Here is a 230,686-nt window from a genome sequence, read left to right as displayed (position 1 = left end):
CATCATCGAGGTTGACCGGGTACGCAAGGTCTTTGAGAAACACGGTGAGCGCTTTCTCAAACGTGTCTTTACCGAGCAAGAGGTGCTCCAGTGTCGCAATAAGCCTGCCCGGTTGGCGGGACGCTTCGCGGCCAAGGAGGCCATCAGTAAGGCTTTGGGAACGGGCCTGCATGGGGTTAAGTGGCGCGAAATGGAGGTCGTCCAGTTGCGTAGCGGGCGTCCAACCGTTCGCCTGCACGGGACAGCCATGCTGCGCGCCCAGCAGCTAGGCTTGAGCGCCTTTGACGTCAGCATCGCCGACCTGGCCCAACTCTCCATCGCCATCGCCGTAGGCCTACAGGCCGATATCGCCCCCTCTGCCAGACAAACTAACCAGCAGGCAGAAGAAGAGTCCTGATTGGTGTGGTGGGTAGTGTGGGACGATGCTACTAATGGAGTGTAAGAAACGTTTCCAAGGATTCATGCCAGATATTGACAAATAGAGATGTCTCTGGTAGAGTTTCGTTAGAAAGAATGTTCTTGTGTGAAACACCAAGCGAGGTTCACCGACACGAAGGACGTGTTGTTGGAATGGAAGGAGGCACCAGGTGCAGTTGGTTGAACGACATCTCATTCGCCAGAATGATGCACGCTTTGCCGTCATTGATCGGGCGGCCTTTGCCTCTAAAAACCTGTACAACCAGGCCAATTACCACGTCCGACAAGCCTTCATTCACGAGGAAACCTATCTTCCCTACGCTGCCATCTTCCATCGCTTGAAACAGCATGAGGCCTATTGTGCCCTCCCGCGCAAAGTCAGTAATGCCATCCTCATTCAACTTCACCACAATTGGGACAGCTTTTTTGCGCGTGATGGAGGCCTATCGCGAAGACCCCTCTGCCTTCACAGGACGCCCCAAGATCCCTGGCTATCAAGACAAGACCAAAGGCCGTTTCCTGCTCATCTACGAGAAAAAAGCCCTGGGCAAGAGGGTATTCAAGCGCACGGGCAAGCTCGTCCCATCAGGACTTCCATTGAGATCGCAACTCAGATCACCTGGGAAGCCATCCGGCAGGTTCGCATCGTTCCACGCGCTGATGGCTACATGGTGGAGGTCGTCTATGAGCAGGAGATCCAACCGGCTGCGGTCAACCCGCAGCTTCGAGCAGCCGTGGATGTGGGTGTCAATGTGCTCGCAGCCATCACCAGCGACAAGCCCGGCTTTGTGCCTCGTCTGGTGAGTGGCAAACCCCTCAAAAGCCTCAATCAGTGCTACGTGCGATCCGTTCAGCCGAAACTTGCTGGATAAGTAAGGGGAAGGCTGGCAAGACATTGATCAATGTCTTGATAACTGATTATCTGACGTGAGGTGCAATTCCTCACCTGTGAAGTGAGCACGGAAAGACGATGCCCTACGGTAGCGACTGGTCCTCAATCCGTAAAGCGGGTATCCAGGAGAGGAAACTGCTAGTCTGAAGCAGACCCATCTCCGAGTCAGGCGGCTATGGTTAGCAGTTCATTCAACAGAATGAATAACGCGAATGTGCAACGGAACCATCGTTAGGTTGAACAAGTCAAACAGGCTGATAGACTTGACCAAAAGGTAAGGTACCAATCTGCGAAACAATGGAGAAAGTGAAAGGGTAGTGTAGTGATACCCTGCCTCACTCACTAGCGTACCCGGTGGATAGCACAAACCTACGGCAGCGCAAAACAGATAATCGGAACGGAGTAACTCGAAGGTACGCTCTCATTGGAGGTCGATACGATGAGCAGGAAACCATCCGCAAGCTGCCTCCGAGAAGGATTGCCTAAAAAGCCAATGCCTGGGGTAATGCCCAGGATATGCTGACGTAGGCACGGTAACATGGAATGAAGAGAAACGAGTAGTATGGTGAAAACGAAGGCACCCAAGATCAAGCTACCACCTGACCCTGAGAGTGAAAGTTGGAACAAGCTGCCCTGGCGCAAGCTCGAGCAGCATGTTTACCGCCTACAAAAGCGCATCTTCAAAGCCGAGAGCCGTGGCAACACAAGAGCAGTCCACAAACTACAGAAACTTCTGATGAAATCCAGAGCGACAAGGCTTTTAGCGGTTCGACGAGTGACCCAAGACAACCAGGGAAAACGCACAGCAGGCATTGACGGAGTAAAATCAGTCAAACCGGCCCAGCGTTTCACTCTGGCTGAACAAATCCACCCCAAGCAATGGTCTCAATACAAACCCCAACCAGTGCGAAGGATCTATATTCCCAAGCCTGGAAAGGATGAGAAAAGACCCTTGGGGATTCCCATCATGCGAGATCGCTCGCACCAGTGCCTCGTAAAGTTCGCTTTAGAGCCACAATGGGAAGCCAAATTTGAACCCAATAGCTTTGGTTTCCGCCCTGGACGTTCCTGTCATGATGCAATTCAAACCATTCACACCAATATCTGCACACAGGCAAAGTATGTCCTGGATGCCGATATTAAAGGAGCATTTGATCATATTGATCATCAGGCACTTCTCGCCAAACTCGACACCTATCCCGCAGTAAGGCTGCTTGTGAAAGCTTGGCTCAAAGCGGGAATCATTGATAATGGCATATTTGACGAGACCCGGAAAGGAACCCCGCAGGGGGGAGTCATCTCACCATTACTTATGAATATCGCGCTTCATGGTATGGAAACGGACTTGATAGCGGCCTACCGGTGGAAGGAGGGACGACCCAAATTTGTCCGCTACGCCGATGATCTGGTGGTTTTCCATCCCAAGCTCGAAGGCGTCGAAAAAGCAAAAGAAATCCTTTCGGAATGGTTACAGCGCATTGGACTAGAACTCAAGCCGAGCAAGACACGGATCACGCACACCTTGATGGAATATCAGGGAAAAAACGGGATTTGATTTCCTTGGTTTCACCATACGCCAGTATCCGATGGGGAAAACACACACCGGAAAGCGGCCTAATGGTCAACCACTTGGCTTCAAGACACTCATCAGACCCAGTAAGGAAGCGATTGCGCACCATGTGAAAGAAACGCATCGTCTGGTAGCAGAGCACCGGAGCATGAAACAGGAAAAGCTCATTAAAGAGTTGAACCCGGTCATTTACGGATGGGCAAACTACTACCGAAGCATCTGTGCAAGAAGGGCATTCAAGCACTGCGACATGGTACTTTTTCGACAATTGGAAAGATGGGCGAATCGCAGGCACCCAAACAAAAATCGACACTGGATTATGCAAAAGTATTGGAAAGTGGATGAAGGAAAGGGATGGATCTTCCGAACCCCCGACCTACAACTACGAAACCACCAACAAACATACATCCGGCGTCATGTAAAAGTGAAAGGAACTGCCAGCCCATATGACGGAAATCTTCTTTACTGGAGCCAGCGACTCAAGAAACACCCGCTTCTTAACGGAGTTAAAGCAAAACTTTTACAGAAGCAAGAGGGAAAATGCCGTTGGTGTGGACTGTACTTCAAAGATGAAGACCTCATAGAGATCGATCACATTACCCCGAAAAGTGAAGGAGGCGGAGAGGAATTGAGCAACAAGTTCGCTCTCCATCGTCATTGCCACGACGAGCGCCACTCGAAAAAGGCCAACGGTACCTACGACAAAGGCCATGTTACTGAGGAGCCGTGTGACGGGAAACTGTCAAGCACGGTTTTGAAGACGAGTAGGAGTGGTGACACTCATGCTTAGTTTTAACAACAAAGAGCGCGCCAAGCAGCAGCAACGCCTCGCGCATGAGAACCGATATACCTCGCGCCAGCTGGATCGTGTGACGACGAAGCGCAATCGCCGTGTGGATGCGTATCTGCACACGGCTAGCCGTCGGATTATTGATCTCTTGGTGGGCGAAGGCATCGGAACGCTGGTGATTGGCAAGAATCCCTTGTGGAAACAGGAGGTGAGCATGGGGCGCAAGAACAATCAGCAGTTTGTGCAGCTTCCCCATGCTCGCTTTCTTGAGCAATTGACCTACAAAGCGCACCTGGTTGGGATCAGGGTCATCCTTCAAGAAGAAAGCTACACCAGCAAGGCCAGCTTTCTGGACGACGACCCCATCCCAACCTATGAGGCCAACGCTGCTGAAAAGCCAGTGTTCTCAGGCAAGCGTGTGGCTCGCAGTTGGTATCGCGCCAGGGATGGACGCCTCCTTCATGCCGACATCAACGGATCGTATAACATCTTACGCAAAAGTAACTCCGACCCTTTGCAAGTGGGGCGAGGAGTAGCGGGAGCCGCAGTTCTCCCCAGACGGCTGGCCGTCTGAACGGATGACTTCTAGGCATAGGTGTCATCATTTTAAGATACTGTAAGGAAATAATCAGACAATGTGCCATCCGAACGAAGCTGCTGGGGCTGCGCTGCTAAAGCACGCGCTTACATATCATAGTACGGAGCATGTCGTTCCATGATATGTAAGCGCGTGCTTTAGTCGTAAGGCTCGGCCTTTTGCCTATCGCTGGAAGAAGAGGTGAAATGCGTAGATGACTATACAGCAAGAAATATTCTCCATCCTTGGTATTAAAGGGCCAGTTTTGCTTGGCGAAGGTTCTGAGAGCCAGACTTATGACTATACTGCGGACAAGGTGGTCAAGATCTATAAAGGACCGGTCGAGCAGGATAACCTGGACCATCTGTGCTCTATCTATACATGGTTGTCCACCCATCATCTCCCTTTCGCGGTGCCAGAAATTTATGCTATTGAGTCACACGAGGGTACAGTCTATCTTATAGAGAAAAAGCTAGCAGGCAGGCCTATTAGCGCGGTTTATGCTCAGCTACAGATGTACGAGAGGCAGCGTCTGCTGTCTAATTATCTTGAGGCTGTAAGACACTTGCAAGGGGTGGTTCTCCCTACACAACCATATGGAAGCATCTTTCATGCCCCAGGACCGTCGCCAGTACCATATCAGAGCTGGAGAAAGTTTCTGCGCGAAACGGCCCCACTTAAATTGCCACAAACACAGGATGATCTGCGCCAGGAGGGTATCGATGTCGCACGTTTGTTAGAGAAGTTTTTCCAGGATATCGAGAATGCACCAGATACTCCCGAGAAAAACTTTGTGCATGGAGACTATTTCTTTGGTAATGTGCTGGTCGACGATGAACTAGAGATCTCCGCAGTACTCGATGTCAGTTGGTGGAGCGTGGTGGGCGATCATCTTATGGATATCGCTGGCGCAGTAATGTTTCTTGACCTCTATGAGTATGTAACGCCTCAAGAGATTGCCTCTCTGACCCAGCAGGCCCTAGCGCTATATGGCCCAGAAATCCTTACCGCGATACGTATATATGGAGTGTATTATAGCCTGCTCCTCTCTGACTGTAAGCTACTCGATCCCGCCGCGTATAGCTGGAGCATCAAGCGTCTGCGCGAGTATATGCAGTAGTTAGAAGCAATGACATCGCCCATGTAGGCAGGATTCCTCGCCACTACGTGGCTCGCGTCGCAGACGCTGAGAACACCTTCTAGAGAGAAGTGACGCAGTTATAAATAACGAAGTGAGGTAGCTATGCGAGCATTACTACAGCGTGTCAGCCAGGCGAGCGTGACAGTTGAGGGAGAGGTAGTGGGTGAGATCGGCGGAGGCTTGCTGATCTTGCTGGGCGTGGGCCAGGGAGATGGCGAGGCCCAGGTCAAGATGCTGGTCGAGAAGATTGTGAATCTAAGGATATTTGGGGATGCCGAGGGGAAGATGAACCGCTCATTATTGGACGTGAAGGGCGAGGCCCTGGTGGTCTCGCAGTTTACGCTCTACGCAGACGCGCGCAAGGGACGGCGCCCGAGCTATACAAATGCCGCGCCGCCCGCAATTGCTGAACCCCTGGTGGAGCGTTTTAAAGAAGGCGTCGTGGGCTATGGCGTGAAGGTGGCGGGTGGCGTCTTTGGTGCGCATATGCAGGTGCAGCTCTGCAATGATGGGCCGGTGACCATCTGGCTGGATAGTGCGGAGCTGTAGGGAGGGCTGCACAAATTCTGACTGCTGTGGAGAATTTATTTGTGAACCTGCATCTTTTTGCTGAGAAAAGACGTGGGCCCCGTAACTTGATTTTGGTGGGGGAAAAAGTGGAAGAGGTTTTCTCAGGTGCCTCTGGATAGTACTACTAGCAGCCTACCTGCTATTTGACAGTGCAAGAAGGGGCCACGTATACTACAAATGCTGAAGTTTTGGCCGATCAAAATACCAGAAGGGATATGCTAGCATGTTGAGGGCATAGAATCGAACCCTCGCGTGTTCTATATAGAAGAGCAAGTTTCTGGGAACGTGTTTCGAGGAGATGGGCATGGAGGGGCGGTCATCATAGTAAGGATGCGCCCCGTATTTTTATGTGCTCTTCTCCCCGAGATATCCGGGGGTCTGTGTACGTGATGCACCAGAGAATGTCCATGCAAGCATGGACCCTACAACGTTTCTGGTGTATCAGGAAGTCCCTCTACAGGGATTTTGGGAAAGAGAGAAGGATCAGAGAGTGCTTACGGACAGCCATACGCATATTGATATGTCCCGCTTTCAGGAGGATCGTGAAGCGGTTATTCAGCGCGCCATCGAGGGTGGCGTGACACGCATGATCGATCCGGGCTGTGACCTGGCATCCAGCCGGGCGGCGCTCCAACTCGCGAAGGAGCATTCAGGTGTGATCTTCGCGGGCGTGGGTGTGCATCCGCACGATGCCCAGACCTATACGCCTGCGGTAGAGGCTGAGCTACGTGAAATGACCAGCGAGCCAGAAGTCGTCGCCATCGGCGAGTTCGGGCTGGACTATTTTCGTATGCTCACCCCTCGTGATATTCAACGCGAGGTTTTCTGTGCCCACCTGGAGCTGGCCCGTCAGTATGACCTGCCCTGTATCATTCATGTGCGCGATTCACATGAGGATGTGGTAGAGCTGTTGCAGGTCCATGGTAAGGGGCTGCGTGGTGTCTTCCACTGTTTCTCTGGAACGGTTAAGCAAGCTGAGGAGTGCCTGACCAGCTTCCCCGGCTTTGTCCTCTCTTTCGCGGGTCCTCTCACCAAACAGGGAAATGAGCTGCCCGAAGTGGCGCGTATGGTTCCCCTGGACCGAGTGATGGTGGAGACGGACAGCCCTTATCTCATTCCCAAGCCAGAGAAAGGGAGGCGTAACGAGCCCCTCTTTGTCAGGCACACGGCGCAGAAACTTGCTGATATTCGCGACATGACGCTTGAGGAAATCGCTCAAATCACCACACAGAACGCTATTCGCCTGTTCTCTCTAGGAGCTATAGATGAAGCTATTTAATACGCTGACCCAATCCATTGACCCCTTTACCCCGCTTAAGCAAGGCCTGGCCACCCTCTATGTATGTGGCGTCACTCCATACGATACAACCCACCTGGGGCATGCCTTTACCTATGTATCCTTTGATACGCTCATTCGGTACCTGGAGGCACAGGGGATCACCGTGCGCTACGTACAGAATGTGACCGACATCGATGACGATGTATTGCGTAAGGCCCGTGAGCTGAATATGGCCTGGGACGAACTGGGACGCCGCGAGACGGCCCGCTTCCTGGGCGACATGGACGCTCTGAACGTACGTCGCCCCGATGTCTACGCACGCGCCACCGATGCCATTCCTGATATCGTCGAGATCGTGCAGGACCTCGTTGAGAAGGGCCTGGCCTATGTGAGCGAGGGTTGCGTCTTCTATAGTGTAAAGCAGGACCCCGACTTCGGCACCCTTGGGCGCGCGATTGGCCTCAATGACTACCAGTCGATGCTCGACGTCGCCAATGAGCGCGGTAACTTCCCCGAGGATAAGCGCAAGCATGATCCCCTGGACTTCGTGCTCTGGCAGGCCCAGGCACCAGGCGAGCCCGCGTGGCCCAGCCCCTGGGGTCCGGGACGTCCCGGCTGGCACATAGAGTGTAGCGCCATGTCGATTCGCCACCTGGGTCAGCAGATCGACATCCATGGCGGCGGCGCCGACCTGGCCTTCCCCCATCACACCTGCGAGATTGCGCAATCCGAACACTACACCGGCAAGAAGCCCTTCAGCCAGTTCTGGATGCACACTGGCATGGTATATCAGGATGGAGAGAAGATGAGCAAATCGCTGGGCAACCTGACGCTGATCAGCAACCTGCTCAAGACCTATTCGCCAGATGTGATCCGCGTGACGCTCCAGAGCCATCACTATCGCCAGCCCTGGGAATGCACACCCGAGGATCTGAGCAAGGCGCAAGAGACGATTGAACTCTTCAAGCAGGTGCGTCGCCTTGTGGGTGAGGAGAGCCATGGCGAAGATGCGCAGGTGCGTGCCCTCTTCCAGCAGGCCATGGAGAACGACCTGGATGCGCCTACAGCCGTCTCGGGACTGCGCGAGGCCGCCCAGACCGTCATCGCCAACCGTGACCTCAACGCTGGCGCGGAGGTCATCCGCCAGGCCCGCGTCCTGGGACTATGCATCTAACACAGAAGAGAACGGGGGAGAGGCTTGCGGCGCAAGCCTCTCCCCCGTTCTCTTCTGTAATTATTCAGGACTTCTCGCCACTACGTGACGAGAAGGGTTAAGGGATGTGGGATGGAAATGCCAAAGGCATTTCCATCCCACATCCCTTAACCCTGCGAAGCGTCGCAGACGCTGAGAACACTCTTGAGCAAGAAACTAAAGTGTTTACTTCATTGTATTCTATATGTCTATTAATGGAATTATGGCCTCAAAGTCATAGGTATAATACATTTCGTGCTCATTATATTTTCATGTGTACGTATACTGAGTTAAAGAAACAACATATGTTGTAGGGTGGAAAGGACGATTTGTTGATGAAAAAGTTGTTTGTTTCTTTGTCTTTTGTACTGGCGAGTGTGGCGCTGGTGGCTGCACTTGCCGTTGCGGTGATTGGCTCGCCGCTGAGTGCTTCAGCCTACTCAAATAACTATTCGTATAGTTTTACCAATCATGCAAAGATCGCGAACAGCTATGCGATGGACACTGGTGACGCGAAGTGGACGCTTACCTCCCGCTCATGTCGCCAGGGATATGCCATGACGGTTACTGTGAGGCGGATGGCCCTGCTGGGGCTTGATCCCGAGGTGCAGAGATTGGTGGTTCCCGAGTGTGGAGGTACCTTCGAGACCCATAGTATGCCTGGCAAGTACTACCTTGTGTTGACCAAGCCCTATGACGGCTTCCTTGTACAGGGGGCAGGCGTGGTACGCAGCCTGAAGAATCAGAAATAGGCAGAGTGGCAAATGATGCGATGGGCCCTGGCAGCCGCAGGCTGCCAGGGCCCATCGCATCATTTATCTTATGTTAGTGGTGGAAGAGGCGGATGCCTGCCATAGCCATGGCGATATCGTATGCGTCGCAGGCCTGGATGACATCTTCGTCGCGCATGGACGCGCCGGGCTGGACGACGTAAGAGACGCCGTAGCGGGCCGCGCAATCGATGCTATCGCGGAAGGGGATATAACCATCGGAACCCAGGGTGACGCCCTTCAGACCTGAAAGCCACTCCTCCTTCTCCTGGGCGGTCAGGCGGGGCGGGACCACATCGAAGAGCTGCTCCCACTCCTTCTCCTCAATGGCGGTCAGGTCGTCGCGCAGATAGGTGTCGACGGCGTTGACCTTTTCCTGGCGCTTGACGCCGGCCTTGAAGGGCAGCGAGAGGGCTGCGGGATGCAGGCGCAGGTACCAGTTCTCGGCCTTGGCAGCCGCGACACGTGTACACATAATGCGCGACTGCCCACCCGCGCCAATGCCAATGGCCTGGCCATCGTATGCGAAGCAGATGGAGTTGGACTGGGTGTACTTGAGGGTGATCAGGGAGAGGACCATGTCGCGCTGCGCGGCCTCGGACAGGTTCTTATTGTGCGTGGGCACATCCTTGAGCATCTCAAAGGTTGGAATGACGTTGTTGCGCTTCTGCTCAAAGGTTATACCGAAGACCTCGCGTGTCTCCATCTCCTCTGGCTCATAGTTGGGGTCAATCTGCAAAACGATATACGAGCCTTTGCGCTTCTTACGTAGGATCTCCAGGGCTTCTGGCTCGAAGCCGGGCGCGATCACGCCATCGGAGACCTCGCGGCTGATGAACTTCGCAGTTGAGACATCGACGATATCGCTCAGCGCGGCGAAGTCGCCATAGGAGGCCTGGCGGTCCGCTCCACGGGCGCGGGCATAGGCCGTCGCGAGCGGCGAGAGCTCCAAGTTCTCAACGGCGTAGGCTTGTTTCAGGTGGTCGTCCAGGGGGACGCCAACGGCGGCACCGGCGGGGCTGACATGCTTAAAGGAGGTCGCGGCAGGCAGGTTGAGGCTACTGCGAAGCTCGCGCACCAGTTGCCAGGAATTGAGTGCGTCGAGCAGGTTGATATATCCAGGTGCGCCGCTGAGTACCTGAAAGGGGAGTGCTCCCTGCTTACTATAGACACGAGCTGGCTTCTGGTGCGGGTTACAGCCATAACGCAGCGTAAGTTCTGTATTCTCCATGAGAAAATGTTCCTCTTCAAGAAAAATAGTAGTCTACTTATCCGAAATCCTGAGCGCGAAGCGCTAGTCACGAGAGTGACGTTGGATTTCGGAATAAGAATAGTATCCCCCAGAGAGGGAAACACTACTGGGTAGTGGGGTGAGTCTCTATTTATCTTACGCTACGAGATAGCAGGAGAGCAAACCTGGGTAAGATTTATCCGCGAAAAGAGGGTGGCGTGACGTTGTTTTTTGTGCGTATTTCATTATGCTTTCGCCTTGTAGTGCCTAGCATTGGGGGGAGAATGTATACCTTAGAAGACGATCATGATACGTCGTCGCGTTTGCAGCAACAAGCGATTCAGCGGGAACTGAAGGCCGCGAAGGATGCGGCCGCGACGACCGGGGATGATCCTCAGCACGAGGAGCGCGATGTGCGTGAGGGACACGATGCCCCAACCCTGGTCAATGCCCCCACGGGACCCCTGACGGGAACCTCCACATCCACCTCAGTACGCGAACAGTTAAGTGATTCTCTGCGCCAGCTAGTGCCACAGGGCAATCGTCGCCTGGCGATTATGGCGCTCTCAATCGCCTGCTTTGCCGTCTTTGTTACGGCCCTAGACGAAACGGTCGTGGTGACGGCGCTCCCACAGGTGATTACGGACCTCAAGTTATCCCTGACACAACTGGATCATGCCTCCTGGATCGTGAGTGCTTACCTGCTTGGTTTTGTCGTGGCTATGCCCCTGATGGGGCGTGTCTCAGACATCTATGGACGCAGGCGCATCTTCCAGATCTGTTTAGCCATTTTTGGTATTGGCTCGTTTCTTTGCGCCATCGCGCCCCTGCTGGGGCAGCGTTTTCCTCTGGGCTTCCTGCAACCACTAGGCATCGATACCTCATCGTCCGGACTCATCTGGCTGATCTCGGCTCGTTTCTTTCAGGCCATCGGTGGTGGCGCGCTGGTCCCGGTGGCTATGGCCATCGCGGGCGATTTCTATACACAGAAGCGCCTGGGCATTGCCCTGGGCATCATCGGCGCAGTCACCGAGATAGGTGGTGCGCTGGGTCCGCTTTATGGCGCACTGGTAGTCGAACATCTCGGCTGGCAGGCCATATTTTATCTGAATATTCCCATTGTGGGAGTCCTGATGGCTGGGACCTGGTTCTGCATTCCCAAAGGAGAGCACCAGCGCGAGGGTGTTGACTGGTTGGGAAGCATTCTGCTTGGGCTGGCCCTGACCTGTCTGAGCCTGGGACTGGCTCAGCAGGGCGCGGAGATGGGAACAGCACATGTCAGCACCGGCGCGGCCCCGCAGAATAATCCCGTCATCCTGACCCTGGCGGTGCTCTTCTTCATCGCCTTTGTGCTGGTTGAGCGCAAGGTGCGCTGGCCGGTAGTCGAACTCTCGCTCTTCAAACGCATTACCTTCAGTGCCTCTACCCTGGTTAGCCTGCTGGTCGGGGCCTCACTGATCATAGCCATGGCCGATATCCCCATCTATGTAGATACGGTTATGCAATTGACGGTCATGGATAGCGGCCTGGCCCTGTTACGTATGACCGCGTTGATTCCCGTGGGGGCGTTGCTGGGTGGGTGGCTGTGTAACTATATTACCTGTCGCTGGACGGCGGTGCTGGGCCTGCTGTTTACCGCGGGCGGTTTCTACCTGATGAGCCGCTGGCCCATCAATGTTAGCTGGACGCAGATCACCACAAGCACGGTCGTGGCAGGCCTGGGCTTTGGCCTGGTCATCTCGCCTATTGGCACCAGCGCCCTGAATGCGGTAAAAAGTAGGCAGGCGGGCATGAGTTCGGCGGTCATCACGGCGCTGCGTATGGTTGGCATGATCCTGGGATTGGCGATCCTGACTTCCTGGGCGCTGGCCGACTTCAATAGTCGTATCAAAGGCTATGCCTCGATCTCGATGAAGGCCACGGCGGGCGATTATATCATCTGGGTGCAAAACTATGCGGTCCATGTGGTGCGCTCGGCACACACGGTCTATACCTCGGTCTTCTTCGCTACGATGTGGCTCTGTCTGCTGGCGATCATTCCCGCTGTTTTCCTCTGGGGAAACCAGGTGCCGGTGGCGGAGCGTGAGCTGGACTTGAGCGCGACTCCTATTCCGGGCAAGAGCATCTTCGCGCAGCCGCGCCAGGTGCTCGCCGTGGGAAGCATTCTCCTGGTGCTGCTGCTGATTGGGAGTGGCATTCTGGCGACCTTTATTGTGGATGGGCCAATGCTGCGGCAGCAGAGCGCCAAACCGTTGTTGCGTTCATTGACCTTGCAGGTTGGACTGGATCAGCAGGCGGTGACCTCGCTGCTAACCTCGCAATTGAAGATCAAGAGCGACACCATCAGCAATATCAGCGTCGCGCCGCTGCCCAACGATGGCCTGCGTCTGAGCCTGCGCCTGAATATCAATACCAACGGGATCAAGCGCAGCATGACGGTCGCGATGGAGGGTCAGCTTGGCCTTGACCAGAAGCAGAACATCCATTTGAAGGTTACCCATCTCAGCCGTGACGGACTGGATGCCGGACCCCAGGCCACGGCCGCCATGCAGGACCCGGTGAACGAGATGTTTACCAACTCGATCATGCCCGCGCTACACGCCCAACTCAAGAGCGTACAGATACGCGCGGTGCATACCACGACCGCGCTAAATTGTAGCAAGGGTACAATGATGCTCGTGATTCAGCTGGAGACACCCGCCGTGGCCGACCTGCCGCATATCGCTACGCCCGCCCCCTATTGTTTCACCGGGCCAATCGATATCAATAAGCTCTCACCTACCCTGACCATCCCATAGTAGCGCGTACGCCAGTAGTGGGCTGCAAGAGAGAAGGCTATATGTTTAAGATACAACAATTGGGGAGGTATGCTCCCTATAGACTGCGCAATGTGGCCCTTGGGCTTCTCATGGTGGGCGTAGTGCTGGTGTTGATTACTCCGGTCTATGCCGCGACACGCACCATGATACAAACGCGTGTGCAACAGGCGTTGCCCTTGAACGCGCATATCTACCTGGCGACCGACGCGCTACGGCCTGTCTTTCAGGAGCGCATCGACGCGCAGGTGCCCTCAACGGTCGCTAGCACGCTTAAAGGCATCACGGATGGGATGCCAGGTGACACGCATGACTGGGCAGCGAAGATGGCAAAGGTCTTGATTCAGCCCTCGGCCACGCTTACAGGCCTCTCGCCGCAGGCAGGGGGAATGGTGACCTCGATGCGTATCAGTCTCTATCCCGGCGATCCCAAACCCATCGACGCCAACCTGCTTGTGCGTTTTACGGTGCTCAACGCCACAACTATTCAGGTCAGCGCCTTCCCGCTTCAGGGAAGCCCAACCCTGGTTAGTGGTCCTCTGACCACCTTGCCCACGCCTCTGGGGCAGCTGCAAAACATTCACACGACCCCGGGCTGTGGCGCGAACGCGTTAGATGTTGGCATGCAGCTCCCGATCAACCTGGACGCGCCAGCGACCACGCAGAACGCAGCCTTTACGCGGGGACAATCTTCGCGCACCACTCTGGCGAGCTGGCAGGAGCCAGCGAGTGCTACAGCGGGGACGCATGCCTATGTCGAGATTCCTGCTAGCTCGCTGAGTACCCTGGGACCTGGCCTGGGCGTGCTCTCCCTTGGTAATGACCTCTTCGCGCGGAATATCCAGCTCTCCGTGAGTGGAAACCAGCTGGTCGCGACCAGCGATATCACGCTGGGAAAATCTTTGAAATTGGCCCAGGCGACCACGACGATTATGCCATTGGCGCAGCAGGGAAAGCTGGCTATTCAGGTGCAGAAGACCACGGTTACAATCTTCTCCATCTTTACCTTTCCTTATGATACCTACAATAGCCAGATTCAGCAGGAGCTAAATAGTAAGCTGGGTAGTGCGCTTGGCGGCAAGTTTACGCTGAACACGGCCAGCATTGGCCCCAATAGTAATGTGCCCTGCGCGGCGGGCGATAGCATGATCCTCTCCGTAACGGCGCCGGGTAGCCTCTTCTAGCCTGGCTTATGGCAAGAGATTATTGGGTTTGGCGGGCGCGTCTGAGAACGAAAGCAGACGTAGCCTGCCCTGGCGCAGCGTAGACCAGAGGGTTGGGGTCACGCCCAGCTCCTGGCGCAAGGCCGTGTGTAGCTCATCCCAGGCCAGGCGTACCTCCTCTTCGCGTGTGCGCAGATTGCCAATAGCGAGGCGGAGCGTATAGCGACCCTTCAAGCGAGTGGGCGAGAGAAAGCAGCGCCCGCTGGCGTTAACGCGATTGAGCACGCGCTCATTCAAATGATCTAGCCGTTCCTCGCTCTGGATGGCCCAGGGGTGTGCGCGAAAGCAAACCACGCTGAGGTGAGTGGGGAAGAGCAGCTCCCAATCACTTGAAACCTCAACCCAATCGGCAAAGAGGCGCGCCAGGCGACAATGTTCAGCGATATTGGCGACGAGACCATCATAACCAAAGTAGCGCAACGTCATCCATAGCTTGAGCGCGGGAAAGCCATGAGGCAGGGAGGCGTCATAGTCCATCAGGTTGATCGCCTGCCCTGAACAGCCCTCGGTGCTTTGCAGGTAGTCGGGGGTCAAGCTAAAGGTAGCGCGCAATGCCTGCGGACGGCGTGTATAGAGGATGCTACAGTGGAAGGGAGTGAAGAGCCACTTATGGGGATTGATCGAGAGGGAGTCGGCCCGCTCGCAACCGCGTAGGAGCCAGCGTTTCTCGGGCATGAGGGCCGCGACCCCGGCGTAGGCGGCATCGACATGGAGCCAGAGACCATAGCGCTCACAGAGATCCGCGATGGACTCCACTGGGTCAACGCTGGTCGTAGAGGTTGTGCCTACAGTGGCCACAACCGCGAAGGGCCACCAGCCCTCGCGTAGGTCCTCGCGGATGGCCTGGTCGAGCGCCTCCACATTTATTCGATAGGCATCATCGGTCTCGATCTTTCGCAAACTCTCCAGTCCAAGACCGAGCAGAATAGCCGCCTTCTCCAGTGATGAGTGGGCCTCCTCGGAGGCATAGAAGCGGAGATGTGGTATCTCTTTGCGGCCCGCGAGTCCCTGCTGGCGTATGTGCAGGCCGGGAACAAACTCGCGCGCCGCCGCGAGAACATTGGCGATAGCGGAGTTGTGATGGATCATGCCAAAGAGGGGTGCGGGCAGGCCAAGCATCTGGCGGAGCCAATCCAGCGTGATTTGCTCCAGTTCGGTCGCGGCAGGAGCTGTTTTCCAGAGCATACGTGAGACATTGAAGGCTCCTTCAAGCATATTAGCCAGTATGCCTGGTCCAGCGCTAGTCACGCCGAAATAGCCCATAAACCTGCCGGAGTTCCACTGGGTCAGGCCGGGAAGAATGACGCGTTCAACATCTGCCAGGATCTGATCCATCTCTTCACCTTGAGAGGGTGGATGGGAAGGGAGCATGTCCTGGATGTCGCCCGGTTTGACCTGAGCTAGAACAGGGCGTGTATGAACGCTCTGGATATAATTAGCGATCCAATCGACGACCTGGTGTCCATAGTGACGCAAAGCTTCAGCGTCCATATCACCCTCGCGGGGTTGGGGCGTGGGTCCTGCTTCTAGAGGTATATGCATTGTTCAACCGCCTCCACATAACAACCAGAGAACAACGTTTACATGGGAATATCCTGGTATTGTATGCCTTCTTTCCACGGAGTAATCATTTGTTGCAATTAATTGTAAGAAAATAGATGGTAATCGTCAATATAGCTCATGCAAAAACATTGATCCATTGCTAAATATATTTTCACTTTGAGTTTCTGTTGCAGATTGAATATGAATAAAAAATCATCTGGAAACTGCTTCGGCTCGTGTAGCGAGCCTTTCGGGTAAGGGAAGGGTGTGCTTCGACATTACAATCTAGACATAATAAATAGTCGATACGTATTGAGTAATTAGCATTTATTCTAGGCAATTGTAAGCACGCCTGTGATGCGTCTTGATGGTTAAATATATGCAAGCCATATTATATAGCTTTGCTACCTGTAAGAAATTTTTATGCGTTATTAATATCTTATTTTTGTATGTAATGTTAGTATATAGTATATCGTTTATATTGCATGTTTCTCTTTGAAAATTGAAGATGTATTGGCAGGTCATCTGCTGCTCGTCATGGAAAGAACCTTATAAAGCTGAGTCGATGTGTGTAGAATGTAGAGGAGTAGGTAGGATATGGATGCCTCAGGAAAACCGTTTAATCCATTTGAGCGTGCGATTGTGCCGTTTGAGAGCCAGCCTCAGGCTAGCGGAATCTATAATACGCAGGAGATCATCGTGCCCGGGGAGCAGAATGAAACTGCTCCAGGCTCTCCCTTTCCTGAGCGGCGCACTCCGGTAACGGAAGAGATGTTCTCGCTTTTCCATGTGCCGCCTGGAGATGGGCTGCCACACCTGGAGCGCTACTCTGCGGCCCCACGCTTTGACCTTGAGACGGCTATCTCTCAGACGCATGTCCCGGCGATGACGCTGCGCTCCTGGGAGCGGCGCTTTGGCATTCCCGCGCCCTGGCATGGGAGCAATAACGCGCGCCTCTATTCAATGCGAGACCTGGCGGCTATCCACTGGCTCAATCGACGTATCAAGCAGAATAACACGAGTGTCTATCTGTCAGTGCAGGAACTGGCGCGCCTGGAGCCGGCGTATAGCAGACACTATAACGCGAATATGCCTGCAGCTCTGCCCAGGCAGCGCAAGTTTTCCGAACTGCATGAATCTTTGCTGCGTGCGATTACCATGATGGATGAGGGGGGCACGGGGCGTATTCTGAATGAGGCCTTTGATACCTATCCAGCGGCCACCGTCTGCCAGCAGGTGCTGCAACCGGTGCTGACGAAGCTTGTTGAATTGCGCCATACCGTCTCACTTCCCCGTACCATCGAACATTTTGCCTCCAAGCTCACACGCGATCAGATTGTACATTTGATTGAGGCGGGCCTGACCCCGCGCGAAGCCCTTCAACGTCTCTCTCACCTGGCTCTCCGTGCTCCGCAGATCTACGCCAGTCAGCAGCGTGCCAGGGAGCATATGGACGCGGTGCCCACGCTGGAGCGTATCGTAGACATCATGCTGGAGGCGATCAGGCAGCTTGACGAGGGACATGTGCAGAGAATTATGGATGAGGCCTTCTTCTACTACCCAGTTGAGGAGGTATGTAGTAACCTGTTTCAGCCAGTACTTTATCGGATTGGTGAGCTATGGGCTTCGCGCCAGATCACGGTAACGGTCGAGCACTTCGCCAGCAATATGATTCGTACGCGCCTGGCCCACCTCTTCCAGACCACGCCCTACCAGCACCAGGGGCCAGCCATCCTGGTTGGCTGTGCGCCGAGGGAAACGCATGAGATCGGTATCCTGATGCTGGCGCTCTTCTGGCGCCGCCAGGGCTTTAATGTCTACTACCTGGGGCAGATGCTGGAGCCTCAGAGCTTGCTGCAAGAGATCCGCCGCCTGCGACCTGGAGTGGTATGTCTATCAGCAACCACGCGACCACGCGCGCGGGACCTGGCAGAGATCGCGCGTGAGATCAATAAGCTAGAGGGGCCTCGCCCCACTGTCTGCTTTGGTGGAGGTGCCTTTATGCAAGACCCCGGCCTGGTAAAAAGTATCAAGGGTGTCTTCCTGGGGCCCGACGCAAACGAAGCCACCCGCCGCCTGCACGAGCTTATCCCCCTTCAGCAGTCGCAGCCAGCGCGCGACGAGGCGCATCATATAATGTAAGGGATTGCGTATGGCGACGTGGCATAGCTATGTCGCCACACACAATCTTATATTATTTACACCTACCAGGCGTCCAGAAGAAAAGTGTTACAATCTTTTTAGTAGTAACATGACGCTGAGGGCTTGTTCTTTTGATAAAGAAGGTAGGTGGTATGACAGCAACGATAACTGAGTGGCAGCATCGAGATATTCTCACCAATGGCATTCGGATGCATTATGTGACGCAGGGTGAGGGTTCATTGATTGTGCTCCTGCATGGTTTTCCTGAGTTCTGGTACTCCTGGCGGCACCAGATCCCTTTTCTGGCGCAACTGGGATATAAGGTGGTGGCGCCTGACCTGCGGGGCTATAACGATACAGATAAGCCGCGCCGAGGCTATGAGATCGCGACCCTGTTGCGTGATATTGAGGGCCTGATCAAGGGCCTGGGCTATGAGCGAGCGATTGTCGTGGGCCATGACTGGGGTGGTGTACTGATGTGGCAGTTTGGTCTGAGGTATCCGCACATGGTTGAGCGCCTGATTGGTCTCAATGCGCCGCCGCCCTGGACCTTCGCGCGTGAGCTACGGACCTGGAAGCAGTTGCGCAAGAGCTGGTATGTCTACGCCTTTCAACTGCCCATCCTGCCAGAGTTGGCCCTTAGCCGCGAAGGGGCCGAGCCTATTGCAAAGATGCTCTATGCCAGCGCCGTGCAGAAGTCGGCCTTTCCAGAGGATGTGTTGGAGCGCTACAAAGAGGCCATGAGCAAGCCGGGCGCACTGACGGCGGCGATTAACTACTATCGCTCGATCTGGCGGCGTTCAAGTATCGGGGCCGTCAGCGGAAACAAAGGGAGAATCGATAAGCCCACACTGCTCATCTGGGGTGAGCAGGACGTAGCCCTGGATATCGCCATGACTTATGGTCTGGAGGAGTGGGTTCCCAACATAGAAGTGCGGCGCATCCCTGATAGCGGCCACTGGGTCCAGCAAGAGAAACCCGACCTCGTCAACGAATGGATAGCCGATTTCCTCAAAAGGGTTTAGAAGAGTGTCTAGTTATAAATAAAAACAGTAGTTGCACTTCGTGCAACTACTGTTTTTATTTATAACTAGACACTCTTCGTATCACCATAGATGATGGCGCGCTTGACCTCTTCGATCAGGTCGGTAACCGGGATGCCGCGTGGGCAGGCATCGGAGCAGTTGAAAATGGTGCGGCAACGCCAGACGCCATCCTTCTTGCCCAGGATATTGAGGCGCTCGGCGGCACCCTCGTCACGGCTATCGAAGATGAAACGGTGCGCGTTGACGATGGCGGCGGGACCGACCCAGTCCTGGTTGCCCCAGATCGAGGGGCAGGAACCGGTGCAGGCGCCACAGAGGATACACTTGGTGCCCTCGTCAAAGCGCGCGCGCTCCTCGGCGGATTGCAGGCGCTCGGTACCAGGTTCGCTGTCGTACGTGATCAGGTAGGGCTTGACCTGTTTGTACTTGTCGAAGAACTGGTCCATGTCGACCACGAGATCTTTAATGACCGGGTAGCCCAGCATTGGCTCGATGGTGACCTTCTTCCCTACGTCGCGCATGAGGACCTTACAGGCCAGGCGGTTGCGACCATTGATGCGCATGGCATCGGAGCCACAGACGCCATGGGCGCAGGAACGGCGATAGGTCAGCGTGCCATCCATCGTCCATTTGATGTTGTTCAGGGCATCCAGCAAGCGGTCGATGGGTTCAACCTCGACGGTAAACTCGTCCCAGTACGGCTTATTGTCGCGCTCCGGGTCGAAGCGCTTTATACGCATTAAGACTTGCATCGCGTTCTCCTCTAGTATTTGCGCTCCTTAGGCTTGAAGATGGGATCATCCACAAGCACGACATCCTTGTAGTCCAGGCGAACGTCGTGCGCCTTCTCGCCCTTGTAGGCCAGGGTATGTTTGAGCCAGTTAGTATCATCGCGCTTGGTATAGTCGAGGCGATAGTGGGCGCCACGGCTCTCTTTACGCGCGATAGCTCCATGGATGGTTGCCTCGGCGCAGTCGAGCAAGAAGCCAAGCTCGATGGCCTCAACCAGCTCGGTATTGAAGCGCTTGCCTTTATCCTGGAGCTGAATTTTCTTGTAGGCATCTTGCAGGCCGTCCAGCGTATCCAGGGCTGAGAGCATGCCCTTCTCCTCGCGCTCGACGAAGACCTTGTCGTTCATCTCGTTCTGCAGGGTCGAGCGGATGCGGGCCGCCGACTCGCCGCCAGAGGACTTGCCTTTATCCAGTAGGCGATCAAGCATATCGCGTGAATAGGCCTCGGGATTCTCTGGCAGGGGGGCGTGATCGTTCTCGGCGATGAAGCGCGCCATGTCTTTACCGGCGCGGCGACCGAAGACGATCAGGTCGACCAGCGAGTTGGTACCCAGGCGGTTGGCGCCGTGAACGGAGACGCAGGCGACCTCGCCAGCGGCATAGAAGCCGGGCATGGGCGTCCACTGTGGATCGATGACGACGCGGCCATCCAGGTCGGTAGGAATACCGCCCATGGCGTAGTGCGCGGTCGGCTGGATAGGCACAGGCTCGGTAATCGGTTCGACACCCAGGTAGTTACGCGCGAAGTCCGTGATATCGGGCAACTTCTCGGCAATAGCCTTGGCGCCCAGGTGGCGTACATCGAGGTAGACATAGTCCTTGCCGTCGATGCCGCGTCCCTCGTTGACCTCCTGTACAATACAGCGCGAGACGATATCGCGCGGAGCCAGGTCCTTCAACGTGGGCATGTAGCGCTCCATGAAGTACTCGCCCTTATCGTTGAGGAGCTTACCACCCTCGCCGCGAGCCGCCTCGGAGAGGAGCACGCCAACTTTATAGATGCCGGTGGGATGGAACTGGTACATCTCCATGTCTTGCAGGGGGATGCCACGGCGATAGGCGATTGACATACCGTCGCCCATGCAGGCGAAGGCATTGCTAGTCACGCGCCAGGCGCGGCCATAGCCGCCGGTCGCGAACATCACCGCCTTGGCGTGGAAGGTATGGATCTCGCCTGAGCGGATCTCCATTGCCACGACGCCGCAGGCTCGGCCCTCGTTGAAGATCAGGTCCAGCACCAGGAACTCGTTGAAGAAGCGCACCTGGTTCTTGATTGAACTCTGGTACATAGTTTGCAGGATCATGTGGCCGGTGCGGTCGGCGGCGTAGCATGAGCGACGCACGGGACCCTCGCCAAAGTTGCGTGTGTGACCACCAAAGCGGCGCTGGTCGATACGGCCATCTGGTGTGCGGTTGAAAGGCAGGCCACGATGCTCAAGCTCGTAGACGGCGTCGATCGCGTCGCGGGCCAGAATCTCGGCCGCGGGCTGGTCTACCAGGTAGTCGCCCCCCTTGACGGTATCGTACATGTGCCACTTCCAGTGGTCCTCTTCCTGGTTACCGAGGGCTGCGGCGACGCCACCCTGGGCGGCACCAGTATGTGAACGCGTGGGGTAGACCTTGGTGAGTACCGCTACGCTAGCGTTTGGCAATTGCATCGCAGCCATCAGACCCGCGCCACCGGCGCCGATAATGATGACATCAAATTTCTGATACATGGTGTATATATCCTCGCTTCAACTTGCTCACAACTTCTTCTCTGTTGCGTGTGCACTGCATTGTCGTAGGGGCCATGCTTGCATGGCCTTGTCCCCGTGAGATCTGCACCCTCAGCGTGGGAGTCCAAGCAAGCTTGGACCCTACAATTTAGCGACAAGCGCTGCGTTTAATGCAGGCAGGCGGGTCCGAGACTGCCCGCGACGGGCTGGAAGGTGATGAGTGTGATCGTGCCCAGCATAAAGAAGGCGAGCAGGAGTACCGCGGCGATGCCTTGTAGAACCAGGCGCGTCCCCGGCGAACGCACATAATCATCGATGACCACGCGCAGACCGTTCACACCGTGTGTCAGGCCAAACGTCAGTAGTAGCCAGTCGAAGAGACGCCAGAAGGGGTTCGCGTAGCGAGCCGCCACAAACGCGTAGGTCGTGCACGAGACATCATTGGTCACATGCATAATAGTAAGATGGATAATGACCAGGAAGATCAGTACCACGCCCGAAATACGGAAGTAATACCAGGAAAAGGTCTCAAAGCCACCGCCAGCTGGACGAGGCCCACCATATAAACGCGACAGCATACATTCTTCTCCTTACAAAAGGGCTTACGTGTCACTTCTACGCGCTACTAATTTTTGACGCTCAGGATGGCTTCGGGGTTAAAGAACCATTTAACGAAGGCCGCTGAGGGGAGTAGCGCGGGCTTTAGCACGAAGTAGGCAAACACGGCGGAGACTATTATCGTCGCGCCCAGGGCCGTGTAGAACAGCGGCTTTTGGAGGCGTGCACCCTTGCGCCAGAAGTCGATCATGATAATACGTACGCCATTAAAAGCGTGATAGAAGACAGCGCCCACGACAGCCAGTGATAGGAAACGCACAATGACATGGTCAAAGAGCAGAATGCCATCGTTATAGACTGTTGGGCCAAAGCTGAGTAGAGAGATATCCACGACGTGGATAAACAGGAAGAGCAGTAGTCCGAGACCTGTCACGCGGTGCAACAGCCAGGACCACATGCCAGATTGACCTTTGTACATTTTTCCCTCACTTCTGGGGCGGGAGAGGAGGGCAGGAGGCACGAGGTTAGATAGTGCTTCGCTCAGCCTCTGGCGCTTGCTCTCGCCCTTTCCGAACATCCAAGCGGGGACCGACGCGTTGGAACGGCAAGAAGAGCTAGCCAATGAGCCCGCGACAGGCATCATCGACGAGGACCGAGAAGATGGGCATAAAAAATAGACCGTTTCTTACACATCACAGTCCTCTATCTACAACCAGGCACCCCGCTGTGCTTTACCAGGCCCTTGGCGAGCCAGGCAAACGTTGTATGTGTATTATACTTCACTCTTGAGGCGCACGCAAACACTTTTTGTAGTTATATGATAGGTCAATGACTCTGGCTGAACTTTCGCGCTTACGGCGCTCAGGGTAAGGAGTGCCTGGGAGAAGTGGAAGCCTTCCTCGACTCGCTGTGTAAGCGCTCGGGGTAAGGATGTGTGTGGAAAACGGCTCTGCCGTTTTCCACACACATCCTTACCCCGAGCGCCGCAGGCGCGAAGGCCTGGAGAGGATATGGTATAGTGCATTCTCAAGAGGAAGCCGCTATGGTATAATGCAGGAACAATCGTTCTTACTCATGTTTCGCCTCTGTTTAGGGGAGGTGCAGGAGGGGACTGCCTCCTGTCGGAGTGTGGGATGTTCCCCACCATTTCCCTCTCCTTTCTATATACCAGGGAAAAGTGCTATGCCTATACGTCAACTTGCGCCCGATGTGGCGGCGAAGATCGCGGCTGGCGAGGTGGTGGAGCGGCCCGCCTCGGTGGTAAAGGAACTTATTGAGAATAGTATTGATGCGGGCGCGACCCAGATTCGCGTCGATCTGATGAATGGTGGCCTGCAACTCATTCGCGTGACCGATAATGGCTGTGGCATCTCACCCGAAGAACTGCCCCTGGCCCTGGAGCGGCATGCGACCAGCAAGGTGGCATCTATCGACGACCTGGAGCAGATTCGCTCGTTGGGTTTTCGCGGCGAGGCGCTGGCGAGTATCGCCGCCGTGGCCGAGGTGACGCTGGTGAGTCGTGCGCGAGGCTCCGAGCAGGGATCACAGGTGAACGCGCAGAGCGGACATATCTCTGATGTCACTCCCGCCGCCTCGCCTGAGGGTACGACGATTACGGTTCGTAACCTCTTTAGCGCCGTTCCAGCGCGCCTCAAGTTTCTGAAGAGTCGTAATACTGAGATCAGCCATTGTCATCACCTGCTGGAGCAGTACGCACTGGCCTATCCCGAGATCCGCTTTACGGTTGCCAGTGAGGGGAAGCAGATCTTCTCGACTCCCGGTGACGGCAAGCTCTTTAGTGTCCTGGTGCAGGTCTATGGTCTACAGATCGCGGAGCAGATGGTGGAGGTGGATGGCGACGATGAGCATGACGCCAGCGATGGCGAATATCCCATCGTTAAGGGCTTTGTGAGCCGCCCCGCCTGCTATAAGAGCACGCGCCAGCATATCTCCTTCTTCGTCAACAGGCGCTGGGTCATGAGCCGTATGCTTACTACGGCAGTGGAGGGAGCCTATCATTCGCTGCTCCTGAGCGGGCGCCATCCCCTGGCGGTCATCAACATCCAGATCGATCCCTCCTTCCTGGATGTGAATGTGCATCCTGCCAAGACCGAGATTCGCTTCTTAAAGGAGCGTCGTGTCTTCGCAGCTATCCTGCGTGCGGCCCGCAAAGCCCTTTTGCAGGAGCCGGAGATGCCGCAGTGGAAGTCGAAGTCTAGCGAGCCACGCGCGAGCAGTCAGCCAGACGCCTATGATCAGGAACCCTCATTCGAGGGCAGGCTGGACCTGGATGAGGAAGCAGTACAGAAAGACGAGCAGGAAGCAAGAGAGGCAGGCAAGCCACAGCAGCGGCAGAGCACGATCCCTGGAGATAGCCCCTGGATTACCTTTACGGAAGAAGAGCATGGGACGAGGCCGCCCGGACACGCACGCCTCTGGCAGAGCCACCTGGGCGTGACTGATAAGGCGAAGGGTTCACGTCTCAAAGCTGTTGACACAACCGTGGAGGTCGAGCGTTCCCCCACGGGAACGCTACACGCGCAGGCCGAGCAGGTAAGCGTCACGCTTGATACTTCTCTCGAAGAGGATGATCCGCTCTCCATGCTACCGCCAGCCGCGCCCGTTGAGAAACGTCCAGAAGCGGGCGGAGACATAGCAGAACAAGAGCCACTGGCCTCCTTTGGTGCCGTGCCGCATGGCATTCCTACGATGGGTATCCAGTTGCCTTCTGCACAGACTGAGGAGCGTACAAGGCTGGTTGTGAGTCCAGTCGCGCCCCAGGCGATTGCAGGAGACGCTCAAGGAGTGGAGCGGCGCCCTGAGCAGGGAGCGCTGCCGGGCCATAGCATCGATCCGAACCAGCCGCGCAAGTTTCCGCGCCTGCGCGTGGTGGGACAGCTCTCACAGAGCTATGTTGTGACCGAGGGGCCAGATGGCATGTATCTTATTGACCAGCACGCGGCGCATGAAAGGATAGTGCTTGAGCGTATGGTCGCGTCCCTCAAATCGCGCGAGACCATCTCGCAGCTCCTGCTTACTCCCATGCACCTCACGCTGGCCCCGGTCGAGATTGAGGCGGTAGAAGAACATGGGGAGCAGCTACGGCGCATCGGCTTCGAGCTGGAGGTAGTTGACGGTAAGACCGTCGAGGTGCGTGCCGTCCCCACGGTCCTGGTCAAGCGCCTGGACAGTGTCTCGCTGCATGCCTTACTGGTCGAGCTTACTGCCGAGGACCAGTTGGGGCATACCGAGACCTGGGAGGAGCGTGCCCTGGCCAACGTCGCCTGTAAGGCCGCCATCAAGCAGAATTACTTCCTGGCTATGAGCGAGATGCGCGAAATGCTGGAGCAGCTAGAGCAGGTCAAGGCCCCCTTCAGCTGTTGCCACGGTCGACCAACCATGGTACACTTCAGTCTCGCAGAATTAGCCCACGAATTTGAGCGCCGATAAATTGTAGGGGCAGAGCTTGCTCGGCCTCCGAGCGCAGCGACTTTCCCACGCCCATGCAGGTGTGAAAGGGAGTGCTTCTAAAGGGCGCACCTACCTTTCGCACCTGTCGGGCTTGGGGCGCACCAGGAACGCGCAGCCGCCCAGCAGAAGGGGGGGCCTGGTAGGTTGTGCCCCTTGTGCCCCCGAATGGGGGTTTAGAAGCACTACCAAGGCCCCCTATGGGTGGCGGGCATCTTGCGCGACGATGTCAGTTCCCCTGTATGGTTGAAACATAGAAGAGTAGCCGCGTACGCAAGTAGCGGGCAAGTAGCGCCCAGGAGATAAAGTAGGATGCTGGTAGAAGTACTCACGGCGGCTGGACGTTGGAACGTTGAACAACCGCTGTTGACCTATCACGTACCCGAGACCCTGGCGGATCAGCTTCGCCGTGGGCAACTGGTCGCCGTTCCCTATGGAGAGCGCCTAGACGAAGGTATTGTCTGGGATCTGCTTGAGGGAGACGAGCTACCAGAGCCTTTGCAGGAAGAGGGAATCGAGCTACGCGACCTGTACAGTATCCTGGATCACAAGGCCGCCCTGCTGTCTCACCAGTTGGAGCTAGCTCGCTGGCTTTCAGAGTACTACGTGACGCCGCTGGCACACGCCGTCTTTGGCATGCTGACGCCGGGTATGTTGCAACGTTCGCGCTTCGTCTTGAAGCTCTCTGAAGAGGCGCTTAAGGACGCAGTCCAGGCCTCCTCACAGGAGACCTCATTGAATCTGCGCGCCCTGCTTGGACTACTCCATAATGATGGCTCCCTCGATGTCGAGCAGCTCAAGAAGATGCTTGGCAAGACGAAGGCGCAGCAACTCTTAAAAGAGATCAAGCAGAGTAAGCTGGTGGTGCGCGAACCTGAGCTGGTCGAAGGAAAGGCGCGTATCAAGCTGCGCCGAAACGTGCGCCTGCTGGTACAGGGCGAGGAGCTACTGACATGGCGTGAGCTGCTGGAAGAGCGTCTGCGCAAGGCTGAGAGCGAAGCGCAGGCACAGAGCGCTTCCCAGGCTACTCCTGTCAGCACATCTCGCAAGGGTATGAGTAAGGCTGAAGCTCCCTTTAACCCCTGGTCAATGTCCGCCGCCGCAAGCGCCACCCTGGCCCCGCCAGTGATGAGCAAAGAGGGCGTCGTCATTCAACGCCAGTTGGCGGCCCTGGACCTCTTGCAGCAGAGTATTAACCGTGGCTCGCCCTGGACCCCCTCGGCGCTCTGTCGCGCCACAGGTCTTACACCCAGGCAGCTCCAGCAGCTTGAAGATCAGCAACTTGTAGTGGTAGAGAACAAAGAGCAGCGACGCGACCCCCTCCAGGGGCGGGCCATCCCCTCCAGCCAGCCGTTGCAGTTGACGGGCGAGCAGGAAGCGGCCCTGCGCGCCATTCTCGAAGCTGTCGAAGAAGGCAAAGAAAACAGCATCCCCAGGCCTATCTTGCTGCATGGCGTCACTGGCAGCGGTAAAACCGAGGTCTATTTGCAGGCCATGGCCTCTGTCATCGCCGAGGGGAAGCGTTGTATTATCCTCGTGCCAGAGATCGCCCTGACGACCCAGGCCGTGCAGCGCGTGGCGGGCCGTTTTCCCGAGCGGGTCGCCATCATCCATAGCGAGCTGAGTGTGGGAGAGCGCTATGATGAGTGGAGACGTATTCGCGCCGGAGAGATCGATGTCGTCATAGGCTCACGCTCGGCGCTCTTCGCGCCCGTTCCCGACCTGGGCTTGATCATCATAGATGAGGAGCACGAGGCGGCATATAAACAGAGTGAGTTCAAGCCAACCTATCACGCGCGCGAGGCCGCTATCAAGCTGGGAGAGATACTCAAAGTGCCTGTGGTCCTGGGTAGTGCCACGCCCGCCGTGGAGTCGTATTATCGCGCGGAGCAGGGGTGTTACCAGCTGGTGGAGCTGAAGGGGCGTATTGGCGCCAACCTGCCGCCTGTGGAGATCGTCGATCTGCGCTCCGAGCTGCGCGCGGGACATACCAGTATCATCAGCCGGCGCCTGCTCGATGAACTGGGCAAGGTGCTGGAGCGGGGACAGCAGGCGATCTTATTTCTTAACCGTCGTGGCGCGGCGAGCTGCGTGCTTTGTCGCGATTGTGGCTTCACGGCCCTCTGTGAGCAGTGCGATATCCCCCTCACCTATCACGCGACCGAACACGTCTTGATGTGCCACTACTGTGGCGCACAGAGCAAGATTCTGCACTTCTGTCCCTCCTGTCGCAGCGCTGAGATCCGTTACTTTGGCCTGGGAACAGAGAAGGTGCAGCGCACCATCCAGAAATATTTTCCCGAGGCGCGCCTGCTGCGCTGGGATCGCGATACCGCGCGCAACCGTCACGCCCATGAAGAGCTGCTCGACCGCTTCGCCAACCGCGAGGCCGATATCCTGATTGGTACGCAGATGATCGCCAAGGGTCTGGACCTACCTGGGGTGACCCTTGTCGGCGTCGTCTCGGCGGATATCGCCCTCAACCTGCCAGACTACGCCTCGCCTGAGCGTGCCTTTATGCTGCTCACCCAGGTCGCGGGCCGCGCCGGTCGCGGCAGTGAAGCGGGCCATGTCATCGTCCAGACCTTTAACCCGGAGCACTTCAGCATTGATGCAGCCTCACGTCACGACTATAACGAGTTCTATCGTATCGAGATCGAGACGCGCCAGCGCTATGGGTATCCCCCCTTTCGCCAGTTCGTCAAATTTACCTATAGTCATAGTAACCGCCATCGCAGCCAGTTAGAAGCCATGAAGCTCTGCGAGAAATTAAAAGGCTGGATACAGCGTCTTAACCTGCCCGAAACTGATATCGTGGGACCCGTTCCCGCGCTTATGGAGCGCATTCGCAACAAGTACCGCTGGCAGATGATTGTGCGTGGCCCCGACCTCTCACGCCTGCTCCGCGTCGTCGAAGCCCCCGACTGGGAGATTGATATCGATCCCATCAGCACCCTCTAGAAGTAAGGGTATGGTGTGTTGTGGGCCTGGCTGCCGCAGGCAGTCAGGCCCACAACACACCATACCCCTTTTGAGGAGAGCGAGATTGCCGATATATTTATAAGCGTAAATTTAAATTTGTTTTGGAGGGGACATGGGGATTGTATTGGGATTGCTGGCGGCACTCTTCTGGGGTAGCGCTGATTTTTTTGTGCGCTTCGCCTCGAAGCGTGTGGGATCGTATCGGACACTATTATTTATGCAGTTCTTTGGCCTGCTGGGTCTGGGCCTCTTTCTGCTGGCAAGTGGGCAATTACAGGCCGTACTGGCGCGGAGTGCGTGGGAGATCTGGCTCTGGGCGTTGCTAGCGGCTAGCTTGAACACCTTAAGCTCGCTGGCGCTCTATCGGGCCTTTGAGATTGGGGTCGTGATGATCGCCTCGCCCATCTCGGCCTGTTATAGCGCGGTCACGGCCTTGCTGGCCTTTGCCTCTGGCGAGCGTATCGGGCTGGTGCCACTGCTCGGAATGGGTGTGGTCCTGCTGGGGGTGACGGTCGTTGCGACCCCCCTGAGCCCGCGGGAACCAGAGGAGCGGGCGGCGCTGGCGCTCAAGCCACGAGGAAAGCTGCCTCCAGGTGTGCTCCTGGCGATCCTGGCATCGATAGGCTATGGCCTCGCCTTCTGGATGCTTGGCTTTAAGGTGACCCCGGCGCTGGGGCCTGTGGTGCCAATCTGGATTTTTCGCCTGTTCGCACCCGTGGTGTTGACGCTGTGCGCACCAATTAGTCGGCAGCGATTGACCTGGCCGCGCGGCTCGGTCTGGTGGCTTCTGGCCGCGATAGGGATACTTGATACTATTGCCTACTTTGCCTATACCTATGGCGTAACGCTAAGTCAGGTCTCGCTGGTGAGTGTGCTATCCTCGCTCTACAGCGCGGTCACGGTCCTGCTGGCCTGGATCTTTATTCGCGAGCGGCTCCAATGGAGCCAGTGGCTGGGCATTGGAGCCATCTTAGCGGGTATCGCCCTGGTAAACTTGTAGAGGCGGACACATATAACTTGCACGAAGCCATGGGTGTGATAAAAGTGTGTTGGTTGCACCTGGAGGAACGAGGTTTTATACTGAGGGGTACGATTGTCGAATATACTCATGGAAGAGAGGACGCGATGATAGACACTCAGGCTATACCGCCGACGTTGCTGACGCAGATTGAGGAGGCGACATGCGCAACTGATTTTACCATGCAGTCCGGTACCCTAACAGGGGCGCTGCTAAGGATGCTTGCGGCGAGTAAGCCAGAAGGAAACTTTCTTGAACTGGGAACCGGTACAGGCATGGGAACCGCCTGGTTGCTTGATGGTATGGATACTGCATCGCGCCTGGTGACTGTGGACAAGAATGAGCGCTACAATGCGATTGCGCGGCGTTTCTTGAGCAGGGATGCACGCGTCACCTTTCACACAGGCGATGGCGAGGCCTTTATTCGTACGCAGCAGGCAGGTACCTTTGATCTTATTTTCGCGGACATGCCGCCAGGAAAGTTTCAGCTTCTGGATGAGACCCTGGCCCTGCTCAGGCCAGGTGGACTCTATATCATCGATGATCTGAGTCCTCTGGAGAGTTGGGAGCCAGCCCATGCGCCAAGAGTCACGGCCCTGATAGCGACTCTGGAGCAGCGCTCGGATCTGCGAATATGTAAGCTGAACTGGTCAACCGGGCTACTCATCGCGACCAGGATCGCTTAGAAGCAAATTATTTTAAGTGTGGTGTGTTGTGGACTACCTGCCTACGGTAGGTAGTCCACAACACACATTCAGGCGAGCGCCGCAGGCGCGAGGAGGACGTCGCTATGCCAGAGCAATTCTCCCTCTTTGGGGGGAGTGACCTCTCTGAGAAGGATACGCGCAAGAAGGCGAGTGGGCCAAAGGCCGCGCCAGCGCAGAGCGAGGAGGGGACGCAGGTGATTGGGGAGCCTCTGGCCTCGCGGATGCGTCCTCGCACCCTGGACGAGCTCCTCGGCCAGGAGCACCTGCTGGGACCCGGAAAGCTCCTGCGGCGAACGATTGAATCCGGACGCGTCACCTCAATGCTATTCTGGGGACCTCCGGGCAGCGGCAAGACCACGCTCTCCGAGGCCATTGCACGCCATGCTGACGCGCGCTTTGTGACTTTGAGTGCCACCTCGGCGGGTGTAGCGGATCTGCGGCGCGTGGTCGACGAGGCCGCCAAACTGCGCCAGTTCTCGCAGCGGCGTACGATTCTCTTCATTGACGAGATTCATCGTTTTAACAAGGCCCAGCAGGATGCTGTGTTGCCACACGTCGAGCGCGGCACCGTGACCCTGATCGGTGCCACAACCGAGAACCCCAGCTTCGAGGTAAATAGCGCGCTCCTCTCGCGCTGTCGCGTCTTTGTGCTCAAGGCTCTGGATGAGGCGCAGATCGTGCGCATCCTCCAGCGGGCGCTGGAGGATAGTGAGCGTGGGCTGGGACAGTATCAGATTACCAGCGACGAGGAGGCCTTGCAGGCCATCGCCATCTTTGCCAGTGGAGACGCGCGCACAGCGTTGAATGTCCTGGAACTGGCGGCGCAAGGCGTCATGAGCGGTGGAGGGACAGATGAGCGCCACATTACTCTCGCGCTGGTCGAGGAGGTCATGCAGCATCGTGCCCTGCTCTATGATAAGAGTGGCGACCAGCACTATGATATGATATCGGCCCTGCATAAGTCTGTACGTGGCTCCGATCCCGATGGAAGCCTCTACTGGCTGGTGCGCATGCTAGAGGCAGGCGAGGACCCGCTCTACATTGCGCGGCGTGTTGTGCGGATGGCGGCTGAGGATATTGGCCTGGCGGACCCGCAGGCGCTCTCGGTCTGCGTCGCGGCCCAGCAGGCCACGCATTTTGTTGGTATGCCGGAAGCAGGCGTGATCCTGGCGGAGGCCGTGGCCTACCTGGCGGCGGCACCGAAAAGCAATGCCGTCTACAACGCGTATAACCAGATCCGCGCCGAGATCATGAATGGTCCCAATGATCCTGTGCCGCTGTGGATTCGCAACGCTCCCACACAGTTGATGAAGAACCTGGACTACGGCAAGGATTATAAATACGCACACGACTTCTACAAGGATATGCAGAGCGACGATCCCGAACGTCCACCCGTGACCAGGCTCCAGGAATATCTCCCCGAGCGACTCGCGGGCCAGCGTTTCTATGAACCGGGTACGCAAGGAAAAGAGGCCAGCATTCATCGTTGGCTGGCGAAGCGTCAAGCCGAAAAAGATACAAAGGAGTGATCTACATGACAGAAGCTAAAGCCCTGGCGTCCTTCTTCAAACGGAACCAGTATCTTATTACCATGCAGGCCAAGGATGTGACGACCGAGGAGAGCCTGTCGCTACCTCCCGCGGGCGGTAATTGTATGAACTGGGTCATCGGACATATCATTGTACACCGCGATATTGCTCTCAGGTCATTGGGAGCGACACCGATCCTGGACGAGCGCGAGACCGAAATCTATAAACGTGAGTCCGAGCCTCTGACCAATCCAGAGCAGGCCCTGCCCCTGGCGACATTGGTCGAGCGCCTGGAAAGCTCGCACCAGCGCTTACAGACCGCACTAGAGCAGAGCACGCCCGAAGCTCTTGCCCATAAGCCCGATCCAGCCGAAAAGCGTACGGTAGGTGAAGGCTTGCGGCTCTTGCAATGGCACGAGACCTACCATGCCGGACAACTGGAGCTGCTCCGCCACATGGCGGGTAAGCACGAGAAGCTGATTTAGAGGAATATATGATAAGAGGTGTGTAGCGTCCACTACACACCTCTTATCATATATTCCTCTAGCGATAGATGAAGTAGCCCGCGATACCAGCCAGGAGTAGGATGATAAACAGGTTGACACGCTTGGTTGCCCCAAGCAGAGCGGCCACGCCTGCGATACACCAGCCCCGCCAGTCGACGCCTGGCTGCTTGATGATTGACCAGACGACGGTGAGCAGGATGCCAACCACGGCGAGCGAGATGCCGCGCATAAAGCCGGGGACCCAGCGCTGACGCTGAATACGTGTGTAGCCTGCTGAGACCAGCAGGACAGGTAGGGCCGTCACCGTAATCGCGACCAGGGCCATAAGTGCGCCTATGATGCCGTAGGTCAGGTAGCCCAGGCTGATGACCCAGAGGCCATTGGGACCGGGACTCAATTGTCCGATGGAGATAGACTCGCCAAAGAAGCTCTCGCGAGCCCAGCCACGAGCCAGCAGGTCCTGGCGCAGGCTCGGAAGATTGCTCAGGCCGCCAGTTGAGAAGAGCGAGGCCTTCAAAAAAAGCAGGAAGTAGATGATGGGATCGATCATGGCTTATTTCTCCTCTCCTTCCGCGCGGCTGGCCTCGGTGGCCTGTTGCAGTGTTGTTGGATTGGCTTTGGTGCGCCAGGGCGTAAAGAAGAGCATAGAGAGCAGAGCGGTACAGAGTAGTACTGGAATGACCGAGACCTCCAGCAGAATAATCGTTGCGGCACAGGCCAGGACCAGGATCGTGCTCACGATCAAGGTTTTTGATCCCTCGGCTTGCGCCTGCTTGAAGAGTGGCTGGGCGAAGCGTAGCCCGACCAGCAGCATCAGTCCCGCCGTCGCGGGAACCACGCCCCGCATCACCGCCTGAACGATGGCATTCCCCTGGATAAGCGTGAAGATCGCCGTCAGCAGGCAGGTGACGGCCGCGCTTGGCACGAGCATGCCCACCAGCGAGACCAGAATGCCGCGTATCCCGCCAAGCTTGCGCCCAATGAGGATGGTGAGCGCTACCAGATTAATCCCTGGCGTAAAAATACATAAATTCCAGTAATGCATGTACTCTTCGATGGTGAGATAATGATATTTATCGATGAAGATGTTTTGAATAAGATAGCTTGTAGAGGAGCCACCACCGAAGGATTGTAAGCCGATCAGGGTCCAGAGGCGCAAGAGTTTCCAGGTAGAGGGACGCAGAGAGGGTGGAAGGGTTGTGGCGAAAGGTGGTGCCTGGGTTTGCATGTTAGGACTTCCTTACCATGAGATGAAAACCGACCAGAGGTGGTCCGCTAACGACGCTGCTAAAGCATGCGTCTACATATGACGGTATCATTATATGTAGACGCGTGCTTTAGCAGCGTCGGGAGACTGGTAGCGGCTAGCGCTCGTTGAGTGGCTTGAAGGCCAGGTCGGTTGGTCCGGTATACTCGGCCTCGGGTCGGATCAGGCGGTTGTTGCCAGCCTGCTCAAGGACGTGAGCGGTCCAGCCACCCACGCGGCTCACAGCGAAGGTAGGCGTGAAGAGGTCGCCGCTGAGGCCGACGGAGGCCATCAGGGCCGCTGAATAGTACTCAACATTGGTGTAGAGGCGGCGGCCTGGCTTGAGTTCTTCCAGAATGGAGATCGCCAGTTTCTCAACACGACGCGTAAAGACGAAACCCTGGGGATCGGCGACGCGAGCCATCTCACGTAGCTCTTCCGCGCGTGGATCGGTGGTTTTGTACACGCGGTGCCCAAAGCCCATCAGCTTCTTGCCAGTCGTGATCGCGTCGCGAATCCAGCTATCGGCGTTCTCGGGAGTGCCGATCTCATGCAGCATATCCTGCACCTTAGAGGGCGCGCCACCATGCAGGGGACCCTTGAGGGCGCCAATCGCGGCCACGATAGAGGATGCGATGTCGGACTCGGTGCTGGCAACGATACGCGCCGTAAAGGTTGAGGCGTTCATACCGTGGTCGGCCAGGAGCACGAGATAGGCATTCAGGCCCCGGACGTGTTCTTCAGAGGGCACCTCGCCTGTCAACAGATAGAGATAGTTCGCGGCATGCCCCAGTTCGGGTTTTGACTCCAGAGGCTCTTGACCATGGCGCAGGCGGTTGAACGCTGCTAGGAAGAGCGGGAAGCGTGCCGTCAGGGCAATGGCCTGATCCACGGTGGGCTGGCCTTTGATGGCAACCGCGCCCCAGGCGGAGACGGCGGTACGCAGAGCGTCCATAGGCTCGGTGCTTGTGGGTAAAGCACGCAGCGTCACCATCACATTCTCGGGGATGGTACGCTCAGCGGCGAAACGCTGCTGAAGGTTGGTCAGTTCTTGCTGGCTTGGCAGGTGTCCAAACCAGAGCAGGTGCACGACCTCCTCAAAAATAGTTGTGCGTGCCAGGTCATGTATATTATAGCCGCGATAGATCAAGCGGCCAGTATTGCCTTCAACCTTGCTTATGGCCGTCGTTGCGGCAACAATACCCTCCAGGCCGCCCTTATTCTTGGGCGCGGAGGCTGTGGTAGCATTTGTAGCCTGGTTAGGACCAGAAATCGGCATTGACATACTGCATATGCTCCTTTGCTGAGTATGTGTAAATGGTTTAGCTCTTTTGTATGTTGTATCATTTACTATGATGAATGTCAATGAAATTGGATTTCTTATGTTATGCTTTGATGTAACTCGATAATAGTCGATTTATGTTGATTGCATTGGTCGGTATGACCCCTCGCGCCTGCGGCGCTCGGGGGTAAGGTGTGTCAGGTGGCGGGCTGGCTCCGCCAACCCGTCACCTGACACACCTTACCTGGAGGGATGGCTGTGATGGGAGGAAAGAAGATAGTGAGGAATCTGACCAGCCCGAGAGGGCGTTAGCGTGGCGCCTCGCGCCTGCGGCACCTGGGGTAAGGTATGGTTCGGTGGCAGGCTCGGCTCTGCCGAGCCTGCCACCGAACCATACCTTACCCCAAGGCGAGCGTAGCGAGCTGAGGCAGGTGCAAAAGCAAATTTTTAGGAAGCTATAGTAGTGTAGTGTAAGTAGATTGACAAAACGTGGAACGATCTTTATCATTGGGAAAAAAGGTGTAGAACGGCCAGATTTTCTGTATGGAAGGAGGGTGTAACTTGATAGAACTGAATGGGGAGAATTACCTGGATGGCAAAGAGGCTTCCCATTTTCTCGGCGTGAAATTATCGACATTGTATACTTATGTTAGCCGCGGGCTCTTGCGTAGTTACCGGCAGGGGATCAAGCGACAGCGGCTCTATAGGCAAGCAGAATTGGAGGCACTGTTGCAGCTTCGTCCGAGCAATGAGGATGTGGCCGAAGACGCGCTGACACCCTTCAATGAGCGGCCCGGGAGTGGCGATAATCTGCCACATGCTGAAGATTGGGTTCCTAACGTATAGATCGATAGACGTAAAAAAAGAGAGTCACTGGACTCTCTTTTTTTATGCCTGACTGCATGCATGTTAGAGGTGCAGGCTGGGAACGGCTGGCAGGGGGCGTGGAGCGCCTGGCTCCGCTGGCTCTTGTTCTCCAGCTGTATTAGATGGGGTAAAGGGTGCGATCAATTCCTGCCAACGCTCTTCTCCGCCTATGTGGTAGACATTGATGCCGCCCACGCGTGCTGGGGGTGGATTGTCATTGACGAAAAGCACGCTGATGGCATGTCCACGCCGCCTCATTTGCGCCAGGCGATCTATTATACGGTCGCCCAGGTTGCTGGTAATGAGAATGATCGTCGAACCATTGGGAAGACGATTGCTCTCGGCTTGCAGGACCTCGTCGATGCTGGCCCCAAAGTAGCCCTGGATACGCGCCAGGGTCTCCATAATGTGCTTGCGCTGCTCTTCGTTACTTGAGGCCGGGAGACGAATACGCCTGCGATTGAGCTGCTGAGCTACTTCGGCCTCCAGGTTGTGTGCTGGCTGCTCCTGTTGACCCGTGGAAGATGAACTTGTGTCGGCTCGCTTCTCATCAGGGATATACATCATAGTGTTCGCGTATAGCCCAACTCCATAGCCATTGTCCAGGCCCCAGGAGGCGATTGATGCTGCCAGGCTGATAGAAAGTTCCTGGAGTTCGGGATGGATAGAGTAGTACACGTCTGGCCGTGTATCGATGTTGAGGAAGACCTCAAGTGTATAGGTCGTCGTGGCGTCGTAGATCTTGCTCTGCATCTGCATACTGCGGGCTGTGGCCTTCCAATGCACGCGGCGCATGCTATCCCCATAACGATATTCGCGTACGCCAATGATGCGCGAGGGATCTTCAAGCAGGCGACGAGGTGCGCGCATATCGCCAAAGGGATGGCGCGCGGGAAGATTAAAGCTCTCCAGGGGCGCGACGAGCGGATAGACCATGACATGTTGCAGGTTATCAAGCTCCTGGTCCTGGGTAATGAAGCCAAAGGCATCGCCACTATGGAGTCTCGTGGGACCAAAGGTATGCACGCCACGCTGGACGCAGCGCAGAGTGTAGTTCCTCGTTACACGCTCATACCAGCGTGGGCTGAAGAGGCATTCTAGCAGGGCGTTATTACTCAGGAGTGCGCTACGTAGCTCTTGCTCGCGCAGTGGTAGAGAGCGTGGCAGGGTATCCTCTACCTCCAGCCAGGGTAGGGGGAGGATCTTGGCGTTCTCCACCGTCACCGACATCGTGACATCCTCGCCAAAGAGCGCGCGTTGCTGGCTAAACTTCCGCTGGTAACGGAGATCAACCAGGCAGTAGTGCGACCAGATATCCGTTGTGATAATGATTAGCAGCAGCAAGATTCCCACAACCACCAGCAATGGCTGCCGGGCAATGATGCCGAGCAAAACCAACACGCCACAGAGGGTGTACCAGATGCCATCGGTAATGCCTTTGCCGCGAATAAAGGCGCGGCCTTGTGGTGAATTGTGCATTATGACTCTACCGGAACCGCGACATTGTGTAAGATCTCTTCTACAATCTGTTCCATGAGCTGTCCATGCAGGCGCGACTGGCTGGTCGCAATCATGCGGTGAGATAGGACCGAAACCGCTACCTGTTTGACGTCGTCGGGAATGACATAATGGCGTCCCTGAATGGCAGCATAGGCCTGGCTCGCCCGGTAGAGCGCCAGCGTGCCACGGGGACTTACGCCCAGTTCAATATTATTGTGGGTGCGCGTCGCCGATACAATTTCGACGATGTAGCTCTCCACACTTGGTTCGACATGGATGCGGCGAATTATTTGCTGGAGCTTGAGCAGCCATTCTGTGCTCAGCACTGGCTTGAGCTCCTCCAGGGGCTGGGCCTCCTTGAAGCGCTGGAGAATCTGGCGCTCCTCCTCTTTGCTTGGATAGTGCAGGCGCAGGCGTAGCAGGAAACGGTCGAGCTGGGCCTCGGGTAGGGGGAACGTTCCCTCAAGCTCAACCGGATTCTGGGTCGCGACAACCATAAAGGGGCGCGGCAGGCGTATGGTTTCGCGCTCAACGCTCACCTGGCGCTCTTCCATTGCCTCCAACAGCGCGGACTGTGTACGCGGCGTCGCGCGGTTAATCTCATCCGCGAGCACGATTTGAGAGAGCAGGGGGCCGGGTCGAAACTCGAACTCGCCCTTTTTTTGATTATAGTAGGTAATGCCAGTGATATCAGAGGGCAGCAGGTCTGGCGTAAACTGGATACGCTGGAAGCTGCAACCGAGGGAGCGGGCGAGGGATTTCGCCAGCATTGTTTTGCCGATGCCTGGAACATCCTCAAAGAGGACATGACCTTCGCAGAGGAGGGCGACCATCAGAAGCTCAACGACTTCTTCCTTGCCGACAATGACTTTACCTACACTTTGGCGAACAACGCGCACGGCCTCTTGAAGCTGTCTAATCTCATCAATTTGCGTCATAGGTCCCCTTAATACATGTTTGTGAATATGCTGATGGCGAAAAAAATACTTGAGATAGAGGTATGGTCTCACGCTTGTTTTAAGCTATATTCTTGACTGTTCTTAACATTATACGCCCAAAGTAAGCGAAAGTTCACACTCGAGCAGATAAATAGAGTATGGTGGCGGGTTGGCGCAGCCAACTCGCCACCATACTCTATTTATCCTACTTATTTCACATTGATCTGGACGGTTACTGGGGCGGACTGAGTAGACTGGCCATTCTGATCGTTGGCGATGATCGTAAGCTGGGCGCTTGTATCCTGGCCACTGATGACGCGGACGTTCCAGCGTAACTGGGTCGTGCCACTATCTCCTACCAGTGCTGTGGCGCCACCGCCGACAAAAGGCGCGGCTTGATAGTGTACCGAGAGGCGAACCGTGGCCCCTGGCTGGCTGGCGACCGTAATCTGGACGCTGCTACCATTGTTGACGGTGCCTGGAGCGTTAATGATCTGGACGCTTAACTGACCAGTGGTGGGCTGGGTTGGATCTGGTGTGGCCGTTGCTTCCTGAGTTGGCTGCTGTGTTGGTGTCGGCGATGGTGATGGTTGCGGCGTGGGAGTCGCGGTCATCTGGGCGCGTGCAGTGGCAGTCGGACTTCCGTGGAGACCTGGTCCCTGGGCCTGATTTGGGGATGGAGAATGCCCTGGACCTTGCGTTAGATAATCACCCAGGACAAGAGAGAAGGCCACGCTTGCGAGCAAGACAAAGGCGATTGAAAGCATAAGGAAGCGATAGGCCGGATCCTTCTGCCAGTAGTAGCCTAACCGGGCCATCGGGCCTCTGGGGGCAGGGGGCACGGGGGTGTAATGCACCACGGGGGCAGGCCCCGCGAGGTTCTGGGGGAGTGGCGCATAGTTGGCGTAGGAGGCAGCGGCTCCCGCAGCGGCCTGTTGCGAGGTTGACTGGTTCTCAGCGACTGTCGCAAGCTCCGGCTCTGCGGGCTGAGCGGGAAGAATAAGCTTATCTTGTGATGGGGTTGGTGAAGGTGGCATCTGTGGAAAATCATTCATGTCGTAAACTCCCTCCTCTCTTCCAGACACTGCCACAGGATATAGGGCATGTAATCATTTCTATTGTCAAGAATGGCCTACATTGAGAACGTTTGAAGGGCTGAAAGGACTTCAGCAACGGACAAAACTCCTAGTTCCTGGGCAGCAATGATCTGTACCGAGCGTCCTAGCGGATGCCAGGTATGTGGGTCACTGGCGATAAAAAGGGCCGTGGTAGGAATACCAAGCAGGGCCGTCAGGTGTGTCACCCCCGAGTCGTTTCCCAGGTAGGCTCGGCAGTGTTGTAGCGCGTGCGCAACCTGGAGGAGCGGCGCGTTCTCCAGCAGCGTAAGCAGGCCAGGGGGCGGCGTGGGTAAGCTGCGCTGTAACGCTTCGAGGCGGTCTGCATCGGCGGGTCCGGAAAGCAGCAACACGGGAATATCGCGTCGCCAGAGCGCCTGTATAACCTCGGCATACCCCTGTATCGACCAGCACTTGTGCGCGCCTCCGCTGCCGGGATGGATGGCGAAGAAGCGCGAAGTGGCCTCTGCCTGAAACATTGTCACAGACGCGAGTGTGAGGTGAGGCTCGGCAGGGAGGGTGAGACCAAGCGTACTGGCAAGATAGGTACTGGTATGCATGCCTGCGTGCTCACCAGGCCGACCTGGAGTCACAACGACGCGTCCCCGGGTTGCGGCGCGTAGATTCTGTGTGATTAAACCATCAGAATCGCGCAACCAGCAGACGACGAGCTGGCAATCCGCTAGTAGCGCCCTCAGCTCTGGATGCTGGATGCCCTGGGGCAAGAAGAGCTGGCCCCAGCAGGTGTCTTCATAATCTAGATAGCTCGTCACCAGGCCGGTCGCGAGCAGGAGAGGCGCGAAGGCGGCCTTTCCCACAAAGGTTACACGCTCAATAGTCTCGTGCTCGTGTAGGGCCTGGATGACCGGGAGGGTCAGGAGCGTATCTCCCAGGGCGCCTGGACGAATAATACAGATATGCATACGTTTCTTGTTAAATCATTTGCGCGCCAACGCTAGGATTTCAAAGACGACTGCCGCGGCCAGGATTGCCAGCGAGGTGTAGATGTTCCAGCTATGCAGGGCGCTCAGAATCAGATTAAAGAGCACGATCAGCGTCAGCAGGATGGCCTGTCGGGCCGCGTGTCGCAGCGTTGCCTGGTAGATGTGCAGCGAAAAGAGACGCGATCCGAGCGCGTACGCCACTGGCGTCAAGGTGCTTGCCAGGGCCAGGGCCAGGAGCGCGAAAAAGCAGATAAAGGCCAGGAAGGTATGCGGCGGCACAAAGCGCGCATAGAGCAGAAGTAGTCCCCAGGCCAGGGGTGCGATCAAGAGTAGCGTCAGCAGTATCGAGCGTCTGGTCACAGCCATGTACCTACCTCATTATATTGAAGCCACGGTTTCCATTGAGGGGCGCCTCATCGCGTCGACGCTGCTCCTGGTTTTCCGGGCTGAAGTACTTCTGCCAGAGATCGGGTGCATCTTTACTCTCGCCACCGTGGGGGGTATGGCGTGTGCGCACGCGACAGATGACGGGAGTGTTGACCGCCGCGCCCGCGACGATAACCTGGCCCTTAGAGAGCGCGGGCAGATTGTCCAGCAGGTCGCGCCCAACGCCCTCGATGGCGGCGCCAACGCTTTTCTGGTCGATCTCGTTGACAATACGCATGATGCACTGGGTCTGGCACTGGCTCAACACGTCGGCATCCAGTTTGCCCGGACGCTGGCTGATCAGGCCTACGCCGATACCAAACTTACGTCCTTCGGCCAGCACCTGCTTGAGAATCGAGGTCGAGACGACCTCCGCGCCGCCTGGCGCGAAGTGATGGGCCTCTTCCAGCAAAACGAAGACCGGGTAAGGGAGGTAGAACTCGCCTGAATGGACCTTGCCGCGCTCGGTATCCATACGCGCCTTATTCAGGCGGCGCAGCAACGTCGCGACGATGACCTGCTGGTCGCGCTCATCGATTTCATTGAGCTGAAGGACGGTACACTGTCCAGGCTTGAAGATCTCACGCAGATCCAGGTGTTGAGTATCATCGAAGGTAAAGCTATGCTCAAATTGCTGCTCAATACGCCAATTAAGTGCGTGGACCGTGCTTGAATCGTCGGCTCCCTCGCTATCATCATCTGTCTTCTGCTTGGAGACGTTCTTGATGGCCTGTTTGAGGTCGGCTACGCCCCAGGGGGTATCGCCCTTGCGCTCGCGTACTTTGCGCATCGCGCGGCTCAGGAGATATTGCTGCTTCTCCGTCATCTCGGGGAGTAGGGCGCGCATATCACCCATGGTCAGCGTCGAGATACGGACCTTGACCTGCTCAGGCTTGTAGACGCGCACGCCGGGGCGATAGCCTTGATGGCGTCCATCTCCTGGCTCGCTAAAATGGGCGACGTTGGCGATCTCGTCGAGGGTGCTATATTCGCCGTGAGGATCGATAATCAGCACGCAGGCCTTATTATGCGGCTGCATCAGCTCTTCGATGACCACACTGGCGAGATAGCTCTTACCCGCGCCCGTGCTGGCAATGATCGCCAGGTGAGTACTGACCACATCTTTGACCGAGAGCACGATGGGAACCGTGCCAGGCGCACGGGTCAACAGTGAGCCAATCGTCGCGGAGCCAAACTGTTTATCTTTCTTGCGGCTCAGGATATCGGCGAGCATCTCGTCGTCGGCCAGGTAGATCTGTTTCCCTGACTGTGGGGGAATCCAGGGATTGATAAACGAGCCGGTTAGGGGATCATAGTAACCCATGATGGCCACATGCAGCTCAAACAGCTCGTTGGTACGCGTATTGTAGCCTACCATGGCCGCCACCTGGGCGGGCGGAATTTCTGGCTCGCCTAGAAAGGTGTCGGGATAGAGCTGGAGCGGGACGCGTTTGATGATACGACCCAGGACGCGCCGTGTGTGCAGGCGGGAACTGCCATCGGCTCCCGGCATTTCTGGCTCAAACAGCTCGTAGTAAACGTATTCGCCGTTTTTGAGCACCTGCTCATCGTCACGCGAGACAAAGGTGTATTCGTGATTGCTCTCACCAGGCCCCTTGGTGATACCGACAGGTTTACGGATAGGCGAGAGCGCGGTAGCGCTTGCAAAAGCATCGAGCATGGTAGAAAGGAACCTCCGTTATCCTGTGGTTTCAACCTTGAGTCGCCAGGCAAAGTTACGCTTAACGATAGAGAGCAGCGCCAGGTTTTGCGGGAAGAGGCGCTCTAACTGGTCAATGATGCGCAGTGTGACCATAGGCAGGAGGCTATTGCGCTGCGAAATAATATGCGGTACGTAGCCCATGTGGAGATAGGCCTGGGACCCGTTGGGATTGCCGGGATCGTTGGGATCACTGAAGAAGTGGAAGGCGCGCACCTCCTCATCGCTCATGGTCTCGATCTCGCTTCCCAGCTCCAGCGAGAGCAGGGGGACACCGTGCATCGTGGAGAGCACATGATTCTCGCCCAGCTCATCGCGCTGCTGCTCCATCATACCCAGAATCATAATATAGATAAGTACCGCTTTTTCAGAGATATAGTCAGGCGAGAAGAGCTCAACCTGGGTCTCATTGGAGAGGCGGGGGCCGAGCGAGCCAAAGGCGGGATTGAGGAGAATCGTGTCGTAGATCACGCCGACCGCGTATGTGGTCGGCTCCAGGTTGCGCCCCAACGCTACGTCAAGCGGGTCCGGCTCATCGCCCTGTCCGGAGCGGACAGCGACACGCACAAAGCGGCCAAAGGCGTAGTCAGCTGGTCCGGGCTCGACTTCGACTTCGCGTGGGCCATATACCTGGCAGACATAGTTAATATGGGAGTCAGATTTCACGATCTTCCCGATAATCATCTTAGAACCTCAAAATACTTCCCGGGTTGCAATAGAAACGCTTGTGAATGTCTCTCTGTGTTTCAGGATGAAGCTTTTAGAACAAATGGTTTGGCGGCATTATAACACAAAGTCGCCTCGTGCGATACAGGCATTTAAGACTTGTGCTATATGCTGCCTGGAGTGGCTTTTTAAGCCATTTAGATCAGTAAAAACAGTGCTGGAAGAAGAAGTCTTTTGCAAATTTTAGCTTACATGGAAACATTATTTAAAATTTGCGTTATCCATAATTGCTATGTTCTAGGTGTGGAACTGGTGGCGTAAAGTTTGGTGATAACGACGTTTTTCTCTGCAAGACCTTGTAAGAACTCTAGAAAGGTGTATTCAAAAAAGGGCGTTTTGCGTTGATGAGGAGAAACATCATATAATGTGACAACTGTTCAGGTAAGTTTCTACATTTGACCGGGCAAAATCATAAGCTGGAGAGGACACGTTATGGCAAGCGAGCAAGCCACTGTAAGTGCCAATCACAGTAAATTACCTGTACGTGAGGCAGAAGTAGAGCAGTATATCGATCGATTTTTAGATACAGTCTGTGATACCAGGCGGCGTGCCATTGTGGAGTTGTTGGCCATTTCTTCTATAGAGGAGGAAACACCTATTCTAGAAATGCGCTCGGGAGATATCGCCAGGGCTATTGGCTTATCGGCGGCGACCACCTCGGAGCACCTGCGCCAGTTAGCACAAACGGGCCTGCTGACCTCGCGCCGCCAGGGAAACACAGTCTACTATAGTTTATGTAACCATAAACTTGTGCAGGCCTTTCGTGATTTGTTAGAAGCCCTCGACACCGATTATCGGAACGCAGGTCCACAATCCTGATAGACAACCTTTTGCCCTGCCGGCCACTTAAGTACGGCAAGCTTATGGGCAGTTATTCCAGGAGTTGTTCAATCGCCTGGAGAAATTCATCCAGATCGATGGGTTTATTCATACCCAGGATTTGGCGATTGGCAAGCTCCTTTTGTGGCAGGCGCGCGCTCATCATAATGGCGGGAACAGTAACGAGTGCTGGCATCGCATGCAGGCGATCATAGAGTTCAATGCCATTCATACGTGGTAAGTGATAATCCAGGATGAAGAGGCTGGGCTTGATACCTTCTATCGTTTTGAGTGCCTCAAAGCCATTCTGCACAAAGACGGCAAAGTATGATGTCTCCTGAGAAATGGCCTGGACGAGGACCTCGCCGATGTTTACATCGTCCTCAACAATAAGAATGGCTTGAAGGCTATTATGGTCTCCTGATAAGTAGTGCTCTAAATCCTTTTGCTGAGCCATAGGTTGCTCCAACTAATCTTTCTTGTCGTATACGTTTTTGACTCTGCAATTTCGGCCACAGACGAAATATGAATTCGCCCTTGACTATACCACGTTTTATCCTTCAAGAACAGAGATAGACATGTGATATCGAGGCTCGCCTTGGTAAGGAATACCTGGTGGTGGGCTGAGCCAGCCCACCACCAGGTATTCCTTACCAAGGCGAGCTTGTGAGTCGAGTAGGAGGATCATGAATGAATTTTGATATACATCCATTGACGCGCGAGGATGTGCAAGAATTGCGAACCTGGCGCTATGAAGAGCCGTACACGATTTACAGCCTGGGCGATGAGTCACTAGAAGCCCTCCAGGCAGAGATGTTAGATCTACGTAGCCCATACTTCGGGGTACGCAACGACGAGGGAGAACTGGTTGGCTTTTTCAATATTGGCACCTCGGCCCTGGTCTGGGACGCGGGCGAGCCAGGGATCTTTCTCGATGCCACACGCCAGGCGAGTGCCCTTGGCCTGGGATTGCGACCTGACCTGACGGGGAGAGGACTGGGGCAGGCCTTTGTCGAGGCTGCTCTGGCGTTTATACGCGAGCAATATGCGCCACAAGAGGTATGGTTGTATGTCCTGGCCTGGAACGAGCGTGCTCTGCGCGTCTATGAGCGCATTGGTTTTCAACGCGTGCGCACCTTCACGCAAGAGAATCGCTATGGCAGGCGCGATTTTGTGGAGATGCGCCGGGATGAGCGACCTTTATGAGTGAGACGATGGGAGGATGGTGAACGTGCTAGAAGAACAGGGGAAGAGCCAGGGATGATTGATGGATATGGCCGCTATAGCGTTATGCCCGACTCAGTATACTGGAAGTGATCAGATACTTATGTCTGTGCTTACTCGTCCCGAAAATATTTCCCTGTGTGAAGGAGAGTCTTATGGCATTTGAGCTTCCACCACTTCCCTACGACTATAAAGCGCTTGAACCCTATATTGATACGCAGACCATGCAACTGCACCATGACAAGCATCACGCGACCTATGTCACTAATTTGAACAACGCCTTGCAAGGTCACGAGTTCGCCAATCTCCCCGTTGACGAGGTGCTGCGCCGCATTAACGAGGTGCCGGAAAGTGCTCGTACAGCCGTGCGCAACAATGGCGGTGGTCATAGCAACCATACGATGTTCTGGCAAATTATGGGACCCAATGCTGGTGGTCAGCCAACAGGTGAGATCGCGAACGCAATCAACGCCAAGTTTGGTTCCTTTGATAACTTTAAGAACGCCTTCAATGACGCGGGCGCCAAGCGTTTTGGCTCTGGCTGGGCGTGGCTGGTGATCGACCGTAACGGAAATCTGGAGGTCATCTCGACCGCCAACCAGGATAGCCCGCTTATGGAGAGCCTCTTCCCGGTGATGGGCAACGACGTCTGGGAACACGCCTATTATCTGAAGTACCAGAATCGCCGCCCCGAGTACCTCAATGCCTGGTGGAATGTGGTGAACTGGAACGAGGTCAATAAGCGCTATGCGCAGGCCCGTGGGGCGAAATAGTTCTCATTTTCTAGAAAAAGCAGCCCATGCCTATGCAGGCATGGGCTGCTTTTTCTAGAAAATGGAAATAGGGGTATGGTGTCTGTTTGCCTGCCTGGCGGAGCCCGCCAGGCAGGCAAACAGACACCATACCCCTAGTATGACCCTGGGCGTTATGTTATCATGAATAAACAGTTATTTTTTTCAGGGAGCAGGTGATGGAGCAGGCGTACGATCTGGCTTTTTTGCATGAGTGGGGGGTACAACAAGAACGTGAGGCGAGGGCCGAGGAGCAGCACCTGCTCCGGCAGGTGAACGAGCTTGTGCGCGAGGCAGATGTCGTCGTGGTGCGCCTGGGGGGGAAGGCGGGTCGCCTGGGCGAGAGCGTTGTGGCGACTGCGCTGCTAGAGGGGATCTTCCAGGCGTTGCAGCACCTGGGGAAAGCTGGCACCGCGGTTGAGGTCATCATAGATGAAGGTGTATCGACCCTCTTTAAAGAGCAGCTCTATCAGCAGGCATACTGGCCCACGATTACCTTCTCTGAGGCCATGTCCGGCGAGGATATATTTACGCGCAGGTTGGAGCGTGCCAGGGGCGTGACGGTCCTGGGCATTGACCTGCATGGCGGTCACGATGGTATGCCTGCGTTAATGGTGCAGGAGGTTGAAGAACATGGGGCTACGCGCAGAATTGCCACGCTTGCCAGGCTTTTTCGCGTGGGCGTACGTAGCTATGCGGGGCATGGGGTTGAGCGGCGCTACGCCGATTTTATCGAGGACCTCTTGCATCTGTCACGTGGAACGTTGCCAGGAGAGCAGGTGCAGCCTTGTATCCGCCTGGGCGCTGCCGATGATGCGCGCTATACTCGCCTGGCACGCAAGCTTCACCTTCAAGATGAGGCGCTACGCATTGTGTGTTTCTTTCAGTCTGTGGTGATTGCCAAGTGTTACTGTCGCTGGGATGAGGTCCTGGAGCGTTTCTCTCGGGAAGTGGCCCGGCGCTCTCCTGGGCAGAAGATAGAGTTTCTCATTCTCTGTGGCCCCGATGAACTCCATCCTGAAGGGCTACGCGTGGCGGATATGCAGGAAGACTTTGGCACATTTCGTGGTATGAACAACAACGCGAATGTGCTGGTCCATGCCACGGAGACGCTGCGCGACCTGGCGCTGCTTACCCGGCATGCGCACATGGTCTTCTCTAACGACACGGGGCCAGGGCATATCGCGGGCGCGCTCCAGATCCCGACAATTACGCCTTACCTGCCGGGTACAATCTATTCCATGGCTATCTGGGCCTCCAGTCCCTGGCACTGGGGCGTCACCCTGGAGCCTAATCCCTTTAGTTATCAACAGGTAGAAGCAGCTATCCTCTGGGATAGAACAACGATTATTGATAGCATTCCGCCCGAGAAGCTGGTCCAGGCGGCGCTACAATAGTTACGTATGGATATGAGGCTCTGGTAAGCGAGAAAAGGCAAGATATCCACATTTAGCGCAGTTTGTCCACAAAAAATGTGGATAACTGGTGCATAAAATGCAAGACTTGTAGCCGTTTAGTCATGTAACGCGAAGATATATACTATGAAGGTGTAGCTGAAGGAGTGGTTACCAGGCATTGTTAGCAGATGTATCTGTGAGATCTCGCACCCTGAGAGCGTAATAGGAGCATCAGCCAAATTATGAGGAAGGGTAGCAGCCCATGAAATCTGTTCCTGAACCCTCTCACGGCGCCAGTCAGACGCGAAGGACACGCGAACGAGGACTTGAGCGCCTGGAAGAGGAGAATGAAAGCGTTGAGGAGCTGAGCCTGGGCGAGCGGTTTGTGCCGTTCGTCTTTGCCGCGATGGAGGCTTGCTGGATATATGCTATAGTTCTGGTGGTTGCGGTAGTAGGTATAGGCGGGCATATACCGTTGTTGCCGCTTTGGGGGCTGTATGTGCCTCTGGCGGTGGGTGTCTGGTTTGCCCAGGCACAGAGCGTTCAGGCTGGCGAGGAGAAATCTGAAGCCTCATTGCTTGAGAATACGCCCGTACGCGTGGGTAGCATGGTGGTCCTGGCCTTGCTGGTGATCTGGGGAAGTGGATACGCGGGGACTTTTCCCCTCTACGCTGTGAATTGGATTCTGGTGGCTCTCAATGATATTTTATTGCTTAAGCCTGAAGGGTTCCACACGGTTTTTGTGCTGGCCATAAGCGCGTTTCTCTTCTGGCGCGGCGTGGTGATTACCAGCCGACGTGTTGAGCCGGGTGATGTGATGAAATCATTGCAGATCGGCCTGGGCGTGATTGTGCTGGCGCTCTTACTTTCTAGCGCTTCAGGTGGCGCGGCGGGTGTTCCTCTCCTGTTCCTGATGATTGTGCTCTTCCTCTCATTTTCGCTCATCGCGCATTCACTGGCGCAGGCCTCGTTCTTACGTCTGAGCCATACGCGTGGGCTGCAAGGAAGTATTGCGGGTCAGGAGCGCTCAATTTTTAGCGTGGTGGGCCTGATCTGCCTGGTGATGATGTTTCTTGGCCTGATCCTGGTCGGATTTGTCAGCACGGCATTTCTGGCTGAGGTCCAGGGCCCCCTGAGTGCGATCTTTGATGTGATTGCAAACATCTTAGCAACCATCGCTGTTGTTCTGGTCTCGCCGTTGTTCTGGTTATTGAATGCGCTGCATCTCCAGACCGGGGCGCCGACATTGAACCAGCACAAAACTCCCCAGCAGCCTCCAACGACGCGTCACGCGCAACCTTCTCCCAGTATTTCGCCCTATGTCTTTACTCTGGATGCATTCCTTATCCTGGCGATTGTCGTCCTGCTAGTGGTACTGGTGTGGTTTATCTGGCGCAGGATCAGTCAGCGCGGGGGAATGGTCACAAGAAGGCGTAAGGCCTTGCGTGATGAGCGTGAGAGCATCTGGTCCTGGGAGCTCTTTGTGCGCCAGGCGCTCTTATTCTTGCGCCAGCTCTGGCGGCGCTTCTTTCCACGCAAGGAGGAGCCTGCGACCGGGGCGGTTCAGGCCAGGGAAGAGATCCAGGGCGAACCCGCTGTGCGTACCATTCGCGAGATTTATCGCGCGCTTCTGCAATGGGCGGACCAGCGTGGTGTGCGGCGCCAGCAGGAGGAGACCCCAGTTGAGTTTGGGCGGCGGCTCTCGACCCGACTGGCAGACGGCGAGCAGGAGCTACAGGTGGTGACCGATGCCTACCTGCTCACGCGCTACGGCGGCTATATCCCCGATGAGCAGATGCTTGGCCAGGTGCAGCAAGAGTGGCAGGTCTTCCGCCAGAAAGCCAACACCGTGTCAGAGGGGTAAAAATAAAAGCAGTGTAGCGTGGCGCGGAACCTGGCCAGGTTCCGCGCCACGCTACACTGCTTTTGGTCACTATGTTCTTAAGTTATGTCAGGGGGCCAGTGGGGAGGGTGATATTGCCGTGCTGAACGTGGTAGATGTGGGCCTTCTGCGCGATCTCAGGCGGGAAGCTCTCAAGGTCGGTCGCGGTAAGCAGCACCTGCTGGTGGCTCAGCACCTCCTGGAGGAGATACTGGCGGCGTACCGCATCCAGCTCGCTAAAGACATCATCGAGCAGCAGCACAGGCTCATCGCCTGTATTGCTGCGCATAAAGGCTAGCTCCGCCAGCTTGGTGGAGAGGGCTGCGGTACGCTGTTGCCCACGCGAGCCATATGAGAGCATATTGACGCCATTAACCAGGAACTCGAGGTCATCGCGGTGGGGCCCGAGGAGGCAGACGCCTTGCATCGTCTCCTTGCGGCGTATGGCCTGTAGCTGTTGCTGGTAGTGTTTTTGGGCCTCAGGCAGAGATAACGACTCATCAACGCTAAAAGAGGGGCGATAGATAATCTCCAGCCGTTCGCGTCCTCCGCTGATGGCTTGCTGTAAGGGATTGGCCAGCTGGTTAATGCTGGTGAGCATGTGGTGGCGCTCATGCATAATCTGGTTGGCGAGCTGAGTAAGCTGGTCATCCAGGTAGTCAATGAGGCGTGGATCCTCTTGATGATCGCGAATGCGTTTGAGCAGGGCCGAGCGCTGGGTGACCACCTTGCGGTAGCGGACAAGCGCCTGGCAGTAGTGGGGGCTGACCTGGCAGAGGGCGCGATCAAAGAAGCGGCGGCGCTCCTCAGGCGAGCCATCAACCAGGTGTAGATCAACGGGCGCGAAGAGCACTACCTTCATCTGCCCAATAATATCTATCGTGCGCCGGGGAACACCATTGAGCTTATAGCGTTTGCGCGGCGTATTGGCGGGGAGATCAAGCCCACGTGAGGTTTGCTGAGATGTGTCATCCTGGGAAAAGGTTGGAGGAGTAGGATCAAAGACGCTGATCTCAATCTGAGCGTCATCCTCATGACGAGAGACGCGTCCTTGCAGATGTGCGACATGATCAGGAGCCTGCCAATTGACTACCTCACGATCACTGGAGGCGTGAAAGGATGTCGCGGTAGCGAGCATACTAACCGCTTCGAGTAGATTCGTCTTCCCCTGGGCGTTCTCTCCACAGAAGAAGAAAAGCCCTGGCCCTAGAGTTAAGTCTAGATGCTTATAGTTGCGAAAGTATTCAAGCGTGAGGTGAGTGAGATACATGCACCTGTCCATGAAGTTATGCTTAGCCGATGAACAGCAATTTTGCCTGCATAGCTGAGGGGCATGGAAGATCATCCAGGCCCCTCACGCATTCGTATCGCGCTCATTGGGAGAGCTGCTACGAGCAGGTTTAGCGATTGGTGCTCATTGGCATGATGATATAGGTGTAGTCGGCGGGACCAACCGGTTTGACGACGCCCGGGCGAGCCGCTGACGTAATTTCGAGCGCGACCTCGGGGGTACCAACGACGCCCAGGACATCCGAGAGATATTTGACATTGAAAATGATCTCTTGTTCGGGTCCATCGACGGCGGCGTTGATGGTGCTGACGTTGCTACCAATATCTTCGGCGGTCGCTTCAATAGTGAGTGTGCCCGTCTCATTGCCGTCCTCGGAGCCGCTATTCACTTTAACGCGCGCGATATTCGAGCTATCGCGTGCAAAGGGGGTGACAGTCTTGACGGCGGCGGAGAACTCCTTGGTCTCGACGACGGCGCGGGTCGTATGTTCTTTCGGGATGATGCCCCGGAAATTGGGGAAGGTACCCTCGATCAAGCGCGAGACCAGGTCGACGTTATCGGTGTGGAAGAGCACCTGGCTACGGTTGGGGGTTACGATCATCTGCACGCTTCCCTCATTGGGCAGGATGCGTGCCAACTCGGTCAGAGTGCGCGCGGGAATCAGAATGGTATCCGCGAGCAAGTCTCCACCAGGCATGGGGGCGGACATAACCGCGAGGCGGAAGGCATCGGCGGCGGCGAAGGTCAGCTTCTCATTGGTCGTCTCCACATGAACGCCAGTGAGCACGGGACGGGTATCGTCGTCGGCGGCAGCAAAGGCCACGTACTCGATCATTTCTTTGAGCTGGTGGGCATCAAGCGCGATAGGGGTCTCGCTTCCCTCGGCGCTCGGGATGAGCGGAAACTCAGAGGGGTCCATACCCTTGATGGTCGCGTTACTGCCCTGACCCTTGATACTCATCGTATGGGACTCATCCGCGACTGAGAGCTCGACCTGGCTTGGGCGCAGGCTGCTGACGAGATCGGAGATGGTCTTGGCGGGAACGGTCGTGGAACCTTCTTCCTGCACCTCGGCATCGATCCAGCAATTGATACCGATCTCCAGGTTGGTGGCCGAGAGCTTCAGGCGACCATGATCGGTAGTAAGTAAAATATTAGCAAGGATGGGGAGTGTGCTACGGCTTGAGACGGCATGACTGACCGTAGAGAGGCCACGACTCAAGTCTTGTTGTTTGCATATAATCTTCACGGACAAATTTCCTCCAGACACAACCAGAACGCATAGAATTTCCAGCTTAGTATAGCCTATTCCATCGGTGAGGACAAGGCGTCATAGCTTGTAGCTCCCCTCCTCCAGGCTGCTGTAATGTGCGTATATGCTCTTTCCCCTATTCTTATTCAAGAGGGAAGAAACGGTTATTATAGTTGTAAGCTAATGTGGCGCATGGCTGTCTCCGGCAGCCATGCGCCACATTAGCTTACAGTTTAAAAGGAGAGGTGGCCCTCTTTCTGGCGGAGGAGGAGAAGCACGAATTGGTAGAGCGCGAAAAGTTCCAGGCCAAAGGGGAGGTAGCCGATATAACCGAGCAGGGGCATTTCGAAAATCTTCCAGAACTCGATATAGGGAATGGTGTAGTACCACTTGGGGAGCGAGAAGTAGTTCCACATCTCCCAGAAGAAGCCACAGATCAGCGTGCCCAGGGGCAGGACGATGAAATGCCAGTCGCCCACCGCCAGGTGAGCCAGCGTTGACTTGCGCCCAAACCAGTTATTAACCGGATCGAGCAGTAATGCCAGGCAGAGCCAGATGAGACCGAAATAGTATTGCGGCCAGAGGATGGGCAGCACGAGGCAGAGCAGTCCCAGGGCTTCAACGCCTAGCAGCAGTGGGAGCGGCAGGCGCGGACCCGTTTGGTCAGCGAGCAGGCGTGGATGAAACGGCTTGAAGCTGCTTAGAAGCTCGGTTGTTTCCATTACAGCGGGGAGGACGGTGCTAAAATTTAAGCTAGCGATCAAGAAATATGCCAGCGGAGTATAGGGCTGATCCAGGCGATAATGCCAGTTCTGCACGAAATTGTTAAACCACTCGAAGATCCACCAGAAGAGGCTGGAGACCAGAAAGAGGAGGGGAAAGCGTTTCCCCATCCTATGGAGTAGCGAGCTTCCTTTGCGCGCACGGTTCAGCGCGTCAAGCGTCAAAATATAGCCCAGCCAGAGCGGAAAGAAGCTATAGCGATAGAATGGCTCCACGCGAAGCCAGGAGCAAGCCCAGGCCATGAAACAGAGAGCCAGGGCAACCTTACCATAAAATGGGAAGCGTCTCATATGCAGGCCTTTTTCTGTCTATGCGATCCCCTGTTGTGTATAGAGTGTCTGAATTTGTTTTACGACTTCTTTCATATTACCATGAATATAGACACCTGGAATATCCTGAGCGATATTGGGATATTCGAGGAAGGCCTGTCCGCCGAAGATAAAGCGCGGTCGAGGCGAGGGCAGCTTCTGAATTTGTTGTGCCAGGGAGAGCAGATCTGGGAGGTGCGAGGGGATGGTCAGGGAGATGCAGACCAGCGCCGGGCATAGCTGTTGTATGGAACCGATTAACCCCTCACTCTCGATGCTCTGGCCCAGGTATGCCACGCGCACATTTTGCAGGCGCAAGACCAGTGCCAGCATCAGAGCGGCAAGCTCATGGGCTTCTCCCGGAGCGCAGCTAATCATGACGAGGGGCATGTGCATTGGACGAGGCGCCATATGGAACAAATTGGTAAGCAGGGCGCGGAAGAAATTGCTGGCGAAGTGTTCAAGGGTGACCGTAATCTTATGATTCTCCCAGAGTTCACCAATTTTCCAGAGCGTAGGTGTAATTAAATCTGCGCACACCTGTTCGACAGGATAGGTAATTAAGAGAGACGTGAGTACCATATGAGCTTCTGTGTCGTCCAGGTTACGGAAAGCGGTCAGCAGGCGCTCCTGGGCAAGGAGCAGAATTTCTTCTGGTAGCTGAGGTAGGGTCTCACGAGGAAAAGGAAGTGGCTCTGGGGCGCTTACTTCCTGTTCAGGAAATTCATCTTGTTGCGCACGTAGTTGCTGCTCCAGTCCACGTGGAAGGGTAAATGCCTGGAGACCAGCGACTGTGAAGACATGAGGGCTGTGGAGGGGTGACGCGGCATCGACTTGTTTGGACGGATGTTGCTTGCGAACCTTGTCCAGGCGCTCAAAAAAGTTAATAGCCTCGCTAATACTCATGCCATTGTCGATGCGCTCTTTTAGCCAGCGCAACAACACCACATCGCGTTCTGAATAGAGGCGATAGTCGTTTTCGGCACGTTTGGGAGTCAGGAAGTGATAGCGTCGCTCCCAGATGCGCAACGTATTAGCGCGGATGCCAGTGATCTGTTCGACCACTTTGGTGTGATAGACCGGCTCGCCTGAATATTTTTCCAGGTCTGGACAAGCGTTAAAGCCCTCATACATAGTTACTTCGTGTCTCCTCCATATGATCAAAGATAGATGTATAGCAAAGAACGGATAATTTTCTCCCTACATTCCTCCTCTATTAGGGACATACTGAGAGACCTATTTCAGGTAGTGTTTAGATTTTTTGCTGGTATGTGAAGCTATTTGGCATAGTATAACACGGTCTTTTCCTAGCAAAAAGGGCTATGCTTTGTTTTAAGACTCGTCGCAGGCGCGAAAAAAGAACTTTTTGAGAGCATAGTGCTTGACACGGGGTGTGACTCAAGTTTTTGCAAAAGGCTTTGGACGGCAAGCCGGAGAACGCTTCCAGGGATGATGGGATGAAGGACGCGAGGTTCCAGCAATCATGGCAGGAGGCTCGGGAGGAAGGAGAGGAACATATGGGGGCACGGGCGCTGGCGTGAGCCGAGTTGGGTTGGGAAGCACTGAAGCCACCTCTTGTCGTTGCGTCGTGCGTTGACGGTGTTGAGAAAGCCGACGTCGACGCTGCTGACTTGCCGTCTGCCACGTTTCCAACCAGCGCTGATTGCACACGCCATTGCGTAAAGCGAGCATGGGATTCACATTGGCTCGCTTCCAGCGCATCCCTGTGCCCTTGAGGCGTGCTTCGACCACCACCTTGTTCGCGCTCTCCACCATCCCTGAGCCAATGGGCCAGCCAGCCTGCTGAAAGGTTGGATACTGCATCAAGGCCTGCCGCTTGCGCAAATATTCCAGATGCTCACGAACGGTGCCCTGTTGCGCTTCGTCCTTAGGCAAGCGCTCGGCCATGCGCAACAAGGGCGAGGGGCCGCGATGTTTGAGCACATGCAGACACCGTTCAAGCATGTGCTCCGGAAAGGTTCGCCCGCCCGCCCCAAGCCCTTCTACCAATTGGCTCAGGTGCTCAGCCGCATGGGGAAAATCCAGGATCCGCACTGCGTCCCCTCGATGAATATCGACCAGGGTTTGCAGCCACTCCGCTCCATCCATCACCGCACCCACCGCTTTGGCCTGGATCACGTGCCGGCGGCGCGTTTCGACTTCTGCCAACTCGGTAAAGTGGGCTGCATCCGTCAGGCGAGAGAAATATGAGAGCTCACCGACGTGGACTTTCTCAGGAGAGGTGGGGCCAGTGGGAACCTCCCCAATGGCCAAGGTGCGAACTTCTGCCCATTCGCCCCCGGTCAAAGGGACCATTGCTCCATCTGCACTGATCACCAGGCAAGAGTCGTTCTCTCGCCCATCGTCTTCTTCTTTCCACGGCTGGTGTGCTTCGGCGGTTTGTTGTTCCTCAACCTGGTGACCAACGTCTTCGCAGAGCCGTCGAGCCGTTTCGGGACTGACATGTACTGCGAGAAGCTCTCGGAGCATGCGACTCGCGTGCCGAAACGGCATCCAACTGCCTAACTGGACGAGATGGCTTTGTTGACGAGGGGCCAAGGTACCAGGAAGTAAGGCCAATTCCTCATCGAGGGGGAAAAAAGCTCTCCCCACAGTGGGGGCACGTTCCATAGGTACGCAGCAGGGTCACGCTCTCTCCCCCATTGCCTTGTACGGTCCGTGCATGTTGGCCTCGTGCTTGCAGTGGTACCTGACACCTGGAGCATCTTGGGGCTTCTTCCCCCATGTCCTTTCCCCAGGCTCGGCTGCTGCTCTCCTGGGCTGCGTCCTGGAGCAGTTGTGCTTCTAACTGCATCATGCGTCGATGCACCTCATCTTCGATTTCCACAAACGTTGCTTTGGGGTGGGCTTTGCGCCATTCTTTGACATCTGTAAGGATCTTTTCGCTCTTGCTCAGCCATTCTTCGCGCTGCATGGCTCCATCTTCCTGCTTCCTCTTGGTGATGCCACGATCTTACCTGCTTTCCTTGTTCCTGTCTATCCCTTTGCAAAAACTTGAGTCACACCCCTTGACACGTGGGTAGCGGCACTGCTATCATATGCTTGCATAGCTGCGCCCACACTATGGGACCGTATACTCAAATCGTCTACGGGTCAGGTTACAAGACCGTGGATTTTTTCGTGTGTTTGCCTGTAGTTGTTGAGACCAGGAATGGTCATTGCCCGCGTATGTCGGTATATCATCGAGTAAGCCTGCGTATCTGGCATTGTTTCCTCGCCGTGTGCCGCTGGGGTGCAGCAAGATAGACGGATGAGTTGTTAGAAGCGGAACTGTGAGGATGGCCTCCATCCACGCCTCCCACGTATCCCTCTCATCACACGCGGGTTTTGTAGTCGCGTCATTCTTAGCCGAGGCTGTTTGGGCGCGACGAAAGTTTTGCAAGGAGAAAATTGAAGAGATGTTTGCCGTAATCAAAAGTGGTGGACGACAGTACAAAGTCACTGTCGGCGATAAGCTCGAAGTGAACCGCCTCCCCCATGAGGATGGGAAGCAGATTGAGATCGGCGAGGTATTGCTGGTCTCCGATGCCGACACTGCTCTCGTGGGTGCGCCTTTTGTTGAGGGCGCGAAGGTCCTGGCCACCGTCGTTGGTCAGAAGCGCGGTGAGAAGCTAATCGTCTTCAAGTACAAGTCCAAGAAACGCTATCGCCATCGCCGTGGTCATCGCCAGGAATTGACTGTTCTGAGCATTGATGACATTATCTCGAAGGGCAAGAGCCTGGTCTCTGGCGAAGAGCCAAAGGCAGAGGCAGCTCCCGCTAAGGCGAAAAAAGAGACCACACCCACTAAGGCGAAAAAAGGGACCGCTCCCGCTGAAGAGGTCAAGAGTGAGACTCAGACCGCTGTTGCGGAGCAGCCCGTTGAGGAGAAAAAGCCTCGTCGCCGTTCAAGCAAGAAGGCTCAAGAAAGCAGCACAGAGGAGTAAAATCTCATGGCACATAAGAAAGGTATGGGTAGCTCGCGCAACGGTCGCGATAGCAAACCTAAGATGCTTGGTGTCAAGCGCTTTGATGGTCAGTTGGTGAGCGCTGGTAGCATTATCGTGCGCCAGCGTGGTACCAAGATTCGCCCCGGCAACAATGTCGGTCTGGGTCGTGATCATACCATCTACGCTCTGATCGATGGTTATGTCAAATTTGGCCACTACTCAAGCGATCGTCGCAATGTCAGCATTGTGACCGAGTTCCCCGATCGCCCCTCCATTGCGGAACTGCTTGGAGAGGTTGAGGAGCCAGTCGCTGCTGAAGCCTAAGCAAAAATAAACACACAAAAAGAGAGAGGCGGATCACATGATTCGCCTCTCTCTTTTTGTAGTCTAGCGTCTACTGACCAGGAGTAGGTGTGGCACCTGCGCTATCGGCAGGAGGCGTGGGCTGAGGGGTGCCATTCCCGGCGTTAGGAGTAGGCGTGGCACCCGCGTTATCGGCTGGGGGTGTAGGTTGAGCGTTACCGTTGGCAGGCGTGGGGGCGGCACCTGCTGTGCTGGTGGGTGCCGCGGGCTGAGTAGGCGCTGCGCCATTCTGCCCACCATTGTTGTTAAGATTGATAGTGGCGCTGATAGTGACGCCGTTGCCGTCAGTCTGTGTCTGGATGGGGCTACTCATATTGAGTAGACTCTGGCAGTTGAGACCACCGTCGGCCCCCCAGGTGGTGTTGAAGCGCTGGGCCATAAAGGTAAAGAGATTGCTAGCCACGTCTGGCATTGGTGAGGCCTTCTGTTGAAGCACATTCATCAGATTTTGCAGGCGTGGCGGTTGGATATTGAGCAGATTGATGCAATACTGTTTGGTGCTTGCGCCCCGATCGGCGTTGAGCACAAACGGCTGATCCACGCCCAGGCGGTAGAGATTGAGTTTGGCCAGGCTGTTTTTCCCGTTATTCAGCACCATGGGGTCGCCCACTGGAATGATGGCCGCAGGTTGAGCCTGTTGCTTGGCTGCCTGTAGCTCGTTGAGCGGCAAGGCGGGAGCCATCTGACCAGGAGCCGCCAGGTCGGGAGCCATCCAGGATGTACAGCCCAGGGCGCCGTCCAGGGCAACTGAGACCAGGCGATTATCGCTGGCGTTAACGAGGGTCTGTGCGCCCTGCAACTGGCCTGCATTGGCCGGGTTCATCTGCGCGGTCTGGCCATTGGCGTTGGCCAGGTACACGCTGGTCACGTTATCGCTCTGATCCTGGTCGACAACAAAGAAGTCGCGCACGGTGGGGCAGGGCTGGCCATCGCTACCCTGGCCGATGGGTGGAACCACAAGTTTGCCCTGCCTGATCGCCTGGTTGGCCGCGCCGAAGAAGGTGGGCGCGTTACAGTAGGCGAACTGGCCAAAGGGATTATTGAACAGGCCATTGACGCACCGTCCCTGGCGCAAGGAGTTTCCCTGGCCCTTGAGAGTCAGGACATCGCCATTATAGCCAAACCAGAGACCCACGATGGCATTCTGGGGTAGCGTCGGTACGGCTGGCGCGACGGCGGGTTGTGTACCCGCATCGACGACCAGGGGATTGTAAATTGAGATCTTGCCTGTAGCCGGGTCAAAAACGGCCCCTTGCACGAAGGCGGCTTGATCCGCGTTGGCCTCGTTACAGGGACCCGCGTTGGGATCGGTGGCTTGTAACTGGTAGGGAGTAGCCAGGCCCTGCGCGCTGAGGGGATTGGCGGGTACAGTAAGGGTACAGTTGGCATTGGCCGCCGCGGCGTGGGTGCCTATGCGCTTCTGACCAAAGAATAGGAAGGCTCCAGCCAGGAGCGTGAGCAGCAAGAGCGCGATACTCACAAAGATCACTGGCCTAAGTCCTGACTTCTTTCGTCTCTGAAGCGGCTCCAGAGGGCCACTTGAACCGGAATCTGGTTGCTTTATGTCGGGTTTTGGAAGTGTTTGCATATTAGCTCCTCTCTTACTTGTCATCCTTCCCCTGTCCGGGCTGTGGACAGTTGATGAGGACGCGACGGGTTTTGTTATCCATAGCGAAGGTACAGGTGACACCGTTGATGGTGGTGGTTCCCTGGCAGCCAGAGATAAGGACACCGTTGACGGAGCAATCCATTGGCATTGTCAGTTTGATGCCCTGGATCGTGGCGTTGATGGTAACGCCATTGGCATCTTGTTTGAGTGTGATCGGCGTGTCAGTATTGAGCAGGCCCTTGCAATTGAGGCCGCCATCGGTCCCCCAGGTAGTATTAAAGCGCTGGGCCAGGAAGGTAAAGAGGTTATTGGCTGCGCCCGTATCGGGAGAGGCCTGGTGAATCGTAAAGCGCGCATCGGTCAGCATGCGCTGGGGGCCTGCCGCGAGCAGACTTGTACAGTAGAGACGTGTACTGGCCTCGTCGGCTCGCTTGATCATCGGCTGATCAACTCCAAGGCGATACAGGTTGAGTTTCTGCATATTGGGCTTATCGTTGTGTAGCACCATAGGATCCCCATTGGGAATAACGGCTACTGGCGCCGCCTGGTCCGCCGCAGCCATCAACTCGTTGAGAGGTAGAGCAGTTGTCATTTGTCCCGGATCGGCCAGGTTGGGCATCACCCAGGGTTTACACCCCAGTGCATTGTCCAGGCCCACTGAGACAAGCCGATTATCGCTGGCATTGGCAATGAGCTGTGCCCCCTGGAGTTTAAGGGCATTGGCCTGGTTCATCTGCGCGACTTTGCCATCATTTGTCGTCAAGTAAGTGGTCGTGACGTTATCGCTCTGATCCTGGTCCACGACTGAGAAGTCGCGTACCGTCGGGCAGGGAAGCCCGTCGCGGCCCCGGCCCAGCGCTGGAACTTTTAGTTTGCCCTGCTTGATAGCCTGGTTTGCTCCCTCGAAGAAGGCGGGCGCGTTACAGTAGGCATACTGACCAAAGGGATCGTCAGGCAGGCCATTAACACACTTGCCTTGCTGGAGGGCATCTCCATTCCCTTTCAGCGTTAAGGTGCCAGCATTAAAGCCAAACCAGAGGCCAACGACCGCGTTTGCGGGGAGTTGTGGCACGACCGGGGCAATGGCTGGTTTATTGCCTTTATCCACTACCAGGGGATCGTAGATAGAAATTTGGCCCGTTGCTGGATCAAAGACTGCGCCTTCGACAAAGGCCGACTGTCCTGCATTGGCTTCGTGGCAGGGACCTTGCTTGGGATCAGTAGCGACAAGTTGATATGGTGTGGCAAGTCCCTTTGCGCTTAAAGGATTTTGTGGCACGATAAGCGCGCAATTAGGATTGTCCCCGGCGGCATGGGAGCCGAGGCGCGGTTGCAACACGAGATAGGTTCCTGCCCCGAGTGTCAGCACGAGACAGAGGACAAGTGTAATAAGTAGCCATGGCGCGATACGCTTAGGTGATGTTGGGCGAGGTAGTGGTCCGCTAGCTGCGGGCTTGTCCTCTCTCGGCTTCGTCTTATGAGACCGGTCAAGTGTTTGCATACGTTTGGTGTGGCCCTTTCTCTCTCTGGTAGCTATCACAATACATGCAGCGGTGTGGCTGCGTTTAGCACTATGCCAGGCAAAGACTCGCGCGACTTGTATCTACAAACGGTCAGACGTATAAGCGTTTGTACAACTTTCAAGGTGGCATGGGTATGACCCTTTGGCGTGGATGGTACCCTCCTTGGATTTTTTGAATGATACGTCTCTATATATCAATTTATGCACCAGTGTAGGCGTGTGCTGGAACAGTTTAAAATAATGTGATGTGTTCTGGCATGTTGCAGAACTCTACTGTTCTGTTAGGGATATTACCATGCTTCTTTTGGTATTCCCTCTACATACAAGGTGTTTTAGTTGTAAAGTACTAAAAGCTGGTTAAGATAAATTTCATGTTTTGCCACTTTTAATGAACGTTTTGAAATGTTATAGTTCTTCTCTGCTGATCCCTGCGAGTAGACTATACTGAGAGAGTGAGATCTAGACGTTTGAATGCGCATCATAAAGCCTGAAAGGATAGCTGGATGAGGGCATTGATAAGCGTAGCAAATCGTGAGGGACTTCCCAGGCTGGCTCAAGAGCTAGAGAGCCTGCATGTCTCTCTCTTCTCCACCAGGGATACATTAAAGGCTCTGCAAGCGGCTGGTGTCACGGCGACGCCAGTAGAGGAGCTAACCGGGTTCCCTGACATTCTTGAGGGGCGTGTCAAGCTGCTTCACCCCGCTTTGTTAGGGGCGGTGCTGGCCCGGCGGGACCGTCCCCGGCACGAAGAAGATTTGCGTGTCCACCACATCGAACCGGTAGATGTCGTGGTGGTAAACTTTCCTCCATTTCTAACTGAGGAGGAGACCCCGCTGGCGGACGCCATGGAGCAGCTAGATATAGGTGGAGAGACACTACTGCGCGCCGCCGCCAGTAATTTTGAGGATGTCCTGGTATTGATACGTCCTGAGGATTATGTGCCTGTGCTTCAGGAATGGCGTGAACAGGGAGAGGTGAGCCTGGAGACGAGACGCAGGCTGGCTGCGATTGCTTTTTACTATCTGGCAAGCTACGACAGCGCGCTTGCAAGCTACTTGCACACCAGCTCAGATGAGCTCTTTCCCAGTATCGTCACTATGTCTGCGCAGCGGGTGCGCAATTTACGCTATGGGGAGAACCCGCATCAGCAGGCGGCTCTCTATCGCTGGCCTTCGTCCCACAAGCCAGGCCATGTCCGGGGAGAAGCTACGCTTGCCAGGGCGGAAATACTCCAGGGAGGCGAGCTATCATACAACAATATGCTGGACCTGGATACTGCTTTGGAGGCGGCACGAGCCTTTACCGTGCCAGCCGTCGCGATCATCAAACATACCAATCCCTGTGGCCTGGCCTGTGGAGATAGCCTGCTTGATGCCTACCAGCAAGCACACGCTGGCGATCCTATTTCGGCCAGCGGAGGGATTGTAGGCTGTAATCGCGAGGTCGATGGGGATACCGCGCACGAACTGAGCCAGCTCTTTTTTGAAGCCGTGCTCGCGCCGGCTTTTAGCCGTGAGGCACGGTCTATCCTGCGCGCGAAGCCGGAGATGCGCCTACTCGCTACGCGCGCCCCCCTGGAGCCACGTAAGCGCGCGACTCATAGCCTGAAACTCGATCACCGGCCAGCGCACCCCTTAGATGTACGCTCAATTAGTGGGGGACTCCTCTTGCAGACGCCGGATTTGTTTGGCGAACAAGAGGTAGAATACACCGTTGTGACTGAGCGCGATCCCAACCTGGAGGAGGTCACTGATTTGATGTTTGCCTGGAAGGCGGTACGCCTGGTGAAATCAAACGCTATTGTGCTAGCCCATAAGCTGGCCTTAATTGGTGTTGGCGCGGGCCAGATGAATCGCCTGGCAAGCGTACAGCTAGCGCTGGAAAAGGCTGGAAGTCGTGCTCGGGGTTCGGTACTTGCCGCCGATGCCTACTTCCCCTTCGCCGACGCGGTGGAGGCTGCGGCCCGTGCGGGTATTACCGCCATTATTCAGCCAGGAGGAGCGGCGCGCGACGACGATGTCATCCAGGCAGCCAACAGCTATGCCATCGCGATGGTCTTTACAGGAAAGAGACACTATCGCCACTAGCAGCTAAAATGTACAGGTCTTTTCCTGTGGCACTCGCTTTGCCAACCCTTTTGGGTAACTGTGCTACTAGCTATGCCAATCCTTCGGTGTAAGGGTGATGTGGCTGGAAAACTGGGCATAGCCAGTTTTCCAGCCACATCACCCTTACACCTTTTGAGCGCCGCAGGCGCGTTAAGAGGGGACTCTTTGGTGGAAACTCAAAAATGTTGATTTATTTTGGCACAACGACTACAATACGAGTACAGTTATCTAGCAATACCTCCTCGAAAGGAGCCGATACGGTGAATAGTCCTATTGAACTGCGCAAGGTCATCTGGGGCGCGGTTTTATCCCTTTTGTGGGTTTTTACCTTTCTCTTCATCAATGGCAACCTGGTCATTGACTGGACGGGGACCGGTAATAGCCTTACACCTTTGAAGCCGCTGGTCATTTTTGTTGGCCTGCTCGTTATCTTCTTCTTTAATCTCTTCTACCGCTCAAGCGCTGAGACAACCAAGCTGAACTGGACAGTGACGCTGACCATGGTCTGGATGTCGATGATCCTCTTCTTCCCATTCCGCACCGATAAGGCGGGTGGCGCGATGGGCTTCTTTGCCCTGATTGGAGGATTGGCTGTAGTGGTACTCTGGGTCCGCTTCTTCTCAGACGAGATTTTTACTTCGCGCTCATAAGGCATGGGGGTATTGGGGCAGGTGGTGTGAGGCCTCCTGGCGGCTGCAAGCTGCCAGGAGGCCTCACACCACCTGCCCCAATACTTTATACATTTCTTTAGCGATAGTAGGCACGCGCGAAGCGGGCTGCCCAGCGGGCGTTATTGATCAGGAGGGCGGTATTGGTTTCGACGCTGGCTCCCCCTGTGGTTTGGGCGACATGCCCAAGGATAAAGGGCGTGGTGGCCGCGCCTTTGACCTCTTGCTCTTGTGCCAGGCGCAGGGCCTCATTAATGGCGGCTTCCAGGGGTTGGGGGTCCATGGCGTATTCTGGAGGGATGGGACAGCCCACGACGATACCCGCGAGACCGCACTCCCACTGCTCACGCGCGACACGTACCATCGCCTCGACCTCGTCAACGCGAAGCGGGAGGCGTATACCGCTTTCACGCACATAAAAGGCGGGCAACTCATCGGTCTGCCAGCCAATGACAGGCACGCCTTGTGTCTCCAGATATTCCATGGTCAGGTTGAGATCCAGAATCGACTTGGCTCCGGCACAGACAACCATGACCGGCGTCTTGCTTAACTCGGTCAGGTCGGCGGAGATATCCATACTATCTGCCGCGCCACGATGAACGCCACCAATGCCACCAGTGGCGAAGAAGCGAATACCTGCCATATTGGCGCAGAACATCGTTCCCGCGACTGTTGTAGCGCCAGGTTGTCCGCTAGCCAGGGTAAAGGCAAGGTCACGTCGACTGACCTTGCGCACGCCTTTGGAGGTCGCAAAAAATTCTAGCTCGTCAGTGCTCAAGCCGATTTTGATCTTGCCATCCAGAAGGCCAATCGTAGCCGGGATCGCGCCCTCCTCGCGAATGGCCTGCTCCATAGCCCTGGCTGTACGCACATTCTCGGGATAAGGAAGTCCATGCGAGATAACGGTCGATTCCAGGGCCACCACGGCCTGCCCGGCCTGGAGTGCCTGGGCAACCTCGGGCGCGAGGACGATCTTCGTGGAAATAGCAGTCATATGATGTGTGTCCTTTAGCTTCTAACTGACGCTGCTGAAGCACGCGTCTACATATAATGATACGATATTTACCGTACCATTATATGTAGACGCGTGCTTCAGCAGCGTCGTGCTCTCCCAGTTGTAGCCACCACCTTATGCTGATTCGTGCTATTACTAGCTACCTGGCGAGTTCAGTTTGAGCCGTCTTAATGCGGAGCTTCAATATGTACCGTTAATTTTGCGCTGACTGCGAGCACATGCTATAGTAGCTGATAGAAAATGGTACACAAATAACGTGCGGCGTAAGCGGTATCAAAGCCTGTTAGTTAGATGGGTTTGCTAGATACTCAAGTGTTGAGGAAAGCTTATTCTGTTGGTAGGCTATTGTATCTGTATAGAGCGCTAAGATACCGAGACTGGCAACCCTTCTATTCTTATGTACGCAGTCTCGATGCTGAAAATAGGGAGTAAAGAATATGGGTTTCGCGAAGAAATTGGCTACAACAACGATGGTTGTAGGCGGCACGCTGGGTGCGTTGGCTATTTATAACAGGTTGATTGAATCCATGGCAGGGGAACTTGATACGGTTCTCACTGGTGAGGAGCGGCGCTATCCCTGGAAGTATGGCGACATGTACTATAGTGTGAAGGGGAATCGCGACGCCAAACCCCTGCTCTTCATCCACGGCTTCGGCCCTGGAGCCTCCTCGTATGAGTGGCGCAAGAATATTGATGCCCTGGCCACAAACTTCCGCGTATATGCAATCGATTTATTAGGCTATGGCCTCTCGGATCGCCCGGATGTGGCATATGATGCCGAAATGTATGCCGACCTGATCCATGACTTTATGCGCGAGGTAATTAATAAGCCCGTGACCGTTGTCGCGCATGGTCAGAGCTGTGCCTTTGTGATCGCTGACGCCTATCGCCGCCCACAGCTCTTTGAGCAACTGATTCTCGTCGAACCTTCCCTCACTATTCTGCAAGAGCATTATCCCAGCCCGCTTGCCAGTGGCTGGCGTGCTCTCTTGCGCCTGCCCATTATCGGCCAGGCATTCTACAATGTTCTGGCCTCGCGCCAGGCTATTCGTGGCTACTATGACCGCCAGGGCTATCACAATCCCGGCCTCATTTCGGATGAACTGGTGGAGTATGTCTACACGAGCGCGCACCAGCCTGGTTCATATGTTGCGGCCTCGGCAGTCTTGAGCCAGGGGCTGGCTATGGATGTTCATGAGCCATTTGCGCGCCTGCAAATGCCTGTCCTGGCTGTCTGGGGACGCGAGGGCGCGCTGCGACCAAGCGAGGCCAGCGGAGCCTTTAAGCGTGTTAATCCCGCAATCGAGGTGCGTATCCTGGATAAGAGTCGCTACCACCTGCAAGATGAGCAAGCGGTCTCCTTTAACAAGCTTGTACGCGAATACGCGACCAGTGCGGCGACCAGCACAGGCAAGAGCATCTGACCCAGTAAGAGACACAAAAGCGCGGGCGGCCTGTACAGGCCGCCCGCGCTTTTGTGTCTCTTACTGGGTAGCTATAATTGGAGAACTTTGAAGCTGGTGATTGCCATGCGCGTATTGTCGCTATGCAGGCCTATCTCTCCTGGGGCGGTCAGCGTGCTATTACTAGCTTGCACAATGGCTTTGCCATCGATAAGCAGGGCGATCTCGCTGTCATGGATCTCGACCCGATACATATGGCTACCCGTAGAGAAGTGATAGCCGACGTTTTTGAGCCGCTTAATGATCCGTCCACCCTCTACGAGGGCGATATACGCGCCAGTATGCACATCTAGTCCACAGATATAGCTGCGCCCGCTATGCAGCCGTACGATGATACCATAACCACCTGATTGCAAGAAGAGGCTATTGCCTTGTTTGCCAGGCTTATTTTGACCACCGTTCTCGCTAGATTGGCCAAATCCTTGGAACGCGATTTCAGTTTCTACGGCGTAGTTGGCAGACTTCGCGTGGAAGGGAGAGAGCGCATTAGCGTTGACTAGGGAACCGTTGCTTGTGAGCTGGCCATCCTGAGCTTCCCAGCCATCAGTGAGTTGCCAGGTATCTTCAGGTCCCCAGGTCGCCTGGTAGAGTGCTCCCCCCGAGGGAACGCTAGTCGTTCCAGGTGTCGTGGTGGTGCTTGCCACTGGTGTTGGCTGGGTGTGGGTAGTGGTTGGCTTGTACAGCGCGAAGCCACCAATGATGACCAGGATCGCGGCCACGCTGACGAGCAGGAAACCGGGTACACGGGAGCGCTGACGAGCTGGCGCTGGCTTGCCCGTCATCCAGGGCTGGCCTGCGTTTTGTTGTGGCAGCGAGGCATAGTTGGAGCTGTAGGGTGGCGTTTGCTGTGGCCCCCTTTGCTGGGTCTGCTGAAATGCTGTCTGCGTTTGAGGCGGAGTCTGAAAGGGCATACCAGGCCGGGAGACCGGGGATGGCATTTGCTCTGTCATATCATTGCTATGCAGGGCGTTGCCTTGCTCGTAGGCGCCTGGGAAAGACTGGCCTGATTGCGTTCCAGGATATTGTGCTGGTAAGCGTAAACGCGCGGAATCCATGGCGGGTAGGGGCGTGCCATGGAGAAAGGGTTGAGCGGCTTGCTCGAAGGCGTGCGCAAAGGTCAGCACATCTGGGTAGCGCTGCTGGGGGTCTTTGGCCAGGGCTATCTCTAACACGCGTGCAAGAGGGAGTGGCATGACCTGGGGATCAAGCTGTGTCATATCGATAGCTGGGGCGTTAAGTTGCTGCGCGCAGACCTCGGAGAAGGACCCCTGAAAGGGGGGGCGCCCCACCAACCACTCGTAGGCGACAATCGCCAGGGCATACTGGTCGCTTGCTGGCACTGGTTTGCCCATCAGTTGCTCAGGTGCCATATAGGTCGCCGTGCCGACAATATCTAGCGAGGTCTGGCGCGAGGTTTGCGCCACCAGGGCAATGCCAAAGTCGCTGAGCAGGACCTCGTCGTTACGATTGAGCAGCATATTCTCGGGTTTGATATCGCGGTGAATCAGGCGCTGATTGTGCGCATACTGGAGCGCGCTCGCGACCTGGCTGAGCAGGGAAAGGAGTATGTTGAGTGGTACACGCGTCCCACGCGGGTAGCGCCGATTGATCGCGCCATTAGTCGCATAGCTCATTACCAGGTAGGGGATGCCGCGCTCAATACCATAATCGAGAATGCGGATAATATGTGGATGCTCAAGTTGCGCGATGACCTGGGCCTCCTTGCGAAAGCCCTCCATATTTTCTGGTGTCAGTGTGAGGCGTAGGACTTTAATCGCAGCCTGGGTCTGAAGATGAATATGTTCGCCAAGGTAAACGTCCGCGAAGCCCCCCTGTCCAAGCAACTTTACCAGGCGATAATTTCCTAATTGTTGTCCCACTAAAGCCCGCTCTACGGGAACTTCGCCGTAATTATTCATTTCCTGCCTTTCGTCACAAAAAAGATAGAAGAAGTATGTTATTGGATGGAGTATGGCAGTGCCATACTCCATCCAATAACAATGCCATCCAAATTCCCCCAGACCACTAAATATAACGTATTAGCTAATATACAGGATACTGTTGGGCAAGACAAGAAAACAGCCGCAAGGTATAGATGAGCATCGCCCATAATCTGTAGAACATTTGCTCATCCCAGGAGGGCGTTTTTGTAGTACAATAAGCAGTATATGCGTAATGAGTTATTATCCTGGTTTGCCCGCGAGGGTCTTCTGCTGACCAGCGTTGCGACGAGTGTCTCTGAGGAGGAGGAGGACGACGAGGTGAAAGTTGTCCTCAAGGCTCCTCCAATCGCGCTGAGTCGGGCGGATAGAGATTTTCGTGAGTGCCCCGATCCAGTTGAATATGGCTATCCTGCTGATTGCCTGGAATACATGCTGCTAGAGGACATGCATCACTTTGTCATGTCCTGGCTGGAGCAGGCCGTTCGTGCGGGAATGGCGCGCTGTTTTGTGTGCAATCGCGTACTGGACATGGGAGAAGAGCGCCCCTGGGACGCTGTGTTCGTCAGCGATCCCTTTTACTGCTGGTTAGTGGCGCATTTTGACTGTAAACGCTATCTTAACCGGGATCTGCGGGGGCGCAACCCGTTTGAAGTGCAGACCGCGCCACCCGAATATCTCGGCTCCTATTTCGACGCCTGACATAGAGAAACAGTGGATAGAGAGAGAAAGAATATGGATAAAGCGCAAGTTGCTTCGATGCTGGAAGAGATTGCCACTCTTCTGGCGCTTAAACCCGAGGCCAGTGTCTTTGAGTTGCGGGCCTACGAAAACGCCGCGCGCGCCCTGGTCAGCGTGGATGGCGACCTGAACCAGCTCGTGGCGGAGAAGAAGCTAAAGGGAACGCCCGGCCTTGGTCCTACCATGATCAAGCGTGTTGAGGAGGCCGTACAGAACGGAAAGATCGCCTTTCTCGACGAACTACGTGCCGAGACGCCAGCCGTCAAGCTGGAAATGATGCGTATCCCCGGCGTGGGGCCAAAGAAGATTAACGCCATCTATGACCAGTTGCATGTCACCACTCTGGCCGAGCTAGAGCAGGCCTGCAAGGATGACAAAGTCGCGAAGATACCCGGCTTTGGTAAGAAGACGCAGGAGAAGATCCTCCAGGGGTTGGCCTTCCTGAAGCAGCACGCCGACCGCTTTCGCTTCGATGTGGCCTTTGCGGAGGCCGAGCGCATTCGCACAGCCCTGGCGACCCTACCCGAGATCGTACGCCTGGAGGTTGCTGGTAGCTTGCGCCGCCGTCGCGAGACCGTCAAAGATATTGACATGGTCGCCAGCGTAGACGACAACGCGCCCGAAGAGGCCCGTGAGAAGATCATGAGTTTCTTTACGACCCAGCCAACGGTCATCTCGATCACCGGCAAGGGAACGACCAAGTCAAGCGTCGTGGTTGCCAGCGGGATCGCCATGGATCTACGCGTCGTGAGCGATAGCCAGTTTCCTTCTACTCTGCATCACTTTACCGGTTCACGTGAGCATCATATTCCTCTGCGAAGGCGTGCGCAGAATATGGGTATGACCATTAACGACTATGGCCTCTTTAAGATCAGCGAGGGTAATGAAGAGCTGGTTCCCTGCCACGAGGAGCGCGATATCTATGCCGCGCTCAAGCTGGATTATATCGCGCCCGAGCTGCGCGAGGATACGGGGGAGATCGACGCGGCCGCGCAACATAAGCTGCCTAAACTGGTGGAGCAGAGCGATATGCGTGGCATTCTGCACGCGCACTCGACCTATAGCGATGGCCAGAAGACGCTGCGCGAGATGGTAGAGGGGTGTATCGAGCGTGGTTACTCCTACCTGGGTATTACTGACCATAGCAAGGCCGCGGCCTACGCGGGTGGGCTTTCTGAGGAGGATGTGCGCCGCCAGTGGGCCGAGATCGACCAGATTAATGCCGAGTTGCAGGGGCGCTTCCGCATCTTGAAGGGCATTGAGTGCGATATCCTCAAAGATGGCGCGCTCGACTTCCCAGATGAGGTCCTTGCGGGCTTTGACTTTGTGATCGCTTCCATTCATAGCAACTTTAACCTCTCGCCGGAAGAGCAGACGCAGCGCATGTTGAAGGCCATTGCCAATCCATATACCTCAATTATTGGTCACCCGACGGGGCGCATTTTACTTGGTAGGGCAGGGTATACATTAGATATGGAGGCTGTGATCGATGCAGCCGCTGAGCAGGGTGTGTGCATAGAGATCAACGCGCACCCCTCTCGCCTTGACCTGGACTGGCGCCTGGTGCGTAAAGCGCGCGAGAAGGGGCTTAAGGTTCCGCTTGGACCAGACGCCCATAGCATTGACGGGCTGGATGATGTGTTTTATGGTCTTGGCATCGCGCGTAAGGGGTGGCTCTCCGCCGACGATGTTCCCAACACCTATGCAACCGAGCAGATCATCGCGTTTTTCCAGGCCCAGCGTAAGCGACGCCTGAGCCAGTAAGCGTTTGCTCGTATCTATCTCAGAGCCTTGTCGTCGTAGGTCGCCGCATCTAAAGTGTACTGCTTATCCGTAATAGGGGTAAGAGCCAGCGCTCTGCGCTACGTATGCAAGGTCTTCCAACGTGGAGATGTGAGGTCGAGAGGGACGCGAGCGCTTGCTGGCGCTTGTATTTCTCTCATCGTTACTTTTGCAAGAACTTCTTTTCCGAAAACCCTGAGCGCTTGTCCCCGAATGGGGGAAGCGCTAGTCACGCAAGCGACGTTGGGTTTCGGAATAAGATCGAAGGAGAATTTGTATGGCGAAACAGATCGAAATGGATGTCGCACCACGCGAGGTTTTTGGGAAAAAGACGAAGAGCCTGCGTCGCCAGGGCCTTATCCCTGGAAATATTGGTGGTCACAAGGCCGATTCGGTGGCGATTCAGTTTGAGGCCAAAGTCTTCAAGCGCTTGCAGCATGAGAACAGGGCGGGAAGTATCTATGCACTCAACCTGCCTGGCAAGGGTGCGGAGACTGTCCTGGTGCATCATGTGGAGCACAATACGGTTTCGGGAGAGATCCAGCACGTGGATTTCTCTCGCGTAAGCATGGATGAGCAGGTGAGCATTAAGGTACCCTTGCACTTTGTGGGCGAGTCCCCCGCGCTCAAGGATACCAAGGGGACGCTCCTGCATATGGACGCGCTTGAGGTCCAGTGTCGCGCCTCTGATATCCTGCCCGCCATCGAGGTGGATCTCTCGCCGTTGAAGACACTTGACGATACAATCTATGCCAGGGACATCAAGCTACCAAAGGGATTTAAGCTTGTCGGTGATCCCGAGGAGTCGGTTGCGAAGGTTGCGCCGCCGAAGGTGGAGCTGCCCGAGGCTGAGGCTGCCGAGGCTGCTGCTGAGGCTGCCCCAGCGGCTGAGAGCGAGTCCACTGCCAGCGAGTAATGCAGGCCTTTCACACTGTAACGACAGGGACGCGGTAAACTACCCTATATGTCTTACCGCGTCCCCCTTTTTGTTACCAGGCTTTCACGCACGTCGTCATTGCTTATAGTCTATGTTAGCGCCCTTGTGTGTAGAAATACTTCGCCCATGGGCGGGCAGGTAGTGTAAGAAACATTAAGACTAGGAGCTACAAGCAAACTATGCGCATCATGCTAGTAACCGATCAATATCCCCCAATGGTGGGTGGTGTTCCCACAGTGACACGTGGACTCGCGGTAGACTTTGTCAATCGCGGTCACCAGGTCTGGGTGGTGGCGCCTAGCTATGGCGCGCGTGATGTGAAGCGCCTCGAACAGGGAGTGCGGGTCTATCGCTTCTCCTCGTTTGAGTGGCCTACCTACGAGGGCTTACGCATTCCCTTCCTCCCCTTTATGCCGATGCGCAATCTCATCAAACGTAGCGATCCCGATATTATCCATATCCACTCGCCCGTGGTGCTGGGAAATATCGCGCAAATTCTCGCGGGCGGCCTGCGCAAGCCCGTCATCGCGACCAATCACTACCTGCCTATTAATATGAGTCGCTCACTCTCGTCCGATCCAATCTTTGGCAAACCCTTTAGCAGCGTGACTTATACGTACCTGGTTAATTTCTGTAATCGCTGTGAGTATGTCACGGCCCCCACACAGACGGCGCTGAACCTATTATATGAGCATGGGCTGCGCGCGCCCGCACGCGCTATCTCCAATGGCATCGACCTGAACCGTTTTCGCCCAGGGGCACCCGATCCCGAGGTGCTTACGCGCTTTGGCCTGCCCACAGATCGCCCGCTGATCATTCATGTCAATCGCTTGAGCGAAGAGAAGCGTATTGATGTGCTGATTCGCGCTACGCAGCATCTGCGTCAGCCCGCGCACATCGTGCTTGTGGGTTCTGGCCCTATGGAGGCGGAGCTACGCGCGCTGGCGGCCAGTTTGCATGTAGAGGACCGTGTGAGCTTCCTGGGTTTTGTGCGTGATGCCGATCTCCTATCGCTGCGTCGCTCAGCAGCACTCTTTGCCATTCCATCCGAGGCTGATCTACAGAGCCTGGCAACGATGGAGGCTATGGCCTGTGGCCTGCCCGTGGTGGCCGCCAATTCGTATGCCTTGCCCGAGCTTGTCCATCAGAATGAGAATGGCTTTCTCTTCCAGCCGGGAAATAGTGAAGAACTGGCACGCGCTATTGATACGATCCTTGAAGATGGAGCCCTGCGTACACGCATGGGGCAGGAGAGCCTGAATATCATTGAGAAGCATGATCGGCTCAATATCCTCGACGAGTGGGAGGACCTCTATCGCCGCCTCTCCATTGAGTTTAAAGAAGATAAAGAACGCAAGCAGCAAATGCGTATACAACGCAAATACAAGGGAGAGCTACCGACCGGGCAACAAAAGGCGCGTTCCCGCCTGCGCCGCACAGGTACGACTGGAGACCTCTCATTTGACTGGAGCGATACAGCGGAGGATACCGACGCGCAGCTTTAGCTACGCCTGAGGGGGGGACCTATGAGACTGAGGGTTAGCGTGTTCTCCAGCGTTTATGCAGCAACCTGGCAATGCCTCGTTCAATGTCCCAGCGGATCTGAATCATGTGATAGGCGAACCAGGCCTGGATGCGATACTGCCAGGGATCTGCTGGCATGGTGGTGCGTCTGCGCTCCTGTTCAGAGATATAGATAGGGATAGGGGCACGTTGCGGAAGGAAAAGGCTTCTAATGGGACACCACATGGATTGTACATCTCTCTCCGAATCTGAGCCTTGCTTGTACATACAAAAACTCCTGGAGCACGCTTACACTAGGGAATCCTACTTACTTTTTGTAGTATAAGGCTCCGAAGGGTTATTTGTCTACCCATATCAGAGTAAAGGGTGAGCGTCATCTTTTTGCAATGGATTTGGGACGACAAACCAACACTCGTTTCCATGGATGATGGGTTGAAGGGCGTGAGGAACCAGGTAAGGTGGCAGCAGGTGCCATTGGACGAGGGGGAGGGGGAAGTGGCTTGGGAGTAGGGGAACGAAAGCGAAGGAGCGAGAGCATCAAGGAAGAGACCATCTGCTCAAGACGAGGTGTCGCTCGCTCGTTGCGACGCTGCTCCCGGTGACGGAGTTGCTCCCGCTCAATCTCTTGCCAGCAGAGATCCCATCGCTCATTACAGACGGCGTTGCGTAAGGTGAGCATGGGATTGACATGACTGGGCTCCCAATGCATACCTGCTCCTTTGAGGCGGGCTTGCACCACCACTTTATTGGCGCTTTCCACCATCCCTGACCCAATCGGCCAGCCTGCGGCTTGAAACTGGGGATACTGCATCAAGGCTTCGCGTTTGAGAAAATAGCCGACCTGTTCACGCACCCCTTCCTGTTGGGCGATCTGAGCTGGTAAACGAGCAAGCAGCCAGATGAGCAAACGGGGACCTCGATGTTTGAGTCGATGGCAGGCACGCTCCAGCAGGTCGTCAGGCAGAACGAGGCCGGCTTGTTGGAGCGCTTGGATGAGCAGATGGAGATGCTCTGCTGCATGAGGAAAATCCAAGATGCGCAACGCTTGGGGACAGTGGAGATCGAGGAAGCCCTGCAACCACTCGGCACCATCAGTGACTGCTCCGATTTCTTGAGCCTGCCGGACCCCTCGCTCTCGCATCTCCACATCAGCCAAGGTCGCAAAGGTCTGAGCATCACACATGCGAGAAAAATAGGAGAGATGACTGACCGTGACCTCTTGTGCTCCAGCCGGACTGGTGGAGGGTTCGACTTCTCCAAAAGCCACCGTTCGAACCTCTGCCCACTGCCCTTTGAGCAAAGGCACATAGGCCCCATCGGCGCTGATGGCTAGGCGCTTGGTAGGCTTGCTCACAGATGGTGACGAGGCGAAAGGTTCCGAGGCCAGAACCGTTTGCACCGCCAGGGCTAAGGCACCTGCCTGCTCACTCTGTCGACGCGCGCTCGCTTCACTGACCTGAACCCCGAGCAGACGTTGCATCATCTCAGCAGCTCGCGCAAAAGGCATCCAGCTCGAAAGATGGACCAGATGCTCGTGTTGCAACGATGTCAAGTTCCTCCCTCTTGGGAGAGCTAACTCCTCATCGAGGGGGAAAAAGCCCTGTCCCACACGTGGGGCAAGTTCCGTACGTTCTGCTGAGCGTGATCTCTTGTCCTCCTGCTCCTTGCAGACGGCGGGGTCGTTTCCCACGGGCTTGCAGTGGGGTGCCACACACGGGACAGGTGGGGCGCTCTTGGGCTGAGGTACCACTCCAGTCACGTTGCGCACTTGCTTGAGCTGCATCTTGAATCACTTGGGCTTCCAGTCGACTCAGGCGCTGATGCACTTCCTGTTCAATCTCACGTAAGGTCACCTTGGGATGGTCTCGCCGCCAGGCTTTGATATCAGTGAGAATCTGTGCGCTGAGTTGTTGCCAGCCTTGATCAGTCTCTTCGCTCATGTTTTTCCCTTCCCCTCTTGAGAATGAACACATCTTCGCAGAAGAGGGGGCTTTTGTCTAGCCCAATTGCAAAAACATGACGCTCACCCCAGAGTAAAGAGTGGGTGCGCGGAAAATGGCCTGGCCGTTTTCCGCGCACCCACTCTTTGCTCTATCTCACTCTCGTTTTCGGGAAGCTGGTAGAGATGCTCCAGGCTCTGGCGGCGCGCTTTCTCGATGCGCCACACCCCATACCAAAAGTGAGCTACCCATGATTTTATCTACTCTTGTGTTACATGAAGTATATCTATATGGCAATAAATAACTATTTTGTTCTTGTGCATCAATATAGTTTATTGACGTTTATCACATATTTTGTTAGACTAATGATTGGTGAAGAGTCGATGAGTTTTCACCAGACGTGCGAGTAATGTCAGGGCATATGTTCGGCCTTAAGGAGAAACAACCAGGCTGGAGGCTACTGGCATCCTGGTAAAACGTCAGCAAAGGATGTTGTTGAGCCGGGTAAGCATAGGTTCTTTCTAAGTGTTCCATGAAAAATTATGTTGCGAGAAGACGTAGAGGAAGCTAGAGATTATGGTTGAGGAAGAGCAGTCCATGCAGTCTACATCATCAACAGGTACCGCGTCGTCCCCCGCTGAGAAGTCTGGTCGCAAGGGCGGCAGTACTGTACGCGCCAAGTATGGTGAGGATTACTATCAGCGCATCGGGAAAAAGGGCGGCACTGTGCTGAAAGAGAAGCGTGGCACAGAATATTATCGTACCATTGCTCAGAAGGGCGGGCGCGCAAATGTTGTCAAGTATGGTCCAGAGCATTTCTCGGCCATGGGCAAGAAGGGCGGCAACGCCACGAAGGAGAGCCAGGGACCTGATTTCTACAGCCGCATTGGCCGCCTCGGTGGAGCAGCCAAGCGCCAGAAAAAGTCTCCTACAGAGTAAAAAGTAATAAAAAATGGAGTATAGGTCAATGGCCTGTACTCCATTTTTTGTTAGCGCAGCTATTCGGCTTTGGCTGTGGCGAGGCGTGCCACGCCTTCGGTAATCGCCTGCGTAACGCCGGTCTCGGCTGTCTCTTTGGCCACGCGAAGCGCGTTCTGGATGGCGCGGGCGTTAGAGCGGCCATGAGAGATAATGGCCGCGCCATTGACGCCTAGTAGGGGAACCCCGCCATACTCGGCATAGTCAAGGCGTTTATAGATCCTCTTCAACCCTGGCTTGAGGACTGCCGCCGCCAGCTTGCTTACAAACGACGAGGTCAGTTCGTCTTTAATCAGGGAGAAGAGGGCTTCACCCACGCCTTCACTGAGCTTGAGAACAACATTGCCAACAAAGCCATCACAGACTACCACATCCGTCGCATTGGCCATGATGTCGCGCCCTTCGATATTGCCAATAAAGTTCAATTGCAGGCGCTCCGCGTTCTGCTTAAGCAACTGGTGTGTCTGCACAACTTGCTGGTTGCCCTTGGTCTCCTCTTCTCCGTTAGCCAGCAGACCCACGCGAGGCCGGTTGACGTGAAAGATACGCTCCATATAGACCGAACCCATCAAGGCAAATTGCTGCAAATACTCAGGCTTGCAATCGGTATTGGCACCCATATCAATGATCAGGCATGGCTTATTTTTGGTTGGGAAGACACCACCCAGGGCCGGGCGTTCCACACCGGGGATACGTTTGAGAGTGAAGAGGGCCGCCGCCATCATCGCGCCACTATTTCCGGCTGAAACCGCGCCAATGGCTTTGCCATCCCGAACTAGTTGTAGCGCGACAGTCATCGAGGCGTTCTTCTTGCTTCTGACAGCTGTCGCGGGATGGTCGTCCATCTCAATCACTTCATCGGTGTGGATGATGGGGAGATCCAGTCCGTTGGTGTCGTGTTTGGTCAGTTCAGCCTGGATAACCTCCTCGCGTCCCACGAGGTATACGCCGATGCCATAGGCGCGGGCAGCCTGAATTGCTCCCAGCACAATCTCGCCGGGAGCATTATCGCCGCCCATTGCGTCCAGGGCTAGGCGCGTGGGCGTATTAGTTGTGGAGACGCTCATGCGGTTTTCTCCTCAGGCTCCCCGATGGTCTGTTTGACCAGCGCAACCAGTTTGTCGAGATCAAACGGTTTGTAGACGATGTGGACGACTCCGGCTTCGCGGAACTCCTGCTCTTCGTTGGCCGCGCCCAGGAAGGCCGTAACCACGATGACTGGAATCTGCTTATCGATGCCCATGGTCATGAGTTTTAGCTCATCACGGCCATCAAGATAAGGCATCATCAGGTCCAGCAGCACCAGGTCAGGCTTGTGCTCCTGAATAGAGTCATAGAAACGCAGGCTCTGCGTGGTCATGAAAGTCTCATAACCCTCGTCTGCTAGCGCTTCTGTAAGCAGGTCTGCGATTGTCGGATCATCATCCATGACCAGAATTTTCTTTGCCATAGTACCAGCATTCCCCTCATTCCAAAACGGCCAGGCCGTACGGGTCTCAATCTCACAACATTTTTTAACAGAGGTCACTCTTGATCTGTTTCTCCACAGTTCTGGTTATCAGTATTTGTCGCTCCTGGTCGTGCAGCCTTTGATAGAGTCGCTGCGTTTTACTCTGTACAGATAAGAGTATTATAGCATCACACTGTACTTTGTTTACGTGGCACGAGGCTTTACAGTAACATTCCCCTGACATTTGACCCGGAAAGAAAGAATGAGAGCTGGTTACTTGACATTTTTGTACTCATGTACTACTGTACAGTCGATGTGTGCCAACCTGGCATGCCCATTCTATCCTTTCTCATCGCTGCTGAAGTAAAACATCTATTGAGAAAAAGGATTTCATGTCATCCAATTCAACATTTTTCTGTGATCGATGTGGTGCTGCCAATCGACCAGAGGCGCGTTTTTGTCGTGCCTGTGGCCAGGCGCTTGGCGGGTTGGACACGACGACCGATACCATTGTAGGTCTTGGGGCGCGTGGTATATCGAGCGCGCACGCCGTACATGGAACCTCAGCCAATACGCTGAACACAAACGTGAATACCACCTTCCAATTGCCCATAGGCAGCTCGACGATTACGGGACTGTTGCAACCTCAACATATGCTCAAGCAGCGGTATATCATCCTGGCAAATGTAGGAAAGGGTGGCTTCGGAGCTGTCTATAAGGCCCTCGATTCGCAGTTTGGTAATCGCCTGGTGGCGGTCAAGGAGATGAGCCAGAATAGCCTGGATGAGAAGGATCGCCAGGCCGCCGCTGATGCCTTCCAGCATGAAGCGATGCTCCTGGCTGGTTTGACACATCCAAATCTGCCGCGTATTTATGAGCAGTTTGCCGACCAGGGGCGTTCTTACCTGGTGATGGACTATATTGAGGGCGAGACTCTTGAGGACCGCCTGAGCCGTCTCAAGGGCACGACGCTACCTATTGAGCAGACGCTTGATATCGCCATCCAGCTCTGTGATGTATTGGAGTATCTGCACTCGCGCACGCCCCCGATTATTTTCCGCGATCTCAAGCCTGCCAATGTGATGCTTACACCTGGTGGACATATCTTCCTGATCGACTTTGGCATCGCGCGCCACTTCAAGCCCGGCAAGGCCAAGGATACGACCGCGCTTGGCTCCTCCGGATATGCTGCGCCGGAACAGTATGGTCGCTCGCAAACCACGGTGCGCGCCGATATCTATAGTCTAGGCGCGACCCTTCATCAGCTCCTGACCGGGCATGATCCTTCAGAAACGCCCTTCCACTTCGCGCCTATTCACCTCCCGGCGCATCCGGCCCTCGCTGGATTGGCCGACCTGGTCATGCATATGGTAAGCGTACCCGTGAATGAGCGCCCGGAATCCGTGGCTGTTGTGCGCGCCTCGCTTCAGCGCATCCAGACGCTATATACGACGGGGGCCGCGCTGACCTCGCCGCCCACCATCTCGACGCGTGTCCCGCCCATGTACCAGGCACCTGCGATGATGCCGCCCATCCCTGCTCAAGCCACGACTACAGGGAAGACTGGCAAGGCGAAAGGCCCAACGCAATACCAGATCGTCAAGCAGCCTAATACGCTCTTTATTTGTACTGGACATACGGGACGCGTGGCTGCTGTGGTCTGGTCGCCCGATGGTAAATGGCTGGCCACGGCCAGTTATGACCGCACCGTGATCGTCTGGGATGCGGCTTCTGGTGATCGTGTCTGGACGTATAAGGGACACTCCGCGCGGGTGAATACCCTGGCCTGGTCCTCCGATAGCAAATATATTGCTTCGGCAGGCGATGATACCACGGTGCAGATCTGGGAGCCTGCGAACGGGCACCTGGTCTATACCTATACCGTGCACAGCCAGCCCGTGAACGCTGTGGCCTGGTCGCCAGGTGGCGAGTATATTGCCTCGGCTGGCAACGATAAACTGGTGCTGGTCTGGCATGCCCAGGAGCATAGTGAACTGTACCGCTATGAAGAGCACAAGGACCAGGTATATGCTGTAGCGTGGTCGCCGGATGGGAAATACCTGGCCTCAGCCGGGAAAGAGAAGAGCATACGCTTCTGGAACCCCTTTGCCGAGCAGAAGAAGCCGCGCACCTTCTGGCAGCGCGTCTCATCCATTTTCTCCGCGGACCTGGAACCCAGCGTTCTGAAGGTGCATAATGAGCGGGTGAATGCCCTGGCCTGGCATCCGAAAGAGTATCTGCTGGCCTCGGCCTCTAGCGACTCCTACGCCTGCATCTGGGATGTCAGCATCGCTTATACGCAGCATACAAAACTGCTGCGGACCGCGGGCGGTAATAGCGCCAAAAATGCTGTGACCTGGGCGCCTGATGGCAAGCACCTGGCTATTGCCAGCAATGATAAGACGGTGCAGGTCTGGAACGTGGCTAAAGAGCGCTGCACCTATACCTACCAGGGGCACCAGGGCTATGTCGCCGCCGTAGCATGGTCGCCAAACGGCGAACGCCTGGCCTCTGCCGGGGTCGACCGCTCCGTGCAGATCTGGCAGGTCGTGTAGGGTCCATGCTGGCATGGATTGCTCCCCAACGTCAGAGTATCGGCCTGCGCACCTCGAAGTCCATGCCAGCATGGACCCTACAAGGCGGTGTAGTCAAAGAAGGATACAGTCAAAATATGTCTGAGAAGCGTTTTCCTCTCTCTCCTGAGCGCCTTGAAGCGCTTATCGCAACCCATCCCACGCCATTTCACCTCTATGATGAGCAGGGGATCCGCGCCGCTGTGCGTCGCATGAAGCGGGCCTTTGCCTGGTCGGAGAGCTTTACCAATTATTTCGCGGTCAAGGCCCTGCCCAATCCCCATATTTTACGTATCCTCAAGGAGGAGGGCCTGGGCGTAGATTGTAGCTCTCTGCCCGAGCTTGTGCTGGCGGAGCGCGTGGGTTTTGCTGGTGAAGAGATTATGTTTACCTCTAACCAGACGCCCGCGAGCGAGTATCGCAAGGCCAGGGAACTGGGAGCGATCATCAACCTGGATGACATCAGCCATATCGCCTATCTCGAAGAGCAGGCAGGCCTTCCCGACTTGCTCAGTTTTCGCTACAATCCAGGGCCATTGCGTGCTGGGAACGCGATTATTGGCGATCCCAAGGAGGCCAAGTATGGGCTGACCTATGATCAGCTCTTTCAAGCGTATGCTAGCGCGAAGGAGAAGGGCGTTAGGCGCTTTGGGCTACATGCCATGCTGGCCTCGAACGAACTCAACGTCGCGTATTTTCTTGAGACTGCACGTATGCTCTTTGACCTGGTCGCGGCCCTTTCGCGCGAGGTTGGCATCACCTTCTCCTTTATCAATATGGGTGGCGGCATTGGCATCCCCTATCGCCCAGAGCAGAGCGCCTTTGACATGGAGACCTTTGGCCAGGAGTTGCAGGCTCTGTACACGCAGAAAATCGTTGCCAATAGCCTGCCCCCCCTGCGTATAGTCATGGAATGCGGCAGGGTGATCACGGGACCGCATGGCTACCTGGTGACCACAGCTATCCACCAGAAAGAGACCTATAAGCGCTATATTGGCCTGGACGCCTGCATGACGAACCTGATGCGGCCCGCGCTGTATGGCGCCTATCACCACATTACTGTTTTGGGGAAAGAGGATCAGCCCGCGAACGAGATGTATGACGTGGTGGGATCGCTCTGCGAAAATTTCGATAAGTTCGCCATTGATAGGAGCCTGCCCGAGATCACACCAGGCGATATCCTGATCATCCACGATACGGGGGCGCACGGTCATGCCATGGGCTTTAACTACAATGGCAAGCTGCGCTCGGCGGAACTCCTCTTGCGCGAGGGCGGCGATATCCAACTCATCCGCCGAGCCGAGACGCTTGACGACTACTTTTGCACCCTCGATTTTCCAGGCTTATAGACTCGTAAACGCATGTTGGACGGTCTGCATAAATTTGCGTTGATTTCATGTGCTATCGTCTCTTACGGGAAATCTTGACTGGCTGAGATAGTTGAGCGACCCTTTTAGTGTATTGTGCAGAAAGGGTCGCTCGCTGTATATTATGCGGGCTCTGAGACCACAGAGGCTCCATTGGGGTCGAGCAGGCTCTTGACCTTCTCTTTGCCCAGGGAGAGCATGAGGGTTGGGATACGCGGGCCGGTGTCTGAACCACAGATCAACGTGTAGATGGCGGCGAAGAAGGCGCGCTGGGCCTGCTTCAACTCGGGCGTGGCGGGCGCGTCTGTGGGCAGTCCACGCACCTGCTTGGGAATGCGATACATCAGGTCGGTCAGGGCATCCAGGTTCCAGGCGCCCTCAAACTCCGCGACCAGGAGGCGGAGTGCCTCTTGCTCGCTTTCCCCAAGTTGCGCGTAGGTCTCAGCATCAAAGCTGGCGCGGATAAAGGTACGCTCGTCTTCGGGCAGGTAGTTGTTGATCCAGTTAGCGGCGCAGGTCAGGCGCGGCTCTAGCTGGGCCGGGGTGAGCGGTTCCTCTTCCTTCAGGCTCTGCGTGGCGATGCGCAACACCTGCTCAAGGTTGCCCTGTGTGACATCCAGGGTCGAGGTGAGCAGCGAGAATGGTACCGTGCGCTCGGCTCGCTTCACAGCACCCAGCGAGGTCTGGATGGCGCGCTGGTAGGCGACCAGGTTGGCCTCATTAACCTTGCCAGCCGCGACCTGGCGCACAAGGGAATCCCATTCATCATAGAGCCGCAAAAGACCCTGGCCAAAGTCGATATTAAAGGGCTGGTTATTGGCACGGCGGATGTAGAGCCAGCGCAGAATCGCGGGTTCCAGGATGGAGAGCGCATTGGCCGGCGAGGCATCCGTTCCTACTGAACTAGAGATCTTTACACGACCCTCCATACCCACAAAGGCATAGGCCGCGTATTGGGGTGCTGGCGAGTGGAAGATCTCCTGCACGATGCGCTGACCAACGGTGAAACTACTTCCTGGGGTCGAGTGGTCGGCGCCCGCAGGCTCAAAGTCTACCTGTGCCTCGCTCCAGCGCATGGGCCAATCTACCTTCCAGACCAGCTTGCCGGAATTTTTCTCATTCAGGCTAAAGGCTCCACTATGCTGACAGTGCTGGCAGCTATAATCGATACTGGCAGTAGCCTCTTCATAGTGCTGTATTTGCGTCGTATCCTTGCCACAGGCCTCGCAATAGACCTTGTAAGGGTAATAGGCGGCCCGCCTTTCAGAGACCGTCTCCTGCTGTTCCTGGCGCGTTTGATACTCAGCAAGGATATCAAAGATCTCTCCCCGCTGGGCCAGGGCTAGTTTGACCTTGTGGGTATAGCGTCCCTCGCGATAGGCGATTGACTGGCGGACCTGGGTCATAGGAAGATTGAGGGGCGCGATACTCTCGCTAAATTCAGTGATATAGCGGTCGGCATACGAGGCATAGACCCCAAAGGGATCAGGCACCTCACAGAGAGGTTGCCCAATATAGCTCGCGAACGACTCTGGAATGCCCGCAGGCACCTTGCGCAGGCGGTCATAGTCATCCCAAAACTGTATATGCTCTACCTGCCAGCCGCGAGCGCGTAGCTCTTCAGAGACCAGGTGAACCGTCATAATCTCACGCATATTGCCCAGGTGGACCGTCCCAGAGGGGCTGAGTCCAGAGGCACAGATAATAGTCGCATGTTCGCCCTTGACCTGGCACACATGCTGCTCTACACGGTCGCTGATCCTCGCGACCCAATCAGCTTTCATCGTCAAAACTCCTAGAGAATAAGTCAGACCAGGATTTCACCCCTTGTATTTATATCGAGGTAAGACTGAACTATGTTCTCTGACTCTCCTATCACAGGGGTAAGGATGTGCTGGTGCGGGGCCGTAGGCCCCGCACCAGCACATCCTTACCCCTGCGAGCGCCGTAGGCGCGAAAAGTAAGTCAGAAGAAACACCCTGGTAGATATATCGAAAAAGAAAGATAAGAACTTTAGGATATTATAAGGGTAATGGCAAGGTGGGGAACAAAAAACTAGGACGCATACCCCCATTCCTGTCAAGATGGCAATACACGTCCCGGTCGTTCAGAAAATTTGCATTTTTAGCATATCGAAAAAAAACGATTCTGACAAGTCTACCATACGCGGTTGGTATGCTCAGGGGCTATGCGCATTTTTCCAGCCGTATAGAAATTCATGCGCGGATCTGGTCGAGGAGGGCGCGGCCAATGACGATGCGTTGAATCTGATTGGTTCCCTCAAAGATCTGTGCCACCTTTACATCGCGCATATAGCGCTCGACCGGGTAGTCACGGACATAGCCCGCGCCGCCCAGGACCTGGACCGCATTGGTGGTAACCTCCATCGCCGAGTCCGTCGCGAAGCATTTGGCCATCGAGGCATACATCGAGACCTGCTTGGATGGTTGCCTCGACTGGTCGAGCTTATAGGCGGCCTCGTAGACCAGCAAGCGCGAGGCCTCAATCTTCATAGCCATATCGGCGAGCATAAACTCAATGGCCTGGAAGGTGCCAATGGACTTGCCAAACTGCTGGCGCTCCTGGGCGTACTGGCGAGCGGTCTCAAAGGCCGCCTGGGCGACCCCAACTGCGACCGCGCCAATATTGATGCGTCCACCATCGAGCGAGGAAAGCGCGATCTTAAAGCCCTGTCCCTCTTCTCCCAGGCGCTGCGAGACGGGAATCTGACAGTTCTCAAAGATCAACTCACGCGTTGGCGAGGAGTGCAGGCCCATCTTGCGCTCGGTTTTGCCAAAGGCAAAGCCGGGCGTATCCTTCTCGATGGCGAAGCAGGAGATGCCTGAGGCGTCGTTGCCGGGAGCGGTGCGCGCCATAAGCAGGTAGATATCGGCCTCGCCCGCATTGGTCACCCAGAGCTTATTCCCATTCAAAATGTAGCTATCGCCCGAGCGCTCGGCCCGACATTGCAGGCTGGCGGCATCGGAGCCAGCGGCAGCCTCGCTCAGCGAGAAGGCGCCCAGGGCCTCGCCGGACGCGAGCTTGCCCACCCAGCGCTCGCGCTGCTCCTCATCGCCGAAGCGCGCGATGGACCCAGTGATCATGTTATGGACGGAGAGGCCAACCGCCGTCGCCATATCACCCTGGGCCAGTTCTTCGTATACAAGGGCCGCGGCCAGGCGTGAAAGCATGCTCCCGCCCAGCTCTTCCGGCGTGGTCATGCCCATCAATCCCAGTTCCGCCATTTTGGTAAAGATCTCGCGGGGAAAGTGATTATGCTCATCCCATGACTCAGCATGAGGAGTTATCTCGTTTTGCGTAAAGCGATGTACCATGTCGCGGATATCTGATTGCTCTTCATTGAGGTCAAAGATCACAGGACTTCTCCTTTGTCTTGTGTGGCAGCAATTTGCCAGTGCTACCGTCTTCTGTGTGCCTCTTCTTATCATATCATGCCTTCTGGTTAAGGGACATGTTTCTTCGAATGCGTCAGCAACTTATTCGCGCCTACGGCGGGCGCTCAGGGGTAAGGGGTGTGGGTGGAAAACGGCAAAGCCGTTTTCCACCCACACCCCTTACCCCTGATGAGGCGAACTTGCGAGCCGAGACAGGGAAACTCAGGGAACTGCGACAATTACGCGACAGTTTTATGATGGTGCTGCGACATAGCAGAGGTAGTATCTATATCAGAGAAGTGAAGTGCACATTTGAGACAAAACTCTGCGACGGACAGAGATGAGAGGGTAACGGCTATGATATTCGACGGAATAGATACTTTATACGAAGCTTTTTATGCCTATGTAGAATCTGTGGTTGAAGAAGAGGCCCATCAAGAGGCGCAGCAGCCAGAACCGGTTGAGACGAAGTCTGGCTGGACCTGGGAAGAGGAAGAGATATCCAGACACTCAACAGTTCTGCTGGCATCATAAACTCAGCCAAATAAGTGATTAATGTTGCTAGATGTTGTCGGCTACGTCGACAACATCTAGCAACATTAATCACCTATTTCCCTACCTGCTGCTTGGCGCGGTTCCAGAGAGCGATCCATTCTGACGTGGTGTAGGTGGTAAGCTCGCGCTGTTCCTGGCGAGCGAAGCTCTCCATAGCCTGGAAGCGTTGGCGAAACTTACGGTTTGCCGCGCGCAGGGCCTCTTCGGCATCAACCTTATACCAGCGTGCCAGCTTGGCAACGAGGAAGAGAAGGTCGCCCATCTCCTCTTGCTGCTCTTCTTTTGAGGTGGCCTGGCGTAGCTCTTGAAGCTCTTCCTCTAGCTTGGCCAGGACCTCTTCGAGATTATCAAACTCAAAGCCAGTTTTGGCGACGCGTTTCTGGTACTCCTGGGCGACCATGAGCGCGGGTGTGGCCTGGGGAATATTTTTGAAAACGGTCTCTATCTCGGGCGCGGCAATGCCCGCGTTGAGCCGCTCCTGGCGCTTGATCTCCTCCCAGTTGAGCGCCACCTGCCCAGCAGTGCTGGCCTCAGCATTGCCGAAGACATGGGGATGACGGCGCAGCATCTTGGCGTTGATATTCTCGTAGACATCGCCAAGCGCGAAGTGCCCCTCCTGGCGCGCGATCTCGGCATGCAGGTAGACCTGGAGTAGGAGGTCACCCAACTCGTCGGCGAGCTTCTCCATATCGTTCTCTTCGATGGCCTCAACCACTTCGTAGGTCTCTTCAATGACATAGCGCGTCAGCGTCTGGTGCGTCTGCTGGCGATCCCAGGGGCAGCCATCGGGTTCGCGGCGTAGGCGTTTGGTGATGTAGCGCAAGGTATCGGGCAGGCGTAGTGGGGTGAGCGCGTCCAGGGGCGGCACATACAGGGTGCTAAGATGATTGGCTTGATTATTGTGGTCCAGCTCGTAGAGAGGCATCTCCAGCGCGGCCTCGTCTGCGGAGACGCCCGCCGCCCGTACCAGTTTGACGGGCCACTCGTCGGGATAGCACTCGCCCAGGGCCAGCTTAACCTGGCTGGCGAGACGGCGATTATAAACCTGGGTGATCAGTAGAGGTGTCGCGGGCAGAATCTTGCTGGCGATTTCATCCTGGTCCAGTCCCGCCAGAATGGTTGCATCCACAATGTGCAGGCCGGTATCAAAGGGATCAAGCCCCAGCAGACTACATACAGGCTCCAGGAAGGAGAGACCCGCTACAATCGAGGTGGAGAGGCCTCGTTCGCGCGCGAACTGAAGCAGAATTTGGACTGAGGTCTCGCCTATGAGTGGATGGCCGGGGACGGCGTAGATGATGGGACTCTGCATGGCTAGCGTACAGACCTCTTCCGCTATCCGCTGGTAGAGTGAGCGCCAGGCGGTCGATTCTTCATAAAAGCTGTCAAATGAAGTGATATTGAGCGTGGGTAGCTCCTCGCGCAACTGCTCCACCGTGGGATGGATGATGGTGCGGAAGTAGACGGTCTCCCCGCGTTGGGCGGCCTGGGCCAGCAGATCATGGGCCTGCATGGTAAGATCCTGCACATCGCCGGGACCCAACCCAAGAATGGTAATTGAAGGTGTTATATTCATCATGTTTTGAGATGCATGCTCCTATTGAGAAAAGCAGGTAGGGGCAAAAGGATAAGAGAGGATGCGATTGCCAGCCCCGATCTTCGACCTGACAGAACAAGTGTAGCGGGTGTGCTAGGGCGTGTCAAATCTGACTTTTGTCCCTCTTGAGGAAGGGCTTGGCAGAGTGTGTTGATTGAGAGGTTGGTTGAGATGTTGTAAATATATGCCCTATGCTGATAAAATCATAGAGAGGCTATATCAACAGCTAACGTAAAATCGAACCAGTCTCCATCGATTGAACGTGTTAGGTTTAAGGCAAGATTTTTTCTTACACCGAATGTACCATATTATTGCCTACCATGTTATGCTTTACTACACTATCATACGGTTGCCCGGAATAGCCATGTGGGGCAACGTAAGGAGGGACTAATCTTATGGCGTCCGTGCAGAGCCAGAAACCAGCTTGTCCGGTGTGCAACCAGACAGATAAAGTTAAAACAATGCAAGCGGCGTATGATGCCGGGGTAGAGCAGTGCGCTCCACCGGCCGTACCAACCAAAAACATTTCCATGATCAGGACCATTATCTCCTGTATTGTATTGGTGGGAGTTTGTATCTTCCTCGTCATCGTCTTGATTGGCGGAATGGAAGCGCAACTGGATTCTACGTTTATGATAGGTCTGGTGGCAGTCACTTTCTGTGTGATCGTGCTAGCCCTGTTCCTGTCGTTCCAGGCCTTCCAGCGTATTGTGAAAGGCGACAATGAAGCGAATTTGCTTCTTCCCGCCTGGGAGCATGCCATGGAGGAGTGGAAGCACTACTATTTCTGCTCACGCGATAATGTAGTGTTCGATCCTCGCGTAGAGAAAACTGTGAGCGCCGAGAAACTGGCCAGCTTGCGCAACTTTGATGATCAGCGCCAGGCGAAGCTGGAGGCCGTCGCTCAGCATTAATACATGCAGGTGCGTATCAAAGCACATGCAAAGAAAAAGGCAGTCGCAGACGTATTTTAAATTAATAAAATGGTAAATGGCCCACAAAAGCCCTGGCTCAAGCCAGGGCTTTTGTGGGCCATTTTACTAGAGAAATGCTTAGGTGGGATGGCGTGGGTTGTACCAATCGGGATTGGTGTCGTCCTCGAAGGAGACGCGCGAGGAGTGGGCCGAATTGGATGCAGGTGAGGCGCTGGCCAACTGTTCATTGTGGTCAGCCTCGGCATACAAATTCTCCGCTGCGCGCATGGGATCGAAGCTGACGGAACCATTTGCCTCTGGATCGTGCGCGATAGCTTCAAAGGTCCGTGCCAGGTTGCGAATTGTCTCTGGATCGGTGATCTTGCCCTCTTGTACCTGTTTATAGGCGTTGACCAGTATCTCTTCTTTGAAGACCGGTGGCCGATTACCTGCGGGTGGCGGCGCCAGTTCCTGTTGCGTGTAAGTGTTCTCGAATTGAGGTACTGGCTGCTGAGCATAAGATGTGGGCGCGGGCTGCTCATATGCATATGCCGTGTGGTCCAGGGGAGGCGCATCGACGAGATGTGCCCCATGAGAGCTCAGAGAGACATCGCGGATCTGTATCCCATTGACCTGGACGCCCCAGGCGGCGACGCGATTGCGCATATACTGAAAAAGATAGTTATTGACTTGTTCCCAGCGTGCCCCGTTGGAGAAATCGTCAAGCGAGGGGTTTATGACGGGCTGGCCCTGGGGGCCATCGGGCCAGGCGAGAAAATCTCCAGGTGAGAACGTGGTTGCAATAGTCTGAAGCGCAGCCAAAAAGAGTTCGCGCAAGGTTTCCTCCCAGCCATTTACCCGCGACATGGCGAGATAGGCGTAGTCGGGCAGAACCTGGTAAGAGATTGACGCGCGCAGGATAACGTCGGTATCGGGAGCGAGCTGAACGCGCTGTGTGGGGCAGATCCACTGGATCTCACCCGTGTTGAGCTCGTATGCTATCTGTTCCCAGGGGAGGAGGAGATGGGGGCCGGGCAGGAGCGTTCGCCGGTATTTGCCGAAGGCAAAGGCCAGCGCGACATATCCCTCTGGCACCGCGTGGAGATAGCGACGCACCAGGAACACGCCGAGTACGACAATAATAGCCAGCAGCAGGAAGCCGGGAATGGCACCAAAGGTCGAAAAGCAGCCAACCAGGAGGAAGAGCAGGAAGCCAAGCAGGGTAAAGACAAACCAGAGATCGTTGATGGAGCCGAGATAGTAAACAGTGGTTCCCTGCGCGATAGCGATAAGGACAATGAGGACGACGAGCGGCCAGAATGCCGCGGCCGGGGTCGCGGCACGCTCATTGGCGACCAGGGGGAGTACCCAGAGAGCTGTCAGGCCCCCAAAGAGAAGCGGTGCTCCAACGAGGGTCGCATAGTGGATTATAGTATGCAGGAGATCGCCACGCTGGGTTATGGGGGTGGGTGGAGGCTCCTCAAAATCGGCTGCAGGAGCGTTCTGATAGTCCTGGTGTCCCTGGTAGCCTGCCTGATAGCGTTGATCATCGTGGGCGCTATAGGCATGAGCATCGACGTCGTATTGGTCCTGCTCAGGTGCGTCCTGGGTTAAGTCATCATCATCATCGTGTGCCTGCTGGTGGGTATAGGCCGCCTGGGCATCGTGCTGGGGACTCTGCCAGGTCGCCCCAGAGTCTTTCCAGTCAGAAGACATACATTGCACCTTCCTCTCGTGACATCATCAGTGGTTTATCAGGAAAAGTTTTTATTGCAATAAGTGACTTTAAAACCTTCTTTAAAACTTTTTCTTTTTTATACCACATGAGCCACATCCTCCGCCTCCTCCAGTGCCACATCCTCCACCTCCTCCGGTGCCACATCCTCCGCCGCCTCCACCACTGCCGCAGGTACAAGGACCGCCCTTGCCACAACTGCATGAGCCACTTGCTCCGCCGGGCTCTTTTGTACTGGCGCTGGCACTTTTCACGCCGCACGAGCCGCAGCCTCCACCTTTGGGCGGCGCGGGTTCTTCATCGACGGGGACCTGAATCGTCACCCCGCTTTCGAGCATAACCTCGACCGAATTTTTGGGAACGTTGATGGAGACTACCTTGCCTGAACCACTGGGTGTGTTCAGGAATGCCCCGATCTGAGGCATCTGTTGCTTGGCCTGGATATAATTTTCATTCTCATAGGCGAGGCAGCACATCAGGCGCCCACAAACGCCAGAGATTTTTGAGGGATTTAAAGGGAGGCCCTGTTCTTTGGCCATTTTGATGGAGACAATCCCGAAGTCGGTAATCCAGGAGCTACAACAGAGGGTTTTACCGCAGGGACCGATGCCGCCCTGAAGCTTGGCCTGGTCGCGCGCTCCAATTTGGCGCAGCTCGATGCGTGTGCGGAAGGTCGCCGCCAGGTCGCGCACGAGGCCGCGAAAATCGACGCGCTCATCAGCGGTAAAATAGAAGGTCAGTCGACTGCCGTCGAAAGTATACTCGCTCTCAACCAGCTTCATGGGAAGCCTGTGCTGGGTGATCCGCTCGGCACAGCGCACCATGGCATCCTTTTCTTTTTGTTTAAAAGAGAGAAGCATACGCAGCTCGTCTTCGGTCGCCAGGCGCAAGACGGGTTTCAGAGGTTCGGAGAGGTCCTCCTCGGCAAGCTTCTTCGATGCCAGGACGACACGCCCGGCCTCTACGCCTCGGGTGGTCTCGACAATCACATACTGCCCGTTGGAGAAGGCTTGACCCTGGGGGTCGAAATAGTAAATACGCCCAGCTGGTCGAAAGCGAACGCCAACGACAACAATGATTTTAGCTATATCTGTCGCCGTATTGCCTGCTAGATCCATCTGCTCTCATCTTTGCTAGACTAGCGTGGACGCCAATCAAACGTATGTCATTAGGGGTGAGGGAGTAGAGAGTATGCGTGGTCGAGAATGCCCTGCCTCCATAACATACCGGACGGGAGAAACACTAGTGTGAGGGATGCAGCCCCGTTGATGCATCCGGATTATCATTCACCAAGTGTTACTAGATCGTTTCTAGTGAGAGGATTTTTAAAGAAAAATTACATTTCATTGGTAAGGAGAATCGCCTCTGCTACCTCGCGCATGGATTTGCGATTATTCATGCTCGCCTTCTGAATTTTACGGAAGGCTTCCTGCTCGCTTAGACCCTGCTTCTCCATCAAGAGGCCTTTGGCGCGTTCAACGATCTTGCGCGTTTCGAGCGTTTCACTCAGGGAGCGAGCCTTATCTTCCATCGCGCGAAACTCGTTATAGCGAGCCAGGGCGACCTCAATCGCAGGAGCAACTTCGCTTTCGCGGAGTGGCTTCACAATATAATTAACCACCCCGGCTTCCTTCGCGCGTTCAACGAGCGGTTGGTCACCGAAGGCAGTGAGCAGCAACACTGGTGCGAGTTTCTCCTGGGTAAGCGTTTCGGCGGCGGCAATGCCGTCCATGTCGGGCATGCGAATGTCCATAATTACCAGGTCGGGGCGTAGTTCGCGCGCGAGATTGACGGCACTCAATCCGTCTCCCGCTTCGCCAATTACGAGATAACCCTGTTTCGTAAGGACATCTTTCAGGTCCATACGCTGGATAGCTTCATCATCTGCAATAATAATGCGTGTTGGCATACGTGTCACCTCAAAGCCTTGGTCTCTTCCACCATAGAAGTACAAAAACCACTTTCTACGTACATTGGAAAGTATAGCATACCTGTTTTGGTGAGTCGATAGGCAAATCAGCAGGCGTTGACGAGTGCTTTTTAGGCGACCTGCACGAGTTCGCTCCCTTGCATGAGATGCGAAAGCGCTCGGGTCTCAACGACGATGCGTGCCAGTTGTTCGGGCGTGATCGACTGGCGACCATCACAGAGTGCCGTGCTGGGATCGCAATGGGTCTCAATGATCAATCCCTGGGCGCCCGCGGCAATGCTTGCGCGCGACATGGCGGGTACCAGCTCGCGTCGCCCGGTGGCATGGCTAGGATCAACCAGGATAGGCAGGTGTGTCAGCTCCTGTATCAGCGGCACGCAGGTCAGGTCCAGCACATTACGTGTCTGTGGATCATAGCTACGAATGCCTCGCTCGCAAAGGATCACGTTAGGATTGCCCGCGGCAACAATGTACTCGGCGGCCAGCAACCATTCTTCCACGGTAGAAGCCAGGCCACGTTTGAGCAAAACAGGACGCTTGGCCGAATGCTTACCAGCCGCACGCAGGAGAGCGTAGTTTTGCACGTTGCGGGCGCCGATCTGAAGGATATCAGAGTATTCAGCCACCGTATCCACCATCTCGGTTTCCATGACCTCTGTGACAATAGGGAGGCCAGTCTGCTCGCGAGCCTCAGCCAGCAGTTTCAAGCCTTCCACACCCAGTCCCTGAAACTGGTAGGGGGAGGTGCGTGGTTTGAAGGCCCCGCCACGGAGGATATTAGCACCAGCGGCCTTCACGGCATGCGCGGTGGTGAGAAGCTGCTCACGGCTCTCTACAGCGCAGGGGCCCGCTATGATGACCGGAGATGCGGATGGGCCACCAACTGTAATCGAGGTGCAGGCATGACCTGTGCCAATGAGGATGCGGGTGTCGGCTGGTTGAAAGGAGCGGCTAACGAGTTGGTAGGAGGTTTTCATGGGGAGGAGTTCGGTGACTGCGGGCTGTTGGAGGAGGAGTTGCTGGGACTGAGCATCGAGAACAGTGTTATCAAGGGCGATCACTTCACGTTCGGAGATGTGGGTGGTCGCGAGGGGCATGCGACTTGCCGTGATGCGACATAAAAGTGACATCAACTGGGCGCGTTCTTCACTTGAAGCCTGGTTACTAATGGTGATGATCATGATTCGTAAACCTTTCTGGAACTATTCGAGCTTGACTTGATGGGCTTTTTTAGGAAACAAAAAAGCAGAGGATTTTTCCTCTGCTCGTCCAGCATGCTGGTGGTTTTTTTGCTCAGCCAAAGTGGCCCACCATCATGCCGGAGGGCTAAACCAGTAATAAAAATAGCTGTTATTCAGTTGTGCGCATTTACACGTTGCACTGAGCATTTTTCTTCTCACCGTTTAGATGTAGTTGTGTAGGTCTTCTCTGGGCCGCTGAGTATTCTCAAAGTGGCTTATTAAGCATTATAAGGGGGATGCACACAAAAAGTCAAGGGTCCTGTGATCTTAGTGGCAAAAAGAAGTGTTCTCCTGCTCGCGAGCAGGAGAACACTTCTTTTTGTTTGACGTGAAGGTGTAATGCTGTTAGCGCTTTTTAGCTCGGCGCTGACCGGAGCGGTAGGCGTGGTAGAGATCATCAGCCTCGCCACTGACGCCCTGGCGAATGGTTGGCTGGGGCGCCCTGGGTTCCGCGGGCCGGGCAGACTTGTTGGCGGCAGACTTGTTATTCGCAGCCGAGGAACCGCCCAGGCTACGTGGAATGAAGTCGTAGCGCGCCAGTACGACCAGGAGGATGACCAGAGTAGCCAGGTAGAGCGCCGTTGACGTCGTGATATTCATTGGCAGACCAAAGAGGTTAAACTTCGCCCACTGGCGCTCAATGCCCAGGTTATGTACGGCCTGTTGCTCAAACAAGCCTACAAAGTTCGCTGCCAGCAGGTAGATGGCCATACCAATGATCCAGCGCGTCTTAAAGCCGCCAGCGGGTGGTGTCGAGCGTGGACGCGCCGTGGGCTTGACGGCCTTTGGCTTCTCATCGTCTGTAGCTTCCTCGCCGGCCTTGCCACGTGTCGCACGCGCCAGGCGTGCACGAGACACATCCTCTTTCGATGTGGCCTCCTCTTCGCGTTTGCCAACGCGTGAGAAGAAGCTGCGTCGAGGCTTGACCTCGCTGATGGACGCCTCGCTCTCCGCGAGGGCTACGGAACTCTCAACTGGCGTGTTGCCTTCCTCGGCGAGAGTTTCTTCTCCCACAGAGTTTAGCTGCTCATCATTGGTGACAAGGACGGGACGATTGCGTGGTACGCGGTTCCCCCTGCGCCGTCTGGTGCTCACTTTGTATTCCTGGTAATCCTGACTCATGATTGGTCTCCTGGTTGTTCTGCCTGAGGTTGTTCCTCACGCGTGGTGTCGTGAAATGGGAAGGGGTCAGCCTTAGCTGTCTCTTCGTTTTGGTATTGTTCCTGTCCTACTTGTTCCTGTGGGAAGGACTTTTGCTCGCTTACAGCAGGTCGTTCAGCATAATTGACGTTTTCGCTGTAGTTTGGCTCTCGGGGAGCGGACTCAGGGACTGGTGGGACTGGATAGCTCGCGGAAGGCGCCGTATAGGAAGGCGTCTGCTGTGGCTGTTGAGGCGCTGCACCGCGAGAGTAGAATGATGAAGCCGGGGACTGTGGAGCCAGTCCTGAAAACGAAGGCTGCTGTTGAGGCTGTGGTGGCACATATGGCTGCGGCGGAGCCTGGCGTGGGGCTTCGAAAGCCGCGAGGCCAGCGCGAGCGATCTCATCATCGCGACCAGGAGCGTTGCCACCGCTTACACCGATGCCGCCAACGGTCGCGCCGTTTACGCGGATTGGCCAGCCACCTGCGGCCATGATGAAATTCCCGTGTGTCATCTCGGCCAGGCTAGAGGCAAAACCTGGAATAGAGGACCCCCACTGCGCGACAGAGTCGGTTGATTGATTGAACATCACGGCGGTACTCGCCTTGGCGATACTGATATTCCCAGTAGCCCAGCCATAAGGCGACATCATACGCTCAAAGAGTACTAGGTGACCACCAGCATCTACAATGGCGATGCTGACAGGACTGCGTAACTCGCGTGCGCGTTGCTTGCTCGCTTCCAAAATTTTCCGTGCGATGTCGATAGAGATGCTCACAGCCAAGAAACTCCTTACTATTAGATGAAACAAATATCTACTTATCCGAAAACCTGAGCGCGGAGCGCTAGTCGCGTGAGCGACGTTGGGTTTCGGAATAAGAGCTCTATGCAGGACTGGTGCTGGTGTGCCGCGCCCCAGGAGCGGATGGCATCTAATGTTGATAATGTTTCATATGCTGATACAAGTCCAGGCTTGCCAGGTTTCGTGTTGGCGCTCTCGTACAATGTCACTACTCTTGTAGCTCTGTATCTGGCTGGCGTTGATGCAAGCAATGCAAGCATGTAGGCTGGCGCTTTTTTTCTGACCCGGTGTATGCTTTGACCCGGAAAAGTTCCAGTCAGTCCGTATCTGGACTATTGTACCGCACCACGTGTATCCATGCAATGTGTACAACAGGCAAGGCGGCAGGCAGTGGCACCCTCTGACTTTCTTTTTCGGCTCTTTACCTTGAGAAGTTGAGAAGCAATGAGAGAGAAGTCATATCGAAATCAGTTTAACCCGTGTGCAAGTTATTTCTGGTGCAAGTTATTTCTGGTTAGTGATATGTGCATGAGTGATATGTGCATGTGAATTGGCAACCGCAGGCTGCCAATTCACATGCACATATCACTAACCTAGGCGAGCGCCGCAGGCGCGAGAGATCTTATAGACGCTCGATGAGCGTGACTTTCTCTTTGCGCCAGGTGAGGTGATTATATTTTTCGGCCACAAGCTGTCGGGCCAGGTCCCACTCAGAGGGTAAGAGTTCGCCAGGTACAAACTCATGCTCCAGGAAGGAACTGAAGCCCAGGCGAAAAGCCTGCGCGACCTCGTCCCAGGTTGCCTGTGGGGCGAAGGCATGGAGGGGAGCTGTTTTCGTATTGTACTGGGCCAGGGCCTGGGATCGAGCCTCTTCAGAAGGGAAACGCAGGAGCGAGAAAAACTCGGCCGCGCGGTCACCCAGCGGGAGTGAGCCCTGTTGGAGAAGCGTAGCCTCTTTCCACACCTGGGCGCTGCCAATCAGTTTAAAGCCATCGACCGTCAAATCGGCCTGCGTAGAAGAGGCAAAACAGGCCGCCGAGGGCGTTTTACTGACCCGCTCATCACTGATAATTGCGTTGAGGCCGAGATGTTGTAGCGCTTGAATAAGCCCTTGCAGAAGGTAGGCGTAGGCCGCCACGACTCCAGATGGCACACCCTCGCGCTTCCCTATGGTGATACTATAAGTAAACTCATCGCGATGATAGACGGCCCTCCCGCCTGTAGGACGGCGCACCAGGGCCACATTCTCGCGCACGCAGACCTCCTGCCCAATTTCGCGCTCAACATTCTGGAAGCGTCCCAGGCTAATGGCTGGCTGCTTCCATTGGAAGACGCGCAGCGTGGGCGGGACCTTCTCCTCAATGTGATGCAGGAGGATGGCCTCATCAATGGCCATGTTCAATGCTGCATCCTGCACACCTGTATGAATAAAGCGATAAGCGGTTGCTGACATAAGACTCGACATCTCCTCCAGGGTTTTCAGGCTCAGGACTGGCGCTCGCGGGCCGCCTTCCATTTTTCGCGCTGCTGCTCGCGTACTGTCTCTGAAGCCGGCTGATAGCGTGCCAGGAAGGCCTCGCGGAAGACGGGATAGCTGCCATCGAGAATGGAGGCGCGCAGGTCAGCGGCCAGGCGCAGCATGAAGCGCAGGTTATGGATGGTTCCCAGGCGGTAGTAGAGTTGCTCCTCGGCACGGATAAGATGATGCACATAGGCCGCGCTATAGTTGCGACAGGTGTGGCAGTCGCAGCCCTCCTCAATCGGGCCAGTTGCTCGCTTAAAGCGGGCGGACTTGATATTCACTCGCCCATCGCGGGTAAAGAGACCGCCGTGGCGAGCGACGCGCGTGGGCAGAACGCAGTCGAACATATCCATGCCCAGCCCGACGCACTCAACCAGGTCTTCAGGCGAGCCGACGCCCAGCAGGTGACGTGGCTTCTCGCGTGGAAGCGCGGGCGTAGTTGCGCGCAGCATCTCCCACATCTTGGTTTTGGGTTCGCCCACTGAGAGGCCGCCAATCGAGAGACCGGGGAAGGGCATTGAGCCAATTACGCGTGCGCTCTCCTGGCGTAGCTCGGGCTCAAAGGCTCCCTGAACGATACCAAAGAGCGTCTGTTCCGGGCGATAGCGTTCTTTCGCTACCAGGGCACGCTCCTCCCAGCGATGTGTACGCTCCATTGCCTCTCGGGCCTCTTTGGGTGTGCAGGGAAAGGGCGCACAGATATCCAGGGGGAGAATGATATCGGACCCCAACTCCGCCTCGATGCGCATCACGCTCTCAGGCGTGAGGAACTGTGGTGAGCCATCCAGGTGCGACTTGAAAAGGACCCCCTCCTCGCTCAGCTTACGCAGGTGTCCCAGGCTCCAAACCTGAAAGCCACCGCTATCCGTCAGAATCGGGCCATCCCAGCGCATAAATGAATGCAGGCCGCCAAAAGAATCGATGAGTTCAGAGCCGGGCCGCAGCATCAGGTGATAGGTATTGGAGAGAATAATCTGAGCGCCGACCTCGCGTAATTCTTCTGGAGAGACGCTCTTGACGGTCGCCTGTGTGCCAACAGGCATAAAGATCGGCGTCTGGATCGTGCCATGAGGAGTCTGAATCGTGCCGGCACGCGCCCAGCTTTCAGAGCACTCGGCATCAATAGTAAACGTAAATTGTGACATCAGCTTTAAACCCAAAGAGAAATACTAATATATAATTAAAGGCGACATACCATGATATGCAATGCGCAAAGAAAAACCTGAATCTATGCACACAGCGCTTAAAAGTTCGCTGTCTATTGTCTCATAAAGGTCAAGAGCAACCTCAAGATGAGTGGTGTGATGCCCCTGACAGCCGCAGGCTGTCAGGGGCATCACACCACTCATCTTGGCGAGTGCCGCAGGCGCGAGAACTAAGATGAGCTAATAAAAAGCCACAGCGGCAAGCAAAAAAGAGAGATAAAAATGTATGAAAAATGGCAAGATATAAAATATACATAAAAATATGAAGAAATATGTACAGAATCGGCGTAAAACTCTTGAAAATCAACAAAAGATAGTGTATGCTGTTTTCCGGTATCCATCTCGGTCTCGCGTACGGTGCTCGTCCAGAGTTACATACTTCCCTCGCTGGTAAGGGGAAAGCATGGCTGGTGACATCCGCTAGGAGAAGGACCTGGAGGTTTACCATTCTTCTATTCACTAAGGAGGTCCTAGTTGAGCTTCGATGACAAAACCCTGAAGTGCCGTGATTGCGGAAATGATTTCCTGTTCACCGCCGGAGAGCAAGAGTTTTACCAGCAAAAAGGCCTGATGAATCAGCCGAGTCGCTGCCGTCCCTGCCGTGAGGCGCGTCGCAACTCTGTGGGTTCAACCGGTCGTTCTGAGCGCGCCCCGCGAGAAATGCACCCTGTTATTTGTGCCGAGTGTGGTGCGGAGACCCAGGTGCCCTTCCTTCCTACCAAGGATCGCCCCGTCTATTGTAGCTCCTGCTTTGACAAAGTTCGTGGCGCAGCCCACAACTAAAAGCAGCGCACAATGAAGAAGCGAGCGTTTGCAAGAGAAGAGCCACTATCGCTCTTAGGAAAGAAGCTTGTTGTCCTGGTATACGTTGTTTCGACGACGTCTGCCAGGTTGCTCAAGCCCTGGAACTAAGGCCAGACATAGAAATCTTATCTGACCAGAACTCTCGTTTTTTGCTCACAAGTAATCAGAGACTAAGCAAAGATGTGTTCTTTGCTTAGTCTCTGGTTTTTGGGACCATATGATTGCTCACCGCTTCGTGGCGAGCTCCAAGGGTATGGGGTGTGGTGGTGGGCGGGCAGAGCCCGCCCACCACCACACCCCATACCCTTACGAAGCACCGCAGGTGCTGAGAGGTCTGCACCTTTTGAAGTAAAAGAAACTGACTACCAGGTTGGTACAATGGAAATAAGTAGTCGCACAATTGGCGGAATATGGTGACGTCCAGGCGTGTTTAAACGTAATACAATGTAATACAATGAGGCCTTTCCTCTGCCCTACTGTGCCCTGGCAAAATCGATGTGTGCGTTTTTAATTATGAAGTGAAAACGGAGTCCTCGCTTGACAGGGGAATATAGCACCTTATAATAAAGTAATAGCCTGTTTAACTCATAGGCAGAAATGTCCTACCTGGAAGAGGAGGCATCGCTTAGGGGTGTCTTATGTGGAGGCAAAGCCAGCGTGTGTGGCTTTACCGGTGAAATAGAACAATAAGCCACGAAGCACCTCGGGAGATGCCTTCTCTCCCTCTTTTTACTAGTATTTTATGCCGGTGCGTAGGACATTCCAATACCAGGATGCAAGGGGAGAGAAAGGTGACGCTATCCCGAATCGTGTGACATGGGGACGCCAACGGATTGAGTCAAAGACAGTCGGGATCTATGCCGAAGCTAGCCTGAAACAGTCCGCGGTAGAGGGACTGACAACTGTGCTCAACTGAAAGGTATGACGTAAGATTACATGGCTACCAACTTTGAGAGAAGCATCCAAGATTCGCATCAGACGGCCATCCTGAAAGCAGGGGAGCCGCAGACGAATCTTGCACCGTCACAGATGACAATCGAAGATCTGCTAGAAGAAGCTCACCAGTACCTGGCGGATGCGGATCTAGAGCGAATACGTCATGCCTATGAACTGGCGAAACATGCACATAAGGGGGTAGTAAGGAAGTCGGGCGAACCCTATATTCAGCACCCTCTTGAGGTGGCGCTCCTGCTGGCAGGCATGCGTATCGATGCTGAAGGCATTATGACGGCCTTGCTACACGACGTTGTGGAAGATACCAACTACTCACTGGATGACCTGACTGAGCAGTTTGGCCAGCAAGTGGCGAATATCGTTGATGGAGTGACAAAGTTTGATGCCCTGGCGGGCAAGCCGAATAAGGCTGCTCAATCGCTCGATAACGCGCCAGGCCAGGAGCCAGCAGAGCCTGTGCAGCAGACGCTCTCGGTTGTAGATAAGCGTCGTGAGAAGACCGAGACGGTGCGGAAGATGCTCTTAGCCATGGCGGAAGATCCGCGTGTCGTCGTGCTCAAACTTGCCGACCGTATCCATAATATGCGGACCCTGGCCGCGATGTCGACCGTGCAACAGCAGAATAAGACGCGCGAGACCAGCGAGATCTACGCGCCTCTGGCGCGCCGGTTGGGCATGATGCAGGTGCAGGCTGAGCTAGAGGACCTGGTCCTAAGTTACCAGGACCCGGAGCGCTATGCCTGGCTCAAGCGCGAGGTGGAGGAAGAGGTACAGCGGCGAATGCCATTTATCGACGAGGTTGGTCGCGTCTTGCGCGAGGAAATGCAGCGCGCGGGCATTCAGGCTGAGGTACAGGCCTGGCAGAAGCACCTGGCGAGCATCAATCGCAAGCTTGGATATGTCTCTGGACAGCCCTCTGGCGCGGATCTCAGCCAGCTACACGACCTGGTCTCTTTTCGCATCCTGGTGTATACCGATAACGAGTGTTACCTGGCGCTCGGCCATATTCATGCCCTCTGGCGACCCAAGGATGGACGCATCAAAGACTTTATCGCCACGCCCAAGCTCAATGGTTATCAATCACTGCATACCACGGTTTTCTGCTTTGATAACCGCCTGGCGGAGATTCAGATCCGCACACACGATATGCAGCGTACCGCCGAGTATGGCATCGCCAATTACTGGTATCTCAAAGATCGGATGGTGAAGGAGGATTCTTCACCCCATAGCTGGAAGCTCTCCTACAAAGAGATGGTGGCCTGGATTGAGCAGTTGCGGCAATGGCAAAGCGAGCTTCCCCAGAGTGCGGACGAATTCGTGGAGGCCGTCAAGGGCGACATCTTCCAGGAGCAGATCTTTGTCTTTACGCCTAAAGGTGAGGTCAAAGATTTGCCTCGTGGTTCGACTCCTTTGGATATGGCGTATCGTATCCATACCGATATTGGCGACCACTGTGCAGGCGCGCGCATCATTACCAATACAGATGACAGCGGACGCCTGGTGACGCGCCTGGTACCTCTGGACTATGAGCTTAAAGGCGGCGAGATCGTGGACATCATGGTCAACCGCACCGTCCACCCCACACGCGACTGGCTCAGTTTTGCGCGGACAGCCGCGGCGCGCAACAAGATTCGCCGCTACCTGAAGACCTATGAGCGCGAGATCAATCTCCAACTCGGCAAAGAGCGGCTCGACCTGGCCTTAAAGACCGCCGGTGCCGTTGGGCTGAATGCCCTCGTTGAGGAATTGCTCAACCAGGCCCGCAACGAGGATAAAACGGGCGACCTGCGCAAGTACGCCAATCGCGATGATCTCTATATCGCGATTGGGCGTGAGGATCTCCAGGTGGAAGATGTCATGTTGCATCTGCTCCCCCTGGTGCGCCAGGTAAATGAGCTAACGCATGGCGAGGGCGCGAACCCGCATACGAGTAAGGAGAGCGAAGGGAGCGCGGTCGTCAAACTCGCCCAATGTTGTTGTCCTCTGCCCGGCGACGAAATTGTCGGGATGCTCAATCCCAGTAAGGGAATGTATGTCCATCGCAGTGATTGTACGCGCGTCAGGCGCCATCGAGAAAGCGCGAAGGCCGTCATTGAGCTCAACTGGCTGCAGATTGAGCCAGAGACCTATCTCTCGCCTATTACCATCGTAGCGCATGATCGCTCAGGCCTCTTACGTGACGTTGCGGCTGTTGTCGCCGACGCGGGCGTTAATATGACCACGGTCACATCCACTACGAACCCCTCTGTCCACAAAGCAGTGATTACAGCGACGTTAGAAGTTATGGCCACTGAAGGCGTGTTGGATCAGATTGAGCGCATCTTGCGTCGTCTGCGCCAGGTAAAGAATGTCGTCAGTGTAGAGCGTGCGTTTAACGCCCACTAATCCTCTCTCCTGGAACCAGAAAGAGATGCATACTTGCTGCTCCTTGCGGACAAACGACGCTGATCCTTGTTGCTGGTACTTTCTCCCTCTGCTGTATAAAGATGGGCCTGGTACCAGCCCACAAGTCATAGTTATGTCTCATGTTAGCCAAGGTTAGCTCGTTTTGTGTTATGGTAGGAACAGATGGAAGTGTTGATGCGTTGACAGAAATAGGGTGTTTGTGGGGTGGATGGCCTATATTGTAGGTGGCAGCGTCCAACAACCCGGTATACAAAACGTATAGTAAGCAGAGTACATATTACCAGGGATGGTTTTCATCAGACTGCTCTCTTATGTCCCTTTTGTAAAAAAAGATATGTGTAGCGAAATACAACGCCCATGTCGAGTGTTCTAAGGGGTGAATGGTAGTAGTCTGGTAAAACGATAGAAGGCAATGATTCACATAGAGAAACACGTATCACCTCAAGAGAACTTGACCTCACCAGTAGCAGATCTGCGCCAGCAGATACGCTCCTACATGTCTGCTGACGAGGTAGATATGGTAGAGAAAGCGCTCCAACTGGTGCTAGAGGTCTGTAGTGATGTAGTGGCTGGCGAGCGCCTGGTGCCTCCGCTAGAGTATGCTTTGGGTGTGGCCTCCATTCTTGCTAACATGCATATGGATGCCGCTGGCGTAGCCGCTGGCCTGGTCTTTGAGGCTATTGATGCAGATCTTGTGACTCTGGAAGAGGTTGAGGACAGAGTGGGCAGCACAACGGCCCGCGTGGTTGGCAGCATGGAGCGTTTCAACATCCTCGAGCGCAAGAAACAGAGCGTGACGGCAGCGAGCGCAGCTCTCAGCGCGCAGAACCTCCAGACCTCAGCCGCAAAAAAAAGTTATGACGAGCGCGACGAAGGTAGCAGCAGTGCCTCAGGTGATGGGAAGAAGCCGCGCGTCCGCGAAGCCATGCGCCGCCAGCAGGCTGAAACGGTCCGCAAGATGTTTGTTGCCATGGCGGAAGATCCCCGCGTCGTCTCGCTAAAGCTAGCATACAGGCTCTTTGTGATGCGCCATATGTGCCGCCCAGAGTATCAAGGTGATCGGCAGGAGATGCTGGCGACAGCCGAGGAGACGCGCGAGATTTACGCGCCGCTGGCAGGCCGCCTGGGGATGTCGCGTGTGGAGGGCGAGCTAGAAGACCTGGCCTTCCAGATTCTGGAGCCTGATAAGTTTCAGTGGGTGAAGGGAATCGTTGAGTCCGAGCGCAAGCAGTGGCGCTCCTATGTAGAGAGCGTCTGCGAGATGCTGCGTCAGGAAATGGCGTCCATTGGCGTCAACGCAGTGGTCTCAGGACGGGTGAAGCGCTACTACAGTTTCTATCACAAACTTGAGCGTAGCACAGGCGAGGCCGGGGGCGACTTTGAAATGTTAAAGGCAGCCGCCGATGTCACGCAGATTCATGACCTGATCGCCTTTCGTATCCTGGTCGACACCGACAATGAGTGTTATATCGCCCTGGGCCATGTACACAGCCTGTGGAAGCCCAAAGAGGGGCGTATCAAAGACTTTATCGCCAATCCCAAGCCCAACGGCTATCGCGCCCTGCATACCACCGTCTTCTGCCTGGATGATCAACTGGTGGAGATCCAGATCCGTACCCATGCCATGCATGAGATGGCCGAGTATGGTGTTGCCATGCACTGGCACTATAAAGACATTGGTGATAATGCCTCCTCAACTGCTAAGGAACTCTTGACCTGGATTCACCAGCTGGCGGAGTGGCAGCACGAGATCAAAGCCGCCAACGCCACCGATTCCGAGTTTGTCGAGGCGGTCAAAGATGACCTGTTCGAAGAACAGATTTTTATATTCACGCCTAGGGGCGAGGTCAAGGATCTGCCAGTTGGCTCGACCCCGCTGGACTTTGCCTACCGAATTCACACCAAGATTGGCGATAGCTGCGCGGGCGCAAGGGTTATCTCTCACGTTGAAGGACACGACGGAGATCGCCTGGTCACACGCATGGTTCCGCTTGATTATGAACTCAAAAGTGGCGAGATCGTCGACATCGTGACCAACCGGTCCGCGCACCCCACGCGCGACTGGCTGAACATCGCGCGAACGGCGGCTGCACGCAACAAGATTCGCCGCTACCTCAAGATCCACGAACGCGACATCAACATTCAGATTGGCCGTGAACGCCTGGACCGGGTTCTCAAGTCCATTGCTGGCCTGAGAGGCATGGAGGCCATTACTGAAGAAGTGGAGAACTGGCTCTGTCAAGAGCTCCATATGGACACGTTCGAGGATATCCTCTCGGCGATTGGCGCTGACGATATGCGGCCGCATGGGGTCGCGGTCAAGGCGCATGAGTACTTCCAGCAACGCGAGGGGAAAGAGAGCCGGGACGAGCGCGGTGAAACAGGCGAACTGGCGCTGCCGACTACCAGCCGTCAGCCAGCGGTGAACCTACAAGTCGCGGGCGTGGATGGCCTGCTGACGCGACTCGCTAACTGCTGTTGCCCTCTGCCTGGGGACGAGATCGTTGGTTTTATCAGTCGGGGCAAGGGCGTCATTGTGCATCGCTCGGATTGCCCAAATGTCATGCGTTTGCATGAGCGGAGCGGTGAGCGCTTTATTACGGTGACCTGGCATGGGATGAGCCAGCCTCGCTATCACGTTCCCATTATCATTTTTGCGCGCGACCGTGCCGGGCTTATTAGGGATATAGCGACGATTATCTCCGAGTATGGTCTGAACTTGCTCTCAATTGGCACGAACGCCAACAATCGTGAGCGTATCGTGATTACAGCAACCCTGGAGATTAATGACCTGGAAATCATGCCACGTCTCTTTAAGCGCCTGGAAAAGGTCAAGGATATTCTCCAGGTGGAGCGTGATATGGGGCGTAGAAGAGTCACAGACGCTCAGGCGTAATCAGGCAAGAGAAGAGAAAAAGCAGGTCCCTGGTGTTAGTTACCTCTGGATTGAACAATGAAGCTTGGTTTTGGTAGAAGGAATGTATGGAGGGTACACCAGGAACCTGCATGTATTATATGCAAAAGACCTGAATCTGTATATTGTTAGATATGGCTATCTTTTAACCTTTGGTGTGAACTCAGTAATTAGAGGCAGAAAAGGCATGTGTTCTCGGCAAGAGCGGTAAAAATGCGTATGGATGTGTAGAAAACACAGGAAGTCCCCACAGGAGGAGAGGCCAGGTAAGACTCACCCTCCCCTCTTGTGGGGATTTTCTTGTATTTGTATCACTTTGCTAAAGCGGCGGTACTAACCGCGTAAGCGCTCCAGGACAGGTGGCTGGCGAAGTTTAGCAAGTGCTCCCGCCTCAATCTGGCGTACGCGCTCGCGGGTAATACCCAACTCGCGGCCGACCTGCTCAAGAGGATGTGCCTGCCCATTGCCCAGGCCAAAACGGAGTTGGAGTACCAGCTGTTCGCGGGGGGTTAGCACGGATTCGAGCACGCGCTGCACCTCGTCCTTCAGGGTCTGGGTGGTGGCTAAATCCTCGGGAGAGGCTGATTCTGTATCTGGAAGGACATCGCCTAGCTCCTGATCGTCATCTTCGCCCACGGGAAGCTCAAGAGAGACTGGCGCGCCGGGAGCGGCTTGCAGCTCAATCATGCGTACCGGATCCAGCCCGGTAGCCTCGGCCAACTCTTGCTCACTTGGCTCACGACCCAGTTCCTGAAGCAGGCGCTGGCGTTCGCGGCGAATGCGGTTAAGCGCGGTATTGACATAAACCGGGAGGCGAATCGTGCGCCCTTTATCGGCAACGGCGCGGCTGATGGCCTGGCGAATCCACCATGTTGCATGAGTGGAGAAGCGGTGTCCACGGCGCCAATCGTAGCGCTGTACTGCACGAATCAGACCAATGTTGCCTTCCTGAATCAGGTCTAGCAGGGTGAGGCCACGACCAACATAGCGTTTAGCAATGCTCACCACGAGGCGCAGGTTGGCCAGGATAAACTGCTTCATGGCATCGCGGTCGCCGCTCTCGATACGCTGAGCCAGCTCAATCTCACGCTCGTGCGTAATCATAGGGACGCGACCAATTTCACGCAGATATGTCATGACGGCATCGGACTCGCCTGCGTCTGCGCCATTAGCCGCATTCTCTTCCTGATCCTCAGAGCGGCGGCGACGTGGAGTTGCACCACGGCGTACAGCGGGCTGAGAGGCTGCTGGTGTCATAGGAGGAAGAGTGAGAAGCGAATCATCGACCTCCTCATGATGATCTTCTTCGTCACGTTCAGTGTCGTGAAGATCCTCTGTGAGGGTCGGTTCGTCTTCTAATTCGAGAGAAGCGGTGTCGGAGAGGTCATGATCCAGCTCGAGCTGATCATCATCTAACTCTGTCTCGTCGTGTGTGTCCTCTCTGCCAACTTCCACTGTTGTATATGGGAGATTCTTTGCAAGCAACTGCTCGACTATCATGCCGTACGGCTGCTTATCCGAATCAGGTTTCTTACGAGTTGTATTACCAAGCGTATTTCCCGTCATGGCACGCTTTACGTCTATCATTGTGCGCCCTCCATGAAAAAATGGTATATCCTAAGCAGCAAGATATATTTCATCGGTCTGGTCCTACACTCAGGAAAGCGAGCCTTCATCGGACAAAGGAGTCCGTGCGCCGAGTGGGAGGAATTCAATGATGTGTACCCTATCTACTAGATAGCAACAAAGCCAGGTCGGAAATTATTCCTAATCCAATTATAACCTATGGCCCCCTTTCATTCTAGTCCTTCTGACTCATTTTTTCGCCAAAGGCTGGCAAAAATGTACAAACTCGTATAAAATTTGTCTTTTTTATGTATACGTTTGACACATACAGAAGGTGCCAATCCGCCGCCATCTGGCCCACCTGCTTCTAGCGTGAGAAGGGCTTGTGCTTGTTCGCGACGGATAAGGGAGAAAGCTGGCAGGAGATCATAGTGACGTAATAATCTAAAGGCGATATAGATGCCCAGCGTGACGCAGAGAAGCACGGTAACGAGCAGGGAAAAGGTGCTTAGTAGATCCGCCACGTGTTGCCAGTTAGAGCCGAAAAAAAAGCCCAGAGGGATCGCTATGAGTGCGCTGATGATATTGCCGAGCAGGTCGGGCCAGAAGAAACGTGCGTAGGGATAAAGCTCTAGCCCGGCAAGCAGGTTGACCGAGCCACCCAGTCCAGAGAGCAGGAAGCGGGTAATAAAGATTGCCCACCCGCCGTGGCGCTGGAAATATCGATGCGAACGCTCAAAGGTCTGTTGCGGAAGAATGCGATTGCGTGGATGGCGTTTGATCCAGCCTGAGAGGTAGACTCCGCCTCGCCGACCCAGCCAATAGCTCACAGCATCACCACAGGTAGCGGCGCTGATAACAATGAAGATGAGAGCGAAAACGTTGAAGCGTCCCAGGGCCGCGAAGGCGCCAGCCGACGTGACGACTAAGCCAACGGGGAGTGGAAGACCTGCCGCTGCCAGAAAGATAAAAAACCACAGAGCGGGATACCCGAACTGTTGCAGCAAGAGTAGAAGCGGGGGAAGGAGCGTTTGCAAAGTGAGTATCCCTTCTGCTTTGAAACTGGATGAGCCAGCTTATGATGTATCCAACTCTGGGCTGCGCTTGCAGCTATGGCACATGCGAGTCAACGTATCGACGATGATGTTATATATAACGGTGAGACTGCTAACATCGAGACACCGCAGGCGCCCGGGACAATCCCTTCCATAGACATCAATGTGCGTTTGTGTATATCTAACAATACGTCACTTTCAGCATGCGTCTCACACCTCTACCTCTTACCAATTGAAAAGATGTTATTTGCCAAAAGCAGAGAACTTCCGATGCTGCCCTGGTGTGCACTCGCTTTCAAGTAAGATGTATCTGGTAGTGGGCTGGCAGAGCCAGCCCACTACCAGATACATCTTCCCCCTGAGCGCCGCAGGCGCGAATACTCTCTTGACGAGCAAAGAGCTATTCTCTAGAATACTGGCTATGAATATAACCACTAATGAATTGATGGCAGTCGCTATCAAGCGTGTAGATACTACTTTGCCCCTACCTGGCTACGCCACGGCAGGATCGGTCGGCTTTGACCTGGTTTGTCGGGAGACGGTGACCATTGGTCCGCGTGAACTGGGGCGCGTGCCAGGAAATGTTATAGTGCAGACCCCTCCTGGGTATATGCTGATGCTCACGATGCGTAGCAGCACCGCCAAACGCAAGGGATTGCTCATGCCCAATGGCGTGGGTGTTATCGATCAGGATTACTCTGGCGAGGGCGATGAACTGCTGATCTCGGTCTATAATTTTCGGGATGAGGCAGTCACAGTAGAGCGTGGCGAAAGGATCGCCCAGGGCATCTTTGTACCAGTGGCCCAGGTCGCCTGGAACGAAGTCGCTGAGATGGGAGAGACGCGCGGCGGCTTCGGGAGTACCGGGCATTAGGCTGTATGCCTGGTAATTATGACTCAACTATGCTACGATAGCAACATACATTGATGCGCTTTCATTAATTTGAGTTTGGATCGAGGCACAGTAAGCTATGCCACTGCAAAACTATTACGCCATTCTGGGCCTTCCGCGTGATGCCACACCGGAACAGATTAAAAAAGTCTATCGCAGATTGGTGCGGCAACATCATCCCGATATCAATAAGGGCATCTCCGATGCGCGTATCAAGGTGCTCAATGAAGCGTATAGTATTTTGAGCGATCCCCAGCAGCGTGCACTCTATGATATCCAATTGCTGGAAGAGATACGGAACCTGCGCATACTGGAAGCTGTGCATGAGCATTATATCAAGCGCACACAAAAGATGACCTGGTCGCAGGGCGTCGTAGGCTTTGTGCGCGAACTGAAGAAAGAGATGCGCCGCTCGTAGTATAGGCCGATATGCCCAAAGAGAGGCTGGGGGGTCGAGGACAAATCCTCGACCCCCCAGCCTCTCTTTGGGCATATCGGATTAGCGCCCGCCCATGAGGACTTCGATTTCCTCAATGCTCTTGGGCGCGCTCCCCGTGGTGACCTCGCAGCCATCCTGGGTGACGACGACATTATCCTCAATGCGTACGCCGATGCCGCGATAGCGCGGGTCGACGTTCTCCGCGTCTTCGGCGATGTAAATGCCTGGCTCAATCGTAAAGACCATGCCTGGAGCCAGCTCGGCTTGGCGCCCCTTCTCGGTCACACGATAGGGACCGCGATCATGCACGTCCAGACCCAGCCAGTGGCAGGTTCCATGCATGTAGAACTGGCGATAGGTTTTCTCCTCGATATTCTGCTGCACATCTCCCTTGAGTATGCCAAGCGCGACCAGCCCGGAGGTCAGGATCTCTATCGCCGTGTTATGAATGTCGGCCAGGTCCGCTCCCGGTTTGGTGGCGGCGATACAGGCCTCCTCGGCCTCTAGCACGATCTCATAAATGGCGCGCTGCTCAGGCGTGAAGCGTCCATTGATGGGATAGGTACGCGTAATATCGGCACTGTAATACTGGTATTCAGCTGCCGAATCGATCAGGAGCAGCTCCCCATCCTGCATATGCCGGTTGTTCTGGTCGTAATGCAGGATTGTTGCGTTAGGACCAGAGCCGACAATAGGGGAGTACCCATGACGGGCTGCACCCTGCTTGAGATAGCCATAGTCGAGGACGGCCTGGATCTCATACTCATACATGCCGGGTTTGAGAGCCTTGAGGACATCACGATAGGCCGCGCCACTGACCTGGGCGGCTTTGCGCATAACTTCTAGTTCCTCGGCATCTTTGACGACGCGCATCTCGTTGAGAATGGAACCTGGATCGACGACCTGGCGTGGGCCACCACTCATCGCCCGACGGAAGCGATTGATAAACGCGATCATCTGCTCATCGAAGGCATGCTCTGTGCCGCTGTTGTAGTAGAGTGTCTGGCAGCCCTTCAGATACTCAGGCAATTTCTCGGCGAGCTGGTCGAGGGTGTAGGCCGCATCTGCGCCATAGGTTTCCTGTGCGCCTTCTACTCCTGCGCGCTTCCCCGTCCAGACCTCCATCTGTGGATCGCGTGGGCGAACAAAGAGAATGAAATGGTGCTCAGGATGCTCTGGCACGAGCACACAGATCGTTTCAGGCTCGGTAAAGCCCGTGAGGTAGTAGAAATCACTATCCTGGCGGTAGCTGATCTCGATATTGTGTCCGCCGCTACGGAGAAATTCGGGCGCGCTATGAAAGATAGCGACTCCACCCTGCATTTTGTCCATAAATGCCTGGCGCCTGCTAGCGTATGACATGAGAGAACCTCCATCCTGGTGAAATAAGCGTAACCCTCAAAGGGGTTGTATCTACGATAAGTATATATGTATCGAGGTGAATAATCATTAGAAGACGCCCCAGGCCTTGCCATTGGGGCCAGCGGTGAGCACCTGGGGACCCTTTTTTGTGAGCGCGATAGTATGCTCGAAGTGGGCGCTAGGTGAGCCATCATTGGTAACCAGTGTCCAGTGATCGGGAAGCTGGCGGAAGGTATTGCTGACATAGGAGACCATAGGTTCAATCGCGATGACCAGGCCTGGCTGGAGCACGAAGTCGTGCTTGATCTGGAACTGGCGCGTATAGTAGTTTGGTACCTGAGGCGGTTCCCACATTTCCTGGCCGATGCCATGGCCGACCAGGCCCTCGATGACGGTGAAGCCTGCGTGCTCTATATACTCCTGCATCTTGCGCGCTACCTGGCTCCAGGTACGGCACTTCGTCAACTGCTCAATCGCCAGGTGCAGGGCGCCCTCGGTAACCTCTAGTAGACGCTGGGCACGTGGATCGACCGCACCTATGGCATAAGTCGTCGCGGCATCTCCGCACCAGCCATTGAGCTTGGCGCCAATATCGACGCTGACGACATCCCCCTCTTGCAGACGGCGCGCCCCTGGAATGCCATGCACAATCTGTTCATTGACAGAGATGCAGCTGGAGGCGGGAAAGGGAACCTTGCCCGGCACACCCTTAAAGAGGGCAGTGGCCTGGTGCTCAAGGATACACTGCTCGATGGCGGCATCAATTTCAGCGGTAGGAATACCAGGCTTCATTAGTGGCGCGGCGGCTTGATGCGCCTGCCAGACCACCAGGCCTGCCTGGCGCATCGCGGCGATCTCTTTATCGCTCTTCAGAGAATATTGCATCAAATGCTCCCTACAATCATTACAGTAGTATCTGGCGTCTCTCGACAAGGGATCGCTCTTCTCGAATGGTGAGTATGGAGAAACTGGCTTGTTTCTGGCTCAACATGGCTTTGATTGCGTCGCAAGGGCGTATAGCTCGTATCATAAACCAACACTGGCGAAGTTGCAAATTTCCCCCCTTGGCTCGTAAGCTTGCCTTTGGGTAAGGCGTGCAAAAAGAGCGTTTGAGAGAAGCCGTAATTGGTATATTCTATGAGGAGGGCAGGAGGCGCTCAAGGGCGTGTGCATAGGCTTGAAATGTGCGCTCATCGAAGAGCACAAAGGTCACCTGGCGCAGATTGGTGGGTTCCTGAGTGAGATGCTCAATAACGGTTTGCAGAGCGATGGGAGCAGCCTCGTCCAGGGGATAGCCGTAGGCGCCAGTACTGAGAGAGAGGGGAAGGCGATACTTTGTACCCGATGCTTCTCAGCGAGGTCGAGGCAGGTGTCATAGGCGCTGGCGAGCAGTTGCGCGGCGTCGGCATGGTGTCCATAGATGGGACCAACGGCATGAAAAATATATATTGCTTTGAGCTGGCCTGCACTGGTAACGACTGCGCTTCCCGTTGGGCAGCGCTCGAACTTGCGGCACTCCTGCATGACACTGGGACCAGCCGCGCGATGAATGGCACCATCTACTCCCCCGCCACCAGCCAGCGCGGAATTGGCGGCGTTGACTATCACGTCAGCCGAGATATCAACAATATTGCCCCGCATCAGCGTAAGGGTTACATTCTGAATGGCCTGAGTAATCATCGTCTGCTTCCACCTGGTAGCATTGAACCGTTTATAGCTCTGGTTGAGTTACCTATCACTTCTCAATCAATAGTATGACTGTGTCTACAAAACTGGAGCATGCAGAAAGGCGTCCGACCTGTGATCATAGTATAGAGTCGGCTCTATACTATGATCACAGGTCGGACGCCTGGTGACTTACATAGTGCTTTTTGGGATTGCGAAAGTAGGCGTTTCGTAGCTCCTGACAAGTATTTGAGTGAGGGGAGAGCATGGCCGTTAGCTACTCGGAAGCCCTCAATCCTTGATCAGGAACTACGAAATTGGCAGTGAGAGTACATCAAGACCGATTTGATTGACTATTTCTTTTCGACAGCCTCAGAGAGTTCTTTACCGGGGGAGAAGCGTACGCGCTCTTTGGCAGGAACAACAATTTCCTTACCATCGCGTGGGTTGACGCCCTTGCGCTCGGCACTGGTACGTACCTTGAAAGAGCCGAAACCAACCAGGCGTACTTCGTCACCATTCTGAAGCGCCTCGCGGATTGAATCGAGTGTTGCCTCGAGTACTTCAGAAGCCTGTTTCTGAGAGAGTTTAGCTTGCTTGGCGATCCGCCGCGAAAGCTCTTGACGACCGATTGTTTGCGCTGTAGCAGTTTTTTCTTTGGCCATAGGTACTAAATCCTCCTTGCAACTATCAACACGTGCCGCTTGCCAATTGAGTTTCAAACAACCTTTATACACTGACGCAATCACGCGCACAAGATTGTGAAGCTTCTGAAGCGGCATCACAACCTCACTGCCGATAGGCAGTATAACATGTGAATTTAAGAAATACAAGCGTGTCACTATGGGTAAAGAATTGAACATATATAGTAAAAGGGCTTCGCAGGCTGTACGAGGCCAATGCGAAGCCGCGAAAACTGGCTTGAAAAGCCGATTGCCTGCACTTCATTTTAGAGACGATTTTTTACAGTACGCTATACCACTGAGTATCGAATAGTACCGTCGTTTGCTAGTTGTTGTATGACTTGATTTTTGTACCGCAGATATTCCAAGTGGGCGAGAACCTCAGCCACCGCCATACGCCGGGCCTCATCACTTTTTAAGCGATCCTGAAACAATTGGGCCGTAAGCGCGGCCGCATGCTGCGGCCGCGTAGCAAGTAGGGTGAGAATGGTTTGCAGGCGCATGTCATGGTGCTCAACAATTTCTGCAATGCGTTGTGCAAGGTTTGTGAAAGGTTCGCCGTGTCCTGGTAGAACCAGGCTGGCAGGCAGAGACGCTACTTTGTGTAGCGAGGCCAGAAAATCTCCCAGGGGATTAGGACGATCGCGCGTGGAATAGAGGCCGATATTGGGTGTAATGCGAGGAAGTACATGATCGGCGGAGAGGAAAATGCCATCACTTTCACGCCAGAGGCAGATCTGGCCATCCGAATGGCCAGGCACCCAGATCACGCGATAGCTCTCTCCAGCCAGGGTCAGAGAGGTGCCATCTTCAACGAGCGTAAAGGCTTCGTGAGGGGGAACATCAATAATACGTTGTCTCTCTGGTGTCTCCATCCGATTAAACCAGAGATCTGTCTCTGGCAGGCCATGCTGGGCAAAGAAGTTTGAGACGCGCTCAAAGCGCTTCCCCATGGTATTGGTCCAGATAATTTGCACGGCGGCTTCATCGATAGGATGCATATAAACAGGTACACCCGTACGGACTTGTAGCTCGCCCGAGAGACCTACATGATCGGGATGGTGATGTGTAAGGACAATAGCCTGGAGTTGATCGAGATGCAGCCCCGCCTCTGCGAGTGCCGCGTGAAAGGCTGAGCGTGCGTCTGGGGTTCCCAGAGCCGTATCGACCAGAACCCAGCCATCGGGACCAACCAGGGCATAAACATTCACTGTGCGCAGTGGAAAAGGGATGGGGAGAACAAACTTCCAGATGCCGGGCGCCACCTGGCGAACAGGCGTGGGCTGGTTGGTCTGGTATGAATGCTCTGGCGATTGCTGTTGCATACGTTTTCTAAACCTCAAGAGCGAAAAGCTGATTACAGTGTGTGAAAGTACAGATAGTTATCCTTGATTGTAGGCCGCGTGTTGCGTGTGTGTCAAATCTGTTTTTCCACAAGTTCTTCCTACTAACGCCGAAATTTGATCGAGAAGACTCTTTTCCGACAAGGCCCCGAAGTGCTACAATGTAGTGGGGAAAAGTGGGTCAAAGTGGGGAAGTAATTCGTGTAATGGAGTAGGATGGTGTTTAAGTGGGGGAATAGACTTCCGGGTAAACGCCTGGCAGAATAGTCGTCAAAGTAAGCAATCAAGCGGTGCGAGCATGTTTTTAGGCGAGTATGAGCATACTATTGACAGTAAAGGCCGTATGGCGGTTCCGGCGCGCTTTCGCGTGCAGTTGGACCGTGGGGCCGTTATTGGCAAAGGGATGGGCGCCTGTCTCTCTATCTACACTATGGCTCGCTGGGAAGAGAAGTCAAATGAACTGACGGCGGGGAAATCAAGCGAGGAATTGCGCGATTTTGAGCGCCGTATCTATCCCAGCGCGAGCGAAGTAGAACTGGATGGGCAGGGGCGTATCGTGCTTCCCGCGAAATTGCGCGCCTATGCCAGGCTGGAGACCGAGGTCACTGTCGTTGGGGTACGCGACCATATCGAGATCTGGAACCGTGGTACCTGGCAGGCCTATCAAGAGCGCCTCGACGCCGAAGGAAGTGGTATTCCCTTTTGACAGCTAGCCCCTATGCAGTAGTTTTTGGAGAACGGGGTCCAGGGGCAGCGCCCCTGGCGGGGTTTGGGGTGTCCCCACATTCTTTTTCTTCTTGTCGCCGCAGGCGGCAGAAAAAGAAGAAAAAAGAGCCAAAAGTTAAAAGAATGATGTGTGTGGCATGGAGAACGAGCAAACACGACATGTGTCCGTGATGTTGGAAGAGGTAATGGAGTATCTGCGACCCCAACCGGGAGGACACTATATTGATGGGACATTGGGAGGTGGTGGACATACAAGCGTGCTGCTGGAGCGTTCGGCTCCAGATGGCAAGGTGCTTGGTATTGATACAGATAGTAAGGCCCAGGCACGGGTGCAAGCAAGGCTGAGCAAGGAGGTTGCCGAGGGCCGTTTGATTTTAAGCCACGGCAACTTTTCTGACATGGAGCGCCTGGCGCAAGAGGCACAGTTTACCAGCGTTGATGGCATCTTGCTGGACCTGGGATTCTCCTCGGATCAGATGGATGATCCGCAGCGAGGCTTCTCCTTCAGCGCGGATGGACCGCTGGATATGCGCCTGAGCCAGGATCTCTCGCTGACGGCGGCGGATCTTGTCAATAACACAGGCGAGGAAGAGCTGGCCGATATCTTCTGGCGGTATGGCGAGGAGCGACGCTCGCGCCAGATCGCGCGTCGCATAGGACGCGAGCGCCAGAAGCGAGCCATAACCCGTACGAGCCAGCTGGCCGAGATCGCCGCCGCGGGCGTGCCTTATAAATACGGGGCGATTCACCCGGCGACACGCGTGTTCCAGGCTTTGCGGATCGCGGTCAACCAGGAGCTAGAGAGCCTGGAGACGGCTTTGCCCCAGATGCTCTCCTTGCTACAGGCTGGTGGCAAACAGGGAAGAATGGTCATTATCGCCTTCCATTCGTTGGAAGATCGCATCGTCAAAGAATTTTTACGGCGCGAGGCGAGGGATTGCCTCTGTCCCCCGCGCATACCAATGTGTATCTGTGGACACAAGGCCAGCCTGCGTATCTTGACGAATAAGCCAATCGTACCAGGCGAGCAAGAAGTAGCAGCTAACCCTCGCGCGCGCAGTGCGCGTGTACGGGCCGCTGAAGTCCTACTAAAGGCGTGATGCGTAAGTTCACGAGGTGACGAGTCGCCTCCTCATGGCGGGAGACCGTGCTTGTGCTCAATACAGGAAAGGGAGAAGGCGTATGTCGAACCAGAGAGTGAGAGCCGTGAAGGCGGAAGAGGCTGCGTCGCAAGTGGACGTGGTGAGGCTTCGCAGACAATTGCGCCCCTTTCTCTTTCGTATGGGACCGGTCGCGCTGTGTATTACCAGTGTTCTATTGATCAGCTTGATGTCGGTACTCTACCTGAGCCAGTTAGGCCAGGCTGTAGAGACAAACAACCAGTTGCAGGAGATTCGCACAACGCAAAGCCAGCTCACGCGCCAGAACCAGGACCTCTTAGAGCAATTAGCTCACGAGCGTTCTCCAGCCTATATTGATAGCGAGGCGCGCAAGCGTGGTCTGCAACCTGCTGACCCAGGCACCATCCAGGTTATTACTGTGCGTGGCCTGGAAACAGTCCCAGCCCAGCCCTGAGAAACGGGTTTGTACCGATGGCTTATAGCACAATGCCCGAACTCGTTTCCGCTTTTTCCGCTGAGATGCGTATGAAGAGAAGTAGAGCAGCAGAAAAATCTTGCCAGATGGGCGCGAGCCCTGGGGTATAAGGGGTGTCCCTTTACACTCTCCGAATTGTGACGAGAAGAATAGCAGGCAAAGATCCTGTCAGGAGGAGTAGTATTATGAGTCCAGAGCTACAGCGTGCGCGCAGTCGGCAGATGATCATCTTCCTGCTGATCTGCGTCCTGATGTTTGCGCTGTTAGGTCGGCTCTATTACTGGCAGGTTATACGCGGTCCGCAACTGGCAAAATGGGCCAATGATGAGCACATCCAGAACCAGGTAGTCGATGCGCCGCGAGGCGTGATCTATGATAGCCTGGGAGTTGTGCTCGCCACCAACGTTGTGCGCGATGATGTCTATGTAGAGCCGATCCAGTTTACCAGCGATTACACTGACGCTGAAAAGGCGCAGGTGGAGCTACAAAGTATCGTCACGAAATTACATAAAGCCCTGCCTGACCTGACAGCGGAGCAGTTAACAAAATTCTTCTCGTCAGGCCGTGCCACTGTGCGTATCGCATCGTTGATCTCGCCTGAGCAGAGCCAGCAGTTGCGTGCATCACGCATCCCATATACCTTCCTGGAGCCTCGAACGATACGCGTGTATCCCAGTGGTACCCTGGCTGCCCAGATCCTGGGATATGTTCAACCAGATAAAGGTGGACTCTATGGTATCGAGGGTTCCTACAATAAGTTGCTGGCAGGGACAGCCGGAAGCTTTACCGCGGAGACCGATCTCAATGGTAATCCGCTCACAGTAGGTTCCAGCTCTACACAACCAGTAATCGATGGCGCGAATGTTACCCTGTCTATTGACAGTACTATTCAGTATCTTGCACAGCAGGCGCTTGAGGAGCGGGTACAGCAGACGGAGGCCCTGGGGGGAACCGCGACAGTCATAGATGTGCGCACGGGTGCCATCGTCGCTATGGCAGGTGCTCCATCCTTTGATCCCAACGTCTATAGCAAATACTATGATAAGCGGGGCTGCCTGGATTCCTTGAGTGTGTACTTTAACCCGGTGCTCATGTGCACATATGAGCCTGGCTCGACCATGAAGGGCATCACCCTGGCGGCGGCTCTTGACCAGGGCGTGGTGACGCCGAATACGACCATTAATGATCCGGGGGTCATCTCGTTTCCGGATGCTGTTGCGGTCGCCAATTGGGAGTACCAGGCTCATGGTACCGAGAGTATGACACAGATCCTGGATTACTCGGCCAATGTAGGCGCCGCCAAAGTCGCGCACGATTTTCTGACGGCCAAGCGGTATTATCCCTACCTTGAGCGCTTTGGCTTTGGGCAACGCACAAATGTAGGTGGGATCGAGGCCTCTGGTGGGTATCGTACCCCTACCTCGCAGGGTTGGACGCCGAGCGACCTGACGCGCCAGGCCTTTGGTCAGAGCATTACCGCGACTCCCCTACAGGTCGTGCTGGCCTATGCCTCTATCGCCAATCAGGGAACGATGATGCGCCCCTATCTGGTACAGCAGGTTGATAATAACGGCAAGGTGACCAAAACGTCGCCCCAGGTGCTACGCCGGGTCATTAGTCAGAAGGCCGCACAGCAATTGATCCAGATGCTTACCTCGGCGGCTGACTATAATAAGCAGGTTGTGGTGCCGGGCTATAGCATCGCGGCCAAGAGTGGTACGGCAACGACTCAGGGGGTCTCAGATGATCTGACGGAGGCCTCTATCGCGGGCTTCTTACCAGCGTCAAATCCGCGTTACGCTATCCTGGTAACGTTGGATCATCCCCGTAGCACCATCTACGGTGGAACCGCCGCGGCCCCATTATGGAACAAAATCGCGGAACAAGTCATGTGGCACTATCATGTGCCCTCTGACCGACCAGTAAAGTAGGAAGCATTGGAAAACGATCAGCAGTATTGTGTGATGGCGAGAGAGGAGAACTATGCAGGAGCACAAGGATGAACCACTGTATGAGGGGCAACAGGAGCCAGGTGGCGAGCTGAGTGCAACATGGCAGGAATTATTGGGGAAGAGGGGCGAGGGCACAGATGGAGAGCCGGGCAAAGAACCCTTTGAGGTTCCCGTGCTTTCGAGCGATCCCTGGAGTGAACTGTTACAGACCAGGGGGAACGAAGAACTCGACTTACAGCAAATACACCTGGATATGAGCGCACAAGATCTTGAGCGCGCCCTGCAATTGATGCAGGAGGATGGCAAGAAAGCGCAGAAAGGCGCATTCCCTTCTGCGGATGCGCAAGTATCCGACTCGCAAGCGGGAGAAGAATCTTCCTCCTGAAATAGGATACTAGAAAATACGTTCTATGTCAAGGGTTTTGGTGGCGAACTGGTGTGGAGGTATAGCAAATCAAATAAGAAATACAGAGAAGAGGAAACAAGCAGCGGAGGAACTGAAGAAAGCAATCTGATAAGGGTAGCAATTTATCTAGGATCTCGCTAGAGAAAGACGAGCAGCTTATGGAACGGGATACATATAAGCAGGGACGTTATGCGGCGGCACGGTCGGCGAAGAGCGGCAGAGGCCAGGAGCATAAAGCAAAGCACTCTCCGCTCACTGTACGCTCGCCTGCGCTGCAATCCGCCGAGCGGCAACAGAGAAAGCCACCTGCGCCTGTGAAAAAGAGCTTCTGGCAAGAGCTTGTCGCGGGGCCAACAGAGCCAAAGAAGCGCCAGGAACGTAATAAAAAGGTCAGCTATGCCGTCGAGGGGAAAGTTGCACCTCAGATCCCTGTGCGCCGTAAGCTCCCCCCACTCAAGCGTGGAGCTGAGGCGGCGCCTGCGCGTGAGCCTGTATCCCGTGGTGGAGGCGCCAGGAGCTGGCGTAAGAATGGGCCGTCCTTTGCCGAGAATATCGCCGAGCGCTTACAGGTAGAGCGCCAGCGCGGACGGCAGCGGGTGCAAGAGCCTAACTTTGAGCCAGTGCAGGTCATGAGCAAGGAAGAACAGCAAAAGCTGCGTGAGCTTGAGATGAGCCTCTCACGTACTCCTGGTAAGGTCGATTCGGTGCTGCTGGTGGTCGTACTCGGACTGGTATGTATTGGCCTGATTATGGTCTATAGCGCAAGCTCGTTTATCTCAACGCACGATTATAATGACCCTTCCGCTTACTTTCAACGCCAGGCGATCTCAGGTTTCTTTGGCGTCATTGCGATGCTGGTCACGGCGCGCATCGATTATCGCTACTGGCGTCGTTTCTCCTTAATTGCCCTGGCAGTCGCGCTACCACTACTGGTGCTGGTATTATTCTTTGGCACCAATGCCTATGGAGCCTCACGCTGGTTTCGCATTGGTAATTCTTTCTCTTTTCAGCCAAGCGAGCTGACAAAACTAGCCCTGGCGCTGTATATTGCAGATTGGTTGGCACGTAAAGGCAACCAGGTCAGTTCATTTCTCTATGGTCTGACTCCCTTTGTGATTCTGGTAGGCTTAATTCTAGGCCTGGTCTTGCTGGAAAACGATATGGGAACCGCTATCGTTATTGCTGGACTGGCGACGGTTATGTTCTTTACAGCTGGCGCGAATATTATTCAGTTCTTGCTAGCGATGGTGGGTGGCATTCTGATCTTTATGACCCAGGCTTTTAAGGGATATCGCTTATATCGCTTGCTGGGCTTTCTCAACCCGTTTCAGAATGTGACCAGTATTAACCTGCAACTCTACCAATCGCTGCTGGCTCTTGGGTCGGGAGGCTTCCTGGGCCTGGGGTTGGGCGAGAGCCGCCAGAAGACGGGGTATCTACCCTTCCCGCATATCGATTCTATCTTTGCCATTGTCGGTGAGGAACTGGGCTTTGTGGGAGCGGCCTTGATCATTATCCTGTTTCTCTGCCTGGCCTTTCGAGGTTTCCGCCTGGCGCGTCGTACACAGGATATGTATGGCGCCTTGCTGGCAACGGGGATCACAACCTGGCTGATCTTGCAGGCGGCGGTCAATATTGGCGCTACCTCGGCCTTTATCCCATATACCGGCGTCCCATTGCCGTTTATCAGCTTTGGCGGTACCTCGCTGGTGATCTCGCTGGCGGCGGTGGGTATCTTGCTCAACATTTCACGCTACATTCGTCAGCCAGAAGATCCCGCGCTCTCGCGGCAAACAATCACAAGGACCTTTAAACGAAAAGTCTAGGAGCTGTTCTGCACGCCTGGCCGTGCCGGGAACGTAGACATCTCCAGGAAAGGGCATCATGCGAATTTTAGTATCAGGCGGAGGCACTGGGGGGCATATTTATCCTGCCCTGGCGGTGGCGACGCATTTACGAGATAGATATGACGCGGAAATTCTCTTTCTAGGGAGCGATGACGGCCTGGAGACGGAAGTCGTTCCGGCGGCTGGTCTCAAGCTTGCTACGGTGAAGGCTGGCAAACTCCAGCGCTTTATTTCCTGGAAGACGGTCAAAGGGGTGGCGCGCGTCCCCCTGGGAATGGTTCAGGCCATCTCTATTGTGCGCGAGTTTCATCCTCAGGCGGCCTTTACCAGCGGTGGCTATGTGGCCGTACCCACAGGCCTGGCGGCGAAAATCAATGGCGTCCCGCTCTTGATGCATCAGCAAGATGTGCCGCCCAATCTCTCGAATAAGCTGATTGCGCCCCTGGCCTCGCGCATCTCGGTGGCCTTCGCCGATTCTGTGCAGTATTTTCCTGCTGAGAAGACGTTGCAACTGGGGAATCCGCCGCGCCAGGAGATGCTCGACATTCGCGCAGTGACGCCAGAGCAGGCACGCGAGCAACTCGGTATGCAGCCGAATCTCCCCCTGCTGTTAGTAACTGGCGGAAGTCAGGGCGCCAGGCATCTCAATCAGGTCGTCTGCAAAGCTCTGCCGACGCTGCTCCAGCATTGCCAGGTCTTGCAAATTAGCGGCAAGAAGCTCTATGATGAGACGCGCGACCTCTCTAAGAGTATTCTGGGCCAGGCTGACGAGGAGACAAAACGGCGCTATAAGCTCGTCGCCTATATGTCGGAAGAGATGCCGCTGGCTATGCAGGCCGCGCAAATGGTCGTTTGCCGCTCCGGCGCATCGACCTTGAGCGAGTTGGCTTTGCTAGGGAAGCCAGGTATCCTGGTGCCGTTGCCGCCGGCTATTGGAGCCTCGCCCCAGGAGGCCAACGCGGCCATGTTTGGTCGCTTGCAGGCGGCGGAGGTAATCGCCAACGATGCACTCACGCCAGAACAGTTAAGCGAGCGCGTGGTGCATGCGCTAACGACGCCGACCTATGTAGAGACAATGACGAAAAATATCAGCGCTCTGGGTCGCCCAGAGGCCACGCAAGCCATCGCGGAAACCATCGTAGAGATGGCGACCGCCAAGAGTGGAAAAATAGCAAAGCGCGAGGTGGTAAACATTTGAAGAAATCGCACTTACATTTCATGGGCATAGGCGGTCATGGTATCTCATCGGTGGCGCAGATCGCGCATAACCAGGGTGAGATTGTGACCGGTTGCGACCGGCAGGAATCGGCAAACACACGTGCACTGACGCAGGTAGGGATACCAATTCAGATTGGCCATAGCGCGGAACATCTCCAGGACGCTGATGCCTTGATCATCAGCCCGGCAGTGCCCGCACTCGATCCACAGAATCCTGAACTGCTAGAAGCGCAACGCAGGGGCATCCCGGTGAAAACCTGGCAAGAGTTGCTGGGGACACTCACTGAGGGAAAGTGCCTGCTCTCGGTGTGCGGCGTGCATGGTAAGAGCTCTACGACCTCCATGCTCTCGCTGATGCTGGTCGATGCCGGTATGGACCCCACCTGCGAGATTGGTGCGGTTGTGCCGCGCTTTGGCGCAAATTATCGCCTGGGACAGAGCGAGTATTTTGTCAACGAGGCCGATGAGTTCAATCACAATTTCTGGCACTATCATCCCCGCCTGGCGGTGGTGAACGCGATTGAGTTCGAGCACCCCGAATTCTTCCACAACTACGAAGAATTCCTGTACGCGTTCGAGCATTTCGTGCGTGGCATGGATATTGCGAGTAACTGGCCGCTTCCACCAACTATCATCGTCAACATTGATAGCCCGGGATGCCGAGATCTCTGCGCCCATCTCGACGGCTGGGCTGGTTCAATCGTGAACTATAGTATACAAGATCTGAGCAGAGATACCCCTGAGCATATTGGTGACCGCCTGACCTTCGAGGCATATGACGTCAAACTAGAGGGAGAGACCTGTTTCCGCGTCAGGCTGCGCAACGCCCCCGCGGGAGTGAAGTTGCCAGATGTCCTCTACAGACTCCAACTGCCCGGCATTCACTATGTGCAGAATGCTCTAGCGGCCCTGGCGGCAGCCTACACAGTTGGTGCACCGCTGGAGTCAATTGCACGTACGCTAGAGGGCTTTACGGGAGCGAGAAGGCGTTTTGAAATTCGCCACCAGGGCGCGCTGGTCGTGGGTGAGCGCACATGCGACGACGTTATTCTGGTGGATGACTACGCGCACCATCCAACGGCCATCGCCCTGACCCTTGAGGCTGCACGCAAGCGCTATCCAGGCCGTCGCCTGATCGCCGTCTATCAGCCGCATATGTATAGCCGCACAAAGACCTTCTTTGAGCAGTTTCTCCAGGCTTTTGACGCCGCGGATATCGCTATCATCAGCGACATATTCCCCGCGCGCGAGGTGGATACTGGCCTGGTGCATACGCGACAACTGGTCTCTGAGATCGCCAAACGTCCACGCTTTAGCCAGGAAGGGGCACAAATCCTCTATGGCGGAAGCGTACAGGAGACAACACAGACTATCCAGAATAATCTGCGCTCTGGCGATATTGTGCTCATCATGGGCGCAGGCGACATCTACACCGTCAGCGAAATGTTAAAACAGACCAACCAACCAGGTCACAAATAAAAAGTAATCACAAAGGGAATCCAAACCTATGGCGTTCGATAAAGAGACAGCTTACAGTGTGTTGCAAGAGCGATTTGCGAGTGTGCGCCGTGACGAACTACTATCGCGTCACTGCACCTTTGGCGTGGGCGGACCGGCGGATATCTGGATCACACTGGAGACAAAAGAAGACCTGGTCGACCTGGTAAACGAGTGCGCGCAGAGGCGCTGGCCACTTCTCTGTCAGGGAAATGGCACCAATGTTTTGTATGCCGATGCTGGAGTGCGTGGAATTGTAGCGCGTATCGCTTTAAATAACTATCGCATTGAAGAGCGTAGTGACGGAACAGCGCTATTGACCGCGGGGGCTGGCGTGAGCTGGCCGAAGTTGCTCAATGAACTGGCGACCCTGGGCTGGGGTGGACTGGAGTTTGGTCCGGGTATCCCGGGAACGCTGGGGGGTGGCGTCATTAGTAACGCGGGCGCGCATCACGGTAATATTGGCGAGGTTTTGGAATGGGTTGAGGTGCTGGACGCACGTGCCTGCGAGGAGCATCCTGTTACAGCCACTATCGAGCGCTACCAACATGCGGAGTTGGACCTGCGTTATCGTCATAGTCGTTTCCGCGCTCAGCGCCGGGTGCAGTTCGACGAGCAGGGTCAGCCCCTGGCGGCCGACCGGCGCTTTATTGAGCCTGCTGAGATCATCATGCGGCTGGGTGTGCGTCTGCACCGTGCGGACCCGGCGGCCCTGCGTGAAACGATCAACAGCTACAAGCAGCACCGCAAGCAGACGCAGCCCCCTCAGCAGAGCGCGGGCTCGGTCTTCAAGAACCCAGAAGGAGACCACTCGGGTCGTCTGATTGAGGCGGCTGGCTTGAAAGGCTTCACGATAGGCAAGGCGCAACTATCAGAGCGCCACGCCAACTTTATTGTCAACCTTGGTGGAGCGAAGGCAGAGGATGTAGCGGCGCTCATACGAGAAGCTCATAAGCGCGTGCTAGAGCAGTTCGGCGTCGACCTGGAAATGGAGGTCGAACTGCGTGGTGAGTGGAAGGTTTCAACATCATGACACACAAACGACAACTACCAGAGCAGACGGCTACACACATCTATAAGCGAGCAGCCGTCAAACGGATGGAAGGGAGTTATGGTAGGAATGAACGCGATGGTAGAAGCGCACGCAACGCGGAACAGCCTGTAGAGAGGCCGGTTGTGTTGCAGCGCGTTGTCACAATACCGGAGGCAGATCCTTCGGCGGCATGGAATGCCTTTGCAAGGAGGCAGGAGCGGCTGAGAAGGACGAGAACAAAGCAGCCTCAGTTGTCGAGCGTACAACAGCGGGTTGCTCCCCGGACCTTTGCCAAGACGGGGTCCTGGGCTACAGGTGGGCGCATGAAGAGTATGCAAAGGCGCGTCTCGGACCCTCTATCCAGGTCGGTGCCCGTACGAAGCGGGCGCCGTAGTGTCCGGCGCGGTTTTCTCTGGAGATTAGTCAGTCTTATTGCGGGTCTTATTGTCCTTATCATAGCGTTAAGCTTCACATTCACGAGTAGCGCGTTTCGTGTTGAACAGGTGCAGGTCGTAGGAACGCATAATGCCGCACTGGTTCAGGCCATTCAGAGGCAAGGGGTACAGGGGCAGAATATCTTTCTGCTGAATATCCCGGCCTTTGAGGCACAGGTCGAGAACTTGCCTCTTGTACATTCAGCGCAAGTTAGTAAGCAATGGCCGAACCAGTTGACCGTCACGGTGCAAGAGCGTACTCCGCTCTTGCTATGGCGGACGGGTCGGGAGACCTATAGCATCGACAGTGACGGTGTGTTGATGGCCCGGGCCATCAACACACCCGGCAGCGATGCGCTCCCAACTGTCACGGCGCCACTAACAGTCATTGCTCAGGGAAACGTGAAGTCGGGCAAGGTGGCGGGGGGTGAGGGAATACAGGTGGGTATGCGGGTGGATGCAAATGAGATTCAATTTGCAAAAGACGTGTTTGAGCGTTTACCAAAGATAACTGGTATCAATGCTTTTCAATTACGTTACGATGGTACAATGTATGCTAATACTATGGATGGGCGGGGAACGCAGGGACGTAGTAAAGGCTCGTATGTAGTAGAGAGCCAGGATGGTTGGAAGGCTTATCTAGGAGGTGCGGACGACACCAACTCGTTGGAGAATCGGCTTTTGACATTGAAGGCCATTTTGGATATGGCCAGGGAGCAACAACTGTCACTGGCCAGTATTGACCTTCGTTATGGGCTGCGTCCAGTGTATACTCTTAAGTAAATGCCAGCCAGTCGCGTGGCAGTAAATTGAAATGGATTGAGAGCGAGGCTATGAGGAAGCAACGGAGCGTGGTGCATGTGGCAGTGAAAGTGGTGGTTTACTGCCAGAGCGAAAATCATCGTTGTAGTGCGTCTCACAGTTGTACCGCCCAATAGGAGCGTAAAATCGTGCAAGAGCGGGTGATCGTCGGAATTGACGTTGGAACAACAAAAGTCTGTGTCCTGGTTGGCGAGCTTGATCGTGACGGGAAGCTGAACATTGTTGGCGTTGGCACCTGCCCTTCGCAGGGCTTGCGCCGCGGAGTGGTGGTAAACATAGAAGAGACTGTTACCTCTATCGCGGCATCGTTAGACCGTGCGGAGCGCCTGTCGGGGAAGAAAATCTCCGCTGCCTATGTCGGTATAGCGGGTAGCCACATTGATTCACAGAACAGCAAGGGATTTGTCGCCATCTCGCCAAATCATCGTGATATTGTGCAGGATGACATCAGCCGGGCTATTGAGATAGCGCAAGCGATAGCGATCCCCGCGAACCGTGAAGTGATCCATGTGATCCCCAGGGGCTATGTCGTGGATGGCCAGGAGGGCATTAAGAACCCGATTGGCATGTCAGGTTTCCGCCTGGAAGTCGAGACCCATATTATCACGGGCGCCGTCTCTTCGATCCATAATTTGATTAAATGTGTGCATCGCGCGCATGTAGATATTGAAGACCTGGTTCTGGAGCCGCTGGCCTCAAGCGAGGCTGTGCTTGCTGAAGGCGAGACCGACCTGGGTGTGGCCCTGGTCGATATTGGTGGCGGCACCACGGATATTGCTATCTTTGCGGATGGAGCTATCTGGCAGACGGTTGTCCTGGGGGTCGGTGGGAATCACGTTACCAGTGATATCGCGATTGGGCTGCGTTTGCCGCCTGCGGTCGCTGAAGAGTTGAAGATTACATATGGGCATTGTGATCCTGATAGCATCGATGAAGACGATATGATCGACCTGTCACAGTTTATGCCTGATTGCAATGACCTGGTCCCGCGGAAGTTGCTGGCGCAGATTATTCAGGCCCGTGTTGAAGAGCTATTTGGCATGGTGCATGAAGAGATCAAGAAATCGGGTTATGATGGCTTGCTGACGGCTGGCATTGTCATTACGGGTGGGTGCGCGGAACTACCCGGTATTCTAGATGTTGCGGCACGTACACTGGATATTCCAGCGCGTATAGGGACTCCTTTGGGGATGCACGGACTGGCTGATTCCATTAGCCGACCGGCATATTCAACGGCGGTTGGCCTGCTATTGTGGGGGTTGCGTCATACCTCGCTCATGATTGATGAGGACGACGGGTATGGAGATGGAGGAGCCGATATGAAGTCGCGCTTTAGCTTTCTAGGGCGCCTGGTGCGTGCATTTTTTCCTTAGACTGAGTTTTTACATACTTCTTATCCGAAAACCCTGAGCGCGAAGCGCTAGTCACGCCAGTGACGTTAGGTTTCGGAATAAGATCTTTGAGAATGGTGTAAGAGAAAAGTGTTTCTCGTCCGTTCTACCTAGTAGAGACTCGAAAGGGGGCCACGAAACGTATGTTACCTATGGACAATGAACAACTCGAAGGCTTTGCTCAGATTCGCGTTATTGGAGTCGGTGGAGGCGGCAGTAACGCGGTCAATCGCATGATACAAGCCAATATGACCGGCATCGAATTTATTGCTATTAATACTGATGCCCAGGCGCTACTACGTACAGATGCGCCCATGCAGATCCACATTGGTCAAAAACTGACGCGTGGCCTCGGAGCTGGTGGAAACCCTGGTGTCGGGTGCAAGGCCGCGGAAGAGAATGCGGAAGAGATCTATGAGGTACTCAAAGGCTCCGACATGGTGTTTATCACAGCTGGAATGGGTGGTGGAACCGGAACGGGCGCCAGTCCTGTTGTGGCACAGATCGCGCGCGAACTGGGCGCGCTCACAGTCGGCGTGGTGACGCGCCCCTTCTCCTTTGAGGGGAAGAAGCGTCAACTCTCGGCTGAGGAGGGTATCGCTAGCCTGAAGCAGCATGTCGATACCCTGATTACCGTGCCCAATGATCGCCTGTTACATATCGCGGATAAGCGCACCCCGCTCTCCGAGGCATTTAAGCTTGCGGACGACGTTCTGCGTCAAGGTATTCAAGGTATCAGCGACCTGATTACCGTTCCAGGTTTGATCAACCTGGACTTCGCCGATGTCAAGACGATTATGTCTTCCGCTGGCTCGGCACTCATGGCCATTGGTGAGGCTGGGGGAGACGCGCGCGCTGTCGAGGCTGCGCAGACGGCGATTGCCAGCCCCTTACTGGACATCGATATCAGCGGTGCGCGTGGTGTGCTCTTTAACATCACGGGCGGCCTGGATATGACGCTCTTCGAGGTCCACGAGGCGGCTGAGATTATCAGCCAGGCGGCTCATCCTGATGCGAATATTATCTTTGGCGCGGTGCAGGATCAGCACTTCGATGGCAAAATGAAGATCACCGTCATCGCTACCGGTTTCGATAGCAATACAGTGGTACGGGGGGCTTCAACCAGCTATCCCGTCGTGCAGCAGCCTGTGCGTAACGAGCCGCGTCCACACTACACAAACTCAGGCATGTCGGCCGCGAATATGGAAGAGAAATCCTCACGCTTCGCCGAGGCCGATATGCCGCCTGTAACGCCGCCCATCTCGGTCAATCTGCCCAACCAGGTAGCCGAGCGTGGTGTGAGGCGCAATGAGAGTCCGGCGTATAACTCGCTGCCACCCGTGGTTCCTGCCACGCGTGAGCCAGCAGACGTGCTGCCCGAGGATGAGGAGGATGAAGAGGACTATCCTTACGATGAAGAGCCAGTCAATCCCACCCAGGGACGATTACCTGTGCCTCAGCCGGAGGATCAGCCAGTGCAGCCCAGGGTGATTCAGCGCAAGGTGCGCGGGCTCAACCCGGAGCTAAATCGAGGAAGTCGCAATGCCCCTTCCGGGGATGTAATCGATATTCCCGCCTTCCTCCGCCAGCGTCGCACATAAATAAGATATAAAGCATAAGATGCCCCTGGCGGCCACAGGCCGCCAGGGGCATCTTATGCTTTATATTAAAACTAGGCGTTGCGTGTCTTTCCGAGGTTACCGGGAATCTCTTTGTTCAGGCCAATGTGATTGACCACAACCTTGACGCCGGTAATGCCGACCATCTCGCGCTCCAGAGCGTATTTCATCTCTTTCTGAGGTACATCGCCGTAAAGGTGCAGGATGTAGTTCTCAACCAGAATCGAGATGTTTTGCGCACCCTCAAGCTTGCCCTTGGCGCGCATGGCATCGAGGCGCTGATAGGCTGTACGCAGGATCGAGTCTTCCGCGATCATGAAGTTTTTCACTTCCAGCACACCAGGAATTTGGCGTAGCTCATTGACGAGCTCATCGCGCTGAGACTCCATTTCCACCTTACCATAGAGTGCCAGGGTCACGCCCTCGCTACTCTCGCCCTCTAGCTCCACCTTCGCCAGGTGAGTGCTATAGGCGGTGCTGCTGACCGTTACCGAGCGTTCTGCGGCTTCACGTGCACGTGTCAGAATGTCACGCGCACCCTCGCTGGTGATTTGCATGGGAGTTGTGGACGTTTCGTGGTGGGAATGGCCCGCCATGGGGTCTTCTAATGCCCAGCCCATAATGCCAACGATGATGAACGGTGCGCCAATAATTGCAAGCAAGGGGCTATCCGGTAGGCCGAGCAATCCCGCGACGGTCACCAGGATAGCGGCGCTCAGGACAAGCGGCCACAGGCTGGGACTTGGCAGATGGATATGCTTTTCGGCCTCGGTCACTTCTGCCTCTTGCAACACCCCAAGGTCTTGTTCGTTGTCGATAATGAGTTTGGTGCCTTGAAGAGAAGTATCCATAAGGCTTCTCGCTTTCCTCCAAGTGTAATAAGAACCATGAGGACATAACTTTCCATCATTGTCCTCAAATAAGCATACCAAATCTGCCGATTTCGCGCAAGCAGATGGGGGATTGCACGGCCTGGGAGCTCGCTTTGTAAGGAGAGTGTAAGGTTGGGAGCTTTCAGGCCTCTTCCCAGGTTTGGTGGAGTAGGCGACGCTCTATCTCCTGCCAGGTGCGCAGCTCCGCCACCGGGCGTGTAAGTGGCTCGCCCTGCTGTTGAGCCTGAATCATAGTCTGTGTTACCTGGAGCTGGAAGTTCGCGATAGCGCTTTGCTGTCTCTGGGCAGGAGGCAGTAGGCCCAGGTCGAGATCCTGAATCCGGTAGAACTCATGAGGTTCAAAGGCCAGGGTCAGGAGTTCGGCGTAGTGAATGGCCAGGCCCAGGCGGGTCGAGACGAAAAAATGAGGTTGGGTACTGGCGATTGAGAGTACACCCGCCACGCGATCAGTCCGGATGATAGGCAGGCCAATAATACTCTCCTCCAGCGCGGTAGCGTGGGCTGGAAAGTGGCGCTGTTTCTCGTCGCGCGTCTGGATCACGATATAATGGCCACGAAGTGCCGCCTGTCCGATAAGCGATTCCGCACCGAAAAAGACAGTCTGGTTCTCATGATTATTCCAGGGAGGCGTGCCACGTCCAAAGGTGGTACGCAGGCTGTGTATCCGAGGCCACTGAACATCAGATGGGGCAACTTGTGATTGCGAGGGAACACATTGCGCGATACAAACCTCCATTCCATTTTTTGTGGGATCGAGCTGGGCCAGAATTTGTTGCAGAACGGCGATACAGATGGCCGATGAACGTAGGAATAAGGAGCTAGTGGTATGTATGTTAAGCACTCGTGTATAGAAGTTCGAAGGAATGAGGGGCGCAATATCTTCTTGCCATGCCTCCTCTGCGAAGAGGCGAGGGTATTCGCCGGTAATCAGCTCAATCAGTCGCTGGCGCTGAGTGGGAAGCACATCAATCAGTTGGCGCAAGCTTTCTGCGCGTGGTTTCGACCTGGCGTTAGCCCAGCGCGTGAGCGTAATCGGATTTACTCGCAACAGGTCGGCGATGCGTTGGCGTTCCTGCGCATCGCTAATGATTTGTCCTAGCAGGCCTCGCCAGGTAGATGTCTCTTGCGTCATAACTTTGTTATCCCTTGCGCGTCTGCGTATCTTACGCCTTCTTCTTTCTTCTCCATGGATTTGCCATGTAAAAGCATACCGTATTGATTGATGCACGTCAATAAGCACAGACGTTATTATTCAAGTTTGCCAAATTCGGCTCGCAAACTCGTCTAGAGGTAAGGGTGTGGTGGCTGGGAGCCTGCCAGGCTCCCAGCCACCACACCCTTACCCCTGAGCGCCGCAGGCGCGAAGGTTTACTTGTCCCAAAGAGAGTGAGAAAGGCGGCGGCCCCTCGACTGAGGGGCCGCCGCCTTTCTCACTCTCTACTTTATTCGCTGAGGAGTTTTTTCAGGTTGCTGGCTAGCTGATCGGGGGTGAAGCTGGTGTCCTGGAAGACGCGCTCGTGGCCCTGCTTGTCGAGGACATAGATGCCAAGGCTGTGATCGGCTGTGTTCCCATTGCTGTTCGCATAGACGTGGTAGTTGCTCCACACAGGAGAGAGCTGCTGGCTTGAGCCAGTGAGAAAATGCCAGTTGCTCTGATCCAGGCTATGGGCCTGGGTAAAGTTGGAGGCCGCCTGAGGCGTATCGTTCTGGGGATCAGTGCTGATCGCAAGCATGGTCACATGGCCGGCATCGTTTCCCAGGAGTTGGAAGGTTGAATGCAGCTTCTGAGCTTCCAGAGGGCACTGATCGGGGCAGCGCGTAAACATGAAGGTGACTACGACTGGCTGGCCTTTAAAATCGGCGAGCGAGACGGTCTTTCCATGCTGATCAATCAAGGTAAAACCGGGAGCGGCAGCGCCGCCCAGGTCTGTCCCCTGGAGTCCCGACGTGGTGACAGAGGGGGCGTCTACGGAGCTCGCCTTATCGGCTGAGACTCGCTGATAGACCAGGACAAAGATAACGACCAGTACGGCCAGGCTTAATACTGAAAGGCGTGAGGCTAGACGCCAGTTCCATCGGATACTCATAGCTTCTCTCGACTGTCCTTTATGCTGTTAATTGCTGACAAAGGGAATGCTTGTGAGAGTGCAACCTGCCACTGGGCTGCACTCTCAACACAAGAACGACTTTAGAAGTGAATGACCCGGTCAATGACTGCGACAGCGAAGATAAGCGCGAGATAGCAGTTGGAGTACCAGAAGACCGTGCGCGCCCACTTCCTCGATGCGTCATCATTGAGCAGGCGGACCGCCATATAGACCAGGATGCCACCCAGAATTAGTGAGCTGAACAGGAAGATGTAACCCATGGCGCCCATAAGGAAGAGAATCGTGGTCACCGCGACCAGGAGCAGCGAGTAGAGCAGAATCTGCTTGCGTGTCTCAGTCTCGCCCATCAAAACTGGGAGCATGGGGACTTTCGCCTTCTCATAGTCTTTCTGAATCAGCAGCGAGAGCGCCCAGAAGTGGGGAGGCGTCCAGTAGAAGATAATCGCAAAGAGCCAGATGGCTGACAGGGAAACTGAATTGGTGACAGCCGCCCAGCCGACCAGGACCGGAACCGCGCCCGCGGCTCCACCAATCACGATATTTTGCGCGGTAGTACGCTTGAGGCCTAGCGTATAGATGAAGACATAGAACAGAATCGCCGAGGTAGCCAGAACGGCGCTAAGCAGGTTAACGAGGCCCCAGAGCAGGAAGAAGGAGCCAACCCCGAGTAGAATGCCGAAGATCAAAGCCTGCTGTGGCTGGACGCGGCCAGCGGGCAGAGAACGGCGCTGCGTCCGTCCCATGATCTGGTCGATGTCGCGATCGATATAGCAGTTGATGCAGTTTGCGCTCCCGGCTGACATAAAGCCGCCCAGCAGGGTTGCGAGTGTAATGCCCAGGGGAGGGAGTCCGCGTACCGCGATAGCCATGGTCGCGGCTGTCACGCCCAATAGCAGGACGGTGACATGTGGCTTTATCAGGTTGATATAAGCGGAAAGTGTCGCGCGCCAGGCTGGCTGTGCGGCGAGAGTGGTATTGGATTGTGACACAATATTCTCCTCATTAGCGCGCGGTCACTTCAGGAACCGCAATCAAATATGGAACAAGACCGCCGCTCACGCGAGGCGGTAATGGCTGTATATTGCTGTCGTAAAGTACGGTTTTTTAAATTGTTTAGAGCTAGTGCTGCATATCTCATTGTCGGTCTTGCTCCTGATAGGCTCCTTGCAAGCAATGAATGCCACCTTACAAACACCTGAAAGGTTGAAGAATGATGGACAAAGTTCGCCCTTTTTCACACAGCAGTCTCATGTTGTTCATGTGCGAGCAAGGCCACGGGCCCCTATTTTGGCAGAACCCTTTATACTTCTCTATCGGCTTATCCTTCACTTTTATGGAATAGGGAAAATATGTATTTACCAGGGACAGGGCAGTGGGCATTTCTGGTATGGACAAAATCTCAGAGCATCACCCAGTTGACGGGAAGCGTGAGACAAGAGGCGAACATCTCTTATTGGCACTTACAAGTGCTACACTGCTGGTCTCAAGCGGAGAATCAATGTGACAATTTCTTTGGCGAACGCATCATCTAGTGGCTTAGGATACAAGAGAAAGCGATACCATTTGGCTCCATAAATCAGGTCCGCGAGCACATCCAGGTTGGTGTCAGCAGCCAGTTCACCTCTTTGCACTCCTCGTTGCAAGAGCTCAACCAGCTCTTGCTTTCGTGGCACGATAAACAGGCGCTGAAATTCACGCGCAAATTCCGGATCCAGTTGGGCCTCAGCCGTCATCCCGCTCAATGCGGTTCCCGCTTTCCCCTGCAAGCCTGCGAAAGAAAGCTCAAAGTAGGTCAGTAAATCTCCCTCCAGGGAACCAGTATCTGAAAAAGGCGTATGCTCCTCGGTATACATAGTCAGTGCTTCAAGCGTCACGAACGCTTTGGAAGACCACCAGCGATAAATGGTCTTTTTCCCCACGCCTGCCCTCGCGGCAATCGCTTCAATCGTCATGGCACGATAGCCCTCCTGGGAGAGCACCTCAATCGCCGCTTGCAAAATGGCCTGATGGGCCTGATCGCTGCGGCGGCGGCCCGGCCCGGTTGTTTCTAACGGCCTCCCCTGCTCAAACATTACTCTTTCCTCCTCTAAAATTATTCCCTTGACATATACGATACGTATCGTATAAAATAACTATTGTCAATGTGACACGCCACGTATCGTTTATTGTAGCAGATGCTGGGGAGAGAAACCAGCATGAAAAAGAGGAAATCAAATGGACTTGAGGGATCAGCGCATTGTGATTCTCGGCGGAACGTCCGGGATTGGACTGGCAACGGCTCACCTTCTGGCTGAGGCCGGAGCGAATATCATTATCGCCGGACGCTCTCCGGAAAAAGTGACAAGGGCGCTCGCCATTCTTAAAGGCTCTGTCACCGGTGAGGTCGTAGACGCAACCTCGCGTGAAGAGACGCGCAACTTCTTCGATCGCATTGGTACCTTTGACCATCTTGTCCTGACTCTAGCGAGCAACGTGGGAGCGGGAGAGTTCCGCACGCTTGATTTTGACATGCTTCGTCAAGGGTTTGAAACCAAGTTCTGGCCGCAATTGATCGCGGCGCAGGCCAGTCTCGATTTCTTACGCAAGGATGGTTCTCTGACTATCGTCAGTGCTGTCACGGCCCACATCGCTTTCGCTGGCGCCTCCGGATTCGCGGCTGTCAACGGGGCGCTGGAAGCCATGGTTCCCACACTTGCACTGGAATTGCAGCCCTTGCGTGTCAACGCCGTCGCACCCGGAGGGGTCGCAACTCCTTTCTGGGGTGACCTGCCGGAGGAAATGCGCGAGGCATTCTTTGCGCATTCCGTAGCTATCACTCCAGCTAAGCGCGTTGGACGCCCGGAGGATGTGGCCCAGGTCATTACTATGCTGATTAGTAACACGTTTATGACCAGTACAATCATTGATTGTGATGGAGGAGCGCGGATCAGGTCATCCTGGTAATTGGGGAGCGCGTCTCTCAAATACTTTGACCAGCGGCGGCACGCGCGGGCACACTCGCAGGCCTATGATCTGGCAGCTCGTCGTCGGCTCCAACAACTCAGCGAACAACTGACCGGGTTGTCCAACCAGCAAGTACTGTAGGTGGAAGAGGAAATTGTTCCAAACCAGGGGCTGAAAAGTCAGCCCCTGGTTTATTCCGACAGTTCGCTCACAGGTACATTAGCAACAATTTGTGTCTGATTCACAATGTAGGGAAAACCGTTGTGACAGTCAACCATATATCTTTCGATCAGATCCTTGAAGAATATCTGCTCTGACGCTGTAGCGTGCTTTGAGGCGTTTTTGCGATAGGTAGGATTTTTGCCGAGGGGAAGGATGTGTATGATTTCTCCTGTATATTGATTTTCTCGCACCTGGATGGTAACCCTCTCTCCAAGAGGAAGCTTCCCATTGCCGAGCGGGCCAAAGAGTTGGAGAAACTGCTCATGACTTCCATCAAATTTATAGTGTTCGTAGACACGATGCCCATCTTTGAGCGATTCAATGACTGGGACACGCTCACCCGTTTCCATCGTTACAACCCAAAGTTGTAAAAATGTCTGGGGCTGTAGGACCTCGATCGGAGACCATATGAGCGCCTTCAGACTTGATGGAGCGTGAATAGCTTCTAGAGCAGCATGTTCGAAGAGCTTCATTTGTATCTGGCGCAGGATGTCATCACTCGCACGTTGGCTGAGAACTTGAAGGGTCGCGATAGTAATACCGTCCACTTTTACCGGAGCCTGCATGCCCAGATATTGCCAATCAATAGCATCGAGTGTAATGTAGAATTGTTCACAAAGAGTAGTAATGCGACTGGCCTGGTGAGAGGCTTCTCGCTGCTCTTCAACACTGTTTTGGCGTGTGTAAGTCATGCCTATGGCTCCTTTATTTATTATTGAGCGTTTTTATCAGTCTCTATTTGGAGTCTGCGCCGCCGTTGTTCCTTGCTCCAACGTGTCAGGAGCAGGGTTTCGCCTTCATTTTTTTGTTCAAAGAATACGGTCGCGATATCAAAATCTGTCTGGTAGCCAAGAGCTATATAGTCGGGACTCTCTGTACATTGAAGCCATTCCGCAAGTTTCTTCTGCGCGCATTCCTCACAGAGAAAGTGAAAAAGTGTTCGCCCCTGTTCATCCCGAAGTTCATACTCAAAGACGGGAACCTTTTGCTTGCACTTGAAGCAGGCGCGGTCCCACAAGTTGGCATTTTTGGTATAGCGCTTGAGACTCCAAACAAGCGTTCCTGTTGGCATTCGTCTCATCAGCTTCTCTTCCTCCGAAGGATGCTAGGTGGTGTCATGCCTGTTTCTGTATCATATCAGAACCTGGCTGTAGCGTCGTGCCTTCTCCCAGAGACGCTCGGATGGATTAAGGGCATCACCTCTTTCCGGGATCAGGCGCCCTTTGGTGATCAACAGGCGACAATTTGCCCGGTGAAATTGATCTCGCGGGTTTTCTCCTGCAAAGACATCCTGCACATAGTGATATCCCGAATTATTGGTCCGAGTGATCCAGATACCTTCGGTCTGGTCGAGGGTGGGTATGGCCATTGGCTACTCTCATTTCTTTTAAAGGCGCGTTTGTTGTCATGAAGACGAGCAAATATAAAACAAACGGAACATTCCTGTTCGGCCGCCTGGCCGACGTTATTCATTCTGTCTTCCACATTTATTTAGGTATAGTAAGGTAGATCAGAGGCAAGGCTATGAGAGTGCTTCCTCTTATTTCGCTCGTATCTCTTGATCATATTGAAAGATCATGTACCCAAAAGACCCTAAAAAGATGGCAAGAACGAGGAACAGAGAGATGAGCAATTGCATGGCATGCTCCTTCTATGGTTTACATTCTCTCGGAATGGGTGATGAAAAATCGCCAGAATAGGTGGAAGGCAGGCGATAACACGTGGGAAAGTTTTTCTACGCGGAACAGTTCTCATCAATGTATGACCCTACTAGTATACAGTATTTTTAAAAAAATTACAAATGAAAGGCCTGTATAATTTAGGCAATTTGAAAAAAAATTTTTCAAGCTAGACGTAAAAAGATGTGCTAACGGCCTGTCTGCTGTATGCACAAGAGCGCTTCCAATGTGCCCTCCTCAAGGGGTACTCTTTGCTCCTACCGTCGCTCATGCAGAAAATTACCCCCTTGTTTTTATCCAGATTTTCGATCGCCACTACTTCTGATTCTATATAAGGTCTACTCAATTCTATTTCTTTGACTTATACCTCTTCAATTATTGATATTGCGTTTTTGGATAAAAAGATGTATAATAAATGGATCATATGCACATCATGATACCCGCTCTCTCCTTCAGCTATAAACGAAGCCGGAAGACATGTGGCGAGGTTTCCTCACTTAAGAGCACCTCTTTAGAATCACCTCTTGTATGGCTCCTGAAAAGGAGTGCAGAGTCGAAAAGGCGAGGACACCTTTGGATAAACAACAACTTCATACACTTGCGCTTCAAGCGAGTGGTGAATACCTGATGAGTCACATCGCAGGAGTGATGGAGATGGTTCAGGATCAACGTGAAGAACACAATGAGCCGCGACTAGATGAAGCCATGCTCATTGCCATAGAAGCACAGGTTAAAGATATTGCAGAGAAAATTACGCAACAAGCCAAAGACAACTCATAGGAGCACAAGTTTGAAGAAGGAAGAGTCGTGATCCTCTTTCCTCTGTCTTCAATAGTTGTACTACCTGTTCCAATGCGTAATCTCTCCAAAAGTAGCTAAGAGTACTAGAAAGGGGTAGGTATGAAAACGTTTAGAACCCTGTTTCTCGAAATCTGTTTGCAGATGAAGTGGCTCGCTAATACCCATCACACCGCACGCATGCAGCGTACGATGATCCAGCAAAAAATAGGCCGACTTTGTTACCAGGCAGAGAAAGACTTACAGGTGTTAGATGTGTCTTTGCTGAAGGATTTGCTCAATGTGCAAGAAGATGATTGGAGCGTCTATAAGCAGATATATCGAGATGGCTTATTCATGAGAATTGGCGAAAACATGCAGCCTGTTTGAGTAGACAACTCTTGCACACTATTGTTGAGAAAATAGTGAGAAGGAAATACTGATGTTGTTACCCATAATTTTGTTACTCTTCTGCTTGCTAGCTCTTGGTCTCTTTTGTTACAAAAATGTCCAGAGTTACTTAAGGAGACGGGCAAGCCAGAAGAGACGCGCTGTGTTTCGTGACAGAGTCTAGCGAGATCTCCTCATATGGATAACATGGTTGCCTTTCAAGGTGCCTGGTAGTAGAAAGCGAGCAGTTTCTTGTCGAAAACCATTCCACAGACCGCCCTGGACGAGAGCCAAGCAAACGATTTTCTCGTACATATCACATATGAATGCATCCTGCAAGAACGGGCGAGGGAGTTCGACTCCTACATCTACGAAATCGCCTGTAGCATTGTGTATCCCGCGACGGCGGGCCACCTTTCGCTGCGAATTACAGGCGCGAATTCCTACCGACGAAGCAACATCAAAGAGGTTCCGGTTACATATCACGAGCGCGGAGCCACGACCTATGTTGAGCTCTTTGAAGATGAGCAGCTAGAAGTGAGGATTATTACCTTGAATGGAGCCTTCAGTAAGGCTATTTATGTTGCGCGCAAACAAGAATTGTGCGAGCAATATACAAGGCAACTCACTTCTAACCTTCAGAAGATGGAGCGCTCGTAGTTCTCTTCATTTACTCCTTCTAAGCCAATGGGCGAACGTCGTCATTCATCACATGACGACGTGTCTTTTTGTACACTCTTACAGAGAATATTTACTCACTTCGATGCGTACAGCAGCGGTTTATGATCTGGAAAAGCGTCTTAAGCAAATTCAGGGATATTGAGGTATTTGTAAGTAAAATGAAGCCAAAAAAGAGAGTTTTTTGAGGATTGGCAGTCCATTTAGCTGCCAGTAATGGACCTTAAAGAACGTGGAAAAGGGCTTGAAATGGCTTAGGAAGCGGCTTAAAAGTTTTTGTTAGACTGTACAAATTGTGTTATAGTATGTAGCGGAGAAGAGCACCTTGAGGGGTACCGACTGAAGCGAAACGAGCTTTTACTATCTCTCTCTACTCTATCTAAATAGACGACAGATATTAAGAAAAAGCCATTGGGATACGTGCTTTGTGCTAGTCCCACTGGGATGATCAATCCATAGTGTCCTCTGACATGTCCCAACCTATGCTGCCACCTGGTGCTACACATTGTTACACAGCCTCTCAAGCGAGCGCGGCCTCTGTTGCACGTGGTTTTATTCAGGTTCCTGTAAGGTGGTTTTTAGGGACTGCAAGCTACCTGTTAGGGTGGCTCGCTACACTTGGACAATAAAATGGAGAGAGTGTCGACGAAAAGAGACATTATCGTTCATCGTCAAACTACGTGTTAGGAGATTTAGACGTGAGGATGCCTTTATTTCGTAGGCCAAAGCGTTGGGCGAGCCTTGTTGCCGGTCTCGCTTTGACCTCGATACTGTTGACCGCTTGCGGTGAAAACTCGCCCTCGATCCTTGATCCGGCGGGCCCGATTGCCAGAAGCGAGAGCAATGTTTTCTGGATTATTCTCATAATTGCCGCGATTGTGTTTGTAGGTGTAGAGGGTGTCTTGATCTACTCTACATTTCGCTTCCGCGAGCGCCCTGATTCGCCCACCCCGCCACAGATCCACGGTAATACTACCGTCGAATTGATCTGGACCATTATTCCAGCGGTTGTCTTGCTGGCGGTGTTGAGTGTTACCATCAAGGGTATTTTCGACGTCGCCACGCCACCAGCCAATAGTACTAATACGGTTGAGGTGACGGCGTATGGACACCAGTGGTGGTGGGAATTCTACTATCCAGAGTATAAGATGACTACCGCGGATACATTGGTGATTCCACCCCATACCAATGTGCATGTGAAGCTGTACTCAAATAACGTTATCCACAGCTTCTGGGTGCCAGCGCTGACTGGTAAGACTGACGTCATCCCTGGCCACGATAACGAGAAGTGGTTTAGCGCGGATACGCCGGATAAGACCTATCTTGGTATCTGCGCCGAGTACTGCGGAACGCAGCATGCGAACATGCGCTTTGATGTCCAGGTCACGCATGACAACAACGGCTTCCTTTCATGGGCGCAGACGCAGCAGCAGGCGGCCGCCGTTCCTGCTCCCGGTAGCCTGGAGGCGAAGGGCCAGGAGGTCTTTAAGAACCAGTGCACCACCTGCCATGGTATCGTTGGTGTCAGTCAGAGCACGCCCTATCTACAGGATCCCAATCCCGTTGGGCGCTGTGATGATCCACAGAACGCGAATGGTTGTCTGATTGGTCCTAACTTGACGCACTTCGGTAGCCGTCACCTGATTGCTGGCGGTGTGCTGGACTACAAAGCGCAGGATTGCAATCCTGGTGGAGATCTCAGCAACTGTAACCTGGCGAAGTGGATCTCTGATCCCCAGAAAGTCAAACCTGGCAACGACATGACGGTGAACGTCGCTAAGTCGGATCTGCCGGCGCTGGTGGCTTATCTGGAAAGCCTCAAGTAGCATAACTTGCCCGTCTACCTCACTTATGGGGCTAGACTCGTTGGAGGGAATTATTCATGGCTACTAGCACTATCAATGATAGGGCTACGACAGTAGTTCGTGAGCGATCATTCAGTGAATCTTACCTGGGTGAATGGCTTACGACGACCGATCATAAAAAGATCGGCATCATGTACATGGTTACTGCCTTCTTCTTCTTCCTGGTGGGCGGTCTAGAGGCTCTCTTGATCCGTACACAGCTGGCAGTACCTAATGGCAAGGTTATCAGTCCCGAGCTCTATAACCAGATCTTTACCATGCATGGCACCACGATGATCTTCTTGTTCGTGATGCCGATGATGGCGGGTTTTGGTAACTATGTTGTGCCGCTGATGATGGGCGCACGCGACATGGCTTTCCCCCGCATGAATGCCTTTGGCTTCTGGATCTTGCTCTTTGGTGGCATTTTCCTACAGTCGAGCTACCTGTTCAACGCCGCACCTAATGGCGGTTGGTTCATGTACGCTCCCCTGAGCCTGACGGCAAGTGCCTGCGGTATTCACGCGTACAACTGTACACCTGGCATGAACGCCGACTTCTGGATTCTGGGCACCACGCTGCTGGGCGTGTCCTCGATCTCCGGCTCGTTGAACTTTGTGGTGACCATCCTGAAGCTGCGCGCGCCTGGTATGAGCATCAACCGCATCCCGCTCTTCTCGTGGATGATCCTGGTCATGTCCTTCCTGCTGCTGTTTGCTCTGCCTAGTCTGACGGCCGCCAGCGTCTTCCTGCTGCTGGATCGCCACCTGGGCACGCACTTCTATGAGTATGCATACGGAGGTGACCCGCTGCTCTGGCAGCACCTGTTCTGGTCGTTTGGCCATCCCGAGGTATATATCCTGATCCTTCCGGCCTTCGGTATCACCTCTGAGATCTTGCCCGTCTTCTCGCGCAAGCCGATCTTTGGTTATACCTTTATTGCCTGGTCGGGTGTGGCTATCGGCTTCCTGAGCTTCACCGTGTGGGCACACCACATGTTTGCCGTTGGTCTGCCACCTGTCGCGCAGGCGTTCTTCGCCTCCAGCACAGCTCTGATTGCTCTGCCAACCGCGGTAAAGATCTTCAACTGGCTGGGTACGATCTACAAAGGTAAGTTGAGCCTGAAGGCGCCAATGATCTTCTCGCTTGGCTTCATCGGTATGTTCCTGATTGGTGGCTTGAATGGTGCCGCCCTGGCCGTCGTGCCTTTCGACTACCAGATCACCGATAGCTACTTTGTTGTCTCGCACATCCATTACGTGCTCTTCGGCGGTAGCGCCATGGCTATCTTCGCGGGTATCTACTACTGGTTCCCCAAGATGACCGGCAAGGTGATGAGCGAGAAACTGGCGCAGGTTCATTTCTGGCTGCTGCTGATAGGCATGAACCTGGCGTTCTTCCCCATGCACCTGCTGGGCCTGCTGGGCATGCCCCGCCGCGTCTACACCTACCCGGGCAACCTGGGTTGGAATGAGCTGAACCTCATGTCGACGATTGGCGCCTTCATGGTTGGCCTTGGTGTCATGGTCTTCGTCTTCAATTTCTTCAAGAGCTTGAAGGATGGCAAAGAGTCTGGTAGCGATCCATGGGATGCCTTTACCCTGGAGTGGGATACAACCTCTCCTCCGAAGAAGTACAACTTCCTCACCATCCCCGTGGTCCGCAGCCGCCGTCCATTCTATGACAAGAAGAATCCTGAGATTGCTGACTGGAAGTCGGCTATTCACTAGAGGTACAGTAGCACCATGACCAAAGCCAAACAATTGGACAAGAAGCGCGAGAAGTCCGCGCAGCCAGAGACACAATCTGCACAGGTTGTGGCAGCACCAGCGGAACAGGAGCAGGAGGAGGTTACGCCTCCTCAGGCTGCTGGACAGCCAGCGAAGGGCGCAGTCAAGAAGCGCAAGAAGGTCGTGCCAAAGGAAGAGGATTTGATGCCTCGTTCTAGCATCTGGCCGCTTGTGACCACGGTCGCGATCTCTCTCATTCTGGTTGGTTTCGTTTTTCAGCCGATTGTCTGTGGTCTCGGCGTGGTGCTGCTCATCGGTTGTATCATAGGATGGATCTACGAGCGTAGATAACGAGAACATGGTTAGGGAGTTCATAATATGAGCGTTGTTCACGGCGAGCAGGTCAGGTCGCTAGAGGAGCATGTTGAAGTAGGACGCAGCATGAACTGGTGGGGTATGATCCTCTTCATTTCCTCTGAGGCGCTGATCTTCGCGAACCTGATCGCCGCGTACCTCTACCTGGAAGTGCGTGGTTTACAGATTAAAAACGGTCTTTGGCTCTTGCCCTCGGGCGAGCACCTGGACTGGACATTTCCTGCAATCAATACCGTCTTTCTGCTGGCAAGTAGCTTCCCAGCAATTATTGCGCGTAAGGGTATCGTCAAAGGCAATAGGAAGCAGTTGATTGCAGGTCTGGCGGGCGCGATTATCCTCGGGCTTGTCTTTCTGAGCGGTCAGGCATATGAGTACTTTAATCTCTATACTGCCGATCATTTCACGATGCAGACCAGGGTCTTTGGCTCGGCCTTCTTCACGTTGACCGGCTTCCACGGCCTGCACGTCACCATCGGTCTCATCTTCCTGACGATCTGTCTGATTCGTGCCATTCGCGGCGACTTTACCGCCAAGAAGCACTTCGCGGTCGAGGCCGCCGAGATGTACTGGCACTTCGTCGACATCGTCTGGGTCATCGTCTTCAGCACAGTTTATCTGCTGCCCCTGCTGATGATCAAAGGCTAGTCTCAATCGAGCAAGCCAAGAGAAGCAAAACAAGCCTGCTATCCTTCAATGGATGCCAGGCTTGTTTGTATCTTCACAGGACTTCTCGCCCCTACGTGGCTCGCAGGGTTCGGAGAGCACTTGGTGAGGTGTACATTCACCAGTAATCACTACAGTTCATCTAAACAATGACAAGCATTGCTCAGTATGTGGGAGCACCCACTGGACGGACTGCCACGCCCACGATCCCTTGCCCGAAGGAGTCAGGGATTGCTTTTCGAATGATGTTGTAGAGTAGGCGGTAAGCGAGGTTCCTTTTGGACCTTTTCCTGCCACCCCTCCCCGAACCAGTGCTTGCACCTTTCGATGCACACGGCTCTCCAGTTTCTCGTTGCTTCGTAGAGGTAGGCATTACGCATCTCGCGCACCACTCTGTTCACAACGATACTCCCTGTTTCCCTTCCCCCTGTCTCAAACGTTACTTTGAGCATTTGAGATGAAGTAGACCGCCAGCGAGGTACTGATGCTGTCCCGACCTGCCTGATATTTCAGGTGGTTTCCTGGACTCAGCCCTTTTCCAACGGTCTCTTCCCGAACCCAGCGGGCCACTTTCATGGCACTGTAGCTCTCCAGAACCCTTTGCCTCGTTGCGCAAAGATCGTGTGGCCCATCCAGGCCAACCTCTGCCGCTGAGACGAGTTCCTGGGACCCTTCGCCCTGTCTGTGTCTTTCTCACAGGCCCCGGCGGAGCGTGACTTCCGCGACTACTTCGGTCCCTCTGTACCCATACACCTCGCGGTGGTTAGGGCAACCCCAAGTTGCCTCCAAGAATCTCAGTTCGTGCTCCAGGTGTCCTTTACGTCTTTTCCCGTTCCGTACGGGTAGGCTTCGACGGAAGCTTTGCAGGGAAGTAGTACCGTTCCCGGCAACGTCGAACACAGGCGCTAGTACCGTGTCCTGTGGGCTGCCCCAATTCCGCCTTGACTGGGCTTCAGACAATCAGTCTTCACCATACACGACTTACCTGATCGGCCTCTGGCCCCTGGTACTGGGACTTCACCGACCTTCCTGACAACATGCTACGGTCCCCTCATATCTTTCGACTGAAGGTAAGTTGCTGGTTTATCCACTTCGCTTCAGTGGACTCACCCCGACGGGTGAGAGAGGTTCTTGTGCCACATGGGCGCACTACTATGGAAACTCCGTCGCCATGAGCCTCTCGGCTTTTAGGCGATCCCGTATTTGCGCATGCTAAACGTTCAGTGCGTTTAGGTGCCCATTTCGTCCCTTTGAACCAGTTCATTACTGGTCGCTCATCGGAGAGAGTTTTCTATACCCAGTTTGAAATGGTATATATTCCGATGACATCACTTCAGGTATGGTGTGACGAGCCAATGGTTAGACTGCTAGGAACTTGGGTTTAACCAATCCAGGCTTCACCTTGCGCACAGGACTTGCGGTGCGTCATGCTGCATACCTTCGCATTTAACCGCTTTCCCAACATGCTGCTTTCCCCTTTACGTTTCCGTATTAGGTAGGTTGGGTGTCCTTGAGGTTCCTACTCTCAACCTCATCTCCTTTCAGGAGAGATTTAACATGCACCGAAACGGCGCACCAAACTGCCATTGACATCGGCATTGATACGCCTGCCAGTACTGGTACGAAACAAGCCACGTTTGATGCGTTTGCCCAGGTAGTGCTCCTGATGGCAAAGTGGCTCAAGATCAAGAAAGCTACACTTACTGGTGTAGCTTTCTTCTTGTAGAATCACATGTATTCCCACCAGTTCTGCTTTATATCTGAGCATATCAATGAAGCGAGCAAAGGGAATTTGCACAAACTGTTGATTGTTGCGATTCCCTATGTTGATTTCTTGCTTCCAGCCGTCGTTCTTCCCGATCACCAATGTTCCTATGCCTTCCCCTATCAGATGCTCGATGAGGCGATGGCTTTGGGTGTGCAAGTAATGATCAATTTTGCGTGTGCGCTTATTGGTAAGGCGTTCTAAACGATTGGAGGTATGACGCTTGTGTTTACTGAGATGGCTCTGCAACCGTGCACGTTCTTTGTTATACCATTGGTTGATGTGCTTCAGCGGACGCCCGTTAACCAGCCAAGGCGTAAAGCCTGCTTTGTTTGATGTTAGCGTTGTTAAGTTGTTCAATCCAATGTCGATACCAGCGACGAGCAAGGGATCGACTGCTGCCTGTTTGGGTTCTTGCTCATAGACCACTTCTACCACATAGAACCCGCTGCGAGGGATGATACGGGCTTGTTTGACGTGAGCCTGCTTCGTAGGTATCTCGATTCCTAGTAGGGATGGAGCAATCATTCCTTGCTTCTTGAGGGCTTTTTTCGAGATGGCTTGGATATCGTATATGAGGATATTGCGCCCCTTTTGCTTGTCTTTGTATTTAGGCACTTTGGGACGGCCTTCAAACTTGGAGGGGTCTTCAAACCATGCTGCAAGCCCTTTACGAAATGCCTTCCAGTTCTTGTCAAGAAGTCGAAGGACATCATTGCTCACTTTACGCGGTAAGGCTTTGTAAGCATCAGTGTCCTTCACCAGATGATAGACATCGACAGAGCTCAGGTACTTTCCCGTATGGATGAAGGATTGGCGCATGTGGTAGTTCGCGAGATTATAGAGGTTTTTGGATGCGAAGGAGGCTGCATCTATGGCAGCATACCGAGAATCACCTTTGCAGATAATATGCCGCTCAACGAGTTGCACCTCTATCACCTCTTTCACATTTATCTAACTGTATTGTACTATAAATGCCAGTACATGTCAATATTCGACATCATTTCTTAGAAACATTTCCCACACTGATGTTGCAGGCGGAATGTGCTACAATTGGTGGAGAGTAAAAAAAAGTCTGAGAGAAACAACCTTTGTAGGTTATTGTGTCGCTTACAGGCCCGCGTTATGCTTGTAAGAGTGGAGAGAGAAATTACTCTACGGGATAAGAGGAGGGGTTCCTCTTCTGCTTCCTCCCGCAGAGGCTATTAAGCGAGCGAGCAATTGTAGAGCGAGAATGATTGGCAGTTGGAAGGACGAATAGGCGAATGAAAGAGGCCATGCGTCGAGCCAATACATCACAGCCGCTGGAGAAAGAGGGTTCGCGCACGCGGAGAATGCGAGTGAAGCATTGTTCAATCTGTACCCAGCGTATCTGGTTTGAACCCTTGACGGTACTTGACCCAGAGGATGCGCCTGAGCCTCGTCGCTCCTGGACCCTGTGTAAACATTGTTATAACGCTCTGGTGACTGAGTTAAAACGCTCCAAGGTGCACTCACCACTACGTGTGCGTGTCGCTGTTGGCCTGGTTGCCGCTGAGCGCTGGCCACTGGCCTATCCCACGCGCCTGCATATGTATGTCAATGACCGGCGCTGGATTGCCATTCTGGGCTTTGGCTTCTTCATTTTTATGATTGTACACCTGGTTTTCCTGGTCTTGATCGCAGGTATTATAAAATAAAGAGTGGATATAACACGAGTGGCCAGCCTGCGGCTGGCCACTCGTGTTATATCCACTCTTTATTTTATAATGCGAAGTCCTACTTCCCTGGCAAGATTGAATTTTTTTGCTACAATATGAGCAATTACTAAAGTTCAGAGATGGCTAGTAGAGACAGACGGGCAAAGGAAGCTTTGACCTGATCCCCAATGGGAGAAGCGCATTTATGACCCACGACGGTTGGTGGACAGAAGACGAGAAAGCCACGGTGACACATAGCCCAATGTCGATGCAAAATCTTGATATTGTGCCCGCCGCCTTTACCAAGGAGTATCATATCCTCTCCGAAGTGTGCTCAAGCATGAGCAGCGGCTTTATGCTGCTTAATCAGCAGCGTGTCATCTATACAAATCAGAGCGCACTCCGCCTGCTACAAATCAGGAAGCATGATTTGATCTCACCCGATGACTTCAATGTGCGCGAGCATCTGTTGTCGATTTCGGCTGATCGCAGGCTGGCACATACCGAACTGGATCGCGTCTGGCGCCATCCAGAGCAGGAATATGCTGCCGATGTCGCCCTGGCAGATGCGGCTGTGCGCTGGTTGCGTATTCGCACCTTCCCTGTCCATGATCGGCGTGGTTCTCTCCTGGGCCGTGGTCTGCTCTTCGATGATGTAACCCTGGAGCGTTCGGCACTTGAGGCGCAGGGAGAGACCCTGGCCCGCGCCGCGCATGAACTCAAGACCCCCCTGGCCGTGATTAAAGGCTGCGCGACCACCCTGTTGGGTAGCTCGGCACGCTGGGACCCGGCGATGCAGCGCGAGATGCTGCAAATGATCGATACCCAGTCGGACCGCCTCTACGATGTACTTAACACCCTGCTTGATGTCTGGCGCCTGGATGCCGGTATGCAACCGTTACGACTCACCCAGGTGCAGATGCCAGAACTGCTCTCGCAACTGGTGACGCGTTGGCAGAAGCAGGCGCCCTACCATCGCTTTGTGTTGAGCCTTCCTCCCGATCTGCCCCCGGTGATGTGTGACGCTGTACGCATAGAGCAAACGCTCAACCATCTCCTTGATAATGCACTGAATTACTCCGCTCCCAACTCGGTCGTGAGTGTTCGCCTGGAGACCAATGAGGTTGAGATGCGGATTGGCGTGATCGATGAGGGCATAGGAATTGCTCCCGAGCACCTGGAGCGTATTTTTGATCGCTTCTATCGTGGATCGCAAGGCGACGAGCAGGCTGGCGGTAGTGGGCTGGGCCTGGCCGCGGCACGTTCAACCGTTGAAGCGCATGGCGGTCGTATCTGGGCTGATTCAATGGGCGAGGGCCAGGGAGCCAGCTTCTACTTTACCCTGCCCCTGGCGCCGCGTATCGAGACCGCAGCAGTGCCCCAGCGTACACGTATAAGCGAGGTTGCGGAGCCAGCCACTGGCCCACTAGGAGCCGTGCGACCAGCACTCCTGCGCCAGGATCGCCGCGTCTCTGTTCTGCTGGCCGAGGGCGATGCGCGTATGGCACGTTACCTGCGCGCGAATCTGGAGGAGCAGCAGTATCGCGTGCATACAGTTAACCACGGCGTGCAGTTCCTGCGCCAGATCGACCTGGAGGAGCCAGACCTGGTCCTGCTGGCGACGCGCCTGGCGGATATGAGCGGCATCGAGCTGCTCCAGCGCCTGCGCGAGTTCTCCCAGGTACCCGTCATTATGCTGAGCGATGAGTGCGACGAGGATGAGCGCGTCCAACTGCTTGACCTGGGGGGCGATGACCTGGTACTCAAGCCCTTCGGTATGAAGGAGCTTATGGCGCGTGTGCGAGCTGTGCTACGACGACGCTCCGCTGTACGCGAAGAGCCAACCCAGCAGGCTGTGTTCCGCTCAGGCGGGCTGGTCATTGACCATGCGCAACATCTGGTAACCGTCGAGGGTAAGACCATACAATTGAGCCGCACCGAGTACAAGTTGCTGAGCGTGCTGGCCCAGAATGCAGGCATGGTTGTTACTCACGAACTGCTTCTGGAGAAGGTGTGGGGGCCAGAGTATAACCGCGATATCGATTTCATCTGGGTCTATATCAGCCGCCTGCGCCGCAAGGTCGAGAGCGATTCACGTCACCCGAAGTATATAGTGACCGTCCCCGATGTTGGCTATAAACTCATGAAGTTGTAATACAAAAGAGAAGAAGATGCCAGTCTTGAGCATGCTCAGACTGGCATCTTCTTCTCTTTTGTATTACAACTCTATAACTGTTTTGATGTATTCAGGTTGCTGTAAGGTGAATACCCTAGGTAGTTAAGATATTGTAATGTGTATTGGGTATGCTTTCTGTAAGAAGCTATGTTATTTTGCAATGGGTCTTCGCGCAAGGTCTTGCAATTTGGAGGAGCATACATGTACGCATCGTCGGGAGAGCAACCGCACGTTCTCCTCATTGAGAGCGATCTTTGCTTACGCCGCCTGATTGCCATCGGTTTACAGAGCCAGGGCATACAGGTGAGCGAGATGACGCAGATATCCAGGGCGCTTCCTCTGCCAGAGAAACGCCAGCCCGATCTGATTGTGGTCGATGTCGATGGTGGAGTACACCGTAACTGGAACTTGCTGCGTACTGTCCAGGAACTACCTGATCTGTGGCAAACCCCCACGATTGTGCTATCCTGGGAACAGGCAGAAAGCACGCCCTCTGCTCTGCTCGCGGCTCCCCTTGCCGGGCAGGAAACTCCTCAACCCATCTATATGACCAAGCCCTTTGACGCTCGTCTGCTCCACCAGGCCGTGGGACGTATTCTGCATGAGCAAGAGGCGCGGAAAGCAGCCCAGGAGGCTCAGGCGGAAGAAATTTTACTGGCTGCCTACACTCATCACTCTGCTCCCAGTCTGATGCCTATGCTCACCGCCGCTGGCCTGCTCCTGGTCGTCATTGGTCTGCTCTTGCTCCAGATTGCCCTGAGTGCGGCTGGATTTCTTATAGTAATAGTTGCTTTGCTCTACTGGACGCTGGGTGGTCAGAAGGCCAGCCCACAGATTGCTAGTGTCTAGCGGCTGGAAGTCAACGCTACAGAAATAGTTTTTTTTGCCGAACATAAGAAAGAGAGCATTGAGATAGATGCTCTCTTTCTGCTATATAAAAGATGTTCAGGTCTTTGTAAGGTAGCCTTTAAGGCTTGCAAGTTGGCTATCAGGCTCAAGCACCATAATCTGTCTGTTATTATATCTTCGATCAGACCAAGGCAAGTACCTTCTTATACGAAAACCAACGCCGCTCTCGCGGCTAGTGCTCCGCACTCAGGTTTTCGATAGGAGCACTAAAAAAGTGAAAGCACATGGCAGCTGAAGAATTGGAACTACAACATAGAACAATGGCAGAGGCGGGCGACGAGAAGGCCTTCGAGCAGCGTAGTAAGCGCCGCCACATTATTACCTTTAGTGTGGTGACCACGATTAGTGTGGCCCTACTGGCCCTGCTGCTCACGCAATTATTGACGCCTGCCTCTGGGGCACAGAACGCGCCCTCCAGCACGTCTTCGACTGGCGAGATGCCCAGCCCTTTAATTGGAAAGGATGCTCCTAACTTCAAGCTTCCTTCGCTTGGCGATGGTAAAGAAGTGCAGCTCTCCGACTTTAAGGGCAAGCCTGTGATTCTCAATTTCTGGGCCTCGTGGTGCGAGCCGTGCCAGGCTGAGGCACCCCAGTTGAGCAAGACCTGGCAGCAGTTGCAGAGTAAAAATGTGGTCATGCTTGGCGTGGATTCTAATGAGCCATCTAGCGACGCGCATAACTTCTTGCAGAAGTATGCCCTGGGCTATACCAATGTACAGGATACGCTGAATGGCGATACAGGGGTCAGTTATGGCATCCGTGGCTATCCCGAGACCTTCTTTATCGACGCGAGTGGCAAGATCGTAGGGCGCTATGGGCCACTGGACCAGAAGGGCTTGCAGCTCGAATTGAAGAAATTAGGTGTCGCCTAATTTCTTTAGTTTGAGCCGGAGTAACGCTGAGATGATCTTACATCTAATCATGCGCGCCGCGCATACAATCGCGGGTGCGGCCTGGGTTGGTGGCAGTATTATGTATCTGCTCGTGGTCATTCCCGCTTTGCGTGCCGGTGGACCCTCTCCAGTGATTTCGAGCCAGGTCGCGGCCCTCTTCAAGCGGATGGTCAATATCTGCATGGGGGTTATGGTGCTGAGCGGTGTCTACCTGACGGTGGATCGCCTGACGCAGACCACCCTGGGCTGGCCGTATCTCGCGACCCTGATTACCAAGGTTGTACTCGTGATTGCGATACTGTTTGTGGCTATTTACCTGGGGCAAAACAATATTCGCCGACTGGCAAAAAGGACTTCGCGCCTCTCAAAGGTCGCGCCTCAAGTCATGCTAGCCCTGGGCATACTGGTATTTATTCTGGGGGCGCTGCTCAACATCCTGTTTGAAGCGGCCATCGCTCCCCACTAGCTTTTAATGCGGAAACCAACGCCACTCTCGTGGCTAGCGCTTACGCGCTCAGGTTTCCTGATAGGCAAGGAGGACGGAACGTGCCGCCTGCAATGACGATAGAGCAGCAAGAAGCAAAGATTACTCCAGAGCAGCGCCGCAAAAAGCGTTTCCCACTGAGCTTTTTACTGGTGGGACTGGCTATTCTGGGAGCGGTTGTGTACCTGGTCTATGCCAATACACAGACCAGCGCCGCCTATTATATGACGGTCTCGGAACTGAAATCCTGTACGAATTGTGCCTCACAGACCATACGTATCGCGGGCAATGTCCAGGCTGGCACAATCGTCAAGGATGATGTGCAAAACCATATCCAGTTCTCAATTGTAGATGGCAAGCAAACCTTGCGCGTCAACTATAGCGGAGTGGTGCCTGATATCTTTAAGCCAGGTGTACAGGTAGTGGTCGAGGGACGCTACACGGGCCAGGGACCCTTCGAGGCGCAGACCCTGCTGGCGAAGTGCCCCTCCAAGTTCCAGAACGCGACCCCTCCAGCCAGAAAGTAGGCCAGAAAGTAGGAATAGAGTAGAGTGTACTTTTCTGATATTGGTATTATAGCGCTAATGCTGGCGCTCGGCTTCGCCGTTTTCGCTATTGTCATAGCGGTGGTGGGAGCAGTGCGAGAGCAGCCACAGGCAATCATAAGCGCCAAGAGGGCTGTCCTGGCGGTATCCGCCTTCCTCGTGCTGGCCTCGGCGATGCTGGTAGCATCGTTTTTGACGCATGACTTTGGGGTAAAATATGTCGCCGAACAGTCAAGCCGCAGCATGCCCTGGTATTTTACCTCAGCCGCCTTCTATGGCGGGCAGGAAGGTTCACTGCTCTACTGGGCACTGATGCTGGGCATCTTCTCCGCGATCTTTGTCTTTACCTCACGTCGCGCCCCCACTAAGCTGGTACCCTATGTGCTGGCGACCTTGATGGTGGTTGAGGGCTTCTTTGTACTGGTGCTTGTCACCGTCTCTAATCCTTTTGTGCGCCTGCCCTATCCTCCACAGGATGGCACGGGCCTGAATCCGCTGCTGATGGACCCTGGGATGCTGGTGCATCCACCGACGTTGCTGATGGGGTATATGAGCTTCTCGGTCCCCTTCGCTTTCGCGGTGGCAGCACTGCTTTCGGGCGAGGTAAATAGTGATTGGCTGCGCTCCATGCGTCGCTGGATGCTGGCCTCCTGGAGTATTCAGACGGCGGGCCTGCTCCTGGGGAGCTGGTGGGCCTACCATGTGCTGGGCTGGGGCGGCTACTGGGGCTGGGACCCGGTGGAGAACGCCGCGCTCCTGCCCTGGTTGACTGCGACCGCTTTTTTGCATTCGACAATGGTGCAGGAGCGCCGTGGCATGCTCAAAGTCTGGAATATGTTCCTGGTCATTGCCTCGTTTGCGCTCTCGATCTTTGGCACCTTTGAGGTACGAAGCGGCATTATTAGCTCGGTGCATTCGTTTGCCTATTCTGATATCGGTGTGTATTTCTTTGCCTTTCTAGCCGTCATTATCATCTTTTCGACCGCGCTCTTTTTCTTCCGCTTACCAAAACTCAAGCCGGATCAGGAGTTCGATTCGGTGGTCTCGCGCGAGGGCGTCTTCCTGCTGAATAATCTGATGCTGCTGGGTATCACCTTCGCTACTCTATGGGGCACCCTCTTCCCCCTGATCTCGGCGACTATTCGTAAGCAGACGATGACAGTAGGCGCGCCTTTCTATAATTCCGTGAATGGTCCGCTCTTCGCCGTGCTCATTCTGGCGATGGGGATTGGGCCGCTGCTGGCGTGGCGCCGTACCTCTCCTAATGCTCTCTGGCGTAACCTGAGTGTGCCTACGATACTGGCGGCGGCCTGCGCATTGGTACTGCCGCTCCTGGGTGTCACGGATGTCCTGGCCAACATTGGCTTCTCGGTCTGCGCCTTTACCGCCATGGCGATCTTGTATGAACTCTGGCGTGGCGCTCGTGTGCGGCACGCGCATGGCGAACCCTACTGGCAGGCCGTCTACATGCTCTTTAAGCGCTATCGCCAGCGCTATGGTGGCTACGTGGTTCACCTGGGCCTGGTCTTGCTGGCGGCGGGCGTCATTGGTTCGCACTTTTTCCAGGTGCAGAAGGATGTCACGCTCAAGAGCGGGCAGGAGACCACAATTGGTGGCTACCTATTTGTCTACAAGGGCAACTTGCAGAGCTATGGCGACGGTCAGCAGAGCGTCGCGGCACTGATGCAGGTCTGGCGTAATGGTACGCTGGTGGACTCTATTCGGCCTGGGCGTACAATGTATAAGAACTTCGATAATCAGCCAGCCAGCCAGATTGCAATTACGACTCTGGGAGTGACCGACCTCTATGTCTTTCTGGGTGACTGGAGTGGTCCCTCGCAGGCCACCATTCGTATCTTTATCAATCCCCTGGTACCCCTGGTCTGGTATGGCGGCGTCATTATGCTGCTGGGTGGCTTGCTCTGCTGGTGGCCGGATGGGCGCAAGCGCGCGGTCTATGGTCGTCAGGGCGTGAAGAATGGACGTGCCGTTAGCACGACGCCTGAAGAGATAAGCAAGGTGGCTGTAGACAAGGGAGCCAGCGTATGAGACCTGGGAGACCTGTAAGAAAGCGCAGCATGCTCTATCTCTGCCTGGGCCTGGTCGCCTTTATACTCGCCGCCTGGTCGTTCCTGTATATTAATGCGGAGCGCAATAAGACGCTGGACCAGCGTGTGCAGGAGGTCGCCAGCCAGATCAAGTGTCCTGTCTGCCAGGGCGAGCCGGTGTCGGATGCCCCTGCGGATATGGCGCGTCAGATGCGCGCAAAGATTCGCCAGCAGTTGCAAGAGGGCAAATCTGAGCAAGAGGTGTTTGATTACTTTCGCGAGCACTATGGGGATGATATCCTCCTGACGCCCCAGTCCCAGGGCTTCTCACTGCTCGCCTGGCTAGTGCCTGTGTTATTGCTGCTTGGGGGATGTGCCCTGGTCTTCCTGACCCTACGCGATTGGCGCAGGCAGGCGCAAACACGGGGAGTGGCGCTCGCGCAACGCGAGGCCCACTCGTTAGAGACCGTGGATGCACAAGAACTGGAGGCGTACCAGGCTTTACTCGAACAAGAGCTAGCCGAGGAAGACATCCTCTTTCGCTCCTCGCAGAAAGAGCAAACAGATGAGACACAAGCGGCGCAGGAAAAACATCAGAAGAAAGAGGAGCACTAATGGCTATTGTAATCGCATTGATCCTGGGGTTACTGGCCCTGGCTTTTGTGCTCTACCCCCTCTTGCGCCGCTCAGAGGCAAAGAGCGGCGCCGATCAGGTTGCCCCTGCGCAGGTTGAACTGAGAGAGCAAGAGCGCGCTGCTACCACCGAGGGCCAGGAAACTGCGGCCAAGGCGGCTCTTCAGGAAGTTGAACTCGATTATCAGCTTGGGAATATCGACGAGCCAGATTATCGCAGCATGCGCGAGCGTTACATGCGGCGCGCCCTTGTGGCCTTGAAGGCGCGCTATGACCAGGAGCAGGCCCTGGATGAGATGATTGAAGAACAGTTGCGCAGTATGCGAGAGCAAAACGAGGAAGACAAAGACGATGCGAAGCAGCGATAAACATTTGAGCAAGAAGGAGACACACAAGAACCCTGGACCGGGCAAACGCCTGGTGTATATAAGCCAGGTGCTGGGTGGAGCCTGCCTGCTGGCACTGTTCATGCTGGGAATTCTGGCCTGGTCTCCTGCTCTGGCGCATACACGAACAGCTGGGATAGCGCATGGTGGCACAGGTCATATCTATGGACGACTGCTGGATGGTTCGAAGAACAACAGCCCCCTGGCGGGGCAGACTATCACCTTGCAGGTGGCGCAGGGCAATAACTCGAAGGATGCCCAGACAACCATCACCGATGCGGGCGGAAATTATAGTTTCTCTAGCCTCTCGAATGACAAGACTCTGACCTACGCAGTGTATATCCGTTATCAGAATGCGAACTACTCTTCGGACTCGCTCTCCCTGGTCAACCAGCCGGAGCAGAAGGTAGATCTGACGGTCTATGAGGCGACCACGGATAGCTCAAAGATGGCCGTCATCGAATCGACCCTGCTGGTGAAGCAGGTGGATAGTCAGCGACATGTCTTGAACGTCTCAGCGATCTTTGCCTTTAAGAATCTGGATGGGCGAGCCTTTGTCGGATCGCTGGATGCCACCCAGGGCCGACCCAAGGCGCTCTTCTTCCCGCTACCAGCCGGTGCGCGTGCCATCTCGCTCCAGAAGGGGCTGATTGGCTATCGCGCTATTCAGGCTGGAAATGGCTTTGCGACGGACGCCATGGTGCCTCCAGGCGATAGCGAGTTCTCCTATGGCTTCGAGGTTCCCTACACTGGTACGAGCTTTAACTACGACTATAAGGCCATCTATCCCACGCTCGGTGTGTCCTTGCTGGTGCCGACGCAATACCATGTCTCCAGCCCAGATATAACACCTAAAGGTGTGGTTAATAATGCCGACCGCCCTTATAACCTCTACACCGCGGCCAACCTGCCACCAGAGCGCCAGGTCGTCATGAAGATCGAGGGGCTTCCCCAGGCGCCGGAGAGTGTGACTGGTACCGGCACAGGGACATCTTCAGGCTTAAATTCAATCTGGGTAATCGTTTTGATTATCGTCCTGGTGGGCCTGGTGATTCTGCTCTGGAATATAGTGCGTATTGTGCGTGTAAAGATGGGCCTGGAACCAGAGGAAGGGAAGCGAGAAAAGGCTAGAGGCCGAGGAAGCAAACATGCTACGGCTGAAAAGAAAGCTACCAGTAGGGCGCGGCATGAAGACGAAGAGGCGCATAGTAGTTCCCAGGAGAAGCGACGTAAAGCCTTAATGAAAGAGCTATTAGAACTGGACAAAGAGTACGAGGCTAGTAAGATCAGTAAGAGCGCCTACCAGGAGAAGCGCAATAAGACCAAGGCGCTGCTGCGTACGATCATGCGAGAGCAGGAGGCGACGCGCTGATGAACTCCGCCACAGTCGCGGTCGAGGTCGAGGGGTTGAAGAAGAGCTATGGGCTCAAGCCGATTTTGCGTGGCATCAACCTGCGCGTACAGGCGGGGGAACGCCTGGCGCTGCTGGGCGCCAATGGCGCGGGCAAGACCACCCTTATGCGTGTTCTGGCCTGCCTGGCGAAGCCAGGCGCGGGCATGGTACGGCTCTGTGGCTGGAATGCTGAGTGCGATGCCCAGGAGGTACGGCGCCTGATAGGTCTGGTTGCGCACCAGCCCTACCTCTATGAGGACCTGACCGCTCAGGAGAACCTGGAGTTCTTCGCGCGTATGTACAGAGTCTCCCAGGGGAGGGCACGGGCGCAGGTGTTGTTGGAACGGGTGGGCCTGGCAAAGCGAGCACGCGAGCGGGTACGAACCTTCTCACGCGGCCAGTTGCAGCGTCTGGCCTGGGCACGTGCCCTGCTACACCAACCAGATATTCTCCTGCTGGACGAGCCTGATACCGGCCTGGACCAGCAGGGGCACGCCTTGATCGACGAACTCATGGCTGAGCATAGCGCGCGTGGTGGCAGCACTGTGTTTATCACGCACCAGCTTGAACGCGCGCTGGCGCTCAGCGATCAGCTTGCCTTCCTGGTGAATGGGCGTATTGTACGCAATTGTGCCAGCCGCGAACTGAGCGTAGAAGCCTTGCAGCAGCTGTATCGGGAAGTGGTGCGCTAGTTATGATGAGCGAAATCAAAGCCTTCTGGCTACAAGTCAGTGCTATTCTCTGGAAAGATATTCTCAGCGAACTGCGCAGCAAACAGACATGGCTCAGTATGGGACTCTTTGCCCTGCTGGTCCTGGTCATCTTTAACTTTACTTTTGACCTGCGGGTCGAGAACAAAGCGGCGGTAGCCCCAGGTGTGCTCTGGGTCTCCTTTATTTTCGCCAGTCTTCTAGGACTGGAGCGCACGATGAGTTCGGAGCGTGAGCAGGGTTCCCTGGATCGCCTGCTACTCTGCCCGGTTGATCGGAAGGCGATCTACCTTGCCAAATTCCTGGGAAATTTGCTATTTATCGGTGTAGTAGAAATTGTGGCTCTCCCCATCTACCTGGCTCTGTTTAACTTACACTTACCCGGTGGAGGGCCGATAGTACTCATAGAGATAGTTTTGCTTGGTACAATTGGCATTGCCAGTGTGGGGACGCTCTTCTCCGCGATTGCTTCCTCGGGACGAGGGCGCGAGATGCTGTTACCGATCCTGGTGTTTCCTTTGATTGTGCCGGTAGTGATAGGGGCCATTCGTTTAACCGAGAATCTGCTGATGCCACAGGTAAACGAGCCGCCCTGGCTGGGCTTGATTATTGTGTTTGATGTGATCTTTCTGGGCGTGTCAATGCTCGCGTTCCAGTTTGTAATCGAGGAATAAATCTATGGCTATTGCAAAGCGTGAGGCGGATGCGGCGCGTGCGAAGAAGGCTGAGGAGTTGCGTGGCCGAAAGCGCGGGTTGGCGGGCGTCGACTATATCATAGGCGGCCTATCGCTTATCGGGTTAGCTCTCTCCTCCTGGATGATCTTCTTCTATGCGCCTGAAGACGCGCTCCAGCTCGATCCGCAGCGTATCTTCTACCTGCACGTGGCCTGTGCCTGGCTGGGGATGCTGGCCTTTATCCTGCTCGCCGTTGCCAGTGTCGTCTGCCTGGTGCGGAAGGACGAGCGCTGGGACTGGATCGCCCGCGCCAACGCCGAGGTCGGCACCATTTTTATCAGCATCGCGCTGATTACCGGCTCAGTCTGGGGGCGCCCCATCTGGGGGACCTGGTGGGTTTGGGATGCCAGGTTGACGGCGACGCTCATCCTCTGGTTTATGTATGTGGGCTACCTGATGTTGCGCAACTATATGGGGCGCACGCTCGATAGCATACGTGTAGGCGCGGTCATGGCGCTTGTAGGTGCCGTGGATGTGCCAATCATCTATCTCTCGGTCAACTGGTGGCGTGGTCAGCATCCAACGCAGCAGATTGGGAATACCGATGCGGGTCTGCCCCCTGAGGCGCTGGCGACGATGTTTGTTACCCTGATCGCGTTTACCCTCTTGTTTATCTTCCTGGTACGCCAGGTCTATCATCTACAGCGAGCGCAGAGTATTGCGCAACGCTTGCGAGCCATCGTCTCATAATACTTCTTCTCCGAAATCCTGAGCGCGAAGCGCTAGTCACGCGAGTGACGTTGGGTTTTGGAATAAGATCATAAAGGGAGAGGAGCGGATATGTCGGGATTTACCTATCTCGCGATTGCCTATATTGCCGCCATCGTGATTCTGTTTATCTACCTGACGGTCATTGCCCTGCGTATGCGCGGGGTGCAGGCCGAGCTGGCCGTTGTTGAAGAACTGGTTCGCGAGCAGCAAGAGCGCGAAGAAAAAGAGGCAGGAAACTAAAGATGAAGACAAAAGATCAGCCAAAGCGCAACATCGTTGAAGCCACGCCGCCCACGCCCCCCGAGCGCTCCCAAATGGGCCATATCATCAACATGGGCCTGGGAGACTTGATCGCCTTCTTCCTGATAGGCATAGTCGGCCTGAATAGTCATGGCGAGACCCTGGCTCCGGCCAACCTCTTGCGTGTGATCTGGCCTGTGGCGCTGTCATGGTATGTGATCTCACCCTTCTTCGGGACGTATCGCCGCGACCTGGCGACGCAGCCCAAACGTATGGCAGCGCGTACCGCCCTGGCGTGGCTGGTAGCGTGTGTGGGCGCGCTGGCGCTTCGCAGTATCTTCGAGACCCAGAAGCTACCCCCGGTTAGCTTCGCGCTTGTCACCTTCCTGACAAACCTGATAGCTCTCTACATCTGGCGCTTGCCAATGGCCAAACATAACCAGAACAAACTAGTACGTATGCAGGAGCAGCAAGCCTAGAGTCTTGTAGGGCCTGTAAGTTCGCTCTCAAAGAGGAGGGGTGTGGCTGTAGATCTGTATGCGTTTGCGCAGTAATCTACAGCCACACCCCTCCTCTTTGAGTACTGCTGGTATGATGAAGCCTTTTGGTGCAGTTTTTGCTATAATGATCTGGCACTTACAAAAGTGTAGTTCACATGATGAAAGGCAAATGCGTTTGGTGAGTAAACAGCAAGAGAGCGAGCAGGCTCAGGCGCAGTCTGAGCCTGAATCTGCTGAAGCGCCAACAGTTCTCGCACCTGGTCGAAAGAGGAGGCGAGCCTGGCTCGTCGTGGTCGTGCTGGTATGTTGTGTTCTACTGGGTGGGATGTTAATTGGTATTGGTGCGACTGGCAGTTTCACACGCACAGCATCGCTGGAGGAGCGCAGTTATGCCGCTCAGCCAGGGCAACCAGCATCCCTCGATATACGCCTGGATGCGGGTTCTATTCACATCCAACGCAGCAATGATGCCTCCATCCATCTCTCTGGTACCAGGCACTATGGCTTTCTAGGGAGAGTCGAAGATGTCCAGGTGCAAGTCTCTCAGGTGGGTAATATGCTGTACGTAAAGCAGACTGCTCAAGAGGGGCTTCTTCATCTTGGGTGGACGGGCCTGGATCTCAATGTAAGTGCGCCCTCCACGACCAACCTCAGGCTCTCAGTTGGTTCTGGCATAGTGGCGATTTCCGGAATGAGTAGCCAGGTAAACGTGTTTGCCTCTGTAGGGGCGGTCACGCTCGATGACTCAAACCTGGAAAATGGCTCATCTATCTATTCCAACACCGGGACCGTTCTCGTGCGCGATGTCACCCTGCATGGACACGTAAGCTTGAGTAGCAGTGTGGGTACCGTTGCCTTTAGTGGCAAATTGGACGCTAATGGCCTCTATGCCTTCCACTCAAATAACGGCGCTGTGAGCGTAGCCTTGCCCAGCGATGCCTCTTTTATTGTGGATAAGTTGAGTACTACCAGCACCATTATCTCAAACGAATTTCGGACCACACACGTCGGCCACGGCCCATATGCGCATATTGTGCTCATGTCCCAGAACGGCCCTTTGCTTCTGCGCAAGATGGGTGTGTAAGGATGATGATTCCTGGTGGAAGTGAGATCGTTATCATTGGTGGCGGGATTGTGGGCTGTGTGGCGGCATATGTGTTGCGCCGGGCAGGCCACGAGGTGTTGCTATTGGAGCGAGACAGGCTGGGGAGTGGTGCCTCTGGTGCCGCGGCTGGTCTGCTAGCTCCCTTTGGGCCGATCAATGGGGCAGGTGCGCAGGCCGATCTCTTGCTTCAGGGATTGGCGCGTCTTGAATCTCTCTTGCCTGAAGTCGAGGACGAAAGCGGCATCCAGACTCACTATGCGCGAACTGGAGCGCTACGTGTCGTCTTTCAGGAGAAGCGCATCGCCAGGCTGCGTAAACGCTGGGAGAGTTGGCAGCCTCTGGGGTGGGAGATGTACTGGTTGACGGGTGAGGAGGCGCGCCAGCAAGAGCCATGCCTGCACCCGGATGTATGCGCGGGTATCTTCATTCCAGGTGAGGCTCAGCTCGATGCGCATGCTACGGTCCAGGCCTTTGCCCAGGCGGCGCGACAGCGTGGGGCCAGGATTGAGGATGGTCAGGAAGTGTGTGAGATCATCATGGACAGGTGTGAGCCTGAGCGTAATATGGAGCGCGTGCATGGGGTTCGGCTCGCGGATGGCCGCCAGCTTGCTTGCGACCATTTGATCGTCGCGACAGGTGCCTGGTCTCAGGCTCTTCTGGCGCCCCTTGCTGCTCTCCCGGTCACCCCTGTGCGTGGACAGATGTTGATCCTGGAAAATGACGTACGGCCCCTGCGCCACCTTATCTTCGGCTATGCAGCCTACGCCATACCGCACGCGGAAGGTGTACTGGTTGGAGCCACACGCGAAGAGGTTGGCTTTACGCCAGGGGTGACCGATGAGGGGCAAGCCTGGCTGAAAGCCCGAGCCTCCAGGCTTCTGCCCGACCAGGCGGGTCAGAGCGCGATACGTGCCTGGTCGGGCCTGCGCCCCATGACGCCTGATACGCGCCCCTTGATCGGACCCGTGCCTGGTTGGACAAATCTACTGCTCGCGACGGGACATAATAGCGTTGGCTTTCTCTTAAGTGCACTCACGGCGGAGGGGCTTAGAGCTATGCTGGAGCCTGTGCACAGTGCGTGTGAGCGGGAGGTGCTCCGCCTGCTCCAGCCATGTCTCCCGCAGCGTTTTCTTTCATGATAAGCTAGAGTTTGGCCGCCTCGACGGCCTGTTTATGCTGCCTTGCCCGCTGGCTATAGCCAGTGGCACTACTACGAATCTGTACGCGTTCCTCGGCTTTGAGGGGGCGTGTGACCCTAGCGGGGACGCCCAGGGCCAGGGAGCCACCTGGAATGCTTTTATGTTCACTGACAAGGGCATTGGCGCCAATGATGGTCTCCGCGCCAATACTGGCATGCGAGAGGACAGTGGCGTGCATGCCTACCAGCACATGGTCCTCGAGCGTCGCGCCATGCACGACCGCATTATGCCCAATGGTGCAGTCCGCCCCGATGATGAGAGGGGCATCAGCGTCAACATGAAGCGTACAATTATCCTGAATATTCGTGCGTGGCCCAATCACGATGGGGGCGGTATCCCCACGAATGACGGTATTGTACCAGACGCTGGCCCCCTCCTGGATCGTCACATCCCCAACGATAACAGCCCCTGGGGCGATGAAGACGTTCTTCGCGATATGCGGCCTATTGCCATTAAAAGGTATAACAGTAAAATGCTTTTCTAGGCTACAAGCGCCTTCAGCATGTGTTTTTGCTGATTGATGTCCATTATTCTCCTGCTTTTTCTCTCGCATGATTTTAGCCTTCCATAGCTGGATTTTTCGCATAGGGCTGTGTTACTTCTGGTTAAGGTGTGATTTTGCTTCCAGCTGCTCTTGGAATAGTCGTATTACTTTAGATACGGCTTTCTCGTTCATATCAAGCACATACGCATCTTTTACTCTTACCAGACCATCACTCCCCATTAAGTATAGAGGCGATAGGTAAAGCTTTTTTGCTAAGGCGGTTCCCTGCTCCGAGACAGTTTGCGCGTAAATGCGTTTAATCCGTTTTTCGGGATACTGGTCGATCCAGAACTGCATAATGCCATGAAGGATTCTGTTTGCAAGCTCTGGATAGGAAGGATGTATCACGGCGCTATTGGCAAGCAGAGTATACTCTCCTGGTTCATCATAGGTCAAGATTTCATCAGGAGTGATTTCTTTTTCATCTTTTCTACCCATAAGGACATCAAGGATGATAGGTTCTGGAAGTGGGATTAGTCCGATATATCCGTAACGCGTTCGGCGGTCGTTTGCATCAAATGCTCCCATAGAAATCTTTGGGTTTTTTCGACGCCATGCCATGTATACTTCTGCGCTTGCAAGAAACATTTCATTGTAAACAATTTGGTCTAATGCTAATCCAGATGGTACGTCTTCCGGTTTTACCCAATCTAATACTACATCAGGAACAGTTCGCTTAGTTCTTTCATTGTTATGATGTGCAGTGCCTCTAGATTGCTTTATTGCTTCTCTAACTTGGTCTGCTGGATATAAAGCTCCTCTTGCTCTTCCTTCTGGAAGTATTTTGTCAATGACTTTTTCTTCCCTTACCTTGCGTCGGAATGTAGTTTCTGAGAGTCCTGCTTTGACGAACTCTCTCACTGCTTCCTCTGATGTAAAAAGTTCTTGTTCTGGCATACAATCATTTCTCCCTCTGGCCGCTAATGGCTGTTGTATGGCTTCCTCACAACAGATATTTTATCATGGAATCTTATTTGGGACAAGTGAACGTTAATGGCTCTTAACTTTGGAAGTAAATGTCTGTTATTATAATGATGGTTGGACGCTATGGACAGTAAATGATTGTTGTTGGTGGTATAAGATTTCAAGCAAGGAAAGGATTTCATGAGGAACATTTTTCACACCTTCTGCCATTGGTGTAAAAAGCAGGCGGAGTGTGAGCCGGTGGTGATTGCCGGTGGTGTTGGACAGAAAAAACGTGTTGTCTGGCTGTGCGTTGATTGTCGGCGCTCGCTGAGGTAAGGGATTTTAGCGTTATTGGTTAGTCAAGGAGGTTTTCACCTGTGAAGCTAGATCGGACAAATGTTTTGTTGATGGTGACCGGGTTTGCATTGATGGGGCTGGTGCTTGCGTTTCAAGGGCCGTTGGTCCTGGCCGGGCACTGGTTCTTTCATGTGGCTCTGAACGTCCATCTCCCTCTATTCCCTTTCTAGCCTGGAGGTGTTATGGGCAAGAAGATGAACACAGACGTGCAGTTTATCCGGCGGGTTACTTGTAGCAAGTGTGGGGAGACTGCGCTTGAGGTTGGGAAGTCGCTTTTAGGTCGAACGATGTATCGCTGTTCTCGTGGGCATGTCTCTGTGCGGTAGTGCGGTGTTGAGCTAAGGCTGCCACCTTAGCCCAACGGTTTGAGCTTTCGCGGCTGAAGCTAGGCTCGATTTCATTTAGGCATATCGGGCCTGGCCTGTCAACTTGTGCATCAAGGAAGGTGCGATATGTCTCGATTCATGAGCCTGTTCGGGTTGCTTCTTATCATTGGCGCTTTTACGCTTGGCCTGGCCTGGTACTCCTCTTCTCCTCTGGTCAAGCGCGTTGAGGCCAGTGGCAATACCTTGTCTGATGGCGTTGTTCGTATGTCGTCCGATACAGCGAGTATTCTTGGTACTCCTAGCATCTCGGCGGCTTTCATTGATAAAGTGCTTGCTCACTATGGCTCTCCTGCTGCTGGCACTGGCAAGGCGTTGTATGAAGATGGCGATATGTACGGCATCGATCCGGCCTTTGCCCTGGCCTTCTTCTGGCATGAAAGCACATTCGGCCTCTATGGTGCTGCTCACGCGACAAAATCGCTTGGAAATATTATCTGCACGTCTGGCTATCCCTCTTGTATTGGTCGGTTCCGCGCTTACTCCTCCTGGGAAGCGGGTTACCTGGATTGGTTCCGCCTGCTCAAGTCGGAGTACATCCCTCGTGGTTTGACGACTGTTGACGCGATTATTCCGGTCTATGCCCCTGGCTCTGAAAACAATGTCCCTGCCTATGTCTCTGCTGTCAAGCAGATGGTGGCCGCGCTGCGGTCTGGTCGGATGGGGGTGTAAGGATGGGACAGTGCGTTCACTCCTGGGTCAACTACATGCGGGGTTGGTTCCGGTGTTCATCCTGTCGGCTGTGTGCGGCCTGTCCGGCGTGTGCTGGTCGCGCTGATGGGAAAGCGCCTGGCGGTGCTCTGGTTCATTACTGCCAGGAACACAAGGCATATGCCAGGACTGGCGGGAAGCGGGTGACACGATGACGGTTCGCTCTCAGCGTGCAGGTGTGGGAGCTGGTGCCCATCGCCACCAGTGGATCAAGGTTGTCGGTTCTGTAGGGTGGTTTCACTGTAGCTCTTGTCTCTGTAGTGCGGTCTGTCCTGGGTGCCTGGGTGGTGTGCCTGCTGGTCGGGTGCTGTTGACCTGGTGCGCTCGTCATCAAAAACGTGTTCGTTAGTTGCTAAAAGGAGAAAACACTATGGTTGCGATTTTAACCGGTATTGTTCTGAACAAACGCCCTCTTTCTGGTGTGACTGAGAACGGTGCTCATGCAGGTGAAGAGTGGCGCTTCATCGCCATGGAAATCAATGATATGCGCTTTGGCCGGGTCTGGTCCTGTCAGATGCGTGGTGATGATCCCCAGTACGATGACCTCGAAGATGCGGACTTGGTTGGCCATAAGGTGAAGGTCACGGTGTCCGCGCAGACGGCGGGTGAGCGTACGCTCAAGGATGGGCGTAAGATCATGCAGATTCGCTCCCAGATCACCAACCTCAAAGACCTGGGTGTCCCCGCGGACGAGGACGAGTAGCGTGTTCTGGTGGGCCTGGCTCCGGCTGGCTCACCTTTCTTTGTCGGCTTGTGAGGCAAGGAGGTTCGCATGTTTGATGCTCGGCTCTACCCTGCTGAATGGCGGGCGCTCCGTCGTCAGAAGCTTGAGGCTGCCGGGTATCGCTGTGAAGAATGCGGCGTGCTGGATCGATCGGTGATGAAGAGTGCGCGCACGGGCGAGGACTACATGGTGTATCTCTCCATCGCGCATAAGAAGCAGTATCAAACCTGGTTACATGAGGCTGAGACGATGGTGTTGTGTCAACGGTGCCATCGTCGCTATGATCGCCAATTTCGGCGCAAGGGAGGTGCGCGAACGTATACGCCGATTAGTCGGATTGATGTGTATGTGCAAGAGGGTGGGCGTTCGGTCCTGGCTGGTGAGGCTCGTACCTATGATGATCTGCGGGACCTGGTGGCGGCTATGCCAGAACACACAAGCTTTGAGGTGCATATGGTGATGCACATGGCAATTGTAGGCAATGGTTTGTATATCAAGGACGAACAGGGCGGGGTCGTCAAGGTGTTGGCTGAGTACGGTGCATGTGTGGGCCTGGCTCCCCAGCTCCCGCCACTCGCAACGTTTAAGATCAAACATGCTCGCAAGGAGGGCAAACATGAGTGAACAACAACAGTCTCAAGGCTTCATGAGCAAGCTTGGGAAGGCCTTTGGCTTTGGTCGTCAAGATGATGAAGACGGTATGACCGGTGTACCGGCTCAGCGTGGGCCTTCTGGCCCTCGCTCTCCTGCCCGCTTCGTCAATGGGGAAACGTATGAGGATGACCCGGACGCTTTCCAGGGTGAAAAGCTTTCGTATGAAGACATGATGAAACGGCGGCGGATAGAGCGCGTTGAAAAGGCTCGCGTGGGGCGTCCGTTTCATGAGCGGGTTATGCTCTTCTTCCTCAAGATCTGGCTCCTGACCGGGCCGATTGCCTTTGTGCTGCTGACGGCTGCGGAGGTCGCCTACATTCTCACGCACCTGGTTGCACCTGGCGATAGGAACGGGCAAATCATCATTTGGGGCGGCGCGCTCTTCATCGAATTTGCCATGATGTTCACGACCTTTGGCGTGGGCATTAAACGGCATGAGGTGGCTGAACAGCGTGAGATTTATGGCCGTGTCGATGGGGCGCAAGAACGGGCGGTCTGGATCGGGACTGGCCTCTGGTTGGTCTTCGCAGCCATTAACATCATTGGTCAGACAGCTTTCCTTCTGAGTATTGTTCAGTCCAGCCATGACCCCAACATGAATATCATGTACCTCTTCGTGGCCTCGCGTGTGATTGGCTTCATCCTGGGTGATGCCGGGACGGCCTTTTTCCTCGGCCAGGTTGATAGCAATGATGTGCGTCTCATGGCTCGCGCTGAACATGAGCGGGGCAAGCTCTATACAGAACTGGCTGAGGCGGAGGGCAAGCGCAAGCTGCTTGAAGCTGAGGCGGATAGTAAGGTCAAGCTCCTGGGGATCAAGGTTGAGCAAGAACAGGCTGACGCTGAGTTCCTCGCCCGACTCAAGGAACAGACGTTCACGCGCCTGTTGCAAATGCCGACCGGTGCGCCTGGTGGGTCATTGCCGTCGCCCAGCGCCGATCTGCCGATCACGGGTGAGTTTCAGACGATGAACGCCGAAGGGCAAGCGCCTGAACAGGAACGGGTGCGGATTCGTCGGTTGGACAAGTAACGGTTTCTCTTTGAGCGCCACGCGCCACGCGCTTTGCTTGGTGGGCGGCGCTCATCTCTCTTCTGATGCGCCTTATAGTAGAGCTTTTAATACATAACAAAAAGGTTATTACTGATGTTCTTCTCTCAATGCTTTCTACGAATAACGTGGCTTGTGGTGCGGTGGGAACATGTGTCTCTGAGACGGGCAAGAGAGTTCGCAAACAAAATGAGCAAGGTGGATTTTACGTCTGCATGGCCGGGCGTCCATATGAACGTCTCAGTGCGATTAAAGGGCATATTTACAGCTCAAAAAGGGTATTTCAAGGCATTTTTACCTATTTTATCATCTATAACCTATTACTTTTGCTTATGGTTGATTCTGCCTGAGAAAGGAGGTGGTCTGGTGTCATTCTCGCATGAAGAACTGGGTGTCCTGGTCAATACCTGCATCGGGCGGCGCAATGACTATGCCCTCCAGCGCGATGATGGCGGGTATCTGCGGGCAGGTCGTGTGTTGACCTATGACCTGGTTCTGGCACATCTGGCCGGGCGGGTGACGCTGGGAACGTATGTCATTGATGAGCAAGGGGGCTGCCGGTTCGCGGTCTTTGACTGCGACAAACGGGGCGGCCTGGTTGACCTGGTTGATGTGCAAGAACGGCTTGCTGCGGATGGGATTGTTTCTCACCTGGAGGCGTCCCGGCGTGGTGGTCACCTGTGGGTGTTCCTGGCCTCGCTCGTCTCTCCTGCCCAGCTCCGGCGCTGGCTCCTGCCGTACTGTCCTGAAGGGATGGAGTTCTTCCCCAAACAGGATAGTACGCTGGCCGGGCCTGGCTCTCTGGTGCGGGTGCCTCTGGGGGTGCATCGGTTGACAGGTGAGCGTTACCCCTTTGTCCGTCTGGATCGCTCGGAGTGGTTCCGTCGCCTGGTCCCGGTGGCCTCTGAGGTTGGGGCCTCGTTGGCCTGGCTCTCCACTGTCCAACGGGTAACGCCGCCCGCGGCGATACCCTCGCCTGAACGCGAACACGCTCAAGACGCGACCAAGAAAAATACTCTTCAAAAAAATGTTGCGGTGCTGACCCGTCCCACAGCACGCATGACGATTCAAGAGTGGTGCGCCCAACAGGATGCGCTAGGTGTGATCGGGCGCTATGTGGTCCTGGATCGCAGCGGGTTGGGATGTTGCCCGTTTGGCTGGCATCACTCGGATGGTAAGGACACACATCCATCGCTGTGGGTGCATGAGCCAAGTAGGCCGGGTGGTGCCTGTTGGTATTGTCACACCTGGAAACAGGGCGGCTCGGTGTTTGATTTTCTGCGCCTGTACTACGGCTTAGAGGCGCGTGAATTATGGCAACGCATACAGGAAGGAGGGCATCTATGAGCGAGCAAGGAACGCTCTATACACTCGGGTATGCACACCCTGAGACAGAGCGCCAGGTGCATCAGGTGATGCGTGATGAGCGGGCGCTCTTGGTTGATATTCGTCTGTCTCCCTATTCAAAGTGGGCCTCGGCCTGGAATAAGGCGGCGCTGTGCTCGGAGTATGGCTCGCGCTATGTGTGGGATCGGCGGCTTGGCAATGTCAATTATGCGCACAAGGAACAGGGTATCCAGCTCGCGCCAGGTCATGAAGATGCGGTGCGTGAGGTCGCGTCCTGGCTGCGTGAAGGTCGCCCGGTGGTGTTGCTCTGTGCCTGTCGGGATGCTCGCGCCTGTCATCGTAGCTTGGTCGCCAAGTTGGTGCAGGTGGCTCTCCTTGAGAGGGAAGATCATTACCCTGGCCTCTTAGCTCGCTATCGAGGGGATGAGGTGCCGCCTGTGATTCTGCCTGAGGCACTGCCAGGAATGCAGTGGTTCTCGGTGGCACTGTGGACCCGGTGGCCTGATCTGCTGGCGGAACATCATGGCTATATTCTTGGGACCTCGGCTTTCAATGCCATTGAAAACATGATGCGCTACTATCGCCTGTCGTCGGTGGCGCGTGCGGCTGCGCATACCTTGGATTTCTCGTTGTTCTATCGCTGCGCTCGGCCCTGGGTGCTCCTGGATCGCAGTGAGGAGGAGGGTGAAGTATGATGTTATGGTTTTGTCCTTCTTGGCTTTCTATCAATAGTTTGAGACATATTCAGACCGGCATAAAGAAGAAAGGTGATTACAGCCATACCTTCAAATACCAGGTTGATGTAGTAAAACATAGGATTACGGTTAGAAAATTCAAAGTAAATAAATTTGAAGATAACAGACATAAGCATACACCCGATAACTATTATGAAAGCATACTTTTTGAAAAAATGTTCCATCGGTTTTTGGCCTATACTCCTTTCTCATCTATTGTTGTTTGCCTTTGGCTCTTTCCTCTTACATTTGTTGCAGTTTTCGATGAGCGCTCTTGCGCCATACATCCAGTTCCACCTTGATAAATATACCTCAGCATTAGCGGTACCGCAAGTAAACCGTACCGCGCAAAATACATGGTTATTGGTTGGTTTGTTTCTTTGCTTGCTTCTCTTTTTTTGCCCTTGCGACAAGTTTTTGTACCCCGAAAAGTTTTTGTACCCCGAATTGAACGAGGAGGTAGGCATGAAAATAGATCTCGAATTCGATCACTTTGTTCACCATTTGCTGTGAAGACAACTTGTAGAAAACGATTGCAACGCCAATGAAAAGGGCAAGCATAACAATCTCTAAGCCAATGATGAATATTGCCCATACGACTTTAGAGTGAATTTGCATGTTTCTTCATTCTCCAATTGTATTGAGGCATGGTTATCAGCTTGTTTGGTTACTTTTGTTTGCTTTGGCTTTTCTCTTTGCATGAAGTTTTTGACGCATTACTCCAGAAAGGATAAAGACGTGAAGCGCAAATTCTTCAAAGAATATCCAGCTGCTTACTCGTTCTGGAGATGGTCCTTGAAGAGAGATACCACCAATGATGAGACCGACAAGCAGAAGGATCTCCACAATAACAATGAATATCGTCCGTACTGCTTTGGGATTGATTTGCATGTTTCTTCATTCTCCAATTGCATTGGGGCATGGTTATTGGTTTGGTTGGTTGTTTTTTCTCTTTTTCTCTAGCCGCTTCTTCAGGATACGGTAGAGGAAGAATACAAGTCCGTGGAATATAAGCTCCAAGGTAACGACAAAAATTATTAGGAGTAAAAGATGATTAATTATATCTGGTATAACGATGGCCAGACGAAAGAAGTTAACGAGGACTAAGAGTTCGGTGGCAATGAAAATTGTCGCTTTGATCGGTTTAGGTTCGATTGGCATCATGTTTCGCTATTCTCCCTTTACATCAGAAAGGAGGCAGCTATGAACACAACAGTAAGAGTGCTTGGGGCTTTTGTGGATACGCTTGTGCTTAATATATACCAAACCAGGGCCGATTTCCAGGTGATCAAGGGGCGTCTGGATGGTGAGCTTCTTGAGGAGCTAAAGGCTCTGAAGGAAAAAGCACAAGATGATGAAGAGCCTGCGGAGTCTCGCTTCGCCTTCTGTGGAGCTCCGTTGCTGATGACGGCCAAGGGCGGTGAGGGCTTTCAGTGGATCTTGAAAAACAAGCTGCTCACTCTGGCGGTCAATCGGAGCTCCAAGATGCAACTGATCGCGCAGGTGCGGTGCTCCTCTGAGTACCTGTGGAGTGTGCGCGACCTGGGCAAGGTCGTGCATGAGGTGTTTGGCTTCCTGGTCACCATCTTTGGGCAACGTATCAAGCTGCAAGTCTCGGCCTGTGACCTGGCGGCTGATGTGGTCGGGTTGCACCTGGGGACGCTTACAGACGTGAAACGCAATTTTGTGACCCGTGCGCAACTCACTGAAGAGCGGCCACTCTCCGAGGATGGCATGATTGATGGGCCTGATGGCATTAAGCAACGGTGGGGGCGCATCACGGGCCTCCCGTTTGGTGCTCGCAATGGGCATGTCTCGGCGCTGCTCTACAACAAACAGCATGAGATTAAATACAAGTCCAAGGAGAAGGAGTGGTTCTACGACCTGTGGCGCGTGGCGAAAGATGCAGAAACGGGCGAGCCATTTGTGGGACGGGGAAGAGGAGATATGGCGCGTCGAAATGCGGTTTAAGCGGCCTGCGCTCAATGAAATGAAAGGCGAGGACTTTCACGGGATCGATGATGCCTTTGACCTGGAAGAGCACCTGCCGGGCCTGTGGGCCTATGCCGTTGGGCACGTTGGTGGTGGGGAAGATGGCCTTCCTGATGGCTGGCTGCGCTATGTTATAGCGACTGAGGACACAAACCGCTCGCGCTGGCCGGTGCATCCTGATTGGGAGGTCATCCAGGGCGCATTTCAACAGCAGGAGGAGCAGGAGGAGTCGGACTATGAACGTGAGGAACGGGAACGGGAAGAGCTGCTCCAGTTGGTTGATGAGGAGCTGGAGGCTCGGCCTTTCTCCACTGACAAGAAAAAGGGGCGTCGGCCTGGTCGCCGCATTGTCTCGGCTGCTCATCCTGTGGTGCCTGAGTCCTTCACGCTCAAGCCCTACATTCGGCAACGCAAGCGGGAAAAGAATATGCTGCGCCTGATCGCGCAAATAGCGGGACTCCTCATCACGTTGGAAGCCTGGCGGCAACCCTCACATGAGGAACGGGATGTCTTCTCTGATCTCTCGGATACGGTGTCCTTTGCCTACAACCATGTGGAAGAGTACTACGGCGAAAAAGAACGCGATTTTGAGAGAGAAGTCAAGAAACGGCGTGTACTGCTCAGTATTCCTGACAAGTCTTCTCAAGCTGCATAAGGAGGTGTTCTATGAAACTTCAAGAGGTTATAAAGCATTTTCTTGTGGATGTTGACAATCGTTTGGGTGAGAATACTCATGGATCGTACCAACGGGCCTTAAGGCATTTGGTTAATCTGTTGAATTCTGTATATGGAATTGATGAGCTTGAGAAGGTTACAATTTTACATCTTCGTGATTGTGTGCGCCATATGATTGATACACCTTCTGAAGTAGTGCGAGAGAGATCATATGGTAAGAAGTCTAACCTTGCTGACTCATCAGTAAAAACGTATGTCAATATCTGGAAAGTGTTTTTCAATTGGTGCTATCAGGAGGAGTTAATAGATTCTAATCCCTCTGCTCGCCTTAAGGCTCCAAAACTTGAGAAGCGCGTGCTAAAGACTTTTACATCTGAGCACATTTATAGAATGCTTGATTCTCTCAACCTCTCCACGGATATCGGTTTTCGGGATTATGTGATTTTATTACTTCTCTTGGATACGGGTATCAGATTGGATGAGATAGGTACATTATTGTTGGAAGATGTGCATGATACCTATATCAAAGTGCGTGGTAAGGGGCGTAAAGAGCGTGAGGTAGGTATACATCCTGATGTGAGCAAACAGCTTTGGAAGTATGTACATAAGCATCGCCATCCAGGTAACCCCGACGAGCCTAAAATCTTTATTGATTGTAGTAAGCAAGGTAGGGGTAAGGCTATAAGTCGAGCGGGCGTGAAAGGTATGCTTGCCAGATTAAAGGTAGCTTTAGATCTTAAAGATGTGCGCTTATCCGCTCATACGTTTAGGCATACCTTTGCAAAAATGTACCTGGCTCAAGGTGGGGACATTTTCAAGCTTTCTCGTGAGATGGGCCATACGAATGTAAGGATTACTCAAAAGTACCTGGAGGACTTTACCAGTACTGAGGCACGTAAGGAACATGACTCTCATTCGCCTTTAAGTGTTTTAGATATCAGCAGATACAGAAAAGTTAGGAGGAAAAAAGACGTGTGAAAATTTGCGTTTAATGGCTACTGTAACGGCTCTTTTGGTGTCCATTATATGCTAGAAAAAGTGTTTTTTAACTCTACCGTTAGGCTAGAAATGGCCTAGCGGTTGCTTGGTTTGGTCTGGCTTGGGGAGTTAGAGGAGGAGGATAATACTGTCTGCTTATTTTTTTATTTTTATTGGTTTTGGTATCCATTAAAAGGTATGATGGGCATCTTTCCCCTCCCTGAGATAAGTTCGCCCTCATTGTATCATGTTGGTGGATTAGAAGAGCTAGAAAGTATGGTGGCGAGCATGCTCGCCACCATACTTTCTAGCTCTTCTAATAGTTTTCGTAGATGAGCTTGCCCAGGCGAGACAGGGTATAGCGCGTGTGTGGGGTGTCTGCCTGGTTAGCGGTGAGGGCGACGAGGATGAGAGGCGCTTTGCCTGGTACTGGCTCCTTGCCCGCGGCCTGCTGGAGTTCAGGCGCGAGCGGAGGGTAGAGAATGCCCGCATCGTGCATTACCCCCACCAGGCCGCCAGTCTTATGCGCGAAGGGAACCTCTTCGCTCCAGGAGGAGGGCAAGATCGTATAGTCGTTCTGGCGTAGCAGGATACTGAGCAGGCGCTCCCGCTCTGGCGCGGCCTCGCTACAGAGATAAGCCAGGAGGCGCGCCATCTCCTCCGCGTTCGTCCAGTTATCTCGTCCCTGCTGGCGCGCGGTAAAGTCCATAAAGCGGCGTTCAAGGCGCGTGACATGCAAACCCAGCTCTTGCATAAAGGCATTGATGTGCTCCATGCCAGCCAGGTCAAGTAAAATATTGGAGGCCGTGTTATCGCTAATCGTGATCATCAGATAGGCCAGGTCACTCAGCGTAGGACGTAGCTCTGGCGAGAGATCCGTCAGGACACCATCGCTGGTGACGCGCATGGCTGCTGGAACCTCGTAGCGCATCTCCCAGGCCAATTTTCCCTGCGCGACCTGGCGTGCGACGGTCAGCAGAATAGGCAGCTTGGCCAGGCTGGCGGCAGGGAAACGCTGGCTCGCGTGGAGCGTATAGAGTGGCTCAGGCGTGGAGGGGGACCAGACGACGCAGGCCACCTCTCCACTAAGCGCAAGCAACTCTTCTGCAAAATCTTTAATCATGGTCGCTTGCTACTCGCTTGATGCCCCAGACAATGTCAGCAAGGCGGTCATTAAAAATGGGGCTCTCACGCTCAAAGCTGTTTACGACCACATAGTTATAGCGTCGCCCCTCGGCATGGATGTAGTCGGTGGCGCTGACGGCCATGCCCACATGCGTGATGGCCTTGGTGCCAAAGAAGATCAGGTCCCCGGCTTGCATCTCCTCACGTGAGACGCTTTGCGGCAGGAAGTCATGCTGTTGGTCGGCGTCGCGGGGAAGAATGTAGCCGCCCATGCGATAGTTCACCTGGACAAAGCCACTGCAATCGATACCCTCCCAGGAAGTGCCACCCCACAGATAGGGTACATTGCGAAACTGCATAGCATATTCAATCACTTTGCGTACATCGTCCTTGGGATAGGGGTCGGCCGCGCGCCTTATTGCCACTGCCTTACGATCTAGCCAGGCGGATTCTCCACCTGGAAGCGCGACCTGTACGCGCTGGGTATGTGTGTCGTCGAGGAGGGGCAGGAGCGTGGAGAGATAGGCATGATCGCTTTGGGCGTCGCCCTCGGCCTGGCTATAGAGAGGTGTGCGCATTGCTGTGATTACTGCGGCGAGGTCGAGTGGCGTGGCGCAGTCTGGTCCCACGCGGGTAAAGCCCTTCTCAACCGGCTCGGCAAGATGCTCTGTAAGTACCCAGCCCTCATAGTCTGATAGCTGCACATGGGTCCAGTCGCCCGAGGTCTGCTGTGTGCTGGCAGGCATATTTAAGAGCGCCTGCGTCACCAGTTCGGACTCGGGATTGGGATCGCGGCGCACATCGGCGACGCCAACCGCGATGGCGTATGTCGTCTGGGATTTCTGTGTCAACGTGCCTTACTCCTATCTTATATAGCTTGTCTGGATGCTGGATGTGGTGCCGTTGGCACCACATCCAGCATCCAGACAACATAGTTTTAGCCGCGCATCGAATTGCTGACTACAAATATCAGATTCGCGGGACGCTCGGCCATACGGCGCATCAGGTAGGGATACCACTGTGAGCCGTAGGGGACGTATACGCGAACGTTATAGCCCTCGCTGACCAGGCGCTCCTGCAGGTCGCGACGAATGCCATAGAGCATCTGGAACTCGAAGGAGGCAGGAGAGATGCCGTGATCGCGCACGTAAGTGCGCGCACCGTTGATAATATTCTCGTCATGGCTGGCGATGGCGGGGAAGTTCCCACGTGAGAGCAGCATCTTCATGATTTCGATATAGCTCTCATCTACATCTTTCTTGTTCTGGTAGGCGACGCTAGGTGGCTCTTTATAGGCACCCTTCACGATACGAACACGGACGTTGTGCTCGATCAGCTTCTCAATGTCGGCCTTACTGCGGTAGAGATAGGACTGAATAACGGTTCCCACCTGCTCATACTGTTCACGAGCCTTGAGCGCCATTGCTACTGTTTGCTCGGTATAGTTGGATGCCTCCATGTCGATACAGACAAAGATGCCATATTCGCGCGCGAGATCAAGGATGGAGCACAGGTTCTCTTCGCAGAGATCCTGCGAGATGTCCAGGCCTAGCGCCGTCAATTTGATGGAGATATTCGCATCAATGCCGGTCTGCTTGATCAGATTGAGCGCGGCAGTATAGTTCTGTGTCGCCTCACGTGCCTCGCTCTCCTGGAAGACGTTCTCGCCCAGGAAGTCGAGCGCTACAGGGTTGCCCTTCTGATTGAGTATGCGTACGGCCTGTACGGCATCTTCAAGCGTCTCTCCAGCCACGAAGCGTCGCGAGACGCCCCGGGTTGCGGGATTCTGGACAACGAAATCGCGCATGCGCTGATTTTGTGCAAGATACAACAGCGTATCTTTGAGCATAGGTGTGTAACCCCTTTCAGATATGATATGCAGATTAAGAGGTGTACAATTGTAGGGGCAGAGCTTGCTCGGCCTCAGAGTCCATGCCAGCACGGGCCCTACCAGGTACGATGAAGTAATTTCTTAATTTGCATCTATATATGGATGATAATTGCAGGCGTAGTAATGATGTAGCAATATAGACTTTTACTCCGGGGCCGCATACATACTGCGGCTCTTCGCTCCTATGATAGCACATAGGTGGCTGAGAAGCACTACTATAAAGGTACCTGCTACGCCAGCAGCGAGAGCCTCCTCGCTCTCAGCTCTACCATCTCAGCACACGATGAAGCACGAAATCCCAGGCACTATCGGGTAAGAGACGGCGCGCCAGGATCAGTGCTGAAGCACTACGAGGAATAACGTAACGCGCGCGTGGTTTCTCGCTCTCCAGAATGCGCGCGACCGTGTCAGCGACAAGCTGAGGAGGAAACCCCTTGCGACTGGAGCGGACGGCAAGCTTCTCAAAGAGATTGATCAGCTTCCCATAGGAGCCACCCTTATGGCTATCGAGCCAGCGTGAGCGCTCGATACTCGTCTCCCAGATATCCGTGGGGCTGGAGGCTGGCTCAATCAGCACCACGCGTACACCGAAGGGGCGAAGTTCGAAGCGTAAGGCATCGCTGAGGGCCTCCAGGGCGTATTTGCTCGCTGAATAGGCGCCAGTTATGGGACTGGAGAAGCGGCCAGCGATACTGCTGATATTAATAATGGTGCCATGAGCGAGCTTGAGAAGCGGTAAAAAGGCCTGGGTGACTGCCAGGTGGGCGATGGCGTTGACCTCGATCTGGGCACGCAGGTCCTGGATGGGAAGTATTTCGAGAGGCGCGCCATAGGCGGTGCCAGCGTTGTTAAGCAAGGCGTGAAGGTGAGGGTGGGTTCCAAGGTGCTCCTGGACCTGCTGGGCCAGGGTGGACACCTGTTGTTCATCAGTAATATCACAGAACAAAACCGTAAACTGGCTGGCGCATCCCTGGCGCGTCGCTTCAGCGAGAAGATCTTCCTGGTCAGCGGTCTTGCGTACAGTGGCGAAGACATGCCAGCCCCGGCGTGCCATCTCAAGCGCGCTAAGACGCCCAAACCCGCTTGAACAGCCTGTGATCACAATATTTTTCTGCTCAGTCTTGTCGCTGGCCTGTGTTGTTGCCTCTGGATGATTGCTTGTATCGCTGCTCATGCTTTTATTCATCCTCTTGCGTATGTGTAAAGCCCTGGCCTATGCGATGCCACAGGCCAAGACGCGTAAGTTCACTGCGAGCCTCAAACCCAAAATATTCCGGATTGATATGCGCGCCATGACGCAAGACGAGCCCGCGCAACATCTCTATCTGTTCCGCTTTGGACGCCTTATCCTGCTCAAAGGGGATGTGTTGCGCCAATCGCTCGATTGCTTGCCTTGTATACCACTGATCCTGCGTTTCAGACATATATCACCATGCAGAGAAGTTTCATCAGGGCGTATTATCTCACTCCTGGTGCATATTCATGGTAGCACCTGGAAAGGAAGCCTTTCAAGTCCTGCCTGCCATTTCCTTTCTTATCCTAATCCGAGTCATGTGTATAGTTTGTAGCTGAGGTGCCAGGTGAAGTCTGGCACCTCAGCTACAAACTATACACCCAAATCTTCTTCTTGAGACACGTTTATACAGGATGGCACGGTGATAAGATAGCCATTTTTCACTATCTTCAGCGCTAATACTTGATTACAGAGGTGCCGCAGTGTTAGTGTGGATAGTGAACACGAGAAGTGACACAAGAATATTAGAGTTGAGTTTTTCTTTTTAAGGTAGGCGAAGAAATGATTTGTGCATACTGTAATGCTGCGAGAGAAGCAAACACTGCTCCATGTCCCAGATGTGGTGCGCCTTCGCCGTTGCTGGGACAGACGAACGCTGGCGGTTTCCAGGCTGGAAGTATGCCAGGGGGAAGTGCCTGGGGGACGGGAAGCCCGGCAGCAGGCGGAGCCGCAAATGGCACATGGGATGATGTGCCCCAGCTCTCCTTTAGTGGTCCCCAGGTTGTGCCGCAACCGCAGTGGTGGTCTCAGCCTGAACAGGGGCAGGGGGCATCGCAGGTGAACTGGCAGCAAGGCCAATCTCAGAATGATTGGCAGAGCGGGCAGAACTCAATGCCGATGCCGGGTTCAGGTCCCCTGGGCAGCGGTCAGTGGGGAAGCGGACAATATGGTGGGGCCGGTGGCTCGGGGACTCAGCTTTCCTGGAATCAGGACGGTGAGGCGAATAACCAGTTTCAAGGGGCGCAGCCAGAGCAATCACTCTTGCCAGTACCTTACCAGGCGCCAAATACCGTACAGCTACAGGTGCAGCATGGGCAGGGAACGTCGTCGATGCTCATGCCAGTACAGAATATCGAACAACTGCTACCAGACCTGCCCGAGCAAGAGGGTTCTGTCTACGTGCCGCCCATGTACACCAAGCCGCGCGCGATCATCCCCAGGTACCGCATCATCAGTGGCTTTTTGAGCGTGATTGTCGTGGTGCTTCTCCTCTGCACAGGCGCGGGCTACTATGCCAAAGCCTCTGGCAAATTGAGAACTGTTACAAATATCTTAGGTTGGAGTACCCCGGCTCCCGTTAAGCCGACAGTCACGACCAATATTCCCGATCCAGGTGCACGTGAGACGGGTCCAGGCGCGGGCATTATTACCTCCGCCACCACCACGTCGCGCATTGATCCTAACAGCCATATTGCTCTGGATGAGCATAAAGTCTTTGCCCCTGGAACCATCTTCTATGTAACCTACAATATCTCAACGAAGAAGGACGCGGGAAAGATAGCTGTCAAGGTATTTACAAATGGTATCCAGGATAAGGCGCAAGAGACCGCTATTGAGGCTAACCAGAATAAGCATGGTTATATTAGCCTGACATATCCCGTCTCGCTCTCTGGCAAAATAGAACTCTATTGGAATGATCAACTGGCCTATCGCCTCTACTTTGCCGTGAAGCAATAGTATGTGTAGACTCCCTGATAGGTAGTAGAAAGCCCCTGATAGCCATAGACTATCAGGGGCTTTCTACTACCTATCAGGGAGTCTACTTACAGCGGGTCTCAACGGTGACATCACCAAAGACCTGGACCTGACAGGCGAGGCGTGTATTGGGATTTTTCTTCAAGTCCTTGCGGAGCCAGAATTTCTCCATGAAGGTCAGAGGGTTGGTGTTCTCGCTAGGAGAAACTGCGACGCGATCAGTACCGCACAGACCGTTGCCATGGCAGTTACCGACTTTGTAGATACCGCAGTATACGGGCACATCATGCTCAAGCGCGGGATAACGCACTGTATCGCCTTCAGCAACCTGCACCTGCACGTTTTCGCGTACATATGTAATCGTTGGCACGACTTATATCCTCCGTGATAGATGTTTGATTGGCAGATAAGGAAAGATAAAATGAGGTATCAAAACCTGTAAATTCTTGTCAGAATATAGCACAGACATTAGGGAGCGTCAACCAAAGTGGAATTGATAAGGGAAAGTATGTGGGGAGAGGGATACTGGCCGGATGCCCGGTACCCCTCTCCCCACATACTTTCCCTTAAGAGTTTGTTACTACCATCGTGATCGTGAGTTGCACGGGCTGGACTTTGAGTGCTGGATCGCTGTGGCTAAAGGTAATGGTGGTCGTAAAGGTGCCTGTACTGGTTGTTGCGACTGTGGGTGAGACCGTAAGAATATCGCTCTCGCCGGGATTAAGCGTGCCCTGAGTGCGCGAGAGGCTGGCTGAGCCATTACTCTGGCTGGTGCGCCAGTTGAGCGTTGCCTGGCCAACATTGGTGACTGAGATTAATTGAGAGGCGAAGCTATTGTCCCTGGTCGTGTCGAAGGTAATGGTTGATGGCACCACGCTAATGATGGGCGCAGGTGGTGGCGAGACGGTGAGCGAGACCGCGACCTGCTTTGCCTGGCCACCTGAGTTGAAGGTGAGGGTGCCTTGATAGGAGCCGGGTACCAGGCGACTATCATCAATGTGAACGGTTAGTGTCGTTTGCTGACTGCCATCCAGGCTCCCACTGGTCGGGGCTGCGCTGAGCCAGTTGCCCTGGTCAGCGGTACTGGCACTGGCCTGCCAGCTTAACGCGAGCGCTCCCGTGTTTTGCAGGGTAATGGTTTTATCGGCTGGCTGCTGATTGACAATCGTCGAGAAGGCCAGGGTAGGTGGCGAGACCACAAGGTTGCCTGTGGCAATGACACTGAGTGAGACGCCGACCTGGGAAGTACTGTTGGCACTGCTAAAGTTGAGGGTGCCTTGATAGTTGCCTACCGCCAGTTGTGTAGACTGAATGGCAATGGTAATGATCGCGCTGCTATGTCCTGGCAGTCTGCCCTCGGCTGGCGACATGCTTAGCCAGGGCGAACCATCGCCGGTCAGGGTCGTCCCCGTCCAGTTGATGGCCTGGTCGCCTGTATTCTGAATGACCACGGATTGAGCTGTAGGGCTATAGCCTGCGCCTGTCGAGAAGGCTAGCGATGCTGTCGAGACGACGAGTGTTCCGCTGGCTGGCTCTTTGGCTACACCTAGCGTCACAGTTAACGTAAGTGGAGCGCTTTCGCTGGCGTTCGTCGTGCGGAAGAGCAGGTGCCCGGTGTAGGTATGGGGTAGAAGCGTGCCCCGGTTGGCCTTGACCTGGATGGTGGCGCGTCCCGCGAAGGAGCCACTCGCGGGAGTGACCGAGAGCCAGGGCTGATCACTACTGGCCTGCCAGGTGAGCGAATTGCCACCATTATTGATCAAAGTCAGGTCGCGGGTCGCGATGGTCCCGCTGGGGGCGGCGTCAAAGTCGATGCGCTGGGTCGCCAGTTGCAGTTGGGGTGGCCCGCTGGGCGTTTCCTGTACCATGACAGTTGTCGAGACGCTGAGCCGCATATGTTCATCCGTGACATGAATGGCGTGGTTGCCAATGCTCCACGCGTGCGTCACACGGATCTCCAGTGAGAAGGCCCCCTGCTTATTTGTACTGGCAAGCAGAGGCTTCCCGTTGTCGCCAGGGATGGGCTGAGCAACATCATAGGTGAGAAGCAAATTATCGTGCGGGCCAAAGCCACTCCCTTTAAGCAGAAAGGTATCGTTGATGCGTAGCTGATTAGGGGTAGCGATTACTGAAGCCTGAGCAATTGATGGCTTGTTGCCAATAAGGAAGAAGGCCAGCACACTACTCATGATCAAGAAGAAGAGACAGGCACAGAGCAGGATAAGGCTGGTGGCGCGAGGGCGGGAGGAGCGCACATTTGAGAGCGGAAAAGACGGCTCTGAGATGGGATCTATCGCGCCCTGCTTCTCGGCTACATAGCTTGTTGGTACCTCCTCATGGAGGGACGCTTGTGGCTGGGGATTGCTCTCCACCTTAGGGGTCATTGGTATGGTGACTTGTGGCTTGGAGGCAAAACGGCTGGCACGTCGCGTGGGAACGGGTATGTTTAGCTCAGGACCATTTTGCTGATCGCTTTGCGTATTCTCTACTTCAAGCTCAGATGTACCCTCGTCTACGTCAACCGTGCGCGAGTGTACAGTTTGCTGTAATGCCTCCATCATGCTGGAGTGGTAGGGATGGTCTTCTGGATGTAGCCCGGCGTGGTGGCCAGCGCGATGCGGAGAGGCTGGTGGTAGTGATGGTTTTTGGGTATGTGGTTGCCTGGCCCCTGAACGACGCGAGGGGCGATCAAAAGCATAGCCGCAACGGCTACAAACCTGGGCATCGGCGCGCTGTAGTTTTTTGCATTGTGGGCAGCGTATGGTATCCATCCCTGTATATATTTCAGGAGAAGTGAGCGCAATTCCTACTTCCCCCGCCTCCAATCATGTTTTAAAAAGATAGATGAGTTTCTATAAAATGTTGTTGCTATTCAATAAACGTATAGCTCAGGGAATTCTCAAGGATTGAGATACTCTTTTGTGAGTTTGAAAAGTAGATAAGGGAGAGTGGGGGTGGACGGACTCTGTCCGTCCACCCCCACTCTCCCTTATCCTATGCTGAGGAGGAAGACAGGGCTAGGGCGTGGTCGCTGGTGGTGGTGCCTGGACGGTCATGCCCGAAGTATCACTATTGATAGTGACCGCCATGCTGCCGGTGTACTGGACGTTTTGCGCGTTGGCACCGCTTACCGCCAGGGTATAGCTGCCGATGGGAATATTGCTAAAGCTGAAATTCCCTGAGCTATCGGCGGTTGTGGTCGCGATGACCCCGCTGCTCGTTGACAAGGTGATCGTGGCATTGGGCAGGGGGGCAGGCGTCGCGCATTGACTATCCGCGCAGGCGACAGCGCTTCCACTTAGCTTATAGCCCGTGATTGTCAGCGTTACAGGGATCTGAACAGGGCTGCCGACAACGTTTGAGCCGCCGCTCCCGCTGGCGGAAAGCGTGATCGTTCCCCTGTAGGTTCCCGGTGGTAGGGAGCCAGGGCTGGTAGTAACAGCCAGGGTGCTGCCACTGCCGGTATCGCTGCCATTGCCGCCTGTTGAGAGCCAGCCACTACTCCCGCTGTCAATGCTAGCCGTCCAGCTGACGGGGCGAACACAGGTACCAGTTGTTTGCAGGCTAATGTTCTGACTGGCGATGGTCTGATTTTGTGAGCCCGTGAAGGAGAGACTATCAGGTGCCACCTGTAGGCTACAGGGAGGTTGCACCGTCAGTGTGACGGTAAAGGACTGCGGGCTGCTCTGGGCACTGGTATTTGTGCTCTCCGTGGCATCGATATTGACCTGTGCTCTATACACGCCAGGATCCAGTCCCGCGATAGAAGGAGATACATTGAGCATCGCGGTCGCGTTACTAGCGGTGAAGGTGCCTTTATTTGCAGAGAGCGCTAACCAGGAAGCGTTTCCGCTGACGGAGGCGTTCCAGGTCAGGGGCCAGCTACAATTCCCGCTGGCGGAAAGGGTAATCGTTTGGGCTGTTGGGGTACTTCCTCCCTGGATGGCATTAAACGCGAGTGCGCTCTGAGATGGCTGTGCCAGCGTACAGGGTGGAGCAACAGTCAGTGTTACCATGATTGTTTGTGGGCTACCGGGCGCGGCATGATTGGCGTTATCGCTGCCATTAATCACCACCTGTCCCACATAGGTTCCGGGCGAGAGATTGCTGGGATCAATATTGATAATGACCTGTCCTGTCTGACCGGGCGCGATGGTGCTGCCCGTAGGTGAGGTTCCAAGCCAGGAGTAGGCCAGATTATTAATATTTGTGCGCCAGCTCAATGGACTATGGCCCGTATTTGTCAGGGTCACAGCCTGTCCCGCGGGTATGCCTTTGCCCTGGGTGGTTGAAAAATTGAGACTGAGTGGTGAGGCACTCAATATTGGCGCTGTTGGTGTTGGAGGTGCCTGTACACTCAGATCAACCGACATTGAAAGGCTACTATTCCCCGCCACAACCGAGACGAGGCCCGTATAATGTCCCGCATTCAAGTTATGGGGATTAACGCCGATGGCTACGGTTGCCCCTGTCGTATTATTGACGGTGCCACTATTGGGCATAATGCTGATCCAATTGTTCGGGCTGCTGGCGTGCCAACCAATCGTGCCTGGGCAATTGGTGCCAGACTTCAAGAACAGTGTCTGGTCGCTTGGATGGTTGAGGCCTGCGACGGTCACAAAGCTCATTGCGGGCGTGCTGGCAGTCACCGTACATTGTGGCTTAACAGTCAGGGCAACCGCCACACTTTGCGGACTATTGATGGCAGTATGTCCATCGCTGGCGCTGAACGAGAGTGTATTGAGATAGGTTCCGGCAAGCAGTTTGCTGCTATCAATATCTAGTGGCACATTGCTAGTGTCATGTGGTGCAACAATACCTGTATCCTGGCGTGTTTTTAACCAGTTGAAATGCGGATCAAGCTCACGTAAGTAAGCATTCTGTCCATTGTCGACTGGCTGATTACCTGAAATGGTCCAGTAGAGTGGTTTGGTTCCAGGATTGGTGATCATTAGCGCCTGGGGCGAGGAGCCACCATTCCCATCAACGGTACTATAGTTAAGCACCACAGGTGTTACCTGCAAGACAGCGCCAGGATAGGGAGGAAGTGCGCGCACTTCCATAGTCACTCTGGCCGTCTGGGGTTCTCCCACATTTGAGGCAAAGGTCAGCGTGCCAGTATAGGACCCGGGTTTGAGGTCGGCGCGCTGGATGCCAACCAGCAAGGTCTGCTGGCTACTAAATGCACCTTGTGTAGGCGTGACCTGGAGCCAGGATTGATCGCTACTGACGGTCCAACTAATATTGCCACTCCCCGAGTTATGCAGGGTAAGTGGTTGGAGCGTGTTAGCTCCCTGGTAGGCTCCTCCCATATCCAACTGCTTTGTATCAAGCAGGAAATGAGAGGGGCGTGTTGGACCCTCGGTAACATGGAGCGTCGTGCTGGCAATATAACGCGTATTGATATCCTCGGCCTGTACCAGGTGAAAGCCTGGTTCCCAGCTTGTATCAATATTGACTTTGATATCCACACTGCCATCATCACCAACAGCGACGAGCGTGCGGTCGATATTAATACGGATGGGTTCTCCAATGTCATGCGTCAGGTAGAGCATGGCATGAGGCCGGAAGTGGCGTATGGAGAGCGTGATACTCTCTCCATACGAGGCGGTCGGATTCGAAAGCGTCAGGGTTGGAATGCCTCCAGATCCCTGGTTATTATTGTGAGAACCCAGAAATGAGAAAGAGACCAGCAGGCTATCAAACGCGAGTGAGAGCAAGATCAGAGCTGCCGCACAAATGAAGAAGAGACGCAAGCGCTGTTTATTCTGAAGAAGCGGTGTGACCAGTTTCGGCATTGGAAACGAAGGAATATGACCCTCAGCGATGGCTCTAAGCACATCTTCCTGCTCAATTCGCTGTGCCGCCGCTGGATCAAGTTGACGTGCCAGCAGTGGATCCCCTGCGTCCGCCCATTTATCGTCCTCATTCTCCTCGTTTTCATGCTCGGGCAGCCAGGGCCAGAAGTCAGGCAGCGGAAGGCTGTTCTCCAGTATATCCCGCCGCGCGGCAGCCTTCTCCGGGCTTGCTGTATTGGCGAGTGTCCCGACGCCCGCAGGCTGGGTTGCCTCGTTTTGTGCAGCCTGGCCCACGCTTGGATGGGGCGTGCTCTCGCGCTCAACGTCTACGGAGATCTCTTTGAACGGAGAGAGGCGCGAGGAGCGGCGTAGACGTGGCTCTTTACGTTCAGTAGCTTGTAATTGGCGCGCGGCATCGCTTAAGTTATCGACCATATGACTGGAGGTATCGGTCACTGGAGAAACTGGCGGAACCGTCTCCTCTGCGCTGAAGTGAGTCGCATACTCTGGATCAGGAGCAAATGGATCTATCTCGGGAAGAGTTATTTCTCCCGTGATATCGGGCATGGTTATAAAGGCGCTCTCTGCCTGGGTTAAGGCCGAATGCGCGCTGGACTCTTCTGGAGATGACCAGGCGGAGAGGCATTCTTCACAGTAGACGGCATGATCTGGGCAAGCCCTGCCGCAATGTCTGCATTTACTCATTATGTACTCTTTACCTATAAATACTCCACTGCCACATATCAACACAGCAAAAACAGCAAAAAAAGAGAGGAGTGAGGCGAGAGCTGGGCCCCAGTAGTGCTTCGCTCCTTAAGAAAAGGCTTTGAAAATATGGCACAAAGTACGCAAGCTATAGTACGCTGCACTGAAATAAACGTTCCAGGTACAGATTTTTCACATCCACTTAACGCGTATAGGAACATTTGGGCACAGATATATAACTAAAAGATGTGAGTAAAAATAAAAACTGCTTCTATGTGTTATTATTCCGGGTTACGAGTGTGATGTGCCCTGGCTGCTGAAGGCAGCCAGGGCACATCACACTCGTAACCCGGAATTTTGATTTACTGGCGCAGGTCTGCTCCAAACTCCTCGTGGAGACCGCGAATGATGCGCTCCTGGGCCTCATTTGCCTCGGTATCTTTGAGTGTTCTCTCCTGAGATTGATAGACCAGGGTATAGGTGAGGTTCTTCTTGCCTGCTGGGATAGGATCACCCGTGTACAGGTCGAAGAGCGTCACGGCGCGCAAGAGTTCACCACCGAGGCGCTGAATGGCGTCTTGCATATGTTGCGCAGGTACCTGCTCATCAACGATGAGGGCCAGGTCGCGCGTCAGCTCCTGGTGGCGCGAGATGGGCGCGTAGGTAATACGCGCTGGAACCGCGTTGTAGAGTTGCTCCAGGTCGATTTCGCACAGGTAGGCACGCTGTGGTAGATCATAGTGCTGCTGCACCAGCGGGTGAACCTCGCCAAGGACACCCACCGGGCTGAAGACCTCTGTTCTTCCGTCCGCTGTCTGGCGCGGCAGCTCAAGTAGAGCACAGCGTCCAGGATGGAAGGTGGGATGCTGCGTTGGCGTGAAGCGATAGCGCCCAATCTTCAAGCCCGCGAGCAGCGTTTCAATGGTCCCCTTGAGATCATAGAAGTCTGCCGGGCGCGCCAGCTCTGGAATCCAGGTAATCTCCGCGGGTCCACTGAGCGCGATACCCACTGCACGGCGCTCGTCTGGTTGCTGCGAGGCTGAGGCACCAGGCAGGTAGCGCCGCCCGATCTCGAAGAAGCGCAGGCCTGCTTTATTACGTTTGCTATTCTCCTGAACCGTCTCCAGCAGGCTGCTCATCAGCGTCAGGCGCATGCACTCCATATCGCTGCTGAGCGAGTTGGCCAACACGACCGCGGGAATTGAGTGTGGATCGAAGGTCGCCACAGCCTGCGTGCCATTGCTCTTTACGGGCGCCTGCTCACCTGCGCCATTCGTCGCGCGTGGCGCCTGGAGCAGGTAGCGTACTGACTCCTCGTCGGCGTTGGAGAGCAGTTTGGCCATGCGTGCGCGGCTGGTGAGCGAATAGGTGATCGTCTCATTGAGATTGGCATTGACCAGGAGCGTGCGCAGCTCCTGCTCGCGTGCGAACCAGGTATCCTCCAGGCGCTCGGGCAGGGGGCCAATCGGAATGGTGCTGGGAATCTTGTTGTAGCCAATGAGGCGAATAACCTCCTCAACCAGGTCAGCGCTCTCCTCAATATCATTGCGGTGCGTGGGAACGCTCACGCGCATGCCATCGCCCTGTTCATCGAATTGCACGCCGAAGCCCAGCGCGCTTAAGGTCGTCTCAACCTCGGAATGAGTGACCTTCATCGAGGTCAGCCACTCGATATCGGCGAGTGAGAAGCGCAGAGTGCGCGGCTCGACTGGGACTGGATACTGATCCGCGATGCCGGGATTGATGGTCGCGCTCGCCAGCTCCACGAGCAGTTGGCAGGCCCGGTTCGCGCCCAGAGTGGTCAGGCTTGGATCGATGCCCTTCTCAAAGCGGCTAGAGGCATCGGTGCGCAGGCCAAGTTTAGTTGAGGTGCGGCGCACGCTGGACCCCAGGAAATTAGCTGACTCTAGCAGTATCGTCTGCGTCGCGTCATTGACCTCACTCTTCGCTCCACCCATGACGCCCGCGATGGCTGTGGGACCCTGGGGATCGGTGATGAGCAGCATCTCTGATGTCAGCTTGCGTTCAACGTCATCGAGGGTCTTAAGCTTCTCGCCTTCCTGGGCGCGGCGTACGATGATGTGATGCTCTGGAACCAGGTCATAGTCGAAGGCATGAAGCGGCTGCCCCAACTCTAGCATGACATAGTTTGTAATATCAACCACGTTACTGATCGGGCGCATGCCAGCGGCGAGCAGGCGGCGTCCCATCCAGCTGGGAGAAGGACCCAGCTTGACATTGCTGATGATGCGCGCGCTATAGCGAGGGCAGCGCTTTTCGTCTTCTACCGTAATGCGTACTAGGTCCGAAGCAGGTGTGCCCTGCTCCGCGAAATGTGGCTGAGGCATCCGCAACGGCTGATTGGTCAGGGCCGCGACCTCGCGGGCGATACCGATAATCGATGAGAGGTCGCCGCGATGGGCCTTGATGGAGAACTCTAGCACGACCTCGCCCAGCAGGTCGGAGAGCTTCAGGCCCAGCGGAGTGTCCTCGTCGAGGATATAGATGCCGTTGTGATCGTTGCCCATTCCCAATTCGCGCGGAGAACAGAGCATGCCCTGAGAGACATAGCCCATTTTCTTCGTCTCGCGGATTTCCAGGTCGCCAACCTGTGCGCCCGCCAGCGCCAGGGGAACTTTATCGCCCAGTTTGATATTGGGTGCGCCACAGATGACGTTCAGCTCCTGCGTGCCGGTGTTTACGCGTGTATAGTTCAGGTGGTCGGAGGTCTCCACTTTCTCCAGGTGGATAATCTGGGCGGTAATGATTTTATCGCCCCACTCCTTGCCAATATAATCAATCGTCTCGACCTCGAGTCCGGCCATAGTCAGTGTATGTGCCAGTTCCTCGGGAGACATGGTGATGTCAACGTAGTCCTTGAGCCAACTTAAAGGTACTCGCATGTAGATGGAACTCCTTGTCTGGTTTCGAATGCTGCTGGATCTTATTCCGAAGCCCAACGTCACTTGCGTGGCTAGCGCTTCCCCCATTCGGAGACCACCTGAAGGTGGCACGGCAAGCGCGCTCAGGGTTTTCGGAGAAGAAGTGCGCTAGAACTGGCGCAAGAAGCGCAGGTCATTGCCGGAGAAGAGGCGAATATCATTGACGTTGTACTGGAGCATAGCGATACGCTCCACGCCCATGCCGAAGGCAAAGCCGCGATATTTCGCGGGATCATAGCCCACCTCACGCAGCACCTTTGGATGCACCATGCCGGAACCAAGGATCTCCAGCCAGCCGGTATATTTACAGACACGACAGCCCGTGCCATTGCAGGAGGCGCAGCTAATGTCGACCTCGGCACTGGGCTCGGTGAAGGGGAAGTAGCTGCCACGGAAGCGCAGGCGCCGCTCAGGACCGAACATCTCATGCGCGAAGCGCTCAAGGACACCCTTGAGATCGGCCATGGTGCAGTGCTCATCGATCAGCAGACCCTCGATCTGGTGGAACATGGCCTCATGCGAGACATCAATATTCTCGTTGCGGTAGACCTTACCAGGTACAAGGACACGCACGGGCGGCTGTTGCTGCTTCATCGTGCGAATCTGCATCGGCGAGGTCTGGGTACGCAGCAGAATCTCGCCGGGCGAGACCCAGAAGGTATCCTGCATATCGCGGGCCGGGTGATCCTCAGGGACGTTAAGTGCCTGGAAATTATAATAATCGGTCTCGATCTCCGGACCCTGTACGATCTGGAAGCCCATCTTCATGAAGATAGCGCTCACGTCCTGGATGGTACGCGAGAGGGGATGCATATGCCCTGCGGGCAGTGCGCGCCCGGGGAGTGTCACATCGATGCGCTCCTGCTCCAGCGTTTGCAGCATCTCGCGCTGTTTGAGCTCTTCGCGCTTGGCCTTTAATTCCTGCTCAAGGGTCGACTTGACGGCATTGATCTTCTGCCCAACCACGGGGCGCTCCTCTTTCGAGAGCTTGGGCATCACGGCAGAGAGATTTTTAAGTTCGCCGCGGTTGCGACCCAGGTATCGAGTATCCCACTCATCAAGCTGGGCAGAGGTGGTAATGCTCGCCAGTTCTGCGATGGCCTGCTCACGTAACTGGTCCAGCTGTGTGAGTAAGTCCTCAAGTTGTCCAATCATAGTGGTAAAGTTCCTCCAAAAAAACAAAAAACCGACATTCGTCAACAGGGACGAAGTTGTCGGCAAAATTCTGCACGTTCGCGCTAGAATAGCAAGCTCCGCGGTACCACCCGTTTTGAATTATGATCGCCAGGCACAGCACCTGGAAGATAACTGTGCGCCACCATAAATCCACTCGGTTTGTCCTGTAACGGGGACCTCCGGGGCTATCTACTTACACCTGCCGGATTATGAAGGCAGGGTTTCAACAGCCAGCTCTGGGGTGAACTTCGGTGTAGGTCTTCTGCGAAAGGGCTTCCAGTCGGTGACCCCTTCTCCCTGTGCATACTCGCTACACGTACTCTCCCCATCATCGCCTTTTTTACACTTTTCAACTCATGTAATAGTGTATCAGATTTAGGCTGGAAAGTCTAGACTTTTGCATAGCCTAATAACCTAATAGCCCAGCAGTGCCTGCAACTCCTTCTCACTCTGTTTACTAAGAGGAATCATCGTCTCTTGTGCGTCATTCAATAGGAGGGTATAGCTGTTGCGCGTAAATTGGATGACTGCCTTGATATGTTGCAGGTTGACAAGGTAGGCGCGATGAGCCTTGAAGAAGCCACGCCCCAGGAGGCGTTGCTCCAGCTCTTGCAGCGTCAAATTGGTGGTGGCCTCCTCGCTAGTCGTGCGCAGATAAATCTTGCTATCACGGCTGGTGGCGTAGAGAATCTCACCGGGATCAAAGAGGATAACACGGTCCTCCTTGCGCGCCGGGACCTTGTAGGGGACAAGACGCTCTGGAACAGCTGAGCCTTCCTCGGCAACCTCTGAGGATGCGCTGGGCGCTGGTGCCTCATTGCGGCGACAGTCAATAACGCGTCCGCCTCCTAACTCCACAATATGTGTGCAGAACTTGCCTGCCCAGGAGAGGTCCTCGCACGTGAGCAGAACAGCCGCACCTTCCTGGGCTTTCTGCTTCAGCAGGCGCGCGAAAAGATTTTGAGCCTCCAGGTCGGTACGCAGCGTCGGATGGTCGAGGAGCAGAAAGCCCGGATTTCCCATTAGCAAACGCGCGAAAGCCACGCGACGCCGGGCTGAGGGCGTGAGCTTGGCGACGCTTTTGCGCGCCTGGTCGCTCAGTTCAACCTGAGTTAATACGTGCTCAGTACTCTCTTTGGGGAGATGGTGCAGGTTGCGGTACAGGTTCAAATTATCGTAGACCGAGAGACGCTCATAGAGCAGATCCTCCTCGAAGAGGGCGGCGATCCGTAGGCGTACCTGTGCGTTGCGGTAGATATCTACTCCCTCCAGTTCCACGCGGCCACCGCTGGGGGGAAGCACGCCAGCCAGTGTGCGTAAGAGCAGCGTTTTCCCACTGCCAACGGGACCCGCAACAGCATAGATATCTCCCCCTTCAATTTGAAGATCTTCGATATCGAGCGCATGATGGTTATCTAACATCTTGTGTAGACGGTGTACACGTATGAGCATCGTCTCTTCCCTCGCCAGGTGCTTGTTATGAGGTCTTTAACGGTTGGAGCGGAATATCGCCGCTGCTATTGTAGCACAGCCGTTTGTTCCACCCAACCGTTTCTCTGCTCCACTCAGCGTTTTTGTCGCTCATTCAGAGGCAGAATTGCTCCTGTTAGCAGCAAATATACTCCACTGGACCAGAATTTATAGCGCGAGCATTTTTGGCATGTTACAGTTTTGACAGATCAAGTTCGCGAGGCGAACACGAGAACATGCAAGCTTTGAAGAGTGAGAGATAGAAGATTATGGATACAAGAGATATCATGATAGAGGCGCGTGAGCTGAGCCGTACCTTTGGCAAGAAGCAGGTGGTGGATGGAGTGAGTTTAAGTGCGCGCCGGGGTGAGATCTTTGGTCTGCTAGGTCCTAATGGCGCGGGTAAAACCACGACGATACGGATGCTAACGGGGCAGATTGAGCCGAGCGGTGGCTCGGCGCGCGTGGCGGGTTATGATGTTGTTCACCAGCGTCGCGAATTGAAGCAGGTTATAGGTGTCGTCTTTGAGGAGCAGAATCTCTACGAACGCCTTTCGGCACGCCTGAATTTAGAGGTCTCCTGCTGGCTGTACGACTTGCCCAAAACGCGTGTCAATGAGGTCCTGGACCTGGTCAGGCTACGCGACCGGGCCAAAGACCCCGTACGTACCTTCTCTAATGGTATGAAGCAGCGGGTGATGATCGCGCGGGCCTTGCTGCATCGTCCACGCGTCCTCTTTCTGGACGAACCAAGCCGTGGACTGGACCCTATCACGGCGCGCGAGGTACGCCAGGCGGTACGCGATCTCTGCCAGGAGGGGATGACGATCCTCATGACGACGCACCTGATGGAGGAGGCCGACCAGCTCTGTCACCGCGTGGCTTTTATCAATAACGGGCATATCGTGGCCAATGATACACCTCGTAACCTGAAACTGGCGCACGGTGAACCCACGCTAACGGTCACCCTGTCTCAAACAGGCCAGGATGAACAATCGCTTCAAGAGCAGGAACTCTCTCTTAATAACTCAACCGATCAGGCGCAGCTGGAGGCGTGGATGCGCGAGGGACTCGTGCGGGCCATCCACTCCAATGAAGCCTCGCTGGAAGACGTTTTTATCCAGATCGCTGGCGTACGCCCAGCCTAAGACTCAAGAAAAGCGGTGATATATATGAAGCTACGTTCGACGCTGGCCATCGCGCGAAAGGATGCGCTTGATATTATCCTTAATAAAACGACGCTTTTTACCCTGCTCACGCCGTTCTTTATCGCGTTGCTCTACGCCCTGTTTTTAGTGGTATTTGGCCAGCATAATACAGAGATCCTGGTCTATAACCCCGGCAACTCGCAGGTGGAGCGAGCCGTCAGCAGCTACTTCAATAAAGCCAAAGTCACGCATGTCAACTCCTCGCAGGAGGTGACAGCGGCCTTTGGTCCAGATGGAAGCCACAAAGACTCACCGTATGCCGCCGGCCTCATCATTCCTGACAACTTTGAGCAGCAGATTGTGCAAGGCCAGAAGCCGGAAGTGACGCTCTATATGAACAACGACCAGGGAGCGGGAAGCCAGGAGCGAGGCGCGCTCGCCAGCATCATTACCGCCTATGCGACTACACTTAAAGACCCCCATCCACTCGATCTGAAAATGGCCATGATCAACCCACCTAAATCAGAGATCGCCGTGGAGGATATATTACAATCCATGTTTGGCGCGCTTGGCCTGCTCATGTCGTTTATCACAGGCATCTCTGTTGTCTCTTCCCTGCTGGTGGAAGAAAAGGAGAAGAAGACGCTGCGTATGCTCATGGTCTCTCCAGCCACCTTTACGGATGTCATTATGGCGAAGCTCCTGGTGGGCCTGGGGTACCAGCTCCTGCTCTCCATTGTCGTTGCCTTGACGCTGCAAACGCTGACTGGCAACGTTCCCCTCCTGCTGGTCTTTATTCTCCTGGGTTCATGCCTGGCGCTCTCTGTCGGGCTCCTCGCGGGCTGCATCTTCCAGACAAATAATGCCGTGGGTGTCTTTAACGGCGTCGGCTCAATGTTCTTTTTTGTTCCCGGCTTCTTCGCGGGAGGGATTATGGGCAGCCTGTTACAGAATACGCCCGCAACCCAGGTCATGAAATTTGTCCCCACATATTACCTGAGCGACGGCATCTTTAAAGCCCTGAACAATCAAGGCTGGAACGCCTCCATCCTCCTGGATGCCGGCATTCTCCTGGGGAGTATTGCCGCCCTCTTCGTCCTCGCAGCCTGGCTCCTCCGCAGGCAGGCCAGCGTTGTCGCCTTAATCTAAGCAAGAGATTCTAGAGGACCTACAAACCCGCCTCAGGTAATGTATCCGATGACAGGCTGTCGGCAACGCCGGCAGCCTGTCATCGGATACATTACCCCTTTTGAGCGCTGCAGGCGCGAAAAGACCATCCAGGAATCAACTTTGACGCTACCAGGAAAAAATCGCCAAAAGGGGTTGACGAACTACAAATCCTTCTGCTATAATTATGGCGTTCCAAGAAAACGGGGTGTAGCGCAGCCCGGTAGCGCACTTCAATGGGGTTGAAGTGGTCGGAGGTTCAAATCCTCTCACCCCGACTAAGGTAAAGAAGAGAAGCCAGCTTACAAGTTGGCTTCTCTTCTTTTGTTATGCTAACCTCCAAAAAGCTCTAGTTACGGCAGGCTCTAATTGAGAGCAAAACTGAGAGCAAAACACGAGGTAGCCAGATTTATCGTTCTTTTTCTCAGCATGAGGGCATTTCCTAACCCAGAAACCTTTCCAGGCATGAGCTAAAGCACATTTAGGGTCAGCTTATCCTGCTCTGCCAATTCAGGCGTTCATTCTCTATGAAATATGTCAGATATGAGGACAGCAGAGGCCATGAAAAAACAAATTGAGGAAACACTGCAATGCTTGATTGGTCAATCCTTTTGGGGATCTGGACGGGTGGCCAATCTTCTCACCTTTCAGTTCGGCCCACGCCAGGTGAGAACCGATCATCATGGAAAATCGCATCAAGTCGGAACCTATGCACTGCATGTGCAATGTGCCTGGCGTCTCACCAAAGCACAACGTATACTCGCTGCTTCGGGAGATCTCGGCTGGGAGCCGAAAGAGGTAAACGAAGAAACAAGGAATTATGAAGGGGAAGGATATTCATGGCCGAAAAACAACAGGGGGACTCGCCTTGATGAGCAACTCGTCAGCTTCTTTCGGCAATGCGAGCAAACTCCTCTCTTCGTCCAGGCTATTCAAGCTGATGATCTCGGAGGTTTGACCATTGAATTGAGTTCTCAGCACCTCCTCACTGTGTTTCCCGATGACTCTTTTGATGAGGAATATTGGCGTTTCTTTCAAGTTGGAGTGAATCTGCCACATTTTGTCGTCATCGGCCAGGGTATCGATGATCAGGAGGAATAACAGTTTTTGGGTATTAGGAAATGCTCTCATCATCCTTAAGTTACTTGATCCCACATCTTATATTGATGGTTATAGTCCTTTCGTTCATCATCTAGGGAGGGATGGTACATGGCAGAAGAGAGAGAAATATACTACTTAGAACGCGACTTGCTTCTTGAGATAAACAGGCTTTTAGGATACAATGCTCTCATTCGAGATATCAATTTACTTGAAAGTGCGATAAACGCACCTCAACAAGTTGCTTACTATGAAGGCGTGGATATTGTAACGCAAGCTGCCATACTGATAGAGCGGATCGTACTCAATCACCCATTTGTTGATGGCAACAAACGCACAGCGCTTATAGCCGGGTCAACTTTTCTCCTTGTGAACAACCTAAAAATCGTCTATGCTAATGAAGAAGAGGAGTTGATCTACGCAAAGGAAATTGAATGGCTTGTCGTAAGTAAGGATAGAGAGCGTTTTTTACAATGGTTGAGGGCACATATTCAACCACATTATGACTAAGGAGGTGGGTGTTATGAAGGAGAAGGACGTAAAAAGCAAAAAGAACAGCAGGAAACCGAAACCTGCAATGCCAGTCCAAAAAGCCATTGAGATTTCCATGAAACAGTTTGCTAAAGAACTTGAGTACCTCAAAGACCGCTAACGCTTTAGCAGCCTGCTCTATACACAGAACAACCATTTTCGACATCCGGTAGCCGAAAATGGTTGTTTCGCGTGTGGAAAGAAAAATTTTTGCTTGTAACAAAGCAGGTAAGAGGAAAACGAAATTTATCCGGGCTTCTCGTCCTCTTGGTCATCCTCCCTGAACACCTCATTCCAGGTCTCGATAACTTCTTGCTGCATCGATGGAAGCAAGTGAGAGTACGTTCTTAACGTGATAGAGATGTCGCTATGCCCTAACAGCTCCTGTATGACCTTGATATTCACACCCATACACAGCAAAATGGACGCCGCACTATGCCGCAAATCGTGAAAATGAATGGGAGGTAGCCCAGCCTCAGCTAATATTTTCCTGAACTTTTCCCCCATGTGCGCAGGGTGCAGGTAGCCGCCTTTCAGATTTGGGAAGACCAGATCACGATCCTGCCAATCCTTGGCAGATTTACGCGCATCCTGTTGTAGAGTGCGATGCTGTTTCAACATATCGACCAGAAAGGATGGAAGACTTATCACCCGGCGACCGGCGACGGTTTTGGGTTGACCTTCAACATACCCGTGACCAGCGATGAAGTCAACCGAATGAAGCACTAGTAGACGACTACGCTCAAAATCAATGTCAGGCCAGCGTAGAGCTAGCAATTCACCACGACGCATACCCGTTACAACTGCCGTTACCAGCAGCACCTCTAAACGATGCTTCTTCACACGATCCACAAACCAGCGTGCCTGCTCCACCGAGAGCGGCACGACTTCACGGCTTACTATGCGGGGAGGTGTTACAAGATCGCAGACATTTTTTGGAGCTAAGCCCCAGCGTACTGCGTTCTCCAAAGCCACATGCAAGACTCCGTGTATGTTATTTATGAGCTTTGAGGAAAGTCCTTCGTTGAGTTTCTTGGAGTAGAAGGTTTGGACGTGTTGAGGTGTGAGCTTTTGTAGCCATATATCGCCCAGGTCAGCAATCACATACTTAATCAACTTCTTATAGTTAACATAGGTCCCAACGCGAAGCCTGCCTTTGTGGACATTCTCTAACCAGTCCTCAAGGTACTCACCTAGCCTTCTTCTTGTTCCCGTCGCCAAGATCCCCATTTCTAGCTCTCTTAGAGCCTCATTTTTCTTCTTGATAGCCTCTTGCTTAGTCTTAAAGTAGAACTTCTTACGCTTGCCAGTCGCTATAGTCACCTCAGCCACCCAGCGCTCACGGCTCTCTACATAGTACACTGATCCTTCATTATGACCACGCCGCTTATCGTTTGCCATAGGCCACCTCCTTATGCTAACAGCCTCTCACGCTCTTTTAACCAACCATTTAACGAATCTGGATGGACTTTCCTCATTCTCCCAACCAGCATTGAAGGCAAACCATGCTTGTAAATGAGGGTGTACACTGTCTGCCTACATACTCCTAGCTGAATAGCAACATCAGCGACACTTAAAAGCACAGGTTGTACAGTCGAAACTTTTTTATGTCCTGCCATAAGCCACCTCCCTTTCAGAACAGCTATCCACCAAAACGATATGCTAACCAGCCAGGCGCAGCATTTTACGGTGGTAGTCCCACACGCTCAATACCCGGCGACAGAACGGACGACCTTCTGCTATTGCCTCTTGTAACACCTTCCTTTCTAGTTCTCGATAGACCCCACGCACGGCTAGACGCGCCTCCCTTGCAATCTGCGCCGCTATCTCTCGCTTGTGTTCCTGGTAGGCTTCCTCGTCCTCCTGGCTCACTTCGTCTAGTTGCTGGGCGACCTCTGCATATCGACGCCGCTTGTACTCTTCCATATCGATCACCTCCTCTAACTCACGCTCAATCAAGGCCCAGCCGGACCCCTCCTCTTGCGTTTGCTCCTCAGAAGCGATCACAGGTGCGTCATCTTCCCCCTGTACCTCATGCTCTACCCCTGCAAACAGACGCTTACGCATGTCTGCCACCGACTCAGGGAAAAATTGACGTGAGTAACAAATACGGTGCGCCTTACTCGCCACGCGCTCAGTCACGGCCTCCTTTTCAAGATGTGCCATGCCATCCTCACCGCGCACCAGCACCTCACGCTCACGCTTGACTTCCTTGGTCCCCTGCTCACCCACCGAGAGCGCTTTCATGAGGTACTTGGTCACATACCCAATCGCTTTCACGTTGCGTATCTTCTCGATCCAGCCGTAGCGCTGAAAGCGCAGCTCCTCATCCTCTTGCATGGCCTGGGCCACCTCCTCATCAGAGTACCCATAGTCCCGCTTGAGCATCTCCGCCTCGGTTCGCAAGCCATAAAAATACCTCAGCCTACACAAGCGAGGCCAAAGAAACAAAATAATTAGATACTACAAAATTGCAATTGCGAGAAGCGCATGAATCTGCTCTAAAAACCGTTTACTCGTTCCATGTTCCCTAGAAGAAGAAATTAAAGTGATCGAAAGTTAGGCTAATTTCTAAGAATGGAAGACGCGATGGATGACAAACAAATAAGTTGGAAAGATAACATTTTAAAAAGCAGTTTACCATTAGAGCAGCTTGTATCAGAAGTATTAGAGCATAACGATTTATATACGGCAGGAGCATACTCTTATATAAGACCTAACGATCATAATATAGATACTGAGTTCTCAGTTGATGTATTTGCACACCAAGATTTCAGCTCTTCAAGGGCACAAAAAATGGGTCGTTCGAATTTCCTTGTCGAATGCAAATACAGGTAGTGACTCTTGAGAGAAGTGGTAAAATAGAGGTCAGGAGGACTGACCATGACAGCAACCCCATCTCTGCCAGCATGTGTATAGCTTTCCGTCATCGTCTCCCCAACCACGTAGTCTCATCGAAGCCGCTCAGAGAAGAGGAGCAACAGATGCGAAAATGAGACGCCCCTGCTCATGAAAAGCGGAAAAAGGAGGGGATGGTCGAGGTTGAGAGGGAGTGGAAGTGGGCGGAAAGGGAGTGGAAGTAGATGGAAGTGGTGCGAAAGAGATGCTGCTGGACACACAGCCCCAACCGTACAGCCGCAGAGCTGAACAGATCGGAAACGTCTCCATGGTGTTCGTCGGCCAAGCTCGGCTTCACCAGAGAGCCAGTTGCTGGAGATGCCGTTGGCTGGCTGAGAGACGACGCTCCTCGGCCAACGCTTCCTGCACCATCAGGGCGAAATAGTCCTCCAGCGGCATCGGTTGCCCTTGCAGGTGCTTGATGGGCACCATTTTGAGCAGCGTGCTTCCATGCCAGACGGCAAAGGTCCGTTCACTTGCCACGACCTGTAAGGCCACGTACTGGCCCGCGACCTGTTGACCCACATAGTAGGGGACCAGATTCACGTTCACACAGCCATCTGCTCCGACCTTTCGCACAAAGATTTGCCCCTCAAGGGTTCGCAGCCAAGCATCGGGGTCCACCATTTGCGGAAGTGGGGGCAATGGCGGTAGGGTTGGGAAGGCGACCCGTGGAGGAACGTTGCGACAAGCGCGCCCCTGGTGGGGGCGTTCCCAATTGTAATGCTGCATGAAGGTCTCGGTGACCTCTCGAACCTCTTGCAGGGTGCCTGGACACTGGATCTGGAGGCATTCCTGAGCATACGTCCGATGATACCTTTCAACAAAGGCATTTTTGTCTGGGCGATGAGGTGGACAGACGTTGGGGTGGATCCCCAAACAGAGCAACAAGCGGCGGAGGGCCGAAGGAAAATCGCGTCCACTGCTGCTTCCGACCCACCTGGGATCGCGGTCAAAGGTCATCATCGGCGGTCGGCCATATGCTCGCAAGAAACCGATCACTGCCTGCATAGCCGTTTGCGCATGGAAATCTTCCCGTGCGTGAGCACCCAGAAGGACTGAGGTCCCCACATCCAGAAAGTGACAGACCTCCACGATATGTTGCCGCTTGCCTTCCTGGCTTTCACTGCTTGGAACAGTACTCACATCCTTAAAATCCATCTGGATCTCTTCGAGAGGCTCCCTTGGCTTCAGAGGCTGCTTCTTGGGCTTGGGGCGCTCCAGAATACAGCCGTGTTTGTGCAACATCTTCCACACTGTGCGAGTCGAGCGCGGCAAGGGCACCTGCAAGGCTTGCAGCTCGGCATCACGCGCTAAGTAGTACAGCGGGGCGCGAGGTCCCGGAACCCGCTTGAGGTTCTCCGGGGGTGAGAGGCGCATCTCGACGATGCGCTCCTCCACGCGTGGGTCCCATGAGGGGTAGGGGGCAGAATGAGCGCGTGAGCGAGATATGAGCACCTGCACATCATGCGCCTCGGCCTCTCGCAAGCGTTTGCGCCATTTCTTCACCCAACTGATTGAACGACCCACCACCTGGGCGTATTGCTGCTGCGTCCAGAGAGGATAGCGGGTCAGGAGGTCTCGCAAGAGAGCGCGATCGCGCATCCATTCTTCTTCCATACTTCCATTCCTCCACCAAAGGCGTGTCGAAACCGTCTTCTCCTGGATTCTACTCCATGCTCCACGCCTTGGTTTCCCCTCCTGGCTGAGATGGACACGAAGTCGCGACCTCGCTCGGGAGACGATGACGGAAAGCTATACAGCATGCCCCAATCCTGCGTGTGCGCAGCCACACGTCATTCGCAATGGCAGTAGCAAAGGACGACAGCGCTATCAGTGTCGTGGATGCGGCCGCTTCTTTGGCGAAACGGAAGGCACACCGATGTATGGTCTGCATACGCCAGTAGCCGAGGTGGCTCAAGCGCTCCTGGTCGTGATGCGCCGAGGAAGTCTGCGGGCGGCGGAAGAGATTACAGGCCACAAGTACGAGACGATTGGCCAATGGCTGCGGCGAGCATGCGAGCATGCGGAGGCCTTGACGAATATCTTCACACAGGATCTGCACCTCTCAACGGTCGAAATCGACGAGTTTTGGTCTTTCGTGCGCAAAAAAACGGAGCCCCCGACGAAGCTGATGCCGGTGAACGCTGGGGATGCCTCGTCCAAGATCGCCCCAGCCGCTTCATCGCCGCCTGTGCCACAGGACGCATCGGCGACGATCTCGTCGAGCGAGCGGTCACCCTCACCGTAGCACGCACGCAGGGCCATCCGTTGAACTGGTGCAGCGATGGCTGGCGGGGCTATGCCGCGATTCTCAAACGAGCCTATCGCCAGCCGCTGCGCGCCGGGCAGCGCGGACGTCCCCCCACTGGTGATGCCCCCATACGTGCGTTTGACGCAGACCATCAAGCATCGTGATGAGCATGGGAAACTGCTCTCCGTTGAGATCCGTGCCGCCTTGGGCGAGGTGATCACCCAACCCGGAACCGTCCATATTGAGCGGGTCAACGGCATGCTCCGCGATCGGCTCAATGCCCTCACCCGCAAGACCCATGCCTTTGCCAAACGGGACGCTACCTGGGATGCCCTGGTCCACCTGCAGCTTTTTGAACACAATTGGATACGCCCTCATCGCGTATTACGTCTCCCAATGCCTGCGCAGTCGCGACGCTATCAGCCACGCACTCCTGCCATGGCCTTGGGACTCACCGACCATCCCTGGTCCTGGATCGCGTTCTTGACTACTTCTCTCTACACCACTCCTAAATAGAGTCACTACCCTATTTTTAAAATCAAAGATAAACAAAAATATTCATTAGACCAACCTAGTTGGGACCATCTTATGCCTTTATGCACAAGAGGAATTGAACTACATAGTAAAACTTTTGATCCTAACTCTATTACACGAGGGATTAATCAGCTGCTTTATGGCTTACCTAATTTAGTCCTACAAGAAACGTCTATAATGCCAAACCTAGAACGAAGGGAAGAAGCTGATATATCTTACTTTACCTTACTTTTGGTAACTACTTCTGATTTATACGTGCTAAAACCTTTAACAGAAATCGAGGTTTTTCAGAACGCTAAAGAATTGGAAGAAGTTTCTTTTAAGACCAACTGCCTTTCAGTAATTGCAGAAAGAAGCCCTTTAATGTACCAATACTGTATAAGGCTTGTAAAGGATTCTCTAAAAAACAAACGCAATAGCAGGATTGATATCGAAGAAGCAAGCTTATTAGCCGATCAACTCATACCAAGAACAATTCAAATTTTTGTTACTAACATAACGAATCTAGAGAATATGCTTTCTTCTATCAAGTTTACGGCACTTAGTGACTTTAGAAAAGAATGTAAATTAACAATATTATGACAAACAATCTGATACATGAAACTAATACCTGACATCCATTTTGACATCTTAGAAGTTAGACTCTTCTAAATTCGACTCGTCACGAATGGACAAAAATAAAACGTCCTTCCGCCTAGTAAGCCAATAGGATCGCACCAGAAGGGCGCCTAGTATCTCGGGTCGTGGACTTCAACTCTCCCCCAACAAGTCGTTTCGATATAACATAACAGAAGAAGGCGAGCCGACCAGGTCCGTTCCGTGTAGCAACACGGAACTGGCTCGGGTCGCCTTTTTGTGTTCTCTCTGGCTAAAAGATGAAGAACATGTTACGCGATTTGCCGAAACGAAGCGCTAAACCGTAAAGAAACGGCTTTTCTTGTCTTACTAGTTGCCGCCATTGCCACCATTGCCACCATTGCCACCATTGCCACCATTGCCGCCATAGCCACCATAGCCACCGTAGCCACCGTAGCCGCCATTGCCACCGTAGCCACCGTAGCCACCGTAGCCACCGTAGCCACCGTAGCCGCCATTGCCACCGTAGCCACCGTAGCCGCCATTGCCACCGTAGCCACCATAGCCACCATAGCCGCCATTGCCACCGTAGCCACCGTAGCCACCATAGCCGCCATTGCCACCGTAGCCACCGTAGCCACCGTAGCCGCCATTGCCACCGTAGCCATTGCCACCACCATGACCATGACCATGACCCCAGCCCCATCTTCGACCACAGCCACCTGTGCCATTGACCAGTTCTAGTTCTGTATCGCTTAGTTCGGCTTCGCCAGCAGGGTTGGTTAGCAATGTTGTTTGTACATCTTCAATGGAATGCTGGTCAAACGTATCCTCTTTCCAGACCTGTACAATGTCATATTTCATACTTGCAGTCCTTTCTTTGTAGGACGAGAGCCGATTGTGGCGATTGCATATGTCTCCTTATTGATAAGCAGATGTCTTTCTCTCATCTATCGCCAGCATAGAAGAGGTATACCTCAAAGATATGCAAACTCATCAATATTGGGTGGTTTTTAGTGGTTGAGCGTCGCTTGTGCATATAAGTCGCTTATGCGTATAATAAGAGAGACTATAGTGCTGGATAGGTATTGACTCAGATAGACTTTATCCAAATAAACCAAATTGTTTAGATGCTCGCCTTTTCAAGAATTCGTTGCCAACCTAGAGCGAGAGGAAGGTCCTCTCGTTCCAATGCCAAAAAAAGGGAATACTAAAAAAATCCCTACCATAGAACAGGTCTAAACCCCCTCGATAAGACAGTTTCTCATCCCATGTTACTCAAACAACTATCAACAGCAAGCCATAAAATCTTGTAAGTTCATACACCTGGTACAATAAGTACAGCGTTTAGTACAGCTACACCCACCAACCTACACAAGAAAACACCAACACCTACAAATAAACTATCGAGATTTTAAGCACCAGGAGGACAGCTACCAACACCTACAAATAACCTGACTAGAATCTCTCCATCGGCACCAATGGCAAGCCATGCAGTATAAATTCTGACATCCATTTTGACATCTTAGAGGTTGGGATCATATACATTTGATTCACCACGAATGGACAAAAATAAAATGTCCTTCCGCTTAACAAGCCGATGGAACCGCATCAGAAGAGCGTCTAGTTTCTCGTGTCGTGGAATTCAACTCTCCCTCTTCGCCGCTCAGTCTTCTCAGAAGAGTTCTTTCCCAGCTCCTAAAGTACTTCTTGTGTTACATCTTGTATTTGCGCACGTCCTTCTAACAGAGAGAATGCCATCGCTGTATAAGAGATGGAATAGCTCTCTCTGATGTCTCCGCTCCCCATGTCCGTCTTGTGGGAACACGACCCACAGGAATTTATTATTTGGATTTATTATAAGGAGGAGCTATATGTTTATCGCTGGACTCGGTGCCTTATTCTTTGGTCTTACTATTGGCTGGATCGCATACCGGACTCTGCGACTGAGAGCAAGCGTCGCCTCGCTCTCAGACTTCTTTGCTATCCTGGGGGTGATTGGCGGGGCAGCAGTTATCGCCTTGTTCAAGAGTGATGTGCTATTCGGCCTGTATTCCCTTGGTCTCGTCATTGGCTTTTTTGCATACTTTGCTGTTGGCCTGAACCTGAATGGGAAACAGGAGGTGCAGCCCTGGCGGATCGAGCAGATCCCCTCGACTCCTACATCCGATGCCCCCTCAAATGCGAATCCCACAGATGTAGGGAATGTAAAGGCATCACCGGAGGTCCCCTCGACTCCTACATCCGATGCCCTCTCAAATGCGAATCCCACAGATGTAGGGAATGTAAAGGCATCATCGAGGAGATCAAAGACCTCAAATACGAAACCTGCAGATGCCGGGAGTGCAAGCTAAGGGACTTTGATGAGCCCTGTCTCCTTCCATCCCATGGATCGCGCTCTTTTTGCCGAAGCCTTTGGCAAGGGACAACGAAAGTTGTTTCATGGCAGCACATTCTCTGATGGAAAACATAGAAGAGCTTGTGCAAGGGAGGTTTCGCACCAGTAAGCAGCATGCGAATGTAGAAAGGACGTGAACCTTTTGTGACGCATCTAGATTGAGATAAGGTCAGATGACCCTGCCAAACTGAAGTGAGTTGAAAACAGTAGGGGAGCGGCTTCGTTCTCAATGGGTTGTCAGTGCAAACTGGATCGATTCCATTCCAGCCGCGTCAATTCGAAAAGGTTCATGTCCTAGGCTTTATCGGCAAATGTCACTGAGAGTCGTTTTGCTCAGCTATACGAGCTCGATTCCATTGTTGCTCTTGCCACCGCTGCAAACCGCAACCAATATTAGATGAGAATTTCTTGGAATAATTGGAAAGGTAAACATTTCTCATCACGATCTTGAGAGCAAAACTGAGAGCAAAACCGCTCAACACACATCTTAAAAGTTAGACAAGAATGGGCAAAAATAGCTCTCCCTCAGCTCAGAAGCGTTGTCGATGGAGCATCGAAGCCATGCCAAAAAGCCATCATGGGAGGTTCAAATCCTCTCACCCCGACTAAGGTAAAGGCGAGGAGTCGTTTATAAAACGGCTCCTCGCCTTGTTTTATCTATACCTCACTTTGTCTTTTGACTTGCGCATATCCTGCAAATGTAGCAACGGTGTAGCAACGCGCTATTTTTACCCTCATGATCTGGCGTAAGTATGAAGGCATTTGAAATACAATAGGACATCTTCATAGGGTGGAGTAACTTTCAGGGCGCTAACGAGCTCCCACCCTTGTTCACCCAACTCGTTACAAAAAATCCACTACAGAAATATAAGACCGTTAGCTCCGTATCACACTCATAACCAGGCGTCCCATGTGTGACCGTTGGTCAACGGTCACACATGGGGCCAGCCCATTGCTTTTTCTGAAGAGCGAGGCTTACAGTTGGCGTCGTGGTAACTGTTGGGTTGAAGGTCGTTGTGGTTGCGCTGTTGGTTGTGGCTGCCCTTGTGGCGTTGAACGACCAGAAGTGCCAGACATGGCTGATAGCCGGTCGATAATGGGGTCAAGCAGGGTCCCGGAACGACCGGGCCAAAGGGGACGACGACCAGCCGCCAAATCATCCAGCGCCGAAGCGAGAACCTGTGCTTCTTGTCTCGTGCGGTTCAATTCGTGTTCTGACATCCCGTAGCGTTCAAGCCGCTGGAGCATGTTGTTGATAGAGCGCGCAATATCCCATAGCACCGTCCCCCGTGGCACTTGTGCTTTCACCTTGAAGTTGCCGCTCGCAATCTGTGCAAGCGCATCTCTCAATGTTTGCGCATCTTTTTCAAGCTGCTGTTTGCTATTGGCGATTTCATGTTCGAGTGCGGCGATGTCTTCGGCGCGATCCGCACGAGAAATGGCCTGATCGGTGGAAAGCACCGAGAGGTTGCTGAGGAGTGCCAGGCCAATCTAGACGATAATTGGTCGGGCAAAGGCAATAGCAGAGCCATGCCAGAGGGCGACCAGATCATTTAAATCCTTGGCGTGAGGCATGAGATAGAAATCACCAAGGATAAAGGCGATATGTAGCACCGCGAAGAACCAGAGGTAGCGGCGGGAGAGCAAGACCGCAACCGCGACCAATGGGATAGCAAAGAGGTCGAAGGTAAGGAGCCAGCCGGAAGCTAGTGTGCCAGCCGAGAGGAGTGCTCCCTCGATAGCCCCATCCATCGCGAGAACGAGCAGGAGCGCCGCCGTGACCTGTTTCCCATTCCTGTTGAAGATAAGGGCTAATACGACAAGAAACATGAGGCTAGCCGTGGCTATGATCGTGCCGTAGTCAGCCGCCTGTTGTACGAGCAGCAGAGGCGCGATAAAAATAAACGGTGCGATAACGCTCGTCAAGCCAGCACGGCGTAGATATTCCCTTTCGGCTCGGTTATTAGCCTGACCGTAATTCGCAGTGCCGGATGGAGCGGTGAGTCGAAGCCACCAGGAGCCTTGTGGCTTGGTTCGTTCCTGTTCCATCAGTATTTCTCCTTAGCTAATGTGGTGAATGGCTTCAAATGCTCTCTTGTCCTGGCATAACGCCAACATCCGGTTAGCGCGATCACGCCCACCGCTCGCTCGGATAGCGCGCACTGTGGCAGGTAGATTGATAAGCGCCAATGCGTAGCCGGCGCGCTTATCATGGAGATCCTGAGCATGCAAAATCTCAAAAGAAAAGTTGCCACGCTTCATAAGTTGCAAATAGCTGGTATGCGCGAGACCCAGTGCGAGATAGCGCCCGGTCTCCTCTGCTACTTTGTACACTGCTGCATAGGTCAGGTCTCGTGCTATCGCCAGGTCAAACCCTTCTGTTTCAGCGTTGGGGGGCGTTGCAGGAGGTGGAAGACGGGAGCCACGCTTGACACAGAGCCGGGTGATTTCGATGAGGTCCGAGTGATCGCGGCGCGCCAGTTCCCTAGCCACAGTGGCAGGTATCATTCCTGCGTCCTTGAACTCGCTCATTGTCATTGATGCATCCCAGGAATTTAATGCAAACACCCGTACCCCGCCAAGCAAATGCTCTGTCCGATATTTCTTCCCAAAGACCCCAAATACATGAATCGTCGTAGTATCCTCTAGATCATAATGGTCATATTCCCGCTCCTCTGTTGCGGGAATATCCCAGCCAAGGCGTTTAATAAAAGTCTCGTACCGAAGCCGCTGATATGCAACCTGCCGCGCAACAGTATCAAGTTTTTGAACTGTGTACCGCTGTCCCCGCAGGCGATGAATACGGCTAACGCTTTCCCCATGTTGTTCCTTGTTCCCCATGATCTGAGAGGCGATATGTGTACCAATCGCCGTACAATAACATTTCCCCCATTTTACGAAAATATGTCCTGGCAGGCCGAGAGGCAAATATGAGGACATAGCAAAGGATGCCTTGTATACACTATAGAAGTTGTATCATATGCCTGTCAATTGAGAAGTAAAAAATAGGAATAAAATGAATTAACTAACTGGAAAAACATCTATATGTGAGGCTGGAGGGCTAGGGTCATTGTGTTTCGTTATAGGTAGATGTCACGCTATTGCTGGCTAAATTGGGAACGTGTGACCGGAGATCCGCAGTCACAATCACGGCCAGGCGCGCCAGATGTGACACCCAGCTCCCGGTCACATAGGGGAAGTGAAGGCAAGAAAGGCCTCAGAAGAGCTGTTCAAAAAAACGACTGTTTTATAGACGATTCTCACGCCGCCAAAAAGGAGATGGGGGTTATGAAGGAGAAGGACGTAAAAAGCAAAAAAACAGCAGGAAACCCAAACCTGCAATGCCAGTCCAAAAAGCCATTGAGATTTCCATGAAGCAGTTTGCCAAAGAACTTGAGTACCTCAAAGATCGTTAATACTAAGGTAAAGACGAGAAGCCAGCTAACAAGCTGGCTTCTCGTCTTTTTGTTATTTGATACATCTCTTTGTCTCTTAAATCTCAAAGTACCCTGAAAACGTAGCAACAGTGTAGCAACGCGCTATTTTTATCTTTCTTTTCAAGATTTACTGCTTCACTGCTGTAATCAGGGAGGCGCCGGGGGTGAGCAGGCGGTAGCTGCTGACCTGGTGCATACCGGCCTCCTCTAGCCAGGCTTTGACGCTCGCGAAGGGGTAGCAGGTGCCGCCGCAGGTGGTCATGGTCAGGGCCATGAATTGTACCATGAGCGAGGCCAGGCGGGAGCCGTGGGTCTGGTCGGTGACCTGGTCGACGAAGACGAGTATACCACCGGGACGCAGGGTCTGAACGACCTTGCGCAAAATGGCCTGGTTAAGCTCGGGTTGGAGCAGGTGCGCGATATGGAAGTAGAGCGCGACATCAAAGGGGTCTGCGAAGAGCGTTGAGAAATCATCCTTGACGATATCCCCACAGACAAAATTCATTCGCTCCTCCAGGTGCATGTGCTTGGCGGTACGTGCCCCCGCCTCTAGTCCTGGCTCGATATCGAGGATGGTAGCTTGAAGGTCAGGATATTTGCGACAGAAGAGCGCGCTATAGGCGGCGTGTGAGCCTCCCACATCCAGGAGTCGTGTCGAGCCCTGGGGAAGTCGTATATGGCGGATAATCTCGCTGCCAAGGGCCGTGGCAAGCGAGGCCAGGCCCGCGTAGTGGCGCGCCAGCATGGCTTTCATCTCGGGCGAACTGGCGCCTTCCTCGTAGGGCATACGCATGGCCTGGCTATTGGTGCGGATGACTTCGTCGACATGTTCCCAGATATTGACGATATCGGGGCTGTGGACCACGTAGGGGGCGATACTGACGGGCGAGTCACTGGTGAGCCAGCGCTGGCTCATGCGGCTATTAGCGTAGAGGCCACGGCGCTCACGCAGGTAGCCAGCCGAGACCAGGAGATTGAGGAGCAGCTTGAGTCCCTGGGGATGGCAGTGCAGACTCTCGGCCAGCTCTTCGGCGCTCTGTCGTCTCTGGCTCAGGCTATCAAAGAGACCAAGCTCGCAGGCAGTTACCAGCATCTTGGCGATTCCAGGTGCGAGCGGCGTATCAAAAAGCGGCGTGGGCAGGATGTTAAAGCGCGAGAGCAGCGCTTCCAGTGGGGTCAGACGCAACGGCATAAGACAATATCTCCTCACCTGATAGAAGTTTTTAAGCCGGGTATTCGGCCTTGAGTCATGTGAAATTACTTTGATGTCTATTTCAAGCCAGCAGGGCCGCTACAATCCACCCTCCGCCAAGAAGCAGGCAGGTAAGTACGACCAGGTAGAAATAGCCCTTACGGGTAACACGTAGTTTGCCTGGTCCTGAATACAGGCTGAGTGCGAGAATGAGTAGGCCTCCTACCAGCAGGATTGAGAGGAGTAAACCGGGAAGGGCGGGTACCAGGCCTGTATACCAGAGGAGGGCCATTAAACATCCCCCCAGCGCCAGTAGCAGCGGGCAGGTCCAGAACGTCCCGCGTAGCCCCAGGAAGACCGCCAGAGTACGCGCGTGACTGGCGGCATCCTCTTCCAGGTCCGGCAGCGAGTTTGCGAGGTTGAGGACGACGCCCAGCAGAGCTGCGATGGGAACTAGCCAGTAGAGTAGTGGCAGAAAGTGACCCATCGCTACAAAGGCGTAGATGGGAATGAGAGGGATGGCCAGCGCGAAGACGATGCCACTGAAAGGTGTAGACTTTAAGCCCAGGTTATAAGCCTGCCCAAACGCCAGGTAGAGAAGCGAGATCAGGAGCGCTGGCATGTTGATTGGTAGCAGGAGCAGGAGCATCAGCAGCATGAATCCTATACCAAAGGTCAGGGCCTCTCCAGGACGTATAAGGCCCTGCACCAGGGGCTTGTTTTTCTTGCCCGCAGCATCCAGGTGGCGATCACAATAGTCATTGAGGACAGCGATTGAGCACTGCATAGCTGTATGGGCCGCGATCGCTAAGAGAATGAGCAGCCAGTTAAAGTGAGGCCATGCGGCCAGCAGGAGAAAAATGCTCACAGCAATGGCATGAAAGAGAACCGGCAGGGGATGACAGAGCTGGACAAGGCCCCGGGCGATGGCCAGGGGACGGCGCTTTTTTACGATCTCCATGAAAATATCGATATCCTTTCATGCAAATAGGGTGCATCGCGGGCATCGAAGCGTAGGCAGCACATGTTAGCTATGTGTCATAGGAAGAACGTCAGGGAAAGCCGATATTGGTTGATCGGATGGTCTGTGGATAAGAAAGATCGCTTCATGGTTGTGTAGAGGGCGAGATCTCTGGGAGCAGAGTGCCAGGCTCCCAGAGGCATTACCAGACGGGCAGGCGATCCTGAACAGCCTTAAACCAGATGGTGCGTACCTCATTTCCGGCAGCCATAAGTGTAATCCAGACCCCAAGAGCGGTACCGGCAATCCAAAAGATCAGCATCAATGTACTGCTGTTAATGTTCAGTAGCTGATTCCAGGCGTTGACGAAGGCGTAGGAGAGTGCGTCATGCCCATTAGCAAGGGGAAGCATGGCGCGTAGCGACGGCTGCCCTAGGAAGAAGCCAAGCGTGGCGACAGTAGCCAGAAATAGGATGGTCATCAGCTCGGAGAGCGATATGCGCAAAGGGAAAAAGTTTGACTCAGAGTGCCGCAGCTCTTCCTGGCGCGCCTGTTCAACCTGTTGAACTGAACGCGCGACCCGGAGCATAATATTCTGGGTTAAATTGGCGGGCTCGATGATCTGTTGCATTGAGCAGAAAGATTGCTCGACCACCTCGAGATAGCGTAAATATTCGCGGCACGCGGAACAAGATGAGAGATGTATTTCGAGCGGGCGCAACTTTGCCAATGGCAGGCGTTTATCAACGTACAGCTGGATATAAAATGCAGCTTTGGCACAGTGCATATTCAACCTCTCGTTCTCCAATCTTGTTCAAAAGCCTGTATACGTTCTTTCAACAGGTTGCGGGCGCGAAAGAGATGTGTTTTGATTGTACCGATAGGCATACGCAAAATGTCAGCCATCTCTTCATAGGTCATATCTTGCAGGTGACGTAGCACAAGCACGACCCGGTACTTGGCTGGCAAGGTCGCGAGGTGCTCTTGCACGAGACTCTGGCGGGCGGAGGCCTCTAACTGGGAGCCAGTGGCATCCTCTTCACCAGCATGATAGAGCAGATGTTCCTCCTCCATGGCCACCTGGAGCGCCTTGTCCCGCTTGCGCAGCTCAAGCTGCTTTAAGCAACAATTGTACGCGATACGGTAGAGCCATGTTGAAAACCGCGCCTCGCCACGAAAGGAAGGGAGACCCTGCCAGGCGGCGAGAAAGGTTTCCTGCGTAATCTCATTTGCCTCTTCGTATTGTTGTAGCATACGATAGATGAGATTAAAGACCCGGCGTTGATGGCGTTGTACCAGGATGGCGAAGGCATCCTGATCCCCTGCCTGGCTGGCTGTGACCAGGGCAGCATCATCCTGCTCAACCTGTTCTGGATAGGAAGAGGCCAGGTTTGGCAAGGGTATCCCTATGCTTTGTGGCGATTGCAAGAAAATTTCACCCATAACAAAATTATTAGAGAACGAAGGCACCTAGAAAGTTTCAGCAAAATAGACGAAAATAGCAAGCGAAACATCTAGCCTTCTTACGGTATCATATCATAACGAGCAGCTAACATAGGCTCAACTAAGGAGAAAGGCATGTCGGCAAACGTGATTTTAGTACTAGGTGGCTGGTTGATAGCCCTGGCCATTTTCTTTGCCTTCATTGTGCTCATCCGCTATTTGCAGCACAAGGAGCGGATGGCCATGATCTCGCACGGCTTGACCCCTGATAATATGTCGAATAGGCGTCGTAGTCGAGGTATCTTGCGGGCGGGACTCATCACGGCTATGATCGGAGTAACCTTGACCGCGGGTCTCTACCCAATCGGCTTCTTTCTGCCCCAGTTTTATAACGCGCCTCTGCATCTGGGGCCCTGGCTTCTCCCGGGGTTGATTCCATTCGGTGTGGGTCTGGCACTGGTAAGTAGTTACTATCTTGAGCCTGCAAGCGTGAGTACAGGTGAGGAGCGTTCTGAGCAAGAGAAGAACAAGGTCATCCAGCTTAATGCCAAGCATGAACGCGAGTCAGGGGAGAAACGCTAGCCGTTTTCTGAACTGGGTGAAGCTCTGAAAGAAGCAATTTTTCCAACAATTTCTCCAATCTACAAAAATCCGAGAAAAAAACTCTTGACAAGAGTGCGGAGCAGTGATATTATTCCACTTGCGCCGGACGGGATACCGAAAAGCGCACCGGATGCGAAAGCATCGAGCGTACTTTGAACAACTGAAGAGTGGTAAGGAAAACAAACAAGTACAAGTAACCTGTCAATGAGGATAAGCAAGTCATCCAAATGAGAACAGAAAATCTCCAGTGTGAGATTTTTATAAAAGTTTGAATGGCGAGTTTGATCCTGGCTCAGGATAAACGCTGGCGGCGTGCCTAACACATGCAAGTCGAACGCCCTCTCGCAAGAGAGGGAGTGGCGGACGGGTGAGTAACACATGGGTACCTACCCCGAGGTGAGGAATACCGGCGAGAAATCGCCGACAATACCGCATATGTTCCTCCGGGAACAAAGCTCGCAAGGGCGCCTTGGGATGGGCCTGTGGCCGATTAGCTTGTTGGTGAGGTAAGAGCTCACCAAGGCCACGATCGGTAGCTGGTCTGAGAGGATGGTCAGCCACACTGGGATTGAGAACGGCCCAGACTCCTACGGGGGGCAGCAGTGAGGAATTTTCGTCAATGGGGGCAACCCTGAACGAGCAACGCCGCGTGCAGGAGGACGCTTTTCGGAGTGTAAACTGCTTTTCTTGGGGACGAGTAAGGACGGTACCCAAGGAATAAGCCCCGGCTAACTACGTGCCAGCAGCCGCGGTAATACGTAGGGGGCAAGCGTTGTCCGGAGTTATTGGGCGTAAAGCGCACGCAGGCGGTTTCGTACGTCTGGAGTGACAGTTCCCGGCTCAACTGGGAAAGGTCTTCGGAAACGGCGAGACTTGAGGGCTTCAGAGGGACACGGAATTCCGGGTGGAGTGGTGAAATGCGTAGAGATCCGGAGGAACACCAATGGCGAAGGCAGTGTCCTGGGAAGCATCTGACGCTCAGGTGCGAAAGCTAGGGGAGCGAACAGGATTAGATACCCTGGTAGTCCTAGCCGTAAACGATGACCACTAGGTGTGGGAGGTATCGACCCCTTCCGTGCCGTCGCAAACGCAATAAGTGGTCCGCCTGGGGAGTACGGTCGCAAGATTAAAACTCAAAGGAATTGACGGGGACCCGCACAAGCAGCGGAGCGTGTGGTTTAATTCGATGCAACGCGAAGAACCTTACCAAGTCTTGACATGCAGATGCACCAGCGGTAATGCGCTGTTCCTTCGGGACGTTTGCACAGGTGCTGCATGGCTGTCGTCAGCTCGTGTCGTGAGATGTTGGGTTAAGTCCCGCAACGAGCGCAACCCCTACTGCCTATTACAACTTCTAGGCGGAACTGCCCTCACGGGAGGAAGGCGGGGATGACGTCAAGTCAGCACGGCCCTTACGACTTGGGCGACACACACGCTACAATGGCCAGTAACAAAGGGATGCCAACCCGCGAGGGGGAGCCAAGCTCAAAAACCTGGTCTCAGTTCAGATTGCAGGCTGAAACTCGCCTGCATGAAGGTGGAGTTGCTAGTAACCGTAGGTCAGCACACTACGGTGAATACGTTCCCGGGTCTTGTACACACCGCCCGTCACACCACGAAAGTCGGCAACACCTGAAGCCGCCAGGCTAACTCTTCGGAGAGGCAGGCGTCGAGGGTGGGGTTGGTGATTGGGGTGAAGTCGTAACAAGGTAGCTGTACCGGAAGGTGCGGCTGGATCACCTCCTTTCTAGGGAGCTGTGATTGCCCACTGTGGCAATCCATTCCCAGGTCGATCCCCCTGATTTATCAGGAGGAACCTGACGACTACTTATCTTCACCAGGCTACTGACTTGCTTGGCAAGCCTTACCACTCTTGAGTTGTTTGAACAACTTGATGCTTTTGTCCACGGGCTTTTAGCTCAGGTGGTTAGAGCGCAGTCCTGATAAGACTGAGGTCCCTGGTTCGAGTCCAGGAAGGCCCATTTCGCACCGAGATGTATGGGGATGTAGCTTAGCTGGTAGAGCGCTGCCTTTGCACGGCAGAGGTCAGGGGTTCGAGTCCCCTCATCTCCACCAAACCCATTTGTACATGCAGGTGGAGTGGTGGTCATAGCGAAAGGGAAACACCCGTTCCCATCCCGAACACGGTAGTTAAGCCTTTCAGCCCCGACGATACTACGGGGGCAGCCCCGTGGGAAAATAGGACATCGCCTCTCCACCCGCCTGTATGGGTGGGTTTCATGGTTGCGATTACGGGCTTTTAGCTCAGGTGGTTAGAGCGCAGTCCTGATAAGACTGAGGTCCCTGGTTCGAGTCCAGGAAGGCCCATTTTCCTTTAAGGCCCTGGTTTCATACCAGGGCTTTTTTGTTATTTCATGGTATGAATAGAATATGATGAGCGGGCTGGCTCTGCCAGCCCGCTCATCATATTCTATTCATATACTAACTGCGTCGCAGGCGATTATAGGCCAGGCGCAGACCCTCCAGGGGCAAATATTGATTGATGTATTGAATCTCAGGAATAAGAGGCGCCATGAGTTGAGCCAGCCCACCATGTGCGATCACCCTGACCTCGCCCTGGTCGGTGACGCCAGGAATTTCCGCGCAGAGGCGCTTGATCAGTCCCTGCACCAATCCTACATGCCCGTAAATAATGCCTGATTGCATGTTTTCAATGGTGTTCTTGCCCAGGGCGCGTTGAGGTGGCGTCAGGTCAACGCGGAAGAGGCGCGAGGCCGCGCTACTGAGCGCTTCCGCTGAGATCATCAAACCAGGGGCAATAGATCCTCCCAGGAAGTTGCCCTCCTGCGAGATGACATCAAAGGTGGTCGCGGTGCTAAAGGCAATGACCAGGGCGGGTCCTCCATACAACTGATGCGCGGCGAGGGTTGTCATGATACGATCTGAGCCAATCTCCCAGGGATTGTCGATATGGAAGGCAATGCCCAGGTCTAACTGGTGTGAGATGACGAAGGCTTCCTTATGGCAGTAGCGCAGTGCCAGCTCTTGAAAGACAGGTGTCAATGGAGGGACTACGCTTGAGAAAATAAGATCGTGAATATCACTGAAGCGGTGCCCAGCATGTTGCAGCAGGTCGTTCAACACCATGGCATATTCGTCGGTGGTACGCTGGCGTGACGTTGAAACAACCCAGTGATGCTTCATCGTATCATTAAGATACAGGCCAAATTTGATATTGGTATTGCTGATATCAATTGCTAGTAACATGGAGAATCCGCTTTCTACCCGTGTTATTCGCTTTGGGAAATCGAGGAGGCCTGGTGCTGAGCTACGTTGGTATGTCTGCGCCCGGCGTACTCTTTCAGTATCTCACCAATCTCCTCCGGGTTACCATACGCCTCATCACGTACGACGATGACCTGCTTGTCATTCTCTGTGTTGAGGAAGGCAAGCGATACCGGTGTGCGCGTGCGCTTGTTCTGCCACTGGCGACCGCTCCTGGTGGCGCCGCGTCCCACGAAGAAGCCAGCGATATTTTCACCCATTGTGGGCAGCGTGCGCACCGTTACCTGCTCATCCTCGCTAATCGTACGACTGGCACTGCGCACGCCACGCGCGGTGATATGCTCAATGTTTTCCATCGGGACCTGGACGACTTTGTTACCCTCTTGCTTGACAAAATTTTCTGGGGTGAAGACAAAGATATGTTTGTCAGATGTAAGAAGACGCTTGATGTCGACCACCAGTGTCCAGAGGCTGCCCAGCCCGATAAAGAGAAACATTCCGAGCATAAGCAGAGTAAAGATAATCAGGATCGGACCGTGCTGAAAGTTATCGGGAATGACGATGGGTAGCACGAGCGCGAATAGCCCCAGCCCTATAATAGTGCCAAAGGCCCAACCCGCAATACCCCACTGGAGCTTTTTACGAAGAATTGGAAAAACTGTCCAGTTGCTTGGATAGGCACCGGACCTGGCCTGCGCAAGGATTTCTGCTGCTTGCATGGCGTACTCCTTTAGTTTCGCTGTAAGGCTAGTTCTTATATTCGACACATTATATCAGAACGTGAGATGTCATGCACAAGAAGATTCGCACCTGGGGTGGGCAGAGAGGCACGGGCGAATGCCCGTGCCTCTCTGCCCACCCCAGACACTGATAATAGTAAATATGGTAAAATGAGAAGTGCGAATAAGCTACCCGTGGATGTTTGCGGTTGAAGGCGAGATGGAGAGCAATGGATCGCGAGATAGAGAGCTACTGGTTTACCTTTGCCGAAAGGGCGGCGCAACTGGCGCTTCACTCCTTTCGGAGAGAATATCCCTCCTGGACAGAGGACGAGACCCCTCTAGACGAGCTTGTACGCTGGCTTGAGCTGAATGTGGAGACATTTCACCCCGTAGATTACCCGGATGGCACCTTTGGTTTTATGGACCCCGACGAGGAGGAAAACCTGATCTGGTTGTGCCGGGATATGCATGAGACGCTGCGTCGCTTTACATTGGCTCATGAACTGGGGCATGCCATCCTGCATTGCCAGGGGACTACGCGTATTCAGCAACTGGTCCAGGAGATCGAGCAAGCGCTACAAGAGAGCCAGGTGCCAGAGACCGAGCGCTATCAACAGACCCTGCTGTCTATTCCTACACCCACTTTATCACTGCCAACACGTGCAGATCCTTGCCAGGAACAGGACATGAACCTGCACCTGCTGGACCAGGATCACCTCCAGGAGACGCTGGGCCTCGGACTCACCTATGATCCCCGCAGCCAGCGGGAGTTGGCCGCGAATATCTTTGCTGCCGAACTGCTGATGCCACGCGAGCGCGTACGTAGACTCTACCTGGAGGAACAGGTCGCGCCAGCCTCTCTGGCGGCCCGCTTCGGTGTCTCACAGGCCGCGATGCTCAATCGCCTGTCCGGATTTCTACAAGACGCCCTACTCAGTAAGCCTCTCCCACAACAGGCCCCAAAGCCAGCGGCGCAGCCTGTCAGCACCACTAAGAAGCGCCATGATACCTACCAGCAAGCGGCCATTGAGGCGCCAACGCCAGCTTTGATTGTCGCAGGGCCTGGAAGTGGAAAGACCAGTACGTTAATTGGGCGCATCGAATATATGGTGCACACTCTCCAGGTGCCGCCGGCGCAGATTCTGGCCCTGACCTTCTCGCGCAAGGCCGCCCAGGAGATGGAGGAACGTTTAGCTCAGGTCTTGACCCGGCAGTTACCAAAGGTCAGCACCTTTCACGCCTTCTGCGCCGACCTCTTGCGCCGCTATGGCGAACTCGTTGGTCTGCGCCCGGGCTTTACTCTGTTAGATGAGGCCGAGGGCTACTTCCTCCTGCGCCAGTTGTCGCACTCCATGCGCTTAAAACACTATGTCAAATTGAGTGCACCTACCTTTTATTTCCCCGATATGCTCAAAGCCATTTCCAGGGCGAAAGACGAACTGATAACGCCCGAGGAGTATACGCGCCTGGCGCAAGCTATGTTTGAGCTGGCACAGGGACAGGATGATACCGAGGTCCTTGAGCGCGCAGAGAAGGCCCTGGAGATTGCCCAGGTCTATACGCTTTACGAGCAGGCTCTGGGGCGGCGTGGCGACTGCGATTTTGGTGGCCTCTTGCTGCTGACGGTACGCCTGCTTCGTGAGCATCCAGAGGTGCTGGCGGAACAGCAGCAGGTGTATCAGTTTGTCCTAGTCGATGAGTTTCAGGATATGAATAGAGCCAGTGGCGTCCTCTTACGTGTGCTGGCAGGCGAGGCCGGTCGCGTCTGGGTTGTGGGAGACGCGAATCAGGCCATCTATGGTTTTCGGGGCGCCTCACCCGCGAATATCAGCCAGTTCGCCCAGGACTTCCCCGGTGCGGTGATCCTACCACTCAGCCGTAACTATCGCTCGCGCCCGGATCTCGTCTCTCTGGCGGAGGCTTTTCGCTGTACCTACCTGGATAAGGGCCAGGAGCCAGGCAAAAATCAGCCGGTGCGTGTGGCAGAGACCGGGCCATATGTTACACTCGCCCAGGCGAGCAATGAGGCCAGCGAGGTCGCGGGCATCATCGCGGATATTCAGCATAAGCGCCGCCAGGGGTATAACTATAAAGACATGATGGTGCTCTGCCGGACGCGAAGCCAGGCCCAGAAGATCACGCGTGCCCTACTGGAGGCGGACTTGCCCACTCACGAGCGCGCCGGCACGTTGGAACAGGAGCATGTAAAGGACGTGCTGGGGATGCTGCTGTTATTGAGCAATGAGAGCGGCATGGGGCTGTTGCGCGTGGCGCGCCTGCCCGATTATCGCCTCAGTCAGGAGGATATAGAGGCCCTCTTGCTATCCGCCCACGAGCGCCGGGTCAGTCCACGCGGCCTGCTGCTCACCGAAGAGTTTCCCCTTGATATCAGTTCTGAAGGAAGGAATACGCTGCAGCGCCTGGTCAGCAGTATGCGTGCCTTGCAGCAGTGTAATGATACCTGGACCTGTATGAGCCAGTATCTTCTCCAGGAGACCAGTCTGGTGCGTGATCTCCTGCGCCACCCGGAGGACGAGGTCGCGAAAGGCCTGCTGCTGGATTATGATCGCTTGCTCCAACTAGCGCGGCATTATGACCAACAGTTGGAGGCACGGCGCCGGGTCCTGGCCCAGGAGGCTGTATCCCTGGAAGAGCTCTCTATGGAGGCGCGCCTGAAGGGCTTTTTGGAGTATCTTAGTATGCTAGTGGTGCTGCGCCAGGATGGGGCGACGCGTGAAAGTGGTGAGGGCGAGGACGAAGAAGAGGCGAATATCATCCAGGTCATGACGGTCCATGCCAGCAAGGGACTGGAGTTTCCTGTGGTGTATATGCCGGGCCTGGTGCAGAACAGATTCCCCCTGACCTATCGCTCAAGCGCTGTCAACGCGCCTGATGGAATGCTGCTAGCGAAGAACACCGGGCGTGCCGCTCATGATGGCGGTGAAGCCTGCCTCTTTTATGTAGGAGCAACACGTGCGCGCGATCACCTGGTGCTGAGCTATAGCGAGCGTTACGGCAAGAAGTCGTATAAGCGTTCCCTCTTTCTTGATCCCCTGGAGGCCGCGATGCCTCAGGAACGCCTGGCGCAGCTCGCCTGGGAGGCCCATGGCGAGATTGAGGAGCGTGTAGAGGAATCCCTCAAGCCGATCTCGATACAGCCTGGTGAGCGCTTTCTGGACCGGATGCGCCCCACTGACCTCAGCTCGTCTTTGGTAGAGGTGTATCGCCGCTGCCCCCGTCAATATGCCTACAGCACGATCTATCATTTCGATGGTGATGCCGATGCTTACCGCCTCTTCCGCCAGGCAACCCAGCAAACAGTTGAAGTGCTGCATAAACAACTGGCGAGTATGGCTGATAGTAGTCAGGGGACCTTGCCTACGTTTGAGGAATTGGAAGCGCTTTACAAGCGGCACTGGCGTGAACTAGGAGGAGAAGATATGCCCTTCGCGCCTATGTATGAAGCACATGGTATTGAGGTCGTAGAGGGAATGCGCCAGAAGCTGGTAACGCAGAGCGAGACCCAATGGTCCATGCGCGAGAGCCTGCATGTGGACCTCGCCGGTCGCTCCGTACGCGTGACCGTGGATCGTATCGAGAGCTCTTCGCAGCCACAGGAGGAGGGGCCATTGCGCTTTGTTCGCACGCGCTATGGCAAGAGCAAGGAGAAGCCGAAGGCAGACACACGTGAACTCTTCTATACGCTGGCATCGCGCCAGCACCATCCTGGGCGCTCGGTCGAGCTCCACAGCCATAATATGAGCACTGGCGAGACCATACCTATGAAGTTGACCGAGAAGAAGGAGCAGAGCCTCTACGGCGAACTGGAGCAATGTATCGAGGGCATTGAACGCGACGAGTATCCCGCGCGCCCCGCCGAACCCTCCCGCTGCCCCACCTGCCCATTCTTCTTTATCTGCCCAGCTTAGAGACACTTGGTAACAGATGGAGTGCGTGCTGGCGACCAGCGGTCGCCAGCACGCACTCCATCTGTTACCAAAGCCAGGTGTCACGCAAATACACTACGCATGGTGTTACTTATAGCGATGCGCCAGTCACGAATAATGGGGTAGAATGTAGAGAAACACACCTTGTGTGCAGGCTATTTTAGAGTGTGTCACAGGAGAAAGGCGGAATTGTATGAACGATCAAGGTATTCTCAGACATATAGAAGAACTGGTCAACGAAGAGCATGAGCTGATGCAGAAGAAGGAGAATGGGGAGTTACAGGACGATCAGCATGAGCGTATTCACCAGCTAGAAGTCCAGCTAGACCAGTGCTGGGACCTCTTGCGTCAGCGCCGCGCGCGGCGCAACGCGGGGCAAGATCCCGATGCAGCCCAGGTGCGTGACCCCAACATCGTTGAGCATTACAAACAATAAGAGAATGTGGGATGGGCGCCGCAATCGCGACGCCCATCCCACATTCTCTTATTGTTTTATGCTGCTTGTTTAGTCGCGGGGGGCTTTCTCTGCGAACTCAGGAGGTAGATCGCTATAGACGCCACGATACTGCGCGGGCAGCATCGACGCGATACTATACATGATCGTATTCGTGGTCTCCTGAATATCTTCGTTGGTAACCTTTTTCCCATTCTTCGGCGTAAAGACGATTGGCTTACCGTAGGTAATCGTCACCTTCGCGCCAAACTTCTTCAGGACGTTTTCGCTGCCGTGAATGGCGACGGGAAGCACGGGGACGCCAGAGCGCAGCGCGATGTAGCTCATACCATTATTGCCCTTGGCGAGGGTATGGGAGCGGCTACGTGTGCCTTCAGCGAAGATAACAAAGATTTTACCCTTCTTGAGTTGCTCATCGGCCGCGCGGAGCGCTCGACGGTCAGCCTCACCTCGCTTGACGGGGAAGGCTCCCAGGAAGCGCACCAGCCAGCCAACCTTGCTATGGAAAAGCTCTTCTTTCGCCATATAGACGACTTTCCCTGGAATGAAGAGGGGGACCAGGGGAACGTCGGTCCAGGAGAGGTGATTGCTGGCAATAATAAAGGGACCCTCTTTAGGAATGTTGTAGCGACTGCGTAGCTTGATACGCGAGACAAGCGAGAGCAAAATGATCGCCACTGTGCGGATGGCGTTATAGAGCACTGTTGGGGTCACATATGGATCATAGAGATTCTTCTCAGGTTTCGTCTTGGGCGCGGGGGCCTGGACGACGGTCTTCTGGGGTGCCTCCTGGCCGTCACTGCCGTTTGTGCCAGTGGGCGGAGGCGTCTGGGGGGCTGGCTGAGCCTGCTGCTCCTGGTTCATCTGTTTCCCTCCACATAGTGACAGATTTTATCTAGCACCTGCTCGATGCCGAGGTTATCTGTCTCGATGATAATAGCGTCCTGCGCTGGTTGCATATTTTTGCGATCCGTGTTATCGCGGCGCTCAACGTCGCTCATGACCTCTTCCAGGCTAGGGAGCGCGGGATTATGCTCTCCCATGCGCTCGACCATCTCTGTATGGCGGCGGCGCGCGCGCTCGCGCAAGCTGGCGGTCAGATAGATCTTAAGATCCGCGTCGGGCATGACCACCGAGCCAATGTCGCGTCCAACCATGACGATATGCCCTTGCAAGCCAATGGTTCGCTGCTGGGCGATCAAAATAGAGCGCACCTGGGGATGTGCCGAGATGGGCGAGACGGCGCGTCCAACCTGCGTGCTGCGAATATCCCAGGTAATATCATGACCCTGAATGATGACAGTATATTGACGCCCATCGGCGATCTCGGGCTTGCTAATAAGAATGGTATTCTGCTCAGCTAACTTGCCAAGCGTGGGACCATCGTTCAGATCTATTCCCTTTTGTAAGGCAAGCCAGGCAATGGCGCGATACATCGCTCCTGTATCGCAGTATAGATAGCCCAGCCGCCTGGCCAAGTGTTCTCCTATGGTACTTTTTCCTGCGCCAGCTGGTCCATCAATGGCGATACATCCCGGCTCTCGCATGAGTCCTCCACTTTGTGTTTATATCAAGGGGATTATATCATATCTATGCTCCTGTGTTGCTGCCTAAGCGCTCGCTTGTTTAGCTTGAAAGTAATTGTGCAGGAGGCAGGGTATCTCGCGCCTGCAGCACTCGTCCGGTTAATGATGTGGCATGGCTCAGCCGCCGCAGGCGGCTGAGCCATGCCACATCATTAACTACGAAGAAATGGCTATGCGAGTAGAGTCTGGACTTCTGCGGGAGTCAGGTGACGCCATTTGCCGGGTGTGACACCTCGCAAGGTCAGGGAGCCAAGTCCTACACGCCTGAGTTGCAGAACGGGGTGATCGACGGCCTGGAGCATGCGGCGTACCTGGCGCTTGCGTCCCTCGTGAATGGTCAGCGTCAGCCAGCTACTCTGCTCTGTGCTAGAGAGCTTGCGCGTGCGCGCGGGCGAGCTGGTGTAGTGCTTGCCATCGTCCTCGGTGAAGGTCACGCCGTCGCGTAGCGCCTGGAGCGTTCGTTCCGTGGGGATGCCTTTGACCTGGACCTCGTAATGCTTCTCTTTCTCATAGCGCGGGTGGGTCAGGTGCTGGGCGAAGGCTCCATCATTGGTAAGCAGTAAGAGTCCACTGGTGTCGCGGTCCAGGCGCCCCACCGGATAGAGGCGTAGGCTGCGTAGCTCAGGTGGAAGCAGGTCCAGAACTGTAGCGCGCCCCTCGGGATCGCTGACGGTGCTGACGTAGCCTGCGGGTTTATGGAGCAGCAGGTAGGCATGCGGCGCCTTCGCCTGGATCTCTTTCCCGTCAACCACGATGCGATCCTGACCTGGCAATATGCGTGTGCCTTGCGCGGTAATGATGGTGCCATTGACGCGCACGCGTCCCTGGGCAATCAGCTCCTCGGCGTGGCGGCGTGAGGCCACGCCTGCGTGAGCCAGAAAGCGAGCCAGGCGCTCGCCCTGGGCTTCCTGATTGCTCGCTTGCCCCTGTGCTGATAATTCCTCGGGCATGTCGGAACCAGCTTGTTCTCTCTGCTTCATAGTGCCTTTCGACCCGCGATACACTGCGTACACTCCTTGGTGCGGCAGGTTTGTTGATAAATGTAATGTAGTCCCTGTTGCTGGCAGGCTCCTCCTGGCTCACCGGGTAGCTGAAGCTGCGCGCTCATCATGCGTGTCACCTGGTTGGATGGCAGGTCTGGATAGCTGGCGTAGAGCTGGCGCGCGCATTCATATAGTACAATATCTTGTTCGCGTAGAGCTACGGCTGCCGCGAAGGGCAGGACCACATTTACCATCCTATCCAGTTACTTATTGGCGCTACGTCATTAGTGAACTTACCGCTATTTTACAGGGATGCTAAAGATATAACAAGGGAGGGAGTCTATCTGCTCCCTCCCTTAACTGTCGATTTTCTTACGCTGTAAGATAAAAAGTTACTCGTCGTGGGTTTCTCACAGTACGGAATGTTGTTTGCAAAACAAAGCGATTGATGGGCCTGTATGAGATTCGACCCTCTTTTACAAACCGCTCATAAAACTGCTCTATACTAAGATCTTTGACATCCTCCAAACGCCTACCCCACTGGGCTTCAATGATTTCCACAACTTTGCCAGCTAAAGAAGTATCAAGACTCTCAATCTTTGCGCTTACGTTCTCACCCACGCCGTCTCTCGCTTTCTACAATAAGAATATGATGACCAGTCAACCTTATGATTTTACTACAAACAGATCAATTTGTCAAGGCTAAAGTGGCTTAGAAGGCTGGTTTAAGGTAATGGGGGTACTTGTCTACAGCGGAGGAGGACAGGTGAGAGAGCGTAAATATTCCTATTTTGGATAATAAAATTATATAATAAATACAAATCAATGTATGAAAGGATGCTTACACTATGACAGACGAACAGAAAGACAATACACCATACATAGCACCAAAAAGACGCGATAAATTCACCCTCGATCCCACGAGTACAACGTGGATGTCAGACATAAAAGCCAGAGACCATATGCTGCGGCGAGGCCGTACTCCGGGGGGGTCTAGCACTGAGTCAACAAATCGGTTTAACCTGACAGAGGAAGAAGTGCTAGAAAGAGTCAAGTACATTCTCTGTATGGTGTGCCTAAGAATTGAAGCTGAAGAGGCAGCAGAAGAAGAAGCTAGAGAGAAGGCACAGCAAACAGAAGATGAGCAGCCTCTACAGGACGCCCAAGAAGATGCTTCTGAGCATGTACTCCAAGAAGAGGAGCATAAGAAGCCACGCAAAGCACGAAGGAAAAAGACGACGTAAAGCACGACCAGGGCGGCTACTATGCCGCTCTTTATTTATATGAAACCTTTCCTATGAACAAGAAGTATTGAAGACCAAAGATTAAAAACAATCAGGGCGGCTAAATGCCGCCCTTTCTTTATGCCTTGCTCTCAGTTAGGCAAAGTTTTGCCAGACGGGCCTCATGGCGAGATAGAGAATTGCTGCTCCTACCACAGCTCCAAATATGCTAGTAAGTCCTCCGGAAACTCCAAGAGTCAATATATTCAACACAAATGCAATGGCTGCAGACCCAAGGTATAAATAAAAGCCTAGCTTTTTCCACATCCACAAGAGCGCAATGCTCACAAGTTGTACCACAACCAGGATAGCTAAGAGCATCACTGCCCAGGACGGAACGTTTGGTAATGCCCTTGTAATTGTAGCGGCTCCCAAAGTGTAGGAATAGAGGGAAAAGAGATCTGCCAAGACAATTAGGATAAGCCAGATGGTTAAAAAGACTGGTCTTTTCATGCTTGCATCGCTCCTTAATAAATGAATAGCATCCTCTGCCTACTGATAAGTATATCAGCTTGACTTGATGCATACAAGCGAGCATCGGCAGGAAGTGCGAGTGTAGTAAGCAAGTCATTAGCCCTTAACTAGCCCTACAAACATCCCACATATACACCCTAAATCTATTGATATAGTGTCTTATTAGGTGGTTGTGGTGTATATATTGCTGGCTCTTAGAGGGCGGCTTCCTGGTGTGGCTATAGAAAAAAATAAGGGGCTGTTAGCGCCCCCCCCTGGTGTGTGGTGTGTCTAAAGCGCTTTTCTCTTCTGTTGTCAATTTGCTTAGCCACTCTTGACCAGCGGGGCGTAAAGTGCTTAGTTTGCCCTGTAGCGTATCGGCCCCTTGCGTTGGCTTAAATTGCCGCCTGTTACCATGTGCCGCTTGATTGTGTTGCCCCAGTAAATGCTTGCTCTCCAGAGGCTCTAAGCTGTAGAGCACATATCCCCTATCATCCCTTACCACGTTGCCCATGTGCTATATACCTACCTAGCTATTGGTTGTTATCGTCGTTAAGAGCCTTTAGAAGCTCCTGTAGGCTAGCTGCTTCGTCAGCCTGTAGCTTGTCTACCTCTTCCTGGCTTAAGCCCCCTGGTGTGGGATTGTAGCCAGGGTTAGCGGCTAACCACTCATCTAGGCCCGTTCCTGGTGGCACCTCCTCTACGTACCAGTCGCCACTCTCAGGAAGTTTAATGAAGCCTTCACCCGCCCCGCCTTCAGGCTCTCCAGTCGATTTACGCTCTTCTGCCATGGTGCCTACTGCCTTTCTAAATCTACTCAAATGTGCTTATGCACCCTCGAATAGATTCAATTGCTGCACTTGGCCCTCACAGGAAGTCCCCATGACTTCTACGCCGCTTTGGGTCGCCTGCAGCACATCGCACTCAGGACGAGCCTGAGTGTATGGCCCTCGCCGGGCAAGGAACCTCGTCAAGATGTTGTGAGCACTATTCTCATCTCGGTCCATGACGAGTCCACATTCCGCGCACTGATACGTTCTTTTCCACAGGGGCATGGCGTGTAGATTTCCACAGCCACTACACTGCTTAGACGTGTTGCGCTCATCTACCAACTGAAGCCCTTTCCCATACAACTGGCATTTATATGTGAGCATCTGGACAAAGGCATACAGGCCCCAGTCGTTATAGACTGCCCGATTGAGCGTCCTGTTGCGCTCCTGATGCTCTTTCATGACCATCTGCCGCTGAGAAAGATCGCCCACGACGACAGTTCTCTCAACCAATCGTCGTGCGATGAGATGCGATGCCTTGTGCAGGCTATCGCGCTGTTTGTTGCGCTTCCTCTGCGAAACGCGCTTGTACACCTTGCTCAGATGAAGATAACGACGGGACTTCTTCTTGCACTTGCCGCGTTTCGAGCGAAGCCGATCCAACTGCTTGTTGTACCAACGCGAGCCTTTGAACCCACCGATGTGATAGATCCGGCCCCCTTGCGTGACCCCAGTTGCCAGCGTCTTGATGCCCAGATCGAAAGCCACGGTGTTGCCATCGCGTTTGGCTTGCTCGGGCTCTCGGTAGCTGAAAGAGGCGTAGTAGTTACCTCTGCCATCGCGACTAATAGCCACCTCTCGAAAGCCTTCGGGAGGCAGTTCGGTGAGGTGAGCACGGATGGCAGGAAAGCGTTTGTGCTTGCCCTTGCCTCCTGTGGGCAACATGAGGGTGTTTCCCTCAAGCGTGAGATACATCGCCGGATAACAGAGGGTAAAGAAGCCATGGCGAGGGCGCACACGGGGAAAGCCTGGGGTTTCCCCATTGGCGACGCGACGAAAGAAGGCTCGCATGGCCCCATCCAGGCGATAGTACACTTCCGCAAGCAATTTCCCATAGACCTGATTAAGTTCAGGATCATGGGCACGGCTCTCGGCCAGCGTTTTCTTGCAGGCGTTGAAGCGCCACTTCTCACCGTCTCGCAGTTTCATCACCCACCAATTGTAGAGGCCTCTGCATTTTCCTTGCATGAACTCAAGGGTGGCCATGTCTTGCTCGCTGAGGTCAAGTTTGATTTTTTTGCAGAGGAGCATGAAGACCCCTTCCCTTTCAACACCACACTGAGAGAGAGACGTCGCCTCTTTCGCTAGAAACATCAGATATTCTGGTTTAGAACACTTTTTCTTGTATGGTACGTGTAGCATACCATGCTATCGTCTCTCTGTCAACGCCTCCAAAGGTGGACAACAAGCGCACATTTAAGCAGAGTCGCGCACATTTTCGATTGCTGTTCTTACGCTCCTTTGCTAGTGCTAGATATGCCTAGATGCTTATAGACTGCATCTACCTTCTTCTGTATACGCTTCTGCTCTTTAGGTGTCAACCCGGTTGCTGGTGTGCTGGTAGAGTGAAGCTGTAGCCTCTCCTTTGGGTTGTTTGAAAAGAACAGGTCGAGTAAGCGCTTCTGTTCCCATGCAAATTGGGGCCACTGCTTAGGCGGTAGCTTCGTCAGTGCTACGAAGCCTTCTGCGAAGTTCTCTTTATGGTTGGTAGCTGCATACAAGCTCACCTTATCGCCCCGGCTACTGTGGGTATGTTACGTCGTGCCTGCAACTTCTCCTACCTGTCAATGATCGGCTTAGCAACGGCATCGAAGGCTTGGCATCGAAGGCTTGCGTTACGTTGCCATAGTTGCGCATAAACGCTATGTAGTCTTCTATGTTATCGATGTATACGTAGTGTTGTATGCCTTGCCCTGACTCAAAGAGCACAGCATAGGCTTTATCGCCACTAGACCATACAGTGTCTTTAGGGCCTACATAGGTCTGGCATCCTAATGCAAGGGCAGGATTAATTAGTGGAAATTTTCTTATGGCTCGTAGCACGCCTTTTGGAAAATCCGATAATAACAAGCATAATCCCTAACGCAAAGCCAAGTAGTTCAATGCAAATTGGGTTACTAAGTACTAATATTGCTGGTAAATCTTGTGAGGGGCCACGATGTGCTGGAATATATACCAGATTAAGCCAAAACAAACCATAGATAAAAGCGACTATACTTGCAATAGTAAAAATACTACCCAAAAATATAAATGTGCTTCCTCTGTTCTTAGAAATATTTTCTGGATTGCTCATTTATAACCTCCAGATGCAAACACTTATTAATATCAGAAAAGGTTAACTAGAAAGCTTCTGTGCAAACCAGAAACAAATGATGAGAAACTTTCTCTAAATATAGTACACCCTTTATTTTTCTAGTCGTGATACCGTTCTGTACATACTGTTCTGTCGCCTTTGCGATAGTGCTAGAGCACATGTTGTCACGTGAGTATGCTAGCCCCCGCTATACGTCCAGTAGCGTTCTAAAGTCTCTTTTTTCCTGGTCACTGTACTTCCTCCCTCTGTTCCTTCGATACTCCGTAGCACCATTATACTACGCTACAAGCTGATAGAGTGCATTTTTGATGGGAGGGCGTATGTGTATACGGAGTAGCTTTATAAGCCGTTGGAAGTCGTTTTTTAACGCCATGATGTGAGAGGTGGACAAAAGTAGGTAACACTATGTTACAATGGTAAAACATTGTAGTAACATATGTTAATAAACGGGGTGAACATGATAATGATAGCAGAGAAGGCGACAGAAGCCAGGGCCATGGGCTTAGAGGGAGATCGCTACTATTCCCTCGCACAAGTAGCGGCGTTCATGGGTACGACACGTCAGACGATACACCGACATGTGGGAACTGGTGTGATACCAGCTATGAGGGCTGGTAGGGCGTTTATAGTCAAGGGAAGCGACCTACAGGAGCTTATAGCGCAAAGAGCCTAGGCTGTGGCGTGGATAAAGAAAATAGCCCTCTCCTATTGGCGTAGGTGATGGGCTGTAGGGTTGGGAGGATGCTAAATTGATAAATACAATTATAAGCGATTTAGGGGTAGAACACAAGAGGAGTGACAACAACCATAGAGTAAAGCGGATAACGATAGGGGATAGCCGATATAAAGAGATCATACAGACGTATCCTCCTCTAAGGGATAACCCAACATATAGACGTTTATTCCGTTACATCGTGCTAGAGTACCATCCTGATAGAAAGGCTATCCCTGTGCCACACAAGCTACTAGCTGATATTGCAAAGATACACCCTCGTAAGCTGAAGGGAGAGCGGCTACTAGAAGACTTTAAGCGCGATGTGTTGCCAGGGATGACGTATTCTGGTTACTCTCCAGACAACCATAAATGCCGTGCCATTCTAGAGACAGGCATAGACGACTTCTTACAGCGTCGTTTAGATCAAGATAACGAAGTAAAGAGGCGCGATATGGAGAGCGGAAAAGTCTATAACCGTAGTCGCCAGAAAGAAGTACACGCTATTAAGCTAGAGGCAGCAAACAAGCTGATAGAAGCCTCCCTCTGCGAGAATGAGAAGATGAGGGAAGTACACCGCGCAATGCTAGACGACCTTAATAACCTGCCTCTCCCTCTGTTTCAAGGGTTGGCAGATAGGTATTACAACGAAGCATGGGGTATCGCCTCTCACCTACCCTATGAGGATGTAGACGACAGGCGAAAGCTACAGCTAGAGCTACTAGCCATACGCGATATGCCCAAGCCCTTCTATCATCCTGTAGGCCAACAGGCAAGGCTGTACAGCAGTGGAGGGTTGCCTACTATCAAGAAAGAAGTACGCAGGGCCTTCTTGCCCAAAGAAGAGGGGCATCTAGAGCTAGATATAGCCTGTTGTAATCTCAGCATAGCGGCTGGTCTATGGAATATTGAAAGTATCCATTTTGTACAAGCAACCATCACAAAGTATCATCATCTCTTGCATATCTCAAGCAGATAGAGTAAACTTGGATGTATGAAGTTATCGAGTTATGCCAAGAAGATTGGGATCAGTTATAACAGCGCCTGGCGTATGTGGAAACGCGGCCAGATTCCCGGCTATCAATTGCCCACCGGCACCGTGATCATTGATCCGCCAGAGCTTCGCTCGGTTCCGGTCCACGCCGTCGCTGTGTATGCTCGTGTTTCAAGCAGCGAAAACAAAGACAACCTGGAAAGGCAAGCCGAGCGGCTGGTGACCTGGTGCAATGCCCAAGGCTGGTCGGTCAGCAAAGTCGTCAAAGAGTGCGGCAGTGGCATCAACGATCAGCGGCCCAAGTTTCTGGCGCTGCTGGCAGATCCCAAAATCGGGCAGATCGTGGTTGAACACAAAGATCGCGCTTCTCGCTTTGGCGTGGCCTATATTCAGACCTTGTTGGCTATGCAAGGACGGAAACTGGTCATCGTCAACACCGCTGATACCGCCGAAGATGATCTCATGGGCGATTTTATCAGCATCATTCCCTCGTTTTGCGCTCGTCTTTATGGTCGCAGACAAGCCAAACGCAAGACGGAACAAGTGCTAGCGGCTTTGCAGCAGAATGGACCCGCCCGTGAGCAAGAAGCCCCAAAAAGCCTCGCTTGATGAGAAAAAAAAGCGCAAGCGCAAAAAGAAGACGAAGCAGACCATCACTCGAGCGGTGACCCATATCCGTCTCATTGAGGCCAATCCTGGCAAACTTGAGGCGCTCGATCAGCTTGTGGCGGTTTACTTGCCGCTGTGCCAACAGTACACCACCCTGTTTTGCGAGGCCGAGACAAGCCCGGACAAGTACCAAGAAACCGTCTTCAAAACCGATCTTTCCGACCGCTTGCATCGAGTGGCAATACAGCAAGCCGCAGGCATTGCCAAAAGCGTTCGCACCAATCGAGCGAACGCCTATCAGGCATACCTGGAAGATGTGGCTGATTACGCTCAGGCCAAGGCTCAGGCGGAAGGCCGGATGTCCGCCTTCAAACGCCGCGAACCGACCTGGACCGAATGGGATCTCCCTGTGCTGCGTGTGCCAGTCATCCAAGCCAATGTCAACGTGGTGGTGCTCGAGAAGTCGGAGGACTCCACGTTCGACTACTGGCTGCGCGTGTCCACCTTAGATGTCGGGAATCCGCTTCGAGTCCCAGTCAAACTCGCCTCCTATCACAAACGAGCACTCGAAGGCCGCACGCTCAATGCATCCACAACACTTCACAAGCGCAATGGAGTCTGGTGGCTGACGCTCTCCTTTGACGAGGACGTTCCTCTTCAAACCAAGCCTGACGCCCCTACAGTAGGCGTCGATGTGGGCATTGCCCATTTCCTCACGACCTCCACCAATAAAGCGTATGGCAGTTTTCATGGCAAGATGGCCCGACAGCACAAGCACGATCGGGAAAAGCGTCGCCGCAAGGCGAAACTGCGAGCCTGCCTGGAAAAGAAAGGCGTCCCAAAGGGCAAGCTTCCTTCGACAAGTTCTGAAACGTCGCAACGCTTGAGCCGTCACGTCAAGCAAGAGATCAACCGGGCGGTCAATGCGTTGGTCAAAGATCATCGAGATGCCAGACTCATTTATGAGGACCTCAATGTGGCCTCGATGCGCTTCAAAGCAAGGGTGATGAACAGTTATCTGTATGCTTCTCACCTGGGGCATATCCCAGAGCAGCTGGCCTGGGCCGCCGCCAAACAGGGCATGGCAGCCCACACGGTCCGAGCCGCCTATTCCTCTCAGGAATGCCCCCGCTGCCATTATGTCGATCGCGCTAATCGGCCGAACCAGAAAACCTTCAAGTGCCTGGTCTGTGGTTACGCAGACCAGGCCGACCGCAAAGCCGCACAGACGCTCGCGGGACGCTGGGGGGATCGGAAACTGGCGGCATGTCGCTCGACCTCGGAGGTCAAGGCGCTCCTCATGACGCGGCATGAAGCGTGGAAACAGCAGAATCAGCAGAGGATCCAGGATGCCGGGCCTCCCGTCCAGTTGAGCTTCTGGGATCCCCCAGAGATGTTCCTGGAATCATCTCACGAGTGAGCATCTCTCAGTAGAGAGAGGTGCATAGGATGCTCGTAGTGCATCCTCCCGCCTAGTCCGCTGTTTGGTAAACAGGCGTAGGTTAAAGTGAGAAGGATAATCAATGTAATAGATGGTTATGCTTTGATCAACTATTCAAGAAGTACAACAGTCAGGGGGGTCTGTCTGGTCAGAGTTGCTAGCGTATATGGAGGTATCAGACGAGCTAAGAGCCATAACCAAGCCGATACTAAAGCAGGGCGTCTGCTCTTAGATATATGGAATGAAAGCCAGCAATGTGGAGGGGCAAGTAACCCTAGAGCTTGGTGGTAAGACGCTTAAAGGCAAGGGCGAAAATAGGCACGCTGTAAAGGTAAATCGTCCTGTTATTCCCAAAGTAAAGCGCTTTGATGACAACCCTCTTATTGCCGATTTACTACAGGCTATCAAGCTGACAAAAGAGGAGATCATAGAAGACGGGGGCTATAATGGCGCGTATGGCTTCATAGAGTATGATGGTGAGGAGGATATTGATAGTTATCTATGCAGAGTCATAGGGTCTTACGAACTGGCTATCATTGCATCTTGCTTTGAACTAGCCAGGGAAAGAGGAGACTTTCAGGTAGTGCTCTATCAATACGACGGGGTAACTATCAAGCTGGCAAAGAACGATAGACCTGATAGAGTAGCGTCTGTATTATCAGCCATTCAGCAGAGAGCTAGCCAGACAGCCCAAAGCTTTGGCATATACACAACGCTAGAAGCCTGTTAGTCGCGCCTCTTGCATGGCGCAATAGCGCCTTCAGGTAGCGCGGATATAAGGGGGTTAGTAGCGCTATAGTAGGGAGATCAGAGAGCGAGAGAGGAACACAGCACAGCGTCTAGAGGTCTGGCGTCTAGCGTCTCTAGTCTCTCCCCTCTCCCTCTATGTATGTCCACCCCCTAAATTGGGATAAATCCAGACGTAGAGCCACTTTAGACGATTTTGATTTTTTCAGATTTTTCCCAAAGCCTGTAGAGGCAAGCATCGATGTAATGTAAACAGCCTAGGAAGGTGCGGCAACACCCCCTAAGCCTTTGCCAGCTGGCTTGGCCTGACGAGTGCGTAGAACACGCACGATCCGGAAGCGGCTCACCTGGGAGCGCCTTCGCTGGGCCTTTCCTGCAAGAAATTGCTGAGACTGGTACAATGCAGCTACGTGACAAGGCCGTTCATGACCCATTCAGGAGACAGTACATGGTTGAAAAGCATCCCTTTGATATCGGCGCCTACGAAAAGCGAGTGAAAGAAGGCCCCTGTTTTCTCTGTGAACTGGTGGCTGGCACCAATCCTCATCATGTGATCTATGAGGATCAGAGCGCCATTGTGTTTTTGAACAAATACCCCTCGCTCTATGGCTACACGCTGGTCGCTCCACGAGAGCACCGCGAACAAGCCACTGGGGACTTCACTCTGGAGGAGTACCTCCAGCTTCAGCAGCTCATTTATCAGGTCGCTGAAGCAATCAGACGGGTGGTGCCGACGGAACGGCTCTACATTCAGACACTTGGCAGTCAACAAGGCAATCGCCATGTGCATTGGCACGTTGCTCCCTTGCCTCCAGGTGTTCCCTATGAACTTCAGCAAGCCGCTGCTCTTGACTCCTCAAAAGGGGTGCTCGCCATTCCAGATGAGGAAATGGCCTCACTGGCTCGCTCCATTCGCCAGGCTATGGAGCGACTCAATCCTTCCCTAATGCCCCCTCCCTCGAACTGATTCCTCCAGTTCACAGCAC

209 protein-coding genes, 4 tRNA genes, 2 rRNA genes and 3 pseudogenes (1 of these 218 running past the window's edge) are annotated in these 230,686 nt (G+C 54.2%); 120 read left to right on the top strand and 98 right to left on the bottom strand.

All coding sequences use genetic code 11. The features are described from left to right. From acpS to KRAC_RS26460, 9 genes and pseudogenes are all read left to right on the top strand, one after another. Positions 1 to 397, top strand: partial view of a holo-ACP synthase gene (acpS, locus tag KRAC_RS26500; RefSeq protein ID WP_007912534.1) — the 3' portion only. Its footprint begins 149 nt before the window's first position; 397 of the gene's 546 nt are visible here — the last part of the coding sequence; its start codon lies off the left edge, out of view; it ends in the stop codon at positions 395 to 397. A 190-nt stretch (positions 398 to 587) separates the two neighbouring features. After that, complete coding sequence (locus KRAC_RS26495) at positions 588 to 1,289, top strand: hypothetical protein (protein ID WP_052568599.1); 702 nt, start codon at positions 588 to 590, stop codon at positions 1,287 to 1,289. Between the two features lie 582 nt (positions 1,290 to 1,871). Beyond that, positions 1,872 to 3,669: pseudogene (gene ltrA / locus KRAC_RS79700) on the top strand (group II intron reverse transcriptase/maturase). Next, the gene (locus tag KRAC_RS26485) at positions 3,662 to 4,243 is read left to right on the top strand and encodes an IS200/IS605 family accessory protein TnpB-related protein (RefSeq protein WP_052568596.1); all 582 of its coding nucleotides are present in this window, start codon (positions 3,662 to 3,664) and stop codon (positions 4,241 to 4,243) included. The pseudogene ltrA and the gene KRAC_RS26485 overlap by 8 nt, the downstream one beginning before the upstream one ends. 217 nt (positions 4,244 to 4,460) lie before the next feature. Continuing rightward, positions 4,461 to 5,366: a phosphotransferase family protein gene (locus tag KRAC_RS26480; RefSeq protein WP_007912533.1), complete on the top strand. Its 906-nt coding sequence runs from the start codon at positions 4,461 to 4,463 to the stop codon at positions 5,364 to 5,366. Positions 5,367 to 5,489: 123 nt separating this feature from the next. Continuing rightward, on the top strand, positions 5,490 to 5,936 hold the full coding sequence (gene dtd, locus KRAC_RS26475) for a D-aminoacyl-tRNA deacylase (protein ID WP_007912528.1): 447 nt from the start codon (positions 5,490 to 5,492) through the stop codon (positions 5,934 to 5,936). A gap of 511 nt (positions 5,937 to 6,447) precedes the next feature. Then, positions 6,448 to 7,236 carry a TatD family hydrolase gene (locus tag KRAC_RS26470; protein ID WP_040444182.1) on the top strand — a complete coding sequence of 263 codons (789 nt, stop codon included), beginning with the start codon at positions 6,448 to 6,450 and terminating at the stop codon, positions 7,234 to 7,236. Continuing rightward, complete coding sequence (gene cysS / locus KRAC_RS26465) at positions 7,223 to 8,410, top strand: cysteine--tRNA ligase (RefSeq protein ID WP_007912522.1); 1,188 nt, start codon at positions 7,223 to 7,225, stop codon at positions 8,408 to 8,410. Before KRAC_RS26470 ends, cysS begins: the two co-directional genes overlap by 14 nt. A gap of 374 nt (positions 8,411 to 8,784) precedes the next feature. Continuing rightward, a complete protein-coding gene (locus tag KRAC_RS26460; protein ID WP_169460942.1) occupies positions 8,785 to 9,180 on the top strand; it encodes a hypothetical protein in 396 nt (131 codons plus the stop codon). Between the two features lie 73 nt (positions 9,181 to 9,253). Here KRAC_RS26460 and KRAC_RS26455 read toward each other — a convergent pair whose 3' ends face one another. Further along, entirely contained in the window at positions 9,254 to 10,429 is a 1,176-nt protein-coding gene (locus KRAC_RS26455) for a phosphoribosylaminoimidazolecarboxamide formyltransferase (protein WP_007912517.1), read from the bottom strand. Between the two features lie 284 nt (positions 10,430 to 10,713). Here KRAC_RS26455 and KRAC_RS26450 point away from each other — a divergent pair, with 284 nt between their 5' ends. After that, entirely contained in the window at positions 10,714 to 13,227 is a 2,514-nt protein-coding gene (locus KRAC_RS26450; RefSeq protein ID WP_040444181.1) for an MFS transporter, read from the top strand. A gap of 41 nt (positions 13,228 to 13,268) precedes the next feature. Beyond that, positions 13,269 to 14,429, top strand: coding sequence for a hypothetical protein (locus KRAC_RS26445; RefSeq protein WP_007912512.1), 1,161 nt, complete (start codon positions 13,269 to 13,271; stop codon positions 14,427 to 14,429). A 6-nt stretch (positions 14,430 to 14,435) separates the two neighbouring features. Here the strand turns inward: KRAC_RS26445 and KRAC_RS26440 are convergent, their stop codons facing one another. Then, positions 14,436 to 16,010, bottom strand: a complete 1,575-nt coding sequence (locus KRAC_RS26440) for a pyridoxal phosphate-dependent decarboxylase family protein (protein WP_007912510.1) — start codon at positions 16,008 to 16,010, stop codon at positions 14,436 to 14,438. A gap of 597 nt (positions 16,011 to 16,607) precedes the next feature. Here KRAC_RS26440 and KRAC_RS62535 point away from each other — a divergent pair. Then, entirely contained in the window at positions 16,608 to 18,152 is a 1,545-nt protein-coding gene (locus tag KRAC_RS62535) for a cobalamin B12-binding domain-containing protein (protein WP_052568592.1), read from the top strand. A 152-nt stretch (positions 18,153 to 18,304) separates the two neighbouring features. Beyond that, complete coding sequence (locus tag KRAC_RS26430) at positions 18,305 to 19,177, top strand: alpha/beta fold hydrolase (RefSeq protein WP_007912508.1); 873 nt, start codon at positions 18,305 to 18,307, stop codon at positions 19,175 to 19,177. A gap of 65 nt (positions 19,178 to 19,242) precedes the next feature. Here the strand turns inward: KRAC_RS26430 and KRAC_RS26425 are convergent, their stop codons facing one another. From KRAC_RS26425 to sdhC, 4 genes are all read right to left on the bottom strand, one after another. Then, entirely contained in the window at positions 19,243 to 19,950 is a 708-nt protein-coding gene (locus KRAC_RS26425) for a succinate dehydrogenase iron-sulfur subunit (protein ID WP_007912507.1), read from the bottom strand. Positions 19,951 to 19,961: 11 nt separating this feature from the next. Next, positions 19,962 to 21,707, bottom strand: coding sequence for a succinate dehydrogenase flavoprotein subunit (sdhA, locus tag KRAC_RS26420; RefSeq protein WP_007912506.1), 1,746 nt, complete (start codon positions 21,705 to 21,707; stop codon positions 19,962 to 19,964). A 167-nt stretch (positions 21,708 to 21,874) separates the two neighbouring features. Further along, positions 21,875 to 22,285 carry a succinate dehydrogenase, hydrophobic membrane anchor protein gene (gene sdhD / locus KRAC_RS26415; RefSeq protein WP_007912504.1) on the bottom strand — a complete coding sequence of 137 codons (411 nt, stop codon included), beginning with the start codon at positions 22,283 to 22,285 and terminating at the stop codon, positions 21,875 to 21,877. A 47-nt stretch (positions 22,286 to 22,332) separates the two neighbouring features. Further along, positions 22,333 to 22,743 (bottom strand): succinate dehydrogenase, cytochrome b556 subunit, encoded by a 411-nt coding sequence (sdhC, locus tag KRAC_RS26410; RefSeq protein ID WP_007912502.1) that lies wholly within the window; start codon positions 22,741 to 22,743, stop codon positions 22,333 to 22,335. Between the two features lie 704 nt (positions 22,744 to 23,447). On the opposite strand from sdhC, the gene mutL reads away from it, so the two are divergent. The 6 genes from mutL (at position 23,448) to KRAC_RS26380 (ending at position 32,454) form a co-directional block, all read left to right on the top strand. Continuing rightward, on the top strand, positions 23,448 to 25,715 hold the full coding sequence (gene mutL / locus KRAC_RS26405) for a DNA mismatch repair endonuclease MutL (RefSeq protein ID WP_007912500.1): 2,268 nt from the start codon (positions 23,448 to 23,450) through the stop codon (positions 25,713 to 25,715). Positions 25,716 to 26,045: 330 nt separating this feature from the next. Then, a complete protein-coding gene (priA, locus tag KRAC_RS62530; RefSeq protein WP_007912498.1) occupies positions 26,046 to 28,694 on the top strand; it encodes a primosomal protein N' in 2,649 nt (882 codons plus the stop codon). A gap of 133 nt (positions 28,695 to 28,827) precedes the next feature. Next, the gene (locus tag KRAC_RS26395) at positions 28,828 to 29,715 is read left to right on the top strand and encodes a DMT family transporter (protein WP_007912496.1); all 888 of its coding nucleotides are present in this window, start codon (positions 28,828 to 28,830) and stop codon (positions 29,713 to 29,715) included. Between the two features lie 125 nt (positions 29,716 to 29,840). Continuing rightward, positions 29,841 to 30,419, top strand: a complete 579-nt coding sequence (locus KRAC_RS26390; RefSeq protein WP_040444178.1) for an O-methyltransferase — start codon at positions 29,841 to 29,843, stop codon at positions 30,417 to 30,419. 104 nt (positions 30,420 to 30,523) lie between these two features. Further along, positions 30,524 to 31,969 carry a replication-associated recombination protein A gene (locus KRAC_RS26385; protein ID WP_007912493.1) on the top strand — a complete coding sequence of 482 codons (1,446 nt, stop codon included), beginning with the start codon at positions 30,524 to 30,526 and terminating at the stop codon, positions 31,967 to 31,969. Positions 31,970 to 31,974: 5 nt separating this feature from the next. After that, positions 31,975 to 32,454: a DinB family protein gene (locus tag KRAC_RS26380; RefSeq protein WP_007912492.1), complete on the top strand. Its 480-nt coding sequence runs from the start codon at positions 31,975 to 31,977 to the stop codon at positions 32,452 to 32,454. Positions 32,455 to 32,512: 58 nt separating this feature from the next. Here KRAC_RS26380 and KRAC_RS26375 read toward each other — a convergent pair whose 3' ends face one another. The 3 genes from KRAC_RS26375 to KRAC_RS26365 form a co-directional block, all read right to left on the bottom strand. Next, on the bottom strand, positions 32,513 to 33,025 hold the full coding sequence (locus KRAC_RS26375) for a chromate transporter (RefSeq protein WP_007912491.1): 513 nt from the start codon (positions 33,023 to 33,025) through the stop codon (positions 32,513 to 32,515). A 3-nt stretch (positions 33,026 to 33,028) separates the two neighbouring features. Further along, positions 33,029 to 33,703 carry a chromate transporter gene (locus KRAC_RS26370; RefSeq protein WP_007912490.1) on the bottom strand — a complete coding sequence of 225 codons (675 nt, stop codon included), beginning with the start codon at positions 33,701 to 33,703 and terminating at the stop codon, positions 33,029 to 33,031. Positions 33,704 to 33,839: 136 nt separating this feature from the next. Beyond that, a complete protein-coding gene (locus KRAC_RS26365) occupies positions 33,840 to 35,006 on the bottom strand; it encodes a citrate synthase (protein ID WP_007912489.1) in 1,167 nt (388 codons plus the stop codon). Positions 35,007 to 35,564: 558 nt separating this feature from the next. On the opposite strand from KRAC_RS26365, the gene KRAC_RS26360 reads away from it, so the two are divergent. Continuing rightward, a complete protein-coding gene (locus KRAC_RS26360) occupies positions 35,565 to 35,849 on the top strand; it encodes a helix-turn-helix domain-containing protein (RefSeq protein WP_007912487.1) in 285 nt (94 codons plus the stop codon). 63 nt (positions 35,850 to 35,912) lie between these two features. Here the strand turns inward: KRAC_RS26360 and KRAC_RS26355 are convergent, their stop codons facing one another. From KRAC_RS26355 to KRAC_RS62525, 7 genes are all read right to left on the bottom strand, one after another. Next, the gene (locus KRAC_RS26355; RefSeq protein WP_007912486.1) at positions 35,913 to 37,349 is read right to left on the bottom strand and encodes a DUF58 domain-containing protein; all 1,437 of its coding nucleotides are present in this window, start codon (positions 37,347 to 37,349) and stop codon (positions 35,913 to 35,915) included. Beyond that, positions 37,349 to 38,308 (bottom strand): AAA family ATPase, encoded by a 960-nt coding sequence (locus KRAC_RS26350; protein ID WP_007912483.1) that lies wholly within the window; start codon positions 38,306 to 38,308, stop codon positions 37,349 to 37,351. Before KRAC_RS26350 ends, KRAC_RS26355 begins: the two co-directional genes overlap by 1 nt. Positions 38,309 to 38,517: 209 nt before the next feature. After that, on the bottom strand, positions 38,518 to 39,363 hold the full coding sequence (locus tag KRAC_RS26345) for a hypothetical protein (RefSeq protein WP_007912481.1): 846 nt from the start codon (positions 39,361 to 39,363) through the stop codon (positions 38,518 to 38,520). Positions 39,364 to 39,440: 77 nt separating this feature from the next. After that, positions 39,441 to 40,346, bottom strand: a complete 906-nt coding sequence (locus tag KRAC_RS26340; protein WP_007912479.1) for a glycosyltransferase family 9 protein — start codon at positions 40,344 to 40,346, stop codon at positions 39,441 to 39,443. Between the two features lie 15 nt (positions 40,347 to 40,361). Continuing rightward, on the bottom strand, positions 40,362 to 40,733 hold the full coding sequence (locus KRAC_RS26335) for a hypothetical protein (RefSeq protein ID WP_007912477.1): 372 nt from the start codon (positions 40,731 to 40,733) through the stop codon (positions 40,362 to 40,364). A gap of 4 nt (positions 40,734 to 40,737) precedes the next feature. After that, positions 40,738 to 42,474 carry an ATP-binding protein gene (locus KRAC_RS26330; RefSeq protein WP_007912475.1) on the bottom strand — a complete coding sequence of 579 codons (1,737 nt, stop codon included), beginning with the start codon at positions 42,472 to 42,474 and terminating at the stop codon, positions 40,738 to 40,740. An 18-nt stretch (positions 42,475 to 42,492) separates the two neighbouring features. Further along, on the bottom strand, positions 42,493 to 43,197 hold the full coding sequence (locus KRAC_RS62525) for a DUF8166 family protein (RefSeq protein ID WP_007912473.1): 705 nt from the start codon (positions 43,195 to 43,197) through the stop codon (positions 42,493 to 42,495). Positions 43,198 to 43,671: 474 nt separating this feature from the next. On the opposite strand from KRAC_RS62525, the gene KRAC_RS62520 reads away from it, so the two are divergent. Next, a complete protein-coding gene (locus tag KRAC_RS62520; RefSeq protein WP_007912472.1) occupies positions 43,672 to 44,058 on the top strand; it encodes an ArsR/SmtB family transcription factor in 387 nt (128 codons plus the stop codon). 52 nt (positions 44,059 to 44,110) lie between these two features. Here KRAC_RS62520 and KRAC_RS26315 read toward each other — a convergent pair whose 3' ends face one another. After that, complete coding sequence (locus KRAC_RS26315) at positions 44,111 to 44,515, bottom strand: response regulator (protein WP_007912470.1); 405 nt, start codon at positions 44,513 to 44,515, stop codon at positions 44,111 to 44,113. Positions 44,516 to 44,748: 233 nt separating this feature from the next. Between KRAC_RS26315 and KRAC_RS26310 the strand changes: the two genes are divergently transcribed. The 4 genes from KRAC_RS26310 (at position 44,749) to KRAC_RS26295 (ending at position 49,334) form a co-directional block, all read left to right on the top strand. Then, positions 44,749 to 45,264, top strand: coding sequence for a GNAT family N-acetyltransferase (locus KRAC_RS26310; RefSeq protein ID WP_007912468.1), 516 nt, complete (start codon positions 44,749 to 44,751; stop codon positions 45,262 to 45,264). A gap of 173 nt (positions 45,265 to 45,437) precedes the next feature. Continuing rightward, entirely contained in the window at positions 45,438 to 46,055 is a 618-nt protein-coding gene (locus KRAC_RS26305; protein WP_007912466.1) for a superoxide dismutase, read from the top strand. 197 nt (positions 46,056 to 46,252) lie between these two features. Further along, entirely contained in the window at positions 46,253 to 47,470 is a 1,218-nt protein-coding gene (locus KRAC_RS26300) for a glycosyltransferase family 9 protein (RefSeq protein WP_007912464.1), read from the top strand. A 262-nt stretch (positions 47,471 to 47,732) separates the two neighbouring features. Continuing rightward, positions 47,733 to 49,334, top strand: coding sequence for a DUF4129 domain-containing protein (locus tag KRAC_RS26295; RefSeq protein WP_007912462.1), 1,602 nt, complete (start codon positions 47,733 to 47,735; stop codon positions 49,332 to 49,334). A gap of 82 nt (positions 49,335 to 49,416) precedes the next feature. On the opposite strand, the gene recF is transcribed toward KRAC_RS26295, so the two are convergent. The 6 genes from recF to KRAC_RS26265 form a co-directional block, all read right to left on the bottom strand. Further along, positions 49,417 to 50,622, bottom strand: coding sequence for a DNA replication/repair protein RecF (recF, locus tag KRAC_RS26290; protein WP_007912460.1), 1,206 nt, complete (start codon positions 50,620 to 50,622; stop codon positions 49,417 to 49,419). Positions 50,623 to 50,752: 130 nt separating this feature from the next. Then, on the bottom strand, positions 50,753 to 51,892 hold the full coding sequence (gene dnaN, locus KRAC_RS26285) for a DNA polymerase III subunit beta (protein WP_007912458.1): 1,140 nt from the start codon (positions 51,890 to 51,892) through the stop codon (positions 50,753 to 50,755). 236 nt (positions 51,893 to 52,128) lie between these two features. Next, complete coding sequence (locus tag KRAC_RS26280) at positions 52,129 to 52,968, bottom strand: hypothetical protein (protein WP_007912456.1); 840 nt, start codon at positions 52,966 to 52,968, stop codon at positions 52,129 to 52,131. 18 nt (positions 52,969 to 52,986) lie between these two features. Next, the gene (locus KRAC_RS26275; protein ID WP_007912452.1) at positions 52,987 to 54,120 is read right to left on the bottom strand and encodes a MerR family transcriptional regulator; all 1,134 of its coding nucleotides are present in this window, start codon (positions 54,118 to 54,120) and stop codon (positions 52,987 to 52,989) included. A gap of 264 nt (positions 54,121 to 54,384) precedes the next feature. Further along, positions 54,385 to 55,476, bottom strand: a complete 1,092-nt coding sequence (locus tag KRAC_RS26270; RefSeq protein WP_211221319.1) for a hypothetical protein — start codon at positions 55,474 to 55,476, stop codon at positions 54,385 to 54,387. A 94-nt stretch (positions 55,477 to 55,570) separates the two neighbouring features. Next, positions 55,571 to 55,921, bottom strand: coding sequence for a hypothetical protein (locus KRAC_RS26265; RefSeq protein ID WP_040444174.1), 351 nt, complete (start codon positions 55,919 to 55,921; stop codon positions 55,571 to 55,573). 484 nt (positions 55,922 to 56,405) lie between these two features. On the opposite strand from KRAC_RS26265, the gene rplU reads away from it, so the two are divergent. Next, positions 56,406 to 56,933, top strand: a complete 528-nt coding sequence (rplU, locus tag KRAC_RS66530; RefSeq protein WP_007912447.1) for a 50S ribosomal protein L21 — start codon at positions 56,406 to 56,408, stop codon at positions 56,931 to 56,933. 6 nt (positions 56,934 to 56,939) lie between these two features. After that, entirely contained in the window at positions 56,940 to 57,260 is a 321-nt protein-coding gene (rpmA, locus tag KRAC_RS26255) for a 50S ribosomal protein L27 (RefSeq protein ID WP_007912446.1), read from the top strand. A 70-nt stretch (positions 57,261 to 57,330) separates the two neighbouring features. On the opposite strand, the gene KRAC_RS26250 is transcribed toward rpmA, so the two are convergent. Together KRAC_RS26250 and KRAC_RS26245 are read right to left on the bottom strand one after the other, a co-directional pair. After that, complete coding sequence (locus KRAC_RS26250; protein WP_007912445.1) at positions 57,331 to 58,887, bottom strand: hypothetical protein; 1,557 nt, start codon at positions 58,885 to 58,887, stop codon at positions 57,331 to 57,333. A 13-nt stretch (positions 58,888 to 58,900) separates the two neighbouring features. Further along, positions 58,901 to 60,409: a hypothetical protein gene (locus KRAC_RS26245; protein ID WP_007912444.1), complete on the bottom strand. Its 1,509-nt coding sequence runs from the start codon at positions 60,407 to 60,409 to the stop codon at positions 58,901 to 58,903. Between the two features lie 524 nt (positions 60,410 to 60,933). Here KRAC_RS26245 and purH point away from each other — a divergent pair. Together purH and KRAC_RS26235 are read left to right on the top strand one after the other, a co-directional pair. Beyond that, positions 60,934 to 62,517 (top strand): bifunctional phosphoribosylaminoimidazolecarboxamide formyltransferase/IMP cyclohydrolase, encoded by a 1,584-nt coding sequence (gene purH, locus KRAC_RS26240; protein WP_007912443.1) that lies wholly within the window; start codon positions 60,934 to 60,936, stop codon positions 62,515 to 62,517. 281 nt (positions 62,518 to 62,798) lie between these two features. Continuing rightward, positions 62,799 to 63,188, top strand: a complete 390-nt coding sequence (locus KRAC_RS26235; RefSeq protein WP_040444173.1) for a hypothetical protein — start codon at positions 62,799 to 62,801, stop codon at positions 63,186 to 63,188. Between the two features lie 97 nt (positions 63,189 to 63,285). On the opposite strand, the gene KRAC_RS26230 is transcribed toward KRAC_RS26235, so the two are convergent. Continuing rightward, entirely contained in the window at positions 63,286 to 64,200 is a 915-nt protein-coding gene (locus KRAC_RS26230) for a pseudouridine-5'-phosphate glycosidase (RefSeq protein ID WP_007912441.1), read from the bottom strand. Between the two features lie 458 nt (positions 64,201 to 64,658). Between KRAC_RS26230 and KRAC_RS26225 the strand changes: the two genes are divergently transcribed. Then, positions 64,659 to 65,645: an alpha/beta fold hydrolase gene (locus KRAC_RS26225; RefSeq protein WP_007912440.1), complete on the top strand. Its 987-nt coding sequence runs from the start codon at positions 64,659 to 64,661 to the stop codon at positions 65,643 to 65,645. Between the two features lie 71 nt (positions 65,646 to 65,716). Here KRAC_RS26225 and KRAC_RS26220 read toward each other — a convergent pair whose 3' ends face one another. Continuing rightward, entirely contained in the window at positions 65,717 to 67,603 is a 1,887-nt protein-coding gene (locus tag KRAC_RS26220) for a serine/threonine protein kinase (protein WP_007912439.1), read from the bottom strand. 249 nt (positions 67,604 to 67,852) lie between these two features. Between KRAC_RS26220 and KRAC_RS26215 the strand changes: the two genes are divergently transcribed. The 4 genes from KRAC_RS26215 (at position 67,853) to KRAC_RS62510 (ending at position 72,589) form a co-directional block, all read left to right on the top strand. Further along, positions 67,853 to 68,326 (top strand): hypothetical protein, encoded by a 474-nt coding sequence (locus KRAC_RS26215; RefSeq protein ID WP_007912437.1) that lies wholly within the window; start codon positions 67,853 to 67,855, stop codon positions 68,324 to 68,326. Between the two features lie 33 nt (positions 68,327 to 68,359). Then, entirely contained in the window at positions 68,360 to 70,129 is a 1,770-nt protein-coding gene (gene polX / locus KRAC_RS26210; protein WP_007912435.1) for a DNA polymerase/3'-5' exonuclease PolX, read from the top strand. Between the two features lie 295 nt (positions 70,130 to 70,424). After that, on the top strand, positions 70,425 to 71,063 hold the full coding sequence (locus tag KRAC_RS26205) for a 50S ribosomal protein L25 (protein ID WP_007912433.1): 639 nt from the start codon (positions 70,425 to 70,427) through the stop codon (positions 71,061 to 71,063). A 200-nt stretch (positions 71,064 to 71,263) separates the two neighbouring features. Beyond that, entirely contained in the window at positions 71,264 to 72,589 is a 1,326-nt protein-coding gene (locus KRAC_RS62510; protein WP_007912431.1) for a glycosyltransferase, read from the top strand. 34 nt (positions 72,590 to 72,623) lie between these two features. Here KRAC_RS62510 and KRAC_RS78435 read toward each other — a convergent pair whose 3' ends face one another. Further along, positions 72,624 to 72,746, bottom strand: coding sequence for a hypothetical protein (locus KRAC_RS78435; RefSeq protein ID WP_274532130.1), 123 nt, complete (start codon positions 72,744 to 72,746; stop codon positions 72,624 to 72,626). Positions 72,747 to 72,981: 235 nt separating this feature from the next. After that, positions 72,982 to 74,391 (bottom strand): ISKra4-like element ISKra2 family transposase, encoded by a 1,410-nt coding sequence (locus KRAC_RS26190; protein ID WP_007912424.1) that lies wholly within the window; start codon positions 74,389 to 74,391, stop codon positions 72,982 to 72,984. 754 nt (positions 74,392 to 75,145) lie between these two features. Between KRAC_RS26190 and KRAC_RS26180 the strand changes: the two genes are divergently transcribed. Continuing rightward, positions 75,146 to 75,487 (top strand): general stress protein, encoded by a 342-nt coding sequence (locus KRAC_RS26180; RefSeq protein ID WP_157507073.1) that lies wholly within the window; start codon positions 75,146 to 75,148, stop codon positions 75,485 to 75,487. Between the two features lie 59 nt (positions 75,488 to 75,546). Here KRAC_RS26180 and plsX read toward each other — a convergent pair whose 3' ends face one another. Further along, positions 75,547 to 76,593: a phosphate acyltransferase PlsX gene (gene plsX, locus KRAC_RS26175; protein ID WP_007912422.1), complete on the bottom strand. Its 1,047-nt coding sequence runs from the start codon at positions 76,591 to 76,593 to the stop codon at positions 75,547 to 75,549. Next, positions 76,590 to 76,976, bottom strand: coding sequence for a response regulator transcription factor (locus tag KRAC_RS26170; protein ID WP_007912421.1), 387 nt, complete (start codon positions 76,974 to 76,976; stop codon positions 76,590 to 76,592). Before KRAC_RS26170 ends, plsX begins: the two co-directional genes overlap by 4 nt. Positions 76,977 to 77,368: 392 nt before the next feature. Here KRAC_RS26170 and KRAC_RS62505 point away from each other — a divergent pair, with 392 nt between their 5' ends. Next, on the top strand, positions 77,369 to 79,531 hold the full coding sequence (locus KRAC_RS62505; RefSeq protein WP_007912420.1) for a WD40 repeat domain-containing serine/threonine protein kinase: 2,163 nt from the start codon (positions 77,369 to 77,371) through the stop codon (positions 79,529 to 79,531). Positions 79,532 to 79,647: 116 nt separating this feature from the next. Beyond that, positions 79,648 to 80,898, top strand: coding sequence for a diaminopimelate decarboxylase (gene lysA / locus KRAC_RS26160; protein ID WP_007912418.1), 1,251 nt, complete (start codon positions 79,648 to 79,650; stop codon positions 80,896 to 80,898). A gap of 140 nt (positions 80,899 to 81,038) precedes the next feature. Here lysA and lysS read toward each other — a convergent pair whose 3' ends face one another. Together lysS and KRAC_RS26150 are read right to left on the bottom strand one after the other, a co-directional pair. After that, entirely contained in the window at positions 81,039 to 82,700 is a 1,662-nt protein-coding gene (gene lysS / locus KRAC_RS26155; protein ID WP_007912417.1) for a lysine--tRNA ligase, read from the bottom strand. Between the two features lie 432 nt (positions 82,701 to 83,132). Next, positions 83,133 to 84,293 carry an acyl-CoA dehydrogenase family protein gene (locus KRAC_RS26150; RefSeq protein WP_007912412.1) on the bottom strand — a complete coding sequence of 387 codons (1,161 nt, stop codon included), beginning with the start codon at positions 84,291 to 84,293 and terminating at the stop codon, positions 83,133 to 83,135. 375 nt (positions 84,294 to 84,668) lie between these two features. On the opposite strand from KRAC_RS26150, the gene KRAC_RS73855 reads away from it, so the two are divergent. Beyond that, entirely contained in the window at positions 84,669 to 84,845 is a 177-nt protein-coding gene (locus KRAC_RS73855; RefSeq protein ID WP_007912410.1) for a hypothetical protein, read from the top strand. Positions 84,846 to 84,918: 73 nt separating this feature from the next. On the opposite strand, the gene yabN is transcribed toward KRAC_RS73855, so the two are convergent. Continuing rightward, entirely contained in the window at positions 84,919 to 86,445 is a 1,527-nt protein-coding gene (gene yabN / locus KRAC_RS26145; RefSeq protein ID WP_007912409.1) for a bifunctional methyltransferase/pyrophosphohydrolase YabN, read from the bottom strand. 413 nt (positions 86,446 to 86,858) lie between these two features. Here yabN and KRAC_RS26140 point away from each other — a divergent pair, with 413 nt between their 5' ends. Then, positions 86,859 to 87,377: a DUF2975 domain-containing protein gene (locus tag KRAC_RS26140; RefSeq protein WP_007912408.1), complete on the top strand. Its 519-nt coding sequence runs from the start codon at positions 86,859 to 86,861 to the stop codon at positions 87,375 to 87,377. 138 nt (positions 87,378 to 87,515) lie between these two features. Here the strand turns inward: KRAC_RS26140 and KRAC_RS26135 are convergent, their stop codons facing one another. The 8 genes from KRAC_RS26135 to tgt all read right to left on the bottom strand — a co-directional run bounded on the left by KRAC_RS26135 (position 87,516) and on the right by tgt (position 96,893). Beyond that, positions 87,516 to 89,093 (bottom strand): SPFH domain-containing protein, encoded by a 1,578-nt coding sequence (locus KRAC_RS26135; protein ID WP_007912406.1) that lies wholly within the window; start codon positions 89,091 to 89,093, stop codon positions 87,516 to 87,518. A gap of 81 nt (positions 89,094 to 89,174) precedes the next feature. After that, positions 89,175 to 90,230, bottom strand: coding sequence for a PSP1 domain-containing protein (locus KRAC_RS26130; RefSeq protein ID WP_007912401.1), 1,056 nt, complete (start codon positions 90,228 to 90,230; stop codon positions 89,175 to 89,177). Positions 90,231 to 90,448: 218 nt separating this feature from the next. Next, on the bottom strand, positions 90,449 to 91,021 hold the full coding sequence (locus tag KRAC_RS26125; protein ID WP_007912399.1) for an ANTAR domain-containing response regulator: 573 nt from the start codon (positions 91,019 to 91,021) through the stop codon (positions 90,449 to 90,451). 131 nt (positions 91,022 to 91,152) lie between these two features. Further along, positions 91,153 to 92,223 (bottom strand): 3-deoxy-7-phosphoheptulonate synthase, encoded by a 1,071-nt coding sequence (gene aroF, locus KRAC_RS26120; protein ID WP_007912398.1) that lies wholly within the window; start codon positions 92,221 to 92,223, stop codon positions 91,153 to 91,155. Positions 92,224 to 92,628: 405 nt separating this feature from the next. Beyond that, positions 92,629 to 93,405, bottom strand: coding sequence for a hypothetical protein (locus tag KRAC_RS26115; protein WP_007912397.1), 777 nt, complete (start codon positions 93,403 to 93,405; stop codon positions 92,629 to 92,631). Then, positions 93,402 to 94,202 carry a heme-binding protein gene (locus tag KRAC_RS62500; RefSeq protein WP_007912396.1) on the bottom strand — a complete coding sequence of 267 codons (801 nt, stop codon included), beginning with the start codon at positions 94,200 to 94,202 and terminating at the stop codon, positions 93,402 to 93,404. Before KRAC_RS62500 ends, KRAC_RS26115 begins: the two co-directional genes overlap by 4 nt. Positions 94,203 to 94,848: 646 nt before the next feature. Then, entirely contained in the window at positions 94,849 to 95,679 is an 831-nt protein-coding gene (locus KRAC_RS26105; protein WP_007912395.1) for a lipoate--protein ligase family protein, read from the bottom strand. 32 nt (positions 95,680 to 95,711) lie between these two features. Then, the gene (gene tgt, locus KRAC_RS26100; protein ID WP_007912394.1) at positions 95,712 to 96,893 is read right to left on the bottom strand and encodes a tRNA guanosine(34) transglycosylase Tgt; all 1,182 of its coding nucleotides are present in this window, start codon (positions 96,891 to 96,893) and stop codon (positions 95,712 to 95,714) included. 534 nt (positions 96,894 to 97,427) lie between these two features. On the opposite strand from tgt, the gene KRAC_RS26095 reads away from it, so the two are divergent. The 3 genes from KRAC_RS26095 (at position 97,428) to KRAC_RS26085 (ending at position 104,013) form a co-directional block, all read left to right on the top strand. Continuing rightward, complete coding sequence (locus KRAC_RS26095; protein ID WP_007912393.1) at positions 97,428 to 97,736, top strand: zinc-ribbon domain containing protein; 309 nt, start codon at positions 97,428 to 97,430, stop codon at positions 97,734 to 97,736. A gap of 957 nt (positions 97,737 to 98,693) precedes the next feature. Continuing rightward, a complete protein-coding gene (locus tag KRAC_RS26090) occupies positions 98,694 to 101,096 on the top strand; it encodes a RelA/SpoT family protein (protein ID WP_052568588.1) in 2,403 nt (800 codons plus the stop codon). A gap of 433 nt (positions 101,097 to 101,529) precedes the next feature. Further along, on the top strand, positions 101,530 to 104,013 hold the full coding sequence (locus KRAC_RS26085; RefSeq protein ID WP_052568586.1) for a RelA/SpoT family protein: 2,484 nt from the start codon (positions 101,530 to 101,532) through the stop codon (positions 104,011 to 104,013). 351 nt (positions 104,014 to 104,364) lie between these two features. Here the strand turns inward: KRAC_RS26085 and KRAC_RS26080 are convergent, their stop codons facing one another. Together KRAC_RS26080 and KRAC_RS26075 are read right to left on the bottom strand one after the other, a co-directional pair. Further along, positions 104,365 to 105,618: a sigma-70 family RNA polymerase sigma factor gene (locus KRAC_RS26080; RefSeq protein ID WP_007912389.1), complete on the bottom strand. Its 1,254-nt coding sequence runs from the start codon at positions 105,616 to 105,618 to the stop codon at positions 104,365 to 104,367. Between the two features lie 209 nt (positions 105,619 to 105,827). Then, positions 105,828 to 106,634, bottom strand: coding sequence for a DedA family protein (locus KRAC_RS26075; RefSeq protein ID WP_007912387.1), 807 nt, complete (start codon positions 106,632 to 106,634; stop codon positions 105,828 to 105,830). A 439-nt stretch (positions 106,635 to 107,073) separates the two neighbouring features. Here KRAC_RS26075 and dut point away from each other — a divergent pair, with 439 nt between their 5' ends. Continuing rightward, positions 107,074 to 107,526: a dUTP diphosphatase gene (gene dut / locus KRAC_RS26070; RefSeq protein WP_040444171.1), complete on the top strand. Its 453-nt coding sequence runs from the start codon at positions 107,074 to 107,076 to the stop codon at positions 107,524 to 107,526. 97 nt (positions 107,527 to 107,623) lie between these two features. Further along, positions 107,624 to 107,962 carry a J domain-containing protein gene (locus tag KRAC_RS26065; protein WP_007912378.1) on the top strand — a complete coding sequence of 113 codons (339 nt, stop codon included), beginning with the start codon at positions 107,624 to 107,626 and terminating at the stop codon, positions 107,960 to 107,962. An 81-nt stretch (positions 107,963 to 108,043) separates the two neighbouring features. Here the strand turns inward: KRAC_RS26065 and KRAC_RS26060 are convergent, their stop codons facing one another. From KRAC_RS26060 to KRAC_RS26040, 5 genes and pseudogenes are all read right to left on the bottom strand, one after another. Continuing rightward, a complete protein-coding gene (locus tag KRAC_RS26060; protein ID WP_007912376.1) occupies positions 108,044 to 109,345 on the bottom strand; it encodes an aminopeptidase P N-terminal domain-containing protein in 1,302 nt (433 codons plus the stop codon). Between the two features lie 87 nt (positions 109,346 to 109,432). Next, entirely contained in the window at positions 109,433 to 110,230 is a 798-nt protein-coding gene (map, locus tag KRAC_RS26055) for a type I methionyl aminopeptidase (protein ID WP_007912372.1), read from the bottom strand. A gap of 250 nt (positions 110,231 to 110,480) precedes the next feature. Further along, a pseudogene (locus KRAC_RS26050) lies at positions 110,481 to 111,025 on the bottom strand (O-acetyl-ADP-ribose deacetylase). Positions 111,026 to 111,363: 338 nt separating this feature from the next. Beyond that, positions 111,364 to 111,792 carry an HU family DNA-binding protein gene (locus KRAC_RS70270; RefSeq protein ID WP_007912367.1) on the bottom strand — a complete coding sequence of 143 codons (429 nt, stop codon included), beginning with the start codon at positions 111,790 to 111,792 and terminating at the stop codon, positions 111,364 to 111,366. 191 nt (positions 111,793 to 111,983) lie between these two features. Further along, positions 111,984 to 113,018: an MBL fold metallo-hydrolase gene (locus tag KRAC_RS26040; RefSeq protein WP_007912366.1), complete on the bottom strand. Its 1,035-nt coding sequence runs from the start codon at positions 113,016 to 113,018 to the stop codon at positions 111,984 to 111,986. A 316-nt stretch (positions 113,019 to 113,334) separates the two neighbouring features. On the opposite strand from KRAC_RS26040, the gene mraZ reads away from it, so the two are divergent. From mraZ to ftsZ, 12 genes and pseudogenes are all read left to right on the top strand, one after another. Next, a complete protein-coding gene (gene mraZ, locus KRAC_RS26035; RefSeq protein WP_007912364.1) occupies positions 113,335 to 113,742 on the top strand; it encodes a division/cell wall cluster transcriptional repressor MraZ in 408 nt (135 codons plus the stop codon). Between the two features lie 157 nt (positions 113,743 to 113,899). Then, complete coding sequence (rsmH, locus tag KRAC_RS26030) at positions 113,900 to 114,862, top strand: 16S rRNA (cytosine(1402)-N(4))-methyltransferase RsmH (RefSeq protein WP_007912362.1); 963 nt, start codon at positions 113,900 to 113,902, stop codon at positions 114,860 to 114,862. 82 nt (positions 114,863 to 114,944) lie between these two features. Beyond that, entirely contained in the window at positions 114,945 to 115,337 is a 393-nt protein-coding gene (locus tag KRAC_RS26025) for a hypothetical protein (RefSeq protein ID WP_007912360.1), read from the top strand. Positions 115,338 to 115,543: 206 nt separating this feature from the next. Next, on the top strand, positions 115,544 to 117,289 hold the full coding sequence (locus KRAC_RS26020) for a peptidoglycan D,D-transpeptidase FtsI family protein (protein WP_007912357.1): 1,746 nt from the start codon (positions 115,544 to 115,546) through the stop codon (positions 117,287 to 117,289). A gap of 52 nt (positions 117,290 to 117,341) precedes the next feature. Then, a complete protein-coding gene (locus tag KRAC_RS26015; RefSeq protein WP_007912356.1) occupies positions 117,342 to 117,695 on the top strand; it encodes a hypothetical protein in 354 nt (117 codons plus the stop codon). Positions 117,696 to 117,874: 179 nt separating this feature from the next. After that, positions 117,875 to 119,542 carry a putative lipid II flippase FtsW gene (gene ftsW, locus KRAC_RS26010; protein ID WP_007912355.1) on the top strand — a complete coding sequence of 556 codons (1,668 nt, stop codon included), beginning with the start codon at positions 117,875 to 117,877 and terminating at the stop codon, positions 119,540 to 119,542. Between the two features lie 58 nt (positions 119,543 to 119,600). Next, positions 119,601 to 120,761 (top strand): undecaprenyldiphospho-muramoylpentapeptide beta-N-acetylglucosaminyltransferase, encoded by a 1,161-nt coding sequence (murG, locus tag KRAC_RS26005; RefSeq protein ID WP_007912354.1) that lies wholly within the window; start codon positions 119,601 to 119,603, stop codon positions 120,759 to 120,761. Beyond that, on the top strand, positions 120,758 to 122,260 hold the full coding sequence (gene murC / locus KRAC_RS26000) for a UDP-N-acetylmuramate--L-alanine ligase (RefSeq protein WP_007912353.1): 1,503 nt from the start codon (positions 120,758 to 120,760) through the stop codon (positions 122,258 to 122,260). Before murG ends, murC begins: the two co-directional genes overlap by 4 nt. Before the next feature lie 28 nt (positions 122,261 to 122,288). Beyond that, positions 122,289 to 123,311, top strand: coding sequence for a UDP-N-acetylmuramate dehydrogenase (gene murB / locus KRAC_RS25995; protein WP_007912352.1), 1,023 nt, complete (start codon positions 122,289 to 122,291; stop codon positions 123,309 to 123,311). Then, a complete protein-coding gene (locus KRAC_RS25990; RefSeq protein ID WP_007912351.1) occupies positions 123,308 to 124,528 on the top strand; it encodes a cell division protein FtsQ/DivIB in 1,221 nt (406 codons plus the stop codon). Before murB ends, KRAC_RS25990 begins: the two co-directional genes overlap by 4 nt. A 167-nt stretch (positions 124,529 to 124,695) precedes the next feature. After that, the gene (ftsA, locus tag KRAC_RS25985) at positions 124,696 to 125,940 is read left to right on the top strand and encodes a cell division protein FtsA (protein ID WP_007912349.1); all 1,245 of its coding nucleotides are present in this window, start codon (positions 124,696 to 124,698) and stop codon (positions 125,938 to 125,940) included. Between the two features lie 161 nt (positions 125,941 to 126,101). After that, positions 126,102 to 127,115, top strand: a pseudogene (gene ftsZ / locus KRAC_RS25980) (cell division protein FtsZ); the annotation flags it as partial. Between the two features lie 515 nt (positions 127,116 to 127,630). On the opposite strand, the gene KRAC_RS25975 reads toward ftsZ, so the two are convergent. From KRAC_RS25975 to KRAC_RS25955, 5 genes are all read right to left on the bottom strand, one after another. Then, positions 127,631 to 128,428, bottom strand: coding sequence for a BON domain-containing protein (locus tag KRAC_RS25975; RefSeq protein ID WP_007912347.1), 798 nt, complete (start codon positions 128,426 to 128,428; stop codon positions 127,631 to 127,633). Positions 128,429 to 128,591: 163 nt separating this feature from the next. Continuing rightward, positions 128,592 to 129,602, bottom strand: a complete 1,011-nt coding sequence (locus KRAC_RS25970) for a GAF domain-containing protein (RefSeq protein ID WP_007912346.1) — start codon at positions 129,600 to 129,602, stop codon at positions 128,592 to 128,594. 310 nt (positions 129,603 to 129,912) lie between these two features. After that, positions 129,913 to 130,557, bottom strand: coding sequence for an SCO family protein (locus KRAC_RS25965; RefSeq protein ID WP_007912345.1), 645 nt, complete (start codon positions 130,555 to 130,557; stop codon positions 129,913 to 129,915). A gap of 101 nt (positions 130,558 to 130,658) precedes the next feature. Further along, positions 130,659 to 131,567, bottom strand: coding sequence for a heme o synthase (locus KRAC_RS25960; protein WP_007912344.1), 909 nt, complete (start codon positions 131,565 to 131,567; stop codon positions 130,659 to 130,661). 480 nt (positions 131,568 to 132,047) lie between these two features. Further along, complete coding sequence (locus KRAC_RS25955; RefSeq protein ID WP_007912342.1) at positions 132,048 to 132,650, bottom strand: TetR/AcrR family transcriptional regulator; 603 nt, start codon at positions 132,648 to 132,650, stop codon at positions 132,048 to 132,050. A gap of 142 nt (positions 132,651 to 132,792) precedes the next feature. Here KRAC_RS25955 and KRAC_RS25950 point away from each other — a divergent pair, with 142 nt between their 5' ends. Together KRAC_RS25950 and KRAC_RS71675 are read left to right on the top strand one after the other, a co-directional pair. Then, entirely contained in the window at positions 132,793 to 133,521 is a 729-nt protein-coding gene (locus KRAC_RS25950; RefSeq protein ID WP_040444169.1) for an SDR family oxidoreductase, read from the top strand. Continuing rightward, positions 133,522 to 133,662: a hypothetical protein gene (locus KRAC_RS71675; protein WP_157507070.1), complete on the top strand. Its 141-nt coding sequence runs from the start codon at positions 133,522 to 133,524 to the stop codon at positions 133,660 to 133,662. A 50-nt stretch (positions 133,663 to 133,712) separates the two neighbouring features. Here KRAC_RS71675 and KRAC_RS25945 read toward each other — a convergent pair whose 3' ends face one another. The 3 genes from KRAC_RS25945 to KRAC_RS25935 are packed head-to-tail and all read right to left on the bottom strand — an operon-like array spanning position 133,713 to position 135,112. Then, positions 133,713 to 134,435, bottom strand: coding sequence for a hypothetical protein (locus KRAC_RS25945; protein ID WP_007912341.1), 723 nt, complete (start codon positions 134,433 to 134,435; stop codon positions 133,713 to 133,715). A gap of 20 nt (positions 134,436 to 134,455) precedes the next feature. Further along, entirely contained in the window at positions 134,456 to 134,824 is a 369-nt protein-coding gene (locus KRAC_RS25940) for a hypothetical protein (RefSeq protein WP_007912340.1), read from the bottom strand. A 51-nt stretch (positions 134,825 to 134,875) separates the two neighbouring features. Further along, positions 134,876 to 135,112 (bottom strand): hypothetical protein, encoded by a 237-nt coding sequence (locus KRAC_RS25935; RefSeq protein WP_007912339.1) that lies wholly within the window; start codon positions 135,110 to 135,112, stop codon positions 134,876 to 134,878. Between the two features lie 883 nt (positions 135,113 to 135,995). Here KRAC_RS25935 and KRAC_RS25930 point away from each other — a divergent pair. The 7 genes from KRAC_RS25930 (at position 135,996) to KRAC_RS62495 (ending at position 141,861) form a co-directional block, all read left to right on the top strand. Continuing rightward, the gene (locus tag KRAC_RS25930) at positions 135,996 to 136,202 is read left to right on the top strand and encodes a hypothetical protein (RefSeq protein WP_040444167.1); all 207 of its coding nucleotides are present in this window, start codon (positions 135,996 to 135,998) and stop codon (positions 136,200 to 136,202) included. A gap of 120 nt (positions 136,203 to 136,322) precedes the next feature. Beyond that, the gene (locus KRAC_RS25925) at positions 136,323 to 136,589 is read left to right on the top strand and encodes a hypothetical protein (RefSeq protein WP_007912326.1); all 267 of its coding nucleotides are present in this window, start codon (positions 136,323 to 136,325) and stop codon (positions 136,587 to 136,589) included. A gap of 252 nt (positions 136,590 to 136,841) precedes the next feature. Continuing rightward, on the top strand, positions 136,842 to 137,249 hold the full coding sequence (locus KRAC_RS25920; protein WP_007912324.1) for a hypothetical protein: 408 nt from the start codon (positions 136,842 to 136,844) through the stop codon (positions 137,247 to 137,249). Between the two features lie 722 nt (positions 137,250 to 137,971). Then, positions 137,972 to 139,093, top strand: coding sequence for a cytochrome c oxidase subunit II (coxB, locus tag KRAC_RS25915; RefSeq protein WP_040444166.1), 1,122 nt, complete (start codon positions 137,972 to 137,974; stop codon positions 139,091 to 139,093). Between the two features lie 56 nt (positions 139,094 to 139,149). Further along, complete coding sequence (ctaD, locus tag KRAC_RS25910; RefSeq protein WP_007912314.1) at positions 139,150 to 140,841, top strand: cytochrome c oxidase subunit I; 1,692 nt, start codon at positions 139,150 to 139,152, stop codon at positions 140,839 to 140,841. A 15-nt stretch (positions 140,842 to 140,856) separates the two neighbouring features. After that, complete coding sequence (locus tag KRAC_RS25905) at positions 140,857 to 141,192, top strand: cytochrome c oxidase subunit 4 (RefSeq protein WP_007912312.1); 336 nt, start codon at positions 140,857 to 140,859, stop codon at positions 141,190 to 141,192. Between the two features lie 27 nt (positions 141,193 to 141,219). Continuing rightward, a complete protein-coding gene (locus tag KRAC_RS62495; RefSeq protein WP_007912310.1) occupies positions 141,220 to 141,861 on the top strand; it encodes a cytochrome c oxidase subunit 3 in 642 nt (213 codons plus the stop codon). Between the two features lie 450 nt (positions 141,862 to 142,311). Here the strand turns inward: KRAC_RS62495 and KRAC_RS73850 are convergent, their stop codons facing one another. Both KRAC_RS73850 and KRAC_RS25895 read right to left on the bottom strand, forming a co-directional pair. After that, entirely contained in the window at positions 142,312 to 142,455 is a 144-nt protein-coding gene (locus KRAC_RS73850; protein WP_007912308.1) for a hypothetical protein, read from the bottom strand. A gap of 976 nt (positions 142,456 to 143,431) precedes the next feature. After that, positions 143,432 to 144,574, bottom strand: a complete 1,143-nt coding sequence (locus KRAC_RS25895; protein WP_007912306.1) for an RNA-guided endonuclease InsQ/TnpB family protein — start codon at positions 144,572 to 144,574, stop codon at positions 143,432 to 143,434. A gap of 335 nt (positions 144,575 to 144,909) precedes the next feature. Here KRAC_RS25895 and KRAC_RS25890 point away from each other — a divergent pair, with 335 nt between their 5' ends. From KRAC_RS25890 to thiO, 17 genes are all read left to right on the top strand, one after another. Further along, on the top strand, positions 144,910 to 145,323 hold the full coding sequence (locus KRAC_RS25890) for a hypothetical protein (RefSeq protein ID WP_007912301.1): 414 nt from the start codon (positions 144,910 to 144,912) through the stop codon (positions 145,321 to 145,323). A 205-nt stretch (positions 145,324 to 145,528) separates the two neighbouring features. Further along, complete coding sequence (locus tag KRAC_RS69245) at positions 145,529 to 147,478, top strand: ATP-binding response regulator (protein ID WP_007912299.1); 1,950 nt, start codon at positions 145,529 to 145,531, stop codon at positions 147,476 to 147,478. Positions 147,479 to 147,700: 222 nt separating this feature from the next. Then, the gene (locus tag KRAC_RS25880; protein WP_007912297.1) at positions 147,701 to 148,348 is read left to right on the top strand and encodes a response regulator; all 648 of its coding nucleotides are present in this window, start codon (positions 147,701 to 147,703) and stop codon (positions 148,346 to 148,348) included. Between the two features lie 284 nt (positions 148,349 to 148,632). Further along, positions 148,633 to 149,280: a TlpA family protein disulfide reductase gene (locus tag KRAC_RS25875; protein WP_007912296.1), complete on the top strand. Its 648-nt coding sequence runs from the start codon at positions 148,633 to 148,635 to the stop codon at positions 149,278 to 149,280. A 31-nt stretch (positions 149,281 to 149,311) separates the two neighbouring features. Continuing rightward, positions 149,312 to 149,767, top strand: coding sequence for a hypothetical protein (locus KRAC_RS25870; RefSeq protein WP_007912295.1), 456 nt, complete (start codon positions 149,312 to 149,314; stop codon positions 149,765 to 149,767). Between the two features lie 80 nt (positions 149,768 to 149,847). Next, on the top strand, positions 149,848 to 150,312 hold the full coding sequence (locus tag KRAC_RS25865) for a cytochrome c maturation protein CcmE (protein ID WP_007912294.1): 465 nt from the start codon (positions 149,848 to 149,850) through the stop codon (positions 150,310 to 150,312). A 24-nt stretch (positions 150,313 to 150,336) separates the two neighbouring features. Further along, positions 150,337 to 152,379 carry a heme lyase CcmF/NrfE family subunit gene (locus KRAC_RS25860; protein WP_007912291.1) on the top strand — a complete coding sequence of 681 codons (2,043 nt, stop codon included), beginning with the start codon at positions 150,337 to 150,339 and terminating at the stop codon, positions 152,377 to 152,379. Positions 152,380 to 152,408: 29 nt separating this feature from the next. Continuing rightward, positions 152,409 to 152,993: a cytochrome c-type biogenesis protein gene (locus KRAC_RS62490; RefSeq protein ID WP_052568581.1), complete on the top strand. Its 585-nt coding sequence runs from the start codon at positions 152,409 to 152,411 to the stop codon at positions 152,991 to 152,993. Then, positions 152,993 to 153,379, top strand: a complete 387-nt coding sequence (locus KRAC_RS25850; protein WP_007912287.1) for a hypothetical protein — start codon at positions 152,993 to 152,995, stop codon at positions 153,377 to 153,379. Before KRAC_RS62490 ends, KRAC_RS25850 begins: the two co-directional genes overlap by 1 nt. After that, positions 153,363 to 154,769 carry a carboxypeptidase-like regulatory domain-containing protein gene (locus KRAC_RS25845; protein WP_007912286.1) on the top strand — a complete coding sequence of 469 codons (1,407 nt, stop codon included), beginning with the start codon at positions 153,363 to 153,365 and terminating at the stop codon, positions 154,767 to 154,769. The genes KRAC_RS25850 and KRAC_RS25845 overlap by 17 nt, the downstream gene beginning before the upstream one ends. Further along, on the top strand, positions 154,769 to 155,482 hold the full coding sequence (gene ccmA, locus KRAC_RS25840; protein WP_007912284.1) for a heme ABC exporter ATP-binding protein CcmA: 714 nt from the start codon (positions 154,769 to 154,771) through the stop codon (positions 155,480 to 155,482). Before KRAC_RS25845 ends, ccmA begins: the two co-directional genes overlap by 1 nt. Before the next feature lie 2 nt (positions 155,483 to 155,484). After that, the gene (locus KRAC_RS25835) at positions 155,485 to 156,174 is read left to right on the top strand and encodes a heme exporter protein CcmB (protein ID WP_007912282.1); all 690 of its coding nucleotides are present in this window, start codon (positions 155,485 to 155,487) and stop codon (positions 156,172 to 156,174) included. Positions 156,175 to 156,178: 4 nt separating this feature from the next. Further along, positions 156,179 to 156,925: a cytochrome c biogenesis protein CcsA gene (gene ccsA, locus KRAC_RS25830; protein WP_007912281.1), complete on the top strand. Its 747-nt coding sequence runs from the start codon at positions 156,179 to 156,181 to the stop codon at positions 156,923 to 156,925. 90 nt (positions 156,926 to 157,015) lie between these two features. Further along, the gene (locus tag KRAC_RS71670; RefSeq protein WP_007912279.1) at positions 157,016 to 157,186 is read left to right on the top strand and encodes a hypothetical protein; all 171 of its coding nucleotides are present in this window, start codon (positions 157,016 to 157,018) and stop codon (positions 157,184 to 157,186) included. Positions 157,187 to 157,188: 2 nt separating this feature from the next. After that, on the top strand, positions 157,189 to 157,665 hold the full coding sequence (locus tag KRAC_RS25825; RefSeq protein WP_007912277.1) for a DUF3054 domain-containing protein: 477 nt from the start codon (positions 157,189 to 157,191) through the stop codon (positions 157,663 to 157,665). Between the two features lie 199 nt (positions 157,666 to 157,864). Beyond that, positions 157,865 to 158,770 (top strand): DUF4097 family beta strand repeat-containing protein, encoded by a 906-nt coding sequence (locus KRAC_RS25820; RefSeq protein ID WP_157507066.1) that lies wholly within the window; start codon positions 157,865 to 157,867, stop codon positions 158,768 to 158,770. 2 nt (positions 158,771 to 158,772) lie between these two features. Beyond that, the gene (thiO, locus tag KRAC_RS25815) at positions 158,773 to 159,930 is read left to right on the top strand and encodes a glycine oxidase ThiO (RefSeq protein ID WP_007912274.1); all 1,158 of its coding nucleotides are present in this window, start codon (positions 158,773 to 158,775) and stop codon (positions 159,928 to 159,930) included. Positions 159,931 to 159,934: 4 nt separating this feature from the next. Here thiO and KRAC_RS25810 read toward each other — a convergent pair whose 3' ends face one another. Both KRAC_RS25810 and KRAC_RS25805 read right to left on the bottom strand, forming a co-directional pair. After that, positions 159,935 to 160,543, bottom strand: a complete 609-nt coding sequence (locus KRAC_RS25810) for a gamma carbonic anhydrase family protein (protein WP_007912273.1) — start codon at positions 160,541 to 160,543, stop codon at positions 159,935 to 159,937. A gap of 42 nt (positions 160,544 to 160,585) precedes the next feature. Next, the gene (locus tag KRAC_RS25805; RefSeq protein ID WP_007912272.1) at positions 160,586 to 161,431 is read right to left on the bottom strand and encodes a hypothetical protein; all 846 of its coding nucleotides are present in this window, start codon (positions 161,429 to 161,431) and stop codon (positions 160,586 to 160,588) included. Positions 161,432 to 161,817: 386 nt separating this feature from the next. On the opposite strand from KRAC_RS25805, the gene KRAC_RS71660 reads away from it, so the two are divergent. Next, positions 161,818 to 161,967, top strand: a complete 150-nt coding sequence (locus tag KRAC_RS71660; protein ID WP_007912265.1) for a hypothetical protein — start codon at positions 161,818 to 161,820, stop codon at positions 161,965 to 161,967. A gap of 282 nt (positions 161,968 to 162,249) precedes the next feature. Continuing rightward, positions 162,250 to 162,852 carry a glucosaminidase domain-containing protein gene (locus KRAC_RS25800; RefSeq protein ID WP_007912261.1) on the top strand — a complete coding sequence of 201 codons (603 nt, stop codon included), beginning with the start codon at positions 162,250 to 162,252 and terminating at the stop codon, positions 162,850 to 162,852. 136 nt (positions 162,853 to 162,988) lie between these two features. Here the strand turns inward: KRAC_RS25800 and KRAC_RS71655 are convergent, their stop codons facing one another. After that, positions 162,989 to 163,222 carry a hypothetical protein gene (locus tag KRAC_RS71655; RefSeq protein WP_157507063.1) on the bottom strand — a complete coding sequence of 78 codons (234 nt, stop codon included), beginning with the start codon at positions 163,220 to 163,222 and terminating at the stop codon, positions 162,989 to 162,991. A gap of 39 nt (positions 163,223 to 163,261) precedes the next feature. On the opposite strand from KRAC_RS71655, the gene KRAC_RS25795 reads away from it, so the two are divergent. From KRAC_RS25795 to KRAC_RS71650, 6 genes are all read left to right on the top strand, one after another. After that, entirely contained in the window at positions 163,262 to 163,594 is a 333-nt protein-coding gene (locus KRAC_RS25795; RefSeq protein ID WP_007912259.1) for a hypothetical protein, read from the top strand. Between the two features lie 69 nt (positions 163,595 to 163,663). Next, positions 163,664 to 164,239, top strand: a complete 576-nt coding sequence (locus KRAC_RS25790) for a hypothetical protein (RefSeq protein ID WP_007912256.1) — start codon at positions 163,664 to 163,666, stop codon at positions 164,237 to 164,239. Next, positions 164,232 to 165,299: a hypothetical protein gene (locus KRAC_RS25785; RefSeq protein WP_007912255.1), complete on the top strand. Its 1,068-nt coding sequence runs from the start codon at positions 164,232 to 164,234 to the stop codon at positions 165,297 to 165,299. Before KRAC_RS25790 ends, KRAC_RS25785 begins: the two co-directional genes overlap by 8 nt. Positions 165,300 to 165,683: 384 nt before the next feature. Next, positions 165,684 to 166,664 (top strand): TOTE conflict system archaeo-eukaryotic primase domain-containing protein, encoded by a 981-nt coding sequence (locus tag KRAC_RS25780; protein ID WP_040444164.1) that lies wholly within the window; start codon positions 165,684 to 165,686, stop codon positions 166,662 to 166,664. After that, entirely contained in the window at positions 166,661 to 167,359 is a 699-nt protein-coding gene (locus KRAC_RS25775) for a DUF488 domain-containing protein (protein ID WP_007912250.1), read from the top strand. The genes KRAC_RS25780 and KRAC_RS25775 overlap by 4 nt, the downstream gene beginning before the upstream one ends. Continuing rightward, positions 167,356 to 167,700, top strand: coding sequence for a hypothetical protein (locus tag KRAC_RS71650; RefSeq protein WP_007912248.1), 345 nt, complete (start codon positions 167,356 to 167,358; stop codon positions 167,698 to 167,700). Before KRAC_RS25775 ends, KRAC_RS71650 begins: the two co-directional genes overlap by 4 nt. Positions 167,701 to 167,758: 58 nt before the next feature. Here KRAC_RS71650 and KRAC_RS25765 read toward each other — a convergent pair whose 3' ends face one another. From KRAC_RS25765 to KRAC_RS25755, 3 genes are read right to left on the bottom strand one after another with little or no spacing between them, the layout of a single operon-like run. Then, on the bottom strand, positions 167,759 to 168,016 hold the full coding sequence (locus KRAC_RS25765) for a hypothetical protein (protein WP_007912246.1): 258 nt from the start codon (positions 168,014 to 168,016) through the stop codon (positions 167,759 to 167,761). A 36-nt stretch (positions 168,017 to 168,052) separates the two neighbouring features. Then, on the bottom strand, positions 168,053 to 168,289 hold the full coding sequence (locus KRAC_RS25760; RefSeq protein WP_007912244.1) for a hypothetical protein: 237 nt from the start codon (positions 168,287 to 168,289) through the stop codon (positions 168,053 to 168,055). Between the two features lie 33 nt (positions 168,290 to 168,322). Further along, on the bottom strand, positions 168,323 to 168,562 hold the full coding sequence (locus KRAC_RS25755; protein ID WP_007912243.1) for a hypothetical protein: 240 nt from the start codon (positions 168,560 to 168,562) through the stop codon (positions 168,323 to 168,325). Between the two features lie 39 nt (positions 168,563 to 168,601). On the opposite strand from KRAC_RS25755, the gene KRAC_RS76250 reads away from it, so the two are divergent. From KRAC_RS76250 to KRAC_RS25740, 3 genes are read left to right on the top strand one after another with little or no spacing between them, the layout of a single operon-like run. After that, the gene (locus KRAC_RS76250; protein ID WP_007912242.1) at positions 168,602 to 169,369 is read left to right on the top strand and encodes a hypothetical protein; all 768 of its coding nucleotides are present in this window, start codon (positions 168,602 to 168,604) and stop codon (positions 169,367 to 169,369) included. Continuing rightward, on the top strand, positions 169,359 to 170,045 hold the full coding sequence (locus tag KRAC_RS76245; protein ID WP_007912241.1) for a hypothetical protein: 687 nt from the start codon (positions 169,359 to 169,361) through the stop codon (positions 170,043 to 170,045). The genes KRAC_RS76250 and KRAC_RS76245 overlap by 11 nt, the downstream gene beginning before the upstream one ends. Before the next feature lie 11 nt (positions 170,046 to 170,056). Continuing rightward, the gene (locus KRAC_RS25740; protein WP_007912240.1) at positions 170,057 to 171,043 is read left to right on the top strand and encodes a tyrosine-type recombinase/integrase; all 987 of its coding nucleotides are present in this window, start codon (positions 170,057 to 170,059) and stop codon (positions 171,041 to 171,043) included. 316 nt (positions 171,044 to 171,359) lie between these two features. Here KRAC_RS25740 and KRAC_RS25735 read toward each other — a convergent pair whose 3' ends face one another. The 5 genes from KRAC_RS25735 to KRAC_RS25715 form a co-directional block, all read right to left on the bottom strand. Then, positions 171,360 to 172,166, bottom strand: a complete 807-nt coding sequence (locus KRAC_RS25735; RefSeq protein WP_007912239.1) for a serine hydrolase — start codon at positions 172,164 to 172,166, stop codon at positions 171,360 to 171,362. Next, complete coding sequence (locus tag KRAC_RS25730; RefSeq protein ID WP_007912237.1) at positions 172,159 to 173,019, bottom strand: C40 family peptidase; 861 nt, start codon at positions 173,017 to 173,019, stop codon at positions 172,159 to 172,161. The genes KRAC_RS25735 and KRAC_RS25730 overlap by 8 nt, the downstream gene beginning before the upstream one ends. An 86-nt stretch (positions 173,020 to 173,105) precedes the next feature. Beyond that, positions 173,106 to 174,017 (bottom strand): proline dehydrogenase family protein, encoded by a 912-nt coding sequence (locus KRAC_RS25725; protein WP_007912236.1) that lies wholly within the window; start codon positions 174,015 to 174,017, stop codon positions 173,106 to 173,108. 307 nt (positions 174,018 to 174,324) lie between these two features. Then, the gene (locus tag KRAC_RS25720; RefSeq protein ID WP_007912235.1) at positions 174,325 to 175,233 is read right to left on the bottom strand and encodes an SDR family NAD(P)-dependent oxidoreductase; all 909 of its coding nucleotides are present in this window, start codon (positions 175,231 to 175,233) and stop codon (positions 174,325 to 174,327) included. 4 nt (positions 175,234 to 175,237) lie between these two features. Continuing rightward, on the bottom strand, positions 175,238 to 175,483 hold the full coding sequence (locus KRAC_RS25715) for a hypothetical protein (protein ID WP_007912234.1): 246 nt from the start codon (positions 175,481 to 175,483) through the stop codon (positions 175,238 to 175,240). A gap of 446 nt (positions 175,484 to 175,929) precedes the next feature. On the opposite strand from KRAC_RS25715, the gene KRAC_RS25710 reads away from it, so the two are divergent. Next, entirely contained in the window at positions 175,930 to 177,030 is a 1,101-nt protein-coding gene (locus tag KRAC_RS25710; RefSeq protein ID WP_157507057.1) for a hypothetical protein, read from the top strand. An 82-nt stretch (positions 177,031 to 177,112) separates the two neighbouring features. On the opposite strand, the gene KRAC_RS25705 is transcribed toward KRAC_RS25710, so the two are convergent. From KRAC_RS25705 to KRAC_RS25680, 6 genes are all read right to left on the bottom strand, one after another. Beyond that, the gene (locus KRAC_RS25705) at positions 177,113 to 177,418 is read right to left on the bottom strand and encodes a 2Fe-2S iron-sulfur cluster-binding protein (protein WP_007912232.1); all 306 of its coding nucleotides are present in this window, start codon (positions 177,416 to 177,418) and stop codon (positions 177,113 to 177,115) included. Between the two features lie 196 nt (positions 177,419 to 177,614). After that, positions 177,615 to 179,819: a BACON domain-containing protein gene (locus KRAC_RS25700; RefSeq protein ID WP_083814823.1), complete on the bottom strand. Its 2,205-nt coding sequence runs from the start codon at positions 179,817 to 179,819 to the stop codon at positions 177,615 to 177,617. A gap of 246 nt (positions 179,820 to 180,065) precedes the next feature. Then, complete coding sequence (locus tag KRAC_RS25695) at positions 180,066 to 183,551, bottom strand: BACON domain-containing protein (protein WP_007912231.1); 3,486 nt, start codon at positions 183,549 to 183,551, stop codon at positions 180,066 to 180,068. A 362-nt stretch (positions 183,552 to 183,913) separates the two neighbouring features. Beyond that, positions 183,914 to 186,454 carry a phenylalanine--tRNA ligase subunit beta gene (pheT, locus tag KRAC_RS62485; RefSeq protein ID WP_007912229.1) on the bottom strand — a complete coding sequence of 847 codons (2,541 nt, stop codon included), beginning with the start codon at positions 186,452 to 186,454 and terminating at the stop codon, positions 183,914 to 183,916. Positions 186,455 to 186,601: 147 nt separating this feature from the next. Next, entirely contained in the window at positions 186,602 to 187,648 is a 1,047-nt protein-coding gene (pheS, locus tag KRAC_RS25685; RefSeq protein ID WP_007912227.1) for a phenylalanine--tRNA ligase subunit alpha, read from the bottom strand. 435 nt (positions 187,649 to 188,083) lie between these two features. Beyond that, positions 188,084 to 189,121, bottom strand: a complete 1,038-nt coding sequence (locus KRAC_RS25680) for an ATP-binding cassette domain-containing protein (protein ID WP_007912221.1) — start codon at positions 189,119 to 189,121, stop codon at positions 188,084 to 188,086. A gap of 287 nt (positions 189,122 to 189,408) precedes the next feature. Between KRAC_RS25680 and KRAC_RS25675 the strand changes: the two genes are divergently transcribed. The 6 genes from KRAC_RS25675 (at position 189,409) to KRAC_RS78430 (ending at position 193,204) form a co-directional block, all read left to right on the top strand. After that, positions 189,409 to 190,287, top strand: coding sequence for an ABC transporter ATP-binding protein (locus KRAC_RS25675; RefSeq protein ID WP_007912220.1), 879 nt, complete (start codon positions 189,409 to 189,411; stop codon positions 190,285 to 190,287). Between the two features lie 24 nt (positions 190,288 to 190,311). Further along, on the top strand, positions 190,312 to 191,436 hold the full coding sequence (locus KRAC_RS25670; protein WP_007912214.1) for an ABC transporter permease: 1,125 nt from the start codon (positions 190,312 to 190,314) through the stop codon (positions 191,434 to 191,436). A gap of 222 nt (positions 191,437 to 191,658) precedes the next feature. Continuing rightward, positions 191,659 to 191,732: transfer RNA gene (locus KRAC_RS25665), tRNA-Pro, on the top strand. Between the two features lie 283 nt (positions 191,733 to 192,015). Continuing rightward, on the top strand, positions 192,016 to 192,555 hold the full coding sequence (locus KRAC_RS25660) for a hypothetical protein (RefSeq protein WP_007912212.1): 540 nt from the start codon (positions 192,016 to 192,018) through the stop codon (positions 192,553 to 192,555). A gap of 108 nt (positions 192,556 to 192,663) precedes the next feature. Then, positions 192,664 to 193,062 carry a type II toxin-antitoxin system death-on-curing family toxin gene (locus tag KRAC_RS25655; protein WP_007912208.1) on the top strand — a complete coding sequence of 133 codons (399 nt, stop codon included), beginning with the start codon at positions 192,664 to 192,666 and terminating at the stop codon, positions 193,060 to 193,062. A gap of 13 nt (positions 193,063 to 193,075) precedes the next feature. After that, positions 193,076 to 193,204 (top strand): hypothetical protein, encoded by a 129-nt coding sequence (locus KRAC_RS78430; RefSeq protein WP_007912206.1) that lies wholly within the window; start codon positions 193,076 to 193,078, stop codon positions 193,202 to 193,204. Positions 193,205 to 193,329: 125 nt separating this feature from the next. Here KRAC_RS78430 and KRAC_RS25650 read toward each other — a convergent pair whose 3' ends face one another. From KRAC_RS25650 to KRAC_RS25645, 3 genes are read right to left on the bottom strand one after another with little or no spacing between them, the layout of a single operon-like run. After that, positions 193,330 to 194,484, bottom strand: a complete 1,155-nt coding sequence (locus KRAC_RS25650) for a tyrosine-type recombinase/integrase (RefSeq protein ID WP_007912204.1) — start codon at positions 194,482 to 194,484, stop codon at positions 193,330 to 193,332. Positions 194,485 to 194,495: 11 nt separating this feature from the next. Then, positions 194,496 to 194,702 (bottom strand): helix-turn-helix domain-containing protein, encoded by a 207-nt coding sequence (locus KRAC_RS79695; protein WP_007912200.1) that lies wholly within the window; start codon positions 194,700 to 194,702, stop codon positions 194,496 to 194,498. Positions 194,703 to 194,745: 43 nt separating this feature from the next. After that, complete coding sequence (locus KRAC_RS25645; RefSeq protein ID WP_211221318.1) at positions 194,746 to 195,423, bottom strand: hypothetical protein; 678 nt, start codon at positions 195,421 to 195,423, stop codon at positions 194,746 to 194,748. A 249-nt stretch (positions 195,424 to 195,672) separates the two neighbouring features. Here KRAC_RS25645 and KRAC_RS71645 point away from each other — a divergent pair, with 249 nt between their 5' ends. Then, positions 195,673 to 195,921, top strand: a complete 249-nt coding sequence (locus tag KRAC_RS71645; RefSeq protein ID WP_157507054.1) for a hypothetical protein — start codon at positions 195,673 to 195,675, stop codon at positions 195,919 to 195,921. Positions 195,922 to 196,275: 354 nt separating this feature from the next. Here the strand turns inward: KRAC_RS71645 and KRAC_RS25640 are convergent, their stop codons facing one another. Next, complete coding sequence (locus KRAC_RS25640; RefSeq protein WP_007912196.1) at positions 196,276 to 197,601, bottom strand: integrase core domain-containing protein; 1,326 nt, start codon at positions 197,599 to 197,601, stop codon at positions 196,276 to 196,278. A 124-nt stretch (positions 197,602 to 197,725) separates the two neighbouring features. On the opposite strand from KRAC_RS25640, the gene KRAC_RS25635 reads away from it, so the two are divergent. The 3 genes from KRAC_RS25635 (at position 197,726) to KRAC_RS25625 (ending at position 199,351) form a co-directional block, all read left to right on the top strand. Further along, on the top strand, positions 197,726 to 198,232 hold the full coding sequence (locus KRAC_RS25635; protein WP_007912194.1) for an IS1/IS1595 family N-terminal zinc-binding domain-containing protein: 507 nt from the start codon (positions 197,726 to 197,728) through the stop codon (positions 198,230 to 198,232). A gap of 51 nt (positions 198,233 to 198,283) precedes the next feature. Further along, a complete protein-coding gene (locus tag KRAC_RS25630; protein ID WP_244422244.1) occupies positions 198,284 to 198,751 on the top strand; it encodes a hypothetical protein in 468 nt (155 codons plus the stop codon). Between the two features lie 195 nt (positions 198,752 to 198,946). Next, the gene (locus tag KRAC_RS25625) at positions 198,947 to 199,351 is read left to right on the top strand and encodes a hypothetical protein (RefSeq protein ID WP_040444153.1); all 405 of its coding nucleotides are present in this window, start codon (positions 198,947 to 198,949) and stop codon (positions 199,349 to 199,351) included. A gap of 363 nt (positions 199,352 to 199,714) precedes the next feature. Here KRAC_RS25625 and KRAC_RS71640 read toward each other — a convergent pair whose 3' ends face one another. Further along, positions 199,715 to 200,209, bottom strand: coding sequence for a mersacidin/lichenicidin family type 2 lantibiotic (locus KRAC_RS71640; RefSeq protein ID WP_075164350.1), 495 nt, complete (start codon positions 200,207 to 200,209; stop codon positions 199,715 to 199,717). Positions 200,210 to 201,219: 1,010 nt separating this feature from the next. Between KRAC_RS71640 and KRAC_RS62480 the strand changes: the two genes are divergently transcribed. Next, a complete protein-coding gene (locus KRAC_RS62480; RefSeq protein ID WP_007912189.1) occupies positions 201,220 to 201,699 on the top strand; it encodes a hypothetical protein in 480 nt (159 codons plus the stop codon). Between the two features lie 1,019 nt (positions 201,700 to 202,718). Here the strand turns inward: KRAC_RS62480 and KRAC_RS25610 are convergent. The 7 genes from KRAC_RS25610 to KRAC_RS25575 all read right to left on the bottom strand — a co-directional run bounded on the left by KRAC_RS25610 (position 202,719) and on the right by KRAC_RS25575 (position 208,761). Next, positions 202,719 to 203,204, bottom strand: a complete 486-nt coding sequence (locus KRAC_RS25610) for a HAMP domain-containing protein (protein WP_007912187.1) — start codon at positions 203,202 to 203,204, stop codon at positions 202,719 to 202,721. A 30-nt stretch (positions 203,205 to 203,234) separates the two neighbouring features. After that, the gene (locus KRAC_RS25605) at positions 203,235 to 203,792 is read right to left on the bottom strand and encodes a hypothetical protein (protein ID WP_007912185.1); all 558 of its coding nucleotides are present in this window, start codon (positions 203,790 to 203,792) and stop codon (positions 203,235 to 203,237) included. 12 nt (positions 203,793 to 203,804) lie between these two features. Further along, positions 203,805 to 204,683 (bottom strand): acyl-homoserine-lactone synthase, encoded by an 879-nt coding sequence (locus tag KRAC_RS25600; protein WP_007912183.1) that lies wholly within the window; start codon positions 204,681 to 204,683, stop codon positions 203,805 to 203,807. 624 nt (positions 204,684 to 205,307) lie between these two features. Further along, complete coding sequence (locus KRAC_RS25590) at positions 205,308 to 206,372, bottom strand: class I SAM-dependent methyltransferase (RefSeq protein WP_007912181.1); 1,065 nt, start codon at positions 206,370 to 206,372, stop codon at positions 205,308 to 205,310. 82 nt (positions 206,373 to 206,454) lie between these two features. Beyond that, positions 206,455 to 207,333 (bottom strand): UbiA family prenyltransferase, encoded by an 879-nt coding sequence (locus KRAC_RS62475; RefSeq protein ID WP_007912180.1) that lies wholly within the window; start codon positions 207,331 to 207,333, stop codon positions 206,455 to 206,457. A 202-nt stretch (positions 207,334 to 207,535) separates the two neighbouring features. Beyond that, the gene (locus tag KRAC_RS25580; protein WP_007912178.1) at positions 207,536 to 208,120 is read right to left on the bottom strand and encodes an anti-sigma factor family protein; all 585 of its coding nucleotides are present in this window, start codon (positions 208,118 to 208,120) and stop codon (positions 207,536 to 207,538) included. A gap of 2 nt (positions 208,121 to 208,122) precedes the next feature. Next, on the bottom strand, positions 208,123 to 208,761 hold the full coding sequence (locus KRAC_RS25575) for an RNA polymerase sigma factor (RefSeq protein WP_157507051.1): 639 nt from the start codon (positions 208,759 to 208,761) through the stop codon (positions 208,123 to 208,125). 150 nt (positions 208,762 to 208,911) lie between these two features. Here KRAC_RS25575 and KRAC_RS25570 point away from each other — a divergent pair, with 150 nt between their 5' ends. The 6 genes from KRAC_RS25570 (at position 208,912) to KRAC_RS25545 (ending at position 211,707) form a co-directional block, all read left to right on the top strand. After that, the gene (locus tag KRAC_RS25570) at positions 208,912 to 209,358 is read left to right on the top strand and encodes a DUF6249 domain-containing protein (RefSeq protein ID WP_007912174.1); all 447 of its coding nucleotides are present in this window, start codon (positions 208,912 to 208,914) and stop codon (positions 209,356 to 209,358) included. A gap of 290 nt (positions 209,359 to 209,648) precedes the next feature. Further along, a 16S ribosomal RNA gene (locus KRAC_RS25565) occupies positions 209,649 to 211,126 on the top strand. Positions 211,127 to 211,287: 161 nt separating this feature from the next. After that, positions 211,288 to 211,361 (top strand) — tRNA-Ile (locus tag KRAC_RS25560). An 18-nt stretch (positions 211,362 to 211,379) separates the two neighbouring features. After that, positions 211,380 to 211,455 (top strand) — tRNA-Ala (locus KRAC_RS25555). 23 nt (positions 211,456 to 211,478) lie between these two features. Beyond that, positions 211,479 to 211,595: ribosomal RNA gene (gene rrf / locus KRAC_RS25550) — 5S ribosomal RNA — on the top strand. A gap of 38 nt (positions 211,596 to 211,633) precedes the next feature. Further along, positions 211,634 to 211,707: transfer RNA gene (locus KRAC_RS25545), tRNA-Ile, on the top strand. Positions 211,708 to 211,821: 114 nt separating this feature from the next. On the opposite strand, the gene KRAC_RS25540 is transcribed toward KRAC_RS25545, so the two are convergent. Both KRAC_RS25540 and KRAC_RS25535 read right to left on the bottom strand, forming a co-directional pair. Next, on the bottom strand, positions 211,822 to 212,607 hold the full coding sequence (locus tag KRAC_RS25540; protein ID WP_007912172.1) for a type III pantothenate kinase: 786 nt from the start codon (positions 212,605 to 212,607) through the stop codon (positions 211,822 to 211,824). A 23-nt stretch (positions 212,608 to 212,630) separates the two neighbouring features. Further along, complete coding sequence (locus KRAC_RS25535) at positions 212,631 to 213,344, bottom strand: hypothetical protein (RefSeq protein ID WP_007912168.1); 714 nt, start codon at positions 213,342 to 213,344, stop codon at positions 212,631 to 212,633. 230 nt (positions 213,345 to 213,574) lie between these two features. On the opposite strand from KRAC_RS25535, the gene KRAC_RS25530 reads away from it, so the two are divergent. Both KRAC_RS25530 and KRAC_RS25525 read left to right on the top strand, forming a co-directional pair. After that, positions 213,575 to 217,276 carry a UvrD-helicase domain-containing protein gene (locus tag KRAC_RS25530; RefSeq protein ID WP_007912166.1) on the top strand — a complete coding sequence of 1,234 codons (3,702 nt, stop codon included), beginning with the start codon at positions 213,575 to 213,577 and terminating at the stop codon, positions 217,274 to 217,276. 211 nt (positions 217,277 to 217,487) lie between these two features. Then, positions 217,488 to 217,730 (top strand): DUF2630 family protein, encoded by a 243-nt coding sequence (locus KRAC_RS25525; protein ID WP_007912165.1) that lies wholly within the window; start codon positions 217,488 to 217,490, stop codon positions 217,728 to 217,730. Between the two features lie 69 nt (positions 217,731 to 217,799). Here the strand turns inward: KRAC_RS25525 and KRAC_RS25520 are convergent, their stop codons facing one another. The 4 genes from KRAC_RS25520 to KRAC_RS25505 all read right to left on the bottom strand — a co-directional run bounded on the left by KRAC_RS25520 (position 217,800) and on the right by KRAC_RS25505 (position 220,571). Then, the gene (locus KRAC_RS25520; protein ID WP_007912154.1) at positions 217,800 to 218,612 is read right to left on the bottom strand and encodes a lysophospholipid acyltransferase family protein; all 813 of its coding nucleotides are present in this window, start codon (positions 218,610 to 218,612) and stop codon (positions 217,800 to 217,802) included. Then, a complete protein-coding gene (gene cmk, locus KRAC_RS25515) occupies positions 218,609 to 219,295 on the bottom strand; it encodes a (d)CMP kinase (RefSeq protein ID WP_007912153.1) in 687 nt (228 codons plus the stop codon). The genes KRAC_RS25520 and cmk overlap by 4 nt, the downstream gene beginning before the upstream one ends. Before the next feature lie 209 nt (positions 219,296 to 219,504). After that, positions 219,505 to 220,314, bottom strand: a complete 810-nt coding sequence (locus KRAC_RS25510) for a pseudouridine synthase (RefSeq protein WP_244422242.1) — start codon at positions 220,312 to 220,314, stop codon at positions 219,505 to 219,507. Further along, positions 220,311 to 220,571: a hypothetical protein gene (locus tag KRAC_RS25505; RefSeq protein ID WP_040444148.1), complete on the bottom strand. Its 261-nt coding sequence runs from the start codon at positions 220,569 to 220,571 to the stop codon at positions 220,311 to 220,313. The genes KRAC_RS25510 and KRAC_RS25505 overlap by 4 nt, the downstream gene beginning before the upstream one ends. Before the next feature lie 594 nt (positions 220,572 to 221,165). On the opposite strand from KRAC_RS25505, the gene KRAC_RS25500 reads away from it, so the two are divergent. Further along, the gene (locus tag KRAC_RS25500; RefSeq protein WP_007912150.1) at positions 221,166 to 221,561 is read left to right on the top strand and encodes a hypothetical protein; all 396 of its coding nucleotides are present in this window, start codon (positions 221,166 to 221,168) and stop codon (positions 221,559 to 221,561) included. A 135-nt stretch (positions 221,562 to 221,696) separates the two neighbouring features. Here the strand turns inward: KRAC_RS25500 and KRAC_RS25495 are convergent, their stop codons facing one another. The 4 genes from KRAC_RS25495 to KRAC_RS71635 all read right to left on the bottom strand — a co-directional run bounded on the left by KRAC_RS25495 (position 221,697) and on the right by KRAC_RS71635 (position 225,176). Next, on the bottom strand, positions 221,697 to 222,053 hold the full coding sequence (locus tag KRAC_RS25495) for a hypothetical protein (protein WP_007912148.1): 357 nt from the start codon (positions 222,051 to 222,053) through the stop codon (positions 221,697 to 221,699). A 533-nt stretch (positions 222,054 to 222,586) separates the two neighbouring features. Further along, positions 222,587 to 222,844: a hypothetical protein gene (locus KRAC_RS25490; RefSeq protein ID WP_007912144.1), complete on the bottom strand. Its 258-nt coding sequence runs from the start codon at positions 222,842 to 222,844 to the stop codon at positions 222,587 to 222,589. 36 nt (positions 222,845 to 222,880) lie between these two features. Beyond that, complete coding sequence (locus tag KRAC_RS62470) at positions 222,881 to 224,134, bottom strand: RNA-guided endonuclease InsQ/TnpB family protein (protein WP_052568580.1); 1,254 nt, start codon at positions 224,132 to 224,134, stop codon at positions 222,881 to 222,883. A 757-nt stretch (positions 224,135 to 224,891) separates the two neighbouring features. After that, entirely contained in the window at positions 224,892 to 225,176 is a 285-nt protein-coding gene (locus KRAC_RS71635) for a hypothetical protein (protein ID WP_007912142.1), read from the bottom strand. A 457-nt stretch (positions 225,177 to 225,633) separates the two neighbouring features. Here KRAC_RS71635 and KRAC_RS79690 point away from each other — a divergent pair, with 457 nt between their 5' ends. The 6 genes from KRAC_RS79690 to KRAC_RS25450 all read left to right on the top strand — a co-directional run bounded on the left by KRAC_RS79690 (position 225,634) and on the right by KRAC_RS25450 (position 230,667). Further along, the gene (locus KRAC_RS79690; RefSeq protein ID WP_040444144.1) at positions 225,634 to 225,870 is read left to right on the top strand and encodes a helix-turn-helix domain-containing protein; all 237 of its coding nucleotides are present in this window, start codon (positions 225,634 to 225,636) and stop codon (positions 225,868 to 225,870) included. Between the two features lie 76 nt (positions 225,871 to 225,946). Then, positions 225,947 to 226,888: a hypothetical protein gene (locus tag KRAC_RS71630; RefSeq protein ID WP_007912140.1), complete on the top strand. Its 942-nt coding sequence runs from the start codon at positions 225,947 to 225,949 to the stop codon at positions 226,886 to 226,888. Positions 226,889 to 226,903: 15 nt separating this feature from the next. Next, entirely contained in the window at positions 226,904 to 227,512 is a 609-nt protein-coding gene (locus KRAC_RS25465) for an IS607 family transposase (RefSeq protein WP_007904553.1), read from the top strand. Then, on the top strand, positions 227,481 to 228,932 hold the full coding sequence (locus KRAC_RS25460) for an RNA-guided endonuclease TnpB family protein (protein WP_040441717.1): 1,452 nt from the start codon (positions 227,481 to 227,483) through the stop codon (positions 228,930 to 228,932). Before KRAC_RS25465 ends, KRAC_RS25460 begins: the two co-directional genes overlap by 32 nt. Before the next feature lie 262 nt (positions 228,933 to 229,194). After that, positions 229,195 to 229,683 (top strand): hypothetical protein, encoded by a 489-nt coding sequence (locus tag KRAC_RS25455; protein ID WP_007912138.1) that lies wholly within the window; start codon positions 229,195 to 229,197, stop codon positions 229,681 to 229,683. Between the two features lie 465 nt (positions 229,684 to 230,148). Beyond that, on the top strand, positions 230,149 to 230,667 hold the full coding sequence (locus tag KRAC_RS25450) for an HIT family protein (protein ID WP_007912136.1): 519 nt from the start codon (positions 230,149 to 230,151) through the stop codon (positions 230,665 to 230,667). The last annotated feature ends 19 nt before the right edge of the window (positions 230,668 to 230,686 follow it).

The organism is Ktedonobacter racemifer DSM 44963, from assembly GCF_000178855.1.
In the GTDB taxonomy this organism is placed as follows: Bacteria; Chloroflexota; Ktedonobacteria; order Ktedonobacterales; family Ktedonobacteraceae; genus Ktedonobacter; species Ktedonobacter racemifer.
Note: the sequence above shows the minus strand (reverse complement) of the source record. Positions and strands in the feature narration are given on the sequence as shown.

Bases quoted from the DNA above. Each gene is read 5' to 3' on its own strand.
- KRAC_RS26365 (WP_007912489.1), bottom strand. From the start codon at position 35,006: ATGTCAATGCCGATTTCTGGTCCTAACCAGGCTACAAATGCTACCACA.
- KRAC_RS25725 (WP_007912236.1), bottom strand. From the start codon at position 174,017: ATGCTCAAAGATACGCTGTTGTATCTTGCACAAAATCAGCGCATGCGC.
- rsmH (WP_007912362.1), top strand. From the start codon at position 113,900: ATGGAGAACGAGCAAACACGACATGTGTCCGTGATGTTGGAAGAGGTA.
- KRAC_RS78430 (WP_007912206.1), top strand. From the start codon at position 193,076: ATGAAGGAGAAGGACGTAAAAAGCAAAAAGAACAGCAGGAAACCGAAA.
- KRAC_RS26350 (WP_007912483.1), bottom strand. From the start codon at position 38,308: ATGACGCAAATTGATGAGATTAGACAGCTTCAAGAGGCCGTGCGCGTT.
- KRAC_RS26205 (WP_007912433.1), top strand. From the start codon at position 70,425: ATGGCGAAACAGATCGAAATGGATGTCGCACCACGCGAGGTTTTTGGG.
- KRAC_RS25735 (WP_007912239.1), bottom strand. From the start codon at position 172,166: ATGATTAAAGATTTTGCAGAAGAGTTGCTTGCGCTTAGTGGAGAGGTG.
- KRAC_RS25825 (WP_007912277.1), top strand. From the start codon at position 157,189: ATGAAGACAAAAGATCAGCCAAAGCGCAACATCGTTGAAGCCACGCCG.
- KRAC_RS25650 (WP_007912204.1), bottom strand. From the start codon at position 194,484: ATGGCAAACGATAAGCGGCGTGGTCATAATGAAGGATCAGTGTACTAT.
- KRAC_RS25880 (WP_007912297.1), top strand. From the start codon at position 147,701: ATGTACGCATCGTCGGGAGAGCAACCGCACGTTCTCCTCATTGAGAGC.
- KRAC_RS76250 (WP_007912242.1), top strand. From the start codon at position 168,602: ATGAACACAACAGTAAGAGTGCTTGGGGCTTTTGTGGATACGCTTGTG.
- KRAC_RS25890 (WP_007912301.1), top strand. From the start codon at position 144,910: ATGAAAGAGGCCATGCGTCGAGCCAATACATCACAGCCGCTGGAGAAA.
- ccsA (WP_007912281.1), top strand. From the start codon at position 156,179: ATGGCTATTGCAAAGCGTGAGGCGGATGCGGCGCGTGCGAAGAAGGCT.
- lysS (WP_007912417.1), bottom strand. From the start codon at position 82,700: ATGAAAGCTGATTGGGTCGCGAGGATCAGCGACCGTGTAGAGCAGCAT.
- KRAC_RS26355 (WP_007912486.1), bottom strand. From the start codon at position 37,349: ATGCACAATTCACCACAAGGCCGCGCCTTTATTCGCGGCAAAGGCATT.
- KRAC_RS26390 (WP_040444178.1), top strand. From the start codon at position 29,841: ATGATAGACACTCAGGCTATACCGCCGACGTTGCTGACGCAGATTGAG.
- mutL (WP_007912500.1), top strand. From the start codon at position 23,448: ATGCCTATACGTCAACTTGCGCCCGATGTGGCGGCGAAGATCGCGGCT.
- KRAC_RS25850 (WP_007912287.1), top strand. From the start codon at position 152,993: ATGGCTATTGTAATCGCATTGATCCTGGGGTTACTGGCCCTGGCTTTT.
- coxB (WP_040444166.1), top strand. From the start codon at position 137,972: ATGCCTTTATTTCGTAGGCCAAAGCGTTGGGCGAGCCTTGTTGCCGGT.
- KRAC_RS25625 (WP_040444153.1), top strand. From the start codon at position 198,947: ATGCCAAACCTAGAACGAAGGGAAGAAGCTGATATATCTTACTTTACC.
- pheS (WP_007912227.1), bottom strand. From the start codon at position 187,648: ATGATTGGACAACTTGAGGACTTACTCACACAGCTGGACCAGTTACGT.
- KRAC_RS62505 (WP_007912420.1), top strand. From the start codon at position 77,369: ATGTCATCCAATTCAACATTTTTCTGTGATCGATGTGGTGCTGCCAAT.
- KRAC_RS25945 (WP_007912341.1), bottom strand. From the start codon at position 134,435: ATGACTTACACACGCCAAAACAGTGTTGAAGAGCAGCGAGAAGCCTCT.
- rpmA (WP_007912446.1), top strand. From the start codon at position 56,940: ATGGCACATAAGAAAGGTATGGGTAGCTCGCGCAACGGTCGCGATAGC.
- priA (WP_007912498.1), top strand. From the start codon at position 26,046: ATGCTGGTAGAAGTACTCACGGCGGCTGGACGTTGGAACGTTGAACAA.
- KRAC_RS26085 (WP_052568586.1), top strand. From the start codon at position 101,530: ATGATTCACATAGAGAAACACGTATCACCTCAAGAGAACTTGACCTCA.
- KRAC_RS25870 (WP_007912295.1), top strand. From the start codon at position 149,312: ATGATCTTACATCTAATCATGCGCGCCGCGCATACAATCGCGGGTGCG.
- KRAC_RS25845 (WP_007912286.1), top strand. From the start codon at position 153,363: ATGCGAAGCAGCGATAAACATTTGAGCAAGAAGGAGACACACAAGAAC.
- KRAC_RS26245 (WP_007912444.1), bottom strand. From the start codon at position 60,409: ATGCAAACACTTGACCGGTCTCATAAGACGAAGCCGAGAGAGGACAAG.
- KRAC_RS25700 (WP_083814823.1), bottom strand. From the start codon at position 179,819: ATGGATACCATACGCTGCCCACAATGCAAAAAACTACAGCGCGCCGAT.
- ftsW (WP_007912355.1), top strand. From the start codon at position 117,875: ATGGAACGGGATACATATAAGCAGGGACGTTATGCGGCGGCACGGTCG.
- purH (WP_007912443.1), top strand. From the start codon at position 60,934: ATGAGGGCATTGATAAGCGTAGCAAATCGTGAGGGACTTCCCAGGCTG.
- KRAC_RS25975 (WP_007912347.1), bottom strand. From the start codon at position 128,428: ATGGATACTTCTCTTCAAGGCACCAAACTCATTATCGACAACGAACAA.
- KRAC_RS26025 (WP_007912360.1), top strand. From the start codon at position 114,945: ATGTCGAACCAGAGAGTGAGAGCCGTGAAGGCGGAAGAGGCTGCGTCG.
- KRAC_RS25670 (WP_007912214.1), top strand. From the start codon at position 190,312: ATGAAGCTACGTTCGACGCTGGCCATCGCGCGAAAGGATGCGCTTGAT.
- KRAC_RS26425 (WP_007912507.1), bottom strand. From the start codon at position 19,950: ATGCAAGTCTTAATGCGTATAAAGCGCTTCGACCCGGAGCGCGACAAT.
- KRAC_RS26170 (WP_007912421.1), bottom strand. From the start codon at position 76,976: ATGGCAAAGAAAATTCTGGTCATGGATGATGATCCGACAATCGCAGAC.
- KRAC_RS25955 (WP_007912342.1), bottom strand. From the start codon at position 132,650: ATGTTTGAGCAGGGGAGGCCGTTAGAAACAACCGGGCCGGGCCGCCGC.
- KRAC_RS26215 (WP_007912437.1), top strand. From the start codon at position 67,853: ATGCGTAATGAGTTATTATCCTGGTTTGCCCGCGAGGGTCTTCTGCTG.
- KRAC_RS25800 (WP_007912261.1), top strand. From the start codon at position 162,250: ATGTCTCGATTCATGAGCCTGTTCGGGTTGCTTCTTATCATTGGCGCT.
- KRAC_RS25775 (WP_007912250.1), top strand. From the start codon at position 166,661: ATGAGCGAGCAAGGAACGCTCTATACACTCGGGTATGCACACCCTGAG.
- KRAC_RS26090 (WP_052568588.1), top strand. From the start codon at position 98,694: ATGGCTACCAACTTTGAGAGAAGCATCCAAGATTCGCATCAGACGGCC.
- KRAC_RS25570 (WP_007912174.1), top strand. From the start codon at position 208,912: ATGTCGGCAAACGTGATTTTAGTACTAGGTGGCTGGTTGATAGCCCTG.
- KRAC_RS26315 (WP_007912470.1), bottom strand. From the start codon at position 44,515: ATGGCTCAGCAAAAGGATTTAGAGCACTACTTATCAGGAGACCATAAT.
- KRAC_RS26345 (WP_007912481.1), bottom strand. From the start codon at position 39,363: ATGAATGATTTTCCACAGATGCCACCTTCACCAACCCCATCACAAGAT.
- KRAC_RS26280 (WP_007912456.1), bottom strand. From the start codon at position 52,968: ATGAGACGCTTCCCATTTTATGGTAAGGTTGCCCTGGCTCTCTGTTTC.
- KRAC_RS26300 (WP_007912464.1), top strand. From the start codon at position 46,253: ATGGAGCAGGCGTACGATCTGGCTTTTTTGCATGAGTGGGGGGTACAA.
- KRAC_RS25940 (WP_007912340.1), bottom strand. From the start codon at position 134,824: ATGAGACGAATGCCAACAGGAACGCTTGTTTGGAGTCTCAAGCGCTAT.
- KRAC_RS71650 (WP_007912248.1), top strand. From the start codon at position 167,356: ATGATGTTATGGTTTTGTCCTTCTTGGCTTTCTATCAATAGTTTGAGA.
- KRAC_RS78435 (WP_274532130.1), bottom strand. From the start codon at position 72,746: ATGCCAGCAGATCCCTGGCAGTATCGCATCCAGGCCTGGTTCGCCTAT.
- KRAC_RS26180 (WP_157507073.1), top strand. From the start codon at position 75,146: ATGCAGTCTACATCATCAACAGGTACCGCGTCGTCCCCCGCTGAGAAG.
- rplU (WP_007912447.1), top strand. From the start codon at position 56,406: ATGTTTGCCGTAATCAAAAGTGGTGGACGACAGTACAAAGTCACTGTC.
- mraZ (WP_007912364.1), top strand. From the start codon at position 113,335: ATGTTTTTAGGCGAGTATGAGCATACTATTGACAGTAAAGGCCGTATG.
- KRAC_RS25695 (WP_007912231.1), bottom strand. From the start codon at position 183,551: ATGAGTAAATGCAGACATTGCGGCAGGGCTTGCCCAGATCATGCCGTC.
- KRAC_RS25590 (WP_007912181.1), bottom strand. From the start codon at position 206,372: ATGCCGTTGCGTCTGACCCCACTGGAAGCGCTGCTCTCGCGCTTTAAC.
- KRAC_RS25760 (WP_007912244.1), bottom strand. From the start codon at position 168,289: ATGCAAATCAATCCCAAAGCAGTACGGACGATATTCATTGTTATTGTG.
- KRAC_RS62475 (WP_007912180.1), bottom strand. From the start codon at position 207,333: ATGGAGATCGTAAAAAAGCGCCGTCCCCTGGCCATCGCCCGGGGCCTT.
- KRAC_RS25645 (WP_211221318.1), bottom strand. From the start codon at position 195,423: ATGCAAGAGGATGAGGAGCTGCGCTTTCAGCGCTACGGCTGGATCGAG.
- plsX (WP_007912422.1), bottom strand. From the start codon at position 76,593: ATGAGCGTCTCCACAACTAATACGCCCACGCGCCTAGCCCTGGACGCA.
- KRAC_RS26270 (WP_211221319.1), bottom strand. From the start codon at position 55,476: ATGCTCCGAGAGCTTCTCGCAGTACATGTCAGTCCCGAAACGGCTCGA.
- KRAC_RS26060 (WP_007912376.1), bottom strand. From the start codon at position 109,345: ATGTCATACGCTAGCAGGCGCCAGGCATTTATGGACAAAATGCAGGGT.
- KRAC_RS25805 (WP_007912272.1), bottom strand. From the start codon at position 161,431: ATGCCAGAACAAGAACTTTTTACATCAGAGGAAGCAGTGAGAGAGTTC.
- KRAC_RS25505 (WP_040444148.1), bottom strand. From the start codon at position 220,571: ATGGTAAATGTGGTCCTGCCCTTCGCGGCAGCCGTAGCTCTACGCGAA.
- aroF (WP_007912398.1), bottom strand. From the start codon at position 92,223: ATGATCATCACCATTAGTAACCAGGCTTCAAGTGAAGAACGCGCCCAG.
- KRAC_RS25810 (WP_007912273.1), bottom strand. From the start codon at position 160,543: ATGCGAGAGAAAAAGCAGGAGAATAATGGACATCAATCAGCAAAAACA.
- KRAC_RS25530 (WP_007912166.1), top strand. From the start codon at position 213,575: ATGGATCGCGAGATAGAGAGCTACTGGTTTACCTTTGCCGAAAGGGCG.
- KRAC_RS26230 (WP_007912441.1), bottom strand. From the start codon at position 64,200: ATGACTGCTATTTCCACGAAGATCGTCCTCGCGCCCGAGGTTGCCCAG.
- KRAC_RS25970 (WP_007912346.1), bottom strand. From the start codon at position 129,602: ATGACGCAAGAGACATCTACCTGGCGAGGCCTGCTAGGACAAATCATT.
- KRAC_RS71640 (WP_075164350.1), bottom strand. From the start codon at position 200,209: ATGAAATATGACATTGTACAGGTCTGGAAAGAGGATACGTTTGACCAG.
- KRAC_RS26295 (WP_007912462.1), top strand. From the start codon at position 47,733: ATGAAATCTGTTCCTGAACCCTCTCACGGCGCCAGTCAGACGCGAAGG.
- KRAC_RS26125 (WP_007912399.1), bottom strand. From the start codon at position 91,021: ATGCCAACACGCATTATTATTGCAGATGATGAAGCTATCCAGCGTATG.
- KRAC_RS26450 (WP_040444181.1), top strand. From the start codon at position 10,714: ATGTATACCTTAGAAGACGATCATGATACGTCGTCGCGTTTGCAGCAA.
- KRAC_RS25795 (WP_007912259.1), top strand. From the start codon at position 163,262: ATGGTTGCGATTTTAACCGGTATTGTTCTGAACAAACGCCCTCTTTCT.
- KRAC_RS25450 (WP_007912136.1), top strand. From the start codon at position 230,149: ATGGTTGAAAAGCATCCCTTTGATATCGGCGCCTACGAAAAGCGAGTG.
- KRAC_RS25965 (WP_007912345.1), bottom strand. From the start codon at position 130,557: ATGAGTATCCGATGGAACTGGCGTCTAGCCTCACGCCTTTCAGTATTA.
- KRAC_RS76245 (WP_007912241.1), top strand. From the start codon at position 169,359: ATGCGGTTTAAGCGGCCTGCGCTCAATGAAATGAAAGGCGAGGACTTT.
- KRAC_RS26480 (WP_007912533.1), top strand. From the start codon at position 4,461: ATGACTATACAGCAAGAAATATTCTCCATCCTTGGTATTAAAGGGCCA.
- KRAC_RS25680 (WP_007912221.1), bottom strand. From the start codon at position 189,121: ATGCTCATACGTGTACACCGTCTACACAAGATGTTAGATAACCATCAT.
- KRAC_RS26395 (WP_007912496.1), top strand. From the start codon at position 28,828: ATGGGGATTGTATTGGGATTGCTGGCGGCACTCTTCTGGGGTAGCGCT.
- KRAC_RS71670 (WP_007912279.1), top strand. From the start codon at position 157,016: ATGTCGGGATTTACCTATCTCGCGATTGCCTATATTGCCGCCATCGTG.
- KRAC_RS26330 (WP_007912475.1), bottom strand. From the start codon at position 42,474: ATGCTCGATGCTTTTGCAAGCGCTACCGCGCTCTCGCCTATCCGTAAA.
- KRAC_RS25580 (WP_007912178.1), bottom strand. From the start codon at position 208,120: ATGCACTGTGCCAAAGCTGCATTTTATATCCAGCTGTACGTTGATAAA.
- KRAC_RS25675 (WP_007912220.1), top strand. From the start codon at position 189,409: ATGGATACAAGAGATATCATGATAGAGGCGCGTGAGCTGAGCCGTACC.
- recF (WP_007912460.1), bottom strand. From the start codon at position 50,622: ATGTATCTCACTCACCTCACGCTTGAATACTTTCGCAACTATAAGCAT.
- KRAC_RS25525 (WP_007912165.1), top strand. From the start codon at position 217,488: ATGAACGATCAAGGTATTCTCAGACATATAGAAGAACTGGTCAACGAA.
- KRAC_RS26250 (WP_007912445.1), bottom strand. From the start codon at position 58,887: ATGCAAACACTTCCAAAACCCGACATAAAGCAACCAGATTCCGGTTCA.
- KRAC_RS25660 (WP_007912212.1), top strand. From the start codon at position 192,016: ATGAAAAAACAAATTGAGGAAACACTGCAATGCTTGATTGGTCAATCC.
- KRAC_RS26135 (WP_007912406.1), bottom strand. From the start codon at position 89,093: ATGTCTTCTGACTGGAAAGACTCTGGGGCGACCTGGCAGAGTCCCCAG.
- KRAC_RS26380 (WP_007912492.1), top strand. From the start codon at position 31,975: ATGACAGAAGCTAAAGCCCTGGCGTCCTTCTTCAAACGGAACCAGTAT.
- thiO (WP_007912274.1), top strand. From the start codon at position 158,773: ATGATGATTCCTGGTGGAAGTGAGATCGTTATCATTGGTGGCGGGATT.
- KRAC_RS25535 (WP_007912168.1), bottom strand. From the start codon at position 213,344: ATGCAAGCAGCAGAAATCCTTGCGCAGGCCAGGTCCGGTGCCTATCCA.
- KRAC_RS73855 (WP_007912410.1), top strand. From the start codon at position 84,669: ATGATATTCGACGGAATAGATACTTTATACGAAGCTTTTTATGCCTAT.
- KRAC_RS25720 (WP_007912235.1), bottom strand. From the start codon at position 175,233: ATGAGCAGCGATACAAGCAATCATCCAGAGGCAACAACACAGGCCAGC.
- sdhD (WP_007912504.1), bottom strand. From the start codon at position 22,285: ATGCTGTCGCGTTTATATGGTGGGCCTCGTCCAGCTGGCGGTGGCTTT.
- KRAC_RS26265 (WP_040444174.1), bottom strand. From the start codon at position 55,921: ATGCAGCGCGAAGAATGGCTGAGCAAGAGCGAAAAGATCCTTACAGAT.
- cysS (WP_007912522.1), top strand. From the start codon at position 7,223: ATGAAGCTATTTAATACGCTGACCCAATCCATTGACCCCTTTACCCCG.
- KRAC_RS25765 (WP_007912246.1), bottom strand. From the start codon at position 168,016: ATGCAAATTCACTCTAAAGTCGTATGGGCAATATTCATCATTGGCTTA.
- KRAC_RS25990 (WP_007912351.1), top strand. From the start codon at position 123,308: ATGACACACAAACGACAACTACCAGAGCAGACGGCTACACACATCTAT.
- KRAC_RS62525 (WP_007912473.1), bottom strand. From the start codon at position 43,197: ATGATTATCGGGAAGATCGTGAAATCTGACTCCCATATTAACTATGTC.
- KRAC_RS26140 (WP_007912408.1), top strand. From the start codon at position 86,859: ATGGCGTCCGTGCAGAGCCAGAAACCAGCTTGTCCGGTGTGCAACCAG.
- KRAC_RS25640 (WP_007912196.1), bottom strand. From the start codon at position 197,601: ATGGAAGAAGAATGGATGCGCGATCGCGCTCTCTTGCGAGACCTCCTG.
- KRAC_RS26375 (WP_007912491.1), bottom strand. From the start codon at position 33,025: ATGATCGATCCCATCATCTACTTCCTGCTTTTTTTGAAGGCCTCGCTC.
- KRAC_RS25605 (WP_007912185.1), bottom strand. From the start codon at position 203,792: ATGGAACAGGAACGAACCAAGCCACAAGGCTCCTGGTGGCTTCGACTC.
- ccmA (WP_007912284.1), top strand. From the start codon at position 154,769: ATGAACTCCGCCACAGTCGCGGTCGAGGTCGAGGGGTTGAAGAAGAGC.
- KRAC_RS26015 (WP_007912356.1), top strand. From the start codon at position 117,342: ATGCAGGAGCACAAGGATGAACCACTGTATGAGGGGCAACAGGAGCCA.
- murB (WP_007912352.1), top strand. From the start codon at position 122,289: ATGGCGTTCGATAAAGAGACAGCTTACAGTGTGTTGCAAGAGCGATTT.
- KRAC_RS26340 (WP_007912479.1), bottom strand. From the start codon at position 40,346: ATGCATATCTGTATTATTCGTCCAGGCGCCCTGGGAGATACGCTCCTG.
- KRAC_RS62520 (WP_007912472.1), top strand. From the start codon at position 43,672: ATGGCAAGCGAGCAAGCCACTGTAAGTGCCAATCACAGTAAATTACCT.
- KRAC_RS70270 (WP_007912367.1), bottom strand. From the start codon at position 111,792: ATGCCGCTTCAGAAGCTTCACAATCTTGTGCGCGTGATTGCGTCAGTG.
- tgt (WP_007912394.1), bottom strand. From the start codon at position 96,893: ATGTCACAATTTACGTTTACTATTGATGCCGAGTGCTCTGAAAGCTGG.
- KRAC_RS25540 (WP_007912172.1), bottom strand. From the start codon at position 212,607: ATGTTACTAGCAATTGATATCAGCAATACCAATATCAAATTTGGCCTG.
- KRAC_RS26220 (WP_007912439.1), bottom strand. From the start codon at position 67,603: ATGAATAATTACGGCGAAGTTCCCGTAGAGCGGGCTTTAGTGGGACAA.
- KRAC_RS26040 (WP_007912366.1), bottom strand. From the start codon at position 113,018: ATGCAACAGCAATCGCCAGAGCATTCATACCAGACCAACCAGCCCACG.
- yabN (WP_007912409.1), bottom strand. From the start codon at position 86,445: ATGATGAATATAACACCTTCAATTACCATTCTTGGGTTGGGTCCCGGC.
- murG (WP_007912354.1), top strand. From the start codon at position 119,601: ATGCGAATTTTAGTATCAGGCGGAGGCACTGGGGGGCATATTTATCCT.
- KRAC_RS62480 (WP_007912189.1), top strand. From the start codon at position 201,220: ATGTTTATCGCTGGACTCGGTGCCTTATTCTTTGGTCTTACTATTGGC.
- KRAC_RS71655 (WP_157507063.1), bottom strand. From the start codon at position 163,222: ATGACGAGCGCACCAGGTCAACAGCACCCGACCAGCAGGCACACCACC.
- KRAC_RS79695 (WP_007912200.1), bottom strand. From the start codon at position 194,702: ATGGCAGGACATAAAAAAGTTTCGACTGTACAACCTGTGCTTTTAAGT.
- sdhC (WP_007912502.1), bottom strand. From the start codon at position 22,743: ATGTACAAAGGTCAATCTGGCATGTGGTCCTGGCTGTTGCACCGCGTG.
- KRAC_RS25785 (WP_007912255.1), top strand. From the start codon at position 164,232: ATGAGTGAACAACAACAGTCTCAAGGCTTCATGAGCAAGCTTGGGAAG.
- KRAC_RS71635 (WP_007912142.1), bottom strand. From the start codon at position 225,176: ATGAGCAATCCAGAAAATATTTCTAAGAACAGAGGAAGCACATTTATA.
- ctaD (WP_007912314.1), top strand. From the start codon at position 139,150: ATGGCTACTAGCACTATCAATGATAGGGCTACGACAGTAGTTCGTGAG.
- KRAC_RS26080 (WP_007912389.1), bottom strand. From the start codon at position 105,618: ATGATAGACGTAAAGCGTGCCATGACGGGAAATACGCTTGGTAATACA.
- KRAC_RS26385 (WP_007912493.1), top strand. From the start codon at position 30,524: ATGCCAGAGCAATTCTCCCTCTTTGGGGGGAGTGACCTCTCTGAGAAG.
- KRAC_RS26455 (WP_007912517.1), bottom strand. From the start codon at position 10,429: ATGGAGAATACAGAACTTACGCTGCGTTATGGCTGTAACCCGCACCAG.
- dut (WP_040444171.1), top strand. From the start codon at position 107,074: ATGAATATAACCACTAATGAATTGATGGCAGTCGCTATCAAGCGTGTA.
- KRAC_RS73850 (WP_007912308.1), bottom strand. From the start codon at position 142,455: ATGAAAGTGGCCCGCTGGGTTCGGGAAGAGACCGTTGGAAAAGGGCTG.
- KRAC_RS26430 (WP_007912508.1), top strand. From the start codon at position 18,305: ATGACAGCAACGATAACTGAGTGGCAGCATCGAGATATTCTCACCAAT.
- KRAC_RS71645 (WP_157507054.1), top strand. From the start codon at position 195,673: ATGGATGACAAACAAATAAGTTGGAAAGATAACATTTTAAAAAGCAGT.
- map (WP_007912372.1), bottom strand. From the start codon at position 110,230: ATGCAATATTCTCTGAAGAGCGATAAAGAGATCGCCGCGATGCGCCAG.
- KRAC_RS62490 (WP_052568581.1), top strand. From the start codon at position 152,409: ATGCTCTATCTCTGCCTGGGCCTGGTCGCCTTTATACTCGCCGCCTGG.
- KRAC_RS25510 (WP_244422242.1), bottom strand. From the start codon at position 220,314: ATGAAGCAGAGAGAACAAGCTGGTTCCGACATGCCCGAGGAATTATCA.
- KRAC_RS25875 (WP_007912296.1), top strand. From the start codon at position 148,633: ATGGCAGCTGAAGAATTGGAACTACAACATAGAACAATGGCAGAGGCG.
- KRAC_RS25935 (WP_007912339.1), bottom strand. From the start codon at position 135,112: ATGGCCATACCCACCCTCGACCAGACCGAAGGTATCTGGATCACTCGG.
- KRAC_RS62495 (WP_007912310.1), top strand. From the start codon at position 141,220: ATGAGCGTTGTTCACGGCGAGCAGGTCAGGTCGCTAGAGGAGCATGTT.
- KRAC_RS26115 (WP_007912397.1), bottom strand. From the start codon at position 93,405: ATGAGTCAGGATTACCAGGAATACAAAGTGAGCACCAGACGGCGCAGG.
- polX (WP_007912435.1), top strand. From the start codon at position 68,360: ATGGATAAAGCGCAAGTTGCTTCGATGCTGGAAGAGATTGCCACTCTT.
- KRAC_RS69245 (WP_007912299.1), top strand. From the start codon at position 145,529: ATGACCCACGACGGTTGGTGGACAGAAGACGAGAAAGCCACGGTGACA.
- KRAC_RS25715 (WP_007912234.1), bottom strand. From the start codon at position 175,483: ATGTCTGAAACGCAGGATCAGTGGTATACAAGGCAAGCAATCGAGCGA.
- lysA (WP_007912418.1), top strand. From the start codon at position 79,648: ATGTCTGAGAAGCGTTTTCCTCTCTCTCCTGAGCGCCTTGAAGCGCTT.
- KRAC_RS62470 (WP_052568580.1), bottom strand. From the start codon at position 224,134: ATGCTCCTCTGCAAAAAAATCAAACTTGACCTCAGCGAGCAAGACATG.
- KRAC_RS26305 (WP_007912466.1), top strand. From the start codon at position 45,438: ATGGCATTTGAGCTTCCACCACTTCCCTACGACTATAAAGCGCTTGAA.
- KRAC_RS25520 (WP_007912154.1), bottom strand. From the start codon at position 218,612: ATGAACCAGGAGCAGCAGGCTCAGCCAGCCCCCCAGACGCCTCCGCCC.
- KRAC_RS26310 (WP_007912468.1), top strand. From the start codon at position 44,749: ATGAATTTTGATATACATCCATTGACGCGCGAGGATGTGCAAGAATTG.
- KRAC_RS25630 (WP_244422244.1), top strand. From the start codon at position 198,284: ATGCCGCGATTCTCAAACGAGCCTATCGCCAGCCGCTGCGCGCCGGGC.
- KRAC_RS25490 (WP_007912144.1), bottom strand. From the start codon at position 222,844: ATGGCAGAAGAGCGTAAATCGACTGGAGAGCCTGAAGGCGGGGCGGGT.
- cmk (WP_007912153.1), bottom strand. From the start codon at position 219,295: ATGCGAGAGCCGGGATGTATCGCCATTGATGGACCAGCTGGCGCAGGA.
- KRAC_RS25495 (WP_007912148.1), bottom strand. From the start codon at position 222,053: ATGAAAAGACCAGTCTTTTTAACCATCTGGCTTATCCTAATTGTCTTG.
- KRAC_RS25755 (WP_007912243.1), bottom strand. From the start codon at position 168,562: ATGATGCCAATCGAACCTAAACCGATCAAAGCGACAATTTTCATTGCC.
- KRAC_RS25600 (WP_007912183.1), bottom strand. From the start codon at position 204,683: ATGTCCTCATATTTGCCTCTCGGCCTGCCAGGACATATTTTCGTAAAA.
- KRAC_RS25925 (WP_007912326.1), top strand. From the start codon at position 136,323: ATGAAAACGTTTAGAACCCTGTTTCTCGAAATCTGTTTGCAGATGAAG.
- KRAC_RS25635 (WP_007912194.1), top strand. From the start codon at position 197,726: ATGACGGAAAGCTATACAGCATGCCCCAATCCTGCGTGTGCGCAGCCA.
- KRAC_RS26105 (WP_007912395.1), bottom strand. From the start codon at position 95,679: ATGTCAGCAACCGCTTATCGCTTTATTCATACAGGTGTGCAGGATGCA.
- KRAC_RS26485 (WP_052568596.1), top strand. From the start codon at position 3,662: ATGCTTAGTTTTAACAACAAAGAGCGCGCCAAGCAGCAGCAACGCCTC.
- KRAC_RS62510 (WP_007912431.1), top strand. From the start codon at position 71,264: ATGCGCATCATGCTAGTAACCGATCAATATCCCCCAATGGTGGGTGGT.
- KRAC_RS26440 (WP_007912510.1), bottom strand. From the start codon at position 16,010: ATGCATATACCTCTAGAAGCAGGACCCACGCCCCAACCCCGCGAGGGT.
- KRAC_RS62535 (WP_052568592.1), top strand. From the start codon at position 16,608: ATGGATGCCTCAGGAAAACCGTTTAATCCATTTGAGCGTGCGATTGTG.
- KRAC_RS25740 (WP_007912240.1), top strand. From the start codon at position 170,057: ATGAAACTTCAAGAGGTTATAAAGCATTTTCTTGTGGATGTTGACAAT.
- KRAC_RS26275 (WP_007912452.1), bottom strand. From the start codon at position 54,120: ATGTATGAGGGCTTTAACGCTTGTCCAGACCTGGAAAAATATTCAGGC.
- KRAC_RS26225 (WP_007912440.1), top strand. From the start codon at position 64,659: ATGGGTTTCGCGAAGAAATTGGCTACAACAACGATGGTTGTAGGCGGC.
- KRAC_RS26445 (WP_007912512.1), top strand. From the start codon at position 13,269: ATGTTTAAGATACAACAATTGGGGAGGTATGCTCCCTATAGACTGCGC.
- KRAC_RS25835 (WP_007912282.1), top strand. From the start codon at position 155,485: ATGATGAGCGAAATCAAAGCCTTCTGGCTACAAGTCAGTGCTATTCTC.
- KRAC_RS25465 (WP_007904553.1), top strand. From the start codon at position 226,904: ATGAAGTTATCGAGTTATGCCAAGAAGATTGGGATCAGTTATAACAGC.
- KRAC_RS25655 (WP_007912208.1), top strand. From the start codon at position 192,664: ATGGCAGAAGAGAGAGAAATATACTACTTAGAACGCGACTTGCTTCTT.
- KRAC_RS25950 (WP_040444169.1), top strand. From the start codon at position 132,793: ATGGACTTGAGGGATCAGCGCATTGTGATTCTCGGCGGAACGTCCGGG.
- dtd (WP_007912528.1), top strand. From the start codon at position 5,490: ATGCGAGCATTACTACAGCGTGTCAGCCAGGCGAGCGTGACAGTTGAG.
- KRAC_RS26065 (WP_007912378.1), top strand. From the start codon at position 107,624: ATGCCACTGCAAAACTATTACGCCATTCTGGGCCTTCCGCGTGATGCC.
- KRAC_RS25905 (WP_007912312.1), top strand. From the start codon at position 140,857: ATGACCAAAGCCAAACAATTGGACAAGAAGCGCGAGAAGTCCGCGCAG.
- KRAC_RS25455 (WP_007912138.1), top strand. From the start codon at position 229,195: ATGAAAGCCAGCAATGTGGAGGGGCAAGTAACCCTAGAGCTTGGTGGT.
- sdhA (WP_007912506.1), bottom strand. From the start codon at position 21,707: ATGTATCAGAAATTTGATGTCATCATTATCGGCGCCGGTGGCGCGGGT.
- KRAC_RS26370 (WP_007912490.1), bottom strand. From the start codon at position 33,703: ATGCAAACCCAGGCACCACCTTTCGCCACAACCCTTCCACCCTCTCTG.
- KRAC_RS26190 (WP_007912424.1), bottom strand. From the start codon at position 74,391: ATGCAGCTCAAGCAAGTGCGCAACGTGACTGGAGTGGTACCTCAGCCC.
- KRAC_RS26020 (WP_007912357.1), top strand. From the start codon at position 115,544: ATGAGTCCAGAGCTACAGCGTGCGCGCAGTCGGCAGATGATCATCTTC.
- KRAC_RS79690 (WP_040444144.1), top strand. From the start codon at position 225,634: ATGTTAATAAACGGGGTGAACATGATAATGATAGCAGAGAAGGCGACA.
- KRAC_RS26335 (WP_007912477.1), bottom strand. From the start codon at position 40,733: ATGGCTGTGACCAGACGCTCGATACTGCTGACGCTACTCTTGATCGCA.
- KRAC_RS26130 (WP_007912401.1), bottom strand. From the start codon at position 90,230: ATGGATCTAGCAGGCAATACGGCGACAGATATAGCTAAAATCATTGTT.
- pheT (WP_007912229.1), bottom strand. From the start codon at position 186,454: ATGCGAGTACCTTTAAGTTGGCTCAAGGACTACGTTGACATCACCATG.
- KRAC_RS25500 (WP_007912150.1), top strand. From the start codon at position 221,166: ATGACAGACGAACAGAAAGACAATACACCATACATAGCACCAAAAAGA.
- KRAC_RS25790 (WP_007912256.1), top strand. From the start codon at position 163,664: ATGTTTGATGCTCGGCTCTACCCTGCTGAATGGCGGGCGCTCCGTCGT.